The sequence below is a fragment of the Nocardia sp. CNS-044 genome, assembly GCF_059570515.1.
This window is the reverse complement of sequence record NZ_JCANSX010000005.1, coordinates 171,723-400,891: the sequence shown is the minus strand read 5'-3', so window position 1 is coordinate 400,891 and position 229,169 is coordinate 171,723. Positions and strand designations below refer to the sequence as shown.

The 229,169-nt window shown below is 68.2% G+C and carries 207 protein-coding genes, 3 pseudogenes and 1 riboswitch (2 of these 211 cut by a window edge); of the genes and pseudogenes, 99 read left to right on the top strand and 111 right to left on the bottom strand.

All coding sequences use genetic code 11. The features are described 5' to 3' along the window. Positions 1 to 340, top strand: the 3' portion of a protein-coding gene (locus tag T333_RS02880; RefSeq protein ID WP_354998297.1) for a GNAT family N-acetyltransferase. 389 nt of this gene lie to the left of the window's left edge; the window shows 340 of its 729 coding nt (coding positions 390–729); the start codon falls outside the window, past its left edge; it ends in the stop codon at positions 338 to 340. 52 nt (positions 341 to 392) lie between these two features. Here T333_RS02880 and T333_RS02875 read toward each other — a convergent pair whose 3' ends face one another. The 8 genes from T333_RS02875 to T333_RS02840 all read right to left on the bottom strand — a co-directional run bounded on the left by T333_RS02875 (position 393) and on the right by T333_RS02840 (position 12,708). Beyond that, positions 393 to 1,589, bottom strand: coding sequence for an N-acetylmuramoyl-L-alanine amidase (locus tag T333_RS02875; protein ID WP_354998298.1), 1,197 nt, complete (start codon positions 1,587 to 1,589; stop codon positions 393 to 395). 161 nt (positions 1,590 to 1,750) lie between these two features. After that, positions 1,751 to 2,077 (bottom strand): thioredoxin, encoded by a 327-nt coding sequence (gene trxA, locus T333_RS02870; protein ID WP_141808050.1) that lies wholly within the window; start codon positions 2,075 to 2,077, stop codon positions 1,751 to 1,753. Positions 2,078 to 2,110: 33 nt separating this feature from the next. Next, positions 2,111 to 3,127: a thioredoxin-disulfide reductase gene (gene trxB / locus T333_RS02865; protein ID WP_354998299.1), complete on the bottom strand. Its 1,017-nt coding sequence runs from the start codon at positions 3,125 to 3,127 to the stop codon at positions 2,111 to 2,113. Between the two features lie 88 nt (positions 3,128 to 3,215). Next, on the bottom strand, positions 3,216 to 4,055 hold the full coding sequence (locus T333_RS02860) for an RsmA family anti-sigma factor (RefSeq protein WP_496423599.1): 840 nt from the start codon (positions 4,053 to 4,055) through the stop codon (positions 3,216 to 3,218). Between the two features lie 120 nt (positions 4,056 to 4,175). Next, positions 4,176 to 4,724 carry an RNA polymerase sigma factor SigM gene (gene sigM / locus T333_RS02855; RefSeq protein ID WP_496424127.1) on the bottom strand — a complete coding sequence of 183 codons (549 nt, stop codon included), beginning with the start codon at positions 4,722 to 4,724 and terminating at the stop codon, positions 4,176 to 4,178. Between the two features lie 320 nt (positions 4,725 to 5,044). Next, entirely contained in the window at positions 5,045 to 9,007 is a 3,963-nt protein-coding gene (locus tag T333_RS02850) for a murein biosynthesis integral membrane protein MurJ (protein ID WP_496424126.1), read from the bottom strand. A gap of 573 nt (positions 9,008 to 9,580) precedes the next feature. Further along, positions 9,581 to 12,175, bottom strand: coding sequence for a DUF6049 family protein (locus T333_RS02845; protein ID WP_496423598.1), 2,595 nt, complete (start codon positions 12,173 to 12,175; stop codon positions 9,581 to 9,583). Then, positions 12,172 to 12,708: an NUDIX hydrolase gene (locus T333_RS02840; protein WP_067834794.1), complete on the bottom strand. Its 537-nt coding sequence runs from the start codon at positions 12,706 to 12,708 to the stop codon at positions 12,172 to 12,174. Before T333_RS02840 ends, T333_RS02845 begins: the two co-directional genes overlap by 4 nt. Before the next feature lie 136 nt (positions 12,709 to 12,844). On the opposite strand from T333_RS02840, the gene T333_RS02835 reads away from it, so the two are divergent. Continuing rightward, positions 12,845 to 14,302 carry a CCA tRNA nucleotidyltransferase gene (locus T333_RS02835; RefSeq protein ID WP_354998303.1) on the top strand — a complete coding sequence of 486 codons (1,458 nt, stop codon included), beginning with the start codon at positions 12,845 to 12,847 and terminating at the stop codon, positions 14,300 to 14,302. Between the two features lie 15 nt (positions 14,303 to 14,317). Here the strand turns inward: T333_RS02835 and T333_RS02830 are convergent, their stop codons facing one another. Then, positions 14,318 to 15,133, bottom strand: a complete 816-nt coding sequence (locus tag T333_RS02830; protein WP_496423597.1) for a hypothetical protein — start codon at positions 15,131 to 15,133, stop codon at positions 14,318 to 14,320. A gap of 145 nt (positions 15,134 to 15,278) precedes the next feature. Between T333_RS02830 and T333_RS02825 the strand changes: the two genes are divergently transcribed. Genes T333_RS02825 through T333_RS02815 form a run of 3 tightly spaced genes read left to right on the top strand, consistent with a single transcriptional unit; the run spans position 15,279 to position 17,572 of the window. Then, entirely contained in the window at positions 15,279 to 16,031 is a 753-nt protein-coding gene (locus T333_RS02825) for a LamB/YcsF family protein (protein ID WP_496424125.1), read from the top strand. Positions 16,032 to 16,043: 12 nt separating this feature from the next. Then, complete coding sequence (locus T333_RS02820; RefSeq protein ID WP_496423596.1) at positions 16,044 to 16,721, top strand: 5-oxoprolinase subunit B family protein; 678 nt, start codon at positions 16,044 to 16,046, stop codon at positions 16,719 to 16,721. Beyond that, positions 16,718 to 17,572 (top strand): 5-oxoprolinase subunit C family protein, encoded by an 855-nt coding sequence (locus tag T333_RS02815; protein ID WP_496423595.1) that lies wholly within the window; start codon positions 16,718 to 16,720, stop codon positions 17,570 to 17,572. Before T333_RS02820 ends, T333_RS02815 begins: the two co-directional genes overlap by 4 nt. Before the next feature lies 1 nt (position 17,573). On the opposite strand, the gene T333_RS02810 is transcribed toward T333_RS02815, so the two are convergent. Then, complete coding sequence (locus T333_RS02810; RefSeq protein ID WP_496423594.1) at positions 17,574 to 19,241, bottom strand: glycoside hydrolase family 183 protein; 1,668 nt, start codon at positions 19,239 to 19,241, stop codon at positions 17,574 to 17,576. 135 nt (positions 19,242 to 19,376) lie between these two features. Here T333_RS02810 and T333_RS02805 point away from each other — a divergent pair, with 135 nt between their 5' ends. Continuing rightward, positions 19,377 to 19,997 carry a hypothetical protein gene (locus T333_RS02805; protein ID WP_496423593.1) on the top strand — a complete coding sequence of 207 codons (621 nt, stop codon included), beginning with the start codon at positions 19,377 to 19,379 and terminating at the stop codon, positions 19,995 to 19,997. Between the two features lie 259 nt (positions 19,998 to 20,256). Here T333_RS02805 and T333_RS02800 read toward each other — a convergent pair whose 3' ends face one another. Both T333_RS02800 and T333_RS02795 read right to left on the bottom strand, forming a co-directional pair. Further along, complete coding sequence (locus T333_RS02800; protein WP_496423592.1) at positions 20,257 to 21,603, bottom strand: MFS transporter; 1,347 nt, start codon at positions 21,601 to 21,603, stop codon at positions 20,257 to 20,259. Between the two features lie 22 nt (positions 21,604 to 21,625). Next, positions 21,626 to 22,087: an NUDIX hydrolase gene (locus T333_RS02795; RefSeq protein WP_357245583.1), complete on the bottom strand. Its 462-nt coding sequence runs from the start codon at positions 22,085 to 22,087 to the stop codon at positions 21,626 to 21,628. 262 nt (positions 22,088 to 22,349) lie between these two features. Between T333_RS02795 and T333_RS02790 the strand changes: the two genes are divergently transcribed. Continuing rightward, positions 22,350 to 23,126, top strand: coding sequence for a pirin family protein (locus T333_RS02790; RefSeq protein ID WP_496423591.1), 777 nt, complete (start codon positions 22,350 to 22,352; stop codon positions 23,124 to 23,126). Between the two features lie 120 nt (positions 23,127 to 23,246). Then, positions 23,247 to 23,738, top strand: a complete 492-nt coding sequence (locus T333_RS02785) for a DUF4190 domain-containing protein (RefSeq protein WP_354998312.1) — start codon at positions 23,247 to 23,249, stop codon at positions 23,736 to 23,738. Positions 23,739 to 23,744: 6 nt separating this feature from the next. On the opposite strand, the gene T333_RS02780 is transcribed toward T333_RS02785, so the two are convergent. Beyond that, complete coding sequence (locus tag T333_RS02780) at positions 23,745 to 24,284, bottom strand: hypothetical protein (RefSeq protein WP_354998313.1); 540 nt, start codon at positions 24,282 to 24,284, stop codon at positions 23,745 to 23,747. 129 nt (positions 24,285 to 24,413) lie between these two features. Here T333_RS02780 and T333_RS02775 point away from each other — a divergent pair, with 129 nt between their 5' ends. The 3 genes from T333_RS02775 (at position 24,414) to T333_RS02765 (ending at position 27,776) form a co-directional block, all read left to right on the top strand. Continuing rightward, entirely contained in the window at positions 24,414 to 25,265 is an 852-nt protein-coding gene (locus tag T333_RS02775; protein WP_354998314.1) for a Scr1 family TA system antitoxin-like transcriptional regulator, read from the top strand. 10 nt (positions 25,266 to 25,275) lie between these two features. Further along, positions 25,276 to 25,650: a DUF397 domain-containing protein gene (locus tag T333_RS02770; protein ID WP_354998315.1), complete on the top strand. Its 375-nt coding sequence runs from the start codon at positions 25,276 to 25,278 to the stop codon at positions 25,648 to 25,650. A gap of 98 nt (positions 25,651 to 25,748) precedes the next feature. After that, positions 25,749 to 27,776, top strand: a complete 2,028-nt coding sequence (locus T333_RS02765) for a M13 family metallopeptidase (protein ID WP_496424124.1) — start codon at positions 25,749 to 25,751, stop codon at positions 27,774 to 27,776. Between the two features lie 13 nt (positions 27,777 to 27,789). Here the strand turns inward: T333_RS02765 and T333_RS02760 are convergent, their stop codons facing one another. The 4 genes from T333_RS02760 to T333_RS02745 all read right to left on the bottom strand — a co-directional run bounded on the left by T333_RS02760 (position 27,790) and on the right by T333_RS02745 (position 32,299). After that, the gene (locus T333_RS02760) at positions 27,790 to 28,872 is read right to left on the bottom strand and encodes an ABC transporter ATP-binding protein (RefSeq protein WP_496423590.1); all 1,083 of its coding nucleotides are present in this window, start codon (positions 28,870 to 28,872) and stop codon (positions 27,790 to 27,792) included. A gap of 244 nt (positions 28,873 to 29,116) precedes the next feature. Further along, positions 29,117 to 30,019 carry a L,D-transpeptidase gene (locus tag T333_RS02755; RefSeq protein ID WP_354998318.1) on the bottom strand — a complete coding sequence of 301 codons (903 nt, stop codon included), beginning with the start codon at positions 30,017 to 30,019 and terminating at the stop codon, positions 29,117 to 29,119. A gap of 372 nt (positions 30,020 to 30,391) precedes the next feature. Continuing rightward, positions 30,392 to 31,735, bottom strand: a complete 1,344-nt coding sequence (locus T333_RS02750; RefSeq protein ID WP_496423589.1) for a cytochrome P450 — start codon at positions 31,733 to 31,735, stop codon at positions 30,392 to 30,394. A gap of 45 nt (positions 31,736 to 31,780) precedes the next feature. Next, positions 31,781 to 32,299, bottom strand: a complete 519-nt coding sequence (locus tag T333_RS02745) for a DUF6764 family protein (RefSeq protein ID WP_496423588.1) — start codon at positions 32,297 to 32,299, stop codon at positions 31,781 to 31,783. A gap of 209 nt (positions 32,300 to 32,508) precedes the next feature. Between T333_RS02745 and lppU the strand changes: the two genes are divergently transcribed. Beyond that, entirely contained in the window at positions 32,509 to 33,126 is a 618-nt protein-coding gene (gene lppU, locus T333_RS02740; RefSeq protein WP_357245565.1) for an LppU family putative lipoprotein, read from the top strand. Between the two features lie 81 nt (positions 33,127 to 33,207). Continuing rightward, positions 33,208 to 34,692 (top strand): MFS transporter, encoded by a 1,485-nt coding sequence (locus T333_RS02735; protein WP_496423587.1) that lies wholly within the window; start codon positions 33,208 to 33,210, stop codon positions 34,690 to 34,692. 53 nt (positions 34,693 to 34,745) lie between these two features. Here T333_RS02735 and T333_RS02730 read toward each other — a convergent pair whose 3' ends face one another. Continuing rightward, positions 34,746 to 35,420 (bottom strand): S1 family peptidase, encoded by a 675-nt coding sequence (locus T333_RS02730; protein WP_354998323.1) that lies wholly within the window; start codon positions 35,418 to 35,420, stop codon positions 34,746 to 34,748. 479 nt (positions 35,421 to 35,899) lie between these two features. Here T333_RS02730 and T333_RS02725 point away from each other — a divergent pair, with 479 nt between their 5' ends. The 9 genes from T333_RS02725 to T333_RS02685 all read left to right on the top strand — a co-directional run bounded on the left by T333_RS02725 (position 35,900) and on the right by T333_RS02685 (position 45,498). Further along, positions 35,900 to 36,754: an MlaE family ABC transporter permease gene (locus T333_RS02725; RefSeq protein ID WP_067786264.1), complete on the top strand. Its 855-nt coding sequence runs from the start codon at positions 35,900 to 35,902 to the stop codon at positions 36,752 to 36,754. Positions 36,755 to 36,758: 4 nt separating this feature from the next. Further along, positions 36,759 to 37,622, top strand: coding sequence for an MlaE family ABC transporter permease (locus T333_RS02720; RefSeq protein ID WP_357245559.1), 864 nt, complete (start codon positions 36,759 to 36,761; stop codon positions 37,620 to 37,622). 7 nt (positions 37,623 to 37,629) lie between these two features. Then, positions 37,630 to 39,105 (top strand): MCE family protein, encoded by a 1,476-nt coding sequence (locus T333_RS02715; RefSeq protein ID WP_496423586.1) that lies wholly within the window; start codon positions 37,630 to 37,632, stop codon positions 39,103 to 39,105. A 73-nt stretch (positions 39,106 to 39,178) separates the two neighbouring features. After that, positions 39,179 to 40,222, top strand: a complete 1,044-nt coding sequence (locus T333_RS02710) for an MCE family protein (protein WP_354998326.1) — start codon at positions 39,179 to 39,181, stop codon at positions 40,220 to 40,222. Between the two features lie 8 nt (positions 40,223 to 40,230). Then, a complete protein-coding gene (locus tag T333_RS02705) occupies positions 40,231 to 41,217 on the top strand; it encodes an MCE family protein (RefSeq protein ID WP_496423585.1) in 987 nt (328 codons plus the stop codon). Then, positions 41,217 to 42,326, top strand: a complete 1,110-nt coding sequence (locus T333_RS02700; protein ID WP_496423584.1) for an MlaD family protein — start codon at positions 41,217 to 41,219, stop codon at positions 42,324 to 42,326. The genes T333_RS02705 and T333_RS02700 overlap by 1 nt, the downstream gene beginning before the upstream one ends. Positions 42,327 to 42,334: 8 nt before the next feature. Further along, a complete protein-coding gene (locus T333_RS02695) occupies positions 42,335 to 43,423 on the top strand; it encodes an MlaD family protein (protein WP_354998328.1) in 1,089 nt (362 codons plus the stop codon). Then, the gene (locus T333_RS02690; protein ID WP_354998329.1) at positions 43,420 to 44,598 is read left to right on the top strand and encodes an MlaD family protein; all 1,179 of its coding nucleotides are present in this window, start codon (positions 43,420 to 43,422) and stop codon (positions 44,596 to 44,598) included. Before T333_RS02695 ends, T333_RS02690 begins: the two co-directional genes overlap by 4 nt. A 126-nt stretch (positions 44,599 to 44,724) precedes the next feature. Further along, positions 44,725 to 45,498: a hypothetical protein gene (locus T333_RS02685; RefSeq protein WP_354998330.1), complete on the top strand. Its 774-nt coding sequence runs from the start codon at positions 44,725 to 44,727 to the stop codon at positions 45,496 to 45,498. A gap of 95 nt (positions 45,499 to 45,593) precedes the next feature. Here T333_RS02685 and T333_RS02680 read toward each other — a convergent pair whose 3' ends face one another. From T333_RS02680 to T333_RS02655, 6 genes are all read right to left on the bottom strand, one after another. Next, positions 45,594 to 46,244: a ribonuclease H family protein gene (locus T333_RS02680; RefSeq protein ID WP_354998331.1), complete on the bottom strand. Its 651-nt coding sequence runs from the start codon at positions 46,242 to 46,244 to the stop codon at positions 45,594 to 45,596. A 10-nt stretch (positions 46,245 to 46,254) separates the two neighbouring features. Further along, a complete protein-coding gene (locus T333_RS02675; RefSeq protein ID WP_496423583.1) occupies positions 46,255 to 46,725 on the bottom strand; it encodes an SRPBCC family protein in 471 nt (156 codons plus the stop codon). 185 nt (positions 46,726 to 46,910) lie between these two features. Beyond that, positions 46,911 to 48,074: an L-2-hydroxyglutarate oxidase gene (gene lhgO / locus T333_RS02670; RefSeq protein ID WP_496423582.1), complete on the bottom strand. Its 1,164-nt coding sequence runs from the start codon at positions 48,072 to 48,074 to the stop codon at positions 46,911 to 46,913. Positions 48,075 to 48,238: 164 nt separating this feature from the next. After that, positions 48,239 to 48,940 carry a hypothetical protein gene (locus tag T333_RS02665; protein ID WP_496423581.1) on the bottom strand — a complete coding sequence of 234 codons (702 nt, stop codon included), beginning with the start codon at positions 48,938 to 48,940 and terminating at the stop codon, positions 48,239 to 48,241. Between the two features lie 354 nt (positions 48,941 to 49,294). Continuing rightward, the gene (locus T333_RS02660) at positions 49,295 to 50,086 is read right to left on the bottom strand and encodes a TIGR03084 family metal-binding protein (RefSeq protein ID WP_496423580.1); all 792 of its coding nucleotides are present in this window, start codon (positions 50,084 to 50,086) and stop codon (positions 49,295 to 49,297) included. A 108-nt stretch (positions 50,087 to 50,194) separates the two neighbouring features. Continuing rightward, on the bottom strand, positions 50,195 to 51,550 hold the full coding sequence (locus T333_RS02655) for a DUF445 domain-containing protein (RefSeq protein WP_357245540.1): 1,356 nt from the start codon (positions 51,548 to 51,550) through the stop codon (positions 50,195 to 50,197). A 255-nt stretch (positions 51,551 to 51,805) separates the two neighbouring features. Between T333_RS02655 and lon the strand changes: the two genes are divergently transcribed. Then, a complete protein-coding gene (gene lon / locus T333_RS02650) occupies positions 51,806 to 54,169 on the top strand; it encodes an endopeptidase La (RefSeq protein ID WP_496424123.1) in 2,364 nt (787 codons plus the stop codon). 139 nt (positions 54,170 to 54,308) lie between these two features. Here the strand turns inward: lon and T333_RS02645 are convergent, their stop codons facing one another. Continuing rightward, a complete protein-coding gene (locus T333_RS02645; RefSeq protein WP_357245534.1) occupies positions 54,309 to 54,752 on the bottom strand; it encodes a PaaI family thioesterase in 444 nt (147 codons plus the stop codon). Then, entirely contained in the window at positions 54,749 to 55,330 is a 582-nt protein-coding gene (locus T333_RS02640) for a TetR/AcrR family transcriptional regulator (protein ID WP_496423579.1), read from the bottom strand. Before T333_RS02640 ends, T333_RS02645 begins: the two co-directional genes overlap by 4 nt. Before the next feature lie 79 nt (positions 55,331 to 55,409). Here T333_RS02640 and T333_RS02635 point away from each other — a divergent pair, with 79 nt between their 5' ends. Together T333_RS02635 and T333_RS02630 are read left to right on the top strand one after the other, a co-directional pair. Next, positions 55,410 to 56,477 (top strand): DNA polymerase IV, encoded by a 1,068-nt coding sequence (locus T333_RS02635; protein WP_496423578.1) that lies wholly within the window; start codon positions 55,410 to 55,412, stop codon positions 56,475 to 56,477. Between the two features lie 135 nt (positions 56,478 to 56,612). Further along, a complete protein-coding gene (locus tag T333_RS02630) occupies positions 56,613 to 57,608 on the top strand; it encodes an oxidoreductase (protein WP_496423577.1) in 996 nt (331 codons plus the stop codon). A gap of 62 nt (positions 57,609 to 57,670) precedes the next feature. On the opposite strand, the gene T333_RS02625 is transcribed toward T333_RS02630, so the two are convergent. Continuing rightward, complete coding sequence (locus T333_RS02625; RefSeq protein WP_357245525.1) at positions 57,671 to 59,551, bottom strand: ABC transporter ATP-binding protein; 1,881 nt, start codon at positions 59,549 to 59,551, stop codon at positions 57,671 to 57,673. Between the two features lie 429 nt (positions 59,552 to 59,980). On the opposite strand from T333_RS02625, the gene T333_RS02620 reads away from it, so the two are divergent. Further along, the gene (locus T333_RS02620; protein ID WP_496424122.1) at positions 59,981 to 62,788 is read left to right on the top strand and encodes an FAD-binding and (Fe-S)-binding domain-containing protein; all 2,808 of its coding nucleotides are present in this window, start codon (positions 59,981 to 59,983) and stop codon (positions 62,786 to 62,788) included. Positions 62,789 to 62,861: 73 nt separating this feature from the next. Here T333_RS02620 and T333_RS02615 read toward each other — a convergent pair whose 3' ends face one another. Then, positions 62,862 to 63,359, bottom strand: a complete 498-nt coding sequence (locus tag T333_RS02615; RefSeq protein WP_496423576.1) for a hypothetical protein — start codon at positions 63,357 to 63,359, stop codon at positions 62,862 to 62,864. A 260-nt stretch (positions 63,360 to 63,619) separates the two neighbouring features. Here T333_RS02615 and T333_RS02610 point away from each other — a divergent pair, with 260 nt between their 5' ends. Next, positions 63,620 to 64,549 carry a DNA-3-methyladenine glycosylase family protein gene (locus T333_RS02610; RefSeq protein ID WP_357246567.1) on the top strand — a complete coding sequence of 310 codons (930 nt, stop codon included), beginning with the start codon at positions 63,620 to 63,622 and terminating at the stop codon, positions 64,547 to 64,549. 50 nt (positions 64,550 to 64,599) lie between these two features. Here T333_RS02610 and T333_RS02605 read toward each other — a convergent pair whose 3' ends face one another. Both T333_RS02605 and T333_RS02600 read right to left on the bottom strand, forming a co-directional pair. Then, the gene (locus T333_RS02605; RefSeq protein ID WP_067792538.1) at positions 64,600 to 64,806 is read right to left on the bottom strand and encodes a hypothetical protein; all 207 of its coding nucleotides are present in this window, start codon (positions 64,804 to 64,806) and stop codon (positions 64,600 to 64,602) included. Next, positions 64,806 to 65,126 carry a hypothetical protein gene (locus tag T333_RS02600; protein ID WP_496424121.1) on the bottom strand — a complete coding sequence of 107 codons (321 nt, stop codon included), beginning with the start codon at positions 65,124 to 65,126 and terminating at the stop codon, positions 64,806 to 64,808. The genes T333_RS02605 and T333_RS02600 overlap by 1 nt, the downstream gene beginning before the upstream one ends. Positions 65,127 to 65,558: 432 nt before the next feature. Between T333_RS02600 and T333_RS02595 the strand changes: the two genes are divergently transcribed. The 4 genes from T333_RS02595 to T333_RS02580 all read left to right on the top strand — a co-directional run bounded on the left by T333_RS02595 (position 65,559) and on the right by T333_RS02580 (position 67,191). Then, on the top strand, positions 65,559 to 66,404 hold the full coding sequence (locus T333_RS02595) for a helix-turn-helix domain-containing protein (protein WP_357245519.1): 846 nt from the start codon (positions 65,559 to 65,561) through the stop codon (positions 66,402 to 66,404). After that, on the top strand, positions 66,401 to 66,604 hold the full coding sequence (locus T333_RS02590; protein WP_067792543.1) for a DUF397 domain-containing protein: 204 nt from the start codon (positions 66,401 to 66,403) through the stop codon (positions 66,602 to 66,604). The genes T333_RS02595 and T333_RS02590 overlap by 4 nt, the downstream gene beginning before the upstream one ends. A 17-nt stretch (positions 66,605 to 66,621) precedes the next feature. Beyond that, a complete protein-coding gene (locus T333_RS02585) occupies positions 66,622 to 66,840 on the top strand; it encodes a DUF397 domain-containing protein (RefSeq protein WP_496423575.1) in 219 nt (72 codons plus the stop codon). Positions 66,841 to 66,993: 153 nt separating this feature from the next. Continuing rightward, complete coding sequence (locus T333_RS02580; protein WP_067792544.1) at positions 66,994 to 67,191, top strand: hypothetical protein; 198 nt, start codon at positions 66,994 to 66,996, stop codon at positions 67,189 to 67,191. Positions 67,192 to 67,242: 51 nt separating this feature from the next. Here T333_RS02580 and T333_RS02575 read toward each other — a convergent pair whose 3' ends face one another. The 7 genes from T333_RS02575 to T333_RS02545 all read right to left on the bottom strand — a co-directional run bounded on the left by T333_RS02575 (position 67,243) and on the right by T333_RS02545 (position 76,560). Beyond that, the gene (locus T333_RS02575; RefSeq protein WP_354998347.1) at positions 67,243 to 67,989 is read right to left on the bottom strand and encodes a succinate dehydrogenase/fumarate reductase iron-sulfur subunit; all 747 of its coding nucleotides are present in this window, start codon (positions 67,987 to 67,989) and stop codon (positions 67,243 to 67,245) included. A gap of 2 nt (positions 67,990 to 67,991) precedes the next feature. Beyond that, entirely contained in the window at positions 67,992 to 69,932 is a 1,941-nt protein-coding gene (locus tag T333_RS02570) for a fumarate reductase/succinate dehydrogenase flavoprotein subunit (protein ID WP_496423574.1), read from the bottom strand. Between the two features lie 27 nt (positions 69,933 to 69,959). Beyond that, complete coding sequence (sdhC, locus tag T333_RS02565) at positions 69,960 to 70,790, bottom strand: succinate dehydrogenase subunit SdhC (RefSeq protein WP_496423573.1); 831 nt, start codon at positions 70,788 to 70,790, stop codon at positions 69,960 to 69,962. A 498-nt stretch (positions 70,791 to 71,288) separates the two neighbouring features. Further along, the gene (locus T333_RS02560; RefSeq protein ID WP_354998350.1) at positions 71,289 to 71,576 is read right to left on the bottom strand and encodes an Rv0250c family protein; all 288 of its coding nucleotides are present in this window, start codon (positions 71,574 to 71,576) and stop codon (positions 71,289 to 71,291) included. Positions 71,577 to 71,840: 264 nt separating this feature from the next. Next, a complete protein-coding gene (locus T333_RS02555; protein ID WP_496423572.1) occupies positions 71,841 to 72,803 on the bottom strand; it encodes an alpha/beta fold hydrolase in 963 nt (320 codons plus the stop codon). A 437-nt stretch (positions 72,804 to 73,240) separates the two neighbouring features. Next, on the bottom strand, positions 73,241 to 75,196 hold the full coding sequence (locus tag T333_RS02550; protein ID WP_357245506.1) for an acyl-CoA dehydrogenase family protein: 1,956 nt from the start codon (positions 75,194 to 75,196) through the stop codon (positions 73,241 to 73,243). Between the two features lie 182 nt (positions 75,197 to 75,378). After that, positions 75,379 to 76,560, bottom strand: coding sequence for a DUF8462 domain-containing protein (locus tag T333_RS02545; protein ID WP_354998353.1), 1,182 nt, complete (start codon positions 76,558 to 76,560; stop codon positions 75,379 to 75,381). Positions 76,561 to 76,707: 147 nt separating this feature from the next. Between T333_RS02545 and T333_RS02540 the strand changes: the two genes are divergently transcribed. The 3 genes from T333_RS02540 to T333_RS02530 all read left to right on the top strand — a co-directional run bounded on the left by T333_RS02540 (position 76,708) and on the right by T333_RS02530 (position 78,489). After that, the gene (locus tag T333_RS02540) at positions 76,708 to 76,971 is read left to right on the top strand and encodes a hypothetical protein (RefSeq protein ID WP_354998354.1); all 264 of its coding nucleotides are present in this window, start codon (positions 76,708 to 76,710) and stop codon (positions 76,969 to 76,971) included. Between the two features lie 205 nt (positions 76,972 to 77,176). Further along, a riboswitch (cyclic di-AMP (ydaO/yuaA leader) is annotated at positions 77,177 to 77,345 on the top strand. A gap of 78 nt (positions 77,346 to 77,423) precedes the next feature. Then, the gene (locus T333_RS02535; RefSeq protein WP_496423571.1) at positions 77,424 to 78,017 is read left to right on the top strand and encodes a C40 family peptidase; all 594 of its coding nucleotides are present in this window, start codon (positions 77,424 to 77,426) and stop codon (positions 78,015 to 78,017) included. 76 nt (positions 78,018 to 78,093) lie between these two features. Further along, complete coding sequence (locus tag T333_RS02530) at positions 78,094 to 78,489, top strand: RNA-binding S4 domain-containing protein (protein ID WP_354998356.1); 396 nt, start codon at positions 78,094 to 78,096, stop codon at positions 78,487 to 78,489. A 3-nt stretch (positions 78,490 to 78,492) separates the two neighbouring features. Here T333_RS02530 and T333_RS02525 read toward each other — a convergent pair whose 3' ends face one another. From T333_RS02525 to T333_RS02515, 3 genes are all read right to left on the bottom strand, one after another. Continuing rightward, entirely contained in the window at positions 78,493 to 80,214 is a 1,722-nt protein-coding gene (locus tag T333_RS02525; RefSeq protein ID WP_496423570.1) for a fatty acyl-AMP ligase, read from the bottom strand. Between the two features lie 67 nt (positions 80,215 to 80,281). Next, positions 80,282 to 86,698 (bottom strand): SDR family NAD(P)-dependent oxidoreductase, encoded by a 6,417-nt coding sequence (locus tag T333_RS02520; protein ID WP_496423569.1) that lies wholly within the window; start codon positions 86,696 to 86,698, stop codon positions 80,282 to 80,284. After that, positions 86,695 to 86,991, bottom strand: a complete 297-nt coding sequence (locus T333_RS02515) for an acyl carrier protein (RefSeq protein ID WP_357245492.1) — start codon at positions 86,989 to 86,991, stop codon at positions 86,695 to 86,697. Before T333_RS02515 ends, T333_RS02520 begins: the two co-directional genes overlap by 4 nt. Positions 86,992 to 87,190: 199 nt before the next feature. Here T333_RS02515 and T333_RS02510 point away from each other — a divergent pair, with 199 nt between their 5' ends. Continuing rightward, positions 87,191 to 88,168 (top strand): MBL fold metallo-hydrolase, encoded by a 978-nt coding sequence (locus tag T333_RS02510; protein WP_496423568.1) that lies wholly within the window; start codon positions 87,191 to 87,193, stop codon positions 88,166 to 88,168. Positions 88,169 to 88,389: 221 nt separating this feature from the next. Here T333_RS02510 and T333_RS02505 read toward each other — a convergent pair whose 3' ends face one another. Beyond that, entirely contained in the window at positions 88,390 to 89,361 is a 972-nt protein-coding gene (locus T333_RS02505) for an NAD(P)H-dependent flavin oxidoreductase (RefSeq protein WP_496423567.1), read from the bottom strand. Positions 89,362 to 89,769: 408 nt separating this feature from the next. On the opposite strand from T333_RS02505, the gene fadD5 reads away from it, so the two are divergent. Together fadD5 and T333_RS02495 are read left to right on the top strand one after the other, a co-directional pair. Next, positions 89,770 to 91,341, top strand: coding sequence for a fatty-acid--CoA ligase FadD5 (gene fadD5, locus T333_RS02500; RefSeq protein ID WP_357245485.1), 1,572 nt, complete (start codon positions 89,770 to 89,772; stop codon positions 91,339 to 91,341). 82 nt (positions 91,342 to 91,423) lie between these two features. Further along, positions 91,424 to 92,026, top strand: a complete 603-nt coding sequence (locus tag T333_RS02495) for a cysteine hydrolase family protein (RefSeq protein WP_354998363.1) — start codon at positions 91,424 to 91,426, stop codon at positions 92,024 to 92,026. Positions 92,027 to 92,094: 68 nt separating this feature from the next. Here the strand turns inward: T333_RS02495 and T333_RS02490 are convergent, their stop codons facing one another. Further along, the gene (locus T333_RS02490; RefSeq protein ID WP_354998364.1) at positions 92,095 to 92,670 is read right to left on the bottom strand and encodes a TetR/AcrR family transcriptional regulator; all 576 of its coding nucleotides are present in this window, start codon (positions 92,668 to 92,670) and stop codon (positions 92,095 to 92,097) included. A 107-nt stretch (positions 92,671 to 92,777) separates the two neighbouring features. On the opposite strand from T333_RS02490, the gene T333_RS02485 reads away from it, so the two are divergent. After that, a complete protein-coding gene (locus tag T333_RS02485; RefSeq protein ID WP_496423566.1) occupies positions 92,778 to 93,449 on the top strand; it encodes a methyltransferase domain-containing protein in 672 nt (223 codons plus the stop codon). Positions 93,450 to 93,482: 33 nt separating this feature from the next. Here the strand turns inward: T333_RS02485 and T333_RS02480 are convergent, their stop codons facing one another. The 3 genes from T333_RS02480 to T333_RS02470 are packed head-to-tail and all read right to left on the bottom strand — an operon-like array spanning position 93,483 to position 97,369. Further along, positions 93,483 to 95,855 (bottom strand): lysylphosphatidylglycerol synthase domain-containing protein, encoded by a 2,373-nt coding sequence (locus T333_RS02480; protein ID WP_496423565.1) that lies wholly within the window; start codon positions 95,853 to 95,855, stop codon positions 93,483 to 93,485. A gap of 43 nt (positions 95,856 to 95,898) precedes the next feature. After that, positions 95,899 to 96,624, bottom strand: a complete 726-nt coding sequence (locus T333_RS02475) for an SDR family NAD(P)-dependent oxidoreductase (RefSeq protein ID WP_354998367.1) — start codon at positions 96,622 to 96,624, stop codon at positions 95,899 to 95,901. After that, positions 96,611 to 97,369, bottom strand: coding sequence for a 2OG-Fe(II) oxygenase (locus tag T333_RS02470; RefSeq protein ID WP_357245473.1), 759 nt, complete (start codon positions 97,367 to 97,369; stop codon positions 96,611 to 96,613). The genes T333_RS02475 and T333_RS02470 overlap by 14 nt, the downstream gene beginning before the upstream one ends. 118 nt (positions 97,370 to 97,487) lie before the next feature. Here T333_RS02470 and T333_RS02465 point away from each other — a divergent pair, with 118 nt between their 5' ends. After that, positions 97,488 to 98,075: a DUF459 domain-containing protein gene (locus tag T333_RS02465; protein ID WP_496423564.1), complete on the top strand. Its 588-nt coding sequence runs from the start codon at positions 97,488 to 97,490 to the stop codon at positions 98,073 to 98,075. Between the two features lie 66 nt (positions 98,076 to 98,141). Here T333_RS02465 and T333_RS02460 read toward each other — a convergent pair. Next, a pseudogene (locus T333_RS02460) lies at positions 98,142 to 98,504 on the bottom strand (AarF/UbiB family protein); the annotation flags it as partial. Positions 98,505 to 98,770: 266 nt separating this feature from the next. On the opposite strand from T333_RS02460, the gene T333_RS02455 reads away from it, so the two are divergent. Further along, positions 98,771 to 99,547, top strand: a complete 777-nt coding sequence (locus tag T333_RS02455) for a FadR/GntR family transcriptional regulator (protein WP_496423563.1) — start codon at positions 98,771 to 98,773, stop codon at positions 99,545 to 99,547. Positions 99,548 to 100,015: 468 nt separating this feature from the next. Further along, on the top strand, positions 100,016 to 100,993 hold the full coding sequence (locus T333_RS02450) for a DUF5996 family protein (protein ID WP_354998372.1): 978 nt from the start codon (positions 100,016 to 100,018) through the stop codon (positions 100,991 to 100,993). On the opposite strand, the gene T333_RS02445 is transcribed toward T333_RS02450, so the two are convergent. From T333_RS02445 to T333_RS02425, 5 genes are all read right to left on the bottom strand, one after another. Next, complete coding sequence (locus T333_RS02445) at positions 100,994 to 102,112, bottom strand: NAD(P)H-dependent flavin oxidoreductase (protein ID WP_354998373.1); 1,119 nt, start codon at positions 102,110 to 102,112, stop codon at positions 100,994 to 100,996. A 309-nt stretch (positions 102,113 to 102,421) separates the two neighbouring features. Further along, entirely contained in the window at positions 102,422 to 103,783 is a 1,362-nt protein-coding gene (locus tag T333_RS02440) for a WS/DGAT/MGAT family O-acyltransferase (protein ID WP_357245465.1), read from the bottom strand. A gap of 134 nt (positions 103,784 to 103,917) precedes the next feature. Beyond that, positions 103,918 to 104,568, bottom strand: coding sequence for a class I SAM-dependent DNA methyltransferase (locus tag T333_RS02435; RefSeq protein WP_496423562.1), 651 nt, complete (start codon positions 104,566 to 104,568; stop codon positions 103,918 to 103,920). Positions 104,569 to 104,596: 28 nt separating this feature from the next. Next, a complete protein-coding gene (locus tag T333_RS02430) occupies positions 104,597 to 105,487 on the bottom strand; it encodes a DMT family transporter (protein ID WP_496423561.1) in 891 nt (296 codons plus the stop codon). Positions 105,488 to 105,722: 235 nt separating this feature from the next. Further along, positions 105,723 to 106,304 carry a TetR/AcrR family transcriptional regulator gene (locus tag T333_RS02425; protein ID WP_354998377.1) on the bottom strand — a complete coding sequence of 194 codons (582 nt, stop codon included), beginning with the start codon at positions 106,302 to 106,304 and terminating at the stop codon, positions 105,723 to 105,725. A gap of 82 nt (positions 106,305 to 106,386) precedes the next feature. Here T333_RS02425 and T333_RS02420 point away from each other — a divergent pair, with 82 nt between their 5' ends. Beyond that, positions 106,387 to 107,307, top strand: a complete 921-nt coding sequence (locus T333_RS02420; protein WP_496423560.1) for an ABC transporter ATP-binding protein — start codon at positions 106,387 to 106,389, stop codon at positions 107,305 to 107,307. 2 nt (positions 107,308 to 107,309) lie between these two features. Further along, positions 107,310 to 109,019 (top strand): ABC transporter permease, encoded by a 1,710-nt coding sequence (locus tag T333_RS02415; protein WP_496423559.1) that lies wholly within the window; start codon positions 107,310 to 107,312, stop codon positions 109,017 to 109,019. Between the two features lie 144 nt (positions 109,020 to 109,163). Here T333_RS02415 and T333_RS02410 read toward each other — a convergent pair whose 3' ends face one another. Together T333_RS02410 and T333_RS02405 are read right to left on the bottom strand one after the other, a co-directional pair. Beyond that, positions 109,164 to 110,876, bottom strand: coding sequence for a cutinase family protein (locus T333_RS02410; protein WP_496423558.1), 1,713 nt, complete (start codon positions 110,874 to 110,876; stop codon positions 109,164 to 109,166). Positions 110,877 to 111,001: 125 nt separating this feature from the next. Beyond that, a complete protein-coding gene (locus tag T333_RS02405) occupies positions 111,002 to 111,367 on the bottom strand; it encodes a hypothetical protein (RefSeq protein WP_357245447.1) in 366 nt (121 codons plus the stop codon). Between the two features lie 513 nt (positions 111,368 to 111,880). Between T333_RS02405 and rpoB the strand changes: the two genes are divergently transcribed. Further along, positions 111,881 to 115,384, top strand: a complete 3,504-nt coding sequence (rpoB, locus tag T333_RS02400) for a DNA-directed RNA polymerase subunit beta (protein ID WP_496423557.1) — start codon at positions 111,881 to 111,883, stop codon at positions 115,382 to 115,384. A 122-nt stretch (positions 115,385 to 115,506) separates the two neighbouring features. On the opposite strand, the gene T333_RS02395 is transcribed toward rpoB, so the two are convergent. Both T333_RS02395 and T333_RS02390 read right to left on the bottom strand, forming a co-directional pair. Then, on the bottom strand, positions 115,507 to 116,679 hold the full coding sequence (locus tag T333_RS02395) for an RNA polymerase sigma factor (RefSeq protein ID WP_496424120.1): 1,173 nt from the start codon (positions 116,677 to 116,679) through the stop codon (positions 115,507 to 115,509). Continuing rightward, on the bottom strand, positions 116,679 to 117,086 hold the full coding sequence (locus T333_RS02390) for a YciI family protein (RefSeq protein WP_141808122.1): 408 nt from the start codon (positions 117,084 to 117,086) through the stop codon (positions 116,679 to 116,681). Before T333_RS02390 ends, T333_RS02395 begins: the two co-directional genes overlap by 1 nt. 165 nt (positions 117,087 to 117,251) lie before the next feature. Between T333_RS02390 and T333_RS02385 the strand changes: the two genes are divergently transcribed. Then, positions 117,252 to 118,673, top strand: coding sequence for a serine hydrolase domain-containing protein (locus tag T333_RS02385; RefSeq protein ID WP_496423556.1), 1,422 nt, complete (start codon positions 117,252 to 117,254; stop codon positions 118,671 to 118,673). 31 nt (positions 118,674 to 118,704) lie between these two features. Next, complete coding sequence (locus T333_RS02380; protein ID WP_496423555.1) at positions 118,705 to 119,418, top strand: MerR family transcriptional regulator; 714 nt, start codon at positions 118,705 to 118,707, stop codon at positions 119,416 to 119,418. Positions 119,419 to 119,441: 23 nt separating this feature from the next. Here T333_RS02380 and T333_RS02375 read toward each other — a convergent pair whose 3' ends face one another. Continuing rightward, complete coding sequence (locus T333_RS02375; RefSeq protein ID WP_357253141.1) at positions 119,442 to 120,041, bottom strand: helix-turn-helix domain-containing protein; 600 nt, start codon at positions 120,039 to 120,041, stop codon at positions 119,442 to 119,444. Positions 120,042 to 120,196: 155 nt separating this feature from the next. Between T333_RS02375 and T333_RS02370 the strand changes: the two genes are divergently transcribed. Then, positions 120,197 to 121,204, top strand: coding sequence for an alpha/beta fold hydrolase (locus T333_RS02370; RefSeq protein WP_496423554.1), 1,008 nt, complete (start codon positions 120,197 to 120,199; stop codon positions 121,202 to 121,204). On the opposite strand, the gene T333_RS02365 is transcribed toward T333_RS02370, so the two are convergent. Then, positions 121,170 to 121,601 (bottom strand): winged helix-turn-helix transcriptional regulator, encoded by a 432-nt coding sequence (locus tag T333_RS02365; protein WP_354999004.1) that lies wholly within the window; start codon positions 121,599 to 121,601, stop codon positions 121,170 to 121,172. The two genes, T333_RS02370 and T333_RS02365, sit on opposite strands and share 35 nt — an antisense overlap. A gap of 78 nt (positions 121,602 to 121,679) precedes the next feature. Here T333_RS02365 and T333_RS02360 point away from each other — a divergent pair, with 78 nt between their 5' ends. After that, complete coding sequence (locus tag T333_RS02360; RefSeq protein WP_496423553.1) at positions 121,680 to 122,090, top strand: RidA family protein; 411 nt, start codon at positions 121,680 to 121,682, stop codon at positions 122,088 to 122,090. 480 nt (positions 122,091 to 122,570) lie between these two features. On the opposite strand, the gene T333_RS02355 is transcribed toward T333_RS02360, so the two are convergent. Further along, the gene (locus tag T333_RS02355) at positions 122,571 to 122,828 is read right to left on the bottom strand and encodes a hypothetical protein (RefSeq protein WP_496423552.1); all 258 of its coding nucleotides are present in this window, start codon (positions 122,826 to 122,828) and stop codon (positions 122,571 to 122,573) included. On the opposite strand from T333_RS02355, the gene T333_RS02350 reads away from it, so the two are divergent. Both T333_RS02350 and T333_RS02345 read left to right on the top strand, forming a co-directional pair. Next, on the top strand, positions 122,827 to 122,976 hold the full coding sequence (locus T333_RS02350; RefSeq protein WP_496423551.1) for a hypothetical protein: 150 nt from the start codon (positions 122,827 to 122,829) through the stop codon (positions 122,974 to 122,976). The two genes, T333_RS02355 and T333_RS02350, sit on opposite strands and share 2 nt — an antisense overlap. Positions 122,977 to 123,086: 110 nt before the next feature. After that, positions 123,087 to 123,959: pseudogene (locus T333_RS02345) on the top strand (GNAT family N-acetyltransferase); the annotation flags it as partial. Here T333_RS02345 and T333_RS02340 read toward each other — a convergent pair. Further along, positions 123,949 to 125,211 carry an MFS transporter gene (locus T333_RS02340; RefSeq protein ID WP_496424119.1) on the bottom strand — a complete coding sequence of 421 codons (1,263 nt, stop codon included), beginning with the start codon at positions 125,209 to 125,211 and terminating at the stop codon, positions 123,949 to 123,951. The pseudogene T333_RS02345 and the gene T333_RS02340 sit on opposite strands and share 11 nt — an antisense overlap. Positions 125,212 to 125,340: 129 nt before the next feature. On the opposite strand from T333_RS02340, the gene T333_RS02335 reads away from it, so the two are divergent. After that, entirely contained in the window at positions 125,341 to 125,820 is a 480-nt protein-coding gene (locus tag T333_RS02335; protein WP_354998393.1) for a winged helix-turn-helix transcriptional regulator, read from the top strand. Between the two features lie 106 nt (positions 125,821 to 125,926). Here T333_RS02335 and dnaB read toward each other — a convergent pair whose 3' ends face one another. The 5 genes from dnaB to rpsF form a co-directional block, all read right to left on the bottom strand. Then, the gene (dnaB, locus tag T333_RS02330) at positions 125,927 to 127,666 is read right to left on the bottom strand and encodes a replicative DNA helicase (RefSeq protein WP_496424118.1); all 1,740 of its coding nucleotides are present in this window, start codon (positions 127,664 to 127,666) and stop codon (positions 125,927 to 125,929) included. Between the two features lie 757 nt (positions 127,667 to 128,423). Beyond that, a complete protein-coding gene (gene rplI, locus T333_RS02325; protein ID WP_354998395.1) occupies positions 128,424 to 128,879 on the bottom strand; it encodes a 50S ribosomal protein L9 in 456 nt (151 codons plus the stop codon). Between the two features lie 17 nt (positions 128,880 to 128,896). After that, complete coding sequence (rpsR, locus tag T333_RS02320; protein WP_067786801.1) at positions 128,897 to 129,148, bottom strand: 30S ribosomal protein S18; 252 nt, start codon at positions 129,146 to 129,148, stop codon at positions 128,897 to 128,899. A 56-nt stretch (positions 129,149 to 129,204) separates the two neighbouring features. Further along, positions 129,205 to 129,753: a single-stranded DNA-binding protein gene (locus T333_RS02315; protein ID WP_354998397.1), complete on the bottom strand. Its 549-nt coding sequence runs from the start codon at positions 129,751 to 129,753 to the stop codon at positions 129,205 to 129,207. A gap of 92 nt (positions 129,754 to 129,845) precedes the next feature. Next, the gene (gene rpsF, locus T333_RS02310; protein ID WP_067786805.1) at positions 129,846 to 130,133 is read right to left on the bottom strand and encodes a 30S ribosomal protein S6; all 288 of its coding nucleotides are present in this window, start codon (positions 130,131 to 130,133) and stop codon (positions 129,846 to 129,848) included. Between the two features lie 360 nt (positions 130,134 to 130,493). Between rpsF and T333_RS02305 the strand changes: the two genes are divergently transcribed. Further along, entirely contained in the window at positions 130,494 to 131,876 is a 1,383-nt protein-coding gene (locus T333_RS02305; RefSeq protein ID WP_496423550.1) for a glycosyltransferase family 87 protein, read from the top strand. A 113-nt stretch (positions 131,877 to 131,989) separates the two neighbouring features. Further along, entirely contained in the window at positions 131,990 to 132,952 is a 963-nt protein-coding gene (locus T333_RS02300; RefSeq protein ID WP_357252702.1) for a DUF389 domain-containing protein, read from the top strand. A 50-nt stretch (positions 132,953 to 133,002) separates the two neighbouring features. Here T333_RS02300 and T333_RS02295 read toward each other — a convergent pair whose 3' ends face one another. From T333_RS02295 to T333_RS02285, 3 genes are all read right to left on the bottom strand, one after another. Further along, the gene (locus T333_RS02295) at positions 133,003 to 133,626 is read right to left on the bottom strand and encodes a TerD family protein (RefSeq protein WP_496423549.1); all 624 of its coding nucleotides are present in this window, start codon (positions 133,624 to 133,626) and stop codon (positions 133,003 to 133,005) included. Between the two features lie 92 nt (positions 133,627 to 133,718). Continuing rightward, a complete protein-coding gene (locus tag T333_RS02290) occupies positions 133,719 to 134,822 on the bottom strand; it encodes a DUF475 domain-containing protein (RefSeq protein WP_354998400.1) in 1,104 nt (367 codons plus the stop codon). A gap of 160 nt (positions 134,823 to 134,982) precedes the next feature. After that, the gene (locus T333_RS02285; RefSeq protein WP_354998401.1) at positions 134,983 to 135,558 is read right to left on the bottom strand and encodes a TerD family protein; all 576 of its coding nucleotides are present in this window, start codon (positions 135,556 to 135,558) and stop codon (positions 134,983 to 134,985) included. A 145-nt stretch (positions 135,559 to 135,703) separates the two neighbouring features. On the opposite strand from T333_RS02285, the gene T333_RS02280 reads away from it, so the two are divergent. The 4 genes from T333_RS02280 to T333_RS02265 all read left to right on the top strand — a co-directional run bounded on the left by T333_RS02280 (position 135,704) and on the right by T333_RS02265 (position 141,885). Next, complete coding sequence (locus tag T333_RS02280) at positions 135,704 to 136,921, top strand: hypothetical protein (RefSeq protein ID WP_496423548.1); 1,218 nt, start codon at positions 135,704 to 135,706, stop codon at positions 136,919 to 136,921. Positions 136,922 to 136,934: 13 nt separating this feature from the next. Then, positions 136,935 to 138,146, top strand: coding sequence for an HpcH/HpaI aldolase/citrate lyase family protein (locus T333_RS02275; protein ID WP_354998403.1), 1,212 nt, complete (start codon positions 136,935 to 136,937; stop codon positions 138,144 to 138,146). Positions 138,147 to 138,240: 94 nt separating this feature from the next. Next, on the top strand, positions 138,241 to 141,021 hold the full coding sequence (locus T333_RS02270) for a phosphoribosyltransferase domain-containing protein (RefSeq protein WP_496423547.1): 2,781 nt from the start codon (positions 138,241 to 138,243) through the stop codon (positions 141,019 to 141,021). 57 nt (positions 141,022 to 141,078) lie between these two features. Continuing rightward, on the top strand, positions 141,079 to 141,885 hold the full coding sequence (locus T333_RS02265) for an HAD family hydrolase (RefSeq protein WP_496423546.1): 807 nt from the start codon (positions 141,079 to 141,081) through the stop codon (positions 141,883 to 141,885). Here T333_RS02265 and T333_RS02260 read toward each other — a convergent pair. The 4 genes from T333_RS02260 to T333_RS02245 all read right to left on the bottom strand — a co-directional run bounded on the left by T333_RS02260 (position 141,882) and on the right by T333_RS02245 (position 145,707). After that, positions 141,882 to 143,099 (bottom strand): RNA-guided endonuclease InsQ/TnpB family protein, encoded by a 1,218-nt coding sequence (locus T333_RS02260; RefSeq protein ID WP_496423545.1) that lies wholly within the window; start codon positions 143,097 to 143,099, stop codon positions 141,882 to 141,884. The two genes, T333_RS02265 and T333_RS02260, sit on opposite strands and share 4 nt — an antisense overlap. Positions 143,100 to 143,616: 517 nt before the next feature. Beyond that, on the bottom strand, positions 143,617 to 144,378 hold the full coding sequence (locus T333_RS02255) for an AIM24 family protein (RefSeq protein WP_496423544.1): 762 nt from the start codon (positions 144,376 to 144,378) through the stop codon (positions 143,617 to 143,619). A gap of 2 nt (positions 144,379 to 144,380) precedes the next feature. After that, positions 144,381 to 145,073: an AIM24 family protein gene (locus T333_RS02250; RefSeq protein ID WP_141808141.1), complete on the bottom strand. Its 693-nt coding sequence runs from the start codon at positions 145,071 to 145,073 to the stop codon at positions 144,381 to 144,383. A gap of 10 nt (positions 145,074 to 145,083) precedes the next feature. Next, positions 145,084 to 145,707, bottom strand: coding sequence for an AIM24 family protein (locus T333_RS02245; RefSeq protein WP_097246425.1), 624 nt, complete (start codon positions 145,705 to 145,707; stop codon positions 145,084 to 145,086). A gap of 180 nt (positions 145,708 to 145,887) precedes the next feature. On the opposite strand from T333_RS02245, the gene T333_RS02240 reads away from it, so the two are divergent. Together T333_RS02240 and T333_RS02235 are read left to right on the top strand one after the other, a co-directional pair. Further along, the gene (locus T333_RS02240; RefSeq protein ID WP_354998407.1) at positions 145,888 to 147,192 is read left to right on the top strand and encodes a TerD family protein; all 1,305 of its coding nucleotides are present in this window, start codon (positions 145,888 to 145,890) and stop codon (positions 147,190 to 147,192) included. Between the two features lie 31 nt (positions 147,193 to 147,223). Next, on the top strand, positions 147,224 to 148,810 hold the full coding sequence (locus T333_RS02235) for a TerD family protein (RefSeq protein ID WP_496423543.1): 1,587 nt from the start codon (positions 147,224 to 147,226) through the stop codon (positions 148,808 to 148,810). Positions 148,811 to 148,942: 132 nt separating this feature from the next. On the opposite strand, the gene T333_RS02230 is transcribed toward T333_RS02235, so the two are convergent. Further along, positions 148,943 to 150,652, bottom strand: a complete 1,710-nt coding sequence (locus T333_RS02230; RefSeq protein WP_496424117.1) for a glycosyltransferase family 87 protein — start codon at positions 150,650 to 150,652, stop codon at positions 148,943 to 148,945. Positions 150,653 to 150,794: 142 nt separating this feature from the next. On the opposite strand from T333_RS02230, the gene T333_RS02225 reads away from it, so the two are divergent. Beyond that, entirely contained in the window at positions 150,795 to 151,055 is a 261-nt protein-coding gene (locus T333_RS02225; RefSeq protein ID WP_496423542.1) for a hypothetical protein, read from the top strand. A gap of 104 nt (positions 151,056 to 151,159) precedes the next feature. Here the strand turns inward: T333_RS02225 and T333_RS02220 are convergent, their stop codons facing one another. Together T333_RS02220 and T333_RS02215 are read right to left on the bottom strand one after the other, a co-directional pair. Next, on the bottom strand, positions 151,160 to 153,346 hold the full coding sequence (locus T333_RS02220; protein WP_354999007.1) for a transglycosylase domain-containing protein: 2,187 nt from the start codon (positions 153,344 to 153,346) through the stop codon (positions 151,160 to 151,162). Positions 153,347 to 154,139: 793 nt separating this feature from the next. Further along, entirely contained in the window at positions 154,140 to 154,559 is a 420-nt protein-coding gene (locus T333_RS02215) for a DUF5318 domain-containing protein (protein WP_162272772.1), read from the bottom strand. 148 nt (positions 154,560 to 154,707) lie between these two features. Between T333_RS02215 and T333_RS02210 the strand changes: the two genes are divergently transcribed. The 6 genes from T333_RS02210 (at position 154,708) to T333_RS02185 (ending at position 160,722) form a co-directional block, all read left to right on the top strand. Further along, positions 154,708 to 155,784, top strand: coding sequence for a DUF1707 SHOCT-like domain-containing protein (locus tag T333_RS02210; protein ID WP_357252731.1), 1,077 nt, complete (start codon positions 154,708 to 154,710; stop codon positions 155,782 to 155,784). Next, on the top strand, positions 155,781 to 156,569 hold the full coding sequence (locus tag T333_RS02205) for a DUF1707 SHOCT-like domain-containing protein (RefSeq protein WP_496423541.1): 789 nt from the start codon (positions 155,781 to 155,783) through the stop codon (positions 156,567 to 156,569). The genes T333_RS02210 and T333_RS02205 overlap by 4 nt, the downstream gene beginning before the upstream one ends. A 114-nt stretch (positions 156,570 to 156,683) precedes the next feature. Then, entirely contained in the window at positions 156,684 to 157,241 is a 558-nt protein-coding gene (locus tag T333_RS02200) for a PadR family transcriptional regulator (protein ID WP_067786837.1), read from the top strand. After that, positions 157,234 to 158,334, top strand: coding sequence for an inositol-3-phosphate synthase (locus T333_RS02195; RefSeq protein WP_496423540.1), 1,101 nt, complete (start codon positions 157,234 to 157,236; stop codon positions 158,332 to 158,334). The genes T333_RS02200 and T333_RS02195 overlap by 8 nt, the downstream gene beginning before the upstream one ends. 180 nt (positions 158,335 to 158,514) lie before the next feature. Next, positions 158,515 to 159,456, top strand: a complete 942-nt coding sequence (sigJ, locus tag T333_RS02190) for an RNA polymerase sigma factor SigJ (protein WP_496423539.1) — start codon at positions 158,515 to 158,517, stop codon at positions 159,454 to 159,456. A gap of 81 nt (positions 159,457 to 159,537) precedes the next feature. Next, positions 159,538 to 160,722: an NAD(P)/FAD-dependent oxidoreductase gene (locus tag T333_RS02185; RefSeq protein ID WP_496423538.1), complete on the top strand. Its 1,185-nt coding sequence runs from the start codon at positions 159,538 to 159,540 to the stop codon at positions 160,720 to 160,722. 120 nt (positions 160,723 to 160,842) lie between these two features. Here the strand turns inward: T333_RS02185 and T333_RS02180 are convergent, their stop codons facing one another. Then, positions 160,843 to 161,508 carry a TetR/AcrR family transcriptional regulator gene (locus tag T333_RS02180; protein ID WP_357252741.1) on the bottom strand — a complete coding sequence of 222 codons (666 nt, stop codon included), beginning with the start codon at positions 161,506 to 161,508 and terminating at the stop codon, positions 160,843 to 160,845. A gap of 80 nt (positions 161,509 to 161,588) precedes the next feature. On the opposite strand from T333_RS02180, the gene T333_RS02175 reads away from it, so the two are divergent. Next, the gene (locus T333_RS02175; protein ID WP_354998416.1) at positions 161,589 to 162,083 is read left to right on the top strand and encodes a DUF3237 domain-containing protein; all 495 of its coding nucleotides are present in this window, start codon (positions 161,589 to 161,591) and stop codon (positions 162,081 to 162,083) included. Between the two features lie 99 nt (positions 162,084 to 162,182). Here T333_RS02175 and T333_RS02170 read toward each other — a convergent pair whose 3' ends face one another. From T333_RS02170 to T333_RS02145, 6 genes are all read right to left on the bottom strand, one after another. Then, a complete protein-coding gene (locus T333_RS02170) occupies positions 162,183 to 162,608 on the bottom strand; it encodes a GyrI-like domain-containing protein (RefSeq protein ID WP_067786841.1) in 426 nt (141 codons plus the stop codon). A 9-nt stretch (positions 162,609 to 162,617) separates the two neighbouring features. After that, positions 162,618 to 163,076, bottom strand: a complete 459-nt coding sequence (locus T333_RS02165) for a GyrI-like domain-containing protein (protein WP_067786843.1) — start codon at positions 163,074 to 163,076, stop codon at positions 162,618 to 162,620. Between the two features lie 298 nt (positions 163,077 to 163,374). Then, positions 163,375 to 165,657, bottom strand: a complete 2,283-nt coding sequence (locus T333_RS02160) for a transglycosylase domain-containing protein (protein ID WP_496423537.1) — start codon at positions 165,655 to 165,657, stop codon at positions 163,375 to 163,377. Positions 165,658 to 165,968: 311 nt separating this feature from the next. Then, entirely contained in the window at positions 165,969 to 166,838 is an 870-nt protein-coding gene (locus T333_RS02155; RefSeq protein WP_354999008.1) for a carbohydrate ABC transporter permease, read from the bottom strand. Positions 166,839 to 166,882: 44 nt separating this feature from the next. Further along, the gene (locus tag T333_RS02150; protein WP_496423536.1) at positions 166,883 to 167,917 is read right to left on the bottom strand and encodes a carbohydrate ABC transporter permease; all 1,035 of its coding nucleotides are present in this window, start codon (positions 167,915 to 167,917) and stop codon (positions 166,883 to 166,885) included. A 45-nt stretch (positions 167,918 to 167,962) separates the two neighbouring features. After that, positions 167,963 to 169,264: an ABC transporter substrate-binding protein gene (locus T333_RS02145; protein ID WP_354998419.1), complete on the bottom strand. Its 1,302-nt coding sequence runs from the start codon at positions 169,262 to 169,264 to the stop codon at positions 167,963 to 167,965. 464 nt (positions 169,265 to 169,728) lie between these two features. Between T333_RS02145 and T333_RS02140 the strand changes: the two genes are divergently transcribed. Further along, positions 169,729 to 170,574, top strand: coding sequence for a DUF2786 domain-containing protein (locus T333_RS02140; protein ID WP_357252753.1), 846 nt, complete (start codon positions 169,729 to 169,731; stop codon positions 170,572 to 170,574). A 127-nt stretch (positions 170,575 to 170,701) separates the two neighbouring features. Next, positions 170,702 to 171,214, top strand: a complete 513-nt coding sequence (locus T333_RS02135; protein WP_496423535.1) for a TIGR04338 family metallohydrolase — start codon at positions 170,702 to 170,704, stop codon at positions 171,212 to 171,214. A gap of 151 nt (positions 171,215 to 171,365) precedes the next feature. Here the strand turns inward: T333_RS02135 and T333_RS02130 are convergent, their stop codons facing one another. Continuing rightward, entirely contained in the window at positions 171,366 to 172,337 is a 972-nt protein-coding gene (locus tag T333_RS02130; RefSeq protein ID WP_496423534.1) for an o-succinylbenzoate synthase, read from the bottom strand. Between the two features lie 114 nt (positions 172,338 to 172,451). On the opposite strand from T333_RS02130, the gene T333_RS02125 reads away from it, so the two are divergent. Continuing rightward, positions 172,452 to 172,769: a hypothetical protein gene (locus T333_RS02125; RefSeq protein WP_496423533.1), complete on the top strand. Its 318-nt coding sequence runs from the start codon at positions 172,452 to 172,454 to the stop codon at positions 172,767 to 172,769. Between the two features lie 75 nt (positions 172,770 to 172,844). Here the strand turns inward: T333_RS02125 and T333_RS02120 are convergent, their stop codons facing one another. Continuing rightward, a complete protein-coding gene (locus tag T333_RS02120; protein WP_496423532.1) occupies positions 172,845 to 174,014 on the bottom strand; it encodes a thiolase family protein in 1,170 nt (389 codons plus the stop codon). Positions 174,015 to 174,112: 98 nt separating this feature from the next. Here T333_RS02120 and T333_RS02115 point away from each other — a divergent pair, with 98 nt between their 5' ends. Next, on the top strand, positions 174,113 to 174,628 hold the full coding sequence (locus tag T333_RS02115; protein ID WP_496423531.1) for a winged helix-turn-helix transcriptional regulator: 516 nt from the start codon (positions 174,113 to 174,115) through the stop codon (positions 174,626 to 174,628). 162 nt (positions 174,629 to 174,790) lie between these two features. Here the strand turns inward: T333_RS02115 and T333_RS02110 are convergent, their stop codons facing one another. Then, a complete protein-coding gene (locus T333_RS02110; protein WP_354998426.1) occupies positions 174,791 to 175,882 on the bottom strand; it encodes an ABC transporter ATP-binding protein in 1,092 nt (363 codons plus the stop codon). A gap of 437 nt (positions 175,883 to 176,319) precedes the next feature. On the opposite strand from T333_RS02110, the gene T333_RS02105 reads away from it, so the two are divergent. The 5 genes from T333_RS02105 to T333_RS02085 all read left to right on the top strand — a co-directional run bounded on the left by T333_RS02105 (position 176,320) and on the right by T333_RS02085 (position 179,558). Next, positions 176,320 to 176,655, top strand: a complete 336-nt coding sequence (locus T333_RS02105) for a hypothetical protein (protein WP_354998427.1) — start codon at positions 176,320 to 176,322, stop codon at positions 176,653 to 176,655. A 164-nt stretch (positions 176,656 to 176,819) separates the two neighbouring features. Beyond that, positions 176,820 to 177,242, top strand: a complete 423-nt coding sequence (locus T333_RS02100; RefSeq protein WP_496424116.1) for an Imm1 family immunity protein — start codon at positions 176,820 to 176,822, stop codon at positions 177,240 to 177,242. 198 nt (positions 177,243 to 177,440) lie between these two features. Beyond that, positions 177,441 to 177,779 carry a hypothetical protein gene (locus T333_RS02095; protein ID WP_354998428.1) on the top strand — a complete coding sequence of 113 codons (339 nt, stop codon included), beginning with the start codon at positions 177,441 to 177,443 and terminating at the stop codon, positions 177,777 to 177,779. A 160-nt stretch (positions 177,780 to 177,939) separates the two neighbouring features. After that, positions 177,940 to 178,359 carry a hypothetical protein gene (locus T333_RS02090; protein WP_354998429.1) on the top strand — a complete coding sequence of 140 codons (420 nt, stop codon included), beginning with the start codon at positions 177,940 to 177,942 and terminating at the stop codon, positions 178,357 to 178,359. 404 nt (positions 178,360 to 178,763) lie between these two features. Beyond that, the gene (locus T333_RS02085) at positions 178,764 to 179,558 is read left to right on the top strand and encodes an LLM class F420-dependent oxidoreductase (protein WP_354998430.1); all 795 of its coding nucleotides are present in this window, start codon (positions 178,764 to 178,766) and stop codon (positions 179,556 to 179,558) included. Between the two features lie 18 nt (positions 179,559 to 179,576). Here the strand turns inward: T333_RS02085 and T333_RS02080 are convergent, their stop codons facing one another. Further along, on the bottom strand, positions 179,577 to 180,833 hold the full coding sequence (locus T333_RS02080; RefSeq protein ID WP_496423530.1) for a cytochrome P450 family protein: 1,257 nt from the start codon (positions 180,831 to 180,833) through the stop codon (positions 179,577 to 179,579). A gap of 392 nt (positions 180,834 to 181,225) precedes the next feature. Between T333_RS02080 and T333_RS02075 the strand changes: the two genes are divergently transcribed. The 3 genes from T333_RS02075 (at position 181,226) to T333_RS02065 (ending at position 184,257) form a co-directional block, all read left to right on the top strand. Further along, positions 181,226 to 183,019, top strand: a complete 1,794-nt coding sequence (locus tag T333_RS02075) for an ABC transporter substrate-binding protein/permease (RefSeq protein ID WP_354998432.1) — start codon at positions 181,226 to 181,228, stop codon at positions 183,017 to 183,019. 3 nt (positions 183,020 to 183,022) lie between these two features. After that, on the top strand, positions 183,023 to 183,748 hold the full coding sequence (locus tag T333_RS02070) for an amino acid ABC transporter ATP-binding protein (RefSeq protein ID WP_354998433.1): 726 nt from the start codon (positions 183,023 to 183,025) through the stop codon (positions 183,746 to 183,748). A gap of 212 nt (positions 183,749 to 183,960) precedes the next feature. Next, the gene (locus tag T333_RS02065; protein WP_357252780.1) at positions 183,961 to 184,257 is read left to right on the top strand and encodes a hypothetical protein; all 297 of its coding nucleotides are present in this window, start codon (positions 183,961 to 183,963) and stop codon (positions 184,255 to 184,257) included. Between the two features lie 61 nt (positions 184,258 to 184,318). On the opposite strand, the gene T333_RS02060 is transcribed toward T333_RS02065, so the two are convergent. From T333_RS02060 to T333_RS02040, 5 genes and pseudogenes are all read right to left on the bottom strand, one after another. Next, on the bottom strand, positions 184,319 to 184,567 hold the full coding sequence (locus T333_RS02060; RefSeq protein ID WP_496424115.1) for a helix-turn-helix domain-containing protein: 249 nt from the start codon (positions 184,565 to 184,567) through the stop codon (positions 184,319 to 184,321). Between the two features lie 245 nt (positions 184,568 to 184,812). Then, positions 184,813 to 186,075 carry a CHAT domain-containing protein gene (locus tag T333_RS02055; RefSeq protein WP_496423529.1) on the bottom strand — a complete coding sequence of 421 codons (1,263 nt, stop codon included), beginning with the start codon at positions 186,073 to 186,075 and terminating at the stop codon, positions 184,813 to 184,815. 163 nt (positions 186,076 to 186,238) lie between these two features. Continuing rightward, positions 186,239 to 187,750, bottom strand: a complete 1,512-nt coding sequence (locus T333_RS02050) for a tetratricopeptide repeat protein (RefSeq protein ID WP_496423528.1) — start codon at positions 187,748 to 187,750, stop codon at positions 186,239 to 186,241. Continuing rightward, positions 187,750 to 188,742: a hypothetical protein gene (locus T333_RS02045; protein WP_496423527.1), complete on the bottom strand. Its 993-nt coding sequence runs from the start codon at positions 188,740 to 188,742 to the stop codon at positions 187,750 to 187,752. Before T333_RS02045 ends, T333_RS02050 begins: the two co-directional genes overlap by 1 nt. Before the next feature lie 770 nt (positions 188,743 to 189,512). Further along, positions 189,513 to 190,454 (bottom strand): annotated as a pseudogene (locus T333_RS02040) (hypothetical protein); the annotation flags it as partial. A gap of 152 nt (positions 190,455 to 190,606) precedes the next feature. Between T333_RS02040 and T333_RS02035 the strand changes: the two are divergent. From T333_RS02035 to T333_RS02025, 3 genes are all read left to right on the top strand, one after another. Beyond that, a complete protein-coding gene (locus tag T333_RS02035; protein ID WP_357252801.1) occupies positions 190,607 to 191,143 on the top strand; it encodes a lipoprotein LpqH in 537 nt (178 codons plus the stop codon). A gap of 125 nt (positions 191,144 to 191,268) precedes the next feature. Next, positions 191,269 to 192,072 carry a hypothetical protein gene (locus tag T333_RS02030; RefSeq protein ID WP_496423526.1) on the top strand — a complete coding sequence of 268 codons (804 nt, stop codon included), beginning with the start codon at positions 191,269 to 191,271 and terminating at the stop codon, positions 192,070 to 192,072. Positions 192,073 to 192,158: 86 nt separating this feature from the next. Next, positions 192,159 to 194,225, top strand: coding sequence for a PhoX family protein (locus tag T333_RS02025; RefSeq protein WP_496423525.1), 2,067 nt, complete (start codon positions 192,159 to 192,161; stop codon positions 194,223 to 194,225). Between the two features lie 87 nt (positions 194,226 to 194,312). Here the strand turns inward: T333_RS02025 and T333_RS02020 are convergent, their stop codons facing one another. Next, positions 194,313 to 195,038 carry a glycoside hydrolase family 25 protein gene (locus T333_RS02020; RefSeq protein ID WP_354998442.1) on the bottom strand — a complete coding sequence of 242 codons (726 nt, stop codon included), beginning with the start codon at positions 195,036 to 195,038 and terminating at the stop codon, positions 194,313 to 194,315. A 124-nt stretch (positions 195,039 to 195,162) separates the two neighbouring features. Between T333_RS02020 and T333_RS02015 the strand changes: the two genes are divergently transcribed. Both T333_RS02015 and T333_RS02010 read left to right on the top strand, forming a co-directional pair. Further along, positions 195,163 to 195,396, top strand: coding sequence for a hypothetical protein (locus T333_RS02015; RefSeq protein WP_357252808.1), 234 nt, complete (start codon positions 195,163 to 195,165; stop codon positions 195,394 to 195,396). Beyond that, positions 195,393 to 195,818: a hypothetical protein gene (locus T333_RS02010; RefSeq protein ID WP_357252811.1), complete on the top strand. Its 426-nt coding sequence runs from the start codon at positions 195,393 to 195,395 to the stop codon at positions 195,816 to 195,818. The genes T333_RS02015 and T333_RS02010 overlap by 4 nt, the downstream gene beginning before the upstream one ends. Before the next feature lie 61 nt (positions 195,819 to 195,879). Here T333_RS02010 and ggh read toward each other — a convergent pair whose 3' ends face one another. Next, a complete protein-coding gene (gene ggh / locus T333_RS02005) occupies positions 195,880 to 197,217 on the bottom strand; it encodes a glucosylglycerate hydrolase (RefSeq protein WP_496423524.1) in 1,338 nt (445 codons plus the stop codon). A 206-nt stretch (positions 197,218 to 197,423) separates the two neighbouring features. Between ggh and T333_RS02000 the strand changes: the two genes are divergently transcribed. Next, positions 197,424 to 198,125, top strand: coding sequence for an SDR family oxidoreductase (locus T333_RS02000; RefSeq protein WP_496423523.1), 702 nt, complete (start codon positions 197,424 to 197,426; stop codon positions 198,123 to 198,125). 85 nt (positions 198,126 to 198,210) lie between these two features. Here the strand turns inward: T333_RS02000 and leuS are convergent, their stop codons facing one another. Further along, entirely contained in the window at positions 198,211 to 201,057 is a 2,847-nt protein-coding gene (gene leuS / locus T333_RS01995; RefSeq protein ID WP_496423522.1) for a leucine--tRNA ligase, read from the bottom strand. A gap of 114 nt (positions 201,058 to 201,171) precedes the next feature. Here leuS and T333_RS01990 point away from each other — a divergent pair, with 114 nt between their 5' ends. Together T333_RS01990 and T333_RS01985 are read left to right on the top strand one after the other, a co-directional pair. Then, positions 201,172 to 201,579 carry an SdpI family protein gene (locus T333_RS01990; RefSeq protein WP_496423521.1) on the top strand — a complete coding sequence of 136 codons (408 nt, stop codon included), beginning with the start codon at positions 201,172 to 201,174 and terminating at the stop codon, positions 201,577 to 201,579. Positions 201,580 to 201,651: 72 nt separating this feature from the next. After that, complete coding sequence (locus T333_RS01985) at positions 201,652 to 201,912, top strand: hypothetical protein (RefSeq protein ID WP_354998448.1); 261 nt, start codon at positions 201,652 to 201,654, stop codon at positions 201,910 to 201,912. A 145-nt stretch (positions 201,913 to 202,057) separates the two neighbouring features. Here T333_RS01985 and T333_RS01980 read toward each other — a convergent pair whose 3' ends face one another. Genes T333_RS01980 through T333_RS01960 form a run of 5 tightly spaced genes read right to left on the bottom strand, consistent with a single transcriptional unit; the run spans position 202,058 to position 206,898 of the window. Beyond that, positions 202,058 to 202,444: a cupin domain-containing protein gene (locus T333_RS01980; RefSeq protein WP_496423520.1), complete on the bottom strand. Its 387-nt coding sequence runs from the start codon at positions 202,442 to 202,444 to the stop codon at positions 202,058 to 202,060. 44 nt (positions 202,445 to 202,488) lie between these two features. Next, positions 202,489 to 203,523: an aminotransferase class I/II-fold pyridoxal phosphate-dependent enzyme gene (locus tag T333_RS01975; protein ID WP_496423519.1), complete on the bottom strand. Its 1,035-nt coding sequence runs from the start codon at positions 203,521 to 203,523 to the stop codon at positions 202,489 to 202,491. Beyond that, entirely contained in the window at positions 203,520 to 204,563 is a 1,044-nt protein-coding gene (locus T333_RS01970; protein WP_496423518.1) for a 3-oxoacyl-ACP synthase III family protein, read from the bottom strand. The genes T333_RS01975 and T333_RS01970 overlap by 4 nt, the downstream gene beginning before the upstream one ends. An 8-nt stretch (positions 204,564 to 204,571) precedes the next feature. Continuing rightward, entirely contained in the window at positions 204,572 to 205,231 is a 660-nt protein-coding gene (locus T333_RS01965; protein WP_354998452.1) for a DUF8713 domain-containing protein, read from the bottom strand. Then, complete coding sequence (locus T333_RS01960; protein ID WP_496423517.1) at positions 205,228 to 206,898, bottom strand: thiamine pyrophosphate-binding protein; 1,671 nt, start codon at positions 206,896 to 206,898, stop codon at positions 205,228 to 205,230. Before T333_RS01960 ends, T333_RS01965 begins: the two co-directional genes overlap by 4 nt. Positions 206,899 to 207,061: 163 nt before the next feature. Between T333_RS01960 and T333_RS01955 the strand changes: the two genes are divergently transcribed. From T333_RS01955 to T333_RS01945, 3 genes are all read left to right on the top strand, one after another. Beyond that, the gene (locus tag T333_RS01955; RefSeq protein ID WP_354998454.1) at positions 207,062 to 207,577 is read left to right on the top strand and encodes an EXLDI protein; all 516 of its coding nucleotides are present in this window, start codon (positions 207,062 to 207,064) and stop codon (positions 207,575 to 207,577) included. A gap of 133 nt (positions 207,578 to 207,710) precedes the next feature. Beyond that, complete coding sequence (locus T333_RS01950) at positions 207,711 to 208,688, top strand: ATP-binding cassette domain-containing protein (protein WP_496423516.1); 978 nt, start codon at positions 207,711 to 207,713, stop codon at positions 208,686 to 208,688. Continuing rightward, positions 208,685 to 209,455 carry an ABC transporter permease gene (locus tag T333_RS01945; RefSeq protein ID WP_496423515.1) on the top strand — a complete coding sequence of 257 codons (771 nt, stop codon included), beginning with the start codon at positions 208,685 to 208,687 and terminating at the stop codon, positions 209,453 to 209,455. Before T333_RS01950 ends, T333_RS01945 begins: the two co-directional genes overlap by 4 nt. A gap of 45 nt (positions 209,456 to 209,500) precedes the next feature. Here T333_RS01945 and T333_RS01940 read toward each other — a convergent pair whose 3' ends face one another. From T333_RS01940 to T333_RS01930, 3 genes are all read right to left on the bottom strand, one after another. Then, positions 209,501 to 210,211, bottom strand: coding sequence for an anti-sigma factor family protein (locus tag T333_RS01940; protein WP_357252844.1), 711 nt, complete (start codon positions 210,209 to 210,211; stop codon positions 209,501 to 209,503). Continuing rightward, complete coding sequence (locus tag T333_RS01935) at positions 210,208 to 210,783, bottom strand: sigma-70 family RNA polymerase sigma factor (RefSeq protein ID WP_354998458.1); 576 nt, start codon at positions 210,781 to 210,783, stop codon at positions 210,208 to 210,210. Before T333_RS01935 ends, T333_RS01940 begins: the two co-directional genes overlap by 4 nt. Positions 210,784 to 210,850: 67 nt before the next feature. Beyond that, the gene (locus T333_RS01930) at positions 210,851 to 211,495 is read right to left on the bottom strand and encodes a YqgE/AlgH family protein (protein WP_496423514.1); all 645 of its coding nucleotides are present in this window, start codon (positions 211,493 to 211,495) and stop codon (positions 210,851 to 210,853) included. A gap of 174 nt (positions 211,496 to 211,669) precedes the next feature. On the opposite strand from T333_RS01930, the gene T333_RS01925 reads away from it, so the two are divergent. After that, positions 211,670 to 212,431: a lysophospholipid acyltransferase family protein gene (locus T333_RS01925; protein ID WP_354998460.1), complete on the top strand. Its 762-nt coding sequence runs from the start codon at positions 211,670 to 211,672 to the stop codon at positions 212,429 to 212,431. Between the two features lie 22 nt (positions 212,432 to 212,453). On the opposite strand, the gene T333_RS01920 is transcribed toward T333_RS01925, so the two are convergent. Beyond that, positions 212,454 to 212,765 (bottom strand): GNAT family N-acetyltransferase, encoded by a 312-nt coding sequence (locus T333_RS01920; protein ID WP_354998461.1) that lies wholly within the window; start codon positions 212,763 to 212,765, stop codon positions 212,454 to 212,456. Positions 212,766 to 212,925: 160 nt separating this feature from the next. Between T333_RS01920 and T333_RS01915 the strand changes: the two genes are divergently transcribed. Continuing rightward, positions 212,926 to 214,506 carry an alpha/beta hydrolase gene (locus T333_RS01915; RefSeq protein ID WP_496423513.1) on the top strand — a complete coding sequence of 527 codons (1,581 nt, stop codon included), beginning with the start codon at positions 212,926 to 212,928 and terminating at the stop codon, positions 214,504 to 214,506. A gap of 42 nt (positions 214,507 to 214,548) precedes the next feature. Here the strand turns inward: T333_RS01915 and T333_RS01910 are convergent, their stop codons facing one another. Then, positions 214,549 to 215,664, bottom strand: coding sequence for a glycerate kinase (locus tag T333_RS01910; protein ID WP_496423512.1), 1,116 nt, complete (start codon positions 215,662 to 215,664; stop codon positions 214,549 to 214,551). 104 nt (positions 215,665 to 215,768) lie between these two features. Further along, positions 215,769 to 216,122: a winged helix-turn-helix transcriptional regulator gene (locus tag T333_RS01905; RefSeq protein ID WP_354998464.1), complete on the bottom strand. Its 354-nt coding sequence runs from the start codon at positions 216,120 to 216,122 to the stop codon at positions 215,769 to 215,771. A 138-nt stretch (positions 216,123 to 216,260) separates the two neighbouring features. Between T333_RS01905 and T333_RS01900 the strand changes: the two genes are divergently transcribed. Both T333_RS01900 and T333_RS01895 read left to right on the top strand, forming a co-directional pair. After that, positions 216,261 to 217,142: an NAD(P)-dependent oxidoreductase gene (locus T333_RS01900; RefSeq protein WP_357252857.1), complete on the top strand. Its 882-nt coding sequence runs from the start codon at positions 216,261 to 216,263 to the stop codon at positions 217,140 to 217,142. Positions 217,143 to 217,150: 8 nt separating this feature from the next. Further along, positions 217,151 to 218,005, top strand: coding sequence for an NAD(P)-dependent oxidoreductase (locus tag T333_RS01895; RefSeq protein ID WP_496423511.1), 855 nt, complete (start codon positions 217,151 to 217,153; stop codon positions 218,003 to 218,005). Positions 218,006 to 218,140: 135 nt separating this feature from the next. On the opposite strand, the gene T333_RS01890 is transcribed toward T333_RS01895, so the two are convergent. Continuing rightward, on the bottom strand, positions 218,141 to 218,383 hold the full coding sequence (locus T333_RS01890) for a helix-turn-helix transcriptional regulator (protein WP_496423510.1): 243 nt from the start codon (positions 218,381 to 218,383) through the stop codon (positions 218,141 to 218,143). Continuing rightward, complete coding sequence (locus T333_RS01885) at positions 218,373 to 219,482, bottom strand: ABC transporter ATP-binding protein/permease (protein WP_496423509.1); 1,110 nt, start codon at positions 219,480 to 219,482, stop codon at positions 218,373 to 218,375. Before T333_RS01885 ends, T333_RS01890 begins: the two co-directional genes overlap by 11 nt. Here T333_RS01885 and T333_RS01880 point away from each other — a divergent pair. Further along, the gene (locus T333_RS01880) at positions 219,402 to 219,746 is read left to right on the top strand and encodes a hypothetical protein (protein ID WP_354999053.1); all 345 of its coding nucleotides are present in this window, start codon (positions 219,402 to 219,404) and stop codon (positions 219,744 to 219,746) included. The two genes, T333_RS01885 and T333_RS01880, sit on opposite strands and share 81 nt — an antisense overlap. A gap of 217 nt (positions 219,747 to 219,963) precedes the next feature. Further along, on the top strand, positions 219,964 to 220,410 hold the full coding sequence (locus T333_RS01875) for a nitroreductase family deazaflavin-dependent oxidoreductase (RefSeq protein WP_496423508.1): 447 nt from the start codon (positions 219,964 to 219,966) through the stop codon (positions 220,408 to 220,410). Positions 220,411 to 220,547: 137 nt separating this feature from the next. Here T333_RS01875 and aroQ read toward each other — a convergent pair whose 3' ends face one another. Both aroQ and abmR read right to left on the bottom strand, forming a co-directional pair. Further along, complete coding sequence (gene aroQ / locus T333_RS01870; protein WP_496423507.1) at positions 220,548 to 220,985, bottom strand: type II 3-dehydroquinate dehydratase; 438 nt, start codon at positions 220,983 to 220,985, stop codon at positions 220,548 to 220,550. 14 nt (positions 220,986 to 220,999) lie between these two features. Beyond that, complete coding sequence (gene abmR / locus T333_RS01865; RefSeq protein ID WP_354998472.1) at positions 221,000 to 221,596, bottom strand: ATP-binding transcription factor AbmR; 597 nt, start codon at positions 221,594 to 221,596, stop codon at positions 221,000 to 221,002. Between the two features lie 454 nt (positions 221,597 to 222,050). Here abmR and T333_RS01860 point away from each other — a divergent pair, with 454 nt between their 5' ends. Further along, positions 222,051 to 223,661, top strand: coding sequence for an NTF2-like N-terminal transpeptidase domain-containing protein (locus T333_RS01860; RefSeq protein WP_496423506.1), 1,611 nt, complete (start codon positions 222,051 to 222,053; stop codon positions 223,659 to 223,661). A gap of 95 nt (positions 223,662 to 223,756) precedes the next feature. Here the strand turns inward: T333_RS01860 and T333_RS01855 are convergent, their stop codons facing one another. The 3 genes from T333_RS01855 to T333_RS01845 form a co-directional block, all read right to left on the bottom strand. Continuing rightward, positions 223,757 to 224,116, bottom strand: coding sequence for a DUF3054 domain-containing protein (locus T333_RS01855; RefSeq protein WP_496423505.1), 360 nt, complete (start codon positions 224,114 to 224,116; stop codon positions 223,757 to 223,759). Between the two features lie 129 nt (positions 224,117 to 224,245). Next, positions 224,246 to 225,340 carry a lysylphosphatidylglycerol synthase transmembrane domain-containing protein gene (locus T333_RS01850; protein WP_496423504.1) on the bottom strand — a complete coding sequence of 365 codons (1,095 nt, stop codon included), beginning with the start codon at positions 225,338 to 225,340 and terminating at the stop codon, positions 224,246 to 224,248. A gap of 5 nt (positions 225,341 to 225,345) precedes the next feature. Continuing rightward, on the bottom strand, positions 225,346 to 226,866 hold the full coding sequence (locus T333_RS01845; protein ID WP_354999012.1) for an adenylate/guanylate cyclase domain-containing protein: 1,521 nt from the start codon (positions 226,864 to 226,866) through the stop codon (positions 225,346 to 225,348). A gap of 121 nt (positions 226,867 to 226,987) precedes the next feature. On the opposite strand from T333_RS01845, the gene T333_RS01840 reads away from it, so the two are divergent. Both T333_RS01840 and macS read left to right on the top strand, forming a co-directional pair. Then, positions 226,988 to 228,304, top strand: a complete 1,317-nt coding sequence (locus T333_RS01840) for an AI-2E family transporter (RefSeq protein WP_496423503.1) — start codon at positions 226,988 to 226,990, stop codon at positions 228,302 to 228,304. Next, positions 228,282 to 229,169: the 5' portion of a MacS family sensor histidine kinase gene (macS, locus tag T333_RS01835; protein WP_496423502.1), read on the top strand. Its footprint extends 291 nt past the window's final position; 888 of the gene's 1,179 nt are visible here — the first part of the coding sequence; its start codon is at positions 228,282 to 228,284; the stop codon falls past the right edge of the window. Before T333_RS01840 ends, macS begins: the two co-directional genes overlap by 23 nt.

Here is a 229,169-nt window from a genome sequence, read left to right as displayed (position 1 = left end):
TGTTCGCGCACTGGAGGCGTTCGGCATCCGTACGGATCCGCCGACCAAACGGCTCTCGGACCGTTTGGTCGGTTCGATGACGCTCATGGAGCGGATCGGCGCTCCGGTCCGCGGTTCCGCCTCGGCCGCCCCCACCGAATGCTCACCGCAGACCTGCATGATCGAAGCGGACCTGCTCGAGGAGTACGGCTTCGAGGTGGTCGCACCGCACCACCGCTTCCCGCGCCTGCGCCTGGAGCTGGATTCCGATCACGGCTGGAAGGAAGACGTGGAGCGCGCGCTCGACCAGCTGCTCGCCGCCGCGTCCATGACGGCCCCCACCCGGGCCGGCGCACGCTGAGACGAGAAAGCCCCCGCCGATCACAGCGGGGGCTTTCCTTCGAGACGAAGTCTCAGGTTCGGTCGGCGGCGGCCAGTTCCTCGGCCAGCAGCTCGGCGAACGTGTACGTGCCGGTCGGCTGATCGTCCTGACCCAGCAGATACAGACGCTTCACCGAGATCAGGATGGCCTCGGCGATGACGTCGCGCATCCGCGGATTCGTGAGGACCGAGGCGTCGTATTCGTTGGTGAGGTAACCGATATCGACCTGGACCGTCGGCATCTTGGTGAGCCGCAGCAGATCCCAGGTACGCGAATGCGTCCGGCAGTCCTGCAACGACGTCCGGGCCACCACCTCGCGCTGAATGAACCCGGCCAGCACCTGCCCGATCATCGAGACCGAGCCGTGCGAGTTGCCGAAGTGGAAGCTGGCCACACCGTTCGCCGAGGAGCTCGGGTTGGTGGCACAGCGCAGCGAGATCATCAGGTCGGCGTCGAAGGCGTTGGAGGTCTCCGCGCGCTCGGCGTCGGTGGGATTCGCACCCCACGGCCGTGACAGGAACGTCTCCATGCCGGTGGCGGCCATCCGGCCCTCCAGCCTGCTGGCCAGATCCCACAGGATCTCCGACTCGTAGACGTCGCCGTACTCGGTCGGCACCGCGTATCCCTTGTCGGGACCGCCGAGACCCGGATCGATGACGATCCGCTTGCCGGTGAGCTGTGGCCCCGCCCGGTGCACCACCTCTTCTTCGGCGATGCGATGCGGGTTGCCGCCGGTGACGCGCGCGCCGAGCAATTCCAGCGAACGCAGCGTGTCCGGACCGCAGATGCCGTCGGCGGACAGACCGATCTCGCGCTGGAACGCGGTGAGTGCGTCGTGGGTGTGCGGGCCGAAGTACCCGTCCACCCGATGAACATAGAAGCCGAGGTCCTGCAGTTTGCGTTGCAACGTGGCGACGTCGTCGCCGTACAGCGGCGCCGAGAGCTGATAGATCAGCGTGCGCGCACCGAGGCGGTAGGACGCCTCCTTCAAGGCCCGGTAGGTGGCCGGACCCACCACACCGTCGACGAGCAGACCGCGATGCTGCTGGAACGCGCGGACCGCGGAGTCGAGGTGGTGGTCGAAGGAGGCTTCGGTGTCCTTCCAGTACTCGCGTGCGTCGCCGTGCTCGGCGCCGATGGCGTGTGCGTGCAGGAAGCCGAGACTTGCCAGGGTGCTCCGAACCTCAGCGACGGCTGGACCGGTATCACCGTGACGAAGTCGGTGCATGCGTGAGAGCCCTTTCCTTCCGTCAACCCGGGTACCCACTCATGCGACGGCATACACCCTCGCACGACCGGAGCGTCGGTCGATTGTCTCAGACCTGCCCCGGAATCCGACAATTACGGGGGTGGTGCAGGCATCCTACGGCGCGTCGTGGATTCGCGCCGTCAGATCACGTCTTCCAGTTCGCGCAGGAGGGCCGCTTTGCCCTTGGCGCCGACGATCTGTTTGACCGGCTTACCGCCGCGGAACAGCATCATAGTGGGCAGGGACAGGACCTGGTACTCGCGCGCCGTCTCCGGGTTGGCGTCCACGTCCAGCTTGGCGATGGTCAGCTTGTCCGCGTTCGCGGCGGCGATCTCCTCCAGCACGGGAGCGACCATCTTGCACGGACCGCACCAATCCGCCCAGAAGTCGACGAGCACGGGCTTCTCACTGAGCAGCACCTCGTCGGCGAAGGACTTGTCGGTCACGGTGACCGTGTTCTCGGACATGGGGTATCTCCTTGTGAATCCGGTAGAGCGAGATCAGTTGGCGTTCACGGCGACCGGCTGGCCCGCGGCGTCCAGGGTGTTCGCGGTGATGTCACCCTGTTCGGCCAGCCAGCGCTCGGCGTCGATCGCGGCGCGGCAGCCGGTGCCCGCGGCGGTGATGGCCTGGCGGTAGGTGTGGTCGACGAGGTCGCCCGCGGCGAAGACGCCGGGAACCTTCGTGGCCGTCGTCGGGTGCTCGACCTGCACGTAGCCTTCGTCGTCGAGCTCGACCTGACCGCGCACCAGCTCGCTGCGCGGATCGTGGCCGATCGCCACGAACAGGCCGGTCGCGGCCAGCTCGGACGTCTCGCCGGTGCGGGTGTCGCGCAGGGTGAGGCTGGTCACGGCGTTCTCACCGTGCACCTCGACCACCTCGGCGTTCAGCACGAACTTGATCTTCTCGTTGGCCTTGGCGCGCTCGAGCATGATGCGCGACGCACGGAACTCCTCGCGGCGGTGCACGATGGTGACGCTCGACGCGAACTTGGTGAGGAAGGTCGCTTCCTCCATCGCCGAGTCGCCGCCGCCGACCACCACGATGTCCTGGCCCTTGAAGAAGAAGCCGTCGCAGGTGGCACAGGCGCTCACGCCGCGGCCGAGCAGTCGCTGCTCCCCGGGCACGTTCAGGTAGCGGGCGGCCGAGCCCATGGCCAGGATGACCGCGTACGCCCGGTAGGTCTGATCGCCCACCGTGACCGTCTTGACCGGTCCGCTCAGGTCGATGGCGTCCACGTCCTCGGTGCGGATGTCGGCGCCGAAACGCTTGGCCTGCTCGCGCATCTCGTCCATCAGGTCCGGACCCATGATGCCGGCGCGGAAGCCGGGGAAGTTCTCGACCTCGGTGGTGGTCATCAGCGCGCCACCGAACTGGGTGCCCTCGAAGAGCAGCGGCTCGAGTTCGGCGCGGGCGGCGTAGACGGCTGCGGTATAGCCTGCGGGGCCGGAGCCGACGATGATCAGGTCGCGAACTGGCGTGGCCGTGTCGGTGGTTCGCTCGTGGAGCTCGCTCATGGGGCCCTTCCGAGAAGATCTGAGGGGGAACGTGACGGTCAACAACAGCCTAAACGCTGTTGTTCCCGCACCGGTGGGCCCGTGCTCGTCAGCCGATGTCGGTGACTTTGCGCACCTGCGGGTCACCCGTGGTGCAACCTGGGCCGACGACCAGCGCTGTGATCTTGCCCTGGGCGGTGCCGGTCAGCAGGATGAGCACCGCGTCCTTGCCCTGATACCGCATATTCATCGAGCCGAGAACGGCCCGGTCCAGCCCGGCCGCGGCGACACAGCGGGTGAGGGCGCCGCGGCTGCCGAGCGGTCCGGTGACGTCGTTGCGGCCGAGGGCGGCGAGCGCGGCCGTGGGGGTCAGGTCGTCGCCGATCTGATCGTTGGTCGGCGCCGGTTTCGCGGTGGTCGTCGTCGCGTCACCGCCGCGGAGCATCTGGACGCCGATGCCGGTGCCCGCGATCACCGCGAGGACGGCGGCCGCGGCGGCGACCAAGCGCAGGCGTCTACTTCGCCGGTGAGCAAGCGATATCGGGGTCGCGATGCGTTCGGTCCGGTCCTCGGAAGCCGTTGGCTCGCTGCCGTTTCCGAGGACCCGTTGATCTCGGAGCGCCGCGTCCTCGTCGGATGCCGTGGCGTCGAGCCGATGCACGGTGGCGACTCGTTCGGTCGGCTCCTCGCCCAGCTCCAGTTCGGCGACGAAGGCCGCGAGCCGCTCGGAGACGTCCTCCGGCATCGGATGGACGACGCACTCGTCGGTGCGCAGGGTGCGCAGCCGCGTCGTCACCTCGTCCAGCGAGCGCAGGTAGCGCACCGCGTCGGAGTCGGCGCGGACGGCGGGCCACAGCTGCGCGCCGAGCTCGGGATCCACGTTGTCGGCATGCAGATCGGCGAGCAGTTCCGGCGAAAATGGAGGCTGCGGTACGGACCGGGTCGCCATCGCACCTCCAGTGGTCTCATCCGACGTAACTGTCTTGTCTGTCGCGGCCGCGCCGCGGGAACCCGCGGGCGCCATCTGTACATCGCTCAGGTGTTCGTCACTATTAATGACGCATCGCCACTACTTCCGGTTCCCCGGATCGCGGAGAAATTCCAAACGCTCTTGCAGGCGTTGTCGACCCCGAGCGCAGCGGCTCTTGATCGTCCCCTCCGGAACCCCCAGCATCGCCGCCGCCTCCGACACGCTATACCCCTCCAGGTCGATCGCTACCAGCGCGGTGCGCTGATCGGGCGGCAGCGAGAACAGCGCGCGGTCCACCACGATCGACATCTCGACCTCGGCGAACTCGTCCCGCTCGTCGCGCGGTTCGGGCAGCGTATCGGGCGACAGCGAGATCGCGCGACGAGTCTTGTTGCGGCGGATGCGATCCAGGCAGGCGTTCACCACGATCGCGTGTAGCCAGCTGCGCACCTCGGCCTCGGCGCGGAACGATCCCGCGGTGCGGTGCGCGGAGAGCAGCGCGTCCTGCAACGAGTCCGCGGCGTCCTCACGGGTGTAGGACGTGCGCAAGGCCGTCTGCCAGAGGTGATCGTTGTGCCTGCGTAGTAGTTCGGCGAAGGCGTGCCGCTCGCCGCGCGCGTGGGCGCTGAGCAATTCCCGGTCCGACAGCTCGCCGGGCACGAACGAGCGCTCACGGGCCGCGACCCGCGAACTTCCCCCGCGGGAATCCTCGTTCAATTCCGACGACAAAACCAACCCCTTGGACGGCGCTCAACTCACGACAGCCCAAAAAGACCATCGCCGTAGATATTTCGCAGCATCCGGGATCGAAAAAACCAGGTCCCGGGAAGCTCCCCTGCCGAGAGCGCGAGCCGATCATATCGGGACTGCCGAAGTGGCAGCAACAAGACCACGTGCGCGGGCTGCGGGCGGACTTCGTCCGACGGCGCCCAATCAAGCAGGGAGCGGGAGGAATTCGACGCGGGCGATCAGGGCGCGGCGTCGAACCGCAGATCGGCGATCGTCGTCTGGAACTGGTTTCCCGAGTTGCCGAGACCGGTGATCCAGACGAGCACGTAGCGCGCGGACTGGTCCGCGGTCACGGGGATTTCGGTGACTCCGTCGGCCAGCTGGGCGGCGCCGATCAGCTGGGTCTGGTCCAACGTCGGCGAATTCGTCGGCGAGGTACGGATTTCCACGGACGTACCGGGGCTCGGCGAGGTGATCGACACGTTCGTCAGCTTCGCCGGGCTCGGCAGCGTGGCCAGCAGACCGACCCCCTTCTTGAGGGCCGGGAACTGCTGGAAGTACTGATCGGAGCGCCAGACGGTGGCCGGGTCGTCGTCCAGCACCGCGCCGACGCCGCTGACGTTGTCCGGGGTGCCCTCGGGCGAGAACACGGTCGCGTTGGTCACCGGGACGGGCACGCCGCCGGACGCAGGATTGCTCGGGACCGCTCCGGCCGGTGTCGTCGGCGAGACGGAACTGTTGGTGGTCAGACCGATGTTGCGCGATTCGTCGATCGGCGCGTCGGACGCCCCTGGCGCGAAAACGCTGACCATCCACCAGATCACGATGCCGACCACGAGCGCGGCCAGAATGCCGAGGCCGACCATGATCCACATCATCCGCTGCGACCGCTCGCGTTCCGCGGCGAGCAATTCCGGATCGGCGAGCGAATCGTCGGCGTTCGGCGGCTGCGCGCGCTGGCCGAGGCGGAGCACCGGGATGAAGTCGGTCTTCTGGTCGACGACCGAGGCCTGCTCCAGCACGTGCTGGACGGTCGCCGCGGTCCGCACGCCCTTGTTCGACTCCAGCGAGCGCACCGCGACCGCGGAGATCTCGAAGGGCACCTCGGGCCGAATCTGCCTCGGCTCCACCGGCGTTCCGTCCGGACCGAAGTCTGCGAGACGCAGCCCGCCGACGGTGGCCGCGGTGCCGGTCAGGCCGCCGGAGCGGATCGGCCAGCGCGCGGTGATGAGCGCGTAGAGCATGGCGCCGAGGCCGCGCACGTCGGACTGGGCGTCGGAATCGCCGAGCGTGCCGGGGAAGGCCAGCACGGCGTCACCGGAGGCGCTGATGCGCACGCGGTCGGGATGGTCGATGGACAGCGAACCGCCGCCGCGGTGGGCCAATTCGGCCGCCGAGGCGAGCGCCCGGATCGCGCGGGCCGCGCCGATCGGCGAGGGCACCGTCTCGGCCATCTCGCGCAGCGAGCGACCGGGTGTCCACTCGGCGACAACGATGCCGCCGGAGCTGCCGCGCACCACGTCCAGAACGCGGGCCAGACCGGGCGAATTGATGCGGCCGAGCCGCAGGGTGCGCGACAGGATGGCCTGCGGACCGTCGTGGCCGGAGTTGTCGGTGGCCTTCTGGTCGGCGTCGACGAAGGTGAGCGCGACCTCGCGGTCGAGTTTGATGTCGAGGGCCTGCCAGAACTTGAGCCCGCGCGCGCCGCCGTGGCTGGCGAGCAGACGGTATCGACCGCCCGCGACCGACGCGCCCGGAATCAGCTTGGGGCCGCGCGGAGTTCGACGCGCACCCGTCGCCTCCGTTCCGGCGGGCGGCAGCTGCGGAATGGGGATCATTCCGGTGTCGTACATCGGGTCGCGCGGCGGCGCCTGATGCTGGGTCTCGCGCGGGCCGTGGCCGTCGGCGGAGGGCGGGCTGTCGGGTCCCGGGTGCGGATGCTGGGGGTCCGACGGGTTCTCCGCGGCGGGCGGGTGGTCGGTGGACAGGCCGCCGGCCTTGGTCGCAGAAGGATCGGCGGCTGGGACGCCGCCCACCGCCGCGTCGTCGCTCACCCTCATTCCTCCTTCGCCCTGATATGTCGAAGTTCCGGCGAACTCGCCACTTGTGCTTCTCTGCCGAACAGGGTACGGGAACTCACCCCGCCCGGTGCGGTCAACAGCATCCGGTCTGATCACGGGCAAGACCATCGTGGCCTGCGAGTCCAGGTAGGGGTCGAAGCCCGAGTACATGTACGGATCGGGCCTGCGGAACACCTGCGTGGCGTACTCGTCCTCGACCGGTCCGTCGAGGTCGAGATCCGGTGCGGGCGGCGTGATGCCGAGGCGCCGGGAAATGGCCACGGTGATGGCGACGATCTCCGGAATGCCCGCGAGCCGCATGAGCCCGAACGCCGTCGCGAACATGACGATGGCCGTGATGATCACGCGGATCAGCGAGCCGGGACCGCCCATGGACTCCGACAGCCGCTCGAGGCCGAGCACCTTGTCCACGATCAGCATCACCGCGCCGCCCGCGACCGAGGCGAGCACGACCCGAGTGACGGTGCGCCCGACGTTGGCCATCCGCAGGTCGCCGAGACTTTGGTGCAGCAGGTAGCCGCCGATGATGGCGCCCGCGGTGAACCCGAGGCCGTTCGCGACGCCGAGCACGATGACGACCTGATCGCTGTTGTCGGCGATGAACGGCGCCAGCGCCGACAGGGCGATCTTGACGGCGGTGATGCCGAGAATGATCCAGGTCGGCGTCCACGCCTGCTCCCGCGCGTAGAACACCCGGAGGTGGATCAGCACGAGGGCGTAGGGAATCAGCGCGAAGGCCGACCAGCTGACGGCGTAGCCGAGCCGTTCGGCGTCGCCGGTGAAGCGCGCGTATCCGAACAGCGCCTCGCCCAGCTGCGGCCCGGCGAGCGTCAGGAAGGTGACGACGGGGAAGAGGGCGATCATGGTCAGGCGGGTCGCGACGGACAGGTCGTCGACGACGGCCGGGGTGTCGCCCTCGGCCGCGTTGCGACTCAGGCGCGGCATGATCGCGGTGAGCACCGTGACGCCGAGGACGCCGTAGGGCAGCTGGAGCAGCAGCCAGGCCAGCGAATAGATGGCCGGGCCCGCCTCGTCCGCGGTCGAGGCGACGTGGTTGGCGAAGACCAGGCCGACCTGGCTGATCAGCACGTACAGGATGATGGCCGCGCCCATCATGCCGAACTGCTTGAGCCGGGTGTCGACACCCCAGAGCGGGCGCAGGTCGATCCCCTCGCGGCGGATCGCGGGCAGCAGGGCGGCCGCCTGGGTGAACACGCCGAGCGTGACGCCGACGCCGAGGACGAGCAGCTTCGGATCGCTCATCGACACCGGGTCGAGCGTGATCTCACCGGGCGTCACCGCGTAGAGGCCGAGCACCGCCAGCATGACGATGTTGTTCAGCACGGGCGCCCACGCACCGGGTTTGAACACCTGGCGGGTGTTCAATATCGCGGTGAACAGCGCCGACATGCCGTAGAAGAGGATCGCGGGCAGCAGCAAGAAGGTCAGCGCCGTGGTCAGCTGGGTGTTGACCTTGCCGTCGGCGGACACGAAGACGTGCGTCGCCAGCAGCGGCGCGGCGGCCGTCGCCAGCAGTGTCGCGCCCATCAGCACCACGAAGGCGGCGGTGACCAGACGCCGGACGAAGGCCGCCCCGCCGTCGGGGTCCTCCTTCTCCGCGCGCACCAGCGTCGGAACCACCATCGCGGTCAGCACCGCGCCGAGCACCAGCTCGGTGATCATGTTCGGGATCAGGCTCGCCGAGGTGAACGCACTGGCGATCGCCGGGCCGAGCACCGCGGCGAGCAGCAACTGTTTGCCGAAACCGGTGATGCGGCTGATCAGAGTCGCGATCGCGATCGAGCCGGAGTCCCTGAGCAGCCGGGAGTTCGTGCTTTCCTTGGTCTCGGTCGGCTCCGGCTCGGCCTCGGTGACGGCCCACTCCTGGGTGCGCGGCCGATTGGCGGGCGGCGGCGTGTCGTGTACCGCGGCCGCGGGTCGGCCACGCAGCGGCGCGGGGTTCGGCTGCTGCGGCGCGTACTTGGGCGGCGGCGCGAACCGCTGCGGCGGCGCGGGGGTCCGTGGGATCGGCTCGCCTTGGCCGTGCGGCGCCCTGGGCGGCGCCTGCCTGCCCTCTGCCGGTGCCGGAGGACGCTGTGTCGGCGGCGGGGCCGATGGCATCGGCGGTACGGGGCGCCCGGGCGGCGCGGGACGCGGCCCGCCGGATTGCGGCGGATACTGGCGCTGACCGGGATGCGGCGCGGAGCCGGGCCGCTGCGGCGGCACGGGCGGACGACCGCCAGGTCCGCGCTGCGCGGGCATGGGGCCGGACTGGCCGGGAAGCGGTCCGCGCTGGGCGGGCATCGGGCCCGAGGGCGGCGCCGTCCGACCGCCCTGCGGCGGTCCGGACGGGCGGCTGACCCGAGGCACCCTCGGGTACTCGCCGTAGGGGTCCCGGTGCGTCATGCCGGGATCCTCCTGCGGTTCGCTCTGCGGCCGCATCCCCCGTTCCCAAGGCGCGGCGGGCGCCCGGCGGGCAGGCGGCCCGTCAGGTCGTTCATCAGGTCGAGGCCGATGAGCGGATAAATCATCGTCGCTCATCATGCCTCCTGTGTCGTACCGGACCTGCGCATCCGGCATGCCCGATCGGCGTTTCGCCCATCGAGCCTCCCCCGTCGTGCTGGTACCCGCCCGCGCTCCGAAGCGGGCGCGGACGTCCACCGATTGTCCCGCACGGTGAGGGCATCGGATCGATCATCCCTCATCGTGCCCCTGTCCCTCTTCACGCAGCACTCGCATGCGCGCCCGACGGTACCTGTTGACCCGACGCCGGATGCCGGGGTCGAAACCCTCGTCGGCGGGATCGGGCTCGCCCCGGAAGCGCCGCCACAGCCGACGCCCGGCCAACAGGAACAGCAGCAGTCCGGCACATGCCGTAATTATGGCCAAGGCTTGGCCATAGGCGTTCGAACGCACCGAGACCGAAGTGGCGTTGCCGAGCGCGACACCGTCGGGCGTGGCGAGCGAGATCGGAATCACCAGGTTGCGGCTGTCGCTGACCTCGGTCGGTATCTGGAACGACCGGGTGCCCTTCGGCGGCAGCTGCTGTTCGCCGATGTCGGTGATGTTCGTCTCGGCCGGCGCCTCGATGCGGAACCTGATGCGGATCGCGACCGGCAGATCGTTGCGCGCGACCAGCAGCAACGGGCTCTGTTCCGAGGCCAGGGTGTACACACCGCCCGGCGGAAGCACCGTCACCGACCGGTACAGGTTGTTCATCGTGCGCGTCGTCTGGTCCAGCCGCCGCTGCGCGAAGGTGTCCGGCTGGGTGGCATTGCCGGTGCGGCGATCGGAGAGCGAGAGCACCCGGATCAGGTCGTCGCGCAGCGGGGTGAGGAACTGGCGCGGCGTCGGCTCGATCTCCGGCACGTCGACGAGGGCTCGCATCAGCTCGGTGATCCGGTGGCCCTGCTCGCGCGTCGGCAGGACGAACCGCGCGGGCACCGCGTCCTCGGCGGCCTGCGGCAGGTAGTCGAGTTCGTAGGGCTGCGGGTCCGGTGGCAGCGCGAGCAGGTCCGCGAACGGGCGCGGCGTCGCGAGATTGCTCTTGACCAGCAGGTCGAGCTGCCGCAGCAGCGCGGCGGCCTCGTCCCGGTTGGCGCCCCACTGCTGCGGCGGGACCAGCAGCAGCGAACGCGGTTTGCCCGGTTCCGGGTGCAGCGCGCTCCACGAGACCGCGCCCAACGCGTCCTGCAGGCGGGCGGCGCGCGAGTCGTTGGTCACGTCGTAGCGCACCCGGTCCGGTGTGAACGAGGGCGTCGGCGGATTCGAGCCGACCGCGGCGAGCGCCGTCGCCGACCAGATGTCGAAGGTCGCCGCGTGCAGCGCGGGGTCGAGCTTCGCTGGAGCGGGCCGCGCGGCGGGCGGCGCGGAAGGATCGGCGGGCGGAGGTGCTTGCTCGGGCGTCGGCGCGGTGACCCCCGGCAACCGGATCATCTCCGGCGCCGCCGTTTCCGGAGCGTCCGTCGTGATCGCGGATCCGCGACTGCTGCTGAAATCCACCGCATCGGCCTGGCCGACCGGGACCGCGGCCGTGTCGGCGAGCACGGCGGTGCCGAAACCGTGGCCGCGCAACAACGTTGCGCCGCTCACGTCGATACTGCCGGAATCGGGCAGGCTGACGCCGCGCAGCGAGCGGGTGGCCAGGATCGAATCGATGATCTCCGCGGGCGCGTCCAACGCGCGGGCGGACAGTTCGGGATCGTTCACCGCAGCCAGCGCGTTCACGTCCACCTGGGCGAACGGCAACGCCACCGTGCACACCGACGAGGCGAGCGCGCGCAACCGGTCCAGCCAGACTTGCGCGTGTTCGGCGCCGGTGCCCTCCCTGGTCGCGCCGTCCGGATCGGATGGGCTGGCGAGGACGCGGTAGCCCCTGGTCATCGCCTGCACGGTGAGCAGCAGATCAGGGTCGACGGCGACGCACACCGCCGAGGCCAGCCCGCGTTCCCGGTTCGGCCCGGTGCCGAGCGCCGACTCCAGCGCGCCGAGCAGCTGTTCCAGCCGACCGCCCTTGCCGAGCGACGCGGCGAGTTCGTCGTCGGTCAGCTCGACGTTCCCGTTCACCGAACCCGGCATACCGGCCACCAGCCGCGGCCGGTCGGCCAACGGCCACAGCAACGTGGTCGCCACCGGCGCGTCGGTCGGCGCGTGCACCGGCTCGGGCGCGTCCGGCCCGGCGGGCGGCAGGCCGAGCACCGGCAGCAGGAACCTGGCGTCGTCCAGCCGCGCCTGGCTGCCGTAGGCGGGCTCGCCGTTGACGTTCAACAGCAGCGGATACACGCCGGGCTCATCGATCTGCAACGACGTGTCGCCGCCGGAGCGCAGCGGAATGCTCAACGTGAACTGCTTGCGCTGGCCGGGACTGAGCCGCTCGACCACATCCTCGAATGGACCGGTCAGCTCGTAGTTGACCTGATCCAGCCGCAACGCCGAACGCAACCCGCTCGGCGCCGACACCATGGAGGCCCGCTGAATGCGGACGCTGATGTCGTCGACGACGCGGTCGCCGATATTGGTCACCGTGCCGGAGACGGTGAGCAGCGGATCACTCGTGGTGGTCACCGCCGAGGGCGTCACCGAATCCAGCGACAACTTCAAGAATTTGGGCGTCGTCGAGTTGTTCGACCCGGTCGGCTGCGCGTCCGCCGGAACCGCGAGCAACACCGGCACGGCCGTCACCGAACCGATCAGGGTCAGGACCGCCACGATGACCCGGAACAGGCCCACCCGTCGCCCGGCCACCACCCCCCACGGAATCGCAGTGCGATGCCGAAAAGTCTGGGTCATCGCTTGCCGGTCTCCATCCGGTCGATCAACCGGTTCGCGACCTCGGCCAAGCGTCGCTCGTCGGCGTAGGCCAACCGAGAATCCAGCTCGCTCAACGGAACCCACGCGACCTGGGTGACCTCCACGTCGGCATCGGACAACTCACCGCCGACGGAACGCAAAAGATAATGATGCACGGTCTTGTGTACCCGGCGGCCCTCGGTGACGAACCAGTAATCGATACTGCCCAACTCGGCCACCACCACGCCGTGGATGCCGGTCTCCTCGGCCACCTCACGGATCGCGGTCTGCTCCGCCGTCTCGCCTTCCTCGATATGACCCTTAGGCAACGACCACAGCAATCGGCCGCGACGATCGGTGCGACCGATCAAGGCGGCGCTGCGTTTATCGCTCGGTCCGTCCAGACCGTCCACGACCAATCCCCCCGCGGAAGTCTCCCGTACCGTGCGCATACGCGGTTTCGCCGCGTTGGCCGCCGAACCGCGGCGCCGAGGCTGGCGGCGTCGACTGTTCGCGCGATCGGCCGGAGACACCAAGCAATCCTACTGTGTTGGATTTGCCGCCCTGGCGCGCACGGCACGCACCACGCCAGCGCCTTGCCCGAATTCCGCTTTTCCCGCCTCGGTAAGCTGCTGCTTCGTGGTTTCGTCCAAGTCCGAGGATGCGCAAGTGACCGATCCAGCCCCGTTGCCTTCCGAGGATCGGCGTACCCGGTTGCTTGCCGCGGCGGCGGTCACCCTCGGCGGACTCGCCGATGTGCTGACGCCACTGGGTGAACTGTTCGCGGCGCGCGGGCACGAGCTTTATCTGGTCGGTGGCAGCGTGCGCGACGCGGTGCTCGGGCGGCTCGGCACCGATCTGGACTTCACCACCAGCGCGCGACCCGAGCAGGTACAGGAGCTGATGCGCGGGTGGGCCGATCACCTGTGGGACACCGGCGGGCTGGCGTTCGGCACGGTCAGCGCGGCCAAGGACGATCAACAGCTGGAGATCACCACCTTCCGCAGTGACACCTACGACCGGGTCTCGCGCAATCCCGAGGTCACCTTCGGCGACAACCTGGAAGGCGACCTGGTGCGCCGCGATTTCACCGTCAACGCGATGGCGGTGAAGATCGCCGCGGATGGTTCGCTGGAGTTCGTCGATCCGCTCGGCGGCATGGATGCCCTGCTGGCCGGAGTGCTGGATACCCCTGCGGCGCCGGAGGATTCGTTCCACGACGATCCGCTGCGCATGCTGCGGGCCGCCCGCTTCGTCTCCCAGCTCGGTTTCGAACTCGCCCCGCGGGTGCGCACGGCCATCGAGGCGATGGCCGAGGAGATCGATCGCATCACCGCCGAACGGGTGCGCGCCGAACTGGACAAGCTGATCGGTGGCGCGCATCCGATCGACGGCATCAACGTGATGTGCGAGACCGGTCTGGCGCAGCGGGTGCTGCCCGAGGTGCCCGCCATGAAGCTGGAGATCGACGAGCACCACCAGCACAAGGACGTCTACTGGCACTCGCTGACCGTGCTCCAGCAGGCCATCGATCTGGAGGACGGCGACCCGGACCTGGTGCTGCGCTGGGCCGCGCTGCTGCACGACATCGGCAAGCCGGACACCAAGCGCAACGAGCCGGGCGGCGGCGTCAGTTTCCACCACCACGAGGTGGTCGGCGCCAAGATGGTGCGCAGGCGGATGCGCGCGCTGAAGTACCCGAAGCAGTTCACCGAGGACGTGGCCCGGCTGGTCTTCCTGCACCTGCGTTTCCACGGCTACGGCAAGGGTCAGTGGACCGATTCCGCGGTGCGCCGCTACGTCACCGACGGCGCCGAGCTGCTGCCCAGGCTGCACAAGCTGGTGCGCGCGGACTGCACCACCCGCAACAAGCGCCGCGCCGCCGCCTTGCGCGCCACCTACGACGACCTCGAGGCCCGCATCGAGCGGCTCCAGCAGGAGGAGGACCTGGCCAAGGTCCGCCCCGACCTGGACGGCAACGCGATCATGGAGCTGCTCGGCCTGCGGCCGGGTCCCGAGGTCGGCAAGGCTTGGCGCTATCTCAAGGAGCTGCGCCTCGATCGCGGCCCGATGACCCGCGACGAGGCCGAGGCGGCGCTGTTGGAATGGTGGAAGACGCAGAGCTGAAAGGGTTTTCCGCGCTCAGAAGACGATGAGCGTGGTACCCGCGACGATGGCGTCGCGGATCTGCGCGAGATCGAACGAGCCGGTCGTCTCGGGCAGGTCGACCCGGAACCGCACCAGGTCGCCATCCCGGGCGGCCTGTGCGATGCGCGCATGCCGCGGCAGGTTCTCCAGCAGGATCGCTGGCGCGGTGATCATCCGCCGCGGTATCCGGAGGCCGAGCCAGTTGGCCCGGTGGATCTCGATGGTGAGCAGGTTGTTCTCGACCGCGGCGTCGACCAGCGCGGTCAGCTTGCGTCTTCGGTGCTCGGCCCGGATCAGCCCGCTCTCGTGCACGCTCAGCCGCCAGTCCAGCGGCTGGGTGTTCAGCCAGCCGACCAGGGACGTCGTGGTGACGGTGCCCTCCAGGTCCAGCTGGGCGGCTCGCAACTTGGTGGGAACCCCGGGGATCAGCCGCACACCGTGCGCGATCACCGTGACCGCCTCGATCGGATGCTCGTCCCAGCTCAGCCGGGACAACACCGTCTTGGTCTGGAAGTGCGCCCCGCGCCTGCGCACCTTCAGCACCTGCAGTGTCGCGTTCACCTCGTGGCCGAGCAGTGTGGCGTGCACCTCTTGACCGCCGAACCGGCTCAGAATGCCTTCGCTGAGCACCGTCATCAGCACGTCCGGCATCAGCGCGGTGACGGTGCCGGAGCCGAGGTCCACCACGGGATCCACCCATGAGGTGGTCGTCGCGATCCACTGCTCCAGCCAGGACTGGTCGAAGAGGCGCTTGCCCAAGTCGACGGCCCGCAGCGGTGACCATGACTTCGGATCGAAATACGTGGCCATGATGCTCCGAGAGTACTTGCCGCCGAGCAGTGCGACCATCCGCGCGGGCGGGCGCCGCGGTGCCGGTCTGCCGATTCTTTGTCTCGTGTGGCGCTCGAGGACGAGAATGTCACGGGCACGCACGTTGGACGGCGGGAGGACACCGATGGCGCTGGATCTGAACAGCGATCTCGGCGAGGGCTTCGGCCCGTGGACGATGGGCGACGACGCGGCGATGCTCGACATCGTGACCAGCGCCAACATCGCCTGCGGGTTCCACGCGGGCGATCCGTCGATCATGCGGGCCACCTGCGCGACGGCGGTGCGCAAGGGGGTGCGGATCGGCGCGCACGTCGGGTACCGGGATCTGGCCGGTTTCGGCAGGCGCGCGATCGCGGTCGCGCCGGCCGAGCTGCGCGACGAGGTGCTGTATCAGATCGGGGCGCTCGACGCCTTCGCCAAGGCCGCGGGCGACCGGGTCCGCTACGTGAAGCCGCACGGCGCCCTCTATCACGCGGCCGCGGCGGATCGGGAGCTGGCCGAGGCGCTGCTGACCGCGATGACGGAGTACGACACGGAGCTCGCGCTGCTCGGCCCGTCCGGAACCGAACTCGAGGCGGCCGCTACCGAGGCGAAGGTCCGGTTCGTCGGCGAGGGCTTCGCCGACCGCGCGTACACGCCGACCGGCCTGCTCGCGCCGCGCGGACTGCCCGGCGCGGTGCTGCACGCCGACGAGGCGGTCACCCAGGCGATTTCGATCGCGGCGACGGGCAAGGCGCGGACCATCGATGGCGGTGAGGTCGCGGTGTCCGCCGCCAGCCTGTGCGTGCACGGTGACACTCCGGCCGCGGTGGAGATGGCACGGCGGATTCGCGCCGCGCTCGCGGAATCGGGTGTGCCGGTCGCGTCGTTCGGGTAATCGGAGCGCCATATGAGAGATCCGAAATCGCCCTGGCAGCAATATATTCGCGCGGCCGGAGACCGGGCGCTGCTCGTCACGCCCGACGAACCCGCTCGCGCCGCCGGATTGGCCGACGCTCTGCGCGTCAGCGCGCCGAAGGGCGTGCAAGACGTGCTGCCCGCCGCGGAAACCGTTCTGGTGACCCTGGCTTCCGCCGATGCCGCCGAGTCGGTGCGCCGCGAGATCTGCGCCTTGCTGGAAAGCCTCCAGCAGCAGGATGATTCGGGCGATGTTTCCCGTGGAACATTGCCGCACAACGTCTCTCCCGAGCCGCTGGTGATCCCGGTGCGCTATGACGGCGCGGACCTGGCCGATGTCACCGAGTTGCTCGACATGACCGAGGACGAAGTGATCGCCGCGCACACCGGCACGGTGTGGCGCTGCGCGTTCGTCGGATTCGCACCGGGTTTCGGTTATCTCGAGTCCCCCGACGGGAGACTCACGGTGCCGCGCAGGGATACCGCCCGCACGTCCATACCGGCCGGTGCGGTCGCGCTCGCGGGCGGCTTCTCGGCGGTCTATCCGCGCAGTACGCCCGGCGGGTGGCGGTTGATCGGCCGCACCGATCTGACGATGTGGGACGTCGACCGCGATCCGCCCGCGCTGATCAGGGCGGGCGGGCTGGTTCGTTTCGAGGTGGCCGAATGATGCTCGTCGAGTGGGTCGGTCCGCTGGCCACCATCCAGGATCTCGGCCGCCCCGGCTGGTTCGATTCCGGCGTCGGGGTCTCGGGCGCGGCCGACCGCGCGTCGTTGCGGCTGGCCAATCGCCTGGTCGGCAATCAGGAGGACGCCGCGGCGATCGAGGTACTGCTCGGCGGGCTGGTGCTGCGCGCGGAGCGGCACCACACCGTCGCGGTCGCGGGCGCGCCCGCCCAAGCGGTGCTGGACGGCGTCCCGGTCGGCCACGCCAGCGTGCTGGAAATCGAAGAGGGACAGACCCTTCGGCTCGGATTCGCGGCGAACGGGTTGCGTTGCTACGTCGCCGTGCGCGGCGGCGTCGACGTCGCGCCGGTGCTCGGCTCGCGCAGCCGCGACACGCTGTCCGGCATCGGACCGGAACCACTGCGCGCGGGCGATCGGCTGCCGATCGGGCCGGTTCCGCGCGAGCTGCCGCTCGTCGACGTCGCGCCGGTCGACGCGCCACCCGGCGGACTCGTCACGGTGCGCGCGCTGCTCGGCCCACGTGACGACTGGTTCGAGGATGCCGCAGCGCTTTTCGCGGCCGAGTGGGCCGTCTCCCCCGACACCGACCGCGTCGGCGCCCGCATCGACCGCGTCGGCGGACCGGCGCTGCGTCGGCGGATCACCGGTGAATTGCGCACGGAGGGTATGGCACTCGGCTCGGTTCAGGTGCCGCCGAGCGGCCAGCCGGTGGTCTTTCTCGCCGACCACCCCGTCACCGGCGGCTACCCGGTGATCGCGGTGGTACTCGATGCCGACGTCGACGCGGTGGCGCAGGCCAGACCCGGTCAGCGACTGCGGTTTCTGCGGGGCTGAATCACTTCGGTCTGCCGAGGTCGGCGCGCATCAGGTAGACGTTGTAGGTGTCCCAGGCCGAGATGGTGAAGTACAAATCCCGGCTCGAGGACCACGGGTGGATGAAACCGCCGTAGGCCTTCGGGTAGTCCGAGGTGTTCACCAGCGGCACCGTGTCGGTCCAGATGCCCTGCGGCGCGGCGGCTTCGCGCAGCACGATGGCGCCCTGCGCCGAATCCAGATACACCATCTGCCACTTCTCGGTGGCCTCGTCGTAGCGCACCGACACCTCGCTCGCGATGCCGAGGAACAGTGGCGTCGCGTGGTTTTCGATCACCGGGGCCCAAGCGCCGTTCACCCAGTACTGGTAAGCGGTCTTGTTGAGCACCTGGTTCTTCGGAACCCTGGCCAAGCCGACCACGCCGACCCGGCCGTTGGGCGTGCCGAACATGTAGACGTAGTCGCCCTGCGGAACCATGGCCGCGACCTGGAAGCGGCCCGTGCCGAAGAGGTTGTCCCACCTGGCGTGCTGATCCTTGGTCCAGGTGCTGCCGTTGTCGTCGGAGTAGGCGATGCCGCCGTAGTTGGTGAACCACATGCCGGGCACGCGGCTCCACCTGTTCACCGACATGTAGCTCAGGTACTGGCGCTTCCCGATCGCGAACCCGGAGGTCGGGATGACGGTGGTCTCCCAGTTCTTGATCTTGCGGCTGCTCAGGATCTCCGCCGCGTGGCAGCGGCTGTCCTGCACCATGGTGTCGATGGTCAAGCCGTCGGAGAGGTCGCGGTCGGTGCTGTAGCCGAGCACGTTGCTTCGCCAGTCCGGGCCGCCAGCGCCGCCGGTCACCCAGCCCTCGCCGAAGGTGTCGCCGAAGACGACGGCGACCTCGCCCGGCTTGGTCTCCCACATGAAGCCGAGGTCGGTGCCGTCGACCTGCCAGCGCATATCGGTGCGGTTGTTCGACCCGTGCCCGGTGACCTGGCCGACCAGCTCGGTCTTGCGCACCCGCGGCGCGACGACGGCCTCGGCGACCGGTCCCGGTTCGATCGGGTGCACGACCGGCGGCGGCGCGGGCTGCGGCTCGTCGCCGGGACCGCCGGGCACCGGAATCGGGATCGGCTCGATCTCGGGACGGAACTCGATGCGCGGCAACTGGATTCCGCCCTCGCCGGAACCGCTGCCCGAACCCGAACCACTGCCGGAGTCCGCACTGCCCGAGCCCGCACTGCCGGAGCCCGCACTGCCGGAGCCGGAACCGCTGCCGCTGCCGGAGCTCGATCCGGTGCCGCCGGGAGCGGGAGCCTCGGGCGTCTCCGGGTCCGCCGCTTCGATATCCGGCTTCGGGGTGTCCCGGATGTCGGGGCACGGGTTGCGGCACGGATCCTCGGGCAGCGGCTCCGGGACGATCCTGGTCTTGTCCTGCTGCGGGTCCGGCACCGGAACCGGCGTGATCTCCGGGATCGGCACGGGGATGTCGATCTGCGGCGGCACCACGATCGGCGGTGGCGGCGGCAGGCTCGGATCGGGCTCGCGGGCCAGCGGATCGAATCCTGTTTCGCCGCAGAGATTCACCGGCGGCGGCGCCCACGGGTGCGGTGCGGCCTGCGCGGGCGCCGGGACCGAGAGCACACCCGCGAGCAACACACCGAAGAGCGCTGGGGACTCCAGCTTCCTCGGTATCGCTCCCATACCTGTTGACTCCCTGGTCGAATCGGTCGCAGCGTGATCAACTTACCGGAACCGAGGGCCTGCGGCCGGGCGCCGTGCGGTGCCGATCGCCAATCGCGAGGGAACCGGATCCGGGCCGGTCGCGTCCAAGCAGATATGAACGACATCGAGTACGGCTTCGGGACGGGCGACGGCGCCGTCCACGTCTGGTCGTCACCCGCCGATCTCGACCTGGCCCGCACCGGCACGGCCGACGCCATCCAACTGGATTTCGACGGCGACGGTATCGCCGACGACGCGCTGTGGGATTCGCACGGCACCGGCATCGCCGACGTCGCCGCGCTGGACCTGGATGACGACGGGGTGCTCGACCACTTCTATACCGACCCCACCGACCTCGGCACCTGGAACCACCAGATCACCGGTTCGGCCGCCGACGCGGGCAGCGAACCGCTCGATTGGATCGTGCGCACCGGCCCGGATCCGCTCACCGCCCCGCAGAATGCCGCCGCCCCGGTCGTCACCGAAGCGCTGGCCGACTACCCGATCCCACCGGCGCCGACCGCTCACGGCGGCACGTTGGATCATCCCGCGCCGGGGCATCCGCCTCCGCTCGAGCAGACGACTCCGCCCAATCTCCCCGAGCAACCGCACGATTCGGCACCGCTCGCCGAGCACCCGCTCTGGTCCGACCGCCCAGCCCGTCCGGCCGCGGTCCCGCTGGCCACGGAGAGCACGCCGATCACCGAACCACCCGCGACGACACACGAGCTCTGATCGGTGCGCGGCCGCTCCACGGACGCCTCGGCCAGCACGTTCGCAGAACGCGCCGATCGCTCCTTGTCGGTGCCGCGCAACCGCCCGGAAGCCGAATCGGCCGGACCCAAGACGGGCGGCCCGCGCGTCCAGTGGGCGGCGCCGCCTGCCCACAAGGTCCTGAAGCTCGAGCGTGCGCCAGGCCGCTGGCAGACCGGTCAAGCCATCTCGGATCGAGCGGCGTCGCGGTGACCCGCGTCCGCACGCGAGCCCGGCAGTCTTATCCCCGGGCCCGCCGCCTGCTGTTCAACGCGATCGCGAGAATTCCCACCCCGTACCCGACCGCGCCCGCGACCACCACCGGCAGCGATCGCCCGTCGTCCGGGACCACCAGCGCGGCCAGTGCGATGGCCAGGACGAACGCGATGTTGAAGACCGTGTCCTGGAGGGCGAACACCTGCCCGCGCCGGGCGTCATCGATATCTATCTGCATGGTGGCGTCGCCGGTGAGCTTGATCGTCTGCCCGGCCAGCCCGAACAGGAAGGCGCCCACGAGCAGTAGTTGATACGCGCGCTGGGCCGCCGCGCCCGCCTCGGCGACGGCGATCGGCGTCACCAAGGTCAGCTGCACGATCATCGCGGCGACGAGCCCGGCGACGACCGTGCGCGAACGGCCGAACCGCGCGATCACCAGCGGCGCGACGACAGCGGCGACCAGCATGCCGCCCGCCGTCGCGGCGATCGCCACACCGAACCCGATCAGGCCGCTGCTCAGACCGGAGCCCTCGGGAGCCTGTCGCAACACCAGCACCATGATCAGCGTGTTCGCGCCGAACACCACGCGGTGCGTGCCGATGCCGACCATCGCCGTGGTCACCGAGACCGACTGCCACACCGCCCGCGCGCCGGTGCGCAACCCGGTGAGGATCGCGTGCACGGTCCCCTCGTGGACCGCACTGCCGTCCTCCGGGCCGAGCACGCCGTGCCGGAACCCGGCCGCGAGCAACGCGCCGAGCACCGAACCCACTCCGCTCATCGCGACGGCGACGGCGGAAGCGAAATCACCCGCCCCGATTCCTCCGATGACAGCCACCGCGATCGCCGCGCCCGCGCCGGCGCACCCGGAGGCGACGGTGGCGAGCACCGAGTTCATCGGCACCAGCCACTGCTGCGCGAGCACCCTCGGCAACGCCGCCGAGACGCCCGCCATCACGAACCTGCTGATGCCGACCACGGCCAGCGCCAGCAACAGCAGCGGCGGCTCGGCGATCCCGGCGACCAGCCCGACGCTCGTCACGCCGATCAGCACGCCGCGCAGCACGTTCGCCACCAGCAGCACCGCGCGCCGGTCCCAGCGGTCCAGCAGCGCACCGGCATAGGGTCCGATCAGCGAATACGGCAGCAGCAGGACGGCGAAGCCCGCGGCGATGGCCAGCGGATCGGTCTCGCGCTCGGGGTTGAACAGAATCGCCCCGGAGAGCGCGGCCTGGAACATCCCGTCGCCGAACTGTCCGGCGAAGCGCACGATCGCCAACCGCAGCACGCCGGGACTCTCGCGCAGCGCCGTGCGCAACGAAACGCGCGGCGCGTCGGCGGGCGGGCTGTTCTCTTGGCGACCGATCGACACCGCCTTGATTGTGCCCTGTTCCTCAGCCCGAGCTGACCAGGGAACTGACCGCCGCCCGCATATCCGTCGTCATCGGAAGTTCGTCGAGCGCGCTCGCGTCGATCCAGGCGAAGGCGTCGTGTTCGCCCGGCGCGAGCGCCACCTCGCCCGGCTCCACCTCCACCAGGAAGCTGAACTTGCGCACCCGCGGCTTGGTGCGGGTGGCGTAATCGATGCCGCCGAGGAACTCGGTGATGCTGCGCACCCGCAGCCCGGTCTCCTCGAACAGCTCCCGCGCCACGCACTCGGCGAAGGTCTCCCCCGATTCCACGCCGCCGCCCGGCAGTTCGTACATGCCCCCGTGATAGTCGTCGGGCACCCGCCGGACCACGAGCAGTTTCCGGTCGCGGAAGACCGCGACACCGACCACGAAGTCGCTGATGCCGTCGCGGCGCGCCTCGGCGCGGAGCTGTCGCTCGATGCGATCGAGCGCTTCCGGTCGCATTCGGCTCTCACCTCCGATTCCGTTGGTGCGCTTGGTATTTCGAACTCGGTGCCGTCGGGAAGGGGCTCCGTCGCCGGTAACCCTACGTGTCCCGTCCCCGCTTCACCGCACCGGTAGGTATTGCTCGCCTGCCGTTCACCCGCTGGTCGCTCGCGTAAAATGCCGAGTGCAGGACAATTTACTAGGAATCAGGAGTACCGCGACCTCGAGTGCTCCTACCCTGAAAGGTGATCGGTGCACGGTCGGAGAGAGGAGGACCCTGATGTCCACACTCACGACGCCGCACATCGATATCCACCGTGGCGGCGACCGCATGAAAACGCGGGTGTCCTGGTTGGATTCGAAGCATTCGTTCTCCTTCGGTGAGCACTACGACCCGGAGAACACCCATCACGGCCTGCTGCTGGTGAACAACGAGGACATCGTGCTGCCCGGGCAGGGTTTCGACACCCACCCGCACCGGGACATGGAGATCGTCACCTGGGTGCTCGGCGGCAGCCTCGTGCACCAGGACTCTCTCGGCCACAGTGGCGTCATCTACCCCGGCCTCGCCCAGCGGATGAGCGCGGGCACCGGCATCCTGCATTCGGAGAAGAACGACTCCTGGCGGCTGGACGACAGCGCCGAGCACCAGGAGCCCGTGCATTTCGTGCAGATGTGGGTGGTGCCCGACGAACCGGGCCTGACCCCCGGCTACCAGCAGCTGGAAATCGATGACGAGCTGGCGGGCGGCGGTCTGGTCACGGTGGCCTCCGGCCTGCCGCGCTACCGCGACCGCGCCGCGATCGCGATCAACAGCAGCCACTCCGCGCTGCACGTGGCCCGCATGCCCGGCGCGGAACCGGAGGTGATCGACCTGCCCGACGCGCCGTACCTGCACCTGTTCGTCGCCCGCGGCGAGGTGGAGATGGAGGGCGTCGGTCCGCTGTACGAGGGCGACGCCGTGCGGCTGACGCGCAGCGGCGGTCAGCGGATCACCGCGCACGGTCCGGCGGAGGTTCTGGTCTGGGAGATGCACGCGCGACTCGGCGGGCAATGAGCGGTCCACCGTACGGTTTGTCCTATTAACATCCGAGCGTAGGGAGCGCGATCAGTAGGCGACCGCCGCGCAGCGCACCCGCCAGCGAGTTCCCCAGCGGCACCGACTGAGAGGAAGTCCATGTCGCAATATCCCCCGCCCGGCCAATACCCGCCGCCCGGGCAGTATCCGCCGCCACCCGGCGGATATCCGCCGCCGGGGCAGGGCGCCTACTGGCAGGAATCGCCGAAGGGCAAGGGCCTGGCCATCACCGCGTTGGTGCTCGGCATCCTGGCGCTGCTCACCTTCTGGTCCATCCTCGGCGGCGTCCTGTTCGGGCTGTTCGGACTCATCTTCGGCATCATCGCGTTCGTCAAGGCGCGCAAGGGAACCGCGGGCGGCACCGGCATGGCCGTCACCGGTCTGATCTTGAGCGTGCTCGCGCTGATCGGCGCGATCCTCATCGCCATCGTCGGCTGGAGTTTCTTCGTCGATTCCGGCGGCAAGGATTTCATCGACTGCCTGGACAAGGCGGGCAACGATCAGGCCAAGATCGACGAGTGCGAGCGGAAGTGGAACCAGAACATCGAGGACCGCTTCAGCGTCACGCTGACGCCGCGGCCGACGCCGTAGCCGAACTCACTTGTCTTTGGATGGGATCGCCGCGGTCCTGGTAGCGGCGATCACCTCGGGTAGCTCCGGTCGGTAGTCCATATCCGGCCGCGCGACCCAGGTGCGGTAGCCGCTGTGTTCGTCGGCGGGCGAGGGCAGCACGATCGTGCTGCCCGGCAGGGCGACCGAGGCGCAGACGCGGAACAGGTCCGCGAAGAGTGCCATGTCCAGGTAGGAGTTGTCGGTCGGCCCGGTCAGGAAGGTCCAGCGGCCGGAACGCGGATGCGCGATGATCGGGCCGCCGCGTCGCCCGCCCGCGGTGAGCAGCGCGCGCACTTCGGCGCCGAGCGAGGCGGGCATGACGACCGCGCCGACGGCGCCGACCTCGAGCATGATGCGGCCCAGCGCCGGATCGACCACGGCGTAGAGACCGTTGTCCTTGCGGTAGTGGCGGCAGCGCGCGAACGCGTCCTGGGTGGCCGAGTACTCCTGGGCCGCGTGTGATGGCGAGGCGTCCGGTGTCCCGAGGGGGCCGTGACTGCCTGATTCGGTGCGGAACGTGCTCATGACGAACCTCGCCTCGATGCGTAGTGAACGTGACGGGTGAATCGGCCGCTGGTGTCGACCCTAGTCCTGGGCAATCAGGTTGACAATAGTCACACGCTGGCGTGTTGCCCAGGCGTAGCATCGCGTGTCATGGCACCCGTCTCGCCTACTGTCGCGCGTTGGGAACTGGTGCTGCGCCTTCGCGAACTGCGCGAGCAGCGCGGTTTCGACTCCGCGACCTTCGCCAAGCGGGTCGGCTTCACCCCGGCGAACTGGTCGCACGTGGAGAAGGGCAGGCGCGTGCTCACCGGCAACACCATCGGTCCCGTGCTCGAGCTGCTGGAAGTCACCGCCGAGGAGCGCACCGAGCTGCTCGCCCTGCTGGACGCGAGCAAGCAGCGCGGCTGGTGGGCCAAGTCCTCCGCGCTGATCGGTCCCGAGCTGCAGCGGCTGTACGGAATGGAGCACGGAGCGCAGAGCATTCGCAGCTACGACAGCCTCATCGTGCCGGGTTTGCTGCAGACCGAGGCCTACGCTCGCGCGCTCATCAGCGCCGACGTGATGATCCGTCCGGTGCAGGTCGAACAGCTGGTGTCCATCCGCATGCGTCGGCAGGATCGGTTGCGCGGACCGGACGGCGTAGAACTCACCGCCGTCATCGGTGAGGCCGCGCTGTTGCAGCAGACCGGCGGCCCCGCGGTGCTGCACGGTCAGCTCGAGCACCTGGCCAAGCTGATCGAAGAGCTGGACACCGTCGAGGTGCGCGTCATCCCGTTCGCCGCGACCGCGGGCGCCACCCTCGGCGGTTGCAGCTTCCACCTGCTCGATTTCGCCGGCGTGCAGTTGCCGACCTTCGGCTGGGCCGAGAGCGCGGTGTTCGGCGGCGCGGTCGACGACCCCGATCTGGTGCGCGATCTGAGCTTCGCCTACCTGCGCGCGCTGGAGCAATCGCTGACCCGTGACGAGTCATTGGCCCTGATCAGGCGGCACGCGCTCGGGTAAAATCCTGCCCATGGCCACCACCGCTTGCCCGCCGGGCTCCACCGGCTGGTTCACGTCGACCCGATCGAACAACGGCAATCAATGCGTCGAGGTCAGGTTCGATGGTGATGCGGTGCTCATCCGTGACAGCAAATACCGCCGCAACCCGGCCAACCGCCCCGCCGAAGAGCCCATCATCACCGTCACCGCGAGCGCATGGACCTCGTTCCTGACCTTGCTCACCAGTGGACGACCGCACACCGATCTGGTCGTTCACACCGCCGCGGACGGCACCACCACGCTCCGCCACGGCGACGTCGCCCTCACCTACACCCCCGAAGAGTGGGAAGCCTTCCTCGCCGGCGCGCACGACGGCGAGTTCGACCGCATCATCCTCCCCGCCTGACCGCCCACCCCGGTCGCCCGCGCGGCCGGGGTTCACTCTGCGTGAACTCGCCGCAGCCCCGCCACGATCACCTCGCGACACCGCGTCCACTCGGCATACTGGAGATCGTGACTTCCGAACCGATCAGCCCGTCCGGCCTGGACCTGTCCCACCTCGACGACGCCGTGCGCGTGCAGGACGACCTGTTCGCGCATGTCAACGGCAAATGGCTGGACGAATATCGGATTCCGGCCGACCGCGCGGTCGACGGCGCGTTCCGCGCGCTGTACGACCAGGCCGAGCTGGACGTTCAGGCCATCATCCAGAATGCCGCCGCCGCGGGCGCCGAGCCGGGCAGCGACGCGCGCAAGATCGGCGACCTGTACTCCAGCTTCATGGACACCGAGACCGTCGCCGCCGCCGGGCTCACGCCGATTTCCGCCGAACTCGCCGCCGTGCACGAGGTCGCCGACCGCGGCGCCTTCGCGGCGCTGCTCGGGCGGCTTCAGCGCACCGGTGTCGGCGGCGCGGTCGCCCTCTACGTCGACACCGACGACAAGGACTCCACCCGCTACCTGGTGCACGCCACCCAGTCCGGCATCGGCCTGCCCGACGAGTCCTATTACCGCCAGGACGAATTCGCCGAGATCCGTACCAAGTACATCGCGCACATCGGCCGCATGTTCGCGCTCGCCGCCGCCGATCCGCGCATCGCCGCGCTGCTGCCCGAGGACTTGGACTCGATCGGGCAGCGGGTCTTCGAACTGGAGCGCAAGCTGGCCGCGGGCCACTGGGACGTAGTTCGCCGCCGGGATGCCGAACGCAGCTACAACCTCGTCACGTTCGACGCGCTGGTCGCCGAGAACCCCGAATTCGATTGGCAGGCCTGGGCTTCGGCGCTTGCCGAGGGCGTCGACAAGCCGGTCGCGGAATTGTTCGCCGAGGTGGTGGCGCGCCAGCCTTCCTACCTGCGCACCTTCGCGCAGACCTGGGCCGAGGCGGATCTCGCCGACTGGCGCGCGTGGGCGGCGTGGCGTGTGCTGCGTTCGCGCGCGGCGTATCTCACCGAAGAACTGGTCGAGGAGAACTTCGACTTCTACGGCCGCACGCTCACGGGCGCCCAGGAGAACCGGGAGCGCTGGAAGCGCGGTGTGTCCCTGGTTCAGGAACTGCTCGGCGAGGCGGTCGGCAAACTGTATGTGGCCGAGCACTTTCCGCCGGAGGCCAAGGCCAGGATGGTCGAGCTGGTCGCCAATCTCCAGGAGGCCTACCGCCGCAACATCTCCGAGCTGGCGTGGATGGGTCCGGACACCAGGAAGGCCGCGCTGGCCAAACTGGAGAAGTTCACCCCGAAGATCGGCTACCCGGAGCGCTGGCGCGACTACTCCGCCGTGGTCATCGATCCCGCGGACCTGGTCGGCAACTACCGCAGCGGCTACGCGGCCGAGCACGATCGCGAACTGAACAAGCTCGGCGGACCGGTCGACCGGGCCGAGTGGTTCATGACCCCGCAGACGGTCAACGCCTACTACAACCCGGGCATGAACGAGATCGTCTTCCCCGCGGCGATTCTGCAGCCGCCGTTCTTCGACATGAACGCCGACGACGCGGCCAACTACGGCGGCATCGGCGCGGTGATCGGTCACGAGATCGGCCACGGCTTCGACGATCAGGGCGCCAAGTACGACGGCGACGGCAACATGATCGACTGGTGGACCGACGCCGACCGCGCCGAATTCGCCAAGCGCACCAAGGCGTTGATCGACCAGTACAACGTGCTCTCCCCGAAGGAGCTGTCCGACGAGCACACCGTCAACGGCGAATTCACCATCGGCGAGAACATCGGCGATCTCGGTGGGCTCTCCATCGCCCTCGAGGCGTACAAGATCTCGCTGAAGGGCGCCGAGCCCTCGGTCATCGACGGACTCACCGGACTTCAGCGCGTCTTCTACGGCTGGGCCCAGGTCTGGCGAACCAAGGCCCGCACCGAGGAGGCCATCCGCCGCCTCGCCGTCGATCCGCACTCGCCGCCCGAATTCCGGTGCAACGCCGTCGTCCGCAATATCGACAGCTTCCACGAAGCCTTCGACGTCCGCCCCGGCGACGCTCTCTACCTCGAGCCCGCCGAACGCGTGAAGATCTGGTAGCGCCGAAAAAGATTCAGCGAAGGCGGGTTTCGGTCTCGGCGTCGAAGAAGAGGATTTCGTCGGGCTTGGGCCGCAGGTGCAGCGGGGCGCCGAGGGCGGCGCGGAAGCGGCGGTCGACGCGGGCTACCACTTTGCCGGTGCGGCTGCTCCAGCCCTCGGAGGCGCCGTGGCCGTAGAGGAAGGATTCGGCGCCGAGTTCTTCGACGCGCTCGGCGGTGATCGTCACGCTCGCGTCGGAATCGCTGGTGACCGCCCAGGATTCGGGACGGATGCCGAGGACGACGCGGGCGCCCGGTTTCGCGCTGCGCGGCAAGGGGATTCGCAGGTCGTCGAGCATCGCGGCGTCGTTGTGCACCGGGGCGTCGAGCAGGTTCATGCCGGGCGAGCCGATGAAACCCGCGACGAACGTGTTGACCGGGTCGTCGTAGAGATCGCGCGGGGCGGCGATCTGCTGGAGCCTGCCTTCGCGGAGCACGGCGACCCGGTCACCCACGGCCATCGCCTCGACCTGATCATGGGTGGCGTAGAGGGTGGTGGTGCCGAGGCGCTTCTGTAGGGTAACGATCTGGGGCCAGGTGCTGACCCGCAGCCCGGCGTCCAGGTCGGTCAAGGGGTCGTCCATGCACAAGACCTGGGGTCTGCGCACGATCACCCGCCCCATCGCGACGCGCTGGCGTTCCCCTTCGGAGAGTTTCGCGGGTTTGCACTCCAGCAGATCCTCGAGCTCGAGCAGCTTCGCGGCCTCGTCGACCCGAACCTGAACGTCGGCCTCGTTCACGCCCGCGTCGCGTAGCGCGAAACCCATGTTCTGGGCGACGGTCAGATTCGGGTAGAGCGCGTAGCTTCCGAACACCATCGCCACGTCGCGGTCGTGCGCCGGCAACTCGGTGACATCCCGCTCGCCGATCAAAATGCGCCCGTGCTGCACCGCGGCCAGCCCGGCGAGCATGCGCATACTGGTGGATTTACCGCAGCCCGACGACCCCACCAGCACGACGAACTCCCCGTCGGCGATCTCGAGCTCCAGGTCGTCGACGGTGGGCCTCGGCGCACCGGAATACCGGTGCGTCACCCGGTCGAAATGCACCGTCGCCATGCTGTCGTCTCCTCGTGTCGTCGCGAAACTTATCGCCGTATTCGCACGGCGGAGACTTTACGACGTGAACAGCAAATCATCGGTGAACATCGCCCAGCGGCGCGTTGAACATGCGACCAGTCCGCCGTGCGCCACCGAATCGCGAACCATAAACGGTTATTTCGCGGCGGAGCGAGCTGTAGAGACGAAAACGCCGACCGCGCGGTAGTGCGCGGTCGGCGTTTCGTTGGCTATCGGCCGGGTATCAGTTCCAGTCGCCCAGGCCGTCGCGCGAGTTCAGCGTCCCGCCGTCGGTGTTCTGAACGATGACCGGATCGCCCTTCTGCGCGTTCTCGAAAAACCAGCGGGCGTTCTCGGTGCTCACGTTCAGGCAGCCGTGGCTGACGTTCGACACGCCCTGCTGGCCGACCGACCACGGGGCGGCGTGCACGAAGATGCCGCTGTTGGAGATGCGGGTGGCGTACTCGACCTCGAGCTTGTAGCCCTCGGGAGCGTCGATCGGGACGCCGTAGGTCGACGAGTCCATGATCATCTTGCGCTGGCGCTCACCGACGATGTAGATGCCGTTCGGGGTCTCGTACTTGGGCTTGCCCATCGAGACCGGCATCTCCATCACGACCTCGCCGTTGCGGGTGACGGTCACGGTCTTGGTGGTGTCGTCGGCCGTGGTGATCAGCGCGTCGCCGATGCGGAACGAGCTGGTCGTGCCGCCCGCCACCACCGTCACGTCGGTGTTGTCCGGCCAGAAGTCGTTCGGCCGGTAGCGCACCTGCTTGTCGCTGAACCAGTAGAAGTGGCCGGGCGCGTCCTTCGACGAGGTGACCTTGATGGCCTTCTCGGCGGTGGCGTGATCGGTCACCGGCTCCTGGAAGGTGATGATGATCGGCTGCGCGACGCCGACCGTCTCGCCGTCGGCGATATTGATGCTCGGCGGCGCGAAGTTGGCCTGAGGGGCGGGATCGGTGGCCGCGGCCGCCGATCCCGAACCGACTCCGGGGATGCCCGGCTCGGCCTGAGCGGGAGCGACGATCATGGCACCGGCCGCCGCGATCGCCGCGGACAAGAGAACGCCCCGCCGGATCCGGCGGGCTAGCCGTCCTTCCTCGCGGAAAGTCGACAGCGTTCTGTTGTTCGAAGCGGCATGCATAGGTTATTCGTCCATTCCAGCTCTCGCGCGCGCGTACGCGGGCGAGATGTCTCATCGGTGTGGGTGCTCGGCGCCCGCGCGCGGACGTCACGGGTCCATCGGAGCTGCCACGGATACTGACGGGGGCCTTCGAAGCACCCCACGGGTATTGACGCCCGACCCCTGTTCATTCCTACCGTTTGGATGCGACAGCTAGCCAGTGCCAATATCCGGTTATTCGCCCTATTGGTCAGATGTGTCCTGGGACACATCAGTCAAAGCCGATCACTGAGTTCGGTCAAACGGCCCGGTCAGGTCCGCAAGTCCGGTGCAAGTGCGGCAACCTGCGGTCCGTCCGGTTTTCTGCAAGATCAAACAGTTTCGTGACAGAAATCACGCCAGGACGTCGAAGGGGATCGACCGATGCGGTCCCGTCGCGATGTTGTGCGGCACCGAGAGCGGCGCCCGCCCGCGCGCGTAGCGCGGCGGCAGCGCGAGCCGCACGCGGCCGAGCACCGTGGCGAGCGCGATGCGCAGTTCGTAGTCGGCCAGGCTCGCCCCGACACAGCGCCGATGTCCGCCGCCGAAGGGTGCGAACTCGAACGGGCCGTAGCGACGGTCCAGGAACCGTCCGGGACGGAACCGCTCAGGATTGTCCCAAATGCCCGAGTCGGTATGCAGCAGGGGTAGCGCGAGCCCCATCGTCTCGCCCGCGGCCAAGCGCACGCCGCGCAGCGCGAACGGCTCGGTCACCCGGCGCAGCACGATCGGCACCGGCGGATGCAGGCGCAACGTCTCCTGGCAGACGGCGTCGAGGTAGGGCAGCGCCGCGATTTCCGTCGGTGTATCGCCCGCCTCGCGCAGCTCCGCGCACAGCGTGCGCAGGGTCTCCGGTACACGGTGCAGGTGGTACAGCGCCCAGACCAGGCTCGTCGCCGTGGTCTCGTGCCCGGCGACCAACAGGGTGCGCAGCTGGTCGCCGAGCTCGGCGTCGGTGGGTGCGCTTCCGTCGTCGTAGCGCGCGCTCAGCAGCAGGCCGAGGATGTCGCGGTCGTCTTGGCGCGCAGTGCTTTCGCGCTCGGCGAGGTCTTCGCGGATCAGTCGATCCAAGCGGGCGCGCGCTGCGACGAACCGATCCCACGGCGCCCGACCGAACGCACCGCGCCGCAGGGCGGGCGCGAGCAGCAGCGGGCCGGAGAAGGCGGTGAGGAACTCGGTGATCGCGGCGGTGTACGCGGCCCGTCGTTCGCGGGCGCGCACGCCGAAGACCGCCTCCAAGATCACCCGCAGCGTGATCGACCGCGCCGCGGCGCGCGAATCGACGCGCGTACCCGGACGCCACGGCGTCGGGCCGTCGCAGATCTCGTCGAGCGTCGCGGTCCGGATCAGCTCGCCGTAGGCGCGGATCCGCGCGCCGTGGAAGGCAGGCGCGAGCAAGGTCCGATCCCGTCGGTGCACGGCGCCCGAGGTCAGAATCAGCGAGGCCGGTCCGACCAGCGGCTCGATCGGATTCGGCCGCGGCGGTTCGAGCAGGTGGATCGGGGCGCGGAACAATTCACGCGCGCCCGCGGGTGTTCCGGTGAACAGCACCGCGCCGAAGCCGGGGAACCTGACGTAGAACGGATCACCCTCGCGCGCCCGCCGCCACCGGAAATACCGCTCGAAGTCCAGCCCGGCCGCGAGCGCGTGCAGTGCGAAGAACCGCGGCGGAGCCGGTGCGGCGGTCTCTGTCGCCATGCCCTTACCTACGAGACGCCCACGGCCGCGGTTCGACCGGCACGTTCAGTGCGACGCGACCCAGCGGCCGAACGGCGTCGCGAGGCAGGACGCACCGGTGGCCGCGTTCCACGCGAAGGCCGCGGACCCGAGGCACACCACGGTGCGTTCCTCGCTGCTGACCTGCGCGCGCGAGCCTTCGAAGGCGATCGAGATCGCGATCGTGGTGCCGTCCGCCGCGTCGGGATCGGTGATCGAGGTCAGTGCCAGCGCGTCCGGGCCGAAGCCGAGCGCGACCGGAATCCCGCCCGCGCCCTCGCTGGCGCCGATGCCGCCCGCCGCGCCGATGCCCAGCGCCATCGCCCCGGCGGTTGCTCGCGCGTAACCCACCCCGTCGAAACCGGCCGATCGCGCCTGTCCGTCCGAGTCGGTGGCGGCCCGGCACCCGGCTCGACCATCGATGACGGTGACGTCGACACCGTGCTCCGAACCGCAATGCGCATCGGTTGCCGAAGCGAGAGCCGGAAGTGCGAACGAGGATCCCACCGCGGCGGTCGAGCAGATGATCGCGCTGATCAGCTTCACGGTCTACCCCTTTCACACCGTAGGGCCCACCATACCCAGGTCCATTGCCGCCGAGGCCTTTCCGCAGCGCCCCTGGACTGTGTCCCTTTCGACTCGACTACCGCGTCCGTGATGGTGTATGCATGGCGTGATATTTGAAGATCAGATCGTCAACTTCGGATTCTTACGGGGGTATAGGTTCGGAGCGTTACAGCTCGGGAGGACTGTACGTGTCTCGTCAACTGCTATCCGGTCTCGCGCTCGCGCTCGGAACCGCCGCCACGGCGCTCACCTTGGTGGCCTGTAGCTCGACCATCGACGGCACCGCGCAGCCCGCGCTGGACAGCGGGACCGTCGACGCCGTCAACACCAGCACTCCGAAGACCTCCGCCCCCAAGTCGAGCGGCAGGCCGACGTCCGGCCGTCCCACGCCGACCGGCGGCAGCACCGATTTCGAGGCGTCCATCGGCGACTGCGTCACCCTCGGCGGCACCACGACCAACGCCACCATCGCGAAGGCGTCCTGCGGCAGCCGCGCGTCCAACTACAAGGTCATCGGCAAGACCGAGACCAGCTCGGCGTGCCCGGCGGATCGCGACAACTACTACGCCGAGACCATCAACGGCGTGCAGCAGGGCGCGCTGTGCCTGGACATCGACTGGGTGGTCGGCGGCTGCATGGACGTCGGCGGCGACGATCCGAAGCGGATCGACTGCACCGAGCGCGGCTCGCAGGGCGTGCGGGTGACCACCATCGAGCAGGGCGCCGCCGACGCGAGCGTCTGCGACAGCGGCATCGGATTCGAGTATTCCGAGCGCCGGTTCGTCGTCTGCGTCGAGGAACTCTGACGACCGCGAGACGTACCCGCGCTCCGGCCGTGCGCGGGCTATCGACGGACTGACGTCCGGCAGCGCCTATAGGTTGGACCGGTGAGCACCATCCAGGAGCTACCCCGGTTGCGTTCGGCGACCGGCCGGTGGATCCTGCTCGCCACCATCCTCGGCTCCTCGGTCGCCTCGCTGGACGCCACCGTCGTCAACATCGCGCTGCCGCGCATCGGGGAGTCGCTGGACACCGATGTGGCCGGTCTGCAATGGACGCTCAACGGCTACACCCTGACGCTGGCCTCGTTCATCCTGCTCGGCGGCTCGCTCGGCGACAAGCTCGGCAGGCGCAAGGTCTTCGTTTGGGGCGCGGTCGGTTTCGCGGTCACCTCGGTGCTGTGCGCGGCGGCGGTGAACATCGAGATGCTGGTGGCGGCGCGAGTGTCGCAGGGCGTGGCGGGGGCGATGCTCACCCCGGGCAGCCTCGCGCTGATCTCCTCGTCGCTCGACGAACGCGATCGGGGCGCGGCGATCGGGCTGTGGTCCGGTTTCGGCGGCGTGGCGGGCGCGCTCGGGCCGTTCCTCGGCGGCTGGCTGATCGACTGGGTGGGCTGGCAGTCCATCTTCCTGATCAACGTGCCGCTGGTCGCCGTGGTCGTGGTCCTGGCGTTGCGTCACGTTCCGGAGAGCTTCGATCCGAATGCCGCCGCGCGACTGGACGTCCCTGGCGCGGTGGTGGTCGCGCTGGGACTCGGCGCGCTGACCTTCGGACTGATCGACGCGATGCCGCTGCTGGCCGTCTCCGGCGTGCTGCTGCTCGTGGTCTTCGTGGTGATCGAGGTGCGCAGCGATCATCCGCTTGTGCCGCCCGCGCTGTTCCGTTCCCGGGTGTTCACCGCGGCCAATCTGGTGACGCTGGCCGTCTACGCCGCGCTCGGCGGCGTCTTCTTCTTGCTCGTCATGGAACTTCAACTGGTGGCGGATTATTCGCCGCTGCTGTCCGGGTTGGCCACGGTGCCGATCACGCTGATCATGCTGGCGCTGTCCGCGCCCGCGGGACGCTGGGCTCAGGCGCACGGCCCGCGCGTCCCGATGACGCTCGGCCCCCTACTGGCGGCGGCGGGATTGATCCTGCTGCTGCGCATCGGACCGGCCGCCGGATATGTCGGCGACGTGCTGCCCGGCGTGGTGGTCTTCGGACTCGGGCTCGCGGTGCTCGTCGCCCCGCTGACCGGCGCCGTGCTCGGCGCGGTGCCCGCGTCCGAGGCCGGGATCGCCTCCGGCGTGAACAACGCCGTGGCGAGGACCGCCCAGCTGCTCGCGGTCGCCGCGCTGCCCGGGCTGGCGGGGATCTCCGGCTCGCTCACCGACCCGGCCGCGTTCGACGACGGGTTCGAGACCGCGATGTGGATCTGCGTCGGGCTGCTTGCCGTCGGCGCGCTGATCGCCGCCGTGCTGCTGCGTCCGCCGCGCCGGGCGCCGGACCCGGCCAGCGTCGAGTGTCTACCGCAGTGCGCGGTCGCGGGCCCGGCCGTCGCGCCACGCCACGGCCTCGTCGACGCTCCACGGGGTCCGCGGAGTTCCGCGTAACAGAAAAGGAGCGGGCGATGCCGCCCGCTCCTCGTGGTCTCTGCTGTGGCCGATCAGATCGGCACGTAACCCGCGCCGATGCCGCCGCGCGCGTTGATGTCGTTCATGATCGCGCTCATGTTGGTGCCGACCTCGGGGCCGAAGCACGCGATCGCCAGGTAGGCGTTCACCATGCCGACCAGGGTCGTGCCCGCGACCACGGGTGCGCCGGAATCGCCTTCGACGACGCACATCTGGGTCCAGGTCTCGATATTGGTGCCGAACACGTCGCCGTAGGTGATGCCGCAGGTGTTGCCCGTGGTGCGGCCTTCCTTGCAGACGATCATCGGGAACTGGGCCGGTCCGCCGATCCCGGTGATGGTGACGTTGCCGATCCGGTTGACCGGGGTGATGGCGCCCGGCTCGAACTCGATGACGGCGTAGTCCAGTTCCGAGTTGGAGTAGACGAAGCGACCGATCACACCCGCCTCGCGATCGACCTCGGCGTACACCTGTGCGCCTGGGTCACCGCAGTGTCCGGCCGTGAGTCCGACCAGTCTGCCCGCGTTGTCGTGACCAACCGTGGTGACGGTGCACTCGAACATGTTGTCGATGACGATGCCGGATCCGCCCCCGATCACCGGCGGACCGGGCGCGGCGGCCGCGGGGCTCGCGCCCGTCCCGAGCAGCGCCGCACCGAGGGCGACGGCGAAGACGGCGTTGGCCGCCTTGGCGAGTTTGCTGAACATGTCCCTCCAGACGTCGGAAGCCCGCACGATATCAATCTGTCGCATACATCGTGTCAGTATTCGGTCTCGGGCGCGTCTCGTCCCGGCGGGTGCCGCCGAATCGTGATGGTGATAGCTAGGATCTATAACAAAGGTCGCGGGATGACACGCTCAATGCGTTTCCAAACGGTTTGGAACGCATTCGGGAGCCCTCGAATAAGGCGTCAATTTTAGATGAATATTTTCCGCGTAATTGATCGGTGATAGTGGACGACGCCCATATAGAGGCGTCCCACCTGTAACTTGTTCTAAAATCTGGACGCTTTATTTTGGGACGCAAGACAAAGGCCTGACCGCGCGCTCTAGGACATTCCCCGACGGTGACTCACATCTATGACTGCAATCACATGGGGATGGTGTGTTCTGCACTACTCCGTAGTAAGGTGCGTCAAGCAAACAAGTCGTCGGGGTGAGCAACCGGCGTCGAGAGGGGTTAGCCAGTGCAGTCGACCAAGAGTCCTCCCACGGGATCACGGATAAGTGAAGCGGTCGATTGGACGAGGTCGTACTGGGAAGACCATCCCAAGCGGTCACTGGAGACCTTCGGCCGACAGATCACGATGGGTATCGCCGCCGTGGCGGAACTCGTCCTCGCCATCTTCCGGCGAAGGTTCCCCTTCGGCGAATTCGTGCGTCAGTGCGCCTTCATGGCCAATGTGGCCGCGGCGCCCACGCTGCTCGTCGCGATTCCCATCGGCGTCATCGTCTCGATCCAGGTCGGCGCGGTGGCCGGACAGGTCGGCGCGACGTCGTTCATCGGAGCGGCCAACGGCCTCGGCATCATCCAGCAGGGCGCGCCGCTGGTCACCTCGATCATGATCGCGGGCGCGGTCGGGTCGGCCATCTGCGCCGATCTCGGCTCGCGCACCATCCGCGAGGAGATCGACGCCATGAAGGTGATGGGCGTGGACCCGATGCGCCGCCTCGTCGCGCCGCGGCTCGGCGCCGCGATGTTGGTCAGCGTCCTGCTCTGCGGCTTCGTCGTCTTCGTCGGCTTCCTGACCGGCTACATCTTCAACATCTTCGCCCAGGGCGGCACGCCCGGCTCGTACGTCAGCACCTTCTCCTCGTTCGCCGTGACCCGCGATCTGCTCGTCGCGCTGGTGAAGTCGCTGATCTTCGGTCTGCTGGCCGCCATCATCGCTTGCGATACCGGCCTCAATACCCGAGGCGGCCCGGGCGGCGTCGCGAACTCGGTCAACTCGGCGGTGGTGAGCTCCGCGCTGATGCTCTTCGGCGTGAACCTCATCATCACCCAGGTCTACAACGCACTCTTCCCCCCACAGGTGGTCTGAGCCGGTGTCATCAACCTACGTACCACCGCTGCTGCGGCCACTCCAGGGACTCAAGCGTTCCGCGCAGGCGCCGGTCGATCTCGTCGCTCGGCTCGGCCACCAGGTGTTCTTCTTCCTGCGATCCGTCGGCTCCATTCCGCTGGCGCTCAAGCAGTACCCGAAAGAAGTGTGGCGGCTGCTCTCCGACGTCACCTGGGGCAACGGCAACCTCGTCGTCGGTGGCGGCACCATCGGCGTCATCGTGATCCTCAGCGCGTTCGGCGGCATGACCGTCGGCATCCAGGGCCACACCTCGCTGAACCTGCTCGGCCTCAGCCCGATCACCGGCGCGATCTCCGCGTTCGCGACCACACGTGAACTCGGTCCGCTGCTCGCCTCACTGGCCTTCGCCGCCCAGGCGGGCTGTCGATTCACCGCTCAGCTCGGCGCGATGCGCATCTCGGAGGAGATCGACGCGCTGGAGTCGGTGGCCATCCGGCCGTTGCCGTACCTGGTCAGCACCCGGATGTTCGCGGCCATCGTCGCGATCGTCCCGCTGTACTGCCTCGGCCTGGCGACCGCCTACATCTCCTGCTCGCTGACCGTGCAGTTGGTCGGCGGTACCCCGAGCGGTACCTACGCGCACTACTTCTATCAGTTCCTGATACCGACCGACGTGCTGTATTCGCTGCTCAAAGCGATCGTTTTCGTCGCGATCACCACCTTCATCCAGTGCTACTACGGCTTCTTCGCCTCGGGTGGCCCGGAGGGTGTCGGTGTCGCGGCGGGGCGGGCGATCAAGATGTGCATCATCCTGGTCGTCTTCGCGGACCTCTTCATGACGTTGGCGATCTGGGGCGTCAACCCCGGAATCCGGATCTCGGGGTAAGGGCCAGATGATCATCGATCCCAGTGGGCGCGGGCCCACGATGCGGCAGTTGCTGATCGCGGGCGTGTGCGGACTGATCGTCTTCGCGCTGGTGCTCGCCTTCCTCATGGCGCGCTACACCGGCTACTTCGTGCCGAAGGTCAACGTCGTCGCGCAGCTGACCACCACCGGTGACGGCCTGCCGTCGGAAGCCGACGTGAAGTTCCGCGGCGTGCTGGTCGGCGCGGTCGACGAGGTCGAGGTCGCGGCCAAGGGCGAACTGCAGAAGGTGCAGATCGAGCTCAAGCCCGAGTACGCGGGCGACATCCCGTCCAACGTGACCGCCCGCGTGGTGCCGAGCAACCTGTTCGCCGTCACCTCCATCGAGCTGGTCTTCAACGGCCCGTCCGACACCTACCTGAAGGAAGGGTCGGTCATCGAGGAGGACCGCAGCAAGGGCACGATCGCGCTGCAGGACACGCTGACCACGGTCCGCAACATCCTGGAGAAGATCGACCCCGTGCAGTTCGGCCGGGTGCTCGGCACCCTCTCGCAGGCGCTGGACGGCAGCGGCCGGATGCCCGGCTCGACCATCGAGCGGCTGGACCGCTGGGTGCTCGCCGTCGACGAGTCCATCCCGGATCTCGGCGTCTTCCTGAACGACTTCTCCAGCTCGTTCCGCGCGCTGAACGAGTCGGCGCCCGAACTGCTCGACGTGCTCGGCAGCTCGGTGCAGACCGCCAGCACCATCGCCGAACGCCGCGACGAGCTCGTCGCGCTGATCACCGGGACCAGCGGCACCGTGGACCGCGTGAACGACCTGTTCGCCCGCAACCCGGACGTCGGCAAGGAAGTCACCGTCGGCACCTCCGACCTGTTCGGCGCGCTCACCGCCGATCCCGACGCGATCACCAGGACGCTGCTGAACCTGAGCGAGTCGGTCCGGGCGATGAACACCACGTTCCGCTGGGGCCCGCAGCAGCAGCAGATCTGGAACGCGGGCATCACGCTCACGCCGTACACGCCGTACACCGTCGCGGACTGCCCGCGCTACGACGAGATGGCCGGACCGAGCTGCGCCACCGCGCCCGAGGTGAACGAGCTGCCGCCGCTGCCGGAGAACCTGCGGCCGCGCGCGCTGGACTCGGCCGCCGGGCTGCCTCCGGTGGTGCCGATGCCCGGCTTGCCGCTCATCCCCGGCGTCACCATGCCGGATCCGGGCCGGATCGTCGCCGACCTCCAGGAGACCGCGCAGCAGCCGTTCGCGGGTACCCCGCTCGAGGGTCTGTTCCCGGCGCTGCCCGGTCTGCCCGGCCTGCTGCCGCCCGCCCCCGCCCCCGCGCCCGCGGCGGCTCCGGCGGACGCCCGGCCGATCTCCTACCAGGGTGACGCGGCGATCGAGAAGCTGCTCGGCCGCAAGCCGACCACCGCGGAGTACCTGCTGCTGAGTTCGATTCTGAAGGGCGGAACGATGGAAGTGTCCGAAGGCGGTGCCGCTCGATGAGTGAATGCAGTGAGCGAATCATGTGCCAGCGTGCCATGCACATGCCGGAGCCGAGCGCTAGCGAGGCGCAGGCATGAGTATCCGTAAGCCGCTGATCGGGTTCGGTATCTTCGCCATCGTCTCCATCCTGGTGACGGTGGTCGTCTGGAACACCCTCGCGCGGGTCGTCGCGGGCGATACCAAGACCTACTCCGCGACGTTCACCGATGTGCTCGGTCTGCGCGAAGGCGACGACGTGCGCATGGCGGGCGTGCGGGTGGGCAAGGTCGAGAAGATCGAGCTCGCCCGCGACGATCGGACGAAGAAGTCGGTCGCGAACGTGACGTTCATCGTGCAGAGCGACCAGACCATCTACGACGACACCAAAGCCCTTGTCCGCTACCAGAACCTGATCGGCCAGCGGTACGTGGCGCTCGCCCCCGGCGAGGCGGCCAACCCCGCGCCGCTGAAGGACAAGGCCTCGATCCCGCTGGAGCGGACCGAACCGTCGTTCGACGTGTCGGGTCTGCTCAACGGGTTCCAGCCGCTGTTCCAGGTGCTGCAGCCCGAGCAGGTGAACCGGCTCTCGGAGACGTTCATCCAGGCGCTGCAGGGCGACGGCGTCTCGCTGAGTTCGTTCATCGTGCAGGCCGCCCAGCTGGCCACCGATTTCCAGCGTCGCGACGCGATTCTGTCCGGCGTGATCGCCAACCTGTCCGGTGTGATGGCGGGCTTGGCCAAACGAGGTGATGAATTGGAGACCCTGGTGACGCAGACCCGGGCCTTGATCGGCGGACTGTACGAGCAGGGCCAGTCCCTGCTCGCGTCCACCGAGCAGATCGCGAGCGCGACCACGTCGCTGGTCGGCATGGTCGGCAACATCCAGCCCAAGCTGCAGACGGCGCAAAACTCCACCAGCGCCGCGCTGACGCTGCTGCTGGACAACGGCGCCAAGCTCGACCAGGCCGCGATCGACCTGCCGCACGTCCTCTCGGCGGCGGGCAGGCACACCTCGGAGGGCGCCTACGCGAACGCCTATCTCTGTGGCTTGGACATCTCGCTCTACGGCGTGCTGTTCCCCCGCGGTCTGTTCTCGCAAATCGGCGGTACCGCGCACTCGGCGGTGTGCCGCCCATGATCGCGAAGATGAGGAACCGCTTCGAGAGCAACCGCTACTTCTGGCTCGGCGTCGTCGGCGCCGCTCTGATCGTGGTGCTGCTGATGGCGTCGGGCATCATCCGGATGCTCGGTGTCGGCGATCAGACGGTCAAGGCCGAGTTCGTGCAGGCGGCCGGGATCAAGGTCGGCGACAAGGTCAACGCCGCTGGCGTTCCGGTCGGCACCGTGACCGGCGCGAAGCTCGAGGGCAGCCACGTGCTGCTCACGATGAACGTCGACAACAACGTGAAGCTCGGCCCCGACGCCCGGGCCTCGATCAAGATGGCGACGCTGCTCGGCGCCAGGTACGTCGACCTGGATCCGGGCGACGGCTCCGGCCTGAAGGACGGCCGAATCCTGGTGTCCAACACCTCGGTTCCGTACAACCTCGCCGACGTGGTGCAGATCGGCACCCCGAAGTTCGAGGCGCTCGACACCGCGAAGCTGGCCGAATCGCTGAACGTGATCAACCAGTCGATGGGTGACTCGCCCGAGCTGACCGCGCAGGCGCTGGACAGCGTCGGCGCGCTGGCGAAGGTGATCGACACCCGCCGCGGCGAGGTCGACCAGCTGCTCAAGGACCTGGACCGGGTCACCACGATCCTCGGCGAGAACCGCAACAGCGTGCTGCTGGTGATCACCCAGGGCGAGGCCATCGCCAACCGGGTGATGGAGCGCCAGGACCTGCTGCGTCAGCTGCTCGACAACATCGCGGCGCTGACCAGGCAGCTGCAGGAGATCGGCGCGCAGAACGAAGGTCAGCTCGGCCCGACCATCCAGCAGCTGAACACGATGGCCGAGGGCCTGCAGAAGAACAAGGACAATCTGGACCGGATCCTGTCCTTGCTGCCGCCGACCGTGCGTTACCTGGCCAACTCGTGGGGTGGCAGCGGCCCGTACGGCGACGTGGGTCTGCCGTGGCTGTTCCCGGACAACTGGTTGTGCTTCGCCCAAGCTATCGAGGGGTGCCAGTGATGAGATTCGCTCACGCGGCCAAGCTGAAAACCGCCGCCAAGCTGGTCGCGATCAGCGCCGCGGCGCTCACGGTCGGCAGCTGCTCGCTGCTGCCGACCTCGGTCAACGACGCGCTCGGCGGCACGATGACGATCACCGCCGACTTCGAGAACATCGCGGGCATCTACGAGGGCAACCCGATCACGGTGCTCGGTCTCCAAGTCGGCAAAGTCGACAAGATCGTGCCGAAGGGCACCCTCGTCGAGGTGCACCTTTCGGTCGATTCCGGCGTGAAGATCCCGAAGAACGCCGAGGCGGCGATCGTCTCGCCGTCGATCGTCACCGACCGGCACATCGAGCTCACCCCCGTCTACACCGAGGGCGAGACGATGACCGACGGCACCCACCTGCCGAAGGCGCGCACCAGGACTCCCGTCGAACTGGACACGATGATCAAGACCATCGACCAGTTCGCCGCGGCGCTCAAGCCGCAGGAGGGTGTCGAGGGCATCGGCCCGCTCTCCGGACGGGTGCTGTACCCGATGCTGAACGGCAACGGCGAGAAGATGCGCGACACCCTCAACGCCCTGTCCGGCGCGCTGAAGGTCGGCGTCGACAACAAGGACGCGATCTCCAACATCATCATCCAGCTCAACGAGCTGACCACGATGCTGGCCGAGAACGACCAGTCCGTGCGCGATTTCAGCAACCGGGTGACCCAGATGACCGGCCTGCTCGCCGAGCAGGCTCCCGGTCTCCAGGCCACGCTCGACCAGCTCAACGACTTCCTCGCCAACACGAGCACCACGCTGGGCGACTACCAGGGCGAGCTGGCCAGCAGCCTCGCGGGCCTGACCAACGTCACGAACCAGCTGCGGGACAACGCCTACGGCCTCGTCGAGGTCGCCGACGTGGCCCCGATGGCGATGCAGAACATCGACAGGATCGTCAACCGCGAGGGTCGCTACGTGCGCCTGCACGCCATCATCGGCACCGCGCTCAACGGCGAGATCGTCGCCCTGTTCTGCGAGCGGATCCAGATGAAGGCCGACGGGTGCCGCACCGGAAATATGCAGGACTTCGGACCCGACTACGGGCTCACCGCCGCACTGCTTGGACTGACGAAATGACGTACCGGATGACGATCAAGGCACGCAGGGCGCTCGTCGCCATCGCCGCGGTGGCCGGGGTGGGCATCACCTCCGGCTGCGGGTTCACGGTCGAAGACCTGCCGCTGCCCAAGCCGGGGCAGGCGGGCGACACCTACACCGTGCAAGCGGTGTTCGAGAACGCGCTGAACCTGCCCGACCAGGCCAAGGTGAAGATCGGCGGTTCGGATGTCGGTGTGGTCACCAACATCACGACCGAGAACTTCCAGGCCGTCGTCGACCTGAGCATCCGCAGCGATATCGAGCTGCCCAAGGGCAGCACCGCGGAACTGCGCCAGGCGACCCCGCTCGGTGACGTGTTCGTCGCGCTGTCCAAGCCGAAGGTCGAGCCGGGCGCGCCGATGCTGCACGACGGCGACACCCTGACGATCGAGGACACCTCGGCGGGCGCCACCGTCGAGCAGCTGCTCATCTCGGTGTCCATGCTGTTCAACGGCGGCGGCATCGCCTCGCTCACCAAGCTGACCTCGGAACTGGATTCCATCGTCGGCGGGCGCGGGCCGCAGGTCGCGCACCTGATCGACGAATTGACCGGTGTGGTCGGCAGTTTGAACGACAACACCGCCCGCGTCGACGCGGTGCTGAACCAGTTCAGCACGCTGGCGAACACGCTCGACTCGCGGCGCGCGGAACTGGGCCAGGTGGCCGACACGCTGCCCCAGATGATCGGCGCGGTCGCCGAGAACAACCGGGCGATCGGCGAGCTGCTGACCAAGATCTCGGTCACCAGCGCCGCGCTCGGCGACTACTCCGACACCACGGGCGACCAGCTGGGCAACCTGCTGACCAACACTCAGGCGCTGATGGACGCGCTCGCGCGAACGGGCGACGACTTCGGCCTGCTGATGGACCGTCTGCACGACATCCGCCCGAAGGTGGACGCCACCTTCCGCGGCCGCAGCTTCGCCGTCTACGCGACCGCGACCAACCTCGATCTGAGCGCGCTGACCGATCCGCAGCACGGCAGGCTGCCGAACCTGGAAGACCTGCAGGACTTCGCGGGCAGCCTGATCCAGGTGCTGCAGCTCGTGCAGCAGCGGGTGGGAGGCCACCGATGAGCGCGGTGTCGAAGCTCTGGACGAACAAGCTGATCCTCTCGGGGGTCGGCCTGGTGCTCGTGCTGCTCGTCGGCGCGTCGTACCTGCTGGTGAGCGTCATGCGGATCAATCCGCTGCGGTCCAGCTACACCGTGACGGTGAACCTGGACCGTTCCGGCGGCCTGCAGCCCGGCAACGACGTGACGCTGCGCGGCTACCGCGTCGGCAAGGTCACCTCGATCGAGCTGACCGACCGCGGGCAGGCCATCGCCGCCACGGCCGAGATCGACGGGCGATACAAGATCCCCGTCGACACCGATGTCGCGGTGCAGGCGCTGTCGGCCGCCGGTGAGCAGTACATCGACTTCCGGCCCGGCACCGAGGACGGCCCGTTCCTGGCCGACGGCGCGGTTGTCGAGTTCGATCCCGAGACGGTCAAGACGCCGACGCCGGTGTGGTCGGTGCTGGACAACACCAGCGCGCTGATCGCGCAGGTCGATCCGGACAAGTTCAGCGTCATCCTCGCCGAGTTGGACATCGCGCTCAGCGGCGGCCCCGATCAGCTGCGCGGCCTGGTCAACGGCATCAGCCTGGCGACGTCCGGTCTCGACTCGCTGCTGCCGCAGACCACCAGCCTGATCACCAACCTGCGCACCATCGCCGACACCACGTCGCAGGCGCAGCCGGATCTCGCCACCCTGACCGCCAACTCCGGCGAGCTGTTCGCGCAGTTCAACGCGGCCAACGCGGAACTGGTCGGCGTGCTCGACTCGGGCCCCGGTCAGCTGGAGAGCCTCGGCGCGGTGCTCGACCAGACCTCGGACCCGATCACCAGCCTCGCGACCAACTTCGTCGCCATCACCAAGGCCGCGCAGTTGCGCCTGCCCGCGCTGCGCGCGCTGTTCCCCTCGCTCGCGCTCGGCGCCGAGGCGCTCGGTATCCCGGCGCACGACGGCGAGTTCCACGCGATCATCGACATCTGGCCCCGGCCGTACTGCACGTACGAAACCCCGCAGATCCGCAACGAGGTCGTCCAGGACGGCAGCATCCCGAAGTGGAACTACTGCGTGAATCCGCCGCCGGGGCAGCAGATCCGAGGCGCCGCGAACGCGCCGCGGCCGAACGTGCCGAACAACGGCGCCCAGATGCCGCCGGGCGTGGATCCCAACGAGCGGACCCTTCCCCCGGTGCGGTGAGTGACCCGGGCCACCGCCTGTTCGGTCGGCCCGGCATACTCGCTGGTAGAACGCGTACGGTTCGCGCATGCGGGCCGGCGAGCCGATTCGGTGCGTGCGCGCGCCGGGAAAGAGCAGGATTTATCGATGTCCACCGACGACGCCGACACCAACAAAGACGCCGAGACCACGAAGAAGTCCGCCGAGGAGAATGCCGCGACCGACGCGGCGGGGGCGAGCGACGCGGCGACGGCCAAGCTTGATCTGGGGAAGGCGGGCGAGAAGCAGGCGAAGAGCGAGCCGAAGCCGAAGCCGTCACCCGCGGCGAGCCCGGACCGCTCGAATCTGCTGCCGGTGATCGCGGCCTTCGTCGCGGGCATTCTGCTCGTCGCGGCCGTCACCGCGGTGGTGGTGTTCTACCAGCAGGCACAGAAGAAGTCGGACGAGCTCGCCGCCGTCAACGACGCGACGCGCGCAGCGTGCGATTTCGGCCGCGACGTCTCGGTCTACGACTACTCCAAGGACCTCGAGGGCTACTTCAACAAGGTCAAGGCGGGCTCCACCGGCGAGTTCCTGAAGGAATTCACCGACGCCACCACGGCGCTCACCGACGCCATGAAGCAGGCGCAGGTCAAGTCCTGGGCCGACGACGTGCAGTGCGGGTACCAGTCCGGCGACACCAGCGAGGCCAAGGTGCTGGTGACGCTGACCCAGTTCCGCACCAACTTCACCCAGCAGCAGCCGGATCGGCAGTTCGTGGTCATCGTCGCGGACCTGCAGAACGAGGGCGGCAAGTGGAAGGTGGCCAAGCTCGACTCGCCGATGCTGAAGGGTGGCGGCACCGGCCTGCCCGGCGGCGCTCCGGCGCCCGCTCCGGCTCCGGCCCCGACGGAGCAGCCGCAGCCGCAACCCGGCAACTGATCACTCGACAGTTCTCCGAAAGCGCCTCCGGCGGTGGGCCCAGTCACCACCGCCGGAGGTCTTTCGGGCGGTCCTGCATGCGGTCGCGGAGCTGCTCAGAACAAGGTCAAGGTCTGAGGAGCCGACGCGACCGCCTTCCCCGAGGCCCGCGGCCCGGTGGTCTTCTGTTGCGGTGCGGCATTCCGCTGTTGCGGTGCAGCGCTTTTCGCCAGCGTCACCGAGAGCGGAACGGTCGTCTTCGCCAGTGGCACCGTGGTTTTCGGCGTTTCCACGGCGGTGAGCTCGGTGGTGTCGGCCTCGGCGACGGACGCCGAGGCGGCGGCCTTCCGTGCCGCTTCGCCCGCGAGGGTGTCGGCCATCTCGTTGAAGTAGTTGCCGACATGGCCGCGCACCCAACGGAATCGGACCGGACCCGGCCTGCTCGCGATGGCGCGGTCGATCTGCTTGATGATCTCCACGTTCTTGACGGCGCCGCCGGTCGAGGTGCGCCAGCCGTTCAGCCGCCAGCTCGAGATCCATTCCGACGCGCACTTGATCGCGTAGAGCGAATCGCTTTCGATCAGAAGGGGTTCGGCGCCGGGGTGGGCCTCGATGGCCTCCAGGACCGCGCGTAGCTCGGCGATCTGATTCGTCCCCGTCGCGGCTCCCCCGCTGCGCGAGGCGCCCCCCTGATGATTGACCCAAGCCCAGCCGATAGCGCCGCCGGGATTTCGGAGGCAGGATCCGTCGGTGCTCACGATGATCATGGCTGGCACCTTACGCAATCCGACCGACAAGATCGGTACCGTGGAATTCCTCTATCTCCCTTCGCAATTGAGACTCGGTGCGACGTAGCGCCGATCGCACGGCACTGTCGACCAAGCCCGCGCACATGCGGCCGAGGAAGCCGCGAGGTGCAGCGTACTCCGCTTCGGAGGTCAGCACCGACCGTCCATAGCCGAGCGGGTCGAAACGCAGCGTCAGCGTTCCCGACAACCGCCCACGCAGCGTATACCCGATCACCACGTTGCGGCGATATTCGGTGATCTCGCAAGGGATCTTCGGATGCCACAGGCCGAGTCGGACCGTTGTCGCGAAACAGGCGCCGGGACCTTGGTCCAGCTCGCCGGTGGGTTCGAAGGAAGCGACGCCGAACATCCAATCCGGCACGAAAAGATGGTTGTCCGTGTACGTGAATGCCACCTCGACCGGTGCCCCGACGTCACTCGCGTACTTGATGTGGCCCATAGGCCCTCCCTGATCCACGGCTGCGGACAAAAGTACTACAGCTCTCCTTTTTATTCGAGGGGTTGGGCACAAATCGGACAGTAGCCCGGTCGACACAGCCGGACGCCGTCCGCCCGTAGCCTGTGGCCGGAGCGAAGGCGGAGGTACGCCTTCCATATCCGAACCGGCCGGTCGCCGAGGTGGCGTCAGATTTGGTCGACGATGTACTCCGCGATGGGCATGGCCGAGGTCGCCGCGGGCGAGGGCGCGTTGAGCACGTGCACCGAGCGCGCGGTGCGTTCGATCATGAAGTCGTGGACCAGGGTGCCGTCGCGCAACACCGCTTGGGCGCGGATGCCCGCCGGGCGCGGCCGCAGGTCGGCGGCGGTGAGTTCCGGGCAGTAGCGGCGACATTCGGCCAGATAGCCGCGCTTGAACAGGGAATTGCGCAGTTCCCGCAGACCCGTCCTGAGGTGCGTGCGGGCGACCCGGTGCACGCCGGGGAAGCCCACGACCTCTTTGGCGTCGCGCAGGTCGACGCTGCCCTTTCGATAGCCCTCGCGCGCGAGACCCAGCACCGCGTTCGGCCCGACGGTGAGCTCGCCGTCGATGGTCGGGCTCAGATGCACGCCGAGGAACGGCAGGTTCGGGTCGGGCACCGGATAGATCAGCGTGCGCACCAGACCGGCGCGTTCGGGCGGCAGTTGGTAGTACTCGCCGCGGAACGGAACGATGCGAAAGTCGATCGGCAGACCCGCGAGCCGCGCCATCCGATCCGCTTGCAGTCCGGCGCAAACCACCAGGGTGCGGGCCGTCCACGTGCCGGTCTTGCCGGTGATGGTCACCGCCGAGTCGGTCTCCTCGATGGCGGTGATTTCCGCGCCGAGCACGATCTCGCCGCCCGCCGCGCGGACCTGTTCGGCGAGTGCCGCGGTCACCTCGCGGTAGTCGATGATGCCGGTGCTCGGCACGAAAAGCGCGCCGACGCCGGTGATTCGCGGCTCACGCCGCACCAGTTCGGCGGCGTCGACGAGTTCGACCTCGACCCCGTTGGTGACCGAGCGCTCGTATAGCGCCAGCATCCGTTCGTACTCCGCGGCATCGGTGGCCACCAGCAATTTTCCGCACACCTCGTACGGAATCCCGTGCGCCGCGGCGAAATCCTTCGTCCACCGCGCACCTCGCCTGCACAATTCGGCCTTGAGACTCCCCGGCTCGTAATAGATCCCGGAGTGGATCACCCCACTGTTGTGCCCCGTCTGATGCGTCCCCAGCCCCCCGGCCTTCTCGACCAACACCAGCCGAGCCCCGGGATTCCGCTCCACCAGCCGCCGAGCCGTCGCCACCCCGACGATTCCGCCCCCGATCACGCAAAAGTCGTACACGTCAGCCGACAGTACCGGGGTGCGGCGCAAACGCGTTGGCGGTGGTCCCGCCCGGCTCTTACGGTGACAGCACCAACCCGGCCTCTCGATAGGGCCGGGTCTTTTCGTATCGTCGAGCGGTGCGTAAGCCCCCTGATCCGGGATCCGGATCAGAGGGTGACGGTGGATTCGGCTCGGGCCGAGGGCGCGGACTGGATGTCGTTGCCCGCAGGGGCGTCCGGGTCGGTGGGGGTGTTTTCGTCCGTCGGGGTCGGGTGGGGGTGGAGTTCGATGGTGTGTTCGCCGAGGTTGGCGTCCGAGAGGACGAGGGCGATTTCGCCGCTGCGGGTGTCGATTTCGGTGCGGATCCGGGTGATTCCGGTGGGGTCGAGGTCGATGCCGAGGTGGTCGCGCACGGGTTCGGACAGCACGAGGCCGGTGAGGGTCGAGAAGGCGTTGGTGTCGACGGTGAACGCGACGGTGCCGGTGCGGACCGGGGCGACCTGCGCGCCGACGTAGGCGTTACCGAGGCCCAAACGCCCGCCGACCCCGGCGGGCCGCGGCGGAGTGGCAGCTGGATCTGGTTGCGGCACAACGGCTTTCGCGGGAAAAACGGATGCCTGGTAGGGCGACGGCAGCGCGTGCGTCTCACCGGCCAGCAAGGTGTCGACGGTTCGTGGGCCCGGACGCGGCGCGAAGGGCTCGACGACGGGTGCGGGCGGCGGCGTGGCTTGCCCGGCGCCTGCGGACTGGGTGTCGGCCATCTGGTTCCCGATATACGAGCCTGCGACGAAGGTGAGACTGAGGCTGGCCGCACCGGCCAGCACGATCGCGGTATGACGCACGATCTGAGCAGGCTTGTGTGCCGTCACGATGCGTTCCTTTCCCTCCGCCCCGACTCCCCTCGCGTCGTCGGCCCGCATCGTTGAAAGCCGAACGCCTGTCCAGGTTACGACGCTCCGCGATCTTGGACGGCATCCGTGCGAGCAGGATCACAATAGACCGCCCTACGGATGTTTCCGGCATCTGAAGAGAGGGTAAAAATCGCTTAGCTGGCGAGCGTCATTCTCGACTGCCACTCTTAGACACCCGGCCAACGGCGTCCGGCCGTCGACGCGAACGGCGCACCCAAGTGTGGCGCTCGCCCGCTCCCGAATTTTCGGATCGGGTCGGGTGAAGCCCGGTCGGACGGTGTCCGGCCGGGCTGCCTGCCATTTCGGCGGTGATCAGGCGAATTGCCCTGCGGCCCTGCCCTCCCCGGACGGTCCCGCGAAGACCTGGGCGATCGTCAACCACTCCTGCGCATCCGTGCCGTCGGCGCGTACCGCCAGGTCGTCGGGATGGCGACGCTGGGTGACGAGCAGGCAGAAGTCCAGCGCGGGCCCGGTCACCCGCTGCGCCGCGTCCTCCGGACCCCAAGTCCACACCGTGCCGTCCGGCGCGGTGAGCTCGACGCGGAATTCCTCGGCGGGCGCCGTCTTGCCCCGCACCGAATAGGCGAAGTTCCTGGTCCGCACGCCGAGATGAGCCACGCTGCGCAATCGCGCGGTCGGTTCGCGCGGCACGCCGAGCGCGTCGGCGACGTCCTGACCGTGCGCCCAGGTCTCCATGAGCCGCGCGGTGATCATCGAGGCCGGGCTCATCGGCGGGCCGAACCACGGCAGCTTGGTCCCGGCCGGCACGGCGCGCAGCGCCTCGATCAGGGTCTTGCGTCCGGCGCGCCAGCGCTCGAGCAGCTCGGCGGGCGGGGCCGCGGCGGCTTCCTCGGCCGCCTCGTCGACGAAAGTCAGCGCCTTGGGCGCGGCGGCTGCGACCTGTTTCGCGAACTCGTCGGCATCGGAGGCCGCGACGGACGCGATCTCGTCGGTCCAGGTCAGGTGCCCGATCTGATGGGCGATGCTCCAGCCGGGCGCGGGCGTCGGCCGGGCCCACTCCGCGGGGGCCAGCGGGGCGACAAGTCGTTCCAGGTCCGCGCATTCGTCGCCGAAATCGCCGAGCAGCGCCTCGAGGTCAGCCATGAGTTCCCTTGCCGATCGCGGGCACACCGCCGCGTGTGCCTGGTGTGACCAAGCATCGCAGCGGTGCGGAAAAAATGCAAGCACGCGTGCTTGTATTTCCGGCGCGACCTACCAGCCGAAAAGCACCAGGTGGGCCGCGCCGACGGCCAGCCCGAGCACCGCGCCGTGCAGGTACAGCAGCCAGGCGTCCTGCTCCACCGAGGCGTAGAACATCTCCATGAACTCGCCCGGGCTCAGCTGCTGCAACTTGCGCGCGGCGAACTCGTCGATCTTCTTCGCCTGCTCGCGCGCGAACTCCTCGTCCTCGATCATGCTCGGCGCCAAGGCCACCGCGGCACCCGCCGCGCCGACCTTCAGATTGTCGAACTGCCGCTTGCCGAACGCGGCGCGCACCATCGAGTGCGTCGGCCCGAGCTGACGGTGAATCTCCTCCGAGATCAGCCGCTCGACGAGCTGGCGGGTCTTGTCGCCGTTCGGTCCGTCGAGCAGTTCCGAGGCCAGGTTCGGCAGCGTGAGCACCTGGTAGGCCAGGATGCGCGCGAGGTCGGTCGCGGCCTGCGGCTGGCGCTTGGCCAGCAGGGCCTGGCGCCACAGGTACTTGTACCGCGGCTGCGGATCGCCCGGCTCGAAGACCATCTTCACCGCGATGACGTTCACGACGACGCCGATCGCCGCCGCGCTGAGCAGCACGATCACCCAGGCGGGTACCCAACCGAGCACCGGAATGCGGTCGTGCACGTGCAGATACAGCGCCATCAGCAGGCCGAACGGCGCGCCGAGGAAACCGATGCGCACCATGAACTTCAGCTCGGGGGCCGCGATGGTGGTGGTGAGATCCTTGAGGATGTACGGGTTCTCGCGCAGGTAGCGGATGACGAAGCTCTTGATGTCGATGAGCTGATCGATGTTGTCGCCGAGCGAATCGAAGGCCCGGCGGCACAGCTTCGGCAGCTGCCGGTCCACCCGCTGGTAGATGACCTGTCGCATCTGCCGTGGCACCGAGCGCCACAGGTCCGGGTTCTCCCGGTACATCACCTCGTCGACCAGCGGCTGCACCTGCTTGCGCGCCAGCTCGGCGATGTAGTCGGCGATGCCGTCCAGGTCGAGTTCGTGGATGAAATCCCTGGGACTGCCGATCCGCATCAGCGCCTTGTCGACGCAGATGCTCGCCATCTTCTCCGCGCGCGCCGGAATGAAGCCTTGGAAGCCGAGTCGGCGCCCGTCGCCGGAGAAGGTCGGCAGGACCTGCACCCGCCGCGGCAGGTACGGGTACAGCACATGCAGGCCCGGCACGCGGACGCCGCGGAACTGTACCGGCCAGAAGAGCATCAGCACGCCGGTCCAGTTGGTCAGCCAGCCCGCGAGCGCGCTGAAAATCGGGAAAGTGACCAGGTCGACGACGAACTTCGTCTGGCCGGTGAGCTCTTCCCAGTCGATGAACACCCCGGAGGCGAGAGTGGTCATCCTGGGATCCCCTTAGTGCCGCGAGCTGTAGTGGCACCCACATTCTCATTGCGATTGCGAGGGTGTCAACGCGGCAGCGGGAACTGTCACAGACGGCCCTTCCTTCGCTCTGAGCGAACGTCCAGGAAGGGCGGAACAAAGACGGAACGGGTGGGGTTGAGTAGGCATCGCTCAACTTTTGGAAGGGTCGAAGACGTGACTACACCTCAGAATCTGCCGGTGCTGTTCCTGACCGATCCGATCGTGCTGCCGGGCATGGTCGTGCCCATCGAACTGGACGAATCGGCGCAGGCCGCGATCGACGCCGCGCGCGCCGCCAAGACCGAGGCAGTGCTGCTCGCGCCGCGACTGACCGAGGGTTATGCCTCCTACGGCGTCGTCGCGACCATCGAACAGGTCGGCCGGATGCGCGGTGGAGCGCCCGCGGCGGTCCTGAAGGCGGAGCGGCGAGCCAAGATCGGCCACGGTGTCACCGGGCCGGGCGCCGCGCTGTGGGTCGAGGCCGAGCCGGTCGAGAATCCGGCGCCGGACGGGCGGACCAAGGAGCTGGCCGCCGAATACAAGAAGCTTGTCGTCTCGGTGTTGCAGCGCCGCGAGGCCTGGCAGATCATCGACGCGGTCAACCAGCTGACCGACCCGTCGGCGATCGCCGACACCGCGGGCTACGCGCCATACCTGACCCCCGAGCAGAAGCGCGAACTGCTCGAGACTCCCGAGGTCGCCAAGCGCCTGACCACCCTCATCGAGTGGACCAAGGCGCACATCGCCGAGGCCGAGGTCACCGAGAAGATCAGTGACGAGGTCCGCGAGAACGTGGAGAAGAGCCAGCGCGAGTTCCTGCTTCGTCAGCAGCTCAACGCCATTCGCAAGGAACTCGGCGAGGACGAGCCGGATGGTGCCGAGGACTACCGCACCCGCGTGGAGCAGGCCGACCTGCCCGAGTCCGTTCGCGAGGCGGCGCTGCGCGAGGTCGGCAGGCTGGAGCGGTCCAGCGACCAGAGCCCGGAAACCGGCTGGATCCGGACCTGGCTGGACACCGTGTTGGAGTTGCCGTGGAACGAGAAGACCACCGACTCCACCGACGTCTCCGCCGCCCGCGCGGTGCTGGACGCCGATCACCACGGCTTGGACGAGGTCAAGGACCGCATGGTCGAGTACCTCGCGGTCCGGGCCCGGCGCGCGCAGCGCGGGCTGGAGGTCGTCGGCGGACGCGGTTCCGGCGCGGTGCTGGTCCTGGTCGGTCCGCCCGGTGTCGGTAAGACCTCGCTGGGCGAGTCCGTCGCTCGGGCGTTGGGGCGCAAGTTCGTTCGCGTCGCTTTGGGCGGCGTGCGCGACGAGGCCGAGATCCGCGGTCACCGCCGCACCTACGTCGGCGCCCTGCCCGGCCGCATCGTGCGCGCCATGAAGGAGGCGGGTTCGATGAACCCGGTCGTGCTGCTCGACGAGATCGACAAGGTCGGCTCCGATTTCCGCGGCGACCCGGCGGCGGCCCTGCTCGAGGTGCTCGATCCGGCGCAGAACCACACCTTCCGCGACCACTACCTGGATCTGGATCTCGACCTGTCCGACGTGCTGTTCATCGCGACGGCCAACGTCATGGAGACCATCCCCGGTCCGCTGTTGGACCGCATGGAGCTGATCACGGTCGACGGCTACACCGAGGCCGACAAGGTCGCGATCGCCCGCGACTTCCTGATCCCGCGCCAGCTCGAGCGCAACGCGCTGACCGCCGAGGAGGTTTCGATCACCGAGGAGGCGCTGCGCGAGATCGCGGCGAACTACACCAGGGAAGCGGGCGTTCGGCAGATGGAGCGCCTGATCGCGAAGGCGTTGCGTAAAGCGGCGACTCGGCTCTCGGAGGACGAAGCCGGCTCCGGCGCAACGGTGTCCGACATCGGCTTGGGCTACGACCCCGAGCTCGGCTACGACCTGCCGCCGACGATCTCTTCCGGCCGACTCATCATCGGTCTCGGCGATCTGAAGGATTACCTCGGCCGTCCCCGCTTCACCCCGGATTCGGTGGAGCGGACCGCGGTCCCCGGTGTGGCAACCGGCCTTGCCGTGACCGGCGCGGGCGGCGACGTCCTCTACATCGAGGCCAACGCCGCCGAGGGCGAGCGCTCACTCACCCTGACCGGCCAGCTGGGCGATGTCATGAAGGAATCGGCGCAGATCGCGCTGACCTACGTGCGCTCGCACCTGGAGGAGATCGGCATCGAACCGTCGGTGCTCGACCGCAACATCCACATCCACTTCCCGGCGGGCGCGGTGCCCAAAGACGGTCCGTCCGCGGGCGTCACCATGGTCACCGCCCTGGTGTCGCTGGCACTCGGCCGCCAGGTGCGCTCGGATGTCGGCATGACCGGTGAGGTCACGCTGAACGGGCGGGTCCTGCCGATCGGCGGCGTCAAGCAGAAGCTGCTCGCCGCGCAGCGAGCCGGGTTGAAGACCGTGTTCATTCCGGCGCGTAACGAGCCGGATCTGGACGAGGTGCCCGCTGAAGTGCTTGCGGCGCTGGATGTTCGGCCGGTGGCGGACGTCGCGCAGATCCTGGCCTACGCCATCGAGCCGGTGGTGGAGGAGTCGTTGAACCGTCCTGCGTTCGCCGCCACCGCGTGAGTCCGGATCCGGGCCGGGCACGAAAAACCGCGCCCGGCCCTCACCCCTGACTAGTGCCACACATGCTGTACACGCCTCACATAGGCACCGCCTATGTGAGGCGTGTGAACCCTATGCGCCACCGTCCCTGTGAACCCGATCAAGCGTCGCCGAGTTGCCTTTCGACGCTGCGGGTGGTTCCCTGCGCGACAGCGCACAGCACCGGTTCCCCGTCCTCGGATTCCGCGTAGATCTCGCAGCTGACCACGGCCTGGCGTCGCGTGGACGCCGTGACCGAAGCCTCCGCCCGCAATCGCACCCCCGCGGCGGGGCGCAGATAGGTGATGGTGAACCCGCCGGTCAGTACGTTCGCGCCGAGTACGGTTCCGGCGGCGAAAGTGAGGGCGTTGTCGGCCGCGTAGGCGAGGACGCCGCCGTGGACGAAGCCGAACTGCTGGCCGAGTTCCTGGCGGATCGGGATGACGAGAGTCGCGGCGCCGTCGCCGAATCGGGTGAGTTCGGAGCCGACCAGATTCGCGAAGGGTTGCGCGGTCAGGACCTGTTTGGCCAGGTCGAGGTCGAGTGCTGTGGTGCCGACGGTCATTGCCGCTCCGTTCTTTTCGATGTCGATCCGGCGTCGAGGGCGAGCCAGGCCGCCTCGGCGAGTTCCGCGCCGACCTGCGTCGGCGCGATGCGGATGTCGCCGCCCAGCCACTGCCGCGAATACTCCTGCGCGGGGCCGAGCCATAGTGCGTAGACGAGATCCAGATCCAGTGCGCGCAACGCGCCGTAGGACTCGTGGGTGCGGTACCAGCGCGCGATGTCGGTCATGAAGGTGCGGTTGGTTTCGCTCTCGCGCACGCCGGGCGGCCGCGCCGAAGTGAGAACCTTTGCGCGGTGCTGGTTTTCGGTCACCCAGCGCAGATGCTCCCGCACGCCCGCCGTGATGCCCTCGCGCGCGTCGGTGCTCCGGCCGACCACCACCCAGAAGTGCTGCTGATAGTCGGTCAGCGCGTGCGCCCACACCTGCCGATACAGATCCGCCTTGTCCGGGAAGTGGTGGTAGAGCGCGCCGACGCTCGCTCCGGCCGCCTCGCGGATCTGCGCGAGCGTCGCGTCCAGCGCTCCGTGCTCGGCGAACTGGCGCTCGGCCGCCAGCAGCAACCGATCTCGGATCTTCATAACCAGAATTTAGTTCTGTTCTCCGGTCGGCGCAACACGTCCACCTGCTTCCGTCATACCCGTGCGGTATGACGGAGAGGTGGCCAGATGGCTGTTGCACATCGATCTCGACCAGTTCCAGGCGGCGGTGGAGTTCCGCCGCCACCCGGAACTGCGCGGCAAGCCGGTCATCGTCGGCGGCCACGGCGACCCGAACGAGCCGCGCAAGGTCGTGACCTGCGCGTCGTATCCCGCTCGTGCCTACGGTGTGCGCGCGGGCATGGCGCTGCGCAGCGCACTGCGCAAATGTCCGGACGGCGTCTTCCTGCCGCTCGATATGGCCGCCTACGAGGAGGCTTCCGAGGAGATCATGGCGCTGTTGCGCACGTTCCCCGGCCAGGTCGAAGTGTGGGGCTGGGACGAGGCGTTCCTTGCGGCCGACACCGACGATCCCGAACTGCTCGCCCGCGAAATCCGCGGCGCCATCGCCGAACTGGACCTGTCCTGCTCCATCGGCATCGGCGACAACAAGCTCACCGCCAAGCTCGCCACCGGCTTCGCCAAGTCCGCGGGCAAGTCCTCGGACGCGCCCGGCGTGGGCGCCGCCGCGGGCATGTTCCGGTTGACCGCCGCCAACTGGACCGAGGTGATGGCGCACCGTCCCACCGATGCGCTGTGGGGCATCGGCAGCCGCATCGCCGCGCGCCTCGCCGACCTCGGCATCCACACCGTCGCCGACCTGATGGCGGCCGACCGCCACCGCCTCGCCGAGGCGTTCGGCCCGACCACCGGCCCCTACCTGTGGGTGCTCGGCCACGGCAAGGGCGACACCGAAGTGACCACCGAGCCGCGAATCCCGGTGGGCCGCAGCAAGTCCGAGACCTTCCCGCACGATCTCACCGATCCCGCCGAGATCCGCGCGCAGGTGGCGCGCATCGCGACCGAGGTCGCCGAGGAGATGGCCGAGGTGGGCCGGATCAGCATCCGGGTCGCGGTCACCGTGCGGACCAAGACCTTCTACACCAGCAGCAAACAGGCCAAACTCCCGAAGCCGACCGCCGACATCGCGACCATCACCGAGACCGCGCTGCGCATCATCGACCGCTTCGACCTGGACCGCCCCGTCCGTCTGCTCGGCGTGCGGCTGGAGTTCGTGCCCGAGGAGTAGTCGCGCTCAGCCAGCACCGGTAGCGGGTCGGTCCCGGAGCCTCCGTGCCGCCCGGGAGGCGGAACGCCGCGCGGTCAACGGGCGGCCCTCGCGGAGCCCCCTCGAGCGCCGCCCGATCCTCGTATGCTCGTCCGCATGGAGTTCTGGGCGATGGTGGCACACGAATCGGACAGCGGGATCGTGTTGACGCGGCAGCAGGTCGACGAGGAATTCCTCGGCCAGGGCACCGTGACGATCAAGGTGCATTACTCGAGCGCCAACTTCAAGGACGGACTCGCCATCACGCCGGGCGGCGGTGTGGTCCGCAACTACCCGATCGTGCCCGGCATCGACATCACCGGCGAGGTCGTCTCCTCCGAATCCGACGATTTCGCGCCGGGCGACCAGGTCGTCGCGCACGGCTACGAGATCGGCGTCTCGCGCAACGGTGGCTTCGCCGAATACGCCAGGGTGCCCGACGAGTGGGTGGTGAAGCTGGACAGGTTGAGCACCCGCGACGCCGCCGCCCTCGGCACCGCCGGTTTCACCGCGGCACTGAGCGTGCAGGCCTTGCTCGACCGCGGTCTCACCCCCGACGACGGCGCGATCCTGGTGACCGGCGCGACCGGCGGCGTCGGCAGCGTGGCCGTGGACATCCTGTCCGGCCTCGGCTTCGAGGTCATCGCCTCCACCGGCAAGAAGGACGCGGGCGATCTGCTCTCCGAACTCGGCGCCAACGAGGTGATCGGCCGCCTGCCCGAGGATCCCGAGGCGAAGCTGCGCCCGCTGTCCAAGGCGCAGTGGGCGGGCGCGGTCGACAGCGTCGGCGGCAAGTCGCTGGCCTACGTGCTCAGTTGCATCGGCTACGGCGGCGCGGTCGCGGCCAGTGGCCTCACCGGCGGCCACGACCTCCCCACCACCGTCATGCCGTTCATCCTGCGCGGCGTCGCCCTGCTCGGCATCGACTCGGTCAACCTCCCGATCGAGAAGCGCCGCGAACTGTGGTCCCGTCTCGGCAAAGACCTACGCCCCCAACACCTCTCGACCCTCGAGAACTACGCCCCGATCACCGAAGTGGAATCCGTCCTGCGCAGCATCAAGAGCGGAAACCACTCCGGTCGAACCGTCCTCGGCGTCGCAGGCGAATTCTGAGCCGACCGGCCGCGCCGAGGTCTCCCCGCGCCGGTTGGTTCGGCGCGGCCTTCGGGTGTGGGTCAGGCTGCGACGGTGACCGGCTCGTCGGCGAACTGGGTGCGGTAGAGCTCGGCGTAGCGGCCTTCGGCGGCCAGTAGTTGGGTGTGGGTGCCGCGCTCGACGACACGGCCGTCTTCCAGGACGAGGATCTGGTCGGCGGCGCGGATCGTGGAGAGGCGGTGGGCGATCACCAGGGCAGTGCGACCCTCCAGCGCTTCCGAAAGGGCTTCTTGCACAGCCGCTTCGGAGGTCGAGTCGAGCGAGGCGGTCGCCTCGTCCAAAATGACGACGCGCGGTTGCTTCAGCAGCAATCGGGCGATGGTCAGGCGCTGGCGCTCGCCGCCGGAGAGGCGGTAACCGCGCTCGCCGACCACGGTGTCCAGGCCGTCCGGTAGTCCGGCGATCAGATCGTGCAGGCGGGCCCGGCGCAGCGCGTCCCACAGCTCGGGCTCGGTCGCCTCCGGTCGGGCCAGCAGCAGGTTGGCGCGGATCGTGTCGTGGAACAGGTGCCCGTCCTGGGTGACGAGGCCGACCGTCTCGCGTAGCGAGCGCGCGCCGATCTGCCGCACGTCGGCGCCGTTGAGCCGGACCGCGCCGCCGTCCACGTCGTACAGGCGCGAAACCAATTGGGCGATGGTGGATTTCCCCGCTCCGGAGGAGCCGACCAGCGCCACCAGCTGACCGGGCTCGGCGCGCAGCGACACATTGTGCAGCACGTCGACCCCACCCCTGGTGTCCAGCGTCGCGACCTCCTCCAGCGAGGCCAGCGACACCTTGTCCGCCGACGGGTACGCGAAGGTGACGTCGTCCAACTCCACCGCGACCGGACCCTCCGGCACCGCGATCGCGTCGGGCGCGTCCTCGATCAGCGGGCGCAGGTCGAGCACCTCGAAGACCCGCTCGAAACTCACCAGCGCGGCCATGATCTCCATCCGCGCACTGGCCAGCGCGGTCAGCGGCGTGTACAGCCTGGTCAGCAGCAGCGAGAGCGCCACCACCGCGCCCGCGTCCAACTGCCCGCGCAGCGCGTACCAGCCGCCGAGTCCGTAGACCAGAGCGACCGCCAGGGCCGAGACCAGCGTCAAAGAGGTGACGAACACCGTCTGCAACATCGCGGTGCGCACGCCGATGTCGCGCACTCGCCGCGCCCGCAGCGCGAACTCGTCGGACTCCTGCTCGGGGCGGCCGAACAACTTCACCAGCGTGGCGCCCGGTGCGGAGAACCGCTCGGTCATCTGGGTGCTCATGGCCGCGTTCAGCCGCGCGGCCTCGCGCTGCAACCCGGCAAGCCGGTTGCCCATCCGCCGCGCCGGAACAACGAACACCGGAAGCAGCACCAGCGCGAGCAGCGTGATCCGCCAGGAGATGCTGAGCATCACGGCGAGCGTGAGCGCCAGCGTGACAAGGTTCGCGACGACGCCGGACAGGGTGTCGCTGAAGGCCCGCTGCGCGCCGATCACGTCGTTGTTCAGCCTGCTCACCAGCGCGCCGGTCCTGGTGCGGGTGAAGAAGGCGATCGGCATCCGCTGCACGTGGTCGAACACCGCGCGGCGCAGGTCGAGGATCAGACCCTCGCCGATCCGCGAGGAGAGCCAGCGGATGCCTAGCCCGAGCGCCGCGTCCAACACGGCGAGCACGCCGATGATCGCCGCCACGGTCACCACCATGCGCGGCGCGGCCCCGCCGACGATGTCGTTCACCACGCGGCCCGCCAGCACCGGCGTCGCCACCGCGAGCAGCGCCGAGACCACGCTGAACACCAGGAACACCGCGATCCGCCGCCGATGCGGCGCGGCGAACCGCAGGATGCGCTTCGCGGTGGCGAGACTGAACGGGCGCTGTTCGTCGGGCGCGTTCATCCGCCGATACATCTGGCTCCACGCCACCGATTCGATACTCACGATCGCTCCCTCTCGACCCCCGCCATCCAACTCCTGGTCACCGACACTAGGACCTCAACAAAGGTTGAGGACAAGTCGTTCCGTGGCGGCCGTGGATTCCGCCGCGAGCGAACAAAGTGGCCGATCAGCGGCGGGGTTCCCGCTTCGAAGATCGACCGGCTGCCATTCGCCCGATGCTCGCTCGGCGTCTGGCCCGACTCTTCGGCCAAGCCCGCTCGGTGGCAACCGCCTCGCGTCGAGTCGCCTGACCACCGCCCGACAGCGGTCGATGGTCCCCGCCGAGGGCTGCCGCGCGAAGTCCCGATCTCAGTTCGCGCATAGCCCGTTGGACGCCCGAAGACCGCTGCCGGACGTGTCCGTCGAAAGCCCGCGCACGGCCGGACCGAAGGCGGAGGTACGCCCTAGGCTGACATCGTGACCGAGGAGCGGATGCTGGCGGCGCTGCGCGGACGGGTCGACGGTGAGGTCGACGCGTCACCGCGGCGGCGCGCGGAGTACTCCTCCGACGCGTCGAACTATCGCGTGCCGCCGGCCGCCGTCGTCTTCCCCCGCACCGACTCCGACGTCGCCGAAACCCTGAACTTCGCCCGCGAACACGGCCTGCCGGTCACCGCTCGCGGTGCGGGAACCTCGGTGGCGGGCAACGCGATCGGCTCCGGCCTCGTGCTCGACTTCAGCAGGCACATGAACCGCATCGTGCGCATCGATCCGGACCGTCGGACCGCGCGGGTGCAGCCGGGCGTGGTGCTGTCGGCATTGCAGGCGGCGGCTCGGCCGCACGGATTGCGGCTCGGCCCCGATCCCTCCACGCAGAACCGCTGCACCCTCGGCGGCATGATCGGCAACAACGCCTGCGGTCCGCGCGCCGTCGCGTGGGGCCGTACCTCCGACACTGTGCGCGAGCTGCGCGTTCTGGACGGAACCGGAACCGAGCGCGTCCTCGCGGACGATCTCGCCGCGGTGCCGGGCCTGCCCGAGTTCACCAGGTCCAACCTCGCGGTACTGCGCACCGAGCTCGGCCGCTTCGAACGGCAGGCGTCCGGCTACGGACTGGAACACCTGCTGCCGGAACGCGGTTCGGCCCTCGCCAAGTCGTTCGTCGGTAGCGAGGGCAGCTGCGGGTTGCTGCTCGACGCGGAGGTCGGACTGGTCGAATTGCCGCGCGCCACCGTGCTCACGGTGCTCGGCTACCCGGACATCGCGACCGCGGCCGACGATGTCGCCGCTGTCATGACGTGCGCGCCGATCGCGGTCGAGGGCATCGACGCCCGCCTGGTCGACGTCGTTCGCACGCACCGCGGCACGGTGCCCGAGCTGCCGCGCGGCGACGGTTGGCTGTTCGTGGAGACCACGGGCGCGAGCGCGGCGGAGGCGCTCGCGGTGGCCGAGCGGCTGTGCCGGACCACGCACGCGCTGGACGCCCGCATCGTCACCGACACCGCGGCGGTCGCGGCGCTCTGGCGCATCCGCGCGGACGGCGCGGGCCTCGCCGGACGCACCACCGACGGCAAGCCTGCCTGGCCCGGCTGGGAGGATTCCGCCGTTCCGCCCGAGCACCTCGGCGCGTACCTGCGCGATTTCGCCGAACTCACCGCGCAGCACGGAGTGGACGGCCTGCTCTACGGCCACCTCGGCGACGGCTGCATCCACGTGCGCCTCGACCTGCCGATCACCGAAGCGCCGCAACGCTTCCGCGCCTTCGTGTTCGACGCCGCCGACCTCGTGGTGCGCTACGGCGGTTCGCTGTCCGGCGAGCACGGCGACGGGCGGGCACGCTCCGAACTGCTCTCGGTGATGTACTCCCCCGACGCGCTCGCGGCCTTCGCCGGATACAAGGCGCTGTTCGACCCCGACGACGTGCTCAACCCCGGCGTGCTCGTCGAGCCACGCCCCGTCGACGCCGACCTGCGCGTCGCCGGCCTGCCGCTGCTTCCCGGCGCGGGCGGCTTCGCCTTCCCGCACGACGACGGCGACATCGGCACCGCGGTACATCGGTGCGTCGGTGTCGGGAAGTGCCGCGCCGACAGCTCGGCGGCGGGCGGTTTCATGTGCCCCTCGTACCTCGCCACCGCCGACGAGAAGGACAGCACCCGCGGCCGCGCCCGCGTCTTGCAAGAGGTGGTGCGCGGCGAGCTGCCCTGGTCCGCGCCCGCCGTCGCCGAGTCGCTCGACCTGTGCCTTTCCTGCAAGGCCTGCCGCTCCGACTGCCCCGCGGGCGTCGACATGGCGACCTACAAGGCCGAGGCCATGTACCGCCGCTACCGCCGCAGACCGCGCCCACTCGACCACTACGCCCTCGGCTGGCTCCCCCGCTGGCTCCGCCCCGCCAGCCGAATCCCGCGCGCCGCCAACGCGATCGCCGGTATCGACTGGTTGCGCCGAATCGGCCTGCGCGCGGCGGGCATCGACCCGCGCCGCGAGATCCCCCGCCTCGCCGACCGCCCCTTCCGCCGCACCGAACGCGCCCGAGCGCTGCTGTCGCCCGAACCGCCGCCCCCCACCCTCAACCCTCTGAGCACCACATCAGCCGGTGCCCCAGCCGACGTTCTCCTCTGGATCGACACCTTCACCGACGCCTTCGACCCCGACATCGCCCAAGCCGCCGTCACCTTGATCGAATCGCTCGGCCACCGTTTGCGCATCCCCCGGCGACGAGTGTGCTGCGGCCTGACCTGGATCAGCACCGGTCAACTCGACGGCGCGCGAGCAAAACTCCGCGCCACCCTCACCGAGCTGGACGAGCACGTCCGCGCGGGCGGCATCGTCGTCGGCCTGGAACCCTCGTGCACCGCGGTCCTGCGCGCCGACCTCCCCGAACTCCTCGCCGACGACCCGCGCGCCGCTCCCACCGCGGCGGCCGTCCGCACGCTCGCGGAGTTCCTGCTCGACCACCCGGACTGGCATCCGCCGCGACGGACGAACAGCCGAGTGGTCGTCCAGCCGCATTGCCACCAGCATTCGGTGCTCGGCTTCGCCGCCGATCGCCGAATTCTGACCAGCACGGGAGCGCAGGTGACGGAGATCACCGGATGCTGCGGCCTCGCGGGCAATTTCGGCATGCAGAAAGGCCACTACGACATTTCGGTCGCAGTGGCCGCCAACGGCTTGCTTCCCGCGCTGCGCGAGGCGCCCGACGACGCGATATTCCTCGCCGACGGTTTCTCCTGTCGCTGCCAGAGCGCCCAGCTGACAGGACGCCCAGGAATGCACCTGGCGCAATTCCTCATGGGCGAGTGATCAAGGCTACGGAACACGCGGTCCAGGGCACCGTGGCGTGCGTCCGAAACCGGAATCGTTCATCCCCGAGGGATCACGGCAGGACCTGCGGAATGACGTCCGGGGCGATCGCGCCGACGATCAAACCGATCACGGCGCCCTGGAAACCGGAACCGAGCGCGCACAGCGGAATGAAGGGAATCCCGATGATGGTGGCGCCGCAAACCACGGCTCCGAACACGGCCCCGGCGATTCCGCCCGCTGCCGCACCATTGGCCAGCGGATCGTGGTTGGCCGCATTGGGGTTGGTGGCGATGTCCTGCGGAACCGCGGCCGCCACCGGCTGAGCCACCTCCGGGGTGACCGGCTGTGCGATATCCGCGGCCGCGGGCTGCGCGGCGACCGGGATCACCTGCTGGATCGTGTCCAGAGTCTGCGAAACCTCGACCACCTGCACGGCTGCGGACGACTGCGGGGCGATGCTCGAGGCGTCGGCAGAAGCCGCTCCCGCGCCCGCGAAGGTCACCGCGACAGCCAGCGGCAATGCGGCGACGAGAGCCTTACGGCCGAATTTCTTGGTGGTCAGACGCATGATTTCCGTACCCTCCCGGCACCGTGAACGTCGCAAACCGATTGGCGTGCAGATTGTTTGCGGTGCGAATTACAACAATGAAAGTTATGAGAGGTTATATCGAGCTCGGTTGCTCGATCAAATCTTCGTGCGGCCGCCCGCGACGGAAATATGTTCGACGACAAGGTGATTGGCGCATCCATCCTGGTTGTCACAGTTTCGACCGGGCCGGGTGCGCCCGCCGCACCGGAGGCGCGGAGAATGGATCCGTGCGCGAACAGATGGCAACGGCCGCGCGGTCCGGCCTGGCTCGAACGGTGACGTCCGACCGGCCGATCGATCTGGCGCACACCCTCGCGCCGCTGCGCCGCGGCACCGGCGACCCCTGCCATCGGGTCACCGCCGACGGCGCGCACTGGCGCGCTTCCCGGATGCCGAGCGGTCCGGTGACCTATCGGCTCGTCCAAATCGATCGGTGTTCGGTGCGGGCGCAGGCCTGGGGTGCGGGCGCGGCCGAATTCCTCGACCGGCTGGATCACATGCTGTGCCTGGACGAGGACCTGTCCGGCTTCGCTCCCGAGCACCCCAAGCTGGCCGAGGCGCACCGCCGCTTCCCCGGCCTGCGCATGCTGCGTACCGGCCTGGTCCTGGAATCGCTGGTGCCCGCCGTGCTCGAGCAGAAGGTGCACACCATCTCGGCGCGCGCCTCCTGGCGAAAACTGGTGCGCGAGTTCGGCGAGCCCGCACCGGGCCCCGCGCCGGACGGGCTGCGCCTACCCCCGGATGCCGAGACCTGGCGGCGTATTCCGTCCTGGACCTACCACCGCGCGAACGTCGGACCGCAACGCGCGCAGACCATCGTGCGCGCGGCGCGGCTCGCGGAATCGCTGGAGCGCACCGCCGATCAGGATCCGGCCGAGGCGGCGCGGCGGCTGTGCTCGGTGCCGGGCATCGGCGTGTGGACGGCCGCCGAGACCGCCCAACGCGCCTACGGCGACGCCGACGCGCTCTCGGTCGGCGACTACCACTTGGCCGCCGTGGTCGGCTGGACTCTGCTCGGACGCCCGATCGACGACGAGGCGATGGTCGAGTACCTCGAACCCCTTCGCCCGCACCGCTACCGGGCCATCCGGCTGCTGGAGATCAGCGGCCAAGCGCACAAGCCGAAATTCGGCCCGCGCACCCCGCTCACCGATCACACCTGGCACTGAAGGTCACCTTCGGTCGGTCGGGACGCGGTGAAGGTGACATTCAGTCGAGTTCACAATTGCAGTGCTCGCTCGTCCAAGACGCATTTGCCCGATTCGACCAGGGTGGTACGGGCCCGGCGGCGCACCAGGCATTGGTCGACGGTGCAGTCGATGTGCAATTGCATTGCCGCGTGCGCCTGTTCGTCGGTCATCACGCCGGGGTCGCGACCGCAGACCAGCAGACCGGCGACGTGCATGTTCAGATTCGTCAGTTGCATCAGGCGACCCCAACCCGCTCGCGGTCGGAGCCGAATAGTCGGGAGCGCCGTGGTGCGGGCCGTTCGTCCCACGGAGCGAGGCGCACCGCCATGCCGACCGCCTCGAGCGCGGTGAGCCCCACCTCGTCGGCCAGCTCGCCGACGGTGTCGAGGAGGCTTGGCACCACCTCGGCAACCCGCAGCGCCGCAACCGCTTGCGCGCAAGTGAGGGTGCGCCCGGGCAAATAGGAGACCACCCAGCCTTCCTGCCCTACGCTGCGCGCTCGATGCGGTGTCAGATCGCTGGTCATCAACGACGACCCTATGACTTGTACGGCCATGACTCCTCGTTCCTGCGTGCGGTTTACGGTGCCGCGCTCGATCCGAGCACACTTCCAGCACACCATCGAGTCGACCACGACACGGTGTCCTTCGTGGATATCCAAAGATTTCGCGCGAATTCCCAGCACGAAATCCAGCCGGGAGGGCAGGATTCTCCATAGTGGACGAGGAAGTCCGCGATCGACGTTCGACAACGCCACAGCAGAGCCACACGAAGCCCCATTGCCCTTATTGCCCAAGCGAAGTCACGGGGAACCGAGCTTGTGGGTGCGCCCCTGACCGACTCGGGTGAGGAGACCGAGCACAGAACGGAGCGTACTGTGTCAGCGAGTTCGGCGAGAACAGCAGCGAATTCGGAGCACGCGGCCGCGGAGACGCACCGCACGCCCGCGGCCTCCGACAACGGCTCGTCCACCCTACCGCGACGGCAATTGGGCCGATACCTCAGGGACTGGCGTACCCAGGCCGGGCTCACCATCGCCGAGGCCGCCCGCCTGATGGAGTGGGGCGCCAGCACTTTACAACGGTTGGAGAAGGGCCAGGCCGACCGCATCCGCACCATCGACATCCAGGAGCTGTGCCGCATCTACGGCATCCCCGACGAGCTGTGCGACGGGCTCAAGGGCCTGGCGCAGCAGGCGGCGGTCAAGAGCTGGTGGCACGCCTTCGGCGACCTGATCCCCGAAAACTTCGACGTCTATGTCGGTTTGGAGGCCTCGGCCCGCGAGCTCCGCTCCTACCAGTCCGAACTCGTGCTCGGGCTGCTGCAGACCCCCGACTACACCAGGGCGCTCAACCGGCTCTGCTACCCCGACGACACCGAGGACGAGATCGAACGGCGCGTCCAGCTGCGCACACAGCGGCAAGCCTTGGTCACCCGAAGGGTCTCGCCCGCCATCGTGGACGTGGTGTTGCACGAGTCGGTATTGCACCGCGCGGTGGGTGGCTCGAAAGTGATGGCGGCGCAGCTACGACATCTTGCCGATTTCAGCACCAGACCCAATGTCTCCCTGCGTATCCTGCCGTTCGCGGCCGGCGTCCCGCTCGGCGATTCCACGGGTCCGTTCACCGTTCTAGGGTTCGGCACCGACAGCAAGGGACATCAGGTAGAGCCTCCGGTGGTGTACGTAGAGGGTTTCACCGGAGACCTCTATCTCGAAAGACCGGCCGATGTTGAGCGTTACCACCTGGCACACGAGTGCCTCCAGCGCTCTGCGCTGGACATCCAACCCAGTAGACATCTGCTTCGGCAGTTAGCGAAGGAGTGTGCGGCATGAGGACGGAACTCGTCGGGGCGACTTGGATCAAGAGCACCCGTTCCGGCAGCAGGGACTGCGTGGAAGTGGCTTTCCTGCCCGGCGGGCAGGTCGGCGTCCGCGACAGCAAGAACCCGGAGGGCCCGGCCTTGATCTTCACGCCCAGCGAGTGGGACGCCTTCTCCGCGGGGGTCGCGGACGGCGAATTCGCTCGCCCGTGAACACCTCTGGCGAAGCCGTGAACGACAAACTCGGCGCGGCGGTGGATCTGGCCGCTGCCGAGTGGCGCGGCGCGAACGGCGCGGGATCCGAGGGCGTGCAGGTGGCACTGCTCCCGGCGGGGTATGTCGCGCTGCGCAGCGCCGGGGACCCCGCCGGTCACGTGCTCGTCTTCACCCCGGGGGAATGGGCGGCCTTCACCGCCGGCGTGAACGACGGGGAGTTCGAGCTACCGTGAGGTTCGACGGACCGGCCCGGCGGCGTGCGATCCCGCCCGGCCGGGCCGTGGCGTATCCGGCGCCGTGATCATCTCTGCGCGAAGATCACGAAACAGAGCAGATTCGACAACGAATCACGTTTACCTGGGCTGCGAACGGGTAGCCCATATTTCGTGGACCGCGGGTTGAAGAACCCCCCACCTCGGTACAAGAAGTTGCGGCCGGGCGATTGGGTGGAATGGCTGATCGTCGCGCTGCTTTTCGCGGTGTCATCGGTGGGCGTGTATGTACTCACCAGCTCATTGCTGTCGGCCTTGTTCGTCGGCGTGCTGGTGTGGCTGGTCGCCATCGGCGTCGTCGCGATGCTGTGAACGGGTGCGCCGACCGGCCGGGTGTGAACCCGGCCGGTTGACATCGGCGGGTCAGCGTCGAAAGAGCTTGTTCCCCAACCAGACCAGCGGATCGTATCGCTTGTCGACGACCCGTTCCTTGAGCGGAATCAGCGCGTTGTCGGTGATCTTGATGTGCTCCGGGCACACCTCGGTGCAGCACTTGGTGATGTTGCACAGGCCGAGACCCTGGTCCTGCTGGGCCAATTCGCGCCGATCGCCCACGTCCAGCGGATGCATCTCGAGTTCGGCGATACGCATCAGGAAGCGCGGACCGGCGAAGGCCTCTTTGTTCTCCTCGTGGTCGCGCACCACGTGACAGGTGTTCTGACACAGGAAGCACTCGATGCACTTGCGGAACTCCTGCGAGCGCTCCACATCGACCTGACTCATCCGGTAATCCCCGGGCTTGAGGTCCGGGGCCGGAGTGAACGACGGGATCTCCCTGGCCTTCTCGTAGTTGAACGACACGTCCGTCACCAGATCGCGGATCACCGGGAAGGTGCGCATCGGCGTCACGGTGATCAGCTCGTCCGGCTCGAAGGTGGACATGCGGGTCATACAGAGCAGGCGGGGACGCCCGTTGACCTCCGCGGAGCAGGAACCGCACTTACCCGCCTTGCAGTTCCACCGCACCGCTAGATCGGGCGCCTGGGTGGCCTGTAGCCGGTGGATGATGTCGAGCACCACCTCGCCCTCGTTCACCTCGACGGTGAAGTCCTCGAGCGCGCCACCGTCCTGATCGCCGCGCCACACGCGGAATTCGGCGTCGTAACCCATTGCTACGCCTCACCTTCTGTGGCCGAAACCAAACCGTCCGGGTGTTCGGTGAGGTCGGCGGAGTTGTAATATTTTTCGAGTTCGGCGAGGTCGAACAGCGCGAGCAGGTCGTCGCGCATCGGCACCTGGTCCTCCGGCGTCACCCGCACCCGCGGCACGGCTTCGGCCGCGTCGTCCGGTTCGATCGCGCAGACCAGCAGCTTGTTGCGCCAGGCCGGGTCCATCGACGGGAAGTCGTCGCGGGTGTGCCCGCCGCGGCTCTCGGTGCGCAGCAGCGCCGCCTGCGCCACGCACTCGCTGACCAGCAGCATGTTGCGCAGGTCGATGGCGAGGTGCCAGCCGGGATTGAACTGCCGGTGCCCCTCCACGGTGACGTGCGCGAAGCGTTCCCGCAGCGCGCCGAGCCGTTCGATGGCCTCCTCCAGCTCGTGCTCCTTGCGAATGATGCCGACCAGGTCGTTCATCGCCTGTTGCAGATCGGTGTGCAGGGTGTAGGGGTTCTCCCCCGCGCCCTCGGCCGGCGGATCGAACGGCGCGACAGCGGCTTTCGCCGCCGCGGCGATGTCGGCGTCGGACACCGTGGGCTGTTCGGTCAGCTGTTCCACGTACATCGCCGCGCCCAACCCCGCCCGGCGACCGAAGACCAGCAGGTCCGACAGCGAGTTGCCGCCGAGCCGGTTCGAGCCGTGCATGCCGCCGGAACATTCACCCGCCGCGAACAATCCGGGCACCTTCGCCGCGCCCGTGTCCGGGTCGACCTCGATACCGCCCATCACGTAGTGACAGGTCGGCCCGACTTCCATCGGCTCCTTGGTGATGTCGACGTCGGCCAGCTCCTTGAACTGGTGGTACATCGAGGGCAGGCGGCGCCGGATCTCGTCGGCGGGCAGACGCGAGGCGATGTCGAGGTAGACGCCGCCGTGCGGGGTGCCGCGGCCCTCCTTGACCTCCGAGTTGATGGCGCGCGCCACCTCGTCGCGCGGGAGCAGATCCGGTGTGCGGCGGGCCGAGTCGTTGTCCTTCAGCCACTGATCGGCCTCGGCCTCGCTCTCGGCGTATTGGCCCTTGAACACCGAGGGGATGTAGTCGAACATGAACCGCTTGCCGTCGGTGTTCTTCAGCACGCCGCCGTCGCCGCGCACGCCCTCGGTGACCAGAATGCCCTTCACGCTTGGCGGCCACACCATGCCGGTCGGGTGGAACTGCAGGAACTCCATGTTGATCAGCGTCGCCCCGGCCCGCAGCGCGAGCGCGTGACCGTCGCCGGTGTACTCCCAGGAGTTCGAGGTGACCTTGTACGACTTGCCGATGCCGCCGGTCGCCAGCACCACCGCGGGCGATTCGAAGAGCACGAACTTGCCCGATTCGCGCCAGTAGCCGAACGCGCCGGAGATCCGGTCGCCGTCCTTGAGCAACTCGGTGATGGTGCACTCGGCGAACACCTTGATCCGCGACTCGTAGTCGCCGGTCTCCGCGTGATCCTCCTGCTGCAGCGAGACGATCTTCTGCTGCATGGTGCGGATGATCTCGAGCCCGGTGCGGTCGCCGACGTGCGCGAGCCGGGGGTAGGTGTGGCCGCCGAAGTTGCGCTGGCTGATCCGGCCGTCGGCGGTCCGGTCGAACAGCGCGCCGTAGGTCTCCAGTTCCCAGACCCGGTCCGGAGCCTCCTGGGCGTGCAGTTCCGCCATGCGCCAGTTGTTGAGGAACTTGCCTCCGCGCATGGTGTCCTTGAAATGGGTTTGCCAACTGTCTTTTTCGTTGGCGTTGCCCATCGAGGCGGCGCAGCCGCCCTCGGCCATGACGGTGTGCGCCTTACCGAACAGGGACTTGCACACCACCGCGACGGAGAGCCCGTGTTCGCGGGCCTCGATCACCGCGCGCAGTCCGGCGCCACCGGCACCGATAACGACGACGTCGTACTTGTGCCGTTCCACTTCTGGCATTGCCGCGTGTACTCCTGAGTCGAGCGGTCAGTTGATGAACCGCAGGTCCGAAATGGTGTTGCTGGCCACCAACATCACGTAGAAGTCGGTCAGCACGAGGGTGCCGAGCGTTGTCCACGCCAGCGCCATGTGACGGGTGTTCAGCTTGGACACCTGGGTCCAGAACCAGTACCGCACCGGGTGGGCCGAGAAGTGCTTCAATCTGCCGCCCGCGATGTGCCTGCACGAGTGGCACGACAACGTGTAGGCCCACAGCAGGATCAGGTTGCCGAGCAGGACGATGTTGCCGAGACCGAAGCCGAATCCGCCGTCCTTGCCGTGGAAGGCGATCACCGCGTCGTAGGTGTTGATCACCGAAACCACCACCGCCACATAGAAGAAGTAGCGATGCGCGTTCTGGATGATCAGCGGCAGCCGGGTCTCGCCGGTGTACTTGCCGTGCGGTTCGGCCACGGCGCAGGCGGGCGGGGAGAACCACACCGCGCGGTAGTAGGCCTTGCGGTAGTAATAGCAGGTCAGACGGAAGCCGAGCAGGAAGGGCAGCACGACGAAGCCCAGTGGCAACCACATCGGCAGCTCGCCGAAGGGTTCACCGAAGTGGCTGGAGCCCGGGACGCACGAGGTGCTCAGGCACGGCGAGTAGAACGGCGTCAGGTAGTGGTAGTCCGGCACCCAATATGCCGTTCGCACATACGATCTGATGCCCGCGTATAGGACGAAGGCGGCTAGGCCGAGCACGGTGAACAGCGGCGGCACCCACCAGCGGTCGGTGCGTAGCGTGCGCTCGGCGATTCGGGCCCTGGTCTTGCTGAAAACGCCGGTCCCCTGCTCCGGGGTGGCGGTCGGTGCGGCACTCACAGGTGGATGCCTCGCTGATCTGTCTGCGGGCGGTGATCGATACCGACCGCGATCCAATGTGATGCTCAGCACCATACGACACGTCAGCTATTGCTCGAGCGCGGTCCTGGCAATACAGACCCGCGTGGCAGCCCGTGATTTGCGCCACACAGCGGCCTCGCGCGCGTCTCCGCTCGGACGGTACGGCAAACCTTTCGAACTCCTTTCCAGGAGAACGAGTTTGCCGCCCCAGCGTGCGCGGGATTCGCTGTCCCGGATTTCGGACGGCTCACCCGGACCGCCCATCGCGCCGAAGTGCGCCGCGCCAGGGGTGAGCCAGAGGTCGTCGTCGCCGCATCGCGTGCTGTCCGCCTGCGAGGCTGTTTCACGAGGCGCCCGCATCGCGCAGGTTCGGTCGGTGGTCGCGCGCAGCCGGGAATGGCATCGGTTTCGGGTCACCCGAGGGTGAACCGAAACGGTGCTCGCCCGCATCAGCGGACGAGCACCGCTGGGTGATTGCTATTTCGTGCGCGGCCGGGAGTGGAAACCTAGGCCTTCGTCCTGCGCGCCCATCCAGGCCGCCTCGTCGGACTTGCTGTCCGGGACGTAGATGGTCTCCTGCGGTCGGCTGGTCACCTCGGGCGGCGGCGCCTGCTCGAACTCGTCGGCGTCGATGACGAGCCGTTCGAGGTCGTTCTCCAGCCGTCGCACCGTCTTCGCGTCGCCATAGTGGGAGCGCAGTGCGCCGATGGATTGCCGGAGCTGGTTGACGGCGTAGCGCAGTTCCGCGATATCGCTGCGTGTCATCGTTACCTCCTGTGTTCCTTCGGTGGCCGTGCGAGCCCGGTCGGCACCTACGGTTCCGGAGATCTCCCCAGGGCCGCACACCACCGAGTCGTGTGACCCACCACACAACGTGATCTACAACACAGTACAGAAAGATTCCCGAACAAGCTCGTGCGATTCGGGATTCTCAGATTTGCGGATAGCTTGCCCGCATCATCGGGGGATGGTTCCAGCGTGCGGGCTCCTCCGGCGGTTCGCAACCGCAGGGGGAACATCCGAGCCGGGTCAGCTGGCCGCGGCGTACTCGGGCCCCGGTGTGGTCATCGTTCCCGAGGCGCGGTTGACCAGCGCGACGATCGACAACGCGACCTCCTCGGCGCGTTCCAGGATGACGCTGTGGCCCGCGCCCTCGATCCGCACCAGTTCGGCGCTGGTGAGCTGGGAAGCGAGCAACACCGAGTGCGCGAACGGCACGACGATGTCGGCCGAGCCCGCCAGCACCAGCGCCGGGATGTCGCCGAGCCGGTGCAGCGACGCGGTCTCGTCGAAGGTGATCAGCGAGCCGAGGAAACTCGACATGGTCAGCAGCGGCGTCTCGTTGAGCATGGCCGTGGCGACGGCGACCATCCTCGGGTTGATCTTCCTCGTGCCGAAGCTCGCCTCGCGCATGATCGGCTCGAAGATGCGGCGGGAGAACTGTTTCGACGCCTGCATGACCCGCGGCGCGCGCACCACCGCCGCCTGCAACGAGGTGACGGCGTACCGGTGCAGCAGCCTGCCGATGCCGACCTCGTTGAGCCCATTGGCGATGCCCGCGATCAGCCCGACGCCGAGCACCTTCGTGCCGATGGCCTCGGGGAACAGCCGGGCGTAGGCGAGCACCACCATCGCGCCCATCGAGTGCCCGACCAGCACCACCGGGCCGGTCGCGGCGATCGTGCGCAGCACGGCGTCGAGATCGTGGCCGAGTTGGTCGATGGTGTAGGTCGACGGGTCGGCGACGCCGGACTCGCCGTGACCGCGGTGGTCGTAGAAGACCATCCGGACGCCCTCGCCCCACTGGCGCGTCAATTCTTCGCGCAGGAAGGTCCACGATTCGGTGCGCAGGCAGTGCCCGTGCACGAACACGACGGTGAACGGCGCGTCGTCGGCGCCGAAGGTGCGGACCGAGATCGGGACACCGTCATCGGCCGACACCGTCACACGGTGGCCGTCGAAATCGGCGGCGTGGCGGGCGATGGTCGACATGAGATTCTCCTGCGGCGGGGCACCTGGTCGGAGCGTCTTGCCAGGATGTCGATATCCATTTCCGCACCGTTAGCCGTCCATACCGGGCGTTATGGACACGTTGTCCAACCGAGGCCGCTGGTCGATCACACCGGTCGGTACGACCGGACGAAGGACGCGTTCGACGCGCGCCAGGCGAATGTCCGCCTGGCTCGCGGCGGCTTCGCCGGAGAATCCACGGAAAACTAGGTCGATTGCTAGATACGAGTAGATCTTGATCGATGTCCCGCTCGCGATCTCCGTATCCGGCGTTCTATCGAACTTCCTAGAACGCGGTAGATTTCCCTACCGCTTTCGCGAGTATCGGAAATCTACGGGCTTCTAGCGGATCCGCCATACATCGGCAGATGTGCATGACGCCCGGCGGGGACAGTCCACCGGGCGCACGCCCCGCCTCGCTACGGGCTCACGTGAGACTTCGTCGACGGCAGGAACGGCCGCAGCAGATTGGCCTCCGTGGACGGACCGATCTGCCATTCGGCGATCCACGGCCCGGTGCCCTCGCTCGGGTCGATGATGCCGTCCTCCAGCCACGTGTACCGCCCGTCCAGCACGCCCCTGGTGAGCGTCCGGTCCTCGTCGTCGGTGTTCTCCCAGAGCCCGTCGAAGAGCTCGCGCACCCGGATGCGCGATTGGCGGCAGAACGTGTCGGCGAGTTCTACGGCCGCGTGGCCCTCGGGCCCACCGGTGGCGCGCTGGGCTTCGGCCCGCACGCACGCCGCCGACATGGCGAACAGCTCGGCGCCGATGTCGACGATGCGCCCGAGGAAGTTCTGCCGGTACTCGAGGCCGGCCTGCCAGCGCGCCATGCCGTACATCAGCGAGCGCGCCTGCTTGCGCGAGGTGCGTTCGACGAACCGCAGATGCCTTGCCAGCGGACCGAATTCGGCGTAGGTGCCGGTGACGGTGCCCGCGCCGACCGCGAGCTGCGGGAACCACTTGGCGTAGAAGCCGGTGGCGCCGACGGCGGCCTTGGCCTTGTCCTTGAACTCGGCCTTGCGGTCGACGAGCGCGCCCGCGGCGGCCATGTGGGCGTCGGCCATCTCGCGGGCGATCAGCAGCCGCATGATCTCGCTGGAGCCCTCGAAGATCCGGTTGATGCGCAGGTCGCGCAGCAGCTGTTCGGCGCCGACCGCCCGCTCGCCGCGCGCGGCGAGCGACGCGGCGGTCTCGTAGCCGCGTCCGCCGCGGATCTGCACCAGCTCGTCGGCGATCCGGCAGCTCATCTCGCTGGCCCACAGTTTGGCGAGCGCGGCCTCGATGCGGATGTCGTTGCGGTCCTCGTCGCACATGGTCGCCGAGAGGTCGAGCGCCGCCTCCAGCGCGTAGGTGGTCGCGGCGATGAACGAGATCTTCTCGCCGACGGCGGCGTGCTCGCCGACCGGCCTGCCCCACTGCACGCGCTGGGCGCTCCACTCCCTGGCGATCTTCAGCGACCATTTCGACGCGGCGGTGCACAGTGCCGGAATGGCGAGCCGCCCGGCGTTCAACGTGGTCAGCGCGATCTTGAGGCCGTCGCCCTCCCTGCCGATCAGGTTGCGCTTCGGCACGCGGACGTTGTGCATCCGCGTGACGCCGTTCTCGATGCCGCGCAGACCCATGAACGCGTTGCGGCGCTCGACCGTGATGCCCGGGCTGTCGGCCTCGACGACGAACGCCGAGATGCCGCCCCGGTGCCCTTCGCTCTTGGGCACCCGCGCCATCACCACGAGCAGCTCGGCGACGACGCCGTTGGTGGTCCAGAGCTTCACGCCGTTCAGCTCGTAGGCCTCGCCGTCGGCGGTCGGCGTCGCGGTGCTGGCCATGCGGGCCGGGTCGGAACCGACGTCGGGTTCGGTGAGCAGGAACGCGCTGACCGCGCCCGCCGCGCAGCGGGGCAGGAACTCGGCCTTCTGCTCGGGGGTGCCCGCCAGCTTGAGCGGTTCCGGCACACCGATGGACTGGTGCGCCGAGAGCAGCACGCCGAGGCTGGGATGCGCCGAACCGACGAGCATCAGCGCGCGGTTGTAGCCGTACTGCGTCAGGCCCTGGCCGCCGTAGGACTCCGGGATCTTCAGGCCGAAACAGCCGAGCTCGGCGAGACCCTTGACGTATTCGTCCGGGATGCGACCCTCGGCCTCGATCACCGAGCCGTCGATGCTCTCGCAGAGCGGCCGCAGCCGCGCCAGGTAGGCCTCGGTGCGCGCGGCCTCCTCCGCGCCTGGCCGGGGGTACGGGTGGATCAGATCGAGCCGGAACCGTCCGAGAAACATCTCCTTGGCGAACGACGGTTTGGCCCAGCTGGTCTCGCGGGATTCCTCGACTAGTGCGCGAGCCTGTTCTTCGGTGGCGTCGACTTTCGCGGCAGTCGCCATGGTGTCCTCCTCGGACGTGATCAGAATCACATTCGAGTGTAGGAAAGTCGGTTACTCACCGGTAGGCATATGGGCCGATCGATATCTACCGATTTCTAATGATCTTGATAGAGAGCGAGGGCGCATCGCCGTCCATGCGCCGTTTGCCGGGGATCGCTCCCGCCGCTGCGGAGATACGCCGATCACACGCTGCGCAGGTAGCGACCGAAATGCGGGACCGTGAAACCGATCGTGCCGCGCTCGGCCGAGTAGATCAGCCCTTTCTTGATCAGACCGTCCCGCGCGGGCGAGAGCGAGGCCGGTTTGCGACCGAGTTCGCTCGCCACCGCGGCGGTCGCGACCGGGCCGTCGTCGCCGGACAGGTCGGCCATGGCGCGCATGTACTCCCGCTCCGCCGGTGTTGCCCGCTCATAGCGGGAGCCGAAGAAGCCGACCGCCAGCTCCTCCTCCGCCGCCGGTGAGGCCACCTCGACATCCTCGGCGGTGATCGGGCTCTCCGGCGCTTGATCCCACGCCGCCTTGCCATACGCCTGCACGAAATAGGGGTAGCCGTCGGCCCTTTCGTACAGCGCGTCCAACGCCTCCTCGGTGAACTTCACCTCCTCGCGCTCGGCGGGCGCGATCAGCGCCTGGTCGGCCGACTCCCGGTCCAGCCGATCGATTCGGTGGTAGCTGAACAGGCGCTCCGAGTAACTCTTCGATGCCGACAGCACCGCGGGAAGATGGGGAAGACCCGCGCCGACGACGATCAAAGGCGCGCCGTCCTGGCTCAATTCGTGGCAGGCGCCGCAGATCGCGGAGATGTCGGCGGCGCCGAGATCCTGCATCTCGTCGATGAAGATCGCCATGCCGACGCCGATGTCGCTGGCCAGCCCCGCCGCCTCCTTGAGCAACTCCACCAGGTCGATCTCGATGTCGCCGGAGTCGGCGCGGCCCGAGACCGCGGGCACGTCGATGCCGGGCTGCCAGCGTTCCCGCATGCCCTTATCCGCGGTGGCTCGCAGCGCGAAGGCCTTGAGAATGCCGAGGAAGTCGTCGACCCGCTCCGGATTGCGGTGCGCCATGGCGATGGCGCGGGTGGCCATGTGCAGCGCGGAGGAGAGCGGCCTGCGCAGTTCCTGATCCGGTCGCGCCTCGATCTTGCCGGTGCCCCAGCCGCGCGAGATGGCGGCCGAGCGAAGTTGATTGAGCAGCACCGTCTTTCCGACGCCGCGCAGGCCGGTGAGCATCACGCTGCGTTCCGGCCTGCCCCGCGCGACGCGCTCGAGCACGATGTCGAAAGCCGTCAGTTGTTTGTCGCGCCCGGCGAGTTCGGGCGGGCGCTGGCCCGCGCCGGGTGCGTACGGATTGCGCACGGGGTCCATGCCGACACACCGTAGCGCGTTCGGGCACAAGAATCTTCCTATCTCTACCCGATGTCGTAGAGAGGGGTATTTCGCCCTTGTCTTCCGCGTGGAAGTCTTTACGCTTGGGGCGGTTCGGTGAACGGCCCGCGTGGGAACGGAGGAGTCATGTCCGAGGAGCCAGCTCCCCATACCACCGCCGAGGTGGTCGAGTCCTGGACCGTGCCCGCCGGAGCGACCCAGGCCGGGCTGATCCGGTCCAACATCCTCGTCGCCATCGAGCAGGGCTACGACGATCCGCAACTGGTCGCCGATCTCGCGGTCGGCCCGTTGGTCATGGCGCTCGGCAAACTCGAGGTCGGCCTGGCCGAGGCGCGGCGGCGCATCGAGGAGCTGGAGCGAGCGCTCGCCGAGCGCGACTCACGGTCCTGAACTCGCCCGACTCGCTTCGTAACACTGTGCAGTCCGCCGAGACCGGACCGTGACCTGATCACCTCGGCATCATTCCGCCCGGTCGTCCAGTGATTTTTCACAAGGGCTGGAAAAACTGCACTGTGCGCTGGACAACACCGCTTCCGACATCGTAATCTCTTCGTGACTTCGTGGAGGGAGTCGCTTCGTAAGAGGAGTGGCGCCATGGAGTCACCACCTAAACGGCAGTCGGCCCACCAGGATCCGCCTGCCGTGCCGGGGACCCACAGGTTCGTCTGGGGTGAATCCGCGAAGGCCGCAAGGCCGGAGTGGTAGGGCCGATCTTCCCGGCCCGAACCCGTCAGCTAACCCGGTCGGTGGAAGAGCAGGAAGATCGGAGACTCAGCTCGGTGGGTAAACACAGCTTGCAGCGGGAATCGCGACTGCCGAATTCCGTTAAGGGTGCTCTCGTTATGGGTGCGGTGGCCGCCACTGGCGCGATGCCCGCGGTGCCCGCGATGGCCGCCACGATCAACATCCCCGGCATCGGCGGTTTCGATGTTCCGGTACCCCAAGAGTTCGAGCAGCCGGTCCAGCAGCTCAACCAGCAGCTTCAGCAGGCGCTCGCCGCGCCGCAGGCCGGTGCCCCGCAGCAGGCGCCGCTCGCCGCGCCGCAGTTCCCGAACTTCCAGGTGCCCAACCCGTTCGAGGTGCAGAACTCTCCGGGTGACATCGCTCTGGACGCCGCCAAGACCAAGGTCGGCGCCATGTACTCCTGGGGCGCCGCTGGCCCCTCCAGCTTCGACTGCTCCGGCCTGGTGAAGTGGGCCTACCGGCAGGCCGGTATCGAGCTGCCCCGCACCAGCTTCGAGCAGTCCCACGTCGGTGCCCCCGTCGCCTTCCAGGACCTGAAGCCCGGTGACATCGTCATCACCAACGGCGGCGGCCACGTCGGCCTGTACGCCGGTGACGGCAAGCTGCTCAACGCGGTCCAGTCGGGTCAGCCGGTGTCCTACACCTCGCTGAGCCCGGACGACGTGGTCACCGCTCGCCGCATCGTGGAATAAGGGTCACTCTCGGACAAGTCCGTCGTCGGTCCGTGCACGGCTGGAGCCGAGGCGGATGTACGCATAGTCTGAACCGGTGCCGAAGGGAGAACAGGCTGCCTTGACGCAGGCCAGGGTCGATTCCTGGACCTGGGCGGTACGCCTGTTCAAAACCCGGTCCGCCGCCGCGGAAGCCTGCCGAGGCGGGCACGTCCGCGTCAACGGCAGCACCGCGAAACCCGCCCAGCCCGTGCGGCCGGGCGATGAGATCCGCATCCGCGCGGGCGGTGTCGAACGCATCGTGATCGTCGAGCGGGTCATCACCAAGCGCGTCGGCGCTCCCGTCGCCGCGCAGTGCCTGATCGACCGCAGCCCGCCCCCGCCCTCCCGCGAGATCCTCGCGACCATGCCGCGCCGAGACCGCGGCACCGGTCGCCCCACCAAGCGGGAGCGGCGCGAGACCGATCGTCTCCTCGGCCGCACCGAGGACTGAGGTTCACGGCGCGGGCCGGTGGCCGATCGTCACCAGGTGCGGAAGCCTGCCCGCGCCGAAGAGCCTGCGACATTCGCCGCGTCGTAGTTTTCCGCTGGAGGTCTTGGGGATTCCGCCCGGCTCCACGAGCACGACCGAACCCGGCATCACCTCGTGCGCCGTCGCGACCGCGGCCCTGATGCGCCGCGCGACCTCCGCGAGTGCGTCGGCTTCGGCGGCGTGCTCCGCGAGCTCCGCGACCACCACCAGGTCCTCGCGTCGTCCGTCGTCGTGGCCGAAGGCCGTCACGTGGCCGGGGCGCACTTCCGGCGCGTGGTCGGTCACCGTCGATTCGATGTCGGACGGGTAGTGGTTGCGGCCGTCCACCACGATGAGGTCCTTCAGCCTGCCCGCGATGTACAGCTGGCCGTCGAACGTGAAGCCGAGATCGCCGGTGCGCAGCCAGCGTTCGGGCCGCCCCGCCAGCGTGGCGCCGAACGTCTCCTCGGTCGCGGCGGCATTGCCGAAGTAGCCCCCGCAGACGTTCGGGCCCGCCACCCAGATCTCGCCCACCATCGTCGCGGGCAGCTCGGTTCGGGCGGCCGGATCGACCACCGCGACCCGCTGTCCGGCGGGAAAGCCGCAGCCGACGAGCGGAACTCCGGCGGCGCCGGTCTCGTCGACGAGTGCCATGCCCTCGGCGAGACGAGCCCGGTCGAAGCGGTAAGTCACGGGTTCGGCGGCCTGATCACCGATGGTCACCGAGAGCGTCGCCTCGGCGAGGCCGTAACCGGGCGTGTGCGCGCAGTGGCGGAAACCGTTGGCCGCGAACGTCTTCGAGAACAGCTCCAGCGCCTCGGCGCGGATCGGTTCGGCGCCGTTGAGCAGGGCGTCCAGGGCGGAGAGATCCAGCTGTTCGCGCTCTCGCGGAGTGGTGCCCGAAACTGCCAGGGCGAGACCGAAATTCGGGCCGCCCGTGACGCCCGCCCGGTAGTCGGCACAGGCGCGCAACCAGCGGATCGGACGCTTGACGAACTCCGCCGGCGCCATGGTCACGCCGAGCACGCCGGAGTACAGCGGCAGTGCCAGCGCCAGCACCAAGCCCATGTCGTGGAAGAACGGCAACCACGTGACGATGGGTTTGTGTCGCGCCGCGGGCACCGCGGTCCAGAGCTGCGCGAGTGCCGCACCGAGATTCGCGTGCGTCACCTCGACGCCGGCGGGTGCCTTGGTCGAGCCGGAGGTGTACTGGAGGTACGCGGGACCCCGGCCGACGGGATCGAGCACCGGGTCCGAGGCCTCTGCGGTCACCAGTTCGTCGGGCAGGTAGTGGATGCGGCCGAGCGACGTGCCGACGCTCGGCTCGGTCACCGCGTCGCCAGGGGAGAGCAGGCACAGCGCAGGACGGGAGTCGGCGAGCGCGCCCTCGAGCCGCGCGGTATTGCGCGCGCCGGAGACCGGGAAGAGCGGCACCGCGACGCGGTCGGCGTAGAGACAGGCGAGGAAGGCCACCACGTAGTCCAGGCCGTGTGCGCACAGGATCGCCACCCGGTCGCGCGGTTCGGTGGTCGCGCGCAGCTGCGATGCGAGTGTGCCTGCGGCGCGGTGTAATTGCGCGTAGGTCAGCGACCGTGGGAAGCAGGACGTTCCGCGATATCGCAATTCGACGAAGGCTTCGGCATCGGGCTTGGTCGCCGCCCACGCCGCGACGCGGGCGGCGAGTGGGCTGGGAAAATCGGCAGTCACGGTGCCTCGCAGTGATTTCTGGCGACCCGGCCGGCAAGAGCGGCGAGCGGGCTGGGGTGCTCGGTGGTCACGATGCCTCGCTGTCGTTCGCGGCGACGCGGTCGGCGAGGGCGGCGCCGAGGGCGGCGATGGTGGGGTGCTGGAAGAGTTCGGCTGTCGAGATAGCGATGCGGAGCCGCGCCTCCAGCGTGCGGCGCGCCTCGATGGCGAGCAGCGAGCTGAGGCCGAGATCGTTGAAGTCGTCGGTGGCGCCGATCATTTCGGCGGGCAGGTCCAGGGTGGCGGCCAGCACGCGGCGGATGGCGGCGGTGATCGACTCCGGATCGGCCGGTGCGACGCCGTCGGATCGGCGGATCGGGTTGTCGCTACCGCGGGCCGTCGATACACCGGCCGAATTCGGCGATCGCTCGAAGGAGGACGGTGCGCCGAGGAGCTCGCGGAGGCGGGCCGCCACCGGCGACCGGTCGTCGGTCGGCGTGTAGTCCAAGGCGAGCAGATACGGTCTGTGGTACCGCAAGGCCTTGGCCAGCATCGCCGCGCCACGCTCCGCGTCGAGGGCGGCGATGCCCGCACGGCGCAGGTGCTCCGCGCCGCCTGCCGTCGCCGCGAGGCCCGTCGCCCACACTCCCCACCCGATGCTGAGCACCCGGCGGTCTCCCGCAGCGGCGGCAACCGCGTCCATCGCGGCGTTGGCAGCCGCGTACGCCGCCTGACCGGGTGCGCCGAAAGCGCCGGTGGCAGAGGAGAACAGGAGCACGAAATCGGTGGGGTCGGCGGCCGTGAGCGCCACCAGGTCGGCGGCCGCGCCGACCTTCGGCGCGAACATCCTGGCCAGCTGGTCCGCGTCGACGTCCTCGAAGGCGGCGTCCTCCAGCGCGCCCGCAGCGTGTATCACGCCACGGATGGTGGAGCCGCATTCGCGAATGTCGTTGAGCGCGTTGGCGAGGTCGCTGCGATCGGCCACGTCGCAGCCGACGACGACCACGTGATCCTCGGAGCCGTCCAGCACGGCGGGCACCGGGCGGGGTGAACGCGTCAACACGACCACGTCGCGCGCGCCCGCGTCCAGCAGCCAGCGCACCGCGACCGCGCCGAGCGCGCCGAGACCGCCCGTCACCACGTAGGTTCCGTCCGGATCGATCACGATGGGCGGGGCGTCCGGCGTGGCCGGGACGAACCGCCGCACCGCCAGTTCGCCTGCGGTCACCTCGAGTTCGGCGGGGTGCGCGTCCTGGGTGACCAGCTCGACGAGCCGGGGCAGCGTGCGCGGATCGGTATCGGTCCAGACCAGCCGCACCGGACGGCCGGACTCGAGCTGGAGTGTCCGGGTCAGCCCGGCGATGGCGTTGGCGGTGCTTCCGCGCCGTGCTCGTTGCGGAAGCAGGACGGTCAGCGAGCCGATCGCCGGATCGGACTGCGCGCATTGCAGCACGTCCAGAACTCGGCCGACCGCGGAGGTGCCGGGTTCGCCGCCGTCGTCGGGCCAGACGGTCACCAGCGCGGTGCGGTCGGCGGCGTCCCGGGCCAGCAGCACCGACGCGAGGATGGCTCCGGCCGCGTCGGGTTCCCGTGCGATCCGCTCGGTCGGCAGTGTGCGCTCCAGCGCGCGGGACAGTCGAACGGCGAGGTCGGACTCGCCCACCACGAGCGCGCGCCTCGGATGCGGAGCGCCGGATGTGCTTCCCCTCCGCGCTGGACTTGCCGGTACCGGTTCATTGCCCGGCGAGGAGTGCGCGATGTCGGCCGAGCTCGCCTGTGTCGGACTCTTCCCCTGATGCGGGGCAAAGTGCGCGTCGTTGGCCGCCTTCGCCAGTGCCGCATCCCTCCCCGGGTGCGGGGCGGAGTGCGCGTCGTTGGCTGCCTTCGCCAGTGTCGCATCGTTGGTCGGGTGCGGGGCGGAGTGCGCGGTCTTGGCTGAGTTCGCCGGTGTCGCATTGTTCGTCGGGAGTGGGGCGGAGTACGGGGCGTTGGTTGAGTTCGCGGGTGTCGCATCGTTCGCCAAGTGCTGGGCGTAGTGCGGGGCGTGGGCCGAGTTCGGCGGTGCCGCATCGTTCCCCGGGTGCGGTGCGTAATGCGGGGCGTTGGTTGAGTTCGCCGGTGTCGCATCGTTTCTGGGGTGTGGGGCGTAGTGCGCGGTGTTGATTGGCGGTACTCGCGTCAGGTCGTAGCTCTGGCTCGCGGGGTCGAGGATCGGCTGCCACGTTTCGGTGCGGAAGATTCCGCGCTCCTCGCCGCCGAAGTCCTCGTCGTGCCGGAAGTGATCCACCGATCGCGCGTCCGCGAAACGAACCCGCACGCCGGAGAACGCCAGTACGGGCACACCGTGCTGATCGGTGCCGACGACGTCGCCGATCAAACCGCGCGCCGTGCGCTCACGGGTGACGGCGTGCGCCTCGGCCACCACGCGCCCCGGCTCGGTGGATACCCACGCCGTATCCATGGCGATCGGCAGCGGGACGAGTCCGTCGGGCAGCGTGCCGTCCGCGGCCGCGGCGAGCAGATGCAGGCAACCGTCCAAAGTTGCGGCGCTGTGTAATTCGGCCGCATCGAAATGCCCGAGCGCGCGCCCGGGTGCGGCGGCGACGGCGCGCAGCGGACGAAAGCGCGGACCGTATTCGAGTCCCCTGCGGCGCAGCGCGTCGTAGAACGAACCTGCCGCGAGCGTCCGCATCCGGTGCTGGGCGGCGCGATTGGCGTCGACCGCGCGCATCCACGCGACGATGTCCGCGGGGGTCGGTCCCGGTGCGGGCCGTGCCGCGGCGAGCAGCGTCGCGCCCGCGTGCACCCGGACGCTCGCGTCGTCGGTGCGGTAGACGGCTTCGGGAAGCACGGACAGGTCGGTGCGTTCGTGGACGACGAAATCGGCGATCATCCCGGCCGCCGCGCTGTTCGCTTGGTGCAGCAGCCTGCGCACCCAGTGCACGGCGGGCACGGTGGGAACGCCGCGCACCACATGATCTTCCAGCGAGCCGGTGCGGAAAGGCGTTGTCGCTCGACCGGTTCGATGTCGCGTGACGAGGTCGAATTGGCTGCGCCGCCAGCGCCTGCGCGGTGGCGGAACGACGAAGGGTCCGCTCGCGGACCAGTCGAGCGGACGGCCCTCGTCGTACAACCCGGCCAGGCACCGCAAGAAGGCCCCGGCTTCGTCGTCACGATCGGCGATCGGGTACGTGGCGGCGCGGAATTCCGGATACTCGCGGGCGGCCGAAGCGAGGACGGAGTGCGGCGCGAGTTCCAGTACCGTCGCCAGTCCGTCCGCGGCGGCGCGTTCCAGTGCGGCCGCGAGTTCGACTGTCCCCGAGGCGTTCTCGGCCCAGTAGTCGCGGTCCAGCGCGGCCGTCGTCAACACCGCGCCGCGGCGTGTCGTGGAGTAGACGGGGGTGTGTGGCGTACGTGGCGCCAAATCGCCCAGTGCGCCGATGAATTCGGTCAGCACGGAGGAGACCTGAGGACTGTGCGCGGCGAAGTCGACGGCGATGCGCTGTGCGAACATGCCGCGGCGCTTCGCCCGTCGCACGACAGTGTCGATATAGCGCGGCGTCCCCGACACCACCACCGAACGCGGTCCGTTCACCGCGGCGATCGCCACCTCGGCCCGCACCGGCGCGACCAGCCGCTCCGTCTCGTCCGGGGTGGCCTCCAGCAGCGCCATCGCGCCCTGCCCGTCGAGCGTCGCCAGTGCACGGCTGCGCCGCACCGCGACCAGCGCCGCGTCGGCGAGCGTCAACGCGCCGCTCACCGCCGCCGCCGCGATCTCGCCGAGGCTGTGCCCCGCCACCGCGTCCGGCCGAATCCCCCAGGAGGCCAACAGCTCCGCAGACGCCACCTGGTAGGCGAAAATCGCGGGCTGCACCAGTTCGGTGGCGGCTCGCCCGTCCTCGCCGAGACCGAACCCGTAGCGCGGGGTCCACACCTTCGGCCCGCCGTGCCCCGCGATCGCGTCCGCTGCCTCGGCCAGGGCACGGGCGAACACGGGATAGCGCGCCGCCAACGCGCGTCCCATCCGCGCATGCTGCCCGCCCTGCCCCGAGAACAGGAACAGCACACCGCCGCGCCGCCGGACCGTGCCGGGACCGGTGATCGCGGGACCGCTCTCGCCGCGCGCCAACGCCCGCAACGCGGTGACCGCCGTCGCGCGGTCGTGCGCGATCACGCTGGCACGCGCGTCCTCGGGCAGCAATCGGGCCGCCGCCGCGGCGAGTGGGCGAAGGGTTGAAGTGGAATACCCAGCCGCCGCAGTGGTTTCATCTCTGCCCGCGGCGCGTGTGGTGGGCTCGGGTACGGGAATGCGCTCGGATGTCGTGTTTTCCGCGATCGCGGTCGCGGAACTGCGACACCATCCACTCGGCGACGGCCGCGCCGTCCGTACGGTCGCGTCTGCCGTCGAGGCTATTCCGCCCGGGACCGGTGGGTCAGCCGTCGCGCCTACCCTGTCCAGTACCGGTGGGGCGGCCGTGGGAGATTCGCCGTCGAATACCGGTGGGGCGGCTGTGGGAGATTCGCCGTCGAATACCGGTGGGGCGGCTGTGGGGGATTCGCCGTCGTGTACCGCCCGGGTAGCCGTGGGGGATTCGCCGTCGAGTATCGCCCAGTTAGCTGTGGGGAGTTCGCCGTCGAGTACTGGACGGGCGGCCGTGGGCGATTCGCGGCCGAGTACCGGAGTGACGGCTGTGGGGGATTCGCCGTCGCGTATCGCCCGGGTAGCCGTGGGGGATTCGCCGTCGTGTACCGCCCGGGTAGCCGTGGGGGATTCACGGTCGAGTACCGGCGGGGCAGCCGTGGGGGAAGTGCTGTCGTGTACCGCCCGGGTAGCGGTGGGGAATTCGCCCTCGAGTACCGGCGAGGCAGCCGTGGTGAATTCGCAGTCGAGTATTGGCGCGGCAGCCGTGGGTGATCCGCCGTCGAGTACTGGCCGGGTAGCCGTGCGGGGCTCGCCGTCGAGTATCGCCCCGGTAGCCGTAGGAAATTTGCCGTCGAGTTCCGGCGGGGTATCCCTGGGGGATTCGCGGCCGGGTGAGCGCTTGGCCGCGCCGTCCGAAAGCCCCGTAATGCCGGTCCTCCCAGCGGATTCCGAATTCCACCCGGCTACGGAGTCGCGCACCGAATCGCCGCGACTCGAGGCGAACTCACCCTCCGAATCCAACCGCTGCGCCAACGCCAGCGCCTGAATCTGCAAATCCGCCACGTCGCGTCCGGTCACCGGTATCAGTACCGGCGGCTCGTCACCTCGCGACGCCGCGGACTCCGGATACCCGCGCAGCACGACGTGGGCGTTGGTCCCGCCGAATCCGAACGAGCTGACCCCGGCCAGCCGCTCTTCCGGCGCGGCCGTCCAGTCGATCGGCTCCGTCGGCACCCGCAGTCCGCGCTCGGCCAACTTCAGCAGCGGGTTCGGAATGTCGAAATGAATGGTCGGTGCGATGACGCCGCGATGGATCGACAGCGCGGTCTTGATCAACCCGGTCACGCCCGCCGCCGCCTCGAGGTGGCCGAGATTGGACTTCACCGAACCGATCCAGGTGTCCCCGCCGCCGAGCACCGCGGCCAACGCGCCGACCTCGACCGCGTCACCGAGAGCCGTTCCGGTGCCGTGGCATTCGATGTAACCCGCGCGGCGCGGGTCGAGTCCGGCGCGAGACCACGCGGCGCGCACGGTCTCTCGCTGAGCGCGTCCGTTCGGCGCGTAGAGGCCGTTCGAGCGGCCGTCCGAACCGACCGCCGCACCGAGGATCTCGGCGTACACGCGGTTTCCCTCGCGCCGCGCGTCGGCGGTGCGCTGGAGGACGAGCACGCCGCACCCGTCGCTGCGCGTGTAGCCGTCGGCCGCCGCGGAGAACGGCTTGCAGCGCCCGTCCTCGGCCAGGAATCCGCTCTCGGCCAGGTAGTCCGAGGTGTGCGGCAGCAGCGTCAGATTCACGCCGCCGACGATCGCGAAGGGCACGGTCTCGTCCGCGAGCAGCCGCAGCGCGATGTCGACCGCCGCGAGCGAGGACGAGCACGCGCTGTCCACCACAAGGCTCGGCCCGTGCAGGTCGAGCGCGTAGGACAGCCGGTTGGCGATGATGCTGAGCGCGGAACCCGTCACCGCGTACGGCGCGTCCTGTTCACCGCCGCCGAGCACCGTGACGCCGTGGTCGTATCCGCACGCGCCGAACACCACGGCGGCATCGGAAGCCCTGGTGCGATAGCCGATCCCGGCGTCGTCGAGCGCCTCGACGGAGACCTCAAGCGCGACGCGCTGCTGCGGATCCATCAGCGCCGCCTCGCGGGCCGAGATGGCGAACCAGTCGTTGTCGAACCACTCGATGTCGTCGAGATAGCCCGCCCGCCTGGTCACCGACCGGCCCGGAGGTGGATCGCCGGTGGCATCGCGCCCGGCCGTCAGCAGCCGCCAGAATTCGTCCAGACCAGCGGCGCCGGGCACCCGGCACGCCATGCCGACGATGGCGACCGATGGCTGGGTGGACGGAGTGCGTGCGGTCATCGCATCGCGAGAAACTCGGCCAACTGCTCGATATCGGGGTGGTCGTACACGGCTTCCAGCGACACCTCGACGCCCATCGCGTCCTCGAGTTGTGCGGTCAGCCGCGCCAGTTGCGTCGAGCTCAGCCCGAGCTCGGCGAACGGCGTGCGGGTGGACACCGCGGCGGGCGCGACGCCGAGCAACTCGGCGATCGCCACGACGGCGGCGTCGGCGAGCGCGGCACGTCGATCGCGCACGCCGGTATGGCCGTTTCCGGTGGTATCACTTTGCCCGTCCGGCTGACTGGGCCGCATCTCGTCCTCCCTCCCCGTCTCCCGGCGGTTCGCGGCCCGGGAACGGTACCCCCGCGATTATGCCGTACCTGTAGAGGCCGGAAAACGTCCGTTTTCCGCTGTTCGCCTGCGCGTTTGGCGACACGCCAAGAGTTCTCGCGGCCCCCGCGTGTCGCCCGGATGCTTTCCGGAAACCGGCCCATCCCCTACCGTGACAACCGTGCTCGAACCCGACCGTGCGACGCGCGCCGAGCGGACGCCGACCCTGCCCACCGTGCTGCGCTGCTGCGCCGCGCTCGCCGCGACCCCGGGCAAGCTGTTGCGCCCCCGCCGCCCCGACACCGACCTGCTGGCCCGGCTGACCGTCGCCGAGCCGCCGCGCCCCACCGCGACCGTCCGGCTGACGGTGCTCGCCCAGGGCGACATGACCGCACCGGAGACCATCGTCGCCGAGGGGGTGCGCAGCCTGCGGGAGCTGCCGCTGATCATGTCGGCGTTCCTGATCGAGCACCCGAAGGCGAGGTTCATCGTCGACCCGGCGCTGTGCTCCGGCGTGCACGATCGCGTGATACCCGAGCTGCCGTTCCCGGTGCCGCTGTTCGTCGCGCCGGACAAGCCGGTGCTCGGCCTGTCCGACGCGCTGGCGGCGCGCGACTTGGCGGGTAGCGACATCGATTTCGTGATTCCCACCCATCTGCACTGGGATCATGTGTCGGGCCTGCTCGAGCTGCCCGCCGAGGTGCCCGTCCGGTTGCCCGCCGCCGAACACGCGTGGGCCATGCTCGGCGCGCACGCACCGGTCGGCGTGGCGCGCGGCCCCTTGCGTGGACGCACCTTCGACCCCTTCGAACTCGACGGCCCTCCGGTGCTGACCTTCCCGCGCAGCAAGGACCTGTTCGGCGACGGTTCGGTACTGCTGCTCGACCTGGCGGGCCACACCCCGGGCAGCATCGGCGTGCTCCTCGCGGTGGACGACGGCACCCGCGTCCTGCTCGCGGGCGACGCCGTATGGAGCAAGCTCCAGATCGACCTGCTACGCGAAAAGGCCCCCATGCCAGGCCAATTGTTCGACTCCGACCGCGACGCCGCCTTCGCCGTCATCCACCGCCTACACGCCCTCCCCGACGACATCGAGATCGTCGCGGGCCACGACCACGCCGCGGTCACCGCCCGCGCCACCCGCAACCCCTCGCGCTGAGAATGCCGTTCGGGTGCACGGTGTCCAAATGCGCTGAGTGGCACCGTTGCCCGTTGTAGGCGTTCGAGCAGAGCGATCCGTGCGGTGTCGCGGCTTACCGGCAACGACCTGGCTATCGCCATTTGACTACCGTCGATAGAGAAATGGATTCGACGGCAGTCGTATGGCCGAACTTCGATCTTGATACGCAACCATTCGACTACCGTCGATTTCGCCCGACCTCAGGCGACGACGTCGGCGAGGCGGGCGGTGATGAGCTGTTCCGCCTCGGAGACCATGCGGCTGATGAGTTCGCCGCAGGTGGGGATGTCGTGGATCAGGCCTTGGGCCAAGCTCGCCGACCAGATGCCCGCGTCCAGGTCGCCCTCTTCGAAGACGCGGCGGCCGCGCGCGCCCGCGACCAGCTCGCGCACGTCCTCGAAAGTGCCGCCCGCCTTCTCGATTTCGACCACCTTGCGGCTGATCTCGTTGTCCGCGACGCGCGCGGTGTTGCGCATGGTGCGGAAGATCAGCTGGGTGTCGAGCTCGCTGTTGGCGACGATCTGTTCCTTGACCTTCTGGTCGATCGCCGACTCCGCGGTGCACAGGAAACGCGTGCCCATGTTGACGCCGTCCGCGCCGAGCGCGAGCGCCGCGACCAGGCCGCGGGCGTCGGCGATGCCGCCGGAGGCGATCATCGGGATCTCCAGCACGCGGGCCGCGGCGGGAATCAGGATCAGGCCGGGGATGTCGTCCTCGCCGGGATGACCCGCGCACTCGAACCCGTCGATGCTCACGCCGTCGACGCCGATCTTCTGCGCCTTGAGCGCGTGCCGCACGCTGGTGCACTTGTGCAGCACCTTGATGCCCGCCTCTTTGTAGTACGGCAGGAACGGCTCCGGATTGCTGCCCGCCGTCTCGACGATCTTGACGCCGCTCTCGATGATGGCCTGCACGTATTCCGCGTACGGCGGCGGGTTGATCGAGGGCAGGATGGTCACGTTCACGCCGAACGGCTTGTCGGTCAGTTCGCGGGTGCGCTCGATCTCCCTGCGCAGATCGTCGGGGGTGGGCTGGGTCAGCGCGGTGATGAAACCGAGTCCGCCCGCGTTGGCGACGGCGGCGACGAGTTCGGCCCGGCCGACCCACATCATGCCGCCTTGCACGATCGGGTGCTCGATCCCGAATTCCTCGGTGAACCTGGTCCGCAGCATTGCGCTCTCCTCCGTATGACGGCGGCGTCCGTGGATCGCGCACCGCTGTTCTGTCCCACCGCGACGGCTTGCCCCAGCGCAGGCGCGCCACGCGTGCCGGTCCGTCCCGACAGGACGATCGTGACATGAGGGTCGACTCACGTACAACTGGTAAGTGAGTCACCGTTCGCATAGCTAAACAGGCGCAGTGCTGTTCGATAGCGCCCTCGAGGGCACTGCGCCCGCCCAAAAACGCAGATGGCGGCGCTTCCGCAACGAGCGCCACAGCACTGAGTCAATTAACGATGATTCATCTCTTGATCTCTTGCCGCGCGATTAAGTTAGTTGTTATTCTCGTCTCAATTCAGCCCGCCCTGGCGGTCGGCCACCCCGGCGGACGCTGTAGGCGGTCCGAGAGGAGTACGTGGCATGACCACCGGTGCACAGGCGCTCGACGAGCCGATCAGGTCGCGGCGCAACCACTGGAACAACCAGATCGCCGCCCACGCGCAGATGCGCCCGGACGCGGTCGCCCTGCGGTTCCGTGGTGTGGACACGACGTGGCAGCAGCTGCACGAGCGCTCGCAGAAGTTCGCCGACGCGCTGGCCAGGCGTGGCGTCGGGTTCGGCGATCGGGTCCTCATCCTCGCGCTGAACTACCCCGAATACATCGAAGCGGTCTTCGGCATCAACGCGCTCGGCGCCATCGCGGTGCCGGTGAACTTCCGGCTCACCCCGCCCGAGGTCGCCTACATCGTGGGTGACAGCGGGGCCAAGGCCATCGTCACCGACACCGTTCTACAGCCGCTGGCCACCGCCGTGCTCGCGCAGTCGCCCGTGCTGGAGACCTGCGTCGTGATCGGCGGCAAGAGCGCGGAGGGCGTGCTCGGATACGACGACGTGTTGGCCGAGGAGGGGACGCCCCACACGCCGCTGGACATCCCGGAGGACACCCCTTCGCTGATCATGTACACCTCGGGCACCACGGGCAGCCCGAAGGGCGCCGTGCTCTCGCACGCGAACATGAACGCGCAGGCGCTGACCTGTATCCGGGCCATGAACCTCGGCCCCGAGTCCATCGGTTTCTGCACCTCGCCGCTGTTCCACATCGCCGGACTCGGAAGTCTCGCACCGTATTTCCTGCTCGGCGGCAAGACCGTGCTGCACCCCCTCGGCGCGTTCGATCCCACCGAGTTCCTCGACGCCGTCGAGAAGGAACAGGCCACCACCGCGTTCTGCGTGCCCGCGCAGTGGCAGGCCATCTGCGCCGAGCCCACCGTGAAGGACCGCAAGCTCGCGCTCACCATGCTCAGCTGGGGCGCCGCGCCCGCCTCGGACTCGGTGCTGCGCGCCATGGCGGAATGCTTCCCGAACGCCGCCAACGTCGCGGTGTTCGGCCAGACCGAGATGTCGCCGATCACCTGCGTGCTCGAGGGCGAGGACGCGCTGCGCAAGCTCGGTTCGGTGGGCAAGCCGATCCCCACCATCCAGGCCCGCATCGTGGACGAGGAGATGAACGACGTCGCGCCGGGCGAGGTCGGCGAAATCGTCTACCGCGGACCGACTCTCATGCAGGGCTACTGGAACAAGCCCGAGGCCACCGCCGAGGCTTTCGCCGGCGGCTGGTTCCACTCCGGCGACCTGGTCCGCACGGACGAGGAGGGGTTCGTCTGGGTGGTCGACCGCAAGAAGGACATGATCATCTCCGGCGGCGAGAACATCTACTGCGCCGAGGTGGAGAACGTGCTCTTCGGGCACCCCAAGATCCGCGAGGCCGCCGTGATCGCTCGCGCGCACGAGAAGTGGGGCGAGGTGCCGGTCGCCGTCGTCGCGCTGGTCGACCCCGACGCCGAGCTCACCCTCGCGGAGCTGGAGCCGTTCCTCAACGAGAACCTGGCCCGCTACAAGCACCCCAAGGATCTGGTGATCGTGCCGGAACTCCCGCGCAACGCCAGCGGCAAGGTCGTGAAAGTAGAGCTGCGCAAGGATTATTCGTCCTGATCCGTTGCGCTTCCGCCGATTTCCACGAACTGGGTGGTGGAAATCGGCCACACGCGCGGCGCGGATGCGTGAGGATCGAGGCATGGCGATTCCCCGCATCCGCGCCGCCGTGCTGGCCCTGCACTGGCAGGTGAACATCGTTCGGCCCGAGGGCTTTTTCGGTCCGATGCTGGCCGGGCCGGTCGCGGCCAGCGGCGTCGTGCCGCGCGCGGTGGACTTCCACGACGCGGCCGCCGAAGCCGATCTCCCGGTGATCTTCACCCGGTTCACCATCCCCGTCGGCGAGGGCGCTCTGGTGCGCAACACCGGTTTCATGCGGTCGGTCGGCGCGGCGCAGACCGAATTCCGTCCGGAATCACCGGGCGCGCAAGTCATCACGGAGATGAAGGATCAGCCGAGCGCGATCTACGACAACCAGAAGCTGTCCGGGCTCGCGGGCAGCGCCCTACCCGACTGGCTGACCGAGCGTGGCCTGGACACCTTGTTCCTCACCGGCGTCGCCACCAACCTCACCGTCGAGCAGACCGCGCGCCACGCAACGGATCTCGGCTTCACGGTTCATCCGATCGCCGACTGCGTCGCCGCCGCCGACCCCGCCGCCCACGAGGCCGCACTCGCCAACCTCGAACTCGTCACCGCGGGCTGCCTGACCGCCGCCGAGGCCCTCGCCCTCGTCCACCGCTGAAGCCGGACCCGGCGGCCAACTGCCTTGCGACGCCCGCTCCGAAGTTCGGACGACCACGCCGCGCGGCCTCAGCGGATTCGATCGGCCAGTCCCGGCCCGATCAACCCCGCCACACGCCGATAGGCGACCTCCGCCGGAATCGGCGGTTCCGCGTCGGCGATCGCGCCGAGCGTGCCGACCACGCCCCAGGACAGGAAGTTCACCATCGCCGTGAACTCCTCGTCGTCCATGTCGAACCGCCCGGACAGTTGTTCGGTGAGCACCCGGCCGACCATGCCGCGGGTGGCGCGCAGCAGCTGCCCGCCCGCCTTGCGCCCCAGTAGCGCGCGGTACACCTCGGGATTCTCCGCGGCCAGTTGGAAGAGCGTGTAGACCGGTGCGAGCGGAGCCGAGGGCGGTGGTGCGGCGGGGTCCTCCGGGCGGGCCGCGGTGATGGCGGCGCGCAGGTATTCGGTGCTGCTCACCAGCAGCAGGTCGTCCTTGTCGCGGAAGTGCGCGTAGAAGGTGGAGCGTCCGACGTCCGCGCGATCCAGGATGTCGCGCACCGTGATTCGCTCGTAGGAACGTTCCAGCAGCAGTTCGATCAGCGCCCGGTGCAACGTCGCCCTGGTCCGCCGCACCCGGCGGTCGATTGTCTCGTTCATCATCTGTTCCCGCGTTTCCGGACGGATCGGGCGGTGTGGTCCCGAACCGGACGGATTCCGTACTTCTGCTTCTGGTCGCCGCAGCGACCACCTTCGATCATGAACATATGTCCGGAAACGCACAACAGTCCACAAACGACCGAGCCGCCGAGATCGGCCTGCTCATCACCCGCCCGCGCGGCTACCGCTTCGTCCGCTCCGCGTTCCGCGCGCAGAATGCCGCACTCATCGCCCGCAGCGGCGCCGCCCCTGGCGACCGCGTGATCGACATCGGCTGTGGTCCGGGCGATTTCGCCCGCGCCACGGCCGCCCGCGTCGGGGACACGGGCGAGGTCGTCGGACGCGACCCGTCACCGCGCATGATCGCCTACGCCACCGCCCACGCGAAGCTGCCGAACTGCCGTTTCGAGCTTGGCCCCGCGCAGACCCTCGACCACCCCGACGCCTCGTTCGACCTGGTGACCTGCACGTTCGTCATGCACCACATCCCGGAGACCCAGCGCGAAGCCGCCCTCGCCCACATGTACCGCGTGCTGCGCCCCGGCGGCCGACTCCTCCTCGCCGACACCCACCCCGCCGGGCGAGTCCTGCCGAAACTCATCCGCACGATGTCCCGCTTCGCCGCGCACCGCACCGGCGACGCGGCCGGACAGCACGCCGACCCGCTCGCCGCCATCGACATCCGCCGCTACCGAGAACCCTTGTCGGCAGCGGGGTTCCGCTCGATCGAGTTCGAAACCGTCCCGCCGCTCGCCGGGGTCCTGCTCGCGACGAAGTAGCGGCGGCGCAGCGAACGCCAGTCCGGCGATAACTCAGATCATGTTCTTCGCGGTCATCCACCGCATGGTGAACCACCCGCAGAACACCGGCAACCAGCAGGTGAGGACGCGGTAGAGCAGCACCGCGGGCACGGCGATGTTCGCGGGCAGTCCGAAGGCGGCCAGGCCGCCGATCAGCGCCGCCTCGACGGCGCCGACGCCGCCGGGTGTCGGGGCGGCCGAGGCGAGCGTGCCGCCGATCATGGTCACGATCGTGACGGTGACGAACGTGGTGCCGCCGCCGAAGGCCTCGACACTGGCCCACAGCGCACCCGCCATGCCGAGCGTGATGGCGGCGCAGCCCGCGACGATGATGGCGAACCGCTTCGGGTCCCTTGCCAGCTGGCCGAGCTCGCCGAGCACTTCCTGAAGCTGGGGCCGAACCGAATTGTTCAGCCAGCGCCGCAGTTTCGGCACGAACATGAAGGTGCCGATGATGCCGACGCCTACACCCGCGGCCAGATACAGGACGAGCGGATCCGGCACGAAATGCGAGAGGTCCGCCGAGGTACCGGCCACGATGCTGAACAGGATCAACAAGCTGAGGTGGGTGATCACCTGCACCGCCTGCTGCAGCGCGACGGCCGCCGTCGCCCGCACCGCGCCGAGCCCGCCCTTCTGCAGGAACCGCACGCTCAACGCGAGACCGCCGACGCGCGCGGGCGTGGTGGTCGCGGCGAAGGTGTTGGCGATCTGCATGATCACCAGGTTGCGGAAGTTCACCATGCCGGAGGCGCAGGCCCACAGCGCGGCCGCGGCGCCGATATAGGTGAGGCTGGAGACGGCGAGCCCGAGCAGCGCCCACCACCAGTTGGCCGTCCTCAGCTGGGTGAAGAAGGTCGGGACCTGGCTGATGAACGGGTACGCCACGTAGACCAGGCCGATCAGCAGCACCAGCTGAATGATCTGGTTGCGGGAGAACCGGGTGATCTGATCGGCCTCGATCCGATCCTTGCCGGTCTGCTCGCGCACCTCGTCCCGGGTTTCGGCGACGATCGAACCCCACTCCGGAATCGAGACCCGGATGCCGGACGGCATGGCCGACTTGGTCAGGCGGCGGGTCGCGGTGAGCACGGTCTGCTCGCCGAGCGCGTCGATGGCGGCGCGCACCGCGGACTCCTTGCCGTAGACCGCGGCCGTGGTGACCAGCAGCTGCGCGATGTCGGACTGGATCTGGGTGTCCGACGCGCCGAACTCGGCATTGCCGAAACCGCTGAACAGCACGGCGTCCTCGGTGACGCGGATGTCGTCGGGACGCAGGTCGCCGTGCGCGATCCGGCCGGTGTGCAGAGCGTCGAGCGCCTTCCAGACCGTGGGCAGCCGGTCGATCGGGGTCTCGGCGATCGACGCGCCGCCGGAGTCGGTATGCGCGTAGAGCATCCAGCCGCGATCCAGCGCGGCCACCGCGACCACCTGCTGACCGGCGAGTTCGAGGTCGCCCGCGGCGATCGTCATCAGCGCGCGGTGCTCGACGGCGCGGTGCATGGAGCCGTGCAGCGCGCCGGTCTCGCTGCTGCGGAAGGTCAGCCAGCGCCAGAACATGCGCAGCGCGCTGTGACTGCGCTGGTTCTTGCCGTACATCTCGACGGTCAGCTCGCGCTCCGGACCGGTCACGGCGGCGGCGAGCACCAGCGGACCCGACCCGGCCGGTCGCACCACGGTGAACCCGGTGACGGTGTGCCCCCGCTTGGCGAGCACGCGCACCGCGGCGTCCAGCGGCACCTCCAGCGCCGGGGTGCCGACCACCCAGACGATCACCGCGCCGACCAGCCAGCCCACCGCGAGCCCGAACATCGCCCGCGCGGGCACCACGGTGCTGACCACCAGGTGGATCGGCGCGAAGGCGAGCAGCAGGAACCACCACCAGCGGCGCGGCTTGGTCGGCAGCCACGGGCTGGAGACCGTGAGCACCGCGGCGAGCATGGCGATCCAGCGCGGGTCGTCGAGGAATTGGGAGAGGAAGGTGTCGAGCCGATCGGGCACCTGCAGGTGCCACTGCGGCGCGGAGATGCCGGTCCCGGTGATGGAGAGCAGCAGCCCGGCGACCAGCCCGGCCGCGGCGTAGCCCGCGAGCAGCTTCCACTGCCTGCCGATGATCAGCTCGATGAGGATCGCGAACGGCAGGATGAGGATCGCGATGCCGTAGATCAGGTAGATCAGATTGGACTGGTCCGGGGTGAGGAAGTCGACGATGTTGGAAACCGAGCTTTCCAGCGCGAGCCATTCCGGCCGGGTGATCACCGAGGCCGCGATGACCACACCGAGCCACAGCGCAGCGAACATGACCCGGACGATGTCCGTGGTTCGCCGGATCAGCGGCTGCAGGAGACTACCCGTTACCGGGATCTCCCGCCCGTCGACTCGCATGTGTTCACCCTGCCAGAGGCGGCCCCGCGGCGGCCCGGCGGGCTCAATTGGCGACGACGCTGTACACGCCTCCGGTCATGGCGCCGGTGTCCAGTTCGAGGATCGCCTGCAGCACCTTCTCCGTCGGCACCCGGGCCGGGAAGCTGTCGGGAGCCACCGCGTTGGCGCGGACGCCGAACTCCGCGAACTCCGCGGCCAGGTGTCGGGTCAAATGGTTCAGCGCCGCCTTGGAGGCGGCGTACACCGCCTGGCCGCCGGGATAGACATTCGAGCCGGACAGACTGGAGACGTTGACGATGTTGCGGTTGCGCGCGCGGTTGCCGTCGATGTCGTGCATCCAGCCGCGCTGCGCCAATCGGGCCGAGAGCCGCAGCGGCACACCGACGTTCAGCGCGAACTGGGGCTCGAAGTCGTCGATCGCGGTGTCGCCGTCGACGATGCCCTGCGGATGCAGCCGCAGGCTCGCGGCATTGTTGACCAGCAGGTCGACGCCGCCGAACTTGGCGAGCGCCAGATCGATGACCCGGTCGACCTCACCCGGCGCGGTGAGATCGGAACGGATCAGGAAGACCCGGGAATCGTTCTCCGGCACCGTGCCCTGCGGGTCGAAGGGATCGACGAACCACTCGTGCTGCGAGGGCGTCGCCGGTACGCGGGTGCCGCAGACGGCGACGATGTCGTAGGCGGTGTAGAGGGCACGGCAGAACGCGTCGCCCAAGAGGCCGCCCGCGCCGGTGAGCAGGCAGACCCGTCGGTTACCACTGGACAATGCGGTCTCCTCCCCAACGCTGGATCGCGTCGTCCTTCGGCCGGTGCAGCCACATCACGATGCTGCTGCGCGAGGCTCGGTTGTAGCCGAGGTAGGTGTGCCAGGACCGCGGCGTGCACTCGAAGATCACCATCGAGTTGTCCAGCGGCGGCACCGCGAGCGTCGGCGCCGGGTCGGCGATATTGGCGTACAAGCCGGTCTCGCCGCCGTCGCCCGGCTGCCATCCGGGATTGCCCAGGTAGAACAGCAGCGCGACGGCGCGCACCGTCTCCCGCGCGGTGACGCCGTCGGACTTCGCCCCCGTCTTGGTGTTGACGCTGGGGTCCGGCAGACGCACCTCGTCCGGGCCAGGGGCCGGGCCGGCGAACCACGCCGGATTCAGGTCGTTGTGCGGCCAGCCCGCCGGGCTGTCCGGCGAATGGTGGTGGATCGAGCCCTCCACGTCGCCGGTGACCTCCACCCCGGCCACCGACGCGATGAGGTCGTGCCATTCCCGCGAGGTGAACAGCGCGAGCGGTCCGTCGCGCAGTTCGGCGAGCGGAATTCCGCTGGCACTGTAGTTGTCGGCCACCCGCGAGAACGCGCTGGATCGCGCGTCGAGCACTCGCTGGTATTCGTCGGCCAGTCGCTTGTAGAAGTCCTCCACGAAGACGTCGCGCACGTACACGTGCGGAAACGGCCCCGATCGCCGGATCCAGCGCCGATGCGCGAACAACTCCGTGAACCACGCGGGCGCCTGACTCACCGTTTCCCCTGACAACGTCACTCCCTCCCGGACGAACACGCCGATCTTATTGCCTTCGCCCGGCGAATTTCGAGCGGCCGGAATTCCGCAGCGCGACAGTGCACGAGAGGATCGACCGGTGGCTCGTGATCTTCGCATCTGCTTCGTCGGTGACTCGTTCGTCGCGGGTGTCGGCGATCCCCGCTGCCTCGGCTGGGTCGGCCGCCTCGGCGCCGCCGCCACGCCGTTCACCGGATACAACCTCGGCGTGCGGCGCGAGACCTCGGCGGACATCGCCGCGCGGTGGGAAGCCGAGTGCGCGCCGCGGCTGCCCGAGGGGACCGACGCCAGGGTGGTCCTCTCGTTCGGCGTCAACGACACCGTGCTCGAAAACGGCTCGCCGCGGGTGGATCCCGACGACTCGGCGACCAACCTGACCGCCGTGCTGGCGCGCGCCGCCGAGCGTGGCTGGCAGACGATGATCGTCGCCCCGCCGCCCGTCGACGGCGACGCCCACAACGCCAGGATCGCCCACCTCGACGAACGCTTCGCCGAGATCTGCGCCGCGGCCGGAACGCCGTACGCCCGCGTGCATCACGAACTGCGCGCGAACGAGGTGTGGATGCGGGAGGTGCGCGAAGGCGACGGCGCGCACCCGAGCGAAGCCGGTTACGACGCGATCGCGGCGCTGATCATGCCGGTCTGGCTGGAGTGGTTGTCTCGCTGAGTGTTCCGAAGTTCCAGCCGCTTCTGGTCCAGGAATCCAGCAGTGTCCCAGACGGGAATCCAGCGCTCATTTCGGGAATCGGCGCAGGTCAGCCCAGGAAACCTGCGCCGAGTCGGCATCGCGAATCAGGCAGATCGCGGCCGGAGCAACCGGCGCGGCGCCCACCGGACCGTGCGCGATCTCGTCCAGTTCCGGGTACCAGCGCGCGAGCTCGGCGCGATACGGGCCCTCGGTTCCCGTCACCGCGGCGCGGCCGCCGGGATACATCACCTTGACCGCGACCGGTGTCCCGTCGCGCCAGACCGCGCGGTGCATCTGGCCGATCGAGGCGGCCCCCGCGCGGCGCTCGTCGAATTCCCGGAAATGCCAGCGCCAGTCCGGGCCCATGCTCGCCGTGATGGCGGCGTCCACGGCGGCGGGAAGCATGGCGGGGGCGGCGTCCGACGACCCGCGTAGGCCACCGGCACTCCAAACCGGGTAGTGCGTATCGAACGACGGACCGGAGGCACACCATCGGCCGACACCGCGAAAAAACGTCTACCTGGGGATTCGGTACCCGAATGCGCGGGCGGGCGGCGAATGGCCATGAATCACCTCACACTGTGCGCGGATCGGTGTTACACAGATGCAGTCTCGTACAGCAGGGCTTAGACTGTCTGGGACGTAATGGGAAAACAGTCGAAAGGTGGCATCCGATGGGATCCCAGACGGTAGTCGCCGACGTTGCCGACGAGCTGGCGCGCCGGGTTGCCGCGGGGGAATATCAGCCGGGGGATTTGATGCCGTCGGTCCGCCAGGTCGCCGAAGAATTCGATATGAATCGCGCGACCGCGCAGTTGACCTTGGGCAGGCTGGAATCGTATGGATTCGTCGAGGCGCGTCGCGGTAAGGGTTTCACCATCCGCGATGTGCGGGAGGCGGGCGGCCTCGACGTGTACCGCCATCTGTTCCGCTTCTCGGTGCCGATGCCCGACGTCGCGATCGAGATGTTCCACGACATCGTCGACGTGCAGCGCGGCATCGTCATGGAGACGTTGCTCGCCTACACCGCGAGCGAACAGGAGATCGACCCGGCCGAGCTGAAGGCGGCCATCGACGAACTGGAAGCCCTTGCCCGCCTGGAGGTTCCGGACTACCGGCAGATCCTGGCCATCGAGGTCGCTCTGGTCCGGCGTTTGCTGACCGCGCTCGGACTGAGCATGCAGCGGGCGATCCTGAACACCATCGGCGAGATGGTGCTCGAGGTGCCCGAGGCGATCGAGGCGTACTTCGCCGGCGCGGCCGACCTGCACGTGCTGGTGTGGCGGGCGCTGGTAGCGGTGTGGGAATCCGGCTCCGGCCCGTCGGAGGCGCAGCTCGCGCTGTTCGAGGACCTGTTCGGGATGTACCACGACAAGGTCATCGCCCGGTTCGAGGAACTGCTCGGCGGCGGCGAAGCCGAGGTCGAGAAAGCGCACGCAGCCACCGCCTGATCCGGCGAAACGTACAAAACGGGCTGTCTGAGTCCAGTCGTCCCGGGCGGTCGCGCGATCCGCGGCCGCTCGGAACTTGGTCACTTGTTCATTACTTATCCCGATCAATAGCGTCTGAGACAGATATTTTGGATCTGGCTGGACGGCATCGCCGACGCGCTCGGGGCAACCGTTGCCGCTGTCCGATCACGGGGAGGCGTGATGGGTGCGGCCGGATACTCGACCGCGTGCGGTGACCCGCGGATTCGGCGCCGACGCTCACGGTGCCGGGCCGTCCCGTCATCGGACTGGCGGGGGCGGGTGTACCTGCTCGTAGTGTGGATCTCCGGGCGAGTGCCCACCAACGGAAAAGCACGGCCTGCCGGTGTGCCGGCTCCGCACTGTGCACGTGTCGGTGACTGTTTGCCGAATCGGGTGGGCCGCGCGATTTGCCAGCGCATTGCCGGAGTCGGTCGTACCGTTTTCGTCATGACCGAGTCAGCAGAATCGCTGCCCGCCATACCGCTGGAATCCTGGCGTCCGACCAAGGACACGCTGCACCGTTTCGCCCAGGTGGTCGGCAAGGTCGCCCTGGCCAAAGGCATCCGCCGCAACCACTGGTGGCACATGACCTTCCGGCTGACCGCCCGCGGCTGGACCACCGTTCCGCTCGGCACCGCGCGCAACGGGCCGGTGTTCACCTGCTCCTTCGACTTCTTCGACCACGTCCTGCGCATCGCGACCGATCGCGGCGTCGAGGTGGAGATCGACCTGCTCCAGCAGTCCGTCGCCACCTTCTACACCGATGTGATGGGCGGACTCGGCGACCTCGGCATCCAGGTCGTCATGCCGCACCCGCACCCCTTCGATCTGCCCGACTCCGACCGGCCGTTCGAAGAGGACACCGACCACGCCGCCTACGATCCGGACAAGGCGCGCAAGGCTTTTCGCGTGTCGAGCCAGGTCGGGCGGATATTGGAGGAGTTCAGCGCCACCTACTCCGGCAAGATCAGCCCCGTCCAATTGTTCTGGCACACTTTCGATATCGCGGTGCAGCGGTTCTCGCCACGGCAGATCGACATGCCCGCGACCGTCGATTCGGTGACCCGCGAGGCCTATTCGCGCGAGGTGATCAGCGCCGGATTCTGGTTCGGCGACGACAAGGTCCCCGAGCCGACCTTCTACTCCTACGTCGCACCGGAACCGGACGGACTCGCGGACCGGACGCTGAAGCCCGCGGGCGCGCGCTGGGTCGCCTCCGGCTCGGGCCATTCCGCGTACTACCCCTACGACGCCGCGCGCCGCACCGGTGACCCGGTGGGCGCGGCGCTGGAATTCTTCCAGTCCGTCTACGCCAACGGCTCCGAGCTCGCCGGATGGGATGCCGACCGGCTGGCCTGCTGGGGCGGCATCACCGATCCGGTGCTCGAGCAGAAGGCGGCGCGCTGGCCGGAATGGCCCGCGTGATCAGCCGTTGAGCTTGTTGAGACGATCGCACGCCTCGACGTACTCGTTGATCAGCCGCTGGACCACATCGGCGGAGCGCTCCACCTTGGTCATCATGCCGACCACCTGACCGACCGGGTTGAAGTTGACGTCCTTCGCGGCCTCCGGGTACCGGTGGCCGCGCTTGACGCCGTCCAGCGCCACCATCATCTGCAGCGGCATCGGCAGCGGGTCCGGGGTCTCGGCCGACTCCCACGCGTCGGTCCAGTCGTTGCGCAGCATCCGGCACGGCTTGCCGGTCCACGAGCGCGAGCGCACGGTGTCGTGGCTGCTCGCGTCGATGTAGGTCTGCATCTGCGCGGGCGGCACGTTGGCCTCCTCGACCGTCAGCCACAGCGAGCCGGTCCACGCGCCCGCCGCACCCATGGCCATGGCGGCCGCGACCTGGCGGCCGTCGCCGATGCCGCCGGCGGCGAGCATCGGCATATCGCCGATCGCGTCGACGACCTGCGGCCAGAGCACCATGGACGAGATCTCGCCGCAGTGCCCGCCGCCCTCGGTGCCCTGGCAGACCACGAAGTCCAAGCCCGCGGCCTTGTGGTTGAGCGCGTGCTTGACCGAACCGCACAGCGCGCCGATCAGCCTGCCGGAACCCTGGATCTGCTCGATCACGTCGGCGGGCGGCGTGCCGAGCGCGTTGGCGACCAGCTTGGCCTTGGGGTGCTTCAGGATGACCTCGATCTGCGGGGCCACCGTGGTCGCGGTCCAGCCGAGCAGCTGGTTGTGATGCTCCTCCGCGGGCAGGTGCGGGACGCCGTGATCGGCGAGGATCTTCTCCGCGAAGTCGCGGTGGCCCTGCGGCACCATCTCACCGAGCTTGGCTTCCAGCTGCTCGGGGGTCAGGTCGTCGATGCCCTTGCCCTCGTACTTGGAGGGGATCACCAGGTCGACGCCGTACACGCCGTTGACGTGCTCGTCCAGCCAGGCGAGCTCGACCTCGAGCTGCTCGGCGGTGAAGCCCACCGCGCCGAGGACGCCGAGCCCACCGGCATTGCTGACCGCGGCCGCCACGTCGCGGCAGTGGGTGAAGGCGAAGATGGGGAACTCGATCCCCAGCCGGTCGCAGATTTCGGTACGCATCGGGTGCTGGTCTCCCTTACCTACGCCGTGACCGGATCGCAGCGGCCGCGGACGTTCTAGAACGGGTTACATAGTTGCCGCGCGGGCTTCGCCTCGCGGGCGACGGACTGCCGCCCCGACCGGCCGAATCCGCCGCATGCCGCAGGTATCGCCATGCCGCGGCAGCGTCGTCGTCGACCGGTGGGGCACCATAGATTGACAGTAACACGTTCTAGTTTTGTCGCGGTACCCCCAGCGCTCCCGTGCGCAGGCGGCGCACCAGCAGACGGTCTCTTCCCGTTGCGGGTACCCACGCAGAGAACCACACCATCAGCAGGCAAACCCGCCAATGTTCTCCAGCTCGGCGAGCGCGCCCTCCAGGTGGTCGAGCATGCGGTGCAGCTGTGGCACGCTGCGGCGGCAGCCGACCAAACCGAAGTCCAGGTTGTCGGCGTTCGAGGTGAGCGTGATGTTCACGGCTTGGCCGTCGAACGGGATGGAGAGCGGGTAGATGGCGTCGAGCCGGGCGCCGTTCCAGTACATCGGCTCGCGCGGACCGGGCACGTTCGAGATGACGATGTTGAACGGCGGTGTGGTCCACGGAATGAGCGCGGGCACCAGGTTCAGCGCTATCGGGCTGACCATCAGCGCCGAGAGCGCCATCGACTGCACGGGCGAGAGTTCGCTGTAGACCTCTTTGCTCTTCCGCATGGACTCGCTCACCGTCCGCAGCCTGGCGATCGGGTCGGCCAGGTCGGTGCCGAGGTTGCACAGCAACGCGCCGACCTTGACGCCGTTGGTCTCGGTGTCGTCCGCCGAGCGCAGCGACATCGGCACCATGGCGATCAGCGGCTTGTCCGGCAGCGCGTCGCGTTCGGCCAGGTAACTCCGCAGCGCACCCGACGACATCGCGAGCACGACGTCGTTCATCGTGGTCCCGGTCGCCTTGCGCACCTGCTTGATTCGCTCCAGCGGCCAGGAACGAACGACCGAGCGCCGGGCGCCACCGATGGGCACGTTGAACATGGTCTTCGGCGCCTCGAAGGGCAGCGTCACCTGCTGTTCGCGCAGCGCGATGCGCGCCGCGCGAAGCAGCGGCGAGGCGGAAGCGGCGGCGGAGACGAGAGTCCTTGCCGCGCCGAGCAATCCGGAATTGGACGACTCTTTCTTGCGTCCCGAACGCGGCAGGTTCCATGGCACCCGCGCCTCGCTCGAGGTCGGGTCGTCGGTCAACGTGCGCTGCAACAGCCGCTGCGCCGAGACTCCGTCGATCAAGCCGTGGTGCATCTTCGAATAGAGTGCGAAGCGGCCGTCTTTGAGTCCCTCGATCAGGTGGATCTCCCACAGCGGACGGTGCCGGTCGAGCAGGGAGCTGTGCAGCCCGGAGGCCAGCTCGATCAACTGCCCATGGGTGCCGGGCGCGGGCAGCGCGATGCGCCGCACGTGGTACTCCAGCTCCACCTCGTCCTCCAGCGTCCAGGCCAGCTGCGGCGAGCCGAGCAGATTGGCGGGGCGCTTGCGGAAGGTCGGATGAATCTCGCGGCAGGACAACAGCTTTTCGTGCGTCTCCCTGGCGAACTCCGGACCGGCCCCCTCCGGTGGTTCGAACAGCTGTAGCGAGCCGACGTGCATCGGGTGCTCGCGGGATTCGGCCAGTAGAAACACGGCATCAACCGGTGCGATGAGTTCCATGTATGAGTCGCCCCCTGACGACGGTGGAGATCTTGTGCAATGAACAATCGACCACGTTGTCGGGTGGGACGCACCACAGAAACCTGTGTACCCGTACCAAAGCTACCTGGGGGTAGCCCAGGATGTGCGCGGAATCAGCCCACCGGATCGTCGACCTTCGCGACCATCAGGTACGCCTGGTCGAACCGCTCGTCGGGGTCCGGCGCGCAGACCATCCTGGCGATCACCGTGAAGCCCGCTTCGCGCGCCAGCTGGGCAAGCCGGTCGGGTGACCAACGGTAGGCCCGAGTCACCTTGTGGTCGAAGGCGAGCACGGTGTCCGCGGCGTCCGCCGCCTGGAACGCCAGCAGTGCGTGCCCTTTCGGCCGGAGTACCCGGTAGAACTCGTTCAACACGTGCGGCACTCGCTCCGGTGGCAGGTGGATGAGCGAATACCAGGCGACGAGTCCGGCCAATGCGCCGTCCTCGATGGTGAGCTCCTCCATCGACCCCACCTCGAAGCGTAGGCCGGGAAACTCGTTGCGCGCCAGTTCGATCATGCGCGGCGAGAGATCCATGCCGAAGGTCGGGATGCCGAGCGACTCGAGATGGGCGGCGATTCGGCCCGGGCCGCAGCCGATGTCGGCGACCGGACCGGAACCGTTGGCCAGCAGCCGCTCCGCGAACGCGGCGAGGACCGCGCGGTCGAACGGCTTGGTCGCCAGGTTGCCGCGGGCGAATTCGGTGTAGAGCTCGGCCATGTCGTCGTAGGCCGTGCGGGTGGCGTCGACATCGGCATGGGTCAATCCGGAACTCCTTTGCGCGAAAGGTGTCTCATGGCGTCGCGGAGAGCGCGGGGTCGTCCTGCGGAGCGGCGGCGCGAGACTGCCGTGTTCCGAGGAACGATCCGAGCACTACCAGCGGAAATCCTATCGCCATTCCCGCGGTCAGCGGTTCGTTCAGCAGCGTAACGCCAAGCACGATCGCCACGGCGGGGTTGATGTAGGTGATCACCGTGGCCCGCGCCGGACCGACCTCGCCGATCAGCGCGAAGAACAGCAGGAACGCCGCCGCGGTGCAGACGATCGCCAGGCCGAGCACCGACAGCGAGGCGTCCGCGGGGAAGTGCTCGGGTCTGCGCAGCGCGGCGAACGGCACGTAGAGCACCGCCGCGAGCAGCAGGGAGGCGGTGACCACGCCCATCGGCGGCAGATCCGCCAGCGAACGGTTGATGACGATCGGGCCGACGGCATAGCCGATGGTGGTCAGCGCGATGGCGCCGATCGCCGCCGGATTCGACAGATCCACATCCAGGCCGACCAGCGCGGCGACGCCCGCGAAGCCGACGACGAGGCCCAAAATCCTTCGTGCGTCGATGGTTTCGTGCCCCATACGGGTCACGATCAGCACCGCGATCAGCGGCACCGCCGCGATCAGCAGGCCGACGGTGGAACTGTTGAGCGTGGTCTCGGCGTACCCGATGAGGAACCACGGGCCCGAGATCTCCACCATTGTGTAGAGCAGCAGCGGTCGCCAGCGTCGCAAGACCGGTCGCAGCGCGTCGGTGTACAGCGCGATCGGCAACAGCGACAGACCGCCGATCAGCGTCCGGCCGAACGCCACGAACACCGGGTCGAAGTCCTCGACCGCGACCGCGATCATCGCGTACGGCACGCCCCAGATCACGCCCATCGCCAGGAACAGCAGCCAACCGCGCTTGGTCATCGCGCTGTTCCCCGAGCCATCGCCACAGAATTCATGCTCTCGCTCGCTTTCGATCCACGAGGAGCCTAGCGGGTGATCCCATGATCCGACAGATCCGATTTCCATGGGCAGCCGGTACGTCGCTTCCGTTGGGCTTTCGGGCGATGTGCTGCGGAAGGCGGCAGTGCGGCAACGACTTTCGCCAGCGCGGGCCGATCGGCAACCCGATCCGCCAGATCCAGGAAGTCGCGCGCGGTCAGGCGCGCGGGGTGCCCCACAGGTTGCGCAGCAGGACCCAGGCCTGATCCGGATCCGGCGTCCGACCCGCCTTCATCTCGGCGGCTCCCCAGCCGTCGACCGCGCGAAGGACGGCGGCCGTGGCGGCGACCAGCAGGTTGCGGTCGGTCTCGACGGTGATGATCCCGATGGTGATCCCGTTCGCGACGAAGTCGGCGATCCAGGACATGAACGCGCCCTGTTCGCGCAGCAGGAAGGCCGGATCGATCAGCGCGAGGTCGGCGGGGTGCGTTTCGATGTGGGCGCGCAGCCGCTGCTCGATGGTCTTCAGCTGCGACCAGAACTCGGCGTCGTCCGCGACCCGCCGCCACGTGCCGAGTACCTCCGCGAGGCGGACGGCGACGTCGTCGAGCGCGGTGTAGAGCAGGTCTTCGCGGCCGTCGAAGTAGTTGTACGCCGAGGATTTCGAGATGCCCGCCGCCGCGATGATCTGGTTGTAGGAGGCGGTTTCCACGCCGTCCTCCGCGAAGATCCGCTGCGCGACATCGAGGATGCGGCGTTGTTCGTCGGCGGGCAGCCGGGTGAAGCGGGGGAGCGGCATGGTCACATCCTAGGGCCTAGTCGTGCGCACCCCTAGTGTGTACCATCGGTACACACCAACGTTCTGAAAGGTGGGTGCGGCCATGGCCGACGCCGTCATCGAGACGATCGGATTACGCAAGCGGTTCGGCGACTTCACTGCCCTCGACGGACTCGACCTGCGGGTCGAGGCGGGCGAGGTGCACGGATTCCTCGGGCCGAACGGCGCGGGCAAATCGACGACGATCCGGATCCTGCTCGGATTGATCCGGTCCAGCGGCGGCACCGCGCGCCTGCTCGGCGGCGATCCCTGGCGCGACGCAGTGCGGCTGCACCACCGCATCGCCTACGTCCCCGGTGACGTCTCGCTGTGGCCCGGTCTCACCGGCGGCGAATGCCTCGACGTGCTCGCCGCCGCGCACGGCGGCTTCGACCGCGCCCGCCGCGACGCCCTCGTCGAACGATTCGAACTGGATCCGGGGAAGAAGAGTCAGGACTACTCCAAGGGCAACCGGCAGAAGGTCGCGCTGGTCGCCGCGTTCGCCTGTGACAGCGAGCTGCTCATCCTGGACGAGCCGACGTCCGGGCTGGATCCGCTGATGGAGCAGGTGTTTCAGCAGACGCTGGCCGAACGCAAGGCCGAGGGCTGCACCGTCCTGCTGTCGAGTCACATCCTCGCCGAGGTCGAGGCGCTCGCCGACCGGGTCAGCATCATCCGGCAGGGGCGGACGGTCTCGACCGGGACGCTGGACGAATTGCGCCGTCACACAACGACTCACGTGCACGCGATCACCACCGCGCCGCCGGTGTTGACCGACGTGCCCGGGGTGAGTTCCGTTCGCATCGAGCACGACGGAGCCGGGTACGCGGTCTCCTTCGGCGTCGATGCCGGGCACGTCGGGGCGGCGATCGGCGCGCTGCACGCGGCGGGGTTGATGTCGATCACCGCGAATCCGCCGAGCCTGGACGAATTGTTCTTGCGCAACTACGCGTCCGCCGAAGACGTCGAGACGGTGGGGGTGTAGCGGTGCGCGGATTCACGGTGATGGCGGGTGTCGGACTGCGCGGCAGCCGTCGGCAGATGCTGTGCTGGGTGCTCGGGCTCGCGGTCGTCTTCGCGGGGACGGTGTGGTCGCTGGACAGCCTGTATTCCACGCAGGCCGAGCTGGCGAGTTACCGGGCGGCCACCGAATCGGGCGCGGCGCTGTTCGCGATCAACGGCAGACCCTATGGACTGGACGATCTGGGTGGAGTCATCGCCTACGAATTCGGTTTCATGAGCGCACTCGCCCTTCCGCTCATGGGAATTCACCTGGTGACTCGGATGACGCGGCGCGAAGAGGAATCCGGGCGGGCGGAGTTGTTGCGGGCCGGATCGGTCGGCCGGGTTGCCGGACTCGCCGCGGCGGTGGCGCTGACCGTTTCCGCGCTGATATTGGTTTCCGTGTCCATGGTTGTCGCCTTGCTGGCGACGGGGCTGGAAGTGTCTGGCGCGCTGCTCTATTCGGTGGCGCTGATGTCTCTCGGCTGCTGTTTCGCCGGGATCGCGGCGCTGGCGGCCCAGATCGTCGCGTCGGCGCGGAACATCCTGGGAATCTGTCTCGCCGTGTTGATCGCGGCGTTCCTTTTTCGCGGCATCGGCGACGTGCGCGGCAACGGGCTGGTGTGGCTGTCGCCGATCGGCTGGGCGGAGCAGGCGCGCCCGTTCGGCGCGGCGCGGTGGTGGCCCGTGTTGCTGGCGTTGGGTTTCGCCGCGGTGCTGTTCGGCGCGGCCTGCTGGGTCGCGGGGCGACGCGACCACGGCGCCGGGGTGCTGGCCGCCCGTCGCGGACCCGCCTCGGCGTCACCGATTTTGCTGCGGCCCTGGGGATTCGCTTTTCGCAGGCACCGCGGCGGCATCGTCGCGTGGAGCGTCATCGGCGCGCTGGTGGCCACCTCGTTCGGTGCGCTCGCCGACGCCATCCGCACCGTGATGGCGGACAACGCCGCCCTCCAAGACGTCTTCGGCGGCGGCAGCGCAAATCCGGATGCGTATCTGTCGTTCGTCGCGGTGCTGCTGGCTTTGATCGTCGCCGGTTTCGCGGTGCAAGGGGTCGGCCGGATCGCGGAGGACGAGCCGGGCGATCGGCTGGAACCCGTGCTGGCCGGATCGGTTTCGCGAGCGCGGTGGTTGGCCGCCGAGGTACTCACCGTCGGATGCGGCACCGCCGTGGTCGCCACGGTGAGCGGATTCGCGCTCGGCGTGAGCGACGCGCTGGCAGTGGGCGATTCCTCGGCCGTGATGCGACTGACCCTCGCCACGCTCTCGTACCTACCGTCCGTTCTCGTGCTGCTCGGACTCGCGGTGGCGCTCTACGGAATTCGCCCTGCCGCTTTGTCCGCGAGCTGGGCCGCCTTCGTCGCCGTAGCCGTTATCGCGACCCTCGCCGACACGCTCCGCCTACCCGAATGGCTCCGCCACCTCTCTCCACTGGAATGGGTGGGCCGCACCCCCTCCGACGCCGTCTCCCCCTTGGCCTTGATCGCCTCCGCGACCCTGGCCGCCGCTTTGATCACCCTGGGCCTCAACGGTTTCACCACCCGCGACATCCCAATGCGCAGCGGCCCAGGTTTGCTCCGAACGCTGCGAACTGTACGCCTGTCCCGCCCTCTGCGAACCCACGCCGCCCCAGCCGACCTGCATGCGCCACCGCGGGATGCAGGCGCTTCCCACACATCTTTCACACGCCCCACATAGCCGGTGGCTATGCGAGGCGTCGAATGCTTATGTGGCACAGCGGTACTGCTCGCTCGTGAAGTGGAAGCCCACTGCCCAGGACGATCGTGAAGGCGTTGCCGGGAGAGGTCGGCGGCCGTTCGGTGGCCGTCGACCTCGCCCAGCTCACCTCGCGCCGGTGGTGGTCGGCGCGGGGATTTGCGTCGTGGTGGTGGGTGCGGTCGTGGTCGGCTGTGTGGTGGTCGGCGCCACGGGCTCAGCCGGTGCCACGGTTTGGGCGGGTGCCGCGACCGAGGTCCGCGCCTGCGGATTCGCCGCCTCCGGAGCCGTTGTAGCGCTGGAGGTTTCGGACGAAACCGGGGGCGTGGTGGTCGGCGCCGTGGTCGTCGATGTGACGGCGGCGTCGGTCTTCGTGGTCGTCGGCGCGGTGCTGGTGGTGGTCGGCGCGGCCGAGGTCGTCGTGGTGGTCGAGGCGGCCTTCGGCTTCGCCGTGGCGGACTCCACCGCCTCCCGCGCGGCGGCGAAATCGGTGGCATCCGGCTCGGCGGACTTGTCGACCGTCTCGCCCGCCTGCGCCTGCTTCGCCAGGTGGGTGAGCCACGCGGCCGCGTACTCGGCAGAGGTCAGCGGCCTGCCTTCGCCGGGGTTGGCGTCGCGCCAGTAGTCGAAGTGATGGCCGGTGTGGTCCGGTCCGAGCGTCAGCTTGTACGGGTCGCTCATGATCACCGGGATGGTGTTCTGGTTGGTCACGACGAGACCGATGATCTCGTTCAGCACCTTCTGCGGCAGGTAAGCGAGCGGCGACATCTGATCGGTCGAGATCGAGTCGGCCTTCGCGGGCTCCTTCGGCTGCTGGCCCGGCTTGTATTCCGGATCGGAGACCCGAAGCAGGACCTCGAGGAAGGTCTCGTCGCTCGCCATCCAGTTCGGCTGCGACGCGATGTCCGCGAACGCCGCCATCGCGATCTCCCCCAGAACCACGGCGACATCCATGCCGTTGGTCGGATTGAGCCCTTCGCGCTCGAGCTGGTCGACGTTGATCTGCCTGCCCACGTTCACCACGAGCTGCAACAGCGAGATGTTCTCCGGCGCGGCGCAGGTGAGATCGCCCTCGGAGCAGAACGACGCGATCTTGCCGTTCAGCTTGCCGAAGTCGCCGCTGGTACCGGGCAGCGCGCCCTGGCCCGAGACCGGCTTCCTGCCGTCCTGGTACTGCTGGTCGAAGCCGTCCGGGTTGCTGAACGGGTCCTTCGAGCCGGGGAACGGCCCGTCTCCGGCCGAGCGGCCCGAGTCGGCAAGGATGACGACACCGAGCACGTCGTCCGGATCGACGATCTGCTGACCGCCCTCTTCCTGGTGCCCGATGTTCATCGCCACGCGGCGGACCACGTCGGCGCCCTCGCTGTAGCCGACGATCGAGAACTTGGTGTCCGGGCAGGCCTCCGCGATCTCCCGCATCACCTGCTGGGTGTTCGCGACGCCCGCGTTGACGGCGTCTTCGTAGGTGGCCATGTTCGCCGGATAGGCGATGTAGACCGCGGCGTAGGAGCCGGGGTCGACGTCGTCGGCCGGAGCGTTCACCACCGGGTCGACCCAGCGGCTGTTGTGGTCACCGGCCAGCGCGGCGGGCAACTCGTTGCCGTTGGCGTCGACCAGCAACTTCGTGGTCCCCGCCGTGGGAGTGTCACCGCGACCGGCGACCGAGATGGTCACCATGTCGTGGCACTCCGTGACGGAAGCCTTGAGTTGGGTGTCCGCCGTGTGCGGCGGCGAATCGATAGCGAACGACGCGGCGACTATCGCCGCCACGCCGAGAACTGCTGGTGCGGCAACGGCCGAAGCGATGCGATGCCGCGCGAAGAACTCGCGAAAAGCCATGTCCCGATCCCATTCCAGTACCGACAGGTGGGCTGGCCCCCCGACGGGCCATATGTCACCAAGCACGTCGTGGATGGGATAGCGAGCGTTACTGTGATCGATTCGAGGGGTCGGTCAGGGGTGTCTCACTGGTGGAGCAGCTTGTCGGTGCCGCGCACCTGGCGACGGGCGGCGTAGGCCGAAGCGAGGAAGAGCGCTACCAGCCCGCCGAAGAGAGCCGCCTTCGCGTTGTCGTGTTCGAGCAGATGTGACATGGCTCCCAAGGCGTAGAGGGCGGCGAGGGCGAGGGCGAATCGTCCCCAGACCACGTAACCACGCCGATACGCCTGCAACCGCGGCACCCACACACTCCAGTTCTCCGGCAGCCTGCCGGACCGGACGACGCGACTCGTCTCCTGCCGCTCGTTCAGCCGCTGACTGCGACCCGTCCGCGCGAACCATGTCTGGGCGGCCCAGATGCCGCCGCCGACGACCGCGCCGGCCAGAACCATCCAATAAAGCACCGTGTCGACCTCCTGAGGGGAACGTTCTCGTCCATTCAGGATCGGGCGCATCCGTCGATGGGCCTAGGCACCCCAGGGTGCCGGATCGCCCACCACTCACAGGCATCGGCGCAGGTAGGCCGCTCGGGCAGATCGAATGCCGCGGACCTCTTTCACAATTGGCGCTCATGTGTGGCCGATTACCGCTAATGGCCTTGACGAATGGTATATCCGGATGTCACTATAAATACGGGAAGGCACTCAGCAATTGCGGTGCTTATTTATTTTCGCCCTCGACATCGGTCGAGTTCGGGTGTAATTTGAGACTTCGCGCCGGGTCGCGCGCTGTCCAACTCTCGAAATACGAAATGACTGTAGAAGTGGCGCTTGTCTGCGTGTCACTTTCTACCCGTTGTTGTCGAGTCATGTTCGGGCGGTGTCCAGCACGGCGCGCGATGTGAATACACCCCACAGGACAAGCAGATACCGTGACGACCGCGCGACCGGCGTGGGCGGCACGAGGTGCTGGAAGGACGCGTCTTGGCAGTCTCGAGTCAGATCAAGGTCGATGCCGGAAACCCCACCGATACCGCGAAAGCCGGGATCCCGAGGCGAGTCTCGTTCGCGAAACTTCGTGAACCACTCGCTGTTCCAGGCTTGTTGGATGTCCAGACCGATTCGTTCGAATGGTTGATCGGTGCGCCCGCCTGGCGCGAACGGTCAGCGGCGCTCGGCGATTCACCCGAGGGTGGATTGGCGGAGTTGCTCGCCGAGATCAGCCCGATCGAGGACTTCGCCGCGACGATGTCGCTGACGCTCTCCGAGCCCCGTTTCGAGGAGGTCAAAGCCTCGATCGAGGAATGTAAAGACAAGGATATGACCTACGCGGCGCCGTTGTTCGTCACCGCGGAGTTCATCAACAACAACACCGGCGAGATCAAGAGCCAGACGGTTTTCCTGGGTGATTTCCCGATGATGACCGACAAGGGCACGTTCGTCATCAATGGCACCGAGCGTGTCGTGGTTTCGCAGTTGGTGCGTTCGCCGGGTGTCTACTTCGATCGCACCGTCGACAAGGGCACCGAGAAGGATTTGCACAGCGTGCGGGTCATTCCGTCGCGCGGCGCGTGGTTGGAGTTCGACGTCGACAAGCGCGACACCGTCGGCGTGCGTATCGACCGCAAGCGCCGTCAGCCGGTCACCGTGCTGCTCAAGGCGCTGGGCTGGACCGCCGCGCAGATCACTGAGCGATTCGGTTTCTCCGAGACCATGATGACGTCACTGGAGAAGGACAACACTTCCGGCACCGATGAGGCGCTGCTCGACATCCATCGCAAGCTGCGTCCCGGCGAGCCGCCGACCAGGGAGTCCGCGCAGACCCTGCTGGAGAACCTGTTCTTCAAGGAGAAGCGGTACGACCTGTCGCGCGTCGGCCGCTACAAGATCGGCAAGAAACTCGGCATCCACACCGGTGCCCGGGTGCTCACAGAGGAAGACATCGTCACGATCATCGAGTACCTGGTTCGCCTGCACGCGGGCGACAAGGTCATGACCGCGCCCGGTGGCATCGAGGTGCCGGTCGAGGTCGACGATATCGACCACTTCGGCAATCGCAGGCTGCGCACCGTCGGCGAGCTGATCCAGAACCAGATCCGGGTCGGCCTGTCCCGTATGGAGCGTGTCGTCCGCGAGCGGATGACCACCCAGGACGTCGAGGCGATCACGCCGCAGACGCTGATGAACATCCGTCCGGTCGTCGCGGCGATCAGGGAGTTCTTCGGAACCTCGCAGATGTCGCAGTTCCTGGATCAGCGGAATCCACTGGCGAGCCTGACCCAGAAACGTCGTCTGTCTGCGCTCGGGCCGGGTGGCTTGACCAGGGAACGTGCCGGTCTCGAAGTCCGCGATGTGCATTACAGCCACTACGGACGGATGTGCCCGATCGAGACGCCCGAAGGTCCGAACATCGGGCTGATCGGATATCTCTCGGTGTACGCGCGGGTCAATCCGTTCGGCTTCATCGAGACGCCATACCGAAAGGTTGTCGGCGGCAAGGTGACCGACGAGGTCGACTACCTCTCCGCCGACCAGGAAGACCGGCATGTCGTCGCGCAGGCGAACGAGCCGCTCGATGCCGACGGTCGCTTCGTCGCTGCCCGAATCGCGGTGCGCCGCAAGAACTCCGAGGTCGAACTCGTCGACTCCGCCGAAATCGATTACATGGATGTGTCTCCGCGTCAGATGGTCTCGGTCGCGACCGCCATGATCCCGTTCCTCGAACACGACGACGCCAACCGTGCCCTCATGGGCGCGAACATGCAGAAGCAGGCCGTGCCGCTGATCCGTTCCGAAGCCCCGCTGGTCGGGACGGGTATGGAGTCGCGTGCCGCGATCGACGCCGGCGATGTCGTAGTGAACGAGAAATCGGGTGTGGTCGAGGAGGTTTCCGCCGACTACGTCACGGTCATGGCCGACGACGGCACCCGCAAGTCCTACCGGATGCGCAAATTCGCGCGGACCAACCAGGGCACCTGTGCGAATCAGCGTCCGATCGTGGACGAGGGTCAGCGCGTCGAGTGCGGCGAAGTGCTGGCAGATGGGCCCAGCACCGAGAACGGTGAGATGGCCTTGGGTAAGAACCTGCTGGTGGCGATCATGCCGTGGGAGGGTCACAACTACGAGGACGCGATCATTCTGTCGCAGCGTCTCGTGGAAGAGGACGTTCTCACCTCGATCCATATCGAGGAGCACGAGATCGATGCTCGCGACACCAAGCTGGGTGCCGAGGAGATCACCCGCGATATCCCGAATGTCTCCGACGAGGTGCTGGCGGATCTGGACGAGCGGGGCATCGTGCGGATCGGTGCCGAGGTCCGCGATGGTGACATCCTGGTCGGCAAGGTCACTCCGAAGGGTGAGACCGAGCTGACCCCGGAGGAGCGGTTGCTGCGGGCGATCTTCGGTGAGAAGGCGCGCGAGGTGCGTGATACCTCGCTGAAGGTGCCCCACGGTGAGTCGGGCAAGGTCATCGGTATTCGGGTGTTCTCCCGTGATGACGAGGACGACCTGCCGCCGGGTGTGAACGAGCTGGTCCGGGTGTACGTGGCGCAGAAGCGCAAGATCCAGGACGGTGACAAGCTCGCCGGTCGTCACGGTAACAAGGGTGTGATCGGCAAGATCTTGCCGACCGAGGACATGCCGTTCCTGCCGGACGGTACCCCGGTCGACATCATCCTCAACACCCACGGTGTGCCGCGTCGTATGAACATCGGCCAGATCCTGGAAACCCATTTGGGCTGGATCGGCAAGGCGGGCTGGAACATTCAGCTCGCCGACGGTGCGCGTCCGGACTGGGCGAAGCGGTTGCCCGAGGAGTTGTTGTCGGCGAGCCCGGACACGAATCTCGCGACACCGGTCTTCGACGGCGCCCGCGAGGAAGAACTCGCCGGGTTGCTGGCGTCGACCCTGCCCAACCGCGACGGTGACGTCATGGTCGGCGCAGACGGTAAGGCGACGTTGTTCGACGGCCGCTCCGGCGAGCCGTTCCCGTATCCGGTGGCGGTCGGCTACATGTACATCCTGAAGCTGCACCACCTGGTCGACGACAAGATCCACGCGCGTTCGACCGGTCCGTACTCGATGATCACCCAGCAGCCGCTCGGTGGTAAGGCGCAGTTCGGTGGTCAGCGCTTCGGTGAGATGGAGTGCTGGGCCATGCAGGCCTACGGCGCGGCGTACACGCTGCAGGAACTGCTCACCATCAAGTCCGACGACGTCGTGGGCCGCGTGAAGGTCTACGAGGCGATCGTCAAGGGCCACAACATCCCCGAGCCGGGCGTCCCGGAGTCGTTCAAGGTGCTCCTCAAGGAACTCCAGTCGCTGTGTCTCAACGTCGAGGTCCTCTCCGCCGGATCCGCCATCGAATTGCAGCACGGCGACGACGACGAACTCGACCGTACCGCCGCCAATCTCGGAATCACGCTGTCTCGCACGGAATCGGCATCGGTCGACGACCTTCCGGGGTGATTCGCCCGGGCTGCCGCGCGCCACATCGTGCACGAGATATCGCCCGCCGTACGGCGCGAGCGTGCCGGGCAGTCGTTGCAGGCGCCAGCCGACATCTCGAACCAAGGGATACGCGGTGGCGCTCAGCCTCCTTCGCTGGAGAGGCGCTGCCGGAGGGTCGCTGCGCGAAGCGTGAGGTGGTTGCGCTCGGCGAGGTTCTGCGCCTGCGCGGCCGCCTCCACGTAAAGCCTTGCCGCCGTGGCGGTGTCGCCAGCGCGCTCGTGGAGGTAGGCGGACGAAGCGGTGTACCGCGGGAGCTTCGGGTCGAGTTCGGCGAGTGCGGCGAGGCCCGCTTGGGGTCCGTCCGCCTCGCCGACGGCGACCGCGCGGTTGAGCCGGACGACGGGACTGTCGGTGAGAAGGACCAGTTCGTCGTACCACTCGACGATCTGCACCCAGTCGGTTTCCTCGGCTGTCTGCGCGTCCGCGTGCAGCGCGGCGATCGCGGCCTGCGCCTGGTACTCCCCGAGCCGGTCGCGGGCCAGCGCCGCCTGGAGTATCGCAATGCCCTCGGCGATCAGGTCGCGCCGCCAGAGGCCGCGGTCCTGATCCGCCAGCGGCACGAGGCTGCCGTCGGCGTGCGTCCGGGCCGGGCGTCTCGCGTGGTGCAGCAGGAACAGGGCGAGCAGTCCCGCGACCTCCGGGTCACCACCCGTGGTCGCCGTGAGCTGCCTGGTCAGCCGGATCGCCTCCGCGGCGAGGTCGACGTCGCCGCTGTATCCCTCGTTGAACACCAGGTAGAGCACCCGAAGCACGGTGCGCAGGTCACCCGGACGATCCAGCCGGACCTCGCTCACGGTGCGTTTGGCCCGGCTGATCCGCTGGGCCATCGTCGCCTCGGGCACCAGGTACGCCTGCGCGATCTGCCGGGTCGTCAGGCCGCCGACGGCCCGCAGCGTCAGCGCGACGGCCGACGCGGGCGTGAGACTCGGGTGCGCACAAAGGAAGTAGAGCCGCAACGTTTCGTCCACGGTGGCGGCCGGTCCCGGCGGCGGCTCCTCGGAGACCCGAAGCTCGCGGCGCCGCCGCGCGGCGTCGGAGCGGGCGAGATCGAGGAAGCAACGCCACGCCGTGGTGACCAGCCAGCCCTTGGGGTCGTCGGGAGGCCGGTTCGACCAGGTCTCGACGGCACGGACCAGTGCCTCCTGGACGGCGTCCTCGGCGGTCGCGAAGTCCGCCCCGCGGTGGACGAGAGCCGCCAAGACACCCGGAATCAGGTCCCGCAGCTGGGCCTCGTCCACCGCGTCGGCGGCCATCACTCGGTGACGGTCGGCGGAGCCGTCAGGAAGGGCCGAACCTCGAGCCACTCGTGGATCGGCTTGCCGCCCGCGCCGGGCGCCGCGGACAGCTCGCCCGCCAGCTCGACGGCGCGCTCGTACGAGTCGACGTCGATGATCATCCAGCCCGCGATCAGGTCCTTCGTCTCCGCGAACGGGCCGTCGGTCACCGGCGGCTTGCCCTCGCCGTCGTAGCGGACCCAGGCGCCCTCCGGCGCGAGGGCTTGGCCGTCCACGTACTCGCCGCTGTCTTGCAGGCGGGCCGCGAAGTCGTTCATGTACCGCAGATGTGCCTCGATCTCGGCGGGCGTCCACTGGTCCATCGGCACGTCGTTGACGGCCGCCGGGGCGCCTCGGTAGTGCTTGAGGAGCAGGTACTTGGCCATGAGATTCTCCCTTCGGCTTGCGACCCTAGTTGGTCGCTCACCCCTGGGACGGAACCGTCACGACGTTCTCGACATCCGCCGCCGAACTTTTTTCGCGCGATGTATGAACGCGTCCGTCGAACGGTCTTGACCTTGCCCCTGGGGCAGGGTTCGACGATCCTTCGCATGAACAACGCACTCCACACCGTCGAAGCCCAGATCCGCGAACAGGCCGAGTCCTACTGCGAGTCCAACAACGTCCCCGGTTTCCTCGCGGGCGTCTATCACGCGGGCGAGCAGATCGTCGTCGCGCACGGCACCGCGAACGTCACCACCGGCGCACCGATGCTCGAACACACCGGATTCCTGTTCGGCTCTGTCACCAAGGTCCTGACCACCACTTTGGTCCTGCGGCAGGTCGAGCGCGGACTCCTGGACCTCGATATGCCGGTGGTGAAGTACCTCCCCGAATTCGCCTTGGCCGCTCCGGGCGCGACGGACGGGATCCTGGTCCGGCACCTGATCTCGCACACCAACGGCATCGACGCCGACCTGTACTTTCCCGATGCCAAGGGTCGCGACGCCCTGAAGACCTACGTCGATGGCCTCGCGAGCAGCGGCGGCACTCTGTTCGAACCCGGCGAGCAGCTCAGCTACTCCAACGGCGGCATGATCGTCGCGGGCCGCCTCTTGGAAGTGGTCACCGGGCTGCCCTTCCCCGAGCTGCTCGCGCGCGACATCTACCGCCCCGTCGGCATGACGGACTCCAGCACCTCGGCCGAGCAGGCCATCCTGCGCAGCACCGCGGTCGGCCACTTCAACGACCACGAGACCATGGCGGCCGCGCCCACCGGCATGTTCACGTTGCCCGAAACCTGGGGACCGGCAGGCGGCACACCGATCGGCACCATCGCCGACCTGCTGGCCTTCGGACGCACCCACCTCGCGGGCGGTGTGTCGCCCACCGGCGCCCGCGTCCTCTCGACCGAGTCGACCACGCTGATGCAGCAAGTCGCCTACGACATGGCCAGCCCGAACGTCCCGCCGATCGGCCTGGGTTGGGTGCTGTATCCGTTCGGTGAGACGACCGTCCTCGCCATGTCGGGCGCGTCGCCCGGCGGGGTGTCCCTCCTGTGCGTCGTGCCCGAACACGACCTGGTCTTCACCGCCTTCGGCAACACCCCCGGGGCGATCATGCTGCAGGACCAACTGTTGCAGTGGCTGGTGCGCGAGCATCTCGGCGTCCAGATCCCCACCCTCGTAACCGAATTGGCGCAGGACGTCGATCTGACCCCGTACGTGGGCACCTACCGCTCCAATCAGCTTCGCATCGACGTCGACATCGTCGACGGTCAGCTCGAGGAGCGGGTGACCTACGAACCGGCCGACGCCTCCCAGGAGCGTATCTTCACCGAGTTCACCGGCGGCACGACCTCCGCACCGCCGCAGCGCTACGTGCCGATCCAGCCCGGCCTCTTCGCGCCCGCCGGATACCCGTTGGAGGCTTTCGACGGATACCTGCGACTGCTGCTCGTCTCCTACCACGATGTCCGCGAGGGTCGAGCGCGCTTCCACAACGCAGGCGGCCGCCTGACCCGACGGGCCTGACCGTTCCGAACGACCTGCGAGGATGTCGACCATGATCACGATCGGCCAGCTCGCGGACTACGCCGGAGTGACCATCAAAGCCATCCGTCACTATCACGAGCGCGGTCTGCTCCCCGAGCCCGACCGCGACTCGTCCGGGTATCGCCGCTACACCGCCCAAGACGCCATCACCCTCGTCAAGATCAGGACATTGGCCCATGCGGGCGTGCCACTGGCTCGCATCGAGGACCTCCTCGGCGCCGATCCGGACGCGCTCACGGCAGCCATCGCCGAGATCGACCAGGACCTCGCCGACCGCATCGCGCAGCTGCGGCGAACCCGCGATCAACTCGCCCAGTTGCATAGCGGCGACCGGCTTTTCGTCTCCGAGGAAGTCGCCGACTATCTCGACGATCTGCGCGAACTCGGCGTCAGCGAGCGTCAGCTTCGCCTGGAACGCGACGGCTGGATCCTGATGCAAACAGCCGCACCCGAGGACGCCGCCGCGTGGATCGCCGAAAAGCGCGAGCACATCACCGATCCCGAGGGCCGCGCCATCTACCTCGGATACGACGCCGCCTACGACTGGCCGCCGGACGATCCCCGCCTGCTCGCCCTCGCGGACCGTACCCGGAACTGGTTCGCCAACCACCACAGCGAGACCCATGCCGCCCACAACTCGACTATCGCCCGGTTGGCCGCGTTGTCCAAGGCCGGAGTCTCGTCCCCGGCTTGGGATCGTCTCGCCCAGCTGGTGAAAGGGTAGGCGCCGCGCCACGGCAAGCGTTGTCACGATGATCCGGAAGAAGGCCGATCAGAGCCTGGGCGCACGTGCGCGCGCATCCCTTGCGGACCGAACAGGATGAGCAGCTCGACCACGCCGCCGTCGGCGCTGCCAAGCCAGTGCGGTACGGACGTGTCGAATTCGGCTGCCTCACCGGCGGGTAACGTCAGGTCGCGCTCGCCGAGCACAAGGCGCAGACGACCGTTGAGCACATACAGCCATTCGTAGCCTTCGTGCGTCTGCGGTGTCGGTTCGAGCGGTTTCGGCCGAGCGGGGATGATCATCTTGAACGCTTGGACACCGCCGGGACGCCGGGACAGCGGAATGAAGGTCATCCCGTACCGCCGGATCGGTTTCAGGTGGATGCGGGGGTCGCCGGTGCGCGGGGCGCCGACGAGGTCGTCCAGCGGGACGTCGTAGGTACGGGCCAGCGGCAACAGCAATTCCAGGGTCGCCCGGCGCTGCCCGCTCTCCAGCCGCGACAGGGTGCTCTCCGAGACGCCGGTCGTCGCGGCGAGATCGGCGAGGGTGATGCCGCGTTCGCGGCGCAGTGCGCGCAACCTCGGTCCCACTGTGTCGAGCACGTTTTCCGTATCGCGGTCCACCGGCTCATCTTGCCGGAACCGCAAGAATGCGTGCCAGCTCCTGGTCGGCCTGGCGAGACTCGTCGTGTCCACGCCGGCCACGCCGACATCCTCCGCGAACTGATCGACGGCGCGACCGGGCGCTGACTTCACCCGCATTCTCGAATCGAGGACCCATGATCACCACATCGCGCCCCTCCACGCGCAGGGTGGCGACCGCCGTACTCGCCCTCCTGCTCACGATCTACACCGCGGCTTGCCGCACACCGGCCGCCGACGACGTTCCCGCCCACGCTGCCATCACGCAAGACGACCCGCAGTTCACGAGTACTTTTCGGCACGATTTCGCCGACGTCGACGACGTCCGGATGCACTACGTGACCGGCGGAAGCGGCCCGCCCGTGGTGCTGATCCACGGCTGGCCGCAGACCTGGTACGGCTGGTGGCCGATCATGCCCGCGCTCGCCGAGCACTACACCGTCTATGCCGTCGACCTCCCCGGATTGGGCGACAGCACCGGCTCCCCCACCGGCTACGACAAGGCCACCCTGGCGCGCTACGTGCACACCCTGATCGCCGATCGGCTCGGCGTGCGGGATGCCCGCGTCGTCGGACACGACTTCGGCGCCGCCGTGGCGTTCCAGTACGCGGCACAGTTCCCCGCCGACACCGCCCGCCTCGGCTACCTCGACCTGCCGCTCCCCGGTCCCGGAATCGATGCGCCGACATACCGAACACTGAGCTGGCACATCGCCTTACACTCCCAGCGGCGGGTCCCCGAGGCGGTGGTCGGCGACGACGTCCGCGACTATCTCGCCCTGTTCTATCCGCAAGTCTCCTACGGTGGAACGGCTTTCGGCGGCACATCCGACCGATCCCCGTTCACCGACGCCGAAATAGACGAGTACGCACGCACATACCGTCGACCCGAAGTCCTGTCGGGCGGCTTCGAGCTCTACCGCGCCCTCGACGAAGACGTCCGCGACACCACGGCCGCCGCACCGGTACACGTCCCGACCCTGCTCATGACCGCCCAAGGACAACTCGACCCGGTCCGCGCCACCGCGGCCCCGCGCATCACCAATATCGTTCGCGCGGTGGACGTCCCGAACGCGGGACACTGGCTCGTCGAGGAGAACCCGCAATTCGTCACCGCGGAACTGCTGCGCTTTCTCGACGGATGACGTCGGTGGTGAGTGACAGCTCTTCTTCCTGGTCGTCGAAGCGCGCACGGGCCCGCTCGACGGCGGGCAATGTGGCGGTGGTCCAGTGCAGGAGCGCGTCGATGAGGTCCTGCAACGACTTCCCGATCCGCGTGATCCGGTACTCGACGGCGACAGGCCGCGTACTTGTGACGACGCGCTCGACCATCCCGTTGCGCTCGAGGCGCCGCAGCGCCGCCGTGAGCGGCTTCTGCGTCACGACCGGGATCGCCCGGCGGAGCTCGTTGAAACGCAACGGTCGCTCGCACAGGGCGTCGAGGATCTGCAGCGACCACTTGTCGAGCACCTGGTCGAGCAGCTCACGGTGTTGCTCGGTGAGTTGAGGACTGTCCGAACTGTGTGGAGCGGTTTCCTGCATGACACCTAGTCTCGTTGAAGTTCCCTTCGAGTACCAGGTAGACATCAGATACCTACCCCGACCATGAAGGGACACACCATGGCAGTGCAGCTGCTGACCCCGGAGGGAATGTTCGCTCCCGTTCCGTACCACCATGTTTCGATCAGCACGGGCGCCCGTCAGGTGCACGTGGCGGGCCAGATCGCCCGTGACGCCGAGGGCAACCCTGTCGCTCCCGGTGACCTCGCCGGCCAGCTCGCCCACGCGCTACGCAACACGGCACGCGGCTTGGCCGGCGCCGGAGCGAGCTTCGCCGACGTCGTACGTCTCCGTTTCTTCGTCACACACTGGACCCCGGACAAGTACGACGACTTCATCGCAGGTATCGACCGCGTCGCGGACGAACTCGAAATCCCGCGTCCGCTACCGCCTTTGTCCGCGATCGGCGTCGACTACCTCTTCGAGCCCGACGTCCTCGTCGAGGTCGAGGCGTTCGCCGTCCTCGACTGAGATCCCCTGTCGCGAACAGCGAAGCTTTCGCGGTGTCGGCGGGTTCGGCAGGGTGAGCCGAAGGTCGACCGCGACCGATCCTCCGGCCGTAGGCTGACCTATCGTGAACTACCTCGGATCTATCCGAAATCCCTTGCACGACGGGCTTTTCCTGGTGCTGTGTGATGGAGAGGCGCCGTTCGGTGGCTGGGATGTCCACGGCGACGAGCTCGCCGCCGAGGGCAGTACCCGCCGACGTGCGGCCAGGGAACGCGGCGGCTGCTTCGATCACCACACCGGTCGAGGAGGCCGGTCTGGCCTGGACGCGTGATGCCGCTAGCCGCATACGCTCGGCAACCACTCCGGCGGAGAGGTCCTGTTACGTTCTCCCGTCGGCACTCGTCATAGGTGCGACGACCGAATACGCACGGTCGTCGCACGCGGCGCGGTCGTCTGCGCTACGAGTCGATGCGCGGGTGTCGAACAGCAGCGCTATAGGTTTCAGCTGCCCGCGCTGCCGGTGGAAGGTCGCGTCCTGCGCAGTTCGCAGGCCAGCCGGTCGGCATCCGGCCGGTCCTCGCCGGAACGAGCGCAGCCCTGCGAGGTGTAGCCCTGCTCGTCGTAGCCTTGCCGGTCATAGCCCCACCTGTCGTAACCCCAGCGATCGTAACCCCACCGGTCGTAGCCCCAGACGTCGAAGCCGTCGGGGCCGTAGGGGTCCTCCGGCTCAACAGGTTTCGGAAACGACGGAGTCGTCATGGGCGGTTCGGTCGTGACCGGCGGCACGGTGGTGGCCGGCGGCGTGGTCGTCACCGGCGGCACGGTGGTGACCGGTGGCGCGGTCGTCACGGGCGGCACCGTCGTCACGGGCGCGATGGTGACAGGTGCGGTAGTAGCCGGGGTTTGATCAGGGGTTGCGAATGCCGGTATGACCAGCGCGGCCGGAGCAAGCATCACCGTCCCGGCGACTGCGGCCAGCAGGACCGACTGCCGAACCGTGCGCGGACTTCTCCTCAAATGAGACATCGTCGACCTCCAACTCGAGATAAGCGCGCTCGCCGCACCCGAGTCCCCTATCGGACGAATGTCCAAAGTTGCTACACAGCAGAGAGTTTCGCTTTTCACCCGTGCCGGGAAAACCTGCTCAACGTGCGGAGATGGCCGAACCTCTCTCCCATCCTTCACACGTCCACTGCTTGCCGAAGAACCAAACGACGGATCCGCGACGAATACGAGGGAGTCGAATACGGTTCTCGCATGTTCCCCACCTGGCGAATCGCTTCTGCCAAAGCGTCATTTCAGCGCTGGCCCCGGCGTGCCATCCTTGGGCTGGCGGGATGGATCGCGCTCCTCGGGTTTCCCGCAGCAGTGATCGGCGTCGCGGCTACGGCCGAATTTTCCGCCGCGGCAACCGAACTCGTCGTTGGTGTCTGGCTGCTGCTCGTGGTGGCCACCGTACTCGTCGCGGTTTGGCTCTGGGTGTGGCGCGTCAGCGAACTTGCCAGCAAGGAAAGCAGTGCACGCTATGACGTGCTGCGGGACATCGAAACCTCGCGGCTCACTCTGCGCCGACCGATGCCGAAGGACGCCGTCCCGCTCGCGGCCACGATCGACGATGCGATGCTCGCCAGCAACGGTTGGACAGAACGAAATGGCCGGGCACTGATCAAGGCGGTCGGGCACGGCTACCCGACTCTCGGGCTTCTGGTGATCGAGTCGCGATCGAACACAACCGTGATCGGTGGTGCGACTGTGCACCTCAGCGACGACCAGACGTCGTTCCCGTCCATCGGTTGGTGGATCGGCCCCAGTCACCGGCGAGCCGGCTACGCGAGCGAAGCGGTGGCCGCCCTCGTCGACGCGATCCACGACACCGGATTCACCAGCGTAGAGATCGGCACGAACGAGTCGAATCTCGCGGTGCAGCGCATCTGCGACAAGATCGGCGCAACAGAGAAGGACCGGCGACCGCAGCCGTTGCCGGACGGGCCGCCGGTTTCGAGCCTTCGCCGCTCACCGACACCGCGCCGGTAGCCTGGGCAAGTCCCCACACAACCAGCGCGCAGAGGGAATAGGTCGCGCCGACCCAGCAGGAGGCCGACCATCCCCAGGTGCTGTACGCCCAGGTGGTCGTGATCGCGCCGAGTGCGGATCCGAGGGAATAGCAGGCCATGTAGGCGCCTATGACGCTGCTGGCGTGGTGCTGGTGCGCTGCGGTGAGCAGGTGTTGGCTGCTGACATGTGCTGCCTGGACGGCGAAGTCGAGCAGGACGATGCCGATGATGAGCAGCCATAGTGTTGCTTCGGTCCGGGCGATGAGGAGCCAGGAGGCGGTGAGCAACGCCAGTGCGGAACCGGTGATCGCCTGTGCGTGACCGGAGTCGGCCCATCGTCCCGCGCGGGCGGCGCCGAGCGCTCCGGCCAGGCCCGCCAATCCGAATAGGCCGATCTGCGTGGTGCCCAAGTTCCAGGGCTCGGTGCCGAGGGGGAGGGCGAGCCCGCTCCAGAGTGTTCCGAAGGACCCGAAAAGGAAGAAGGCGATCAGTCCTCGGCTCAGGAACAGGCGATCCGTGCGCGCGAGCCGCCCCATCGATGCCAGGACCTGCGCGTACCGGACGCCGGAAGTGCCGCGGTCGGGGTCGAGTGTCGTGCGGACAGCGAGGGCCAGAGCCACGCACAGTGCGGCGAGCAGCGCGTACACGGCACGCCAGCCGACCGTGTCGCCCAGGACACCCGCGAGGACACGGACGCCGAGGATGCCGATCACCACACCGGAGGTGACCGCGCCGATATTGCGGCCCCGCTCGCTCGGTGCGGAGACCGCGGCGACATAGGCGACTGTCACCTGAACCACGACCGCGAACAGACCCGCGACCGCCAGCCCCGTCACCGCGACGGCGCTGTTCGGGGCGGCAGCCGCGACCGTAGCGCCCGCGGCGGTGAGTACCAGCAGGGCGGTGATGAGCCGGCGACGATCCACTACGTCTCCGAGTGGGACCAGCAGGACGAGACCCACGAAGTAGCCGACCTGCCCGGCGGCGACCAGCACGCCCAGCGAATCGTGCGCCAAATCCAGGCCGGTGCCCGCTGCCTCCAGTACCGGCTGGACCGCATAGATCGTGGACACGGCCACTGCGCACACCAGCGCCAAGATGAATCGCTGCGAACGCGAGACCCTCTGTGCCACCACACCTCCCAATCAGTAGCAAAATGCAACCATTTAAAGGTAGGGCATAATGGTTTCGAATTGCAACCGATTGGGAGGTAACTCATGACCGCGACACTCGGTTCCGGCCGCGAGTGGACCGATCCCACCTGCCCCGTCGCGCGAGCCGTCGACCTCGTGGGCGACCGGTGGAGTCTGCTGATCGTGCGTGACGCCATGGACGGCGCGGCGACCTTCACCGAATTCCAGCAGCGGCTCGGTATCGCCCGGAACATCCTCACCGACCGCCTGCGCAGGCTCGTCGACCATGGCATCCTCGCCACGAGTGCCACACCCGGCGGCAAGCGGCACATCTACGAACTCACCGAAGCCGGGCAGGACCTCTTCACCCTCGTCGTGGCGTTGCGTCAATGGGGAGAACGCCACGCCTTCACCGACAACGAACCCCACTCGACACTCGTCGACCGTGACGGTAACCCCGTCGCTGAACTTCGCACCGAAAACCACAAGGGCAAGCGCGTTACCGCGAGGACCACTCGAGTTCGCAAAGTGGGTGGACGCGAACCCTCTGCGGCAGATGCGTGATTTGCTGCGCCGCAAGAGATTCGAACGTCCCGATCGCCGGTATCACCGGACAGTCGGACCACAAACGTCGAGCTGACAGACGGAAGGGCCGACCCTACAGCTCCGGTCAGCCGCGGGCCATGTCCACGAACCGGCTCAGGTGCAGCTGGTGGGCGACGGTGATGGTGGCGGTCGGACCGTTACGGTGCTTGCCGAGGATCAGGTCGGCCTCACCGCCGCGCGGGTCGTCGCGCTCGAAGGCGTCAGGGCGGTGCAGCAGGATGACCATATCGGCGTCCTGCTCGAGCGAGCCCGATTCGCGCAAATCGGACACCATGGGCCGCTTGTCGGTTCGCTGTTCGGGTCCGCGGTTCAGCTGACTGATGGCGACCACCGGGACTTCGAGTTCCTTGGCAAGCAGCTTGAGGTTTCGGGAGAAGTCCGAGACTTCCTGCTGGCGGGATTCGACCTTCTTTCCGGAGGTCATCAGCTGGAGGTAATCCACCACGACGAGTTTGAGGTCGTGGCGCTGCTTGAGACGACGCGCCTTCGCGCGAATCTCCATCATGGTCAAGTTCGGCGAGTCGTCGACGAACAGCGGCGCCTCACTGATCTCGCTCATCCGCCGAGCCAGCTTCGTCCAGTCGTCGTCGCTCATCCGCCCCGACCGCATATCACCGAGCTTGATCTTCGCCTCCGCGGAAAGCAGACGCATCACGATCTCGGTCCTGCTCATCTCGAGCGAGAAGATGACGCTGGCCAGCCCGTGCTTGATCGAGCAACTGCGCATGAAGTCCATGCCGAGCGTGGAATTGTGCGTCGGGATCATCGAGCGCCCGGCGAGATACAGGTGATCGGCGTTGTCGACCTCGACACAGCGCACCGGGAGGCTGTCGATCTTGCGCACGTCGACGATTCGGCGCGGTGCGGAACGGGCTGTGCCGCTTACGGAGTGGTTGAGGTCGCCCGTGAGGTCGCGCAGGGTGTGGACGATCTCTCCTGTGGTGCGGACCGCGATCGGCCTGACCACATCCAATGCCGACCGGGTCACCCACTGGTGCATTTCATCCGCGACGATCACTGTCCCGTCGGAGAATTCGACCTCGAAGCAGGGCCGATCGGTGAGGACTTCGGTGGCGGCGAGGACGCGGGTGGGGCGCCCTTCGGCGTCGAGGAGTTCGTCGCCCACCTGGACTTCGCCCATGGTGGTCCAGCCGGTGGGGGTCGGCAGCGGGGTGTCGAGGGCGAGTGCCTTTCCCACGCCAGGTCGAGCCGCGACGATGATCATCTGGCCCGGGTGCAGGCCGTTGGTGATCTCGTCGAGTTCGGTGAAGCCGGTGGGGACGCCGAGGGAGATGCCGCCGCGGGAGGCGATGGAGTCGATTTCGTCCATCGTGGGCTGCAGGAGCTCCTCGAGGGGGAGGAAGTCCTCGGTGGTTCGGCGTTCGGTGACCTCGTAGACCTCGGCTTGGGCGCGGTCGACGACCTCGGCGATGTCTTGGCCGTCGGCGCCCGCGTAGCCGTACTGGACGATGCGGGTGCCTGCCTCCACGAGGCGGCGCAGAATCGCCTTCTCGGCGACGATTTCGGCGTAGTAGCCCGCGTTGGCCGCGGTGGGAACGGTCTGGGTGAGGGTGACGAGGTACGGCGCGCCGCCGATGCGCTTGAGTTCGCCGCGGCGGTCCAGGCCCGCGGCGACGGTGACAGGGTCGGCGGGTTCGCCGCGGCCGTAGAGATCGAGGATGGTGTCGTAGACCGCCTGGTGCGCCGGGCGGTAGAAGTCGCCGGGCCGGATGACTTCGACGACGTCGGCGATGGCGTCCTTGCTCAGCAGCATGCCGCCGAGGACGGACTGTTCGGCGGCCATGTCGTGCGGCGGCTGACGGCCGAAGTCTTCGCCGGGAGGTTCGGGCGGGAAGTCGGTGTGCCCGCGGTCATCGGTGGTCGTCACCAGACTCGACCGTCCTCTCTACCCCACGATCGGATTTCACCGTATCGATGACTCGTTCTTACTCCGGGCCTCTGACACGTTTGCCACAGCCACGGACGCGTTTGCCACAGCCGCGTCGACCCCGACCAGCAACTATCGCGACAGCTCGAATTCGCGCCATTCCGTACGGCCCGATCCGGGCGATGCGACGAACCTAGGCGACTCGGTGGGAGGTCGCCAAACCGAGCTGTGCACACAACTGTGGATAAGTTGGGGACTGTTTACCAAACCGTGTGCACCCCCTGTGTACAACTTGGGGAAAACCCAGGTCACTCCCACCAAAGCCGCTGATGGATGCACGTTTCCGCATCCATCCACGTGTGGATAGATCTCACCTCGGCGTGTCGCCCGAGATGAACAGCCGGGCGTGTTGGGTAAACAGCGGGTGCGCGCGCTATGGGCTGAGTCACATTGCGATCGGTCGGTTTGGTCAGTAATCCACAGGCCGAATAACCGGAGGTGAAAGGCGATAGCCGACGCGAGCCGGTAGTGCCCCAATTCACCGCCCCGCATTAGAGCAAATATCCGGCTAACGGGAGCTCGGGACGCGAAAAGGCAAGCCGAAGACCACCCCCGAGCGAACACGGGGGTGGTCTTCGACGTGAAGCGCGAACCGCCCGGGGGCGGTGCGGACTCAGCTCGCGGCGGCGACCTGCAGGTCGAACTTGGCGACCACGTCCGGGTGCAGGTGCACCACGATGCCGTGCTTGCCGGTCGACTTGATGTGCGCCTTCGGCAGCTCGATGCTGCGCTTGTCGACCACGGGGCCGCCAGCTGTCTTGATGGCCGCGGCGACGTCCGCCTGGGTCACCGAGCCGAACAGCTTGCCGGTGCCCGCGGTCTTCACGCTCAGCGAGACCGACTCCAGGCCCTCGATGGCCTGCTTCAGCTCGTTGGCGTGGTCCAGGTCGCGAACCTTGCGGGCGTCCTGCGCCCGGCGGATGCCCTCGACCTGCTTCTGCGCGCCACGGCTGGCGACGATGGCCAGGCCGCGCGGCAGCAGGTAGTTGCGGCCGTAGCCGTCCTTGACCTCCACGGTGTCGCCGGGGGCACCGAGGTTGTCCACATCAGCGGTCAGAATCAACTTCATTTGCGTGCCTCCCTTACTCAGCGAGCCGTCGACACGTAAGGCAGCAGGGCCACCTCACGCGAGTTCTTCACGGCAACGGCGATGTCGCGCTGGTGCTGCACGCAGTTGCCGGTCACCCGGCGGGCGCGGATCTTGCCGCGGTCGCTGACGTACTTGCGCAGCAGCGTCGTGTCCTTGTAATCGATCGAAACGGTGCCGGACTTGGCTTCCTTGCAGAAAGCGCAAGCCTTCTTCTTCAGCACCTTTTCGCGCGCGGGCGCTTTAGGCATGGTCTTTTACTCCAAAATTATTGTGGCCCAAGTCATCCGGGCCTATGAAAGCCGTCTCAGAACGGCGGTTCGTCATCCATGCGGCTGCCCCCGAAGGAACCTGCCGCGGGCGCGCTGCCCCAGGGGTCGTCCTCGGCGCCGCCGGAACGACCGCCGCCACCACCGCTGCTGCCGGAACCGGAAGAGGCGTAGTTACCGCCACCGCCACCACCGAAGCCGCCGCCCCCACCGCCGCCGCGGCTGGCCTTGTTGACCTTCGCCGTCGCGTAGCGGAGCGAGGGGCCGACCTCGTCGACCTCGAGCTCGACGACCGTGCGCTTCTCACCCTCGCGGGTTTCGTAGGAGCGCTGCTTGAGCCGTCCGCTCACGATGACGCGAGCGCCTCGGGTCAGGCTTTCGGCGACATTTTCCGCGGCTTCGCGCCAGATGTTGCAGCGCAGGAAAAGCGCTTCGCCGTCTTTCCATTCATTGGTATTACGGTCGAACACGCGGGGGGTGGACGCGACGGTGAAGTTCGCGACCGCCTGCCCCGCGGGCGTGAAACGCAGTTCGGGGTCGGCCGTCAAGTTTCCGATGACGGTGATGACCGTGTCGCCTGCTGCCATGGGTTCCTCCTGCTCGGTGTGCAGTCCGCATGCACTCGCTTTGTTGCGCTAGAGCCTAGAGATAGGCACCGACGCTGACGAGCGCGGTGGAACTACTTGTCGTGGCGCAGAACCTTGGTGCGCAGCACCGACTCGTTGAGCCCCAGCTGGCGGTCGAGCTCGCTCACCGTGGCCGGGGTCGCGGTCAGATCGACCACCGCGTAGATGCCCTCGGCCTGCTTGCGGATCTCGTAGGCGAGCCGACGACGGCCCCAGATGTCGACCTTGTCGATCTTGCCGCCTTCGGTCTTGACGACGCTCAGCATGTTGTCCAGCGACGGACCAACAGTGCGCTCGTCCAGGCTCGGATCGAGGATGACCATCACTTCGTAATGACGCACGGACCAATCACCTCCTGTGGACTAGGAAACGGCCACGGACGGTCCGTGGCAGGAGGGTCGTTGCGTCAGCAACCCGGTAAGGCTACATGAGTGAAGCGGGTTCACCTGCCAAGGGGTGGTTCTCCGGGTGATATGCCAGTCAACGGGAGATCACGGTCTGCTCGTGGGCCGTACCCGCACAAGTACACCTGCCGAGGGTTGGGGCGGGTGCGCCTGCATCATGGGGGCGGTTCTCCGGATGAGTGCCTGGCAACGGGAAAGACACGGCCTGCTTGTGGGCCGGCTCCGCACAAGTGCACCTGTCGGTAGTCGGGGTTTCGCGTCATGACGCGGTGCGGGTGTGGCACATAAGGTGGTCACATGTCGACCGGACCCGCCGCCACCCAGGTGCAGGCCCGGCGCATGCACCGCCGGACCGCGTTGGCCGCGGTGATCGTGCTGCTGTGCGGCCTGACGTTGGCGTTCGCGTACGCGAACAAGGCCAGGTGCGCGGGCGCTCCGTTCTACGAGAACGGTCGCAGCGCGGTCTTCGACGTGATCAAGGATTCGGACGTCTGCTATTCCGACATCCAGTTCCTCTGGCTGGGCCGCGATATCGATCGGCACGTCTTCCCCTACGTCGACGGCGGCATCACCGACGACGGCCTGCTCACCGGCGGCGCGGTCGAATACCCGGTGCTCAGCGGCACGCTCATGTGGGTCGGCGCGATCGGAGCGGACGACGACGCCGGCTTCCTGCGCCTGTCCGCGTTGTTGCTCGCGCCCTTCGCGCTGCTCACCGCCTGGTTCCTGGCCCGGCTCGCGGGACGCGCCGCGCTGCTGTGGGCGATCGGTCCGCCGCTGGTGCTCTACGCCTTCCACAACTGGGAGCTGCCCGTGGTCTGCACGGCGGTCGCGGCCATCTATGTGGTCACCACGGCGACCAGGTATTCGCTGCGGACCCGCGGCGTGCTCGCCGCCGTGCTGCTCGGGCTCGGCTTCTGTTTGAAGCTGTATCCGGGAATCTTCGTGCTGCCGTTGATGATCTACGTGCTGACCGGCGGCGGCGAGCGCGATCCCGACGACGATTCCGGCCTGGACGTGCGCGGCGCGCTGCTGACCGCGGGCGCGGCCATCGGCACCGTCGTCGCGGTGAACCTGCCGTTCGCGCTGATCGGATACGAGGGCTGGCGGGCGTCGATCACCTTCCAGCAGCTGCGCCAAGCCGACATCACCACCAACTCCATCTGGTACTGGGGACACCACCTGCTGTACGGGCGAGAGTCCGAGACCAGTCAGGCTTGGCACGACGGCGTCTCCATCGCCTCGCCGACCCTGATCCTCGCCGCGTTCGTCCTCGCGGTCTGGCTGGGCTGGAAGCGTTATCGCGCGACCGGTGTCTTCCCGTGGGTCGGCGTGAGCGGCGCGATGCTGTGTGGATTCCTGGTTTTCCACAAGGTGCATTCACCGCAGTACACGCTGTGGCTGATCCCGTTCCTGGTGCTGCTCGCGGTGCCGTGGCAGGTGATCGGCGCGTATCTGCTCGCCGACGCGGCCATCGGGATCGGCGTGTTCCGCTACTTCTACGCCATGGGCTCCGGTGCGCCGTTCGAAACCCAGGAGGTCGTCGTCCAGTTCGGCGTGTGGGGTCGCGCGGCCCTGCTCGTCGCGCTGTTCTTCCTGTTCATCAGGGCCGATTTGCGCGGGGCGGACGAGAAGGCCGCGCGGACGAGCCCGGACCGAGGGGACTTGGTCGCCGCCTGAACCAGGCCCGCACACCACCAACGGAGGGTCAGGCCCTGTCTTTTCCGTTGGTAGGCACTCACCCGGAGAACCACCCGTTGTGCAGGCGCACCCGCCCCCCCACACTTGGGCGCATGCTGCACATGCGGATCCTGTCGCCCAAGGAGATGACCGACGACGTGATCGACATCCTCGACAGGGACACCGGAGTGAGCGGGCTGGCCGTCGTGCGCGGTTCGTCGCTGAAACCGCCCGGTGACCTGGTGCTCGCGGACGTCGCGCGGGAGGCGGGCAACGACGTTATCCAGAAGCTGCGCGCGCTCGGGGTTCATCGTGCGGGCAGTATCGAGGTCGATCAGGTGCGAACATGGTTGTCGCGCAGCGGTTTCGACGCCGAGGTGCGCACGCCGGGTAGCAGCGCCGACGCGGTGGTGTGGGCCGACGTCGCACAACGCTCGTACGAGGAAACCGAGCTGAACTGGACCTACCTGAGTTTCATGACGTTGGCGACGGTGATCGCTGCCATCGCGATCGTGCTGGACTCGCAGATCCTGGTCATCGGCGCCATGGTGCTCGGCCCGGAGTTCGGGGCCATCGCCGCGCTCGGCGTCGCGCTGGTGCGCCGCCGTTTCGTGCTGTTCGGGCTCGCGGTGCGCACGTTGTTGCTCGGTTTCGCGGCGGCCATCGTCGTGACGTTCGTGCTGGTGCTGATCGGACGCGGGCTCGGCTGGATCACCATCGAGGACGTGACTGGGCCGCGCCCGGGCACGGCGTTCATCTACACGCCGGACAAGTGGTCGTTCATCGTCGCGGTGATCGCGGCCGCCGCCGGAGTGCTCGCCCTGACCTCGTCGAAGGCGTCCGGGCTCGCCGGTGTCTTCATCTCGGTGACAACGGTGCCCGCCGCCGGAAACATCGCGCTCGGTGTGGCTTTCGGTGTCCAAGAGGCGATCTGGGGGAGCACCTTGCAGCTGATCGTCAACCTCTCCGGCATGGCGTTCGCGGGATGGGCGACGCTGGCGTTCCAGCAGGCCGTGTGGTCGCGCGTCTCGGTGCGCCGGGCCAGGGCGATGAGCAGGCCCCGCCGGATGCTCTAGTCCCTGTCTCGAAGTCCCATCCGGCCGGACTTCGAGACAGGGCCTGGCCGTCACTTGCTCGCGCTGCTCCATTGCATTCCCCAGCGGTAGGCCTCGTCGATGTGGCGCTGGGTTCCGTTGATGTACTGCACTTCTCGGTGCACGGTGATTCCGCGGCCGTTGTTCTGCAGCAGGGTGATGGCGCAGGAGCGGGCGCCGTCGACCGGGGAGTCGAGGCGCACCTCCACCTGCGGCCCGTTGCTGGGATACAGGGTGACCACGCCGTCGGCGGCGGCCCAGTTCGGCACGCCCTCGTAGATGAAGGCGAAAATCAGGATGCGCTTGAACAATTCGGGGCGCGCGAGATCGATGTGCATGTTCTCGCCCGCCGTGACGGCGCCGCTGCGGTCGTCGCCGTCGAGCTGGATGTACGGCTCGTCCCGCAGCGAACCGAAATTCTCGCCGACCGCCTGCACGACACCTTTTGAGCCGTCGGCGAGTTCGTAGAGGCAGCCGAGGTCGAGATCGACCGGCTTGGATCTGCGGAAGAAACCCTTGGCCGCCCGCGACCAGTTCAGATTGACCCGCAAGACCCCTTGCTGCTCACCGGGTTTGGTGAGATTGATGCTCGGCGTCGCCTTGGACAGCGTCACCTTCGTCGAATTCGCACCGCCGGACTGCTGCTCGGACGCCATGCGCGGTCCCCCTCGGGAAAAGAAAAGCGGCAACGGCTTCCTCCTTCGGAGGGGCCGCTGCCGCGTCGAGTTCGTCGGCTGCCTGCCGAAAATCAGCCTACCGGCGTGGCAGCTCGCTCGCTCTCGAGTTCCTCCTCGTCGCCGCCCTCGCGCTTGTTGCGAAGCACGCTGCTGATGAACGCGGCGCCGATGAACGCCACACCGATACCACCGGTGACGAGCTCGTTGACGTGCACGCCGATCGAGATCAGCAGGATCGCCGCGAGCGCGCCGATCGCCCAGTGCGCACCGTGCTCCAGGTACACGTACTCCGAGAGCGTGCCCTTGCGCACCAGGTACACCGTGATGGACCGGACGAACATGGCGCCGATCAGGCCGAGGCCGAGCGCGATGATGATCGGGTCGGAGGTGATGGCGAACGCGCCGATCACGCCGTCGAAGGAGAACGAGGCGTCGAGCACCTCGAGGTAGAGGAACAGGAAGAAGCCCGCCTTACCGGTGGCTTTGGCCAGCTCCGACGGTCCGCCCGTGTGCTCCTCGGTGTGGAACATCGAGCCGAGCCCGTCGACCGCGATGTAGACGATCATGCCGAGCACGCCCGCGACCATCACGGTGGCGCGCTTGTCGTCGGCGGCCAGGAGCTCCGCGGTCAGGACCAGGCCCGCGCCCGCCACCACGACCGAGAGCATGTCCAGCTTGCCCGCCGCGGCCAGCGGCCGCTCCAGCCAGCCGAGCCAGGTGATCTCCCGCTCCTCGAAGATGAAGTTCAGGAACAGCAGCGCCAGGAACATGCCGCCGAACGCCGCGATCTGCGGGTGCGCGTCGGTGAGCAATGTCTCGTAGCTCGGGCTGCCGTCGGGGAAGTACGGCGCGTCACCCGCGGGCGGGTTGAGCGCGAGGTCGAGGGCCTGCACAGGGTCCAGGCCCGCGGTGATCCACACGATCGCCAGCGGGAACACCAGGCGCATGCCGAAGACGGCGATGAGGACACCGATGGTCAGGAAGATGCGCTGCCAGAAATCGCTCATCCGCTGCAGGATGGTGGCGTTGATGACGGCGTTGTCGAACGAGAGAGAGACTTCGAGGATGCCCAGGATCGCGCACAGCGCCAGGGCGGTGGGGCCACCGTACAAGAACGCCACCACCAGGGACGCCACGGTGACGAGGCCGGACAGGCCGAAGATGCGCAGGACCACGCGTGGACCTTTCGTGAATGGGAACTGAAACGGCGAGATCGATACCAGCGTGGCCGTTGAACCGCCGGATGTCCAACGAATGCGACCGGCGCGATAGCTGCCCCGGTCGCACGACGAGGGGGCTCGTCGCCCGAGCCCCCTCGTGTTGTGCGTGTTTTCGTCAGACGTTCACGCCGTAGTCACGGGCGATGCCCGCGAGGCCGGAGGCGTAGCCCTGGCCGATGGCGCGGAACTTCCACTCGGCGCCGTTGCGGTACAGCTCACCGAAGACCATGGCGGTCTCGGTCGAGGCATCCTCGCTCAGGTCGTAGCGGGCCAGCTCGGTGCCGTTGCTGCGGTCGACGACGCGGATGTAGGCGTTGCGCACCTGACCGAACGACTGCTGACGGGTGTCGGCGTCGTAGATCGAGACGGGGAAGAAGATGCTCTCGATGGTCGGCGGGGTGTTGGCCAGATCGACGTTGATGACCTCGTCGTCGCCCTCGCCCTCACCGGTGCGGTTGTCGCCCGCGTGCTCGATGGCGCCCTCCGGCGAGCGGAGGTTGTTGAAGAAGACGAAGTGCTGGTCGGTCAGCACCTTCTTGTCGCCACCGGTCGCGATCGCGCTGGCGTCCAAGTCGAAGTCGGTACCGGTAGTGGTCCGAATATCCCACCCCAGGCCGACGGAAACAGCAGTCAGGTTAGGCGCCTCCTTGGTCAGCGAGACGTTGCCGCCCTTGGACAAACTGACACCCATGCGGGAATCCCTTTCATTAGTCCGTCTGTGGTTCCCAGCATGTCCGAATCGCCGGGTACGACATACGACAGTAGTAGGTTTCGCCGAACTTGCGTAGGAACTGGGGGAACCCCCGGCGAACAGGAAGATCTCCTACCATCGGGGCGTGGTAGGGCGCAGGCGGAGCTGGTTCCGGTCGTCCGGGAACAGCGAATGGATCGAGCAGGCGCGAGCCCGGCTCGCGGACGCGTTCCTCGACATGGACCGGCGGCAGAGCGCGGCGGAGGCCGCGGTGCACGCCTCGGAGGAAGTCTTCTCCGAGCGGGGGTTCTCGGCGGCGTGGGATCCGGTGCGCGGCCGCTGTTACGACGCGGCGGGCGCGTATCTGGCGTTGAGCGAGGAACTCGAGACGGCCCAGCGCGACGGCACGAGCGTCGCCGACGGTCAGCAGCGCGCCGACGCCGTCACGCGGCAGCTGGTCGAGGCCGCGCGCGCGGTGGACGAGTTCTATCGAGGCAATCAGGCTCGGCTCGAGGAAGCCGTCGCGATCGTGCGGTCGGTGCCGCAGCTGGCGCAGCAGGTGAAGGTCGCGGCCGCCGCGGTGCGCGGGCAGGCCGCCGAATCCGAGTACGCCGACTACCCCTCGGTGCGGTCGCGCGCGGCCGCCGTGGATGAGGCGCTGGTCACACTGGAATCGGCAGGTGTGAGCGGTGGTTCGGGCGCCGTCCGCGCGGCCGCGAACCGCTTGGACGCGGTCACCAAGGAACTGGCAGAAGCGTTGGCGCAGGCACCATCTCGGCTCGGCGCCGCGAATACCGCGCTCACCTCGGTGGATACCAGGCTGGCCGCCGTACGCAACCGGTCCGAGCGGCTCGGGCCCGCCTACTCGGCGCTGCTGCGGGAATTCAATGCTGCGAGTTCGGCGGATCTGGCCAACAATGGGCGGGAAAGCCAGCAAGCCATCGATGCCGCAGCCGACGCTCTCGCCAGGGCGCGCGCCGCATCGGTCGCGAAGAATCCGGAGTCAGCCCTTGAATTGACCTCTACCGCGCGGGGAAGCCTCACCGAGGCCGAGCAGCTGATCGATGCCGTCACCAAGCGGCTCGAGCTGTTGCGCTCGGTTCGCGAGGACCCGCAAGACAAGGCAAAGGCCGTACGATTCAGGTTGCGGGACGCGCAGATGCTCGCGATGAGTCGGGGGCTCGCGGGCGAATGGGGATCTGTGCTGGACGCGCAGGCCGAACGAATCGAACGAATCACCGAAACACTGTCGGGGCGGCACCCCGATTACTGGGCCTATGTGGCGGAACTGGATGCCGTCACCGAATTCATAGCCGGAGTAGTGGATCGAATGAGAAAACAAGCAGGACCACGACGAGAATGAGGACGGAGCACCGATGACCGCTCCCGTCGCCGTCCAGCAGGAAGTATCCCTGCGGAAGCGACTGCCGCTGCGCCACTTTCGGCAGCTGCAAGGCCCCGATGCCAGACATCTCTTCCACCGGCAGCCCGAACCGTTCGGTGAGCACACCGACCGGGAGATGCTCGCGTACGGACTCGGCGCGACGCTCTACGCGCCCGCCACCAGACCCGATCTCGCCGAGACCATCCGGCGCCGCGCCGAGCGCGGCGTCTGCTCGATGGTGATCGACCTCGAGGACGCCGTCGCCGACGACGAGGTGGAGCTGGCGAAGAAACAGGCCGTCGACGCACTCGGCGAGCTGGCGGCCAGACCGGATCCCAATCCGCTGCTGTTCATTCGGGTGCGCGAAGCCGGCGCCATCGGCGAGATCGTCGACCAGCTCGGGGCGGGCGCGCCCGCGCTCACCGGCTTCGTCTTCCCGAAGTTCGACAGCTCCACCGGCCGGGCCTATCTGGACGCGCTGGCAGCGGCGGCCGAACGTTTGGGTCGGCCGCTCTACGGCATGCCGGTGCTCGAATCGGCGGCCCTCGTGCACCGCCAGACCCGCGATCAGGAGTTGACGAACATCGCGGCCATGCTGGCCGAGCACCGGGAAAGGGTGCTCGCGGTGCGGGTCGGCGCCACCGACATGTGCTCGACCTTCGGCATCCGCCGCGACCGCGACCTGACCATCTACGACGTGCGGGTGGTCGCCGACGTCATCGCCGACATCGTGAACTACCTGGGCCGCGCCGACGGCACCGGCTTCGTGATCACCGGACCGGTGTGGGAGTACTTCGCCGATCACGAGCGGATGTTCCGTCCGCTGCTGCGCACCGCGCCGTTCGAGGAGTCCGACGCGGTGCCGTTCCGGCAGTACCTGGTCAGCAGGGATCTGGACGGACTGCTGCGCGAGATCACCCTGGACCGCGCCAACGGCATCCAGGGCAAGACGGTGATCCACCCCTCGCACGTCGCGGCGGTGCACGCGCTGTCGGTGGTGTCGCACGAGGAGTATTCCGACGCGCTCGACATCCTCCAGGTCGACGTGGGCGGGGTGGCGGCCTCGGGTTACCGCAACAAGATGAACGAGATGCGGCCACACCGCAGTTGGGCCCGCGAGACGCTGTTGCGCGCCCGCGTGTTCGGTGTGGCGAACAAGGGAGTTTCTTTCGTGGATCTGCTCACGGCGTTGGTGAAGGTATGAGCGAACGGAGTGCGCGAATCATGTCCCAGCGTGCCGCGCATGCCGGAGCCGAGCGTCAGCGAGGCGCAGGCATGAGCGTCAGCGAGGCGCAGGCATGACCTCGCCGTGGGCGACCCGAACACTCGGTATCGAACTGCATCATCTGTCTTGTCACGGCACGAGTTCCGACGGCGTGCTGCCCGCCGAGCTGTCGATCGAGATGCTGATCGAGCCTGGTTTGCGGCGCAATCCGCGCCGGGCGCACCTGCTGGTCTCGACGGTGCTCGGCAAGCATTTGCCCACCGATCCGCGGGTGGTGCTGGACGCGGGCAACCGGCTCGGTGATCTGGTGCGCGCCGCGCTGACCGAGCGGGCGGACGAGTCGGGCGCGGTCGTGCTCGGATTCGCCGAGACCGCAACGGGTCTCGGTCACACCGTCGCGGCGCGAATCGGGGCGCGGTGCTACCTGCATTCGACGCGCCGTGACGTGCCGGAGGCCGACACCCTGGCCGGTTTCGAGGAGGGGCACTCGCACGCCACCTCGCACCTGCTGCAACCCGCGCCCGCCGAGATCTTCCGCAACGACCTGCCGCTGGTGCTGGTCGACGACGAGATCTCCACTGGCGCTACGGCGATCGACGCGGTGCGCGCGCTGCACGACTTCGCCCCGCGCTCGCACTACGTGCTCGCCTCGTTGGTGGACATGCGCACCGCCGAGGACCGGGCCGTATTCGAGAGCGCCGCAGCCGAACTCGGTGCCCGCATCGACACCGTGTGCCTGGCCTCGGGGTTGACCAAGCTGCCGGAAGGCTTGATCGAGGCCGTCACCTCGATGCCCGATCCGGCGCTGAATCCCATTGCGCCGCAGCGTGGCTCGTTCGGTCGCATCGAGCTGCCCTGGCCCGATTCGGTGCCCGAGGGTGGACGGCACGGGATACTGGATTCCGACGCCCCGGCCTTCGAATCGGCCGTCGCCGCCGCGGCCGCGGTGCTGACCGCGCGCCTGGCCGTGGACGCGCCGGATCGTCCGGTCATCGTGTTGGGGCACGAGGAGCTGATGTACCTGCCGCTGCGGTTGGCGGCGGCGTTGGCCGAGTCGGGCATCCCGACGAGGTATCAGACCACCACCCGCTCGCCCGCCTACGTGCTGGACGAGCCCGGATATCCGCTGCGGCGCGGGTTCCGTTTCGTCGCACCGGAATCCGACGCGGACGCGCCGCGGTATCTCTACAACGCCTGCTGGCCGGAGGATTTCGACGCGGAGTTGCGCGAGCTCACGGCGCAGAGTTCGGTCGTGGCCGAGGACGTGTCGGCCGTCGACAACGATGCGCGGGTCGCGGGAGATGGCGTGCGGGCCGCCGGCGGGGACGCGGGGGTCGCCGGCGAGGACACCTCGGTTGCGAATGATGGCGTGCGGGCCGACGATGCGGACGCGTGGGGCGCAGAGAACGACCTGCGCGCCGCATGCGATGCGCGCGGTGGTGCGCCGGGCGCGGGCGTGCACGGTGGTACCGGAAATGATCCGGTCCTCATCGTGGTGCTCGACCCGCCCGCCGACACGCCGGAGCTGATCGCGGAGGGCGGTTTGGTCGACGTTCTCACCGCTTCGGGGGCCGACGTGCTCGTCGCGCTCGTGCCGGGCGCCGATCCGCGTAAATTGGACATCGAGCGGCGTGCGACAGCGAAGGCCGCGACCGTCGACGAGGAGGTCGAGACGAACCGCGCCGTGCGTGCCGCGACGTTGCCGGAAGCGACCGGGGAGCCTCGGCTACCCGCACCCCTGTACGGGCCGGACTTCGGCTCGTACGCCGCCGACGAGGTCTCCTGGCTGCTGAAAGATCTGTCCGACGCCGACCTCGAGGCCGACATCGCCGAGCGGGAGCGCCGCATCCAAGCGGGCGTCGCGCACTACGCGGAATCGCTGCCGATCGAATACCAGCCGGACGCCGCCTATCGCGGTCTGTTCGACGAGGTGCTCGCGGAGAGCGCCGAGCGGCTGGCGCTCGCCGTGGGCACCGTCGCCGAACTCGTGGTCGCCGAGCGCGGCGAGGACATCGTGCTGGTGTCGCTCGCGCGCGCGGGCACGCCGGTCGGGATTCTGATGAAGCGCTGGTTGCGCTCCGGACGTGGGGACGGACTGCCCGGCCTGGACGTCCCACACTACGCGGTGTCCATCGTCCGGGACCGCGGCATCGACGCGACCGCGCTGGATTACCTTGCCCGGCACCATGATCCGGCCTCGGTGGTGTTCGTCGACGGCTGGACCGGCAAGGGCGCGATCACCAAGGAGCTCACCGAGGCGCTCGACGCCTACCACGCGGCGGGCGGCGCCCGATTCGACGACGAACTCGCCGTGCTCGCCGATCCTGGCCACTGCGTGCGCACCTACGGCACCCGGGACGATTTCCTGATCGCCTCCGCGTGCCTGAATTCCACAGTGTCGGGCCTCATCTCGCGCACCGTGCTGAACGACACGCTCATCGGGCCCGGTGACTTCCACGGCGCGAAGTTCTATCGCGAACTGGCGGCCGACGACGTCTCCCGGCGCCTGCTCGACGCCGTCACCGGCGCGTTCGACGCCGTGCGCCCGCGCGTGCCCGCCGAACTCGCCGCGGTGCTCGGCTCGGATCGGACTCCCACCTGGACCGGCTGGTCCTCGGTGGAGAAGGTGCGTGCCGAATACGGCATCGCCAGTGTGAATTTCGTGAAGCCGGGGGTCGGTGAGACCACCCGGGTGCTGCTGCGCCGCGTGCCGTGGCGGGTGCTGGTCCGCGAGGCCGACGCCCCCGAGCACGCGCACATCCGGATGCTCGCCGCCGCGCGTGGTGTGCCCGTCGAGGTCGTCCCCGATCTGGCGTACTCGTGCATGGGTTTGATCAAGGAAGTACCGAAGTAGATGCTATTGGTAAGACCACGAAGACAAGCGCTAGTCGCCACCGATCTCGACCGCACGATGATCTACTCGCGCAACGCCTTCAGCACCGCCTCGGAGGTGCCGATGGTGTGCGTCGAGCATCTGGAGGGCGCGCCGCTGTCGTTCATGACGACGGCCGCGGCGCTGCGGATGCAGACGCTCACCCAACCGGCGGCCGTCATCCCGACGACCACCCGGACCATCAAGCAGTTCAACCGGATTCGACTACCCGGGGCGCCCTGGCGCTACGCGATCACGAGCAACGGCGGCAACATCCTGGTGGACGGCGTCCCGGACATGCGCTGGCGCATCGACATCGACGTGCAGGTGCGCCAGAGCGGCGCCACCCTGTCGGAGGTGAGCGCGGAGCTACGCGCCAGGATCGATGACTCCTGGGTGACCAAGTTCCGCGTCGCCGACCATCTGTTCTGCTACCTGGTGGTCAAGCCCAAGGCGGTGCCCGAGGGTTTCCTGGCCGAATGGGACGCCTGGTGCCGCGAGCGCGGCTGGTCGGCCTCTCAACAGGGCCGCAAGATCTACACGATGCCGCAGTCGGTCTGCAAGAGCGTCGCGGTCGCCGAGGTGCGCCGCCGCCTCATGGAATCCGGCGAACTCACCGACGCGGCCAAGACTTTCGCCGCCGGTGACGGCGCGCTGGACGCCGAGATGCTGCGCGCCGCCGACTCCGCCATCCGCCCGCGGCACGGCGAACTCGAACAACTCAACTGGACCAGCCCCAACCTCACCATCACCCGCGCCACCGGCATCCTCGCGGGCGAGGAGATCATCAACTGGTTCTTGACGTCCTTCCCCACGGCAGAAGCCGGGGGATTCCAACCTGCCTAGGCCACGGTTGGGGCGGTAGTATTTCGCGGGTTCCCGCCGGGTTCCTGCTTCATCGACTGCCCAACGGCGAGGTCTCCACAGGCTGACACGGACAGCCCGTCCGCCAGTATGTTCTTTGCTGCGTTCACGTCCGCATGCTCTCTGTATCCGCAGATGGCGCACCGGAACACCGCTTGGCTCTCACGGTTTCCCGGGTCCACGCTGCGGCACACCGAGCAGCGTTGTGACGTGTACACGGCAGGGACTTTAATAACGTGGGTGCCCGTGTAGCGGGACACGCTGACAAGGGCCCGCTCGAAGGCATGCCAGCCCTTGTCCAGAATGCTGCGATTCAGCCCGGCTTTTTGCCCTACTCTGCTACCGGGGTGCTCGATGGTGCCCTTAGCCGAGGCGGTCATGCTCATTGTGCGGAGGTCCTCGATGGCGACCAGGCCGTGTCGGGTGGCAAGCTGGTTTGCGGTCCACGCACAGAAATCGGCCCGACGGTTGCGCTCCCGCCGCCGGATCGCCCGCATCGCGGCGATGGTCTTGCACCGGTTCGCGCTGCCCCTGTGCTGCCGGGCGAGTTTCTGCTGCAAACGTCTATACCGGACGGCCTCGCCCGGGGTGCGGAACTCACGGTTCCACATTGTTGCGTCGGACACCGCAACCGCCGCCCTCACGCCGCGATCCACGCCCACAGCCGTGGTGCTGGCGTGCCGCTCCGGCGTGGTGCGGCCATCCTCGACGAGAAACGAGATGTACCAGCTGACGCCGTCCCGAGACACGGTCGCCGAACGCACCGCGCCGTCGAGTCGGCGTGACCAGCGCAACCGCACCCAACCGAACTTCGGTAACTTCACTCGGCCCCACTTTTTGCCGAGCCGCTCCACGGTGATCTGCTTGGGGTCAGGGAACCGGAACGACGGCAACCAACGACGCACAGAACGCCACTTCACTCGTAACGCGCCGTGCTCCCGGCAGGCCCGGTCCAAGTCCATAATGGTTTGCTGCAACACATGCGACGGGGCAGCCTTCAACCATTGGTGCTCGGTTTTCGCATCCGCAAGCTGTCCAGCCTGCTCGTTGTAGTTGATCCATGCGCCCCGGCGGCGATACTCATGGCGCTGTTGTAGTGCGGTGTTCCACACCGACCTGCAGATCGCGCCGATGGTGTCGGCGAATTCGGCCTGTTCCGGCGTGAATTCCAGCCTGTACTTCCGGCCCGTCAGCATTGGATCACTGTTGCTGCTGCTCGACATAAGAGCCCGTTGATGGCCTTCTCCAGTCGTGGACTCCGGACCGCGGATCCACCTCTACGAGAAAGTGAACGCGGTCGGGCATAGTCCTCATCTCCACCAACCACGCCCCTTCTCCTCGACGACACCCCAGATAATTCCGCGGCCGCTCATCCGGCCGCCGATACTCCAGGGCGTCGCACAACTTGAAATGCTTACTGGAACAACCCCGTTAGGTGGAGCGCAGCGTAACAGCCATGCCAGGTGTGGCGCGGGCTTTGATGTCGATCGCGCGTCGCGGTCACCGGGCCGATCGATGTGCGCTAGCGCTCGGAGCATAACCTCCGTCGTCATCGGGGCGACCGCCGTGAGGCTGACGCAGCGGCTGGACGAGCTATCGGACTTCGCGAGCTTTGGCTGACCGCGGCTTGTCGGACGCATTTCGGTCGGGCTGGATGCCGGGTTTCGTCCGGCTGTGTGCGGACCGGCGCACGAGTCGCGCCGGTCCGCGAACTCAGTACTGCTGCTGACCCGCGAGTTGCTGGGCGATCACACTCTGCAGGCGTTGCAGGCCGCCGACGGTGACGCCGCTCTGCAGCTGGCCCTCGATGGTGCGCACGAGCACCGAGTCGCTCATGACCTTCTCGCTGGACTGGATGAGTACCGTCCCCGCGCCGGTGAAGTCGAATTGCCGTTCCTCACCGGAGTTCACGCCGAAGCGCGCCGCGCCCGCCGCCAGGAAGCTGGAGACCCACTGGTGGTCGTAGTGGTGGCTGGGGGAGGGGCAGTCGGCCCAGCCGACCAGCGATTCCGGGTCGACCCGCAGCGGCGGTTCGGCGAAGATCACCGGGCCGTTGGAGGAGGCGAGAAACTTGCCGGTGCCGATCAGCGTGAGGAAGCCGGGCACGATCGACTGCTTCAGCGCGAGACCCGGCTCGAAGGCGAGCAGGTTGGCCGCGCGGATGGTGAGATTGCCGTCGTCGAGATCGAAGGAATTGATGTCGTAGCCGCGGTCGCCGATGATCAGCTTGCCGTGGCCCTCGGCGACGACGTAGTCGTTGGTGAACAGCGGCGCCGAGAACTGCTGCGACACCATGTGCATCAACCCGCCGTGCAGGCCGTGGGTGAGCAGCTGGAAATTCATCTGGCCGTAGTAGGCGATCATCGCGCCCTTGCGCATGAACCACGGCTTGTTGAGGTCGATGCAGTAGGCGTAGCTGTTGCCCGGGATGTTGTCGCTCTCGCCGAGCGTCATCGGGTTCAGGATCTGGGCCATGGTCACAACTTCTCTTCGGAGGCCTGCACGTAGACGACACCCTGTCCGACGCAATGCAATTGCATCGCCTCGCCGGAGCCGCGCCCGACCGCGTCACGCCAGCTCAGCGCGGTCTTCAGTTCGGTCTGCACATTGCCGTACGCGGCGACGAACGCCTGCGGGTCGACCACGATCGGATTCGGCCCGCCCACTTGCAGTTCCAGGAATCCGCCGTGTGCGAGCAGCACCGCCGCGCCGTGCCCGGACAGCTGGGTGGTGAACATGCCCTGCCCGGTCAGCGCACCGGAGGCCGCGCCGCGCAGCGCGCCCATCAGCCCACCGCCGCCACCGCCGCCGGAACTCGCCACCGAGACGATCGAACTCTGCAGGCCAGCGGTATTGGCAAGCAGCCGTGAGGCTTCCACCCGCAGCGACGCGCCGGGCTGCATCTGCACGACGTGCACCTCGAGCCCCGCGAAGCCGTAGTGCACCTGGCCGTTGCCCTGCGCGAGCATGGTGCGCTCGTGCTCGCCCGCCATCATGCGACCCGCCATGCCCATCAGCCCGCCGCCGCCCATGCCCTGCGCGCCCGGGATCTGATGCGGCGCAAAGGAAACGTCGCCGCTGTAGTACAGCATCGCGCCGCTGCGCGCGACGACGCCGCCCGCCATGCCGACGTCGACCTTGACGACCTTGCCGTTGACTTTCTCGAACATCCCCGGCCCCTTACCGTTCCGCAGGCTGGATCAACACGACGCCCTGGCCTTCCCAGCGCAGCGAGAACGCCTCGCCCGCATCCTGACCGACCATGGTCCGCCACGAGACGTCGGTGACGAAGGACTGGTTCAGATTGCCCTGCGCGGCGACGAACGCGTCCGGATCGACCACCAGCGGATACTGCGGCGACACCTCCAGGTGGATCAGCGGGCCGCCCGCGGAGAGCAGCGCGACCTGTCCCTGGCCGGTGACGGTGGTGGTGAACAGCCCCGCCCCGGTGGACGCGCCGCGCAAGCCCGCGAAACGCACGTCCGTGCGCAGATTCCCGGCGAACGCGAGCAGTTGCTGCGATTCCACCTGCAGCGTCTCACCGTTCAGGTTCACCACCGACACGTGCTGGCCGTTCACCGCGAAGAAGACCCTGCCGTTACCGCCGCATTCCATCAGCGACAGCTTCTCGCCGGTGGCGCGCCGCTTGAGTCCGGCGAGCACGCCGTCGCCTCCGCCGAATCCGGCGGCCTTGAACTGCACGTTTCCTTCGTAGGCGATCATCGACCCGGCGATCGCGCGGACACTCGTTCCGGCGAGATGGGCCTCGACCACCTTCTTCGACTGTTCGAAAAGTTGTGCCATCTGGGAGTTTGCCCTGCTGTCTCAGTTCGGGAACGTGGGTCGTCGTCGCGTTCCGCTGCCAGCGGTCACTGTAACGGACACACAGGGTTCGCAACGCCCCGCGCGGCGTTTACTTCGGCGGTGGCCGGGCCGTTTCTCGTAGAGTGGCAAACGTACGCACCGACAAGCGAAGGGTCGACCTTGTCCGCAACACTCGCCAAGGGCCAGAACGGCCCGCTGGCCACCAACGATGTGGTGATCTCCGTCCAGCTGTCGGCACCGGCGGACCTGTCCGCACTGCTGGTGACCGAGCGGGGCAAGGTCCGCTCGGACGCGGACTTCGTCTTCTTCAACCAGCCCAATGGCCCCGGCGTCAACCTGCAGCCCGCGCCCGCGGGACAGCCCGCCTCGCTCGCCGTGTCGCTGAACGCGGTGCCCGCCGAGATCGAGCAGATCCGCGCGGTGATCACCCTCGACGACGCCTCCAGCAATTTCGGCAGGACCGCGCCGCCGATCGCCATCGTCTCCGACGCCGGCGGTAATCCGTTGTACGAGTACCGGATCGACGGGCTCGACACCGAGTCCATCGTGATCGCGCTGGAGCTGTACCGCCGCCAGGGCTCCTGGAAGGTGCGCGCCGTCGGCCAGGGCTACGCGGGTGGTTTCGCGGCGCTGGTCACCGATCACGGCGTGTCCGTCGACGAGTCGCCCGCGGCCCAGCAGGCCCCGCAGCAGGCGCCGCCGGCGCACTACCCGCAGCAGACGGCCCCGGCCCAGCAGTCGCCGCAGTACGCCGCCACCGGCGGCTCGTACCCGCCGCCCGGACCCGGGTACGCGCCCCCGACCGGTGGTGGCTACCCGCCGCCGCCCGGACCGGCCACCGCACCGCAGCAGGCCGCGCAGCCGACGGGCGAGGTGAGCTTGAGCAAGGACCGCCCGGTCAGCCTGCAGAAGGGTCAGCGCGTCACGCTGCGCAAGGAGGGCGGCCAAGCGCTGACCTTCGTGAAGATGGGTCTGGGCTGGGATCCGGTGCAAACCCGCGGCATGTTCGGCAACCGGACCGTCGACATCGACCTGGACGCCTCGGTGATCATGTTCGCCGACGGAAACCCGGCCGACTACGCCTACTACGGTCAGCTCTCTTCCAAGGACGGCTCGGTGCGCCACCAGGGCGACAACCTGACCGGCGAGGGCGAGGGCGACGACGAGGTCATCCTGGTCGACCTGACCAGGATCCCGGCGCACATCACCTCGCTGGTGTTCATCGTGACCTCCTACAAGGGCCACACCTTCGAGCAGGTGCGCAACGCGTTCACCCGTCTCGTCGACGGCTCCAACAACGCCGAGCTCGCCAGGTACACCATGGCGGGCGGCATGGCGTTCACCGCGATGGCGATGGCGAAGGTGTTCCGGGTCGGCGGCGACTGGAAGATGCAGGCGCTCGGCGAGGGCTTCCAGGCCAAACATCCCGGCGAGGCGATTCCCCAGCTCGGCCGTTTCCTCTGAGGCAGGCTTGCCGGAGGTACACGCGAAGAGCATGGCGGACAACGTGATTCAACTGAAGGCGGGCCAGAACATCCCGCTGAACGGTGAGGTGCTTCGGTTCAGCGCGAAAGGCAGTGCGGCGCTAGATGTTTCCGCGCTGGTGGTGGCGGAGAACCTGCGCGTGTTCGACGCGTCGGACTTCGTCTTCTACAACCAGCCGAACACCGGCGGCGTCGCGCTGGACGGCGACGAGGTGAGCATCACCCTGGCCGAGGTGCGCGCCGACGCCAAGGCGGTGCTGCTGGTGGTCAGCGCCGACCCCGCGGCGCCTGGCGGCGGCGAACTCGGGCCGGTGACCGCGTCTCTCTCCGAGAACGGCACGGTCACCGCGGAATTCGCGATCGCGCCCGCGGCGGGGGAGGCGGCGTTGATCTGCCTCGAGGTCTACCGGCGCGGGGACGCGTGGAAGGTGCGCGCCGTCGGCCAGGGCTACGCGGGCGGGCTGCCGGTGCTGCTGCCAGCGCACGGCGTCGAGGTGTCCGGTGGACCGGATGCCGCGGCGCACGCCCCGCATCCCGCGAGTGACCGGGACGCCATCGCCGGGCCGCAGCAGGCCCAGCATCCGACCGGTGGTCCCGGGCTGGAGGTGTCGCACGGTCTGGAACGGCTGTGGATGATCTTCGAGGACGCGGCCCGCTCGGCCGCCGCGCTCATCTCGGCACGGGACTACGCGGCGAAACGGCTGGACGAGGAACTCTCGGCCGCGGTCTCCGATCCCGCGACCAGGAACACCCCCGTCGCCGAGGCCAAGCGCCAGGAGGCACAACGCCGCAGCGACGAACTCGTCGCGGTCGCCGAGGGCAATCATCGGCGCGACAGCGAGCATCTGATGCGCGAGCTCGCCGAGGCCGACCGGCTGCTGCCGCCCGCGCTGGCCTCTTGGTCGTCACCGGCCTGGGAGGGCCGCGCGAAGCCGAGCGACGGCATCCGGCTGGGTGAGCTGTACGCGATCGAACGCGGGTCGCTGCGCATCCCGTACTGCGTGCCGGTGCCGCTGACCAGGCCGCTGTGGATCGACACCGAGCATTCGGCGGCGGTCGTTCCGGTGGTCGGCGCACTGCTGGCCCGGCTCCTCGCGTCCGATCCCGGCAGGCGCACCCGCATCGACGCCATCGACCTGACCGGGGCGTTCACCGGACTGCTCGCGCCGCTCGGAGCGGTGCTGAACGGTCCGCCGATCACCGACCACGGCGATATCTCGGCGCGGCTGCAAGCCCTTGTCGACGCCGCCGAGCTGGCCGAAATGGCTTACAACAGCGGCGCTTTCACACCGCCCGCCGAGCATCGGGTGCTGCTCGCGGCCGACTTCCCGCACGGATACCAAGCCTCCGACGCCCAGCGCATCACGGCGCTGACCCTGCGTGGCGATCTGATCGGGCTGTCCATCGTGATCGTCGGCAGCGACGAGTCCGAATCACCGGACGGCACCGTGGCGGCGCTGTCGCAGGCCTGCCGTCACCTGCCGACTGTGGAGGACACCCCGCTGTTCGATCCGTGGACCGGGAGCGCCTGGCAGTTGGAGTTGGATCTGTTGCCAAGCGATCCGCAGCGGGCGGCAAAGCTTTTGCGTTCGGAGTAGCTACCGATCGAGGTGACCGTCAGCCATTGGCGGCCGCCTTCGGTCGAATACCGCATGGGCGCAATCCGACTGAAGGTGACCGTGAGCTATTCGGACCGACCATAGGTCACCTTCGGTCGACGATCGCGCGGCTCAGCCGGTGCGGGACGGAGTCGCCTTGGGGCGCAACAATTCCGGCAACCACGGCAGCAGCGGATCGGCGCTGCGGTCGATGACGCCGCCCGCCGGGTCGTCCACGAAATCGCGGCGGACCAGGTCCTCGCCCGGCCGGTAGATCTGCCAGACGATCAGTGCGCAGAGCCCGAGCACCGCGAGGTCGCGCAGGACGACGGTGCCGGTGAACCACTGCTCGGGCAGACCCTTGCGATCGAGTCCGAGGTAGTAGAACATGCGCGGCGCCCAGACGAGCGCGTCGATCGTCATCCAGGCCAACAGGATTCGGCGGTGCGGCAGCGCGAGCACGGCGAGCGGCACCAGCCACAGCGAATACTGCGGGCTCCACACCTTGTTGGTGAGCAGGAACGCCGCGACCACGAGGAAGCAGAGCTGGGCCAGGCGCGGGCGGCGCGGCGCGGTCAGCGCGATATACGCGATCGCGGCGCAGGCGACCACGAAGAGCAGCAGCGAGACCGCGTTCAGCACGGTCGGCGCCTCGCCGTGGTTCAGTTCGCCGTCGAATCCGGTCCAGCCGGTGAACGAGGTGATCACGTTGTAGATGGAGTCGGGGTCGGCGTGTCTGGTGGTGTTGAGCCGGAAGAACTCGCGCCAGCCGTTCGGATACAGCACAGCGATCGGCAGATTCACCGCCAGCCAGGTGCCCGCCGCGGCCACCACCGCGACGATCGCCGCGCCGAGCGGACGGAAGCTGAGGAACTGGATGCGGTACGGGGTTTCGCGCACCCAGGTGAGCGCCGCGCGCCAACCGTCGATATCGCGCATCCGCAGCCCGAGCCGCGTGCTCGGCACCCGGTGCATCGGATCCACCCGCAGGCACAGCACCACGATCGGGCCGAGCAGCAGCAGCGGATAGAGCTTCGCCGCGCCGCCGAGCCCGAGCAGCACACCGGCGAGGACGGGCCTGCGCCGCGCCCAGGCCAGCAGGCCGGTGGCGGCGAACGCGGTCGCGAGGGCGTCGAAGTTGGTGAACGCGTGCACGATCACCAGCGGCGAGCACGCGACGAGCGCCGCGTCCCAGATCCGGCGTCCGGCGAGCAGCGCCGAGGCCCACACGGTGACCAGCCAGCCGAGGGCCAGGCCGAACGCGACGACATTGAAGTAGATGACCACCTGCAGCGCGCCGGGCAGCGGCAGCGCGTCCCAGGTCTTGGCGATCTGCATGGACACGTACTGGTACAGACCCGAAAGCACCGGGTATTCCATGTACCGCGTCTCGCGCCCGCCGTCGGGTGTCTTCTCGACCCAGGCTTTCTTGTACGGGAACGCGCCCTCGTCGAGGCGTTCGGCGCCGTACAGCGGCACCGTGTCCGAGTAGCACATCGCCACGTACTGGCGGCCGTTGTTCCAGTCCAGCGTCAGCGTGCCGTCACCGGCGTCCGTCTGCTGGATGCAGCCCGCCTTGGTGGCCCAGCCGAGCGCCAGGAAGATCACAGTGCAAGCGAAGAGGACCCGCAGCGGTGTCCAGAAGCGGACCCGGCCGATCAGCGCGTGATCGCCCACCGGCCCGCCGACGACGGTGCTCAGCTGCGCGGCGAGGGAATCGTTGCGGCTCGGGCGATCCCGCGCGTCGGCCGAGCGTAGGTCCGGTGCGAGCGGCGCGGGCGCCACGTAGTGTGTCCCGCCACCAGAGCCCCCGCTGGAGCGCGCGGCCTCTCCCGTCCGCACGTCCACCACTTGCTGATCGGTCACGGAACCCGAGCCTAGTAGGTCCGCCTGAGCCGACGTACGGCCCCGACGTGACAGGAGTGTGGGCGACTGGCAGCACTCGGTCGATGGAACCGGCGCACACGGCTGCCGTTGGGGCTATATGTTCAAGAAATTGCTGACGGTGCTCGCCATAGCGAGCGCTGCGGTCTTCGGACTCGCGGGGAACGCATCAGCCGGGTACGCGTCGTATGCGGAGTGTCTGACATGGGCAGGTGTCCGCGACAGGTGCGTCGAGGTCGGCGAGGGCAACTGGGTCGTCCTCGAGGGCTACCGTTCGTACTCCGAGTGCCTGACCTGGGCCGGCGTGCACGACCGCTGCTATCAGGACCCGAACGGATTCTGGTACATCACCCGCGTCTGATCCCGTCGGGTGCCAGGCCGCTTCAGGCCGACGACGGCGCGGCCAGTCGCGTGCACTGGACAAACAGCGAGGCCGCCCGGGATTTTCCCGGGCGGCCTCGGCTGTTATCGACTGCGCGTCGGCTGCGGGCTGTTCGACCCTTCTTCGTCGCCGCTGTCGCCCGCTCCACCGCCGCCGTTTCCGGTTCCGCCCGGACGCGGCGAGCCGGTCTGCGTCGGTGAGCCACCGCCGGTCGGGGCGACCGGCTGGCCGGGCAGCGGGCCCGGATCCTGCTCACGCTGCTGCGGACGTTGCTGCGTCTGCGGGTTGGGCTGCACGCCGGGGACCGGGATGGTGATGCCCGGCAGGATCTCCACCTGGGTCGGCGCGATCACCACCGGCGGCACCGGCGCGTCGACGGTCGACGGCGGGGTGTACGGCGCGGTCCACTCCGGGACACCCGCCTGGCCCTTGATCGGCGCGGGCTTCGGGAAGGTCTCGACCGGTGTGCCCTGCAGGGCGCCGTCCATGGTCGCCTTCCAGATGTCCGACGGCAGGCTGGAGCCGTAGATCATGGCGCCGGCGTAGTTGCGCAGCGGCGAGTTGTCCACGCTGCCGACCCAGACCGCGGTGGACAGCGACGGCGTGTAGCCGACCATCCAGGTGTCCTTGTTCTCGCCGGTGTCGAGCAGCTGCGCGGTACCGGTCTTGGCCGCCGACTCGCGGCCGCCCGCCAGGTTGTGGTTGCGCGAGTACTGCGCGATCGGCTTCATCGCCGCGGTCACGTTGTCGGCGACGGCGGCCGAGACGCGCTGTTCGCCCGCGACGTCACCGCGATCGAGCAGCACTTGGCCGTCGGCGGTCACCACCCGCTGCACGAAGTGCGGCTGGTGGTACACGCCGGACGCGGCGAGCGTGGCGTAAGCGGAGGCCATGTCGAGCGGCCGGGCCTGGTACTGGCCGAGCACGATGCCGTTGTTCGGGCCGGAACCGTCCGGCTCGGACAGGGTCTTGCCGACGCCGGGCAGCTCCTCCGGAATACCGAGCTTGTGACCCATGTCCGCGATCTTCTGCGGACCATTGCCCATGTCCAGCTGCATCCGATAGAAGCTGGTGTTCAACGAACGCTTCAGCGACTCGGCGATGGTGCACATGCCGCAGGACTCGCCCTCCACGTTGGTGATCTTGATGCCGTTCACCGTCAGCGGCGAGCTGTCGTACATCTGCGAGAGCGGAATGCCCTGCTCGAGGTTCGCGGCCAAGCCGACCACCTTGAACGAGGAACCGGTCTGCAGCGGCGCGTTGGCGAAGTCGTAGCCCTGGCCGTCGGTGCCGCCGTAGTAAGCGCGCACCGCGCCGGTGCGCGGGTCGATCGACACCACCGCGGTCCGCAGCTGCTCGGGCTCGCCCTGCATCTTGCTCGTCGCGGCGTCGACCGCGGCCTGCTGCGCCTTCGGATCGATGGTCGTGGTGATCTGCAGACCCGCGGTGTTGAGCTGCTGCTCGCTGATGCCCGCCTCCGAGAGCTCCTCGAGCACCCGGGTCTTGATCAGGCCCTCGGGACCGGAATCCAGCGTCTTGTCCTGGGTCTGCGCGACGGGGGTCACCTGCGGGTACTGCATGCCCTGCCGGTCGGCGGGCTTCAGGTTGCCGCCGTCGACCATGCCGTCGAGCACGTAGTTCCAGCGCGTCTTGGCGCCCTCCGGGTTCTTCTCCGGATCGAGCAGCGACGGCAGCTGAATGGTGGCGGCGAGCACCGCGCCCTCGGCGACGGTCAGATCCTGGACCGGCTTGCCGAAGTAGGCCTTGGACGCCGCGTCGATGCCGTACGCGCCGCGACCGAAGTAGATGGTGTTCAGGTAGGCGGCGAGGATCTCGTCCTTGCTCCACTGCCGCGCCATCTTCGCCGAGATGACCAGCTCGTGCATCTTTCGGGTGAGCGAGCGTTCGTCACCGACCAGCGCGTTCTTCACGTACTGCTGAGTGATCGTCGAACCACCGCCCGCGCTCTCCTTGCCCATGACGTTGTCGCGGGCCGCGCGCACGAAGCCGGAGATCGAGAAGCCGGGGTTGGTGTAGAAATCCCGGTCCTCGGCCGCGATGACCGCGTTGCGCACGTGCGGCGGGATCTGCTCGATGGTCACGTCGGTGCGGTTGCCCTGCGGCGGAACCACCTTGCTCAGCACCGTGCTGCCGTCGCTGGCGTAGATCATCGCGACCTGGTTGGTCTTCAGGTCGCCGGGCTGCGGCACCGACACCGTGCTGTAGGCGACGAGGAAGACGGCGCTCGGCACCACGATGGCCAGGGCCATGCACACGTAGAGGGTCCGGCGGATCAGCTTCCATGGAATCCGCTTCGCACCGGGTCGCTTGCCCGCCCCGCCGGAACCACCGTCACCGCCGCCGTTGCGACGCGGCGGCGGGCCCGAGGGCGGCTGACCCGACTGGGCGCGGCGCTCCCCGGTGACGGGACCGTTCGGACGACGATCGCGGTCGATCGCGGGCCGCTGGCCGGTGTTCGGCCGCGCGCCGCCCGCGGGACGGACGGCGGCGCTCGGACCGGACCGCCGGTCGCGCTCGGCGACCGCCTCGCTCAGCGAGCTGGGCCGCGGCGCGCCCTGCGGATTCTGGCCGGGCCGCTGAATGCGCTGAGTCGCGCCCGCGGCGCCGCCGGGCGGCTGCGGACGACCCTCCGGCGGACGACCCTGCGGGGGACGACCTTGCGGAGGACGGCCCTGGGGCGGCGGGCCGGGACGGTGCGGCGGCTGCTGACCGCGCGCGCCACCGTTGGGTCCACCCTGCGGACCGCCGGGACGCGGGCCGCCCTGCGGGCCACCCGGGCGCGGACCGCCCGGGGGCGGTAGCGGACGGAAACCGGGCGGCGGCGCTTGGCGCTGGCCTGGTGACGGGTTCGGAGCCGGTTGTGAACTTCGCTGAGTACGGCCGCCGTGCGGTTCATCGCCGTAGGGGGAAGTCTCGTAAGGCGAATTCACTGACAAGATCTCCATAACTCGTATCGGTCAGGCTGGCTCGGTGCGGTCACGGGCACCGCAGCGGACACGTGTGGGCTCCGCATGTCACCCAACGGGCAGATGACCAGGCACATCACTCGGCGGCGGTACGTCGGTTCGCTCGGGTACCCGTACGGCGACGCGTGGGCGCCGGGGCGTTGCCGAGCACGTAGGACTGCACCAGATGATTCCAGCTGCAGCTGCGGCATACCTCGACGACATGAACCGAGAACTCCTCGCGAGTCTCGGCGAGGCGCGTGAGCTCCTCGGGTGTGCGAGCCGAACCAGCCACCGGTCCTAGGCCGTCGCCGTAGACCCAGGATACGAGGGTGAGCTGTTCTTTCCGGCAGATAGGGCACGTGACCTCGCTCCCCCGACCGTGGAACTTCGCCGCACGCAGGAGATAGGGATTTGCATCACACACCTCGGCGACATCGACCCGGCCCGCATAGACGTCAGCCAGCAGCGACCGGCGCCGGAGCGCGTAGTCGACCACCTGCCGCTGAATTCGCACGCCAACCAGAGTAGCGGGGCGCGGGCGCGAGCGCCTCGGTCCACCGGGCTTATCTAGGCCGCGCGGGGCATTGGTTCGGGCGGCGCACCGGCCTTCGTCGATAGGGATTTCGCCGGTGGCGAGGGTCGGGGCCGTCTACGATTCGGTGGTGTCCACCGGGAATGACGGGCGCATGCGAGCGCGAGACATCGATCGAGTCCATGCGTGCGGGGTGTTGGACGCGGCCTATGCGGAGGGGCAGCTCGGGGGCGAGGAGTATCGCGAGCGAACGGCCAAGGCATCCGCGGCGAAAACACTCGGTGAGCTGGCGCGTTTGACGTCCGATCTCCAGGTCCCGGCGGCCGCGCGAGATCTGACGCCACGCGGCGTGTCACGGAAACCGTTGCGACGTGGTCGATCCCGTGCGGGTTACGCCGGTCACACCCGGGCGCGAAATGTCGATCGCGCCAACACCGTTCGGGCGCTGGACAGCGCACTCGGCGACGGGCAGCTCAGCGCCGAGGAACACGAGGCGGCGACCGAACTCGCCTCGGAGGCGAAAACGCTCGCCGAGTTGGCGGAATTGGTCGCGGATCTGCAGCGCGCCGCCGCGCCGTCGCCCACCCCACCGCGGTCGCGCCGTCGGCTCTTGTTCCGCGTCGCCGTAGGTGTCACGGCGGTGCTCGGCGTGTGGGCGGGTTACGTCGCCGCGGGACGCGACGATGCCGGGGTGACGGCGACGTCTCGCCAGACGCTCGATCCGAATCCGGTGCAGCCCTTGGTGCTGCCGACGCCCGAACTCGACACGGTCGCGGGCATGACGCTGTTCCGCGACCGGTATCGCGAGAAGTTCGGCGACACCATCGTCGACGAACTCGCGCTGCACCAGAATTTCGCCTCGGTGCAGCGGGTCGCGCCGGAGGGCCCGCGGTGGTCCGTCGACTGGGACTACTGGGGCGGATTCGAGCGGCGGCACGACACCGTCACGACGCGCGATCCCGACACCCGGACGGTGGACCTGGCCGTTCTCGATGTCGCGGCGATCGGCAAGGTGCTCGCCGACGCGCCCAGGTTGACCAAGGTGCCCGACGGCGTCGTCGACTCGATCGACGTCTCCGCCGACGATTCCGGCACGGCGCCGGGTCGGCCGCTGGTCGAGATTCGAGTGAAGAACGAGCGCGGCCAGTACGGTCGCGTCGTGCTCACGCCCGCGGGCGAGGTGCTGAAGGTCTGGGAGGTCCGATGAACCGGGGCGGGATGGCGTCGAACACCGCTCGGCTGCGGGCCCGCGACACCGATCGCGCCGATGTGTGCGGTCTGCTCGACGCGGCACTCGCCGACGGCCAGCTCACCGAGCAGGAGCACACCGCCCGCACCAAGGCGGCGATGAAGGCGCAGTCGTTCGGCGAGCTGGACAAGCTGATCGCCGACCTGCAGATCCCCGGCGACCTGGTCGACGCGCCGGTCGTGCGTGGCGGACGCCGCCGCGGGTGGTGGTTGCCCGCGGCGATCTTGCTCGCGGCCGCGCTGTTCGGCGCGCTCGTCGGCTGCGTCGGCCGCGGCGGGGCCGATCGCGTCGCCGCCGATCCGCTGCCGGACCTGACCACCGGCCCCGGCCTGGCCTACTTCATCGATCGGTACCGCGCCGAGTTCGGCGACACGGTGGTCGACGATCTCACCGTGTATCCGCGGTACGCGATCTTCTATCGCAACGTGAACAACAGGTCGCAGTACTTCCACTTCGACGGTGAGTTCGACGCCTCCAGCAGTTCGCAGGCGCGCAAGCTCGACACCCCGACCGTCGACCTCGCGACCATCGACCTGCCGGTCGTCTCCCGGCTGCTCGCGGGAGCCCCGCAGTCGTTGCTGCTGCCTGGCAGTCCCATCTCGCACGTGAGCATCGAGCGCGAAGCCGAGAAGAACGCCCAGCCGCGCGTGCAGATCTTCGTCCGCAACGAGGTCGACGAGAGCGGCTTCATGACCGTGCTGTTCGACGGCGAACCGTTGGAAGTCCGCCCGCCCGGTCGCTGACCTGCGCACACACCGCATGTATCGCCCATCGCTGTGCCCGGTTATATCGGCGCGATATACTCGGAAGTCGCATCCATTGGTTAGGTCTGCACAACAGTCAGGGGGTGACGCCCGATGCTCGAGCTGGCAATTCTCGGGCTGCTCCTCGAAGCGCCCATGCACGGTTACGAGCTGCGCAAGCGGCTGACGGGTCTGCTCGGGCCGTTTCGTGCCTTCTCCTACGGGTCGCTCTATCCGACGCTGCGGCGCATGCAGGCGGACGGGCTGATCGCGGAGGAGAACGTCGCGGGCGTCACCATGCGCCGCGCGCGACGGGTCTATCAGCTGACCCCGGCGGGGCGGGAGCGTTTCACCGAGCTCCTCGCCGACACCGGACCGCAGAACTACACCGACGACGGCTTCGGCGTCCACCTGGCGTTCTTCAGTCGCACTCCCGCGGAAGCGCGGATGCGAATCCTGGAGGGCAGGCGCCGGCAGGTCGAGGAGCGCCGAGAGGGATTGCGGGAAGCGATCAAACGGGCCAGCGGGTCGCTGGATCGCTACACCCGCCAGCTCCACCAACTCGGTCTGGAATCAAGCGAGCGCGAAGTGCGCTGGCTCAACGAGTTGATTGCGGCGGAGCAATCAACGAAGGCGGCACCACAGAAAGAGGGAACCATCGGCCATGAGTGACATCAATACGGCTGAGAACGCCACCGAAGTTCGCGTGGCCATCGTGGGCGTGGGCAACTGCGCCTCCTCCTTGGTCCAGGGCGTGCAGTACTACAAGGACGCGGACGAGACCTCGACCGTGCCCGGTCTGATGCACGTCAAGTTCGGCCGGTACCACGTCCGCGACGTCAAGTTCGTCGCCGCGTTCGACGTGGACGCCAAGAAGGTCGGCTTCGACCTTGCCGAGGCGATCTTCGCCAGCGAGAACAACACCATCAAGATCTCCGACGTGCCCCCGACCGACGTGGTCGTGCAGCGCGGCCCGACGCTCGACGGCATCGGCAAGTACTACGCGCAGACCATCGAGCTCTCCGAGGCCGAGCCGGTCGACGTGGTGCAGGCCCTGAAGGACGCGAAGGTCGACGTCCTGGTGTCCTACCTGCCGGTGGGCTCGGAAGAGGCGGACAAGTTCTACGCCCAGTGCGCCATCGACGCGGGCGTCGCATTCGTCAACGCGCTCCCGGTGTTCATCGCCTCCGACCCCGTGTGGGCGCAGAAGTTCGTAAACGCGGGCGTCCCGATCGTCGGCGACGACATCAAGAGCCAGGTCGGCGCGACCATCACCCACCGCGTGATGGCCAAGCTGTTCGAGGACCGCGGCGTGCAGCTCGACCGCACCATGCAGCTCAACGTCGGCGGCAACATGGACTTCAAGAACATGCTCGAGCGCGAGCGCCTGGAGTCCAAGAAGATCTCCAAGACGCAGGCCGTCACCAGCAACCTGAAGAAGGAACTGGGCGCCAACGACGTGCACATCGGCCCGTCCGACCACGTCGGCTGGCTCGACGACCGCAAGTGGGCCTACGTGCGCCTCGAGGGTCGCGCCTTCGGCGACGTGCCGTTGAACCTGGAGTACAAGCTCGAGGTGTGGGACTCGCCCAATTCCGCGGGCATCATCATCGACGCGGTGCGCGCGGCCAAGATCGCCAAGGACCGCGGCATCGGCGGACCTGTCATCCCGGCCTCGGCCTACCTGATGAAGTCCCCGCCGAAGCAGCTCGCGGACGACGTCGCCCGCGCCCAGCTGGAAGCGTTCATCATCGACGCGGAGTAAGTCCTACTCGTCGACGCGGGAAGCCGGTCGGAGAACCACTCTCCGACCGGCTTCGCCGTTTCCGGGATCCGTTGTGTCGCAGTCGAACTCCGCGGAGAGGTCGCGTAGTTCCTGCCCGGATTCGAAGGTCCGGCCGGGCGCGGGTGGACGTGCCCGGTCCGCATGGCCGACGATGGCGGCATGTTGCTCACGCGCGAGGCCGATCTGTTCGAAGGCTCCAGGGCCCGCCTGGAAGCGATCGCCTATCGCCTGCTCGGCTCGGCCAGTGATGCCGAGGACGCGGTGCAGGAGACGTACCTGCGCTGGCAGGCCGCCGACCGCGAGTACGTGGAGACGCCCGAGGCGTGGCTGACCAAGGTGCTCACCAATCTCTGCCTCAACCAGCTCAGCTCGGCCCGCGCCCGCCGGGAAACCTATGTGGGGCAATGGCTTCCGGAGCCGGTGCTGGCGGGCGGCTCGATGCTTGGTCCGGCCGACACCGTGGAGCAGCGGGAATCGGTATCGATCGCCATGCTCACGCTCATGGAGCGGCTCACCGCCAAGGAGCGCGTGGTGTACGTGCTGCGCGAGGCCTTCGGCTACCCGCACCAAGAGATCGCCGGTTTGCTCGACATCACCGAAGCCAACTGCCAGCAGGTCTATCGTCGTGCCAAACAGCACCTTTCGATGGAGCGGTCGCGCATCGAGGTCGACGAGGCCGCCGCTCGACGGATCGTCGAGGAATTCCTGGCCGCAGCGGTCAGTGGACAGACCGAGACGCTGGTGGCACTGCTCACCGACGATGCCTCCATCCTCGGCGACGGCGGCGGATTCATCGCGACGCTGAGCCGGCCGCTTCTCGGCGCGGAGCGGATCGCGCGGTTCGTGCGTCTCGCGATCAAGCCCTCGAACCGTACGTGGGACAAGCTCGGCGGCAAGCCCGAGATGTTCGCGGCCATCGCCAACGGCATGCCCGCGCTGGTGCTGGTGTCGGAGGATCGGGTCGTCGGCATCGTGGTCCTGCACGTCACCGTCGACGGCATCGCCGCCGTGCACGCCCACGTCAACCCCGACAAGCTGGCACATGCCAACCGCCAGTGGGCCGCCTACGCGCCGGGAGCGCCGCTGCCCGAATTGTGGTGACCCACATCACAGTCGGTAGTTGTCAGCATTCGTAGCCCTGTCCGGTTCAGGTATCGAACCCACCGAGACAGGAGCAAAACCATGAAGCACCGCATCGTCGTCCTCGGAGCCGGGTACGCCGGAGCCATCACCGCCGGCCGCCTGGCCAAGCGACTGCACCGCGACGACATCGAGATCACCCTGGTCAATGCCGATCCCGATTTCGTCGAACGGATCCGCCTGCACCAGCTCGCCGCCGGTCAGGACCTGCCGGTCCGCCCGCTGCGGAAGGTGTTCGCGGGCACCGGTGTTCAGGTGCGAATCGCGTGGGTCGATTCGGTCGACGCGGATCGCAAGACCGTCGGGCTGATCGGCGAGAACGGCGCCGAGACGCTGCCCTACGACACCCTGGTCTACGCCCTGGGCAGCACCATCGCCGATTTCGGCGTGCCCGGCGTCGCCGAGCACGCTCACAATGTGGCGAGCAAGCCGGCCGCACTGCGGTTGCGGGAGCGCCTGAACGAGTTGGTGGCGGGCGAGACCGTGCTGATCGTGGGCGGCGGCCTGACCAGCATCGAGGCCGCGACCGAGATCGCCGAAGCGCGCCCGGATCTGAAGGTCGCCATGGCGGCGCGCGGCGGCGTCGGCGACTGGCTCGACGAGAAGGCGCAGACTCACCTGCGCGCCTCTTTCGAGCGTTTCGGCATCACCGTGCACGAACACGCCGACGTCACCCGCGTCACCGGGGACGGCGTGGTCACCAGATCGGGTGCGGAGATTCCGGCCCGGATGACCGTCTGGACAGCAGGTTTCGCCGTGCACCCGATCGCGGCCGCCAGCACGCTCACCGTCTCCGAGGCCGGGCGCATCGTCGTCGACGCCACCCTGCGCTCGGTCTCGCACCCGGACGTCTACGCCGTCGGCGATGCCGCATACGCCGCCGGAGTGGGCGGCAAAACGCTGCGCATGGGCTGCGCCACCGCCTCCCCGATGGCCTGGCTGGGCGCCGATGCCATTGCCGCCCGGCTGACCGGACGTGCGGTCCCGGACGCCCCGATCGGTTACAACAGCCAGTGCATCAGCCTCGGCCGCCACGACGCCATCGTGCAGAAGGTGACCAAGGAGGATCAGCCGACCTCGAAGGTCGATGTCGGCCGCAAGGGCGCGCGCGTGAAGGAGCTGATCTGCAAGGGTGCCGCGTGGAGCGTCAACCACCCGACCCTGATGGTGCCGAGCCGGCGTCGCCGCCTGGTCGTGACCGCCGCGGCTCAGGACGCGACGGTCTGAGCACGCGGGTGCGGACTGCACAGGTCCGCTTCGGCCTCAGGGAAGCCGGTCGGAGATCAACTCTGCGACCGGCTTCGCCGTTTGCGGGAGCCATTGTGCCGCAGTCGAATTCCGTGATATTCAGCGTGGGGGCGCGAGGAATCCTTCGACTACCCGGCGCACCTTGTGCGCGGCGTCCGCGTCGCCGAGGCGCATCGCCGTGTTCGCGGCGCACAGCACCGCGTCGATCTGGAAGGCGGCGAAATCGGCGTCCAGCTCGGCGATCTCGCCCGCGTCCGCCGCGATGCGCAACTCGCTCGCGAGCAGATCGACCCACGCCGTCTGATCGCGCACGAGCGCGTCCCGGACCGGGCCCGGCCTGCTGTCGAAATCGGCGATGTTGGCCGCTCGGAAACAGCCACCGGGGAAGAGCGGTGCCGTGGCGTAATCGATCCAGTGTTCGATCAGCGCGCGCAGTCGCGCCGTACCGTGCGCCGCGCCGCGGGCCGGTCGCACGACCGCGTCGACGAATTGCTCTCGCGCGCTGTCGATCGCGGCGAGTTGCAGGTTCTCCTTGGTTCCGAACAGCGTCTGGACACCGCTTTTACTGAGCCCTAGATCGGTGGCGAGCCTGCCGAGGCTGAGTCCGTTGAGCCCTTCGAGGGAGGCGACGTCGACGGCATGGCGCGCGATCGTGCGTCTGGTCTGCGCGCCGCGCAGAAGGCGTTGATCGGTGATCACCGGCTCCGGTCGTTCCGGCGAACGGAAGTCGCCGCGTGCGCTGTGCTGCTGCTCGAGTTCGCTCATCGTCTTCATCATGCCATGCCTTGTTTAAGCATACGATAGGTCGTACGTTTAAATTTATGACTACTCGCACAGGTGATGACATGAGGTCGGACGCGCGCTTGAAGGCCGTCGACGAGATCGCGACGACGCACCTCTTCGACATGGCGGTCGATTTGGCCCCACGGCTGACCATCGGTGACGGCCCGTTCGGCAAGCGCGTCTATTTCGGCGCGGCGGGCGGGTCGTTCTCGGGCCCCGCGCTACGCGGGGAGGTGCTGCCCGGCGGCGGTGACTGGGCGTTGTTCCGTTCCGACGGAGGCATGTCGCTGGATGTCCGGCTGACACTCCGCACGGATGACGGCGCTCTGGTGCACATGACCTACGGAGGTCGCTGGATCGTCCCGGCCGAACTGCGCGCGGACATCGCCGACCCGGTCAAGAGTCGTCAGGTCGACCCTGCCGAGTACTACTGGCGCACGGCCCCCATGTTCGAGACCGGCGCGAAGGAGTACGCCTGGTTGAACGACATCGTCTGCGTCGGCTCGGGATACCTGATCGAGGGTGGGGTCGCGTACCAGGTCTCACGGGTGCTGTGAGGTGCGGCCGACACGGTGAGAGGTGTCGGCTGGACTACGCGAGCGGCGTGCCCCGACCCGATCGAGACGGGCCGCGGACACGCCGCGTCGAAGCCGGACTCAGTCCAGCGATACGTAGACCTCGACCGAGGTCGGGCCGGTGTAGCGCTCGATCTCGGCGGTGTGGGAGCGGGTGATGATGCCCGCGCTCTCGGCCTTGGCGACCTGCGCCCACGCGGTGCGCAGCAGGTCGTAGGGCTTGTCGGAGACGACGAACTTCGCGTAGCGGCCGTGCGGGATGCGGGTCACGACGTCGCCTTGGTCCAGGTCGTCCAGCGAGGCGACCTCGTAGCCGAGGACGGCGACGGCGTGGTCGTTCTGGCCGATGTAGGCCGCGACGCGCGGCACGTTCTTCTCCCTGGCGAGGTAGCGGTCCCAGGTGAAATTCACCAGGTCCAGGTCGCGGGCGGCCACCTCACGGCCGGCCAGCGGGATGGTCAGTCCGGCGACCAAGCCTTCATCCAAGGTGACGATCTCGAAATCCACTGCTTTGTCCTACCCGTCGCTCGGTTCGTCGGCCAGCGCCACGAAGACTTCGGCGGTGCGGTCGTCGGGATAGTGCTCCCAATCGCCGGAATAGGAGCGCACGAGTCGGCCCGCCGCCTCGGCATCCCATACCGCCCGCCAAATGCTGACGATCGTATCGCCGAGATCGTCGCCGCTCGCGATGAAACGGGCGAAGCGACCGGCGGGCACCCTGGCCAGCACATCGCCGGGCAGCAGGTCGTCGAGGCTGCGGCAGCGGTAGCCCACGATGTGGGTCAGATACGAATTGATCTCCGGCGCGTGGTCGACATAGGCGGTGGTCGGGGGCCCGGGTAGGCGGCGCGAGAGGATGCGTTTCCACGCTTCCTCCACCTTCGCGCGGCGTGGCCCCTCGACCGCGAGCGCCGGGCTGCGAAGTACTGTGCCCGCCACCAGCGTCTCGGGACGGTCAACGACATTGAAATCCACCGGCGTAGCCCCTATGTCTAGTCTGTTTTCAATTGGCGGCGCTTCCGGGCCCTGTAGTTGGTCCGCAGGCTACCGCCTTTCGGCCGGTCGCTCGCGCCGCTGCCGTCGTCGCTCGAGCGCATATCCTTCCGCATCGTCGCCGTGGGACGGGCGTCGCCCCATGTTCACCTCGGCGCCGCTCGGTCGCGCTCTCACTCTGGCAAAACGATGCTGCCATGTCATGCGTTCCCCGGAGGCACGCTAGGTCACAAGATCGACTCGAGATGGGTTCGGTCACAGTTACCTGGCCGGAGGCGGGTCAGCCGGGCACCGGAACGCTCAGTCCGGGGAAGATCTCGACCTGCCGCGGCTCCGGTGGCGCGGGCGGGATGACGATCGACGGCTCCTGCGGTTGTTGTTGCGGCTGAGCGGGATTCGGGTTCAAGATGTCGTAGGGATTGCCCGAGGGCTGCTGCTGGTTCCCACCCGCCGGACCGCCCGCGGGTGCGATCGGGAACTGCTCGATCGGCGTGCCCGCGAGCGCCTCGTCCATCATCTGCTTCCAGATGTCGGCGGGCAGACCCGAACCGTAGATGTCGGCGCCGCGCGCGGTGTGAATCGGCTGCGACTGCTCGCTGCCGATCCACACCGCGGTGGACAGCGAGGGCGTGAATCCGATCATCCAGGCGTCTTTGTTCTGGTCGGACTGGCCCAATTGGGTCGTGCCGGTCTTCGCGGCCGACGGTCGATTGCCCGCCAGCGCGTGCCCGTTGGAATAGGCGGCGATCGGCATCATCGCGGCGATGGTGTTCTCCGCGATGGTCGGCTTTATCCGCTGCTCCCCCGGCGGCAGCTGCTCGCCGACCTGCTGCTCGGGCGCGCCGCGATCGAGCAGCACCCGCCCGTCACCGGTCTCCACCCGCTGCACGAAGTAGGGCTGGTGGTACATGCCCGAGGCCGCGATGGTCGCGTAGGCCGAGGCCATGTCGATCGGGCGCACCAGATATTGCCCGAGCACGATGCCGTTGAGCGGAGGGCCGCCGTCCTCGGTGAGGGTCTTGCCCGCCACGCCGGGGATCTCCTCCGGGATGCCCGCCTGGTGCGCGGCGTCGGCGATCGACTGCGGCCCGCCGAGCATCGACATGGTCAGCCGGTAGAAGCTGGTGTTCAGCGAGCGCTTCAGCGATTCGGCCATGCTGCACTTGCCGCAGGATTCGCCGTCGACGTTGGTGATCCTGGTGCCGCGATCGGTCACCGGCGAGCTGTCCAGCACGCGGGTGAGCGGGATGCTCTGCTGCTGCGCGGCGATGACAGCGAAGACCTTGAACGCCGACCCCGTCTGCAGCGGCGCCTGCGCGAAGTCGTAGCCGATGCCATCCTCGCCGCCGTAGTAGGCGCGCACCGCGCCGGACCGCGGGTCGATCGAGACCACCGCGGCGCGCAAGTGCGGCGGCTGCGGGCCGAGCCGGTCGTGCACGGCGGTGAGCGCGGCCTGCTGGGCCCTGGCGTCGATGGTGGTGGTGATCCGCAGTGCGCCGGTGTTGAGCTCGCGCTCGCTGATGCCGGACGCGCGCAGTTCGCGAAGCACCTGGGTGCGGATCAAGCCCTCGGGGCCGCGGGCGGCGTTGGCGTCGGGGATGTCGGTGATCGGCAGGATCGTCGGGAAGACGGTGGCGTCCCGGTGGCCCGGCGCGAGCACGCCCATCTCGACCATGCCGTCGACCACGTACTGCCAGCGCGCCTTCAATTCCGGCAGGTGCGTCTCCGGATCCAAAATCGACGGCGTGCGGATGAGGGCGGCCAGCACCGCGCCCTCGGCGAGCGTCAGCTGCGCGGGCTGCTTGCCGAAATACGCCCTCGACGCCGCGGCGATACCGTAGGAGCCGCGCCCGTAGTAGATGGTGTTGAGGTAGGCGGCGAGGATGTCGTCCTTGCTCCACTGCCGTGCCATCTTGGCCGCGATGATCAGCTCGCGCATCTTGCGGGTGAGGGTGCGTTCCGAGCCGAGGAAGGCGTTCTTCACGTACTGCTGGGTGATGGTCGAGCCGCCGCCCGCGTCCTCCTTGCCCAACAGGTTGTCCCGGCCCGCGCGCAGGAAGCCCGACGTCGAATAGCCGGGGTTGGTGTAGAAATCGCGATCCTCCGCGGAGAGCACCGCGTCGCGCACCGGTTCGGGCACCTCGGAGAGCGGCACCGGACTCCGATTGCCGTCCGGCGGAACCACTTTGGCGATCACCGTGCTGCCGTCCGAGGCCAGGATGGTGGCGATCTGATTGGTCTGCACCGCGGCCGGATCGGGGATCTCGGCGCTCCAGTACACCAGCACGAACAGCAGCGAGGGTACCGCGACGAACAGGATGAACAGGGCGAGCGCGAGCCGACGGAGACGTTCGGCGCGGCTGCGCGGCGGCCGGTCGGGATCCGTCGCCGGCGTCGGTTTGGCGGTGGGCCGGGATGGTTTGGGCGCCAGCGCTTTCCGCTCGCGGGGCGGCGGTGTTCTACGTCGTTCCCGGAAGCCCGCGATGGAGGCGTGTGCCGCCTGCGATGGTTTGCCCCCGGCACCGCGCTTGCCGCGTCGCTTGCCGAACGAGCTCACGATCATCTCCTCCCGGAGCGTCGGTCGAACCCACCTGCACTGACAACGATCGCCGAACCGAACTATGACCGGACTTTACCCCGCCCACGCGGTTCGATGCCGCACACAGTCCACAGCATTCCGCTTCTTAGACAAAGTAACCCGAATTCCACAGGCCAACCCGCGGCCCGCGAACCCCCGCGCCAAAGACTCAGCTCTCGACGCCGCCCCATTTTCAAGCGGCTGAAACTGCCAACCCAACGAAACAATCCAGCCCCACCAGCCCCCTCGGGAGCGAGCCTGACGAGCGAACACGCGCGCGCCAGCGCGCCAACAACTCAGCTCTTGACGCCGCCCGCGGTCAGACCCGAGATGATGCGGCGCTGGAACAGCAGCACCATGATCACCAGCGGAATCGTGACGATCGTGCCTGCCGCCATGATCGCGGCGTAGGGCTGCACGAGCGGGTTGTTGCCGGAGAAGCGGGCGATCGCGACGGTCACCGGCTCGGTCTGGTCGCTGGAGAGCAGCCGGGCGAGCAGGTACTCGTTCACCGCGGCAATGAAAGCCAGGATGGCGGTGGTGAACACGGCGGGCGCGGCCAGCGGCAGCATGACGAGGCGGAACGCCTGCATCTTGCTCGCGCCGTCGATGCGGGCCGCCTCTTCCAATTCCCACGGCAGTTCGGTGAAGAACGAGGCGAGGATGTAGACGGTCATCGGCAGCACGAACGAGATGTTCGGGATGATCATCGCCTGGTATTCGCCGATCCAGCCCAGGTTGGTGAACAGCTGGAACAGCGGCGTCACCAGCACGACCACCGGGAACATCGAGGCGCTGAGGATCAGCCCGGCCACCACGTACTTGCCGCGGAAGGTCAGCCTGGCCAGCGCGTACGCGGCGAAGATGCCGATCACCAGGGCGATCGCCGTGGTGCACGCGCCGATGATCACGCTGTTGATCAGCGCCTTGCCGAAGTCGTTGCCGCGGCTGGTGTCGAACGCGTTGCGGAAGTTCTCCAGCGTGACGTGCGTCGGCCACGGCGTGTTGTCGAACTGGTAGACCGGATCGCGGAACGCGGTGACGGCCATCCAGTAGAACGGACCGAGCCCCCACACCAGCACGACGAGCACGCCGAGGTAGATGCGCGCCGATCCGAGCCGCTTGGTCCACGGTGCGCGCCGGACGGTGGTCGGTTCGGTCGCCATCGGCGCGCCTCCTGTCTCGCGGGTGCGCACCTGATCACTCGTCGTCATGCGCGCACCTTCCCCTCGCGCTGGGCCTCCTGAGTGCGAACGGCGTTGGCGCCGAGGATCTTCACCAGCACGAAGGCCACCGCGAAGATCAGCAGGAAGGTGATGGTGGACAGGGCGGCCGCGCTGTTCGGACCCTGGCGCACCTGGTCGACGACCAGGATCGAGACCGTGCGGGTCGACGGGTTGCCCAGCGTCATGATGGCGGGCAGGTCGAACATGCGCAGCGCGTCCATGGTGCGGAACAGGATCGCCACCAGCAGTGCGGGTTTGAGCAGCGGCAGGGTGATCTGAGTGAACCGCTGCCAGGCCGAGGCGCCGTCGACCTTGGCCGCCTCGTACACGTCGTTCGGGATCACCTGCAGACCGGCGAGCAGCAGCAGCGCCATGAACGGCGTCGTCTTCCACACGTCGGCGGCGATCACCGCGAACCGCGCGGCCCACGGATCCGAGGTCCACAGGATGTGCGTGCCGAGTACCCGGTTCACCACGCCGTCGTACTGGAACATGAACTCCCACAACCGCGCAGTGACCGCGGTCGGGATCGCCCAGGGGATCAGCACCGCCGCGCGCAGCAGCGCCCGGCCCTTGAAGCTCTTGCCCATGACGATCGCCATGGCGAGGCCGATCGCGGCCTCCAGCGCCACCGTGATCACGGTGAAGAACAGCGTGACGCCGATGGCCATCCAGAACTGCGAACCCAGATTGCCGGTGGGGCAGGCGATGGTCTCGCCGGTCGGCAGGCTGCACTGCTGCAGCAGCCAGTGCGTGTAGTTCGAGAATCCGGCGTTGCCGCCTTCCACGAACATGCCCGTGCTCGGGTCGAGCCCGGAGTCCTTCTGGAAGGACATGTACAGCGCGCGGAACACCGGATAGCCGATGACCACCGCCAGCGCGACCAGCACCGGCGCGACGAACACCCAGGCTTTGCCGGAACGGCGCAGCTCCCAGGCCAGGCTCGCACCGAAACCGCGTTTGCGCGGAAGGAATTCGTCGCTCGGCACGCGTGTGGCCGCTCCCGAAGGATCCGACACCGTTATCTCTCTCCTACGGGTAGGTCGGGTCCGTTGCGCAATCGATTACGATCCCGCGGTCTCGATGCCCTTTTGCATCCCCACGATCGCGTCGTCGACGGACTTGTTTCCGGTCAGGGCAGCATAGGCGTTGTCCTGGATGGCCTTGGACACCGCCGGGTAGAACGGGGTTACCGGGCGCGGCACCGCGCTGGCGATCGATTCCTTGAGCGCGGGCAGGTACGGCATCTTGGCGATCAGCGCCGGGTCGTCGTACATCGAGGCGCGCACCGAGGGCAGGGCGCCCGAGGCGATGATGTGCTGAGCGTCCTCACTGATCAGGAAGCGCAGGAAGTCGAGCGCGGTGGCCTTGTTCTTGGAGAAGGCGCTGATAGCCGCGTTGTAGCCGCCGAGCGTCGAGGCGCCGACCCCGTTCTCGCCGGGCAGCGGCGCGACCGCGAACTTGTCCTTGACCAGCGAGGATTCGGCGCCCGCGTCACCGAAGGTGGACGGCCACGCGCGCAGGAACATCAGCTTGCCCTGAGTGAAGGCGTTGGCCGATTCCGGCTCCTTGAAGGTGATGGCCTCTTTCGGGATGTCGCCGTTGTTGTAGGCGGTGACCAGGGTGTTCAGACCGGCGCGCGCCTGCGGGCTGTCCACCGTCGGCGTCTTGCCGTCCGCGCCGACGAAGGTGCCGCCGAAACCGTTGATCACCTCGGAGGTGTTCACCGTCAGGCCCTCGTAGGGCGCGAACTGTCCGGCGTAGCAGCCGATGTTGTTGTCGCGCGCGATCTGGCACTGGCCGAGCATCTCGCCCCAGGTCTTCGGCGGGTTCGGGACCAGGTCCTTGCGGTAGAACAGCAGACCGCCGTTGGTGTTGCGCGGCGCGGCGTACAGCGTGTTGTTGTAGGTGGCGCTGGCGACCGGCGGGGAGAGCAGCGTCGAGGTGTCGATGGCGAAGGAGTCCTTCAGCGGCTGGATCCAGCCCTTGGCGGCGAACTCCGCGGTCCACGGCACGTCGAGGGCGACCACGTCGTAGTTGGACTGCTTGGAGCGCATGTGCTCGACCAGGTCGTCGTACTGCTGCGAGGCGTCGTTCGACTGCTCCTTGAACGTCACCTGCTCGTCGGGGTGCGAGGCGTTCCAGCGCTCGATGAGCTGCTTGACCACACCGGTCTCGGTGGTGTCCTTGCCCTCGACGTAGGTGATCGGGCCGCGGCCGGTGAGGTTCTGGCTCGTCGGGTTGCCGCCACTGTCGCTGGAGCACGCGCTGGTGAAGGTCGCCGTCAGCAGCGCCACCGAGGCGGCCGCCAGCGCAGCCCTCGGTACGAGCGACGAACGTAGGGACGACACCTTCTTCAAAGCCATCGCGAACACTCCATGGGTACGACGTGAGCAGCAGCACACCCTGCCGGTTGCACAACGGAAGATACATGGTGTTCACCCGCCACGCCCGAAGAGCGGTCCAGATGCGCAGGTCTTGGAGGATGTCGGGGCGGTGCTGTGCGGCTGTGCGTGGCCGCCGTGTCCGGCTGCGCGGCTCGGAAGATGCCGAGCTCACGTTCGCGGTGCGGAGACAGTCCGTGGGGCGAGCGCGGCTGGTTCTCCGCGCAGCCGAAGTGTGCGGGGCGGGCGGCGGGCTCCGGCGAGTGCGGGGGAGCGGCTGGCCCGTGTGCAGGGGTGGGCGGCGGATTCTGGCGGGTGTGGCGGGCCCGTGTGCACGCGGGGTGGGTGGCGGGCTTTGGCGAGCACGGCGGGACGCGGTGGCTGACCCGCATGCGGGGTGGGCGGCGGGCGGACGGTGTCGGGGCCCGCGGTTACTCTGGCTGCCGATGACTTCGCCGAATGCGGTTCCCGATCGGATGCTCACACGCATCGGCGGTCTGCTGCGCAAGGCCGAGGCCACCGACAACGAGCACGAGGCCGAGGCGTTCCTCGCCGCGGCGCAGCGGCTGGCCACCCGTTCCTCGATCGATCTCGCGGTGGCGCGGGCGCACATCGCCGGGCGCGAGCGCAGGCCGACGCCGGTGCAGCGGGTCATCCCGATCGGCGAGCCGGGTAAGAAAGGGCTGCGCACCTACGTGCAGCTGTTCGTCGCGATCGCGCACGCCAATGACGTGCGCTGCGATGTTGCCCGCACCTCCACCCAGGTCTACGCCTACGGCTTCGACACCGACATCGACACCTGCGAGGCGCTCTACGCCAGCCTGCTCGTCCAGATGGTGCGCGCGTCCGACTACTACATAAAGACGGGGCAGTACCGTTCGGCGACCGTCGAGAAGGTCGTCAGCGAAAAGCGCTGGGGCCGCACGGTACAGCGCCGCGTCCAAGCCCCGGCGGCGCCGGTGACCGCCCGGCTGAACTTCCAGATGGCCTTCGCCGCGCGCATCGGCCGCCGGCTCGCCGAGGTGAAATCGGAAGTGGAAGCCGAAGCGGTGGCGCCGGAAACCGCAGCCGCCGGAACCGCGCTCGCCCTGCGCGACAAAGAACTCGAACTCGCCGACTTCTACACCAGCACCTCGGAGGCTCGCGGAACGTGGCGCGGTCCGCAGGCGTCGGCCGGGCACTCGGCAGCCGCCCGGCGCGCTGGTGATCGCGCTGGCCAGGCGGCGCGGTTGGGGACGTCGACGGAATTGGGTGGGGTGCGTGGGCAGTTGTCCTCGGGCGCGGGAGGGTGATTCGTCCGGTGGCATCGGGCAAGCGCTGGAACGTACGAAGTAGGGGAGGTTTCGGCTCGACCCAGGACTGGCGTAGCGGAGGCGTGGACCATCGGGTGGGGTGTAGGCGGCGACGGGTTCCGCGGCGATGAGTGTGCGAGATGTGCAGCGCGCCAAGGTTTACGACGCCGAGCAGCTGGTTCGCGGGATGTTCGATCGGGCCGACGAGCACGGCAGCCGAACGGTCGAGCTCTACGGCTCGCACATCACGCTGCCGATCGAACGCCGTTTCGCCTCAGTCGCGTCGGTCCAGACCTATGCTGAGAAGGTGCTCGCCCTCAATTGGGTTCGGGCCCAATGGGATAGAGCCGAGGTGCCGGTTCGGGTGCGGTCGCGTGCCGGAGCGACCGCCGCTCACTACGAAGCGGCCGACGCGGTCCTCGCGGTGCCGCTGCACACCGGCGGCACCGCGTGGGCTCTGCGCGAACTGGTCGTGCTGCACGAACTCGCCCACCATCTGGAACCCGCCGCCGACAAAGTCGCCCCCCACGGCCCCGAATTCTGCACCCGCTACCTCGAACTGGTGGACGGCGTCATCGGTCCCGAAGCGGCCCTAGTGCTGCGAACCGCAATGCTCAGCTGCGGCGTCCGATTCGGCTGAGCGGGCGGCGTCCGCAATCGACGGTAGTGAAATGGTTGCTTTCGGGGCCGCCGAAACCGCCTTCTCTCGCGCGTCAGAATCGTTCGACCACGGTCGATAAAGAATTGGTGGTCTTGATGGCCAGGGTCGGCGAAGGGCCGAGCAGGATTCGTCAGGGAAGCAAAGCGCGGACGCGCTCGTAGCGGGCGTGCCACCAAGCGACTCGCTCGGGGTCGGGGTGGCGGTAGCGGTCTACAAGGTCGCGGTCCGGTGTAGATGGGGTGCGCGGGACGGGGAGGAAACCGGCTACCGGACGCAGGGATTCGGTGACTACGTCGCCCTCGAAGAGGGAGATCGTGCCGAGTCCACAGGCGAAGTCGAGTTCGGGCAGGGCACCGGCCAGCGCCAGCTGCGCGCCGAGGCCGACGCTGGTTTCCAGGGCGGAAGAGACGACGCAGGGCAGCCCGGCCGCCGCGGCGACCTCGAGCGCGCGCCGAACTCCGCCCAGCGGTGTGCATTTCAACACCGCGACGTCGGCCGCGCCCGCCACGGCGACGCGCAGCGGGTCCTCCGCGCGCCGGATGGATTCGTCGGCGGCGATGCGCACGTCGACCTTCCTGCGCACCGCGGCGAGTTCCTCGATGGTGCGGCAGGGTTGCTCCACGTATTCCAAACCGCCTGCGGCGCGGTCGATTCGCGCGATATGCGCGATCGCGGTGTCTACATCCCACACCGCGTTGGCGTCCACCCGAATCCCGCCGCTCGGCCCGAGGGCGTCGCGGACCGCCTCGACCCGTGCCAGATCTTCGGCGAGCGAATCCGGGTGGTCGGCGACCTTCACCTTCGCCGTGTGGCATCCCGACGTACTGACGATCCCATGCGCTCGCTCCGGATCGACCGCGGGCACCGTGCAATTGATCGGAATCCGCTCCCGCACCGGCTCCGGCCAACCGGCCGTCACCTGCTCCAATGCCGTGGCCAGCCAGCCCGCCGCCTCCCGGTCGTCGTACTCGGGAAACGGGCAGAACTCCCCCCAGCCCAGCGGCCCGGGAATCAACATCCCCTCCCGCACGGTGATCCCGCGAAACCGCGTGCGCAGCGGAATCGCGTAGACGACGGGCTCGGGAAAGGTGGCGGCAGTCATCGCTCGCCAGGGTACGGGCGTCGGCGTCGCGGATATCGACCGGCAAGCCGGTCGGCACGGCAAGCGATGACCTGCGCGCGATTGTCCAGGCACCTGTGCGGGCACCCTGGGCGTATGAGCTCGGCGTTGGGGAGGCACCTGGGAGACCTGGTGCGTGCCGCCCTCGCCACCTTGATCGCCCTCGGAGTCGGCTGGGCAGCAGCACTTCTCGTCCCGCTGTACGACTTCCTCGTAGACGAGGAACAGCGGTATCTACCGGTCGCCTACGCGCTCGCCTGGACGGGCATCGCCGCGGCGGGTACAGCGGCCGCGGCGATGGTCGTCTCGAAGTTGCGCAGCAGCAGGCCCATTGGATGGACGCCACTGGTAGCGGTCCCGTTGGTCATCGAGTCTTGGTTACTCGGATGCCTCGTCGCACTCGTGGTCGGCTAGATCCTGGCTCCGACCAGCTCGTCCACCAATCGTGCCGAGAGTGGGCGCCCGGCGGAACCGGGCGCCCACTCTCGCTCACAACCGCTCGAGAATGGTCGCGTTCGCGAGCCCACCTGCCTCGCACATCGTCTGCAACCCGTACCGCGCCCCGCGATCACGCATGGCGTGCACCAGTGTCGTCATCAGCCGGGCTCCCGAGGCGCCCAACGGATGACCGATCGCGATCGCCCCACCGTTGACGTTCACCTTCGACATATCCGCCCCGGTGTCCTGCGCCCACGCGAGCACCACCGGCGAGAACGCCTCGTTGATCTCGACGAGGTCGATATCGGAGAGCTGAAGACCGGCCCGCTGCAACACCTTTCGGGTCGCCGGGATCACCGCCGTGAGCATCATGAGCGGGTCGTCGCCCGCGACTGCGAAGCTGTGCAGGCGGGCCAGCGGGCGCAGGCCGAGCTGCTCGGCGCGTTCGCTGGTCATGATCAGCACCGCGGCGCTGCCGTCGCTGACCTGGCTGGCGCTCGCGGCAGTGATCTGCCAGCCGATCTGCGGGAAGCGTTCGGCCATGGCGGGGTCGTAGTAGGCGGGTCGCAGTCCGGCGAGGGTGTCGAGGGTGCTGCCGACGCGGATGCCCTCGTCGGTTTCCAGTCCGTTGATCGGCGCGAGTTCGGCGGCGAACAGGCCGTTCTTCGTTGCCCGGGCGGCCTTTTCGTGGCTCGTCAGCGCGAATTCGTCGAGCTGGGTGCGGGTGAGTCCCCACTTCGCGGCGATGAGTTCCGCGCTGATGCCTTGCGGTACAAGACCTTCCGGATAGCGTTCGGCGAACGCCACGCCCGAGACGTCCTCGGAACCGACGAGGTTGGCGCCCATCGGAATTCGGCCCATCGACTCGACGCCTGCGGCGACCACGATGTCGTACGCGCCAGCCATCACGCCCTGCGCGGCGAAGTGGATGGCCTGCTGGCTGCTGCCACACTGCCGGTCCACCGTTGTCGCGGGCACCGATTCGGGGTAGCCCGCGGCCAGCGCCGCCCGCCGCGTCACATTCGCGCCCTGCTCGCCGACCTGCGTGACCACACCGCCGATCACGTCATCGAGCAGCGCGGGATCGATACCGCTGCGCTCGACCACCGCGCGCAGGCTGTGCGCGAGCAGGTCCACCGCGTGCACGTCGTGCAACGCCCCATTCGGTTTCCCCTTGCCGATCGGCGTGCGCACCGCTTCGACGATCACCGCGTCTCTCATGGTGGATCCTTCCTGTGACCAGGGCTTCTTCACCCTGGCTCCATCGTCTTATAGTCAGGTTAACGCCTGGATATAGTCGACTCAAGCCAGTAATCGCTATGCTGTGCGTCATGGCAGCCGTGATGGAAGGACCCTTGGCCGATCTCAGCTCGTGGCAGGCCGTCGACTGCTCGATCGCGAAGGCGATGGACCTCGTCGGCACGCGCTCGGCCGTCCTGATCCTGCGCGAGGCCTACTACGGAACCCGGCGCTTCGACGGTTTCGCCGCCCGGGTCGGCATCACCGACGCGGCCGCCGCCGCCCAGCTGCGCAAACTCACCGCGGCGGGCTTGCTCGCCAAGCAGCCGTACCAGGAAGAAGGCAAACGCACCCGCCACGAATACGTGCTGACCCCCATGGGCCGCGACCTGCTTCCCGCCGTCTTGGCGCTGATGCAATGGGGCGACGCCTATTTGCAGCCGGGACCGGCCCCCTTGCTGCTGGTGGAGGAGGCGACCGGCGCGCCGGTCCGCGTCGAGGTGCGCAGCGCGACAGGCAAGGAAATCGAACTGGAGGAACTCGGAATCCGAGTGAACGAGGACTACCTCCGGAAGCGGCGCGAACGCTCTGAGTAGGACCGTGATTCGGCCCATCGGAGGACGCGCCGCGTCGGGCGCCGGAACCGAGGTGGAATCCGACCGGAGAGAAAGGCGGCTGTCGAAGATCGATATGCCCCCCAGACCAGCGCAACCGCCATTTCTCCACCGACGGAGGAGAAATGGCGGTTGCCCCGGAACTCAGTTCAGGCGACGCCCGTCGGCCGCGGAGAAGAAGTACGTGTGCTCCGGCGAGGTCGACAGCTTCAGGCGGGTGCCCTTGGCGGGCGGGTTGCGCCAATCCGCCCGCGCCACAATGGTTTCCCCGGCACCGTTGATCTGCCCCTCGGCGATGGTGCGGCCGTAGATGTAAGCGTCGGAGCCGAGCTCCTCCACCACGTCCACTTCCATCTCGATGCCTTTGCCGAGTCCGTTGCCGAGCTCGAAGTGTTCGGGGCGGATGCCGACCACGACCTTGCCCTCGGCGGCGTCGGACACCGAACGCGGCACCGGCAGCGCGTGCCCGCCCAGCGCCACCGCGCCGTCGGACACCGGCAGCGTGAACATGTTCATGGCGGGCGAGCCCATGAAACCGGCGACGAACGCGTTGGCCGGATCCCGGTACAGGTCGCGCGGGGTCGCGCACTGCTGGAGCAGGCCGTCCTTGAGCACCGCCACGCGATCGCCCATGGTCATCGCCTCGACCTGGTCGTGGGTGACGTACACCGTCGTGGTGCCGAGCCGCCGCTGCAACTGCGCGATCTGGGTGCGGGTCTGCACGCGCAGCTTGGCGTCCAGGTTCGACAGCGGTTCGTCCATCAGGAACACCTGCGGCTGGCGCACGATCGCCCGGCCCATCGCCACGCGCTGCCGCTGGCCGCCGGACAGCGCCTTCGGCTTGCGGTCCAGGTAGGGCTCGAGGTCGAGCAGCTTGGCCGCCTCCAGCACGCGCTGGTCCTTCTCGGCCTTGGCGACCTTGGCCAGCTTGAGCGCGAAGCCCATGTTCTCGGCGACCGTCATGTGCGGGTAGAGCGCGTAGTTCTGGAACACCATCGCGATGTCGCGTTCCTTCGGCTCCGCGTGGGTGACGTCGTTCGCGCCGATCAGGATGCGCCCGCCGTTCACCTCCTCCAGCCCCGCGAGCATCCGCAGCGAGGTCGACTTCCCACAGCCGGACGGACCGACCAGCACCAGGAACTCGCCGTCGGCGATCTCCAGATTCAGCTCGTCGACGGCCGGTTTGGTCGCGCCGGGATAGAGGCGGGTAGCCCGCTCGAAGGTCACCGTAGCCACGGCAGATCACATCCCTTCACCGGCAGGAACGTGCCGGACGATCCGAGTAGAGGGGTCACCGTCGCACGCGGACGGTCCGGACGATGGTATCGGTCGCTCGATCTCACCGCAGCCGAGTCCGGTGCGCGGGCGTCCCGATTCGTCGAGGAACCGCTCGCGAGTTCGGCGCTTTCCCACCAGGGGTGAGACGAGCAGTAACCGATGATCCGCCGCTATCGGCGGGTGGGAACCGGCTCGTCGTCGACCAACCGCAGCCGACGGGCCAGATCCGACACGAACACCCGTTCCGGATCCGCCGCGTCGCGCAGACGCCGAGCCAGGGCAATCCCCCTTCTCAGCTGATCCGATAGTGCGCCAGCGGCACGAATGCAAGGCGGACAGTAGGATCGACGCTGGGCGCGCCGCGAGCCGGTGTCCCGGGAAGTTGGGGGACGCATATGACCGGGCAGGACGAGCAGCCTTGGAAGTCTTCGGTAACCGGTGCACTTCCGTCGTACGAATGGCACACCATGGATGTCGCCGCGTATGAAGCCGTGCTGGATCTCATCAATTCGGCTGTCGGCGCGTACAGCGCGCGTATCTCGGCGGAGTACAAGAAGCAAGAGCCGGACCGAGCGGTAATCGATGCGGCACTGGCGGCGCAGAAGCTGCTCGCGGACGAGAGGCGGAATCTCCGTTCGGACGATCGAGCGCGAGTCGACGAAGCCGGACGCTACTACCGACGGCTGATAGAAGACATCAGAAACGGTCGTGCTTTTGGGAGCGGGGAATGATCTCTGTGGTCAACGCTGCGCAGTGGATACGGGTCATGGGCGAGGACTACCGATTTGGAGGAGGGCAACCGCCAACTCATGATCCGCTCCGCCGGACCTGCCGTGGTGGCGCCAATGTTTACTCGGGTATCGCACGATAGGCACGTCAGAATCGATTGGTGACTATGCCCTATTCCGTAGAATTCGGGTTCTTGCCGGAGCATCGTGAAACGCCCGTTGTCGCACGCTCAGGAGACGAGTTGGCGGCCATCGTCGACTACTTGATTCAAGCAGCTGATCCAACTCGAAATTTTGGCTCGATATTCGTAATCGGTTCGGGCGGGATTCATGTCGCAAATGTAGGAGTCGGTGTCGATCTGAATACCGGCTTCGGTACGCTGGTTGTATGGGGGAATGGTGGGCAGTTCTGTTCTTGTGGTGACTCGCTCGACGACTCGATGGTTTCTTATTATGAGGTTGCACATGAGAGAAGATTTCCGGGGAAGTCTCGCGTCGCTCCGGAAATTCTGAGGAAGGGCTTGACGGCCATATACTCGGACCCTGAGAAATTGCCTGCAGGGTTGTCATGGTTTCCCTGGGGTGAATAAGTTGATTCGATCCGCCCGGTGTCGGCATTTTCCGGATGTTCCGATTCTGCTCGCGTTCTGCACGTTGATGGGGTCGATCTAGTGAGGGTGAAGGGTGGTAGGGTGACACGGAATGTAGACGGATTGACCCAAGAGGATCCGAGAACCATTTGTTTTGTTCTGACGTGCCTGTTTTGTCGAGCTATAAGTCTCGACGAAATGAAACAGTGGTCCCTGCATGTAGTGATGTCGAATCGGGTGGAGGATATCCCGCCGTATATCTTCGAGTTGGTCGAATATGAAGGTTCATTAGCTGGTGTTGTTCGTACTATCGGGTTTTCCCCGGATGACGGTGCGGTTTCGCTCATCGAGCCGGCAATCTATGGTATCGCGTTCCAGAGGGGAGTTGATGTCTACGATCCGCCGATAACCAGGAGGGCTGCCGAAGTCGCAATTCGAAGCCACCCCGAGGTTCTCGGCGAGTTCTTCGATACCTTTCCTTTCATTACTCCGTTCGGCTCGAGTCGAAGTATGTCCGGATCGACCGACGTGTCGTAACTTCGCTCGGATCGGAGTCGCTCACCGTGCACAGCTCCGAACGGTGCGGAATTCGGGTGCACTTGGAGTATCCGATCCCTTCCGAGGTAACGTTGCGGCTGGGGAGGAAGCATTCCCTCCATTGAGGGTGCTGGCTAGGGGTTAGGAACGTTGGTGTCCCATGGGTAAGATGGTAGACATTGATTTTCAATTCGAACATCCGATTCGAGTATCGGTGCTTCTGGATGCTGTTGCGAAAAGCGGTATGACGCTCGATTCGGGCGGCAGTGTGAATTTTCATCTGACCGACGATTTCGAATGGGAGTCGAGGACCTTCGACGATATCGACACTGTTCTGGAGAATATTTGCCGGCACCACGACCGTGGGGAGACAGTCGGGCTTTCGGCGCATTTCATCGACTCCGAGTTCGGTGGTAGTTTTCTGGTGCCCCCGAAGGCGATGACAGTAACGTTCATACTCGACGCTGATCGGGCCCTTCTCGATTCTGGGCGGATCACCGACTTCAGCTGGTATCTGCGCCGACTCGGGCCACCTTTCCTGGAGATTGGACTGGCCGGTTTGGAATGTCACGATCTTTGAAATGAAGCGACGGAAGCTACCGAGTGCGGGCTACCCGGCCGGACCTCGAACCAGTGTCAATCCGAATTCCGTATTCGGGCGGGCTCGAGGTCCGTCCTGGTTGCCAAGTAATCCTTGTTGCGAGGTAACTGGCCAGGGGGCCTTGTCGAGCAGGCTCGCTAGCCGGATCGTCTTGTGGCACAGAGTGTTTGTGCCCCAGCCGAACTATGACCAGCAGAGCGATCCCGGCATGCGCGACTTGTGGCCGATGTCGACCACCACCTCTCAAGTCGCTTCGAGCAGCGCCTGGGGTTCGCGCCGAACATTGCGACCGGGTGCGGCGGAGCCGGTCGATCTCATGATGATGCGGCCGCACGCCGGTAGCCTCGATCGCGGAGACCAGCGAGCGACGAGGAGGGCCTGAGATGAGTCGACCGGTTCGGATCGGAGTTCAGCTGCAGCCGCAGCACGCGCCCAAGTACGGGTTGATTCGCGACGCCGTGTTGCGGGCCGAGGACGCCGGTGTGGACGTCGTGTTCAACTGGGATCATTTCTATCCGCTCAGCGGCGATCCGGTCGGCGCGCACTTCGAGTGCTGGACGATGCTGGCGGCGTTCGCGGAGCAGACCGAGCGGGTGGAGATCGGCGCGTTGGTCACCGGCGGCGGGTACCGGAATCCGGAACTGCTGGCGGATATGGCGCGGACCGTCGATCACATCAGCGACGGCAGGCTGATCCTCGGCATCGGCGCGGGTTGGTTCCAGAAGGACTACAACGAGTACGGCTACGAATTCGGCACGGCGGGAAGCCGTTTGGATCTGCTGAAGGAGAGCATGGCCCGGCTCACCGCGCGGCTGAAGAAGCTGAACCCGCAGCCGGTCCGCGAGATCCCGATCCTGATCGGCGGCGGTGGCGAGCGGAAGACGTTGCGCCTGGTCGCCGAGTACGCCGACATCTGGCACAGCTTCGCCGACCTCGCGGGACTGAAGCACAAGAACCAGGTGCTCGCGCAGCACGCCGCCGCCATCGGCGCCGACGTGTCCCGTATCGAGCGCTCGGTGCCGTGGCCAGGCGCGGAGCAGGCGCCGAAGTTCGTCGAGGCCGGGGTCGGGCTCTTCACCGTCGGTGTGAGCGGCCCCGGCTACGACCTCGGCGAACTCGAGCAGGCCATCCGCTGGCGCGACGAAGTGAACCCGGAACAGGTCAGCGGACTGGCCTGAGTCCGGGTTCCACCGCGGTCAGTTCGCCGAATACCGAAGCTCACCGGCCGCTGCCCCCTCGACGGGCAGCGACAGGCGGACCGGCAGCGCGGCCAGGCCGCGGATCAGCAGGCTCTTGCGCCAGCTGAGTTCGGCGAAATCGCCGTCGAGCGACATCGCGGGGATCCGGTCGAGCAGCCGGGTGAGCGCGATGGTGGCCTCCATCCTGGCCAGCGCCGCACCGACGCAGTAGTGGATGCCGTGGCCGAAGGCGATGTGCCGGTTGTCGGTGCGGGCGGGCTCGAAGCCGTCCGGGTCCGGATATCGCCGCGGGTCGCGGTTGGCCGCCGCGAGGGAGATCATGACGAACTCGCCCGCGTCGATGTCCCGACCGCCCAACGTGATCGGCGCGGTGGTGAACCTGGCCGTCGCCAGGTGCACCGGACCGTGGCAGCGCAGGATCTCCTCGATGTAGGCCGGGACGCCGGTGGGGTCCGCGCGCAGCCGTTCGGCGGTGGCCGGATCGCGCAGCAGCTCGAGCACCGCGTTGCCGATCAGGTTGACGGTGGTCTCGTGTCCGGCGGCCAGCAGCAGGAACAGCATCGAGATGAGTTCTTGCTGATCGAGCCGATCCCCGTCGTCCTTCGCGACGATCAGCTCGGAGAGCAGGTCTTCGCGGGGGTTGTCGGTGCGCACGGCGATCAGTTCGGTGAGATAGGTGAAGAAGCTGATCCCGGCGCTGGTCCGCTCCTCGACGCTGGCCGACTCGTTCACCACGATCTCCGTCCAAGCGCGGAAGTCGTCCTTGTCGTCGTCCGCCACGCCGAGCAACTCGCAGATCACCATGATCGGTAGCGGGAACGCGTAGTCGTCGAGGAGGTCGGCGGATGCCTTGACGCTCAGCTCGTCGAGCAGCGAGTCCGCGATCGCGGTGATACGGGGGCCGAGGTCACGCACCGCGCGGCTGGCGAACGCCTTCGCCACCAGGCTGCGCAGCCGGGTGTGCTGCGGAGGATCGGCGAAGAGCATGTTCTCGTTGACAGCGCCCGCGAACTTCTCGGCTCCGCCGTTCTTGGCGATGGCCGCCTGGCCTTCCGGCGAGGTGACCCGTTTGCTGAGATTCGGCTCGACGAAGGCCTGTTTGGCGACGTTCTGGTCGACGACCAGCCAGCTCAGCACTCCGTCCAAGCGGACGCGGTGGATGGGACCGCGTTCGCGCAACCTCCGGTAGACGGCATGCGGGTACTGGTAGAAGTCGTCGTCGGTCAGCTCGATGATCTCGTTGGCGGCCGTCACGAGGCGCCCCCGGTCCTCGACGCGGAGCCCGCCGAAGCCGAACGTGAATCCAGGTAGTTCACTAGCCCTGTTTCCTTTCGAGGTCGAACGGTTCTGATTCAGTCCCGACACAGTCTCGAGAAGCGGTAACAGCGGTGATCGCTCGCTGTCCGATCGTGGTGGTGCCGAGGCGAAGTCGGCCGCCTGCTGCATCGGTGGAACGTCGAGCAGTTTCGATCGGTGTGAACAATGAACAAGCCACGGGACCAAGTGCACCGACGAAATGTCCGCGTACCCGGGGCAAATTCCCGAGGGATTCTCGCACAGCCGTGCGTTTCCGCCCCGAGTGACCCTCGTCGCGTCGGCCGCGCTTAACTGTGGGTTTGCGGTGCATCCCCGCTATGGTCTGGAACATGGCTGGTCTGCCCGCTGCACGGCGTCGTGCCCTGATCACCTTGCTACTGCTCGCCGTGGGCCTGACTGTGGCAGGCTGTGGTTCCGGCGACGATTCCGCCGACACCAGGGACCTCTGCGCGCCGCCGGGACTGAGCGCGGCGTCCGCGGCGCCGACGAACCTCGCCTCATCCGCCACCGCGGGGCCGGACCGCTACACCACCGCGAACACGGTCCCGCTGGAATCCATCGACGTGACCGAGCTCGGGCTGATCACGCCCGGCACGCTCAGCGTCGGCACGCTCTCGGACGCGCCGCCGAGCATCTGCGTGAACTCCGCTGGGACCTTCACCGGTTTCGACAACGAGCTGTTGCGCGCGGTAGCCGCGAAACTCGGTCTGCGGGTGCAGTTCTCGGGCACCGAGTTCTCCGGACTGCTCGCGCAAGTCGCGGGCGCGCGCTTCGACGTCGGCTCGTCCAACATCACCACCACCGACGCCCGCCGTGAACTGGTCGGCTTCACCAACGGGTACGACTTCGGCTACTTCGCCCTCGTGGTCGCCGACGGCAGCCCGATCAGGAGCTTCGCGGATCTGGGGCCGGGCACCCGCATCGCCGTCGTGCAGGGCACGGTGCAGGACGACTACGTGGTCAACACCCTGCGCCTGGACCCGGTGAAGTTCCCGGACTACAACACCGCCTACGCCAACCTGAAGACCGGTCAGGTCGACGCCTGGGTCGCGCCCTCGGCGCAGGCCGAAGGCGCGATCAAACCCGGCGACGGCACCTCGGTGGTCCAGAACGCCTTCAGCCTGGACAATTTCGCCGCCTGGGCGGTGAGCAAGAACAACAAACCGCTGACCGACGCGCTCAACAGCGGCTTGGACGCGGTGATCGCGGACGGCACCTACGCCCGCCTCTACAGCGACTGGGTGCCGAGGCAGCTGCCGCCGGGCTGGAAGCCGGGTTCCAAGGCCGCGCCGACGCCGCAGCTGCCCGACTTCGCCGCGCTGGCCGCGGAGAATCGGACGGAAGAGAGCCAGGAGCAGAACGCGCCGAAGTCGACCTTGCAGCAGTTGCGGGAGACGTTCTTCGATTGGTCGTTGTACCGCAAGGCTTTTCCCGACCTGATCAAGACCGGTCTGCCGAATACCCTGATCCTGGCGCTCGTTTCGGGCGCGCTCGGCACCGTGATCGGCATGCTGCTCGCCGTCGCCGGAATCTCCCGAACGCGCTGGTTGCGTTGGCCCGCCCGGGTTTACACCGACATCTTCCGCGGACTTCCCGCCGTCGTGATAATCCTGCTCATCGGCCTGGGCATCGGGCCGGTGGCGCGCAACATCACCGGCAACAATCCGTACTGGCTCGGCGCGGTCGCGCTGGCGCTGCTCGCCTCGGCCTACATCGGCGAGATCTTCCGCTCCGGAATTCAATCCGTTGAGGCTGGGCAGCTGGAGGCGGCGCGCGCCATTGGTTTCGGCTACCGGCAGGCGATGACGCTGGTGGTGATCCCGCAGGGCGTGCGCCGAGTGCTGCCCGCGCTGATGAACCAATTCATCGCGCTCATCAAGGATTCCTCGCTGATCTACTTCCTCGGCCTGCTGGCCAGCCAGCGCGAACTGTTCGCGGTGGGCCGAGATCTCAACGCGCAGACCGGAAATCTCTCGCCGCTCGTCGCCGCGGGTCTGATGTATCTGGTGCTGACCATCCCGCTCACGCACCTCGTCAACTACATCGACCACCGGATGCGCACCGGCAGGCCGGACCAGCCGATCGACGAGCTGGAGCAGGCCACCATCACCGAAGGGCGCTGAACCATGAGTGCATCTCTGACCGGAACCGGCCTGCATCTGACCCTCGGCCGCAACCACGTGCTGCGCGGTATCGATATCCACGTCGACGCGGGCACGACCACCACTGTCATCGGGCCGTCGGGCTCCGGCAAATCGACCCTGCTCCGGGTGCTCAACCGGCTGCACGAGCCCGACCGCGGTGACGTGCTGCTGGACGGGAAGTCGGTGCTGCGGGAGGACCCGGACCGGCTGCGCCAGCGCATCGGCATGGTGTTCCAGCACTTCAACCTGTTCCCGCACAAGACGGTCGCGGACAACATCGCGCTCGGGCCGCGCAAGCTGCGCGGCCTGTCGAAGGACGCGGCGCGGGCGCTGGCGATCGAGCAGCTGGAGATCGTCGGGCTGGCCGACAAGGCCGACACGCGTCCGGGAAACCTCTCCGGCGGCCAGCAGCAGCGGGTCGCGATCGCCCGCGCGCTGGCCATGCGGCCGGAGATCATGTTCTTCGACGAGGCCACCTCGGCACTGGATCCCGAGCTGGTCAAGGGCGTGCTCGGGCTGATGAGCGAGCTGGCGTCGGGCGGCATGTCGATGATCGTGGTGACGCACGAGATGGGGTTCGCGCGCAGCGTCTCGGACAAGGTGGTCTTCATGGACCAGGGGCAGGTGGTGGAGACCGGCGCGCCGGAGGCGCTGTTCGACGCGGCCGAGACGCCGCGGTTGCGGAAGTTTCTGTCGCAGGTGCTGTGAGCAGCCGCCGCTGTTCGCCGCGGGACCGCCGTCCTTCGGCGACGCTCCCCGTGGTGCGGTGCTTCGGCGGAATCTGTGGCCCGATCAGCCGCCCTGCTCGCGCATCGAGCAGTCCCCGCAGCGCACGCTCGGCAACCGCTATTCATGCGTAAGTGTTAATGTGTTCTTGTTCACAGATACACCTGTCCATCACGATGGAAGAAGGCTTTCTGATGACTGCGGCACACTCCGAGCACACCGGCCACGCGCATACCCACTGCGAGGGCTGCGGCCATGTCGCCGTCCCGCACGGCGATCACATCGACTACGTCCACGACGGCCACCTGCACCGCGCCCACGACGGCCACTTCGACGAATGCGAACCCTCCGGTCACACCGAAGCCGCGAACCACGACCACGTGCACGGTGAAGGCTGCGGCCACGTCGCCGTTCCCCACGGCGACCACATCGACTACATCCACGACGGCCACCGCCACGCCCCCCACGACGGGCACTACGACGAACACTGACCCCGGCTTGTCCGCCTTGTGACTGTCCGGTGCAGCGCCGAGGGACGTCATTGGAGGGCGCCTACCCCGCCTCCCGCAACCGCACCTCCAGCCGCAACCCCAACGCCTCCGCATACCGCTCCAGCATCGGGATCGTCGGCATGGTGCCGCCCGCCTCGAACCGTGCCACGGCGGGCTGCTTCAAGCCCGCTCGCTCGGCCAGTTCGGCCTGGGTCATCCCGAGCTCCTCGCGTCGCGCACGAACCGCGGCCCCCAGTTCGAACCGGATTCGCGCCGCTTCGTATGCGGCTCCAGCTCCCGGGCGATCCATGAGTTCGGAACGAAGGTCGGCCCAGCTCTTCCGTTCACCCATCGGAATCAGTCCTCCTCCGCCGTGTGAGCCTCTGCACGCTGCCGTCTCCTGATCGTCGTGGCTCAGCGATCTGAACCATTGGACTACCTCCGGTTCCAGCTCCACCTCTCCCCAATTCATAACACGGACGTTATACGCAAATCAAGGATCTGGTCTGCCGAATCGCGGATCGGTCAAGAGGGCAATCGCTGGGGCGGGTGGGGTCAGGTGTGGAAGGTGGCTATTGCGGACCAGAGGAGAGGGGAGTGGTGGATGGCGCCGGTTTCGCGCCAGGTGGTGAGGCGGGTGCGGTGCCAGGTGGTGAGGGGGAGGAGGGGGGTGGGGTGGTCGTGGGCGGTGTCGATGGCCCGGATCAGGTCTTGTAGCGGGGTGGCGGTGGTGGCGTCCGCGAGGCGTTGGAAGGCCAGGTCGGTGGGGAGTGGCCAGCGGGTGGCGGTGACGAGTTCGGCGCCGCCGTTGATCATGGCGGCGATGAGGCCGAGCGCTTCGGTGAAGCGGAGGTCGCCGCCGCTTTCGCAGGCGATCAGGGCGACCCGGCTCGGAATCGGCCAAAGGTCCGGCCCCGCAACGGGTTCTGGGTCCAGGGTGTGCGTGCCGAGCAGGAGGTCCTTGGCGGAGAGCGGGCGGTGCGCGCGCAGCGGTTCGGCGAAACCGGTGGTGTCTGCGGTGCAGGCCAGGTGTAGTTCGGCGTTCTCGCTCTGACCGGATTCCGGGGCCGCGGCCGTGACGTGACCGACGTAGATCAGCCGCGAAGCCCCCGCGCGGAGCGTTTCGGAGAGCCACGCGCGATCCAAGTCGGTGCGTCGGAAGACTTCCACGGGATCTGCCACCACAGGCCGGAGACGTTGCCCCGCAATGTGTTCGGCGACGCGCTCGGCCAGCGGGCCGGTGCCGTCCATCCGCCCGAGGACCGAACCGAGGGCGGAGTCGGCGCGAAAACCCGGCACTCGCGGATCGAGGACCGCCACCACGGGCAGCTCATGGTCGGTGGCCCAAGAGCGCGCGCGACGATCCGGCGCGTGCACGACACCGGCGGGCGCGAGCAGGCTGACGTCGGCGAAATCGACGAGCCGCAAGGCGGGGTCGGGCGCGATGATCTCCCACGGCACCTGCGCCACCCGCGGCGAGGGTTGCAGACGGATGTGCGGACGGACTCCGCGCGTGTACAGCTCGTGCAACTGCTCCGCGAGGCCGTACGGCAGCAGCGCCCGAGAAAGCGACTGTGCGAGTGCGTATTCCGCATCGGGCGAGGCGAAGGCTCCGGCCGTGAGGGCGTGCTCGAGCCCGCCGGGCACGGTGGGGTTCGGCAGCGCGTCGGTCAGCGCCCGGACGGCCTCCGTGATCGGATCACCCGGCAGCATCGCGGCGCCGCGCGGCGCGGAATCGTCCTCCCACCGCCAGGACATGTAGACGTCACCGGCATCGGCCATCCGTACTACGACCGTCGGTTGGTCGGATGTCGTCATGGTCGAGCCCCATGGCCCTCGCGCCGTGCTGACCCAGGCCACCGACCAGTCGCGCCGCGAGTCCACCGCACCCGCGCGCGGAAGTCCGACCATGCGCCGCGACCCGCCGCCGATCCGGCCTGCGTGGTCGCTGCCATCGACCGGGCCTCGTCTCTCGGTTCACTCATACCGCCAGCACCCGTCCCTCCCGTACCGCGCGCCCATAACGCCCCTCGGCGGCGGCGATGTACTCGGCGAGCGCGATGTGCCCGTCGGGCGCGACTGCCAACCGTGGCGGTGGCGCTACTCGCAAACCCGCCGCGGCGGCGACCTTGGCCAACGCCGATCCGAGTTGGAGCGCGGAATCACCCACCGACGGGGAAGTCTCGATCGGCGACAGCGGTTCGAGCGGAAGCTGGGGACGGGGTTGGTGGTCCGTCGCCTCGAGATCCAAGGTGGTTCCAGCGCATTGCGTTTCGATGAGATCCGCGATGAGCGGTCCGTCGCCGCAGAGGTAGGCGAATCGGAACGCCAAACGCATCGCCGGGTCGGCGATCTCGCGATTCCACTGGGCGCGCTGGTTGCCGTTCGGCAGCGTGTATCGCACGGCGTCGATGGCGATCGCCGCGGGCACCGCGACATCGCGCGCCAGCGCCAGCAGCTCGGGCGTCGGCGAGTCCACGCTGTCGATGAGCGCCTCCAGCAGCACGGCGTGCCAGAAATCGACCTGCGCGCAGTGCAATCCGAGGCCGCGCGAGGCGTACGCGTCGAACGCGGCGGCGAGCAACTGCTGCCCCTCGTCGACACGGAACCCTTTGAACGCCACCGTCGCGAGGCGGGTCTGCACCGCGGCGACGTCCAGCGCCGCGCCGGACGCCTCGAAGCAGGCCAGGCTGCGCCGGTACAGCGCCTCGGCCTGTTCGTCGTCGCGTTTTTCGGCGACGAATCCCATGATCCTGAGCCCGACTCCGGCGCGATACTCGAGTCCGGCCTGTTCGAAGTACTCCTGGCTCGCCCGCAGCGGCTCCGCCGCCGCCTCGAACCGGTCGACCCTGGTGTACAGCGTCGCGAGATTCTGCTGGGTTTCCGCCACCGCGTTGCGGTCGCCCGCCGCCTCGAACGCGGCCAGCGCTTGTTCGGCGAAGTCGATGCCGAGTTCCCTGCGTCCGGTCTCGAAGTACGCGCCCGCCAGGTTCATCAGCGGATGACCGGCGAGGTGCGGCGCGAAAAGCTTTGCGACGTCGAGTGTTTCAGTGGCGAGTTCGATGACGCGCACCCATTGGGCCCGGTGGAACGCGACCGCCGTCAGCGAGAGCAGGCACGGCACGCGCAGCGCGCCGAATTCGGGATTGTCCGCGAGCAGCGCCCTGGCCTGCTCGAGCGCCGCTTGCGCGTCGTCGAGTTCGCCGAGGTGCTGGAGCGCTTGCGAGTAGTTGACGAGTGTAGACGCGCGCTTCTCGACGGCGTCCTCGGGAATCTCCGCCAGCGCCGACCGGAATCGGACCACCGCGCCCGCGTGGTCGCCGAGCTCGTCGCACATGCTCGCCGCGTTCACCAGCGCGCTGACCCGCACGCCGTCGGAGGTGGTGCTTACCGCGTGCTCGAAGATGCGCAGCGCCTCCGCGACCTCACCACGCTGATAGGCGGCGGCGCCCTCGTAGAGCAGTTCCAGGCCTGGCGGCGCTTCGTCACTCATCAGAAGTCCGAATCCCTTGCGGCGGCGCTGATCTCCGCGAGCAGCGCGTCTTCGTCGCCAGCCCCGGCACGGCCGAGCCGAGCGATCGCGAAATCGCGAATACGTTGCCGCTCTTCGCGTTCAGCAGCGCCCAGCTCCGCAGGGCCCACGCCGGGAACGTAGACCCGCACCGCGGCGACTTCGTCCGACGAAACCGACGCCGCACCCTGCCAGGTGTCGCCGAACAGCTCGAGTTCCGTGTCGACCACACCTGCCGCGGTGTCGAGTGACGCACGTGGTCGCAAATGCGCGGGCGCGGTGATCAGTTGGGGAGCGGCCACCGCTCGAACCCGCACGAGCGTCGCGCCCTCGGCCCTGGTCAACTCCCAGGACACCGCGCGTTCGGAGGCATCGACCAAGCCGGGCGGGCAACGCCGCCAATCCCACCCGCTGCTGCCTCGCCCGAAGACCAGCTCGCCGTGCCGTGCACCCGGCCCGGCGGCCAGCGCGTAATCCTCCGCCCGGCCGAGTGCGGCGGAGACTGCGGTCACCGGCTCGAAGTGCGCGTCTACGCCGTCCACCAGCGACTCGCATTCTTCGGTGAGCGTAGCGATCTCGGTATCGAGCAAGCCCTGATCGAGTGCTGGAATTCCGTCGATGGTGGACGCGGGCCACCATCGGGCCGCCCAGTGCGCGTAGGCCAGCTGCCTGGCCCGGGTCACCAGGGCGGGTAGCGCGGGCTCGGCCGGGAGTTCGCCGGTTCGCTTGTCGGCGACGGTCAGTGCGACGCGTTCGCCGTAAACGGCCCACAACCATTCCTGCGCGACGTCGGGCTCGTGCAGCACGGCAGCCGGTACCCGTTCGTCGGCAAGCAGACTCCAGCTGAGATGGCCGCCGAGCACCTCCAATACCAGGGTGTCCAGCGCGGGCGCGTCATCCAAAACCGTTGGCGCGCCACGGGGAGCGACGATCCAGATTCCATTCGACTGTTCGCGCACGAGCACCGCGTTCATCAGCTCGCCCTCGATTCCGTCGAACCGAACTCACCCGCGGCCGCATTCGCGCTCAGCGCGTTCTTCACCTTGGTGCGGTGATCGAGGATGACCGAGCGGGCCACGCCATCCAGCAGATCCCACAGCTCATCGGGTTCTTCCACCGGAGCCGCGCGAACATCGCGTCCGTGCAACCGAACCCAGAGCCGTCGCAGGTAGGGCCGCCACGGTGTGCGGAGTTCCGCGGCGATCTGCGCTAGCGGACCGCTCGCTTCCCCGGCCTCGTGCACCGTCAGCCGCCGCGCTTGCAGCACATAGGCTTCCCGCCGCCATCGGTTGTTGATCGCCTGATGCGCCGCAGTTTCGCGGGCTACCCGACCCGGTGCTACGACCTGCCAGGCACCGCGCGCGGTGTCCGCTGCGCCGCTGGCGTCCTGCCGCGCGCTGTCTGCCGCGCTACCCCGATCCGCCTCAGCGACGCTCCGCGCACCGCCGAGATCCGGCCGTGTTACGTCGTTCGCGCCACTGTGTTCCGCCCGCGTTGTGTCCCTTGCGCCACCTCGATCCGGCCGCGTGGAGTATGCCGCGCCACTGTGATCCGGCCGGGAGGCGTCTGCTGCGCTGCCGCGTTCCACTGGCGGGGCGCCCGCCGCATGGTCGCGATCGGGCCGCATGATGTGCGCTGCGCCGCCGCGACCCGACCGTTCGGCCATCGCCACGCCGCCCCGGTCCTCCGCCCGTGCCGCGTCGGCCAAATGGCGCACCCGCCCGACGCTCTCGCCCGACACCACACCGAACGGCGAAAGCCCCACGGCCAGAGCGGCTCCGGTAGCAGCAGCCACCCGCAGCGTCTCGTCCAGTAGCGCCCACGGGGCACAACTGCGGGCGATCTCGTCGGTGACCAGCTCCGGAATCGGCGGTAGCTCAGCGCGTTCGCTCGATGCCTGCAACACCGTGAAGACCCGTTCGTAGATCGTGCGGTCGAACGGCAGCCCCAGATCCGCCTTGGATGCCGACGCGCCGAGCGCGGGCGGGTGCGGCAGCAGGTGTGCGGTGAGCCCGAGTTCGTTCGCGCTGCCGCCGGATGCCCTGTGCCAGAGGTCGATACCGGAATGGGTGCCCGCGTGCGCCGCGACGAGGCGGTTCAGTTCTGGCTGACCGTCACCGGTCACCCGACTGTTCGCGCACGTGTCGAGCAGCTCCTCGAACGCCGCGGTGTGGTCACCGCCGACCGCCCCCACCGGACGCCGCCGCCAGGCGATCTCGATCAACCCGCCCAACTCCCGAGCCGTCTCCGCGTCGGTGAGATGGTCCTTGAGCGCCTGCGTGGTTCGGCCCGCCGCGAATTCGTGGATATCGCGTAGCGCGGCCTCCGCGGACTGCCGGTCTCGCACCGGATCCGGGTGCCCCGCGGTCGTCGCGAACTCGAAACAGCGCTGGAAGTAGAGATCCTGGGGATTGCCCTCGGTGATGCGCAGCGCGCGGCGGACCTGTTTGAGCAGCGTGAACCAGGCGGCGGTGGCGCGCAGCACGTCGGCGGCGGCGTATATCCGGGTGGCGAGCAGCGTCGCGCCGTCCGCGGTCAGGATCGCGCCCGCGCAACTCGGATGCTGCACGGGCCGGATGACCAGCGGGTCGAGCACGAGTTTGACGGTACGGCGCAGCGGTCCACCCTGTGGGCCGCTGAGTGCTTCGACACCGTCGAGCTTGCGCCACACCTCGTCGAGCACCATGGCGCGCGGTCGTCGCATTCGACCAGGTTAACGGACCTGTGGTCGGTTCGGGCCGCCGAAACCTGGGATCGGTAGGCGGCGCGCGATTCCTACCTTTCTCACAACGGCCTACACGGGGCCGGACCAACCGAGACAGACAGGAAAAGAACACCATGAACGCCAAGAACTTCCGCATCGGCACCGCCGCCCTCGCCGCCCTCGCGCTCACCGGTTTCCTCACCGCCTGCGGTGACGACTCCGCGAAGAGCTCGCCCGCGACCTCGCAGCAGACCACCGCCGCCGCACCCGCGGGGCCGGCCTCCGGCAAGTCCGCGGCGCTGGTCGACGGCAAGGCGCTGAACGGCACGTTCGACACCACCTGCGCCAAGCAGGGCGACACCCTGGCCCTCGCGCTGACCGACAACAACAACGCCACCTACGGCCAGCTGTCGGTCAGCGCCACCATCACCGGCGACACCGTGCAGGCCGTCGGCATCGCGGGCAGCCAGGGCGGCTCCTCGGGTCTGCCCTACGCGGTCGGTTACGGCAACGGCCAACCGGGCGGTTCGGCGAAGCTCGTGAAGGACGGCAACACCTTCAAGGTGACCGGCGAGGGCGTCGGCGCTCCCGATCTGACCAACCCGCTCGCGGGCCCTTCGACCTCGACCTTCGACATCACCTTCGCCTGCTCGACGATCGTCGGCGCCTGACGGTCCGACTGCTCGGCTCCCCGTCGTCCCGCGAGCCCGGCGCCACCGAGGGGTGCGCCAGGACGGGACGACGGGGTGGCCCGGAACTCGGAACGTCCGACCGGCCAAAATCCAAGGAGCACACCATGGCAACCAAACTGCGCGCCGCCGCGATCGTCTTCGGCCTCGCCGCGATCGGCCTCTACCTCTGGCAGGGCCTCACCTACGAACCGAGCAGCCCGTGGGAGCCCGGCTTCACGGCCTGGCTCAACGGCTTCATCGCCCTGCCGATCGTCGCGTTCACCCTTGTGGTGATGGTCTTCGCCTTCACGGGTGAGGGCATCATGTCCGCCTTCACCGGCCTCAACACCACGGAATTTCGCGGCGGGCTGCTCGGCATCGGCACCGTGAAGTCGTTCCGGCAGACCGGGTTGACCGTCAACGACCAGCCGCAGATCCGCATCGAATTCAGCGTCGAGGGCGTGGACGGCAAGGTCTTCGACTCCGCCGCGAAGATGATCGTGCCGCTCACCGAACTGGCCCTGCTGCGCCCCGGCGTCGTGCTGCCAGTGCGCTACCTGCCGGACCGCACCGACAAGGTCGAGGTCGACCTCTCCGGCGACAGCGTCGAGGCGCAGCGGGTGATGAACGAATCCATGATTCGCAAGGGCTTCACCACCAAGGCCAAGCTGGACATCGCGGCGCGCGGCATCGCGGCGCAGGCGGTGGTGCAGTCGCTGTCGGTGCCCGGCGAGATTCGGGACGGCTACTCCAAGGTGGTGATCGGGCTCGCCATCACCAGGCCCGACGGCAGCACCTTCCGCACCAGCGCCGAGAAGTTCCTGCCACCGGCCAGCGTGGGTAACGTGCAGGTGGGCAGGATCGTGCAGGTGCACTACCTGCCGGAGAACGAGCAGGAGGTGGTCATCGCGGTTCCGGTGAACGCCTGAGACTTGGTCGGCTGTTCACCTGGGTGTTTCCTGGGAATAGCCTGCGACGTTTACCGTGCGGCCGACAGCCCAGAGCAGGAGTGATCGTGACCTTGAAACCACTCGCCCTCTTCGTGCAGCACGACGGCCGCTCCGCGCGCGCCGCCGTGACCTGCGAGTACAAATGCGCCAACGCGTGCTTCCACGAGACGCCCAACACCTCGGGCGGCGAGTACTTCGGCGACATCGTCAGCTCACTGAACCGGCGTGGGCTGATCAAGGGCGGCGCGGCCGCGGTTCTCGCGGTCGGCGCCGCCTCCGCGCTCGCGGCCTGCGGCGACGACGAGGCCGCAGGTTCCACCGGAACCACCCCGGCGGGCCCGCCCGGCACCGGAACCAACTTCACCGCGGTCGCGCCCAACAAGGAAGACGCCGTCGTCGTACCGGAGGGCTACGAGCAGTCGGTCGTGATCCGTTGGGGCGACCCGATTTTCGCCGACGCTCCCGCCTTCGACTTCGACCGGCAGACCGCCGCCGCGCAGGCCGAGCAGTTCGGCTACAACAACGACTTCGCGGCCCTGCTGCCCATCGAGGGCCAGGCCAACAGCTACCTGCTCGTGGTCAACCACGAGTACACCACCGCGCCGCACATGTTCCGCGGCTACGACAAAGCGAACCCTTCACCCGAGCAGCTCGCCATCACCATGGCTGCGCACGGCCTGACCGTCGTCGAGGTCAAGGGCGAGTCCGGCACCGGCAAGCTGACGCCCGTCTTCGGCAAGTACAACCGCCGCATCACCGCCACCACCGAGTTCACCCTCACCGGCCCCGCCGCGGGCAGCGAGTTCGTGAAGACCTCCGCTGACCCGACGGGCACCAAGGTGCTCGGCACCTTCGCCAACTGCGCGGGCGGCGTAACACCGTGGGGCACCGTGCTTTCCGGCGAGGAGAACTTCCACGGCTACTTCGCCAACGGCGACAAGCCCGCGGGCGGTGACGCCGCTGTCGCGCGCGCCAAGCGCTACGGTTTCGCCGCGGGCGCGACGGCCAACCTCTGGGAGCGGGCCGACAAGCGCTTCGACTTGGCCCAGGAACCCAACGAGGCCAACCGATTCGGCTACGTCGTCGAGATCGACCCGTGGGACCCGAACTCGACGCCGGTCAAGCACTCGGCCATGGGCAGGCTCAAGCACGAGGGCGCGAACATCTACGTCACCAAGGGCGGCGACGTCGTCTCCTACACCGGCGACGACGAACGGTTCGACTACATGTACAAATTCGTGTCGTCCCGCAAGGTGCAGTCCGGCACCGGCGCGGCGAGCAGGCGGCACAACATGACCATCCTCGACGCGGGCACGCTGTACGTCGCCAAGCTCACCGGTGACCACGCGGACAAGATCGACGGCACCGGAGCCAAGCCGTCGGACAAGGGCTTCACCGGTAAGGGACAGTGGATTCCGCTGCTGGAGACGAATGCCGAGGGCAAGGGCAAGTCGCTGGTCGACGGCATGACCGCCGAAGAGGTCGCGGTGTTCACCCGGCTCGCGGCCGACAAGGTCGGCGCCACGAAGATGGACCGTCCGGAGGACTTCGAGGCCAACCCCTACACCGGCAAGGTGTACGTCGCGCTGACCAACAACGACAACCGCGGCAAGGAGGGCAAGGCGGGCGCCGACGAGGCGAATCCGCGCAACCTCAACAAGAACGGCCAGGTCCTGGAGATCGACGACGATCACACCGGCACCGAGTTCACCTGGTCGCTGCTGCTGGTCTGCGGCGACCCGAACGCGGCGGAGACCTACTACGCCGGGTTCGACAAGACCAAGGTGAGCCCGATCTCCTGCCCGGACAACCTGGCCTTCGACCCGTACGGCAACCTGTGGATCTCCACCGACGGCAATGCGTTGAAGTCCAACGACGGCCTCTTCTCGGTGGTGCTGGACGGCGCGAATCGCGGTGAGACCAAACAGTTCTTGACCGTGCCGCGCGGCGCGGAGACTTGCGGTCCGATCGTCACCGAGTCGCGGGTGATCGTGTGCGTGCAGCACCCGGGCGAGTCCGACGACGCCACCCCCGAGAACCCGTTCTCGCACTGGCCCGACGGGGGTTCCGCGCAGCCGCGGCCGTCCGTCGCGGTGGTGTGGAAGAAGGACGGCGGCCGGATCGGCGTGTAATCCGCTCTGTCGCAGAACTTTCGGTACTGCGACAGCCGGAGACTGTTCGCCCCCAGCCGGATCGGACGGCTGGGGGCGTTCTCTCGTCTAGCCACCCATATTGGCGAATCGGGCGAAATCCCCTTGGGCGCCGCTGTATACGTTCAGATCGGTGCGGCCCGCGATACCGGGGATGCTGCCGCTGTCGGTGGTCTGCCAGAACGTCCAGGTCGGCCAGCCGCCGGGGACCTCGGGTTGTGGGTTGTCGCGGTAGTCGGCGATCCACAGCGGATAGCGGGTGAACTCGCTGGTATTCGCCATCGCGGTCTTCCAGAAGTTCGGATAGGTGTAGATGATCGGCACCCGGCCGGTCAGCACCTGCACCGTGTTCAGATAGCGGTGCGTCCAGTTGATCAGCGCCGCGGGGGAAAGACCGCCGGAGTGCTCGAGATCGAGCACCGGCGGCAGGTCCAGCGGACCGTTCTGCCCGAGCACCGTCGCCGCGTAGAGCACGGCCTGCGGTTCCGGCGGCAGCTGCGGTCGCGCGTAGTGGTACGTGCCGCGCGCGATGCCCGCTGCCCGCATCAAAAGACTGTCCGGCACGAAATACGGATTGATGTAGCTCAGGCCCTCGGTCGCCTTGACCATGGCGAAGTCGTGGCCGGACCGTTTGACCGCGAACCAGTCGATCAACCGGCCGTCGATGTGCTGCCAGGACGAGACGTCCGGCCCGACCGGCGCGGCCGCCGTCTGCCCGGTCGCCGAAAGGATGCTGCCCACCACGATCGTGGACAACGCAAGACTGCGGGTCGTTCTCCAACGAGTGCTGTCCATGCCCTTCGACCTTAGGCGGCCGCCTCGTCTTCGTTCACCCGCCGCGCCGTGGTCCAATCGCAGGCGGGAATACCTCGAGTATGGGGGGTATACTCAAAGTATGAACGGGCCTACCACGGTAAAGGTGTCCAGCGAGACACGGGATCGTCTAGCTGCTCTCGCCGCGAAGGGCGAGACGATGGAGGAGGCGATCCTGAAGCTGATCGACTCCTACGAACACGTCAAGACGCGGCAACGGCTCGCGTGGGAAGCGCGTCTGGCTCGGGCGGAAGCCAATCCGGTCGCGGTGGCATGGGCGGAGCAGACCGTGGCGGACCTGGTCGAACGCGCCGAGCAGCGACAGGCGGGCCGCCGGTGACGGGATACGTGTTCGACGACACCGTTCTCGACGCGTACGGCCATGGCAGCGACAACGTCGCTCGCTTGATCGCGGGCCTCGATGGTCGGCAGATCAGAATGGCGGTCCCGGCGATCACGCTCGCGGTGGCGCAGGCGGCGCTCTCGGACGAGCAGTGCGACGACATCGACGGCGTCATAGACAGCCTCGAGCACGTGCAGCTCGACCCTCTCGTGCACACCGATCAAATCACCGAGTTGTCCCGTGTGATCGGAGTCTGCGGCAGTCCACCCGATTCCGCTGCCGCGCACGCGATCTACGTGTCGAAGCGTCTCGACTGGCCGATCGTGACCGTCGACCGTAAGCGATGGGCGGTGCTCGAGGAAGGCTTGCCGTGGCCGCTCGAGCTGGTCGAACTCGCTGAGCCAGAGCAGGCGAACTAGATGGAGGCCGAGGCTGTCCGTCGTAGCCGGCCGGGGCAGACAGCGCGCGCCGCCGGTGTCCTCAGCCGAGCCAGTCCAGGACCGAGGCGGCGGTCCACGACTGCTGCATGCTGCCGAGCGGTTCGCCGGTGAAGGGTTCGTAGTACTCCGCGAAGCTGCCGTCGCTGGCCTGCCGCAGCCCCTCGGCGCGCAGCATGAAGGCGCGTTCGGCCCAGCCGCGGCGGGCGAAGACCCAGGAGAACAGCCAGCTCATCACCGGCCACACCGGGCCGCGCCAGTATTCGCGCGGCCGGAAGTCCTTGGAGACCGGGGAGGTCGAGGGCGGCAGCGCGTAGCGCAGGTCCGGGTGGCCGCAGTAGCGCGGGCCTTCGAACAGGCGAAGCAGGCTGCGTTCGGTGTCGCGCGGCAGGCCGCCGCACAGCAGCGGAGCGAAGACCGCCAAGGTGTCGGTATCGATCCAGCGCTGGAGGCGCACGTCGAAGTCGCGGGCCGCGCCGGTCCGCGCGTAGGCGGTGGCGACGACGCCCGCGCGAAAGCGCTCGGCCCACGCGTAGAGGTCGCGCACGTCGGCATGCGGCTGTCTGTATTCTTCGCCGATGTTGGCGAGCACCTCGCAGGCCAGGGCGAAGACCGCGGTGACGAACACGTCCTGCACGGCGAAGCTCATGGTCGAGGCCAGTTGGTAGTCGTCGTATCCGGCCCGCCGCATCTGCTCGACCAGCCAGAGGTACCTGTCGTACTCGCGGTCGGTGGGACGCTGTGTCGGATCGGAGACGACGAGCACGTCCTCGCGGCGGTAGGCGGGCAGGTCGCCGGGGACGACCTGCTCGTAGGCGCGGTCCCAGCGCGGCGAGTTGTCCATGCCGGATTCCCAGCCGTGGTACAGCGTGATCCGGCCGTTCTCCTTTGGATCCCTGGCGTGCGCGAGCCAGCGATGCCAACGCACCAGATCCGGCCAGCGGCGGTTGAGGAATTCCTCGGCGACGGCCCTGGTGCTCCGGCCGTGGCGGCGGGAGTGATCGAGGATGCGCTGCACGGCGATGGCGTGCACCGGCGGCTGGGTGATGCCGGAGGTGTCCGGTCCGTCGGGCGCGTTGGCGGCTAGCTTGCGGCACTCCCAGCGGGCCGGGCCGGGGAAGTAGCCGTCCACGCCGTTGGCGAACACGATGTGCGGGATCATCCCGTTCTTCCACTGCGCCGAGAGCAGCGTGTCCAGCTCGACGACGGCGCGCTCCACGCTGAGCGGTGCGAGTCCGACCGCGACGAACGCCGCGTCCCAGCTCCACATGTGCGGATACAGGCGCGGCGCGGCGCTGGTCATGGTACCCAGGTCGTTGCCCCGCAGCAGGTAGGCGGCGCGCGCCGCGAGCTGAGTTGGGGTGAAACCCGGATGTGCCATCCCCCTATTCTGCGATCCGACGCGCAGATATGCCCGATCAGCGGCGGTGGGTTGCGTCGCAGCGCGGCGCACCGGGTGTTCGGCGGATCTCACTCTCGCATGCCCCGTCTGTGGAGATTGTTACCGACGTATGCGTGCATCGCTACGAATCGGCGCAGTGCTACGGATTCGAGGTCGGTTTCGGCGCGCCGACTACGGTGGGGCGCATGAACACCGCCGTCACCAGCACACCGAAGCCGACCGCGTTGATCACCGGAGCCAGCCGCGGGCTCGGTGCGGCCATCGCCCGCGAACTCGCGCCGGGACACGAGCTGCTGCTCGGCGCGCGCTCGAAAGACGCCTTGCGCGACATCCTCACCGAGCTGCCGGAGGCGATGCCGTGGCCGGTGGAGCTCACCGATTACGAGGCCGTCGCCGCGGCGGTCGGCGCGGTCGAACGGCTGGACGTGCTCGTGCACAACGCCGGGATCGCCGATCTCGGCACCATCGCGGAGTCTTCGGTGGAGCAGTGGCGAAACACCTTGGAGGCCAACCTCATCGCCGTCGCCGAACTGACCAGGTTGCTGCTTCCCGCGTTGCGCGCGTCGAACGGCCATGTGGTGCTGATCAATTCGGGCGCCGGGTTGCGGGCCAACGCAGGCTGGGCCTCCTACGCGGCGAGCAAGTTCGGGTTGCGCGCCTTCGCCGACGCGCTGCGGCTGGAGGAACCCGCCCTGCGCGTGACCTCCATCCATCCCGGCCGCATCGACACCGACATGCAGCGGGAGATCACCGCGAACGAGGGCCGCGAGTACCGGCCGGAGGAGTTCCTGACCCCCGAGACGGTCGCGGCGGCGGTGCGGCACGCCGTCGAGACACCGCGCGACGCGCACCCGACCGAAATCGTGCTGCGACCCATCGCCCGCTGAATCCGACACGGTTCCAGTGGGCGGGGTCCGACCGAAGGTGACATTCGGCCGGTCCGCCCGGCTCGGGTCACCTTCGGTCGGGAGATCAGGCGACGATGTTGATGAGGCGGCCGGGCACCACGATCAGCTTGCGCGGCGCGGCGCCGTTCAGCAGGGCGGCGATCTTCTCGTCGGCGAGCGCGGCCGCCTCGATGGCGGCGTTGTCGGCGTCGGCGGGGACCTGAATCCGGCTGCGCACCTTGCCGTTCACCTGGATCGGGTACTCGACCGTGTCCTCGACCAGCAGCGCGGGATCCGCGACCGGGAACGGCCCGTGCGCCAGGGAAACGCTGTGGCCCAACCGTTCCCACAGCTCCTCGGCGATGTGCGGGGAGAGCGGGGCCAGCATCAGCACCAGCGGCTCCACCACCGAGCGCGGTGCGCCGTCCGGGTAGTTCTTGGTCAGGTGGTTGGTCAGCTCGATGAGCTTCGCGCCCGCCGTGTTGTCGCGCAGCGCGGCGAGATCCTCGTCGACGCCCGCGATCGTCTTGTGCGTCAGGCGCAGCGTCTCCTCCGACGGCGCGTCCTCGGTGACGCGCAGCGCGCCCGTCTCCTCGTCGACCACCAGACGCCAGACCCGCTGCAGGAACCGGTGCGCGCCGACGACGTCCTTGGTCGCCCACGGCCGCGAGGTGTCCAGGGGACCCATCGACATCTCGTAGAAGCGGAAGGTGTCGGCGCCGTACAGATCGCACATCTCGTCCGGAGAGATGGCGTTCTTCAACGACTTTCCGATCTTGCCGTACTCCTGGAACACCTCGATCTCGACGCCGGTCGCGTCCGTCCAGAAGAACTTGCCGTCGCGCTCGACGATCTCGGCGGCGGGCACGTACGCGCCGCGCTCGTCGGTGTAGGCGTGCGCCTGGATGTAGCCCTGGTTGAACAGCCGCCGGTACGGCTCGCTGCTGCTCACGTCGCCCAGGTCGAAGAGCACCTTCTGCCAGAAGCGCGCGTACAGCAGGTGCAGCACCGCGTGCTCCACGCCGCCGACATACAGATCGACGCCGCCCGGATCGCTCGGGCCGTGCTCCGCGGTGCGCGGACCCAGCCAGTACTGCTCGTTCTCCTTGGCGCAGAACGCCTCCGGGTTGGTCGGGTCGGCGTAGCGCAGCTGGTACCAGGAGCTGCCCGCCCAGTTCGGCATGACGTTGGTGTCGCGCCGGTACTTCTTCGGCCCGTCGCCCAGATCCAGCTCGACGTGCACCCAGTCGGTGGCCTTGGCCAGCGGCGGGGAGGGCTCGGAGCTCGCGTCGTCCGGATCGAAGGTCACCGGAGCGAAGTCGTCCAGCTCCGGAAGCCGCACGGGCAGCATGGATTCCGGCAGCGCGTGCGGTGCGCCCTGCTCGTCGTAGACGATCGGGAACGGCTCGCCCCAGTAGCGCTGGCGGGCGAACAGCCAGTCGCGCAGCTTGTACTGGATGGTGCCGGTGCCGTGCCCGTCGGCCTCCAGCCTGCCGATGACGGTCGCCTTGGCCTCCTCGACCGAAAGACCGTTCAGGTAATCGGAGTTCACCAGCTCGCCCTCGCCCGAATGGGCGCCGTTGGCGACGTCGCCGCCGGAGATGACCTCCACGATCGGCAGGCCGAAGGCGGTGGCGAATTCGTGGTCGCGGTGATCGTGGCCGGGTACCGCCATGATCGCACCGGTGCCGTAGCCGATCAGCACGTAGTCGGCGATGAAGATCGGGATCCGTTGTCCGTTCACCGGATTGGTGGCGTACGCGCCCAGGAAGACGCCGGTCTTCTCCTTGTTCTCCTGGCGCTCCAGATCCGACTTGGCGGCGATGGCCTTGCGGTAGGCGGCGACGGCGTCGGCGGGAGTCGCCGCGCCCTCGTTGGTCCAGCGCGGGTCGGTGTTCTCCGGCCACCGCGCCGCCGTCAGCCGGTCGACCAGCTCGTGTTCGGGGGCCAGCACCATGTAGGTCGCGCCGAACAGGGTGTCGGGGCGGGTGGTGAACACCTCGATCTGGCCCGCGTCCGAATCGAACTTCACCTGCGCGCCGCGCGAACGACCGATCCAGTTGCGCTGCATGGCCTTCACGTTCTCCGGCCAGTCGAGCAGATCCAGGTCGTCGACCAGCCGGTCCGAATAGGCGGTGATGCGCATCATCCACTGCCACAGGCGCTTACGGAAGACCGGGAAGTTGCCGCGCTCGCTGCGGCCCTCGGCCGTGACCTCCTCGTTGGACAGCACGGTGCCCAGACCGGGACACCAGTTGACCATCGAATCGGTCTGGTACACCAGGCGATACGAGTCGATCACCGCGGCGCGCTCGGCGGCGGTCATGGTGGCCCAGTCCTTGCCGTCGGGCGCGGGACGCGCGCCGGAGGCGAACTGTTCCTCCAGGTCCGCGATGGGGCGCGCGCGGCCGGTCTCCAGGTCGTACCAGGCGTTGTAGATGCGCAGGAAGATCCACTGTGTCCAGCGGTAGTACTCGGGATCGGTGGTCGCGAACGAGCGACGCCGGTCGTGACCGAGACCCAGCCGGTCCAGCTGGCGCTGCATGGTGGCGATGTTGGACTCGGTGGTGTCGCGCGGGTGCGCGCCGGTCTGCACCGCGTACTGCTCGGCGGGCAGGCCGAAGGCGTCGTAGCCCAGCGCGTGCAGCACGTTGCGTCCGTGCATGCGGTGGTAGCGCGCGAACACGTCGGTCGCGATGTAGCCCAGCGGGTGGCCTACGTGCAGGCCCGCGCCCGACGGGTACGGGAACATGTCCTGGACGAACAGCTTGTCCGCGGGAGTGTCCCCGGCGAGCGGGCCGGTCGGGTTCGGCGCGTGGAAGGTGCCACGCTCCACCCAGTTCTGCTGCCACCGGCGCTCGATGCGGCCCGCGAGGTCAGCGTTGTACCGGTGCTGGGGTACATCGCTATCGGTTGCACGACTGTCCTGCACGGTCCTGCCTTCTTGTTCTCGCCGATCCTGGACAAACTTCGTATTACAGGGTAGAACGTGCGGTCCGAGGGACCGAAAATCGGGCGGCGCGAGTCCGTGCGCTAGCCTGCATAGGTGTTCGTAGTCGCTCTCGTCCTGTTCGTGTTGGCCGCCGTAGCCATCGCGACCGGCGTGCTCGGACTGATCGGCAAGCTCCCGCCCAACCGCTTCGTCGGTGTGCACACCGAAGCCGCGCTGACCTCCGAAGAGACCTTCCGCATCGCGAACCGCGTCGCCGCCCCGACCTCGGTCGCCGCGGGCGCGCTGCTGTTCGCCGGTGGTCTGGTCGCCTTCGCCGCGGGCGGTGTCGTGGCTCTCGTCGTGGGCGGCGCCACGGCCGTCATCGCCCTGTTCACCCTGGGTGCGGGCGCGAACGCCGCGGGCGAGGCGATCGCCGCTCTCGTGCCAGCGAAAGACATCGGCGGCTGCGGCCAGTCCTGCGGCGCGTGCTCCCTGCGCGACGCCTGCCAGCCCGCGAACTGATCCACTCCTCGAGCCCCTCCCTGCGCGTACCCTGAGCTTCATCAGCGGGCGATTCGCCTTCGGAGGGGTTTTATGTTCTTCGTCCTGGCGACGATCGTCGCCGTCCTCGGCTTCGCCATCCTCGACTTCTACGGTCTCGCGGTGGCGGGCGTCATCTTCGCGATCGCCGCGGTGTTCGCGGTGATCGGTGTCGTCCAGATCAAGCGCAACGCGGCTCGGCCGAGGGGGCGGTGGTGGGCGGGTGACAGCGGCGGCTCGGACGACGGCGGCGGCTGCGGGGGCGGTGGTGGCTGCGGTGGAGGCGGCTGTGGTGGCGGAGGCGGAGGCGATTGATCGCTGCCTGCCGCATCGCGATGCGGTTGTCGCGGACAAGAGCGGGGCGGTTGCGGCGGCGGTAGCTGACATCTGCGCCCCAGCAGGGTTCGGCCCGAGACGCCGGTGGGCGAGTAGCTGCCCATTTCTCTCCCGTCGATTCGGGTCAGTCGATGCCCGGGGGTGGTGGGATGCTGCGGGAGAGTGGGCTGTCCTTGGGGTTGAGGTAGAGGACGAGGAGGGTGACCGGAGCAGGGCCGAGGTTGCGGGCGACGTGGGGGTGTTGGGGGCCGCTCGGTTCGCGGAACACTCGGCCGCGGGGGTAGGTGACGGGGGCGCCGTCGGGGCCGGGGTGGTCGAGGGTGCCGCGGGCGACCAGGACGAAGAGGGTGCCGTCGTGGTAGTGCCAGCCACTGGTGCCGCCGGGAGCGATCACTGTCTGGCGCAGGAGGATGTCGCGGCCTGCGATGGTGAAGCGCGCGAGTACTCGGCTCGCGGTGCCCGACGCGGGCGCGGCGTTGGGCGCCAGAGCGGGCAGACGTGGGATTCGCACCCACCCATCGAACCATCCGTTCGGGAGGCGTTCCGGACCGTTGGTCAACGCAATCCCGCGACGGCCGCCAACACCGCCCGTCCCGCCTCCCGATCGCCGACGGCGATGCGTGCACTCCCGTCCGGGTAGACCTTCGCCGCGATACCTGCCCGCCGCAACGCCGTCGCCACCCCCGGCCCGGGGAGGTAGAGGAAGTTGGCGTGGCTGCGGGGGACGGTGTGGCCGCAGGCGAGCAGTGCGTTGCGCAACGCCTCGCGTTCGGCGGTGATGAGCCGGATCCGGGCCTCGAGTTCCGGTTCGGCGGCGTAGGACGCGGACACGGCGGCGACGGCGGAGGCGGAGACGCCGAAGGGAAGTTGCAGTCGTCGCACGCGTTCGACGAGTTCGCGCCGACCGTACGCGTATCCGATGCGTAGCCCCGCGAGTCCATAGGCCTTCGAGAACGTCCGCAGCACAAGGAGATTCGGATACTTCCGCAGCAGTGCGAGCGTGTCCGTCCGCTCGGCGGGCCCGAGGAACTCGGCGTACGCCTCGTCCAGCACGACCGTCACCCGGTGCGGCACGGCGCTCAGGAAGGATTTCAGTTCACCGATGGGCACGACGGTGCCGGTGGGGTTGTGCGGACGGCACACCACGACCAGCGCCGTCCGCTTGTCGATCGCCCGCCGCATCGCGGGAAGATCTTGATTGCCCGAGGCGTCCAACGGCACCGGAACCATATTCATCCCGAGCATCCCCGCGATGATCGGATACCCGTCGAAGGTCGGCGTGCCCGTGACGATCTCCGCGCCCTCGCCGGTGACGGCCTGGATGATCTGCATGGCGACTCCGGTCGCCCCGGACCCGACGACCACCTGGTCGCCGCGCACGCCGACGTGCCGCGCGATGATCTCGGGTAGCAGCCGAGGCAGAAACTCGGGATACCGATTCGCCTGCGCGAGAGCGAGATTCACCGCACGAAGCACGGAAGGCAGCGGCGGGAAGGGATTCTCGCTCAGCGAGAGGTCGAACCGCACCGGCCGCGATCGCCGACGGTGGTGTCGCGAGGATCGGGTGTCCTCGGCGGACCCGATGTTCATCCCGCCGCGCCCCAGCGCACCGCCGCGGCGGCCGCGAAATCGCCCGCGTGCGCGAACGCGGACATCAGCACCACCGACCCGTTGCGCAGCCGCCCGGCCTGATTCTCCACGTCCAAGGTGACGGGAATTCCCGCGGCGAACAGGTTTCCGCACCGGTCGAAGGTGTCGGGGTGCCGTTCCGCTGGCAGCTCGAGCGCGTCGTGCCAGTTGCGCAGGAACAGCCGGTTCGGTTGGTTGGTGACGAACGTGTCGATGTCGCGCCCCTTCACACCGATCCGATCGCACACCGCGAGCGCCACTTCCGGCACCAGCCGGTTGCCGCGCGCGAACACCTTGGTCACCTTGGATTCGGTGAAGCTCACACAGGCCTGGCCGGGACCGGGTTCCCAGTACTTGCGCTCGCCGTTGGTGGTGAAATCCATGTCCCCGGCGAATTCCGGGTAGGTGCGGCATTCGATGTCGAGGATCGGCGCGCTGTCGTCCTTGACCAGCAGCCCGACACCGCAGCCGTCGCCGGGCACCGGCGCCTGCGCGAGTGTGCGAATCTCGGTCTGGGTGAACACCGGTCCCGCGCAGTTCTGGGCGACCGCGATGAGCGCGGTGCGAGCGTCGGTGGTCTGCAGGATCATTCGGGCCAGCGCCATCATGTGCACGAAGGCCGCGCAGCCGCCGTTGTGGATGTCGTAGACGACGCGCGGGCGAATACCGAGCCGCCTGGCGACCTCGGGCCCGCTGCCGAGCACCGGGTTGTCCGGCAACTGTGTGTGCGTGATCAGCACGTCGACGCTCGAAAGCTCCTGTGCCCCACGGCGTTGCCGCAGCGGCTCGACCGCGCGCTCGATCATGTCGACAGCGGTCTCGTCCCGTGCCACGTGGTGCCGACCGCGCGGGGCACGGAACATCACGTTCTTCGCCATCCGGTCCGAGCGCGCGAACTGGGTGAAGTACTCGGTATCGACGGGCGCACCCGGCAGGTAGGAGGACACGTCGACAAGGCTGACGGTCGGCAGCGACGAAGCGTCCGGATCGGTCGCGTACATGGCCGTCCTCACTTCATCCAGTCGGGTTTGATCGGCAAACCGTGCGCGGCCCGGCATTCACAGATCGCCTTGAGGTTGTCGAGCTCGAGCTGATGACCAGCGGAGAACATCTCCCAGAAGTCGCCGACCCAGACCGGACGCCCGGCGGGCGCGGTCTCGGGATAGGGGTTCTCGTCGTAGAACGGGTGACGGCAATTCGTCCACAGCACAACCGAACCCGGCTTGTTCAGCACCACTTGCGCGTCGACGACCCGCATCAGGTAGACCATCCACAGGTGCCGCCCCTGATCCCACGCGCAGTGGTAGTCGACCGTCATCGCGTCCGGATTGGCCACCGTGCGGGTGTAGATCTTCGTGGAATCGCCGAGCCGGTCGTAGGCCAGCCACAGGCCCGGCTCCTCGGTTTCGGTGAATCCGCGCAGGCTGTAGGTCCATTCCTCCAGCGACCTCGTGTCGGCCAGGTACTCGTACACCTCGCGGGGCGGCGCGGCGACATAGCCCTGGACCGGGCAGAAGTCCCCGAAGATCTGGTCGTGCGGGTACACCGACCGCAGCATGTCCATGATGATCGGGGTGGTCTCGTCCTTGTCGGAGTTCTCGATCCGCAGCACGCCGGGTACGACGTCTTCCGGGATGTCGCTGAGCGCGGGCAGGGCGCTGGTCGTCACGGGGTCCTCCTGGAGTTCTCGAGTGTGGTGAGAAACGGTGTGAACGGGGGGATCTCGTCGGGGTCGCAGTCGATCGCGAGGAACGACGGCCCCGATGTCGCTAGGCAGCGGCCGAGCGCGTCGGCGAGTTCGGCCGATGTGCGCACGGTGTAGGCGGGTATGCGGGGAAACATGGCGGCGATGCCGTCGCCGAGGAACGCGGGCTGGAACCTATTGAAGCTGTAGCGATCTCGGTAGTAGAGCTGTTCGCGCGTGACGCACATGGCGTGCGCGTTGTTGTTCAGCACGACGAACGTGATCGGCAGCCGGTGTTCGACGGCGGTGTGCACCTCCATGCCGTGCATGTAGAAAGCCCCGTCGCCCGCGATCACCACGGTGCGACCGGGCCCGCGCCGGGCGAACGCGGCGCCGATGCCCGCGCCGAAGGCGTAGCCCATCCCGCCCATGCCGAGGGCGACGACGAACCGTCCGCCGCGCGGCACGCGCAGGTGGTGGACCACCGCGGCGCCGGTGTTGCCCGCGTCGGCGAAGACGTCGGTGCCCGCGGGCAATGCCGCGTCGATGGTCTCGACGAGTTCTCGATAGCGCAGACCAGGCCCGTCGGCGGCCGGTACCTGGAGCGGTGTCAGGGCGGCTGCGTCCGGCGTCGCATGCGTTGCCGTTGCGGTGCAATCGAATTCGTCGGCGAGTTCGCCGAGTGTGATCGACAGGTCGGTGCTCGTCGCGTGGATCGTCGGCGGATACGGCGGGGCGATGCCGACGCTGGCCACGGTGAGGTCGCCGAGCAGGTCGTCGAGCCCGGCGCGCGCGGTGACGGGTAGGCGGGTGCCGATCACCAGGCACAGCGCGGCCGATCGGAGGTCCGCGGTGAGTTCGGGGTGGCCCATGCTGCCCGCGACGCCGCAGAATCCGGGATCGAAGTTGTCGTAGACGTCCTTGGCGTCCGGGGCGACACCGACCGTGGCGTCCAGAGCCGTAGCGAGGCGGGCCAATTCGTCGCGTGCGTCGTCGCGGGCGACTTGATCTCCCGCGATGATCACGATCTTTCCCGTGCTGCGCGCCGCGACGAGCGCGGCGCGCACCGCGGTGAGCCCGCTCGCATCGCGACGGTGCGAGCGGGGCGGCAACCGGAACGGCGGGACCGTGTCGAGCCCGGCCTGCTGCACATCCTTGGGCAGCAGCAGGACGGCAGGCCCACCGCGCCGGGCGGCGGCGACTGCCCTGACCACGCTGTCGGGCAGCTGGGCCGCCGTTTCCACACGGGCGCAGTACCGGCTGACGGAGCCGAACAGGCGGACCGCATCGATCGCGCCCGCACGCCCGCTGGAGTCCTGGAACGCCCCTCGGCCCTCCAGCGCCGTCGGCGGCTGACCGACTAGCGCCAGCACCGGCACCCTGGACGCATACGATTCGGCCAGTCCGGCAACGAGATTCATCGCACCGCCGCCGGATGTCGCGGCGACGACGCCGAATCCCGCGGTGACCCTGGCGTATCCGTCGGCCATGGTGGCCGCGGAGAATTCGTGCTTGGCCACCACGCCGGTGACCTCCGAGTCGAACAGCGCGTCGTAGAGGTCTTCGATATTGGCGCCGTCGACCCCGAAGATATGCCGCACACCGAGTGTCGAAACCGCCCGAACCAGATAGTCCACGACCCTGTCCGGCATGGATGCTCCTTCCCCGGATGCGGGACACAGTGGGTGCGCCCGGCCGATCGCATACCTCGTACACGAGGAATACGAGATGCCCCGCCGCGCGGTTCAAGTCGAACGGCCGAGCCGGTGGGGAAGAGACCTTGCATGTACGTATACATCTACGTATAGTGAGTTCATGCCCAACAAGACCATCTACGTAGCCGACGACGATCTACCGCTGTTCCAGCGCGCCCAGGAGCTGGTGGGGGGCAATCTGTCCGGCGCGGTGACCACGGCGCTGCGCCGTTTCATCGAGCTGGAAGAGGGGCGCCAAGAAGGGTACGAGGAAGTGGTCCTCCGGGTCGGCCACAACGGTGTCCGGCAGGTGCGTTTCGCCGGATCCCTGCTCGGCGAGTGGCGCGACGTCAACGACACGCGATCGGAGCACGTACGGGTCTTCCGGTCGCGCAAGGGCAAGTTCGTGCTGCACGCGCAGTACTCGAACTGGTCCGAACTTCCCACCGACACCAACATTTTCAAGGACTGGAGGCAGTGGCGGCGGATCACCGGCATCGGTGATCAGGACTGGGGCGATTTCGTCATGGAGATAGCCGACACGCTCGACGAGCTGAAGGACAAGATGCCCGCCAAGCTCTACGAGCGCGTTGCCTACATCGCCGACCGCCCGCATATCGAGGATCTCGACATCTAGGTCGCGCGAAAAGCGCTCCGCGACAACCGAACAGCGCGTTCTAAAAAGCGACTCCGCACCGCGATTGGGCGGCGGTGCGGGTGAAACATGCACTTATTCGCATTGAGTAATGAATTTTGACGAAAGGACCACCATGATCAACGGTCATCGTGCGCCGGCGATCTCGGCGTTCGGCCTGTGCAAATCGTACGGCGAGCAAGTGGTGCTCGACGGCATCGATCTCACCGTGCCGGAAGGGACCATCTTCTCCCTGCTCGGGCCGAACGGCGCGGGCAAGACCACGACCGTGCAGATCCTCACCACGCTGATCGGCGCGGACTCCGGCGAAATCCGGGTGGGAGGTTACGATCTCGCCGCCGAGCGCAACGAGGTGCGCTCGGTGATCGGGGTGACCGGTCAGTTCTCGGCGGTGGACGAACTGCTGACCGGCCGGGAGAACCTGCTGCTCATGGCGGATCTGCACCATTTGCCGCGGCGGGATGGCAAGCGTCTGGCCGACGATCTGCTGGCCCGCTTCGACCTGGTCGAGGCCGCAGACAAGACGGCCGCGACCTACTCCGGCGGCATGGTCCGGCGACTCGACCTGGCGATGACGCTGGTCGGCGACCCGCGCGTCATCTTCCTGGACGAACCGACGACCGGTCTCGACCCCCGCAGCAGGCGTTCCATGTGGGAGATCATCCGCGCGCTGGTCGACGACTACAGCGTGACCGTCTTCCTCACCACCCAGTACCTGGAGGAGGCCGATCAGCTCGCCGACCGGATCGCCGTGCTGGACGGTGGTCGCATCGTCGCCGAGGGCACCGCGGCCGAACTGAAGAAGCTGGTGCCCGGCGGACACATTCGGCTCGAATTCCGCACCGCCGCCGAGCTTTCCGCCGCGGCCCGAGTTCTCGGTGAGACGGCCCGCGTGCTGGACGGCGTCGGCGACGAGGAGCTGACGCTCGCCGTGCCGAGCGACGGTGGCGTGAAATCGCTGCGCTTCGTGCTGGATCGGCTCGACGACGCGCGCATCGAGGTCGAAGGCCTCTCCGTGCACACCCCGAACCTGGACGACGTCTTCCTCGCCCTCACCGGGCACCCGACTGCCGAGAAGGAGATCGCGCGATGAACGCTACTTCGTTTGCCCTCGCCGATTCGGTGACCATGCTGCGGCGAAACCTGCTGCACGCCAAGCGGTATCCCAGCTTGACCTTCGGCGTGGTGATCATGCCGGTGATTCTGATGCTGGTGTTCAACTTCGTGTTCGGTGGCGCGCTGGAGAAGTCCTCGGGCGGCAACTACATCGACTACCTGACACCGGGCATGATGCTGATGCTCCCGGCGTACTTGACGGTCGCGGTATCGGTCTCCATCGCGTCCGACAAAACGAAGGGCATCGTGAACCGCCTTCGCACCATGGCGATTTTCCAGCCCTCGATGCTGGCGGGGCATGTCATCGGCGCGCTGATCCAGGCGCTCATCGGCGTCGTGATCATGGTCGCGGTGGCGCTGCTCATCGGATTCCGGCCGGACGCCAACCCGATGGAATGGCTGGCCGTGTTCGGCCTGTTCGCGCTGGTGATGTTCGCGTTCTCCTGGCTCGGGGTGGCACTCGGCCTGATCGCGGTCAATCCGGAGAGCGCGAGCAACCTGCCCTTCCCGCTGGTGATGATGCCATTCCTCGGCAGCGGGCTGGTCGCCACCGACACCATGCCGGTCGGCATGCGCCAGTTCGCCGAGTACCAGCCGTTCACTCCGCTGACCGAGACGCTGCGCGGTCTGCTGATGGGTACGGAGATCGGCAACAACGGCATCATCGCGCTCGCCTGGTGCGTCGGCCTCGGCCTGGTCGGCTACCTCTGGTCGACGTCGCTGTTCCGCAAGCAGACCGTCTGAACCGACCGCCGCGACATCACTGGGTGTCGCGGCGGTTCTGGGCGCTCAAACCGTCCCGGTGAGGACCACCTTGTTGGTAGCGGACGATTTGATCTCCACCTTCTGCACCTGGTCGGGCGCCATGTCGATGGTGCGGTCCACGGTCAGCACGGTGCCGGGGCCCGCGGGCCATTCGTCCAGCTCGAGCTGGCGGCCGTCGGCGCCGGTCACCAGCAGCGTGTACTTGTAGGTGTAGCGCAGGTCGCTCGGCCCGTAGGTGCAGCTCATCACGACACGGGCCCGCTCGCCGTCGGCCATCAGCTTGAAACTGGCCGAGATCGGGGTCGGCTCCAGCGGGCTCATCGACCGTTCCGCGATCACCTGCTCGACCACCGGAGGTTCCGGCACGGTCGTCGTGTTCAGCACCGGGATGGCGATCGCGACGGCCGCGGCGGCGGCAGCGACCGCCCCGCCGAGCGCCGCCCATCGGCCGCGCCGCCTGCGCCGCTGTTCCGCGGCGGCCAGTCTCGGCAGCAGGTCGGGAACCGGCGGCTCTGCCTCGGGCGCGGCGCCGTCGGCCGTGCCGATCATGCCGAGCGCGGTCTCGGTCGGCACCAGCGCGAGCATGCCCGGCAGTCCGGCGAGCTCGGCGACGGAGGCGCGGCAGTCGGCGCAGCGCGCCAGATGCTCCTCGTATTCGCGGCGCTCGCTGCCGGTGAGGGAGCCGAGCACGTAGGGCGCGTCCCACGTCGTGTAGTCGTCGGCGATTTGCGTCATCGGTTCGTCACCCCCATTTCGTGCAACGCCAGCCGCAGCGCCCGCATACCGTAATGCATGCGCGATTTCACCGTGCCGGGCGGAATCTCCAGTTCGGCCGCGATCTGGTGGGTGGACAGGCCGCGATAGTAGGCGCGCACGATCACCTCGCGGTGGTCGGCGCTCAGCCGGGCCAGCGCGTCGGCGACCAGCCAGCCGTCCAGCGTCCGATCGGCCTGATCGGGTGCGGGTTGTTCGGGCGGACTGTCGGTGCGGAACTCCCTGCGATTGCGTGCGCTGCGATGCTCGTCGACGACCAGGTTGCGGGCGACCGTGAACAGCCACGCGCGCGCCGACATCGTCTGCTGATCGAGCACGTTCGGCCGCTGCCACGCGCGCAGCAGCGTTTCCTGCACGATGTCCTCGGCGCGTCCGGCGTCGTGCACCAGGCCGAGGGTGTAGCGCCAGAGCGCGGGCGCGTGCTCCTGATACAGCACGCGCATCAGCTCGGCCTGGTCGTCCGGCTCGCCCGCCGCGCCGCGCTGGGCTGCGGCCGCGTCGGTGGGCCGGGGTTGTTCCGGTGGGATACCCATGCGCTCACCGGGTCAGTTCGTGCGTTTCACGGTGTGGACTCCTTCTCGTTTCGAGGAGTACACGAGCTCAGTTGCGTTCCAGTTCAATCGGGTGCGTGGCCAGCAGCGAGAGCGGGAGCGGCTGGCGGCGCAGGACATGCGCCCAGAGATCGGAGCGGCCGGTGCTGATCGGGTCGGAGGAGAGAGCCGAGAGGACGATCCAGTCCTCGTTCTCCAGTTCGCCCTCGAGTTGTCCGAAGGTCCAGCCGGAGTAGCCCGCGAAGATGCGCAGGCCCTCGACGAGCGGGCCGATGCGCTCGGGATCGGCGTCGAGATCGACGAGCACCACGCGGCCGTCGATGCGGCGCAGCCCGGGCACCCCGGCGGTGGCGGCGCCCGCCTTCAGGGTGCCGAGGCACAGTGCGGCGTCCCGTTTCACCGGTCCGCCGCTGAACAGCGTGCGCGGTGTGGTGGCCAGATCCGCCCAGCGCGGCAGCACGTCGTGTACTGCGGTGTCGGTGGGGCGGTTCAGCACGACGCCGAGACTGCCGGAGTCGTTGTGCTCGATGATGTACACGACGGTTCTTCGGAAGGTCGGCTCGACCAGGTCCGTCGCCGCCAGCAGCAGGGTGCCCGCGCGCACCGCCTGCTCGCCGCGCCGGAAATCGCGCCGGCGACGGTCACCGTGCCCGCCGTGAGTTTTCCGATCATCCGGGTCGTCTCCGCGTGCCACCCGGACATCATCGCAGTTTGTGCGCCCGAGTGCTCGTTTCCAGGCCCGTGGATTTCGGCGAAAGTTCATTCGGCGGCGCTCGGCGCGCGGACTGTCTGGGCCAGTTTGCCGACGTGCGATATCTCTCGCCCGCCCGATGTGTCGCATGCCCGGCGACGTCGTAGAGTCGGCGGTATGGAACCGCCCGAGGTCGTCCTCGAGAACAGTGACAGCGTCTACGACTACTATCGCGATCACCGGCAGAACCGGCTGAAGGCGATGGCCGCTTATGCCCTTCTGGGACGCCGTTACCATCCGCGGATCAGCTACGCCGAGCGCGCGAAGGAGGCGGTGCGGACGCTGACCAAGAGCGGACGACCGATCATCTTCGCGATCAACCACCTGTCGCAGAGCGATCCGTACACGGTCGCCGCGGCGGCCTGGCGCAGCCCGCTGCGCTCGGTCATCGGCAAGGTTCGGGTGCTGGCGAAGGACGAGCTGTTCATCGATCCCGACCAGCGGCGCAAGGTGGACATGATGGGCGGGATCCCGGTGTTCCGCGGCAAGGACCACGGCATCAGGGCGGTGAACGCCGCGGGTCAGCGAATGATGGACATCTGCGCCGAACGGCTGGCGCGCGGCGACCACATCGCCGTCTTCCCCGAAGGCACCTGCAACGACGTCGACCCGACCCAGGTGCAGGCCGTCGGCAGCGGCATCGGGCACATCGCGTTCCGGGCCATGAAGCTCGGCGTGCACCCGGCGCTGGTCAGCCTCGGTCTCAGTTACGGTCCCCGCCCCGACCCGAAGATCGAGCCGACCAAGGAAGAGGCCAAGTCGGCCAGCTTCTACTTCCAGTCGCCGATCACCGATCTGCCGAACAAGCCCGCGGACATCGCGCGGCTGGTGCGCGCGGATTTGCAGCTGGCGCTCGATGGGGCGGTTGCGAACTACTGAGGGAGTGATCCGCAGGTCGCGTCTACTGCGGCAGGCCGAGTCGCTGTCTGGCCCAGTGGGGCACCGAGGCGATGTACTCGGGGTGCGTCTGCACGAAGTGCTGCACCAGCGGGCACATCGGCAACACGCCGAAGCCCTCGCGGCGGGTGCCCGCCAGCGCCGTGCCGACCAGTTGGGTGGCGTAACCCTGGCGCTCGTAGCTGGGGTAGATCTCGGTGTGCACGAACGCCCGCTCGGACGCGGTGTCCTGGTACTCGGCGTACCCGGCGATCGCACCGTCGACGTAGATCTCGAATCGTTCCATGGCGGTGTTGTTGCGGACCTCGGTCGACATGGTTCGACGCTACTCTGATGCGCCCGATGGCGAGACATCGCAGCGGATCCCGGTGTGAAATAGCCGGTTCGACTTGTCTACCGGGTGGCCGCCTGAGCAGAATGCTCTTGGTCGCGTCGCGCGCTCCCCGAGAGCCGTGGCCCGGCGGAGGTGCGAAAACATGATGAGGACGCGTATTTCACGGGTGGCCGCCGCCCTCGCCGCGGCGAGCATGCTCGGCGGGTCGGTGGTGACGGGGCTCGCCGAGGCCGCTCCCACACCAGCTTTCGGATCTTGCCCGGACGGCTCGGTGCCCGAAGGCGCTGGCGTGCAGTGCGCGGTGATCAGCGTGCCGATGAACCACGCCGAACCCGACGGTCCGCGTATCGATCTCACCGTCAGCCGGATCGCCGCCACCGGCGAACGGCACGGCGTCATCTTCACCAACCCCGGCGGTCCCGGCGCGGACAGTCTCGCCTACTGGGCGCAGCGGATCGAGGTCATGCCCACCGAGCTGAACGCCCACTACGACCGCATAGCGGTGCAGCCGCGCGGCCTGCGCTGGGCCACTCCGCTCCGCTGCGCATCGGAAACAGCTGAGGGACAACAGGTGTCGATCGGCGGCGGCAGCCGCGACGAGATCAAGAAGGCCTGCGACGCGGCACAGCCCGGCTACCTGGACACCATCACCACCGAGAACACCGCCCGCGACATGGAGGCGGTGCGCGCCGCGCTCGGCGTCGAGCGGATCAGCTATCTCGGCACTTCGTACGGGACCTATCTCGGCGCCGTCTACGCCTCGCTGTTCCCGGACCGCGTGGAGCGGATGGTGCTGGACTCCAACGTGCACCCCGACTGGGTGTGGACCGAGGAGTTCGCCCAGCAGCAAGCCGCGGGCAAGCAGCGGCTCGACGACCTGTTCGCCTGGATCGCCGAGCACAACGGCGAATACCGGCTCGGTGACACGGCTTTGCGCGTCTACCAGAACTGGGTGCGGCTGGTCTCCGCGCAGGGCGGCGGCTGGTACGCCAACCTGACACCGCCGCCGGCGAGCGTGGCGGATCTGCCCGGCGAACTGCCCGAACCGCTGGCCGAGCTCGCCCGCGACGGTTACAACGGCACGATGGAGCAGGGCGGCAAACTGCAAAATCTGGTGCGCACCTTGATATCCGGCGGCAGCTCCGCCCAGGTGCCGCTGGTCGGCGCGACCGCGGTGGCCACCTACACCCGCTCCTTCTGGCCGACCTTCGCGCGGGCCATGTCCGACGCCAACGTCGATCCGGCGAACGTGCAGCGACTGCTCGCCATCGAGGGCGCCACCGCCACCGACCCCACCGGCCGCTTCGTCTTCTCCGCCATCACCTGCAACGAGAACGCGGTGCCCGGCCGCCCGGAACTGATCGGCGCCGCCATCGGCACCATCGCCTCCGGTGGCAACGCCATGGACGCCCGGGCCGACTTGGTCCGCGCTGGCCTCAGCTGCGGATCCTGGCGCCCTATCGCCGAGCCGGTCCCCCTCACCGGCGCCGACCTTCGCGTCAAACCCCTTGTGCTGCAAAGCCGCCACGACGCACTCACGCCGTACGAGGGCGGACCCGCGATGGCGCGAGCGCTCCAGGGTTCGCTGATCACGGTCGAGGGCGGCGACCACGGCACGTTCGGTCGTGGAAACCCCGCGGTCGACGACGCGGTGCTCACCTACTTGCGCACCGGCCAGGTCGCGACCACCCACGCAGAACAGGCCCCGCTGCCGACTCGGTGACGCGGGCCGCGGCTTGAACGTGCTTCGAAGTGGGCGTCGGTGTCAGAGTTCGTGTTCGGCGATGCGCGCGCCGACTTGTTCGAGCAGTTGTGCGGCGTTCGCCATGGAACGGGCGGGATCGGGTTGGAGGTCGCTCAGCGAGTACGCGGTGGTGAAGCCCGCGGTGTGCAGGGCATCCAGGGGGAGCTGGACGCGACCGGCTACCGCGACGACCGGGACGCCCGCGGTGCGCGCCGCGTGGCATACGCCGATGGGAGCTTTGCCGTGCAGGCTTTGCGCGTCGAGGGCGCCTTCGCCCGTCACGACGAGGGTCGCGTCGCGGAGCAGAGCCGGGAAGTCGAGGAGTTCGAGTAGTACCTCGATGCCGCTGCGTACTCGGGCGCCGAGTACCGCGAGGGCGCCGAAGCCGGTGCCGCCCGCCGCGCCCGCGCCCGGGCGTTCGGCGAACTCCGGGCCGAGTAGGTTCGCCCAATTGGTCAGCGCCGCTTCGAGAATCGTCCGTTGCTCCGCGTCGGCGCCCTTCTGCGTGGCGTACACCGCGACCGCGCCTTTCGGGCCGAGCAGCGGGTTGTCCACGTCGCAGGCGAGTGTGAAACGGGCTGCGGCGGCTTTCGGGTGCAGGCCGCTGCGATCGATCCGCGTCGCGCGCGCCAAAGCCGCTCCACCCGAGGGCAATTCGAGGTCAGCGGCATCGAGCACGCGGGCGCCTAGAGCGCGCAGCAGACCCGCACCTCCATCGGTGGACGCGCTGCCGCCCAAGCCGAGCACGATGTGCGTCGCTCCGCGGTCGAGTGCGTCCGCGATGACGACGCCGAGCCCCTCCGTACCCGCGCCGAGCGGATCGAACTGGCCGCCAGGAAGTTTCAGCAGTCCGACGACCTCGGCCAGCTCCACGACCGCCGTATCGCCACGCACCGCGTAGGCGGCGGGCACGGGCACACCCGTCGGTCCCGGCGCGATCGTCTCGACCCGCTCCCACCCCGCGGCGACGAACGCGTCCACGGTCCCGTCACCGCCGTCGGCGATCGGAACCCGCCGTATCTCCGCATCCGGACGCACCGCCGCGATCCCGGCCGCCAGCGCGGCCGCCACCTCGGAGGCGGTCAGCGAACCCTTGAACTTGTCAGGCGCGAGCAGCACCCGCGGTGCGGCGGTCATCCCTACATTGTCGGCGCGGCGGGAGGCGGTCGCATGTCACGCCGTCCGCGCGCTCGTAGCCCGGTCAGCCACCTCGCTGCGGCACAACCGGGCAGCGGGCTCGTTCACCCCACCGACGCGAGATTCCCCAGCAACTCCGCCCGGTGCTTGTCGCCCCACTCTTCGAGCGGCCGCAGCGCCACCGCGAGCTCCTGCCCGATAGGCGTCAGCGAGTACTCGACGCGCGGGGGAATCTCCGGGAACACCTCGCGATGCACCACACCGCTGGCCTCCATCTGCCGCAGATTCTCGGCGAGGACCTTCTCGCTCACACCCTGGAGCAGGCGCCGGATCTCGCCGAAGCGTTGTGGTTGTTCGCCGAGCACCCACATCAGGTGCAGCTTCCACTTCCCGCCGACGACGTCGATGGCGACCGACATGCCGCACGCATCGTGATCTACGCCACTGTTGCCGTTCATCGCCGACCTCCTGACCATATTTCGGACCTCGAGGTAAGTATCCCCACCTCGACGTACGGTCTTGTCGACTCTACCTGCACAGACGACCATCGTTTCCGGCGCCGCGAACCAGCAGAACCAGAACCGAAGGGGCACACAATGTCCGAGCAGTCCACCCGCTCCGTATCCGTCGTCGGGCTCGGCCCGATGGGCCAAGCGATGGTGCGGGCGTTCCTCGAGGCGGGCGTCGAGGTGACCGTCTGGAACCGCAGCACCGACAAGGTCGACGCGATGGTCGAACTCGGCGCCAAGCGGGCCGCGACGGTCGCCGAGGCGCTCGACGCCAACGAGGTGACCGTACTCAGCCTGACCCACTACGCCGCGATGTACGACGTGCTCGGCCAGGCCGAGGACCACTTGGCGGGCAAGGTGATCGCCAACCTGTCCTCCGATTCGCCGGAAAAGGCCCGCGCGGGCGCGGCATGGGTGCGCGAGCGCGGCGCGCAGTTCATTTCCGGCGGCGTGATGTCGGCCGGTGACAACATCACCCACCCCGCGTCCTACATCTTCTACAGCGGTCCGCGCGAGGTGTTCGACGCGCACGCCGAACTGCTGCGCCCGCTGAGCCCGCAGGAGTACCTGGGCGAGGACGACGGTCTGGCCCAGATCTTCTACCAGGCGCTGCTCACCACCTTCCATCCGTGGTTGCTCGCCTTCGACCAAGCCACCGCCATGATCGCGAAGTCGGGTCACGACATCGCGCAATTCGTGCCGTACGCGGTGCGTTCCAGCGAGGCGTACCCCTACTTCATGCAGGAGTTCTCCGTCGCCAACCAGGCGGGCGGCTGGGCGTCCTTGGCCAGTCTGAAGATGATGGTCGCGGGCGCGCAGCACATCATCGACGCCAGCGAGGAGGTCGGCGTCGACGCCACCTTCTCGCACACCGCACAGGACTTCTGGCGCAAGGCGGTCGCCGCCAGCGAGGAACGCGGCGAGGCGGTCTCCACCTACGAGCTCATGCTGGGCGAGCGCCAGGTATGACCCGCTCGGTGACGGTCATCGGGCTCGGTCCGATGGGCCAGGCGATGGTGCGGGCCTTCCTGGACGCCGGTGTCCGGGTGACCGTGTGGAACCGCACCGCCGCCCGCGTCGACGCCGTCGTCGAACTCGGCGCCGAGCGCGCGGCGACGGTTGCCGAGGCGCTCGATGCCAACGAGGTGATCGTGCTCAGCCTCACCCACTACGCGGCGATGTACGACGTGCTCGGGCAGGCGGAGGGCCGCCTGTCCGGCAAGGTCGTGGTCAACGCGTCGTCGGATTCGCCCGCCGACACGCGAGCGGGCGCCGCATGGGTGCGCGAGCGGGGCGGGCGGTTCCTCGCCGCGGGCGTCATGGCGCAGCCCGAGGGTCTCGCCCTGCCCGCCTCGTACATCTTCTACAGCGGGCCGCGAGAGGTGTTCGAGGAACATCGAGAACTGTTGGGTCTCCTGGCATCCCATGAGTACCTCGGCGACGACGACGGCTTGGCGCAGCTCTACTACCAAGCCGTCTACGCGGCGTTCCTGCCGTGGTTTCTCGGTATCGAGCAGGCGTTCGCGATGATCGACCGGGCCGGCGACGACATCGGGCGTTTCCTGCCTTTCGCGCAGCGCGCGATGCACGACGCCGAGGACTTCTACGCCGCGATGGCGTCCGCCGCGCGGGCGGGCGGCTGGGGTGATCTCGGCAATCTGCGGATGATGGCGGCGGGCGCCGCGCACGTCGTCGAAACCGGCGACGACCTCGGGGTGGACACCTCGCTGCTGCGGTCGGCGCGGGCGATCTGGGACCGGGCGCTGGCGGAGAGCGAACGGGCCGGAGAGCCGGTGCCGACGTACCAGCTGCTCCGCGGCGCGGTCGAATAGCGTCTCCGGGCGGTTCGACCTCACCGCCGTGGTCGGTCCGAGCCGCAGATCCGGTCCAGCCGAACCAACTGCGCCCCGGACAGATTCGCCATCGGCACGGGAGCGTGCGGCATCACAACCGAAAGCGCCTCACGGTCAAGCGCTTTCGGCCGCCGACCCGAGTCTGGGGAACGGTGCGGTGGAGAACACGACCTCCACCGCCACCTCGAAATACTGCGCTATCCGCAGCGCCAAGTGCAGGCTGGGGCTGTACTCGCCGCGCTCGAGGTAACCGATCGTCTGGTAGTGCACGCCGAGCGCCTCCGCCAGCTCGCGCCGGGAGATGCCGCGATCGGCGCGCAGCATGGCGATCCGGTTGTAGATGACCTCAGTAGGCACGCTGCATGGCCTTCTCGCGACGGGCGGCGACGCTGGATCCGGACTCCCGCCGCGCCATCCTGCGCAACAGGATCGGCGCGACGAGGAACCCGGCAGCCGCCCAGATACCCAGCACCGCAACCGTTTCCAAGTGCCTCCAGGAGCCGCCGAGTTCGACGGACGCGGCCTCGTCCGGCAACATCGCCGCGCGCATGCCGAGGCCGAGCCAGTACACCGGGAAGCACTGGGCGAGCCCCTGCACCCAACCGGGCATCGAGGTGATCGGGTAGAAGATGCCGGACACCGCGACGAGTCCCATGATGGGCATGGAGGCGAACCCGACACCGCGCGGGCTGACGAACAGCGAACCGATGCAGGCGCCGATGGGCAGCGTGGCCAGCATGCCGAGCAACACGATGCCGATCAGCGACAGCCAGGCGCCGACGGTGTTCAGCTCGGTGCCGCCCACCAGGAACAACCCCGGAATCAGCACGATCACGAACGGCACGAGCACCCAGCCCGACACCGTGACCACCTTGCCGACCAAGTAGCCGACCATTCCGTTCGGAGTCGCCTTGGCGCGCAACAAGGTTCCGTCCTCGCGCTCCATACTGAGCAACTGGCCGATGCCGAATGCGGCCGAGCCGTCCGCGATGATCCGCCCGCCCGCCAGGATCAGGATGCGGTCGGCCAGCTTCTCGGCCTCGTCCAAGTCGTGGGTGGTGAGCAGGATGGTGGTCTGCTGGTCGTCGGCCAGACGGTGTACGAGGTCGTGGAATTCGCGGCGGGCCTGCGGATCGAAGCCTGCGGTCGGCTCGTCGAGGAAGAGCAGTTCCGGGCGGCCCACGATGCCGATGGCCACGTCGAGCCTGCGGCGCTGGCCGCCCGACAGCGACATGATCTTCGCGCCCGCCTGTTCGGTCAGGCCGACGGCCGCGATGAGGTCGTCGGTGTCCCAAGGTCGGCGGATCCGCTCGGAGCCGTACGGCGCGTAGTAGGCACCGAGGTGTGAAAGCAGCTCGCGCACACGCCATTTGCCATGATCACGCCAGGATTGCAGGACGACGCCGATGCGTGCCCGCCAGGCCTCGTCGCCGTGCGCCGGATCCGCGCCGAGCACCTCGACCCGGCCCGCCGAACGGATGCGGAAGCCTTCGAGGATTTCGATCGTGGTGGGCTGGCAGCGGACATAACCGGAGAGCGCGAAGTCCTGCCGATCGGAATGGATCTCGAGTTCGGAGCCGCGCGGCGTGGGGCGTTGCCTTATGGGCGTTGGTTATTCAGGGTGAGCTATGCCCGACACCTGCCCCACCTGCTCGTGGTCCTCGCCGATGCTCGTGTCCTCGCATCGTTCCGTTCGCTATTTGCGCTGCGTGTGCGGTAGATGGCTGGTTTCGCACGGTGGGGGTGTGGAGTTGGTTGCCGGGCACGGCGGAGCCGCTGAAACGTCAGAGGCCGAACATCTGGAGCTGATCCCGCTACCCGAAGGGTGAGGGTCGTACGGGCATCATGAAGAGAACGAGAGCAGTGCTCTTGACTTCACGGCCAGGCGGGTGGATCATTGTTCTCAATAGAGAGCACCGCTCACAACAGGAGTCGCCATGAACGCCAGCACCCGCTACATCGCCCCCACCGGCCTCGATCCCGTCATGAACCGCATCTTCAACTGGCTGCCCAAGCTGGGCATCAGCATCGCCAATTCGCGGCTGCTGGCCGTTCGGGGCCGCAAGAGCGGCGAGTGGCGGACCACGATGGTGAACCTGCTCGTCGACGAGACCGGCACGCGCTACCTGGTCGCGCCGCGCGGGCACACGCAGTGGGTGCGGAATCTGCGGGTCGCGGGCGAGGGCGAGCTGCGGCTCGGGCGCAAGGCCGAGGCGTTCACGGCCACCGAGGTCGCCGACGCGGACAAGGTTCCGGTGCTGCGGGTGTACCTGGAGAAGTGGGGCTGGGAGGTCAACCGCTTCTTCGAGGGCGTGACGAAGAACGCCACCGACGCCGAACTCGCCGCTATCGCACCGGGTTTCCCGGTCTTCCGCCTCACCTGATTCCTGCGCTCGGCGGAAAGTCCGCCGAAATCCGCTGCGCCCGATCGGGGAAATCACGGCGCACGCTGAAGGAAGTCCAGCGAAGGTCGGAGGAATGCGCGGAGTCCGCCGAAACCGGCCGTGCAGGCGGGGTTGCTTCAGCGAGTAGCGAGAAATTCGATCGCCGCGGCGTATCCCCGAATCCCCATTCCCGCGATCACCGCCGTCGCGACCGGCGAGATGAACGAATGGTGCCGAAATTCCTCCCGCGCGTGCACATTGCTGATGTGCACCTCCACGATCGGCACCTCCGGAATGACCAGCGCGTCGCGCAACACCACCGAAGTGTGGGTCAGTCCGCCGGGATTGATCACGATCCCCGACTCGGCGCCCCGCGCCTGGTGGATCCGATCGATCAGCGCCCCTTCGTGATTGGACTGGAACGCGACGACCTCCCTGCCGAACCTGGCCGCGGTCCGCTCGCACAGCTCGACCACGTCGTCGAGCGTGGCCGAACCGTACACCTCGGGCTGGCGGGTGCCGAGCATGTTCAGGTTCGGCCCGTTGAGTACCAGGATCGGTGCGGTATCGGCCATGCCGTCACCCTAATTCACAGACCCTTCGGACCTTCCGAACGCAGGTCGTCCACTTTGCGCATGGCGGTGCGCAGCTCCTCGAGCCACGCCTCGGCGTGCTTGCCCGCGAGTTTCACCGTCCAGGCCAGCGCGTCCGAGCGGGAACGGGCGACGCCGGAGTCGACAAGGGTGTCGAGGACCTTGCGCTCCTGCTGGCGCAGCCGCGTCATCACGGGAACTGCCAGCTGGGTGAACATGATTCGCTCGCCGTCCACCGAGACGCCCCACGCGACATTGCGGGCGTAGCGGCGCTGGGCCTCGCCCGCGATCTGCATCCGCGCGGGGCGGGTGGATTCGCGGAAGCGGGCGACGGCGCCCTCTTTCGTCGCGGTCGGGATCTTCTCGGTGGGCGCTTCGGTGTCCTCGCCGTCGGCGCGCTCGGGTTTGGGCAGTGGCAATTCGCCGATCACCACGATCTCGTCGCGGTCGACTTCGATGACCGGTTTGCCGACGAACCAGTCGCTGGGCAATCGTCCGGCGAACCAGTCGGGCACGTCGGCGGGGTCGGGGAGATCGGCCTGCTGCCAACCGCCGGGGCGTCCGAAACCTCGTCCGCGATGTTCGTTTCTCATGGCGAGTCACCTGACTTACTGTCGTGCAGTGCTTTCAATGATTACAAGATTACGCCGCAAGTAAGCACGGCGGTTCCGCTCTGCGTGAACAGGGTCGGAAGGGGGTACTCCACGGAGGTCGCATTGTGCCGAGCGGGTTCGGCTCGAGACGGATCATCGGCGTAGGTGGTTATCGCCCGCGTTCGCGTTCCGGCCGGTACGGTAGCGGCGCCGGTTATCGCCTTGTGACTGGATGCCGTTATCGTTCGGGCCATCGGAGAAGCTGTCTTCGGGCACAATTGACAATGCTGAGCATGGGTAACGGCCCGGTCACCGGGACGTCGCGAACAGGTTCATTTCAGGTACGGTGGTCTTGTTGCTGGAGTGACAAGAGTGAAGAGTGGGCGACATGGATGTGTGGGGATCCCGCCGCTTTCGCGTTCGGGGCGCAATGGCACTCGCGGGAGTGGCGGCTGTGGCAGTCACCATGGGCTCCTGCGGGTTTCGCGAGGAACCCAATGAGCCCTCGGCCGTCGTCGAGCGCTTCACCGAACTTCTCGATCAGCAGGATTACAAGAAGGCATCGGAGCTCACCTCCTACCCGAACGCCGCTTCCGCAACGCTGAAGCAAATGTTCGAGGGTCTCGCTCCCGGCAAGGTCGACTATCAGAAGACCCAATTCATCGGCTTGGACGCGCAGTCGGCGATCTTCAGCATGGACGTCGACTGGAGCTTCGGCGAGAACAAGAACTGGGAATACAGCATCCAGGGCACGGTGCGCAAGCTCGCGATCGGCTGGCGGATCTCGTGGGAGCCGTCGGTCGTGATGCCGCAGCTGCAAGGCAACCGCACCGTGAAGCTGGTGCGCACCACGCCGAAGCCGCCGCCCCGGGTGCTCGACATGGTCGGCGCACCGCTGATGCACGAGCAGGTCATCAACGTGATCAAGCTCGATCCCACGCGGATGTCCGACCCGGTCGCCTCCACCGACGCGCTGGCCAAGGCCATCGAGCCGGTCGCGCCGCTGATCACCGGTCCGTCGCTGATGCAGCAGCTGGCGTCCTCGCAGGGCAAGCCGATCGTCGCGGTCAACCTGCGCGAGGGTGATTTCGCGATCCTCGAACCGCGCATGGCGCCGATTCCCGGTGTGGTGATGGAGAAGCACCCGCGCCTGATCTCCTCGGACCGCCGGGTCTGGTCACCGCAGCTGGACGCGCTGCGCAAGGTCTGGGAGACCAGCCAGGAGGAGCACTCCGGCTGGGGCGTGCAGATCTTCGAGCCGGACGGGCGATTCATCAGCCAGGTCGCTGGTTACCAGGGTCCGCCGGGGCCGGACATCATCGCCACCATGGACCAGCGCTTGCAGCGCGCCGCCGAGGACGCGGTGGTGAGCGTCGGCACGCCCGCCTCCATCGTGGCGATCCAGCCGTCCAGCGGCGCGGTGGTCGCGGTCGCGCAGAACAGCCAGGCCAGCGCGCACGGTCCGGTCGCGTTCACGGGTCTGTATCCGGTGGGCGGCAATATCGAGTTGTTCCGTGCCGTCGCGGCGGCGACCAACGGCAAGGCGCCGCAGGACGTCTCGGTGCAGGAAGCGGCGGAGGCCGCGAGCAGGCTCGGCATCGGCATCGATTACCAGGTGCCGGGGTTGGACGAGGTCACCGGACGGCTCGCCATCGCCGGGCGCAGCGCCGAGCAGGTACGCCAGGGCGGCGGGTCGGACGCGGTGCTGGCCAGCCCGTTCGGGATGGCGATCGCGGCGGCGTCGATCGCGCGCGGCGAGGTGCCCGCGCCGAAGATCGAGGTCGCGCGCACCGGCGGCACCGACGCGCAGCTGGCACCGTTGGGCGGCGAGCTGACCGAACGGCTGCGCACCATGTTGCGCGAGGCCACCGGGGCTCCCCATCTGACACCGTTGCGACCGCACCCCGTGATCGCCTACGCGGCGACCGCGGGCGAGGACGGTTGGTTGATCGCCAACATGGGCGATCTGGCGTTCGCTATTCACATCAACGATGTGGACAGCGGGAACGCGACCGCTCGGATGGCGGCCCGGATGTTGCAGTCGCTGGCGACGCCGGAGCCGTGATCAGCAAAGGCTGATCGCTCGCGCGGCGCTCGGGCCCGAGGCCTTCATCGTGACGACGGAAGAGCGGGTCGAGCAGGTCCAATCGGTTCCGCGAATCAGTTGAGCGCCCGGATCGCCGCGCGCCAACCCAGCAGGAACAACGCGAGCACCGTGCCCGCGACCAGCACGAAGCTGAAAGCGGTCCCCTGCCCGCTGATCGCGCGCAGCACCATACCGCCGATGAGCGTGGACAACCAGACCAAGACTCCCGTGGGCCACACGACCGTCCCGTCGAAACGCCCCGCGCGACCGCCGACGGCCAGCGCGATAGCCCACCCGATCGCCAGCCCGATCGCGAACGGCCACAGCGTCTTCAGGAGCCCCGCGATCACCGCCTCGTCATGACTGCGCCGCCCGATGACACAGAACAAGATCACCAACACTGCGTCTGCCGCCACCGGAGCCAGTCTCTTCACCTGCGCAAGCGTAGTGCGGCGTCATTTCGATCTCGATCACGACACCGCCCCGAGACCTGCCCTGACGAGTCACGCGGCGGTTCACAGCATCCCCGGCGAAGATCTACTCCGACCGGTCGCGTGAGGTGGTCACAGCGTGCGGCGGGTTTCGAATTCCTTTTCGTAAGCGACCTCGTCGGCCGACGGGGTGCGGAAGAGGAACGCGAAGACGATCCAGCCGACGATCGCGACCAGGATGAAGCTGACCATGCGGTAGACGAACGCCGCGGCGACCGCTTGGGCGGCGGGCAGGCCCGCGCCCGCGGTGAGGCCGTAGATCAGTGTCGCGTCGACGTAGACGATGCCGCCGGGGGCGAACGGGATGGAACCGACGGCCTTGCCCGCGGTGAAGGCGATGAGCAGTCCGGCGAGTTTCGGCTCGGCGCCGACGGCGTAGCAGGCCGCGCCGAGGCAGGCGACGTCGCCGAATCGGTGCACGACGGCCCAGCCCGCCACCCAGAACCCGTCGCGTTTGCCGAGATCCACCGACTCGAGCTGGGTGAGGATCTCGGCGACCTTCGCCATCCCGTGGTCCGCTGGCCGTTTACGAATCCGGTTGACCAGCGCGAGCAGCCTCCGCAGCACCTTCTCCAGCGAGCCCGGATTGCGCGAGATGTAGTTGCCCGCCCAGATCAGGGCCGCCACCGCGGCGAGCGAAAGGATCAGCTTCAGCGGCCCGACTCGGTTGCCGACCAGCAGCGCGCCGCCGACGGCGAGTAGCGCCAGCCCGGCGGTGGCGATCACACCGGAGATGACCAGCTGCCAGGAAGCGACGATCGGACTCGCGCCCCAACGCCGGGTCTGTCGATAGGTGAACGCGGTGGAGAAGACTTGTCCCGCGGGCAATGTCACCGACATCGCGGTCGCGCCGTAGACGACTGCCACGGATTTGCGCTGACTCACATCGACGCCGCCCGCGTGCAGCAGTTGTTTCTGCACCCGGCCGAATCCGCTCATCGAAAGCGCTTGAAACCAGATACAGGCCGCGACCCAGCCCCAATGAATTTCGGTGAGCTTTCGCCAGGATTCGTGTAGTCGCGGCCACAGATAGACGCCTTCGCCGATCAACAAAGCCAGCAGCGCGGCGCCCAGCAACCATTTGACCCACCAGAATTTGCGCCGGCCCTGCTCGACGGTGGACGCTCGCGGTGCAGGCCCGCCCGCTGGATCCCCGTTGGCCGTCACGCCGATCAGCCTAGCGAAGGAATTGTTTCGGCGTCGGCATCGGTGCGCGGGTCGGCGCCTTCTTTCGGCCAGGCCAATCGCGTTTTCCGTCGCCTACCGCGCAGCTGCACTTCCTCGCCCGCGATCCAGAACTCCTGCTCGCTTTCCTCCGCGAAATACAACGCGCTGCCGGAGGCGAGCACCCGGCCGGGTTGGTCTTTGGCCAATTCGGTCAAGCGGGAGGCCTCGTTGACCGGGTCGCCGATCACCGTGTATTCGAAACGATTGGCGGCGCCGATATTTCCGGCGACCGCGAGACCGGCGGAGACGCCGATGCCGATGTCGAGGCCGGGCACTTCGCGCAGCGCCTCGCGCAGTTCGCGACCCGCCGCGAGCGCCGCGGTGGGCGCGTCCGGCCGGTCCAGCGGCGCGCCGAAGATGGCCAGCGCCGCGTCGCCGACGAACTTGTTGACGAACCCGTGGTGGCGGTCGATCACGTCGACCACGATCCGGAAGAACTCGTTGAGCAGGCTCACCACCTCGGTGGGCGGCCGTTCGGCGGCGGTCGCGGTGGAGCCGACCATGTCCACGAACAGCACCGCGACGAACCGGGTCTCGCCGCCGAGCTCGGTGCCGTAGTCGAGGGCGCGCTGGGCGACCTCCTCGCCGACGTGCTGGCCGAACAGTTCCTGGAGCTGGCGCCGCTTGGCCGCCTCCTCCATCATCCGGTTGAAGCCGACCTGGAGCAGACCTATCTCGCTGCCGTCGAACACCTCGACCTGCACGTCGCGGGCGCCTTCCTGCACCCGGTCGATGGCCTGGCTGAGCTGACGCACCGGATCGGAGATGCTCGAGCCGGTGAGCATGGACAGCGCCAGCGCCTGCAAGATCACCACGCCGCAGAGCAGCAGGATCGAGATCGCCAGCGACTGCGCCGAGAACTTCACCTCCGAGGAGATCTGGGTGACGCACAGCAGCACGATGGCGATGGTCGGCGCGAAGGTACCCATGCCCCAGGTCATCGCCATCCTGGTGCCGACGCCCGGCGTCAGGGTGTGATCGAAGATGCCCTCGGTCAACGCCTGCGCGGCGACCGGCCGCAGGATGCGCTCGCCGAGCATGTAGGTGAAGCCGAACACGATGGTCGCCGCCATGCACTCGGTGACGATCACCGCGCCCGCCAGCTCGGGCGTGTCGGAGATGATGAGTCCGGCGAGCACCGCGCCGCCGACCAACCACAGCGCCAGATGCAGCATCGCCTGGCGCAACGGCGCGTGCAGCGCGGCCATCTGTTCCTGGCGGCTCGGCGGCCCGCCGCGCATCTGCCAACGCATGACCGGGCGCAGCATCAGCGCGGAAGCGGCGAGGCTGAGCAGTCCGCCCGCGATGAAGACGAGGGCGGGGATGAGCAGACCGGTGCGTCGGGTACCGGCCGCCTCGCCTTCCGGAACGGGGAGTCCGTACTGGATGAACGCCCACACCAGCACCGCGCCGAAGGCGTTCGCCAACAGCATCGATGTCAGGTAAAGCGGCCAGCGCGTACGCATGGTCTGTTTGACCGCTTCCAAGGGCGCTGACACGCCCCCTAATCTAGCGTTTCGATCATTCGTCCACGTGCGGCTGTCCGGCGGGGCGAGTTGGTCGGCGACCTCCGTTACCCTGAGCGAGGTGACCGAGCTCGAGGAACGCCCGCGCCGGAACTCCGCCGCGGACGCGGTGCACCCGATAGTCCGGCAGACCGCGGAGTGGGCGTGGCGCCTGCTGGTCATCTTGGCCGCGGTGATCGCCCTGGCGATGATCGTGCAGCGGCTGGCGTCCGTCGTCATCCCGATGGCCATCGCGCTGCTCGCCGCCGCGCTGCTCGCGCCGCTGGTGGACTGGATGCAGCGGCTCGGTGTGCCGAGGTGGGTGGGGGTTTTCGTCTCGCTGGTCGGCTCGCTCGGGCTGGTCGCCGGGATCATGACCTTCGTCATCGAGCAGTTCGTCGCCGGTGTGCCGCAGCTGTCCGACGAATTCACCGACAGCATCCACCGAGTCCAGGACTGGCTGATCAACGGTCCGCCGCACCTCAGCGACGACCAGATCCGCAACGCGGGCGACACCATCGTCAAGGCCATCCAGTCCAATCAGGACAGTCTCACCTCCGGCGCGCTCACCACGGCCACGGTGATCGGCCACATCCTCACCGGCACCTTCCTCACGCTGTTCATCCTGATCTTCTTCCTCTACGGGGGCGATCAGGTCTGGGAGTTCGTCACCCGGGCCGTGCCGACCCAGCATCGGGAGCGGGTCCGGCTGGCCGGTCAGCTCGGCTTCGGATCGCTGGTCGGCTTCGTGCGCGCCACGGTGGTCGTCGCGGCCGTCGACGCCATCGGCATCGGCGCGGGCCTGGCCATACTCGGGGTGCCCTTGGCGCTACCGCTGGCCTCGCTGGTGTTCATCAGCGCGTTCATCCCGATCATCGGCGCGTTTCTCGCCGGTTCCATCGCGGTGTTCATCGCGCTGGTCACCAAGGGCCTGGTGACGGCGCTGATCGTGCTCGGCATCATCATCGCGGTCATGCAGCTGGAAAGCCACGTGCTGCAACCACTGCTGCTCGGCCGCGCGGTGAGCATTCACCCGCTGGCGGTGGTGCTGGCGATCGCGGCGGGCGTGGTGCTCGGCGGAATCGCGGGCGGCCTGCTCGCGGTGCCCGCCGTGGCGGTGATGAACACGGCCATCCGATCGTTGCTCGCCGGGCGTCCGGAGGAGGCGTTCGGCGAACTCCAGACCGCCGACCACGGGTTGTACTCGGCGGAGCCGGACCGGCCGGACCCCGGGCGATTCGACGTGGCGGCGACGTTGGCGGAGGAGTCCGCGCGCTCGAACCTCGCGCTGCGAAGTGCTGATGCCGATTCCGCAGCGGGCCGAGACGGTCCGCGCCTGGCGAAGGATTCCGGCGACAACCACCACGGGGGAACCGATGCCCCGGACTCCGTCGGCTGAGCTCAGTCCCGCCGACGCGGCGACCGCGCCGCTGTGGCGGGCCGTGCAGGCGTTCCGGCTCGTCACGCTGCTGTACGCGGTCGGTCAGCAGATCGCGTCGGTGCCCTACTACCAGAACCAGCGCCTGAGCTGGGTGTTCATCGCGCTGATGGTGGTGTGGTCCGGGCTTTCTGCGCTGATGCTCTCCCAGTGGCAGGTGGCCGACGTGGCCAAGGTTCGGGTCTGGGTGGTGATCGGCGACCACGTCGTCGTGATCGGTTTGGTCGCCGCGACCCGGCTGGTCGCCGACTACGACTGGTACCACGGGCACCAGACCCTGCCGACGACCATGTGGGCGGCCAACGCGGTGATCTCGGCGGCGATCCTGCGCGGTCCGGTCGCTGGGATCGCGTCCGGGCTCTCGATCGCCGCGGTCATCATCACCGTGCGCGACCAGTGGGGTCAGGATGTGTGGGCCGACGCGACCGCGCCGGTGCTCGTCTCGGTCGGCCTCGCGCTCGGGCTGGCCGCCAACACCGCCCGGCGCGCGCAGGAGCAGTTGCAGCGCGCCGTGCGCCTGACCGCCGCCGCCGAGGAACGCGAGCGGCTCGCCCGCGAAGTGCACGACGGCGTGCTCCAGGTACTCAGCTACATCAAGCGGCGCGGTAGCGAAATCGGTGGTCCCACCGAGGAATTGGCGCTACGTGCCGGTGAGCAGGAGGTCGCGCTGCGCGTGCTGATCTCCGAGCAGGGCGCGCGCGAGGACGCGGGCGGCGCCGAGGTGGACCTGCGTCCGCTGCTGACCGTGCACGCGACGCCGAAGGTCTTCGTGTCCACGCCGGGCGAGCCGGTTCGGGTGGGGCGTTGGGCCGCGGGCGAACTCGCC

Excerpts from the sequence above, each read along its gene's own strand:
- T333_RS02875 (WP_354998298.1), bottom strand. The coding sequence starts at position 1,589 with ATGCACCGACTTCGTCACGGTGATACCGGTCCAGCCGTCGCTGAGGTT.
- trxA (WP_141808050.1), bottom strand. The coding sequence starts at position 2,077 with ATGTCCGAGAACACGGTCACCGTGACCGACAAGTCCTTCGCCGACGAG.
- trxB (WP_354998299.1), bottom strand. The coding sequence starts at position 3,127 with ATGAGCGAGCTCCACGAGCGAACCACCGACACGGCCACGCCAGTTCGC.
- T333_RS02860 (WP_496423599.1), bottom strand. The coding sequence starts at position 4,055 with ATGGCGACCCGGTCCGTACCGCAGCCTCCATTTTCGCCGGAACTGCTC.
- T333_RS02850 (WP_496424126.1), bottom strand. The coding sequence starts at position 9,007 with ATGCCATCGGCCCCGCCGCCGACACAGCGTCCTCCGGCACCGGCAGAG.
- T333_RS02845 (WP_496423598.1), bottom strand. The coding sequence starts at position 12,175 with ATGACCCAGACTTTTCGGCATCGCACTGCGATTCCGTGGGGGGTGGTG.
- T333_RS02830 (WP_496423597.1), bottom strand. The coding sequence starts at position 15,133 with ATGGCCACGTATTTCGATCCGAAGTCATGGTCACCGCTGCGGGCCGTC.
- T333_RS02825 (WP_496424125.1), top strand. The coding sequence starts at position 15,279 with ATGGCGCTGGATCTGAACAGCGATCTCGGCGAGGGCTTCGGCCCGTGG.
- T333_RS02820 (WP_496423596.1), top strand. The coding sequence starts at position 16,044 with ATGAGAGATCCGAAATCGCCCTGGCAGCAATATATTCGCGCGGCCGGA.
- T333_RS02815 (WP_496423595.1), top strand. The coding sequence starts at position 16,718 with ATGATGCTCGTCGAGTGGGTCGGTCCGCTGGCCACCATCCAGGATCTC.
- T333_RS02810 (WP_496423594.1), bottom strand. The coding sequence starts at position 19,241 with ATGGGAGCGATACCGAGGAAGCTGGAGTCCCCAGCGCTCTTCGGTGTG.
- T333_RS02805 (WP_496423593.1), top strand. The coding sequence starts at position 19,377 with ATGAACGACATCGAGTACGGCTTCGGGACGGGCGACGGCGCCGTCCAC.
- T333_RS02795 (WP_357245583.1), bottom strand. The coding sequence starts at position 22,087 with ATGCGACCGGAAGCGCTCGATCGCATCGAGCGACAGCTCCGCGCCGAG.
- T333_RS02790 (WP_496423591.1), top strand. The coding sequence starts at position 22,350 with ATGTCCACACTCACGACGCCGCACATCGATATCCACCGTGGCGGCGAC.
- T333_RS02785 (WP_354998312.1), top strand. The coding sequence starts at position 23,247 with ATGTCGCAATATCCCCCGCCCGGCCAATACCCGCCGCCCGGGCAGTAT.
- T333_RS02780 (WP_354998313.1), bottom strand. The coding sequence starts at position 24,284 with ATGAGCACGTTCCGCACCGAATCAGGCAGTCACGGCCCCCTCGGGACA.
- T333_RS02775 (WP_354998314.1), top strand. The coding sequence starts at position 24,414 with ATGGCACCCGTCTCGCCTACTGTCGCGCGTTGGGAACTGGTGCTGCGC.
- T333_RS02770 (WP_354998315.1), top strand. The coding sequence starts at position 25,276 with ATGGCCACCACCGCTTGCCCGCCGGGCTCCACCGGCTGGTTCACGTCG.
- T333_RS02760 (WP_496423590.1), bottom strand. The coding sequence starts at position 28,872 with ATGGCGACGGTGCATTTCGACCGGGTGACGCACCGGTATTCCGGTGCG.
- T333_RS02755 (WP_354998318.1), bottom strand. The coding sequence starts at position 30,019 with ATGCATGCCGCTTCGAACAACAGAACGCTGTCGACTTTCCGCGAGGAA.
- T333_RS02750 (WP_496423589.1), bottom strand. The coding sequence starts at position 31,735 with ATGGCGACAGAGACCGCCGCACCGGCTCCGCCGCGGTTCTTCGCACTG.
- T333_RS02730 (WP_354998323.1), bottom strand. The coding sequence starts at position 35,420 with ATGTTCAGCAAACTCGCCAAGGCGGCCAACGCCGTCTTCGCCGTCGCC.
- T333_RS02715 (WP_496423586.1), top strand. The coding sequence starts at position 37,630 with ATGATCATCGATCCCAGTGGGCGCGGGCCCACGATGCGGCAGTTGCTG.
- T333_RS02710 (WP_354998326.1), top strand. The coding sequence starts at position 39,179 with ATGAGTATCCGTAAGCCGCTGATCGGGTTCGGTATCTTCGCCATCGTC.
- T333_RS02705 (WP_496423585.1), top strand. The coding sequence starts at position 40,231 with ATGAGGAACCGCTTCGAGAGCAACCGCTACTTCTGGCTCGGCGTCGTC.
- T333_RS02700 (WP_496423584.1), top strand. The coding sequence starts at position 41,217 with ATGAGATTCGCTCACGCGGCCAAGCTGAAAACCGCCGCCAAGCTGGTC.
- T333_RS02695 (WP_354998328.1), top strand. The coding sequence starts at position 42,335 with ATGACGATCAAGGCACGCAGGGCGCTCGTCGCCATCGCCGCGGTGGCC.
- T333_RS02690 (WP_354998329.1), top strand. The coding sequence starts at position 43,420 with ATGAGCGCGGTGTCGAAGCTCTGGACGAACAAGCTGATCCTCTCGGGG.
- T333_RS02685 (WP_354998330.1), top strand. The coding sequence starts at position 44,725 with ATGTCCACCGACGACGCCGACACCAACAAAGACGCCGAGACCACGAAG.
- T333_RS02680 (WP_354998331.1), bottom strand. The coding sequence starts at position 46,244 with ATGATCATCGTGAGCACCGACGGATCCTGCCTCCGAAATCCCGGCGGC.
- T333_RS02675 (WP_496423583.1), bottom strand. The coding sequence starts at position 46,725 with ATGGGCCACATCAAGTACGCGAGTGACGTCGGGGCACCGGTCGAGGTG.
- T333_RS02660 (WP_496423580.1), bottom strand. The coding sequence starts at position 50,086 with ATGGCTGACCTCGAGGCGCTGCTCGGCGATTTCGGCGACGAATGCGCG.
- T333_RS02655 (WP_357245540.1), bottom strand. The coding sequence starts at position 51,550 with ATGACCACTCTCGCCTCCGGGGTGTTCATCGACTGGGAAGAGCTCACC.
- lon (WP_496424123.1), top strand. The coding sequence starts at position 51,806 with ATGGTCGTGCCCATCGAACTGGACGAATCGGCGCAGGCCGCGATCGAC.
- T333_RS02645 (WP_357245534.1), bottom strand. The coding sequence starts at position 54,752 with ATGACCGTCGGCACCACAGCACTCGACCTCGACCTGGCCAAACAGGTC.
- T333_RS02640 (WP_496423579.1), bottom strand. The coding sequence starts at position 55,330 with ATGAAGATCCGAGATCGGTTGCTGCTGGCGGCCGAGCGCCAGTTCGCC.
- T333_RS02630 (WP_496423577.1), top strand. The coding sequence starts at position 56,613 with ATGGAGTTCTGGGCGATGGTGGCACACGAATCGGACAGCGGGATCGTG.
- T333_RS02620 (WP_496424122.1), top strand. The coding sequence starts at position 59,981 with ATGCTGGCGGCGCTGCGCGGACGGGTCGACGGTGAGGTCGACGCGTCA.
- T333_RS02615 (WP_496423576.1), bottom strand. The coding sequence starts at position 63,359 with ATGCGTCTGACCACCAAGAAATTCGGCCGTAAGGCTCTCGTCGCCGCA.
- T333_RS02610 (WP_357246567.1), top strand. The coding sequence starts at position 63,620 with ATGGCAACGGCCGCGCGGTCCGGCCTGGCTCGAACGGTGACGTCCGAC.
- T333_RS02605 (WP_067792538.1), bottom strand. The coding sequence starts at position 64,806 with ATGCAACTGACGAATCTGAACATGCACGTCGCCGGTCTGCTGGTCTGC.
- T333_RS02600 (WP_496424121.1), bottom strand. The coding sequence starts at position 65,126 with ATGGCCGTACAAGTCATAGGGTCGTCGTTGATGACCAGCGATCTGACA.
- T333_RS02590 (WP_067792543.1), top strand. The coding sequence starts at position 66,401 with ATGAGGACGGAACTCGTCGGGGCGACTTGGATCAAGAGCACCCGTTCC.
- T333_RS02575 (WP_354998347.1), bottom strand. The coding sequence starts at position 67,989 with ATGGGTTACGACGCCGAATTCCGCGTGTGGCGCGGCGATCAGGACGGT.
- T333_RS02570 (WP_496423574.1), bottom strand. The coding sequence starts at position 69,932 with ATGCCAGAAGTGGAACGGCACAAGTACGACGTCGTCGTTATCGGTGCC.
- T333_RS02560 (WP_354998350.1), bottom strand. The coding sequence starts at position 71,576 with ATGACACGCAGCGATATCGCGGAACTGCGCTACGCCGTCAACCAGCTC.
- T333_RS02555 (WP_496423572.1), bottom strand. The coding sequence starts at position 72,803 with ATGTCGACCATCGCCCGCCACGCCGCCGATTTCGACGGCCACCGTGTG.
- T333_RS02550 (WP_357245506.1), bottom strand. The coding sequence starts at position 75,196 with ATGGCGACTGCCGCGAAAGTCGACGCCACCGAAGAACAGGCTCGCGCA.
- T333_RS02545 (WP_354998353.1), bottom strand. The coding sequence starts at position 76,560 with ATGGACCCCGTGCGCAATCCGTACGCACCCGGCGCGGGCCAGCGCCCG.
- T333_RS02540 (WP_354998354.1), top strand. The coding sequence starts at position 76,708 with ATGTCCGAGGAGCCAGCTCCCCATACCACCGCCGAGGTGGTCGAGTCC.
- T333_RS02535 (WP_496423571.1), top strand. The coding sequence starts at position 77,424 with ATGGGTGCGGTGGCCGCCACTGGCGCGATGCCCGCGGTGCCCGCGATG.
- T333_RS02520 (WP_496423569.1), bottom strand. The coding sequence starts at position 86,698 with ATGACCGCACGCACTCCGTCCACCCAGCCATCGGTCGCCATCGTCGGC.
- T333_RS02515 (WP_357245492.1), bottom strand. The coding sequence starts at position 86,991 with ATGCGGCCCAGTCAGCCGGACGGGCAAAGTGATACCACCGGAAACGGC.
- T333_RS02505 (WP_496423567.1), bottom strand. The coding sequence starts at position 89,361 with ATGCTGCGGACCAGGTTCACCGAGGAATTCGGGATCGAGCACCCGATC.
- fadD5 (WP_357245485.1), top strand. The coding sequence starts at position 89,770 with ATGACCACCGGTGCACAGGCGCTCGACGAGCCGATCAGGTCGCGGCGC.
- T333_RS02495 (WP_354998363.1), top strand. The coding sequence starts at position 91,424 with ATGGCGATTCCCCGCATCCGCGCCGCCGTGCTGGCCCTGCACTGGCAG.
- T333_RS02490 (WP_354998364.1), bottom strand. The coding sequence starts at position 92,670 with ATGAACGAGACAATCGACCGCCGGGTGCGGCGGACCAGGGCGACGTTG.
- T333_RS02485 (WP_496423566.1), top strand. The coding sequence starts at position 92,778 with ATGTCCGGAAACGCACAACAGTCCACAAACGACCGAGCCGCCGAGATC.
- T333_RS02480 (WP_496423565.1), bottom strand. The coding sequence starts at position 95,855 with ATGCGAGTCGACGGGCGGGAGATCCCGGTAACGGGTAGTCTCCTGCAG.
- T333_RS02455 (WP_496423563.1), top strand. The coding sequence starts at position 98,771 with ATGGGATCCCAGACGGTAGTCGCCGACGTTGCCGACGAGCTGGCGCGC.
- T333_RS02450 (WP_354998372.1), top strand. The coding sequence starts at position 100,016 with ATGACCGAGTCAGCAGAATCGCTGCCCGCCATACCGCTGGAATCCTGG.
- T333_RS02445 (WP_354998373.1), bottom strand. The coding sequence starts at position 102,112 with ATGCGTACCGAAATCTGCGACCGGCTGGGGATCGAGTTCCCCATCTTC.
- T333_RS02440 (WP_357245465.1), bottom strand. The coding sequence starts at position 103,783 with ATGGAACTCATCGCACCGGTTGATGCCGTGTTTCTACTGGCCGAATCC.
- T333_RS02430 (WP_496423561.1), bottom strand. The coding sequence starts at position 105,487 with ATGACCAAGCGCGGTTGGCTGCTGTTCCTGGCGATGGGCGTGATCTGG.
- T333_RS02425 (WP_354998377.1), bottom strand. The coding sequence starts at position 106,304 with ATGCCGCTCCCCCGCTTCACCCGGCTGCCCGCCGACGAACAACGCCGC.
- T333_RS02420 (WP_496423560.1), top strand. The coding sequence starts at position 106,387 with ATGGCCGACGCCGTCATCGAGACGATCGGATTACGCAAGCGGTTCGGC.
- T333_RS02410 (WP_496423558.1), bottom strand. The coding sequence starts at position 110,876 with ATGGCTTTTCGCGAGTTCTTCGCGCGGCATCGCATCGCTTCGGCCGTT.
- T333_RS02405 (WP_357245447.1), bottom strand. The coding sequence starts at position 111,367 with ATGGTTCTGGCCGGCGCGGTCGTCGGCGGCGGCATCTGGGCCGCCCAG.
- T333_RS02395 (WP_496424120.1), bottom strand. The coding sequence starts at position 116,679 with ATGGCCGCCGACGCGGTGGACGAGGCCCAGCTGCGGGACCTGATTCCG.
- T333_RS02390 (WP_141808122.1), bottom strand. The coding sequence starts at position 117,086 with ATGGCCAAGTACCTGCTCCTCAAGCACTACCGAGGCGCCCCGGCGGCC.
- T333_RS02385 (WP_496423556.1), top strand. The coding sequence starts at position 117,252 with ATGAACAACGCACTCCACACCGTCGAAGCCCAGATCCGCGAACAGGCC.
- T333_RS02380 (WP_496423555.1), top strand. The coding sequence starts at position 118,705 with ATGATCACGATCGGCCAGCTCGCGGACTACGCCGGAGTGACCATCAAA.
- T333_RS02370 (WP_496423554.1), top strand. The coding sequence starts at position 120,197 with ATGATCACCACATCGCGCCCCTCCACGCGCAGGGTGGCGACCGCCGTA.
- T333_RS02365 (WP_354999004.1), bottom strand. The coding sequence starts at position 121,601 with ATGCAGGAAACCGCTCCACACAGTTCGGACAGTCCTCAACTCACCGAG.
- T333_RS02360 (WP_496423553.1), top strand. The coding sequence starts at position 121,680 with ATGGCAGTGCAGCTGCTGACCCCGGAGGGAATGTTCGCTCCCGTTCCG.
- T333_RS02350 (WP_496423551.1), top strand. The coding sequence starts at position 122,827 with ATGGGCGGTTCGGTCGTGACCGGCGGCACGGTGGTGGCCGGCGGCGTG.
- T333_RS02355 (WP_496423552.1), bottom strand. The coding sequence starts at position 122,828 with ATGACGACTCCGTCGTTTCCGAAACCTGTTGAGCCGGAGGACCCCTAC.
- T333_RS02335 (WP_354998393.1), top strand. The coding sequence starts at position 125,341 with ATGACCGCGACACTCGGTTCCGGCCGCGAGTGGACCGATCCCACCTGC.
- dnaB (WP_496424118.1), bottom strand. The coding sequence starts at position 127,666 with ATGGCCGCCGAACAGTCCGTCCTCGGCGGCATGCTGCTGAGCAAGGAC.
- rplI (WP_354998395.1), bottom strand. The coding sequence starts at position 128,879 with ATGAAGTTGATTCTGACCGCTGATGTGGACAACCTCGGTGCCCCCGGC.
- rpsR (WP_067786801.1), bottom strand. The coding sequence starts at position 129,148 with ATGCCTAAAGCGCCCGCGCGCGAAAAGGTGCTGAAGAAGAAGGCTTGC.
- T333_RS02315 (WP_354998397.1), bottom strand. The coding sequence starts at position 129,753 with ATGGCAGCAGGCGACACGGTCATCACCGTCATCGGAAACTTGACGGCC.
- T333_RS02305 (WP_496423550.1), top strand. The coding sequence starts at position 130,494 with ATGTCGACCGGACCCGCCGCCACCCAGGTGCAGGCCCGGCGCATGCAC.
- T333_RS02300 (WP_357252702.1), top strand. The coding sequence starts at position 131,990 with ATGCTGCACATGCGGATCCTGTCGCCCAAGGAGATGACCGACGACGTG.
- T333_RS02295 (WP_496423549.1), bottom strand. The coding sequence starts at position 133,626 with ATGGCGTCCGAGCAGCAGTCCGGCGGTGCGAATTCGACGAAGGTGACG.
- T333_RS02285 (WP_354998401.1), bottom strand. The coding sequence starts at position 135,558 with ATGGGTGTCAGTTTGTCCAAGGGCGGCAACGTCTCGCTGACCAAGGAG.
- T333_RS02275 (WP_354998403.1), top strand. The coding sequence starts at position 136,935 with ATGACCGCTCCCGTCGCCGTCCAGCAGGAAGTATCCCTGCGGAAGCGA.
- T333_RS02270 (WP_496423547.1), top strand. The coding sequence starts at position 138,241 with ATGACCTCGCCGTGGGCGACCCGAACACTCGGTATCGAACTGCATCAT.
- T333_RS02265 (WP_496423546.1), top strand. The coding sequence starts at position 141,079 with ATGATCTACTCGCGCAACGCCTTCAGCACCGCCTCGGAGGTGCCGATG.
- T333_RS02260 (WP_496423545.1), bottom strand. The coding sequence starts at position 143,099 with ATGCTGACGGGCCGGAAGTACAGGCTGGAATTCACGCCGGAACAGGCC.
- T333_RS02255 (WP_496423544.1), bottom strand. The coding sequence starts at position 144,378 with ATGGCCCAGATCCTGAACCCGATGACGCTCGGCGAGAGCGACAACATC.
- T333_RS02250 (WP_141808141.1), bottom strand. The coding sequence starts at position 145,073 with ATGTTCGAGAAAGTCAACGGCAAGGTCGTCAAGGTCGACGTCGGCATG.
- T333_RS02245 (WP_097246425.1), bottom strand. The coding sequence starts at position 145,707 with ATGGCACAACTTTTCGAACAGTCGAAGAAGGTGGTCGAGGCCCATCTC.
- T333_RS02235 (WP_496423543.1), top strand. The coding sequence starts at position 147,224 with ATGGCGGACAACGTGATTCAACTGAAGGCGGGCCAGAACATCCCGCTG.
- T333_RS02225 (WP_496423542.1), top strand. The coding sequence starts at position 150,795 with ATGTTCAAGAAATTGCTGACGGTGCTCGCCATAGCGAGCGCTGCGGTC.
- T333_RS02220 (WP_354999007.1), bottom strand. The coding sequence starts at position 153,346 with ATGGCCCTGGCCATCGTGGTGCCGAGCGCCGTCTTCCTCGTCGCCTAC.
- T333_RS02205 (WP_496423541.1), top strand. The coding sequence starts at position 155,781 with ATGAACCGGGGCGGGATGGCGTCGAACACCGCTCGGCTGCGGGCCCGC.
- T333_RS02200 (WP_067786837.1), top strand. The coding sequence starts at position 156,684 with ATGCTCGAGCTGGCAATTCTCGGGCTGCTCCTCGAAGCGCCCATGCAC.
- T333_RS02195 (WP_496423540.1), top strand. The coding sequence starts at position 157,234 with ATGAGTGACATCAATACGGCTGAGAACGCCACCGAAGTTCGCGTGGCC.
- sigJ (WP_496423539.1), top strand. The coding sequence starts at position 158,515 with ATGTTGCTCACGCGCGAGGCCGATCTGTTCGAAGGCTCCAGGGCCCGC.
- T333_RS02185 (WP_496423538.1), top strand. The coding sequence starts at position 159,538 with ATGAAGCACCGCATCGTCGTCCTCGGAGCCGGGTACGCCGGAGCCATC.
- T333_RS02180 (WP_357252741.1), bottom strand. The coding sequence starts at position 161,508 with ATGAGCGAACTCGAGCAGCAGCACAGCGCACGCGGCGACTTCCGTTCG.
- T333_RS02175 (WP_354998416.1), top strand. The coding sequence starts at position 161,589 with ATGAGGTCGGACGCGCGCTTGAAGGCCGTCGACGAGATCGCGACGACG.
- T333_RS02160 (WP_496423537.1), bottom strand. The coding sequence starts at position 165,657 with ATGATCGTGAGCTCGTTCGGCAAGCGACGCGGCAAGCGCGGTGCCGGG.
- T333_RS02155 (WP_354999008.1), bottom strand. The coding sequence starts at position 166,838 with ATGGCGACCGAACCGACCACCGTCCGGCGCGCACCGTGGACCAAGCGG.
- T333_RS02145 (WP_354998419.1), bottom strand. The coding sequence starts at position 169,264 with ATGGCTTTGAAGAAGGTGTCGTCCCTACGTTCGTCGCTCGTACCGAGG.
- T333_RS02140 (WP_357252753.1), top strand. The coding sequence starts at position 169,729 with ATGACTTCGCCGAATGCGGTTCCCGATCGGATGCTCACACGCATCGGC.
- T333_RS02135 (WP_496423535.1), top strand. The coding sequence starts at position 170,702 with ATGAGTGTGCGAGATGTGCAGCGCGCCAAGGTTTACGACGCCGAGCAG.
- T333_RS02130 (WP_496423534.1), bottom strand. The coding sequence starts at position 172,337 with ATGACTGCCGCCACCTTTCCCGAGCCCGTCGTCTACGCGATTCCGCTG.
- T333_RS02125 (WP_496423533.1), top strand. The coding sequence starts at position 172,452 with ATGAGCTCGGCGTTGGGGAGGCACCTGGGAGACCTGGTGCGTGCCGCC.
- T333_RS02120 (WP_496423532.1), bottom strand. The coding sequence starts at position 174,014 with ATGAGAGACGCGGTGATCGTCGAAGCGGTGCGCACGCCGATCGGCAAG.
- T333_RS02115 (WP_496423531.1), top strand. The coding sequence starts at position 174,113 with ATGCTGTGCGTCATGGCAGCCGTGATGGAAGGACCCTTGGCCGATCTC.
- T333_RS02105 (WP_354998427.1), top strand. The coding sequence starts at position 176,320 with ATGACCGGGCAGGACGAGCAGCCTTGGAAGTCTTCGGTAACCGGTGCA.
- T333_RS02100 (WP_496424116.1), top strand. The coding sequence starts at position 176,820 with ATGCCCTATTCCGTAGAATTCGGGTTCTTGCCGGAGCATCGTGAAACG.
- T333_RS02095 (WP_354998428.1), top strand. The coding sequence starts at position 177,441 with ATGAAACAGTGGTCCCTGCATGTAGTGATGTCGAATCGGGTGGAGGAT.
- T333_RS02090 (WP_354998429.1), top strand. The coding sequence starts at position 177,940 with ATGGGTAAGATGGTAGACATTGATTTTCAATTCGAACATCCGATTCGA.
- T333_RS02085 (WP_354998430.1), top strand. The coding sequence starts at position 178,764 with ATGAGTCGACCGGTTCGGATCGGAGTTCAGCTGCAGCCGCAGCACGCG.
- T333_RS02075 (WP_354998432.1), top strand. The coding sequence starts at position 181,226 with ATGGCTGGTCTGCCCGCTGCACGGCGTCGTGCCCTGATCACCTTGCTA.
- T333_RS02070 (WP_354998433.1), top strand. The coding sequence starts at position 183,023 with ATGAGTGCATCTCTGACCGGAACCGGCCTGCATCTGACCCTCGGCCGC.
- T333_RS02065 (WP_357252780.1), top strand. The coding sequence starts at position 183,961 with ATGACTGCGGCACACTCCGAGCACACCGGCCACGCGCATACCCACTGC.
- T333_RS02060 (WP_496424115.1), bottom strand. The coding sequence starts at position 184,567 with ATGGATCGCCCGGGAGCTGGAGCCGCATACGAAGCGGCGCGAATCCGG.
- T333_RS02055 (WP_496423529.1), bottom strand. The coding sequence starts at position 186,075 with ATGACGACATCCGACCAACCGACGGTCGTAGTACGGATGGCCGATGCC.
- T333_RS02050 (WP_496423528.1), bottom strand. The coding sequence starts at position 187,750 with ATGAGTGACGAAGCGCCGCCAGGCCTGGAACTGCTCTACGAGGGCGCC.
- T333_RS02045 (WP_496423527.1), bottom strand. The coding sequence starts at position 188,742 with ATGAACGCGGTGCTCGTGCGCGAACAGTCGAATGGAATCTGGATCGTC.
- T333_RS02035 (WP_357252801.1), top strand. The coding sequence starts at position 190,607 with ATGAACGCCAAGAACTTCCGCATCGGCACCGCCGCCCTCGCCGCCCTC.
- T333_RS02030 (WP_496423526.1), top strand. The coding sequence starts at position 191,269 with ATGGCAACCAAACTGCGCGCCGCCGCGATCGTCTTCGGCCTCGCCGCG.
- T333_RS02020 (WP_354998442.1), bottom strand. The coding sequence starts at position 195,038 with ATGGACAGCACTCGTTGGAGAACGACCCGCAGTCTTGCGTTGTCCACG.
- ggh (WP_496423524.1), bottom strand. The coding sequence starts at position 197,217 with ATGGCACATCCGGGTTTCACCCCAACTCAGCTCGCGGCGCGCGCCGCC.
- T333_RS02000 (WP_496423523.1), top strand. The coding sequence starts at position 197,424 with ATGAACACCGCCGTCACCAGCACACCGAAGCCGACCGCGTTGATCACC.
- T333_RS01985 (WP_354998448.1), top strand. The coding sequence starts at position 201,652 with ATGTTCTTCGTCCTGGCGACGATCGTCGCCGTCCTCGGCTTCGCCATC.
- T333_RS01975 (WP_496423519.1), bottom strand. The coding sequence starts at position 203,523 with ATGAACATCGGGTCCGCCGAGGACACCCGATCCTCGCGACACCACCGT.
- T333_RS01970 (WP_496423518.1), bottom strand. The coding sequence starts at position 204,563 with ATGTACGCGACCGATCCGGACGCTTCGTCGCTGCCGACCGTCAGCCTT.
- T333_RS01960 (WP_496423517.1), bottom strand. The coding sequence starts at position 206,898 with ATGCCGGACAGGGTCGTGGACTATCTGGTTCGGGCGGTTTCGACACTC.
- T333_RS01955 (WP_354998454.1), top strand. The coding sequence starts at position 207,062 with ATGCCCAACAAGACCATCTACGTAGCCGACGACGATCTACCGCTGTTC.
- T333_RS01950 (WP_496423516.1), top strand. The coding sequence starts at position 207,711 with ATGATCAACGGTCATCGTGCGCCGGCGATCTCGGCGTTCGGCCTGTGC.
- T333_RS01945 (WP_496423515.1), top strand. The coding sequence starts at position 208,685 with ATGAACGCTACTTCGTTTGCCCTCGCCGATTCGGTGACCATGCTGCGG.
- T333_RS01940 (WP_357252844.1), bottom strand. The coding sequence starts at position 210,211 with ATGACGCAAATCGCCGACGACTACACGACGTGGGACGCGCCCTACGTG.
- T333_RS01935 (WP_354998458.1), bottom strand. The coding sequence starts at position 210,783 with ATGGGTATCCCACCGGAACAACCCCGGCCCACCGACGCGGCCGCAGCC.
- T333_RS01925 (WP_354998460.1), top strand. The coding sequence starts at position 211,670 with ATGGAACCGCCCGAGGTCGTCCTCGAGAACAGTGACAGCGTCTACGAC.
- T333_RS01920 (WP_354998461.1), bottom strand. The coding sequence starts at position 212,765 with ATGTCGACCGAGGTCCGCAACAACACCGCCATGGAACGATTCGAGATC.
- T333_RS01915 (WP_496423513.1), top strand. The coding sequence starts at position 212,926 with ATGATGAGGACGCGTATTTCACGGGTGGCCGCCGCCCTCGCCGCGGCG.
- T333_RS01910 (WP_496423512.1), bottom strand. The coding sequence starts at position 215,664 with ATGACCGCCGCACCGCGGGTGCTGCTCGCGCCTGACAAGTTCAAGGGT.
- T333_RS01905 (WP_354998464.1), bottom strand. The coding sequence starts at position 216,122 with ATGAACGGCAACAGTGGCGTAGATCACGATGCGTGCGGCATGTCGGTC.
- T333_RS01900 (WP_357252857.1), top strand. The coding sequence starts at position 216,261 with ATGTCCGAGCAGTCCACCCGCTCCGTATCCGTCGTCGGGCTCGGCCCG.
- T333_RS01880 (WP_354999053.1), top strand. The coding sequence starts at position 219,402 with ATGATCACGCCAGGATTGCAGGACGACGCCGATGCGTGCCCGCCAGGC.
- T333_RS01875 (WP_496423508.1), top strand. The coding sequence starts at position 219,964 with ATGAACGCCAGCACCCGCTACATCGCCCCCACCGGCCTCGATCCCGTC.
- aroQ (WP_496423507.1), bottom strand. The coding sequence starts at position 220,985 with ATGGCCGATACCGCACCGATCCTGGTACTCAACGGGCCGAACCTGAAC.
- abmR (WP_354998472.1), bottom strand. The coding sequence starts at position 221,596 with ATGAGAAACGAACATCGCGGACGAGGTTTCGGACGCCCCGGCGGTTGG.
- T333_RS01845 (WP_354999012.1), bottom strand. The coding sequence starts at position 226,866 with ATGCGTACGCGCTGGCCGCTTTACCTGACATCGATGCTGTTGGCGAAC.